General features: G+C 63.5%; 220 protein-coding genes, 2 tRNA genes and 6 pseudogenes (2 of these 228 cut by a window edge). 91 read left to right on the top strand and 137 right to left on the bottom strand.

All coding sequences use genetic code 11. The features are described from left to right. Positions 1-232 carry the start of a polysaccharide deacetylase family protein gene (locus tag AB7G19_RS19290; RefSeq protein WP_354112937.1) on the bottom strand. Its footprint begins 812 nt before the window's first position, so only the first 232 of its 1,044 coding nucleotides appear in the window; its start codon is at positions 230-232; its stop codon lies beyond the left edge, outside the window. 112 nt (positions 233-344) lie between these two features. Between AB7G19_RS19290 and AB7G19_RS19285 the strand changes: the two genes are divergently transcribed. After that, on the top strand, positions 345-1,526 hold the full coding sequence (locus tag AB7G19_RS19285) for a GNAT family N-acetyltransferase (protein WP_354112938.1): 1,182 nt from the start codon (positions 345-347) through the stop codon (positions 1,524-1,526). Between the two features lie 193 nt (positions 1,527-1,719). On the opposite strand, the gene AB7G19_RS19280 is transcribed toward AB7G19_RS19285, so the two are convergent. After that, on the bottom strand, positions 1,720-4,002 hold the full coding sequence (locus AB7G19_RS19280; protein WP_354123676.1) for a GumC family protein: 2,283 nt from the start codon (positions 4,000-4,002) through the stop codon (positions 1,720-1,722). 201 nt (positions 4,003-4,203) lie between these two features. Here AB7G19_RS19280 and AB7G19_RS19275 point away from each other — a divergent pair, with 201 nt between their 5' ends. The 3 genes from AB7G19_RS19275 (at position 4,204) to AB7G19_RS19265 (ending at position 8,435) form a co-directional block, all read left to right on the top strand. Continuing rightward, positions 4,204-5,337, top strand: coding sequence for a glycosyltransferase family 4 protein (locus tag AB7G19_RS19275; protein WP_354112940.1), 1,134 nt, complete (start codon positions 4,204-4,206; stop codon positions 5,335-5,337). A 120-nt stretch (positions 5,338-5,457) separates the two neighbouring features. Next, entirely contained in the window at positions 5,458-7,008 is a 1,551-nt protein-coding gene (locus AB7G19_RS19270; protein WP_354234578.1) for an undecaprenyl-phosphate glucose phosphotransferase, read from the top strand. 164 nt (positions 7,009-7,172) lie between these two features. Next, complete coding sequence (locus AB7G19_RS19265; protein ID WP_354112942.1) at positions 7,173-8,435, top strand: O-antigen ligase family protein; 1,263 nt, start codon at positions 7,173-7,175, stop codon at positions 8,433-8,435. A 66-nt stretch (positions 8,436-8,501) separates the two neighbouring features. On the opposite strand, the gene AB7G19_RS19260 is transcribed toward AB7G19_RS19265, so the two are convergent. Beyond that, a complete protein-coding gene (locus AB7G19_RS19260) occupies positions 8,502-8,972 on the bottom strand; it encodes a MarR family transcriptional regulator (RefSeq protein ID WP_063986329.1) in 471 nt (156 codons plus the stop codon). A gap of 147 nt (positions 8,973-9,119) precedes the next feature. Between AB7G19_RS19260 and AB7G19_RS19255 the strand changes: the two genes are divergently transcribed. After that, positions 9,120-10,316, top strand: coding sequence for an FAD-dependent monooxygenase (locus tag AB7G19_RS19255; RefSeq protein ID WP_063982932.1), 1,197 nt, complete (start codon positions 9,120-9,122; stop codon positions 10,314-10,316). Between the two features lie 140 nt (positions 10,317-10,456). On the opposite strand, the gene AB7G19_RS19250 is transcribed toward AB7G19_RS19255, so the two are convergent. Genes AB7G19_RS19250 through AB7G19_RS19235 form a run of 4 tightly spaced genes read right to left on the bottom strand, consistent with a single transcriptional unit; the run spans position 10,457 to position 14,385 of the window. Continuing rightward, positions 10,457-11,632, bottom strand: a complete 1,176-nt coding sequence (locus AB7G19_RS19250) for a saccharopine dehydrogenase family protein (protein ID WP_354112943.1) — start codon at positions 11,630-11,632, stop codon at positions 10,457-10,459. Positions 11,633-11,637: 5 nt separating this feature from the next. Beyond that, a complete protein-coding gene (locus tag AB7G19_RS19245; RefSeq protein ID WP_166097032.1) occupies positions 11,638-12,816 on the bottom strand; it encodes a saccharopine dehydrogenase family protein in 1,179 nt (392 codons plus the stop codon). A 9-nt stretch (positions 12,817-12,825) separates the two neighbouring features. Then, positions 12,826-13,608, bottom strand: coding sequence for a DUF169 domain-containing protein (locus AB7G19_RS19240; RefSeq protein WP_354112944.1), 783 nt, complete (start codon positions 13,606-13,608; stop codon positions 12,826-12,828). A gap of 60 nt (positions 13,609-13,668) precedes the next feature. Further along, on the bottom strand, positions 13,669-14,385 hold the full coding sequence (locus AB7G19_RS19235; protein WP_223154008.1) for a YdcF family protein: 717 nt from the start codon (positions 14,383-14,385) through the stop codon (positions 13,669-13,671). A 232-nt stretch (positions 14,386-14,617) separates the two neighbouring features. On the opposite strand from AB7G19_RS19235, the gene AB7G19_RS19230 reads away from it, so the two are divergent. From AB7G19_RS19230 to AB7G19_RS19220, 3 genes are all read left to right on the top strand, one after another. After that, positions 14,618-15,559: an acetamidase/formamidase family protein gene (locus AB7G19_RS19230; protein WP_063982927.1), complete on the top strand. Its 942-nt coding sequence runs from the start codon at positions 14,618-14,620 to the stop codon at positions 15,557-15,559. 200 nt (positions 15,560-15,759) lie between these two features. Next, the gene (locus AB7G19_RS19225; RefSeq protein WP_007603456.1) at positions 15,760-15,957 is read left to right on the top strand and encodes a hypothetical protein; all 198 of its coding nucleotides are present in this window, start codon (positions 15,760-15,762) and stop codon (positions 15,955-15,957) included. Positions 15,958-16,029: 72 nt separating this feature from the next. Next, positions 16,030-16,533 carry a GcrA family cell cycle regulator gene (locus AB7G19_RS19220; protein WP_063982926.1) on the top strand — a complete coding sequence of 168 codons (504 nt, stop codon included), beginning with the start codon at positions 16,030-16,032 and terminating at the stop codon, positions 16,531-16,533. A gap of 268 nt (positions 16,534-16,801) precedes the next feature. Here the strand turns inward: AB7G19_RS19220 and AB7G19_RS19215 are convergent, their stop codons facing one another. Further along, positions 16,802-18,331 (bottom strand): porin, encoded by a 1,530-nt coding sequence (locus tag AB7G19_RS19215; protein ID WP_063982925.1) that lies wholly within the window; start codon positions 18,329-18,331, stop codon positions 16,802-16,804. 407 nt (positions 18,332-18,738) lie between these two features. Between AB7G19_RS19215 and AB7G19_RS19210 the strand changes: the two genes are divergently transcribed. After that, entirely contained in the window at positions 18,739-19,245 is a 507-nt protein-coding gene (locus tag AB7G19_RS19210; protein ID WP_028152624.1) for a MarR family winged helix-turn-helix transcriptional regulator, read from the top strand. A 116-nt stretch (positions 19,246-19,361) separates the two neighbouring features. Here AB7G19_RS19210 and AB7G19_RS19205 read toward each other — a convergent pair whose 3' ends face one another. From AB7G19_RS19205 to AB7G19_RS19195, 3 genes are all read right to left on the bottom strand, one after another. Then, entirely contained in the window at positions 19,362-20,480 is a 1,119-nt protein-coding gene (locus tag AB7G19_RS19205; RefSeq protein WP_063982924.1) for an alpha/beta hydrolase family protein, read from the bottom strand. Between the two features lie 309 nt (positions 20,481-20,789). Continuing rightward, positions 20,790-21,761, bottom strand: a complete 972-nt coding sequence (locus AB7G19_RS19200; RefSeq protein WP_063982923.1) for an SDR family NAD(P)-dependent oxidoreductase — start codon at positions 21,759-21,761, stop codon at positions 20,790-20,792. Between the two features lie 144 nt (positions 21,762-21,905). Beyond that, positions 21,906-22,814: a dihydrodipicolinate synthase family protein gene (locus tag AB7G19_RS19195; RefSeq protein ID WP_028152627.1), complete on the bottom strand. Its 909-nt coding sequence runs from the start codon at positions 22,812-22,814 to the stop codon at positions 21,906-21,908. 342 nt (positions 22,815-23,156) lie between these two features. Here AB7G19_RS19195 and AB7G19_RS19190 point away from each other — a divergent pair, with 342 nt between their 5' ends. Beyond that, complete coding sequence (locus AB7G19_RS19190; RefSeq protein ID WP_028152628.1) at positions 23,157-23,396, top strand: hypothetical protein; 240 nt, start codon at positions 23,157-23,159, stop codon at positions 23,394-23,396. Positions 23,397-23,518: 122 nt separating this feature from the next. Here the strand turns inward: AB7G19_RS19190 and AB7G19_RS19185 are convergent, their stop codons facing one another. Continuing rightward, positions 23,519-24,493 carry an alpha/beta fold hydrolase gene (locus tag AB7G19_RS19185; protein WP_354112945.1) on the bottom strand — a complete coding sequence of 325 codons (975 nt, stop codon included), beginning with the start codon at positions 24,491-24,493 and terminating at the stop codon, positions 23,519-23,521. Positions 24,494-24,656: 163 nt separating this feature from the next. On the opposite strand from AB7G19_RS19185, the gene AB7G19_RS19180 reads away from it, so the two are divergent. The 4 genes and pseudogenes from AB7G19_RS19180 (at position 24,657) to AB7G19_RS19165 (ending at position 28,423) form a co-directional block, all read left to right on the top strand. Next, positions 24,657-25,004, top strand: a complete 348-nt coding sequence (locus tag AB7G19_RS19180; protein WP_441268015.1) for a TetR/AcrR family transcriptional regulator — start codon at positions 24,657-24,659, stop codon at positions 25,002-25,004. An 18-nt stretch (positions 25,005-25,022) separates the two neighbouring features. Beyond that, a pseudogene (locus tag AB7G19_RS19175) lies at positions 25,023-25,241 on the top strand (TetR/AcrR family transcriptional regulator); the annotation flags it as partial. A gap of 94 nt (positions 25,242-25,335) precedes the next feature. Next, on the top strand, positions 25,336-25,611 hold the full coding sequence (locus tag AB7G19_RS19170; RefSeq protein WP_223154006.1) for a hypothetical protein: 276 nt from the start codon (positions 25,336-25,338) through the stop codon (positions 25,609-25,611). Between the two features lie 1,570 nt (positions 25,612-27,181). Further along, positions 27,182-28,423 (top strand): tyrosine-type recombinase/integrase, encoded by a 1,242-nt coding sequence (locus AB7G19_RS19165; RefSeq protein ID WP_283016699.1) that lies wholly within the window; start codon positions 27,182-27,184, stop codon positions 28,421-28,423. 39 nt (positions 28,424-28,462) lie between these two features. On the opposite strand, the gene AB7G19_RS19160 is transcribed toward AB7G19_RS19165, so the two are convergent. From AB7G19_RS19160 to AB7G19_RS19150, 3 genes are all read right to left on the bottom strand, one after another. Continuing rightward, positions 28,463-28,711, bottom strand: a complete 249-nt coding sequence (locus tag AB7G19_RS19160) for a hypothetical protein (RefSeq protein ID WP_283016700.1) — start codon at positions 28,709-28,711, stop codon at positions 28,463-28,465. A gap of 154 nt (positions 28,712-28,865) precedes the next feature. Further along, a complete protein-coding gene (locus AB7G19_RS19155; protein WP_208088241.1) occupies positions 28,866-29,081 on the bottom strand; it encodes a hypothetical protein in 216 nt (71 codons plus the stop codon). A gap of 140 nt (positions 29,082-29,221) precedes the next feature. Then, positions 29,222-29,350: a hypothetical protein gene (locus AB7G19_RS19150; protein ID WP_283016701.1), complete on the bottom strand. Its 129-nt coding sequence runs from the start codon at positions 29,348-29,350 to the stop codon at positions 29,222-29,224. 1,630 nt (positions 29,351-30,980) lie between these two features. Between AB7G19_RS19150 and AB7G19_RS19145 the strand changes: the two genes are divergently transcribed. The 4 genes from AB7G19_RS19145 to AB7G19_RS19130 all read left to right on the top strand — a co-directional run bounded on the left by AB7G19_RS19145 (position 30,981) and on the right by AB7G19_RS19130 (position 33,498). After that, on the top strand, positions 30,981-31,394 hold the full coding sequence (locus tag AB7G19_RS19145) for a hypothetical protein (protein ID WP_253571249.1): 414 nt from the start codon (positions 30,981-30,983) through the stop codon (positions 31,392-31,394). A gap of 163 nt (positions 31,395-31,557) precedes the next feature. Next, on the top strand, positions 31,558-32,016 hold the full coding sequence (locus AB7G19_RS19140; RefSeq protein ID WP_354123668.1) for a hypothetical protein: 459 nt from the start codon (positions 31,558-31,560) through the stop codon (positions 32,014-32,016). A 19-nt stretch (positions 32,017-32,035) separates the two neighbouring features. Next, on the top strand, positions 32,036-32,665 hold the full coding sequence (locus AB7G19_RS19135) for a hypothetical protein (RefSeq protein ID WP_283016702.1): 630 nt from the start codon (positions 32,036-32,038) through the stop codon (positions 32,663-32,665). A gap of 2 nt (positions 32,666-32,667) precedes the next feature. After that, positions 32,668-33,498, top strand: coding sequence for a three-Cys-motif partner protein TcmP (locus AB7G19_RS19130; protein WP_441268014.1), 831 nt, complete (start codon positions 32,668-32,670; stop codon positions 33,496-33,498). On the opposite strand, the gene AB7G19_RS19125 is transcribed toward AB7G19_RS19130, so the two are convergent. Next, positions 33,488-34,234, bottom strand: a complete 747-nt coding sequence (locus AB7G19_RS19125) for a DUF5131 family protein (RefSeq protein ID WP_354125518.1) — start codon at positions 34,232-34,234, stop codon at positions 33,488-33,490. The two genes, AB7G19_RS19130 and AB7G19_RS19125, sit on opposite strands and share 11 nt — an antisense overlap. 417 nt (positions 34,235-34,651) lie before the next feature. Here AB7G19_RS19125 and AB7G19_RS19120 point away from each other — a divergent pair, with 417 nt between their 5' ends. The 4 genes and pseudogenes from AB7G19_RS19120 to AB7G19_RS19105 all read left to right on the top strand — a co-directional run. Further along, positions 34,652-34,897, top strand: coding sequence for a hypothetical protein (locus tag AB7G19_RS19120; protein WP_283016705.1), 246 nt, complete (start codon positions 34,652-34,654; stop codon positions 34,895-34,897). A 260-nt stretch (positions 34,898-35,157) separates the two neighbouring features. Continuing rightward, a complete protein-coding gene (locus tag AB7G19_RS19115; RefSeq protein WP_038960078.1) occupies positions 35,158-35,337 on the top strand; it encodes a hypothetical protein in 180 nt (59 codons plus the stop codon). Between the two features lie 465 nt (positions 35,338-35,802). Then, on the top strand, positions 35,803-36,228 hold the full coding sequence (locus AB7G19_RS19110; protein ID WP_283016706.1) for a hypothetical protein: 426 nt from the start codon (positions 35,803-35,805) through the stop codon (positions 36,226-36,228). A 1,054-nt stretch (positions 36,229-37,282) separates the two neighbouring features. After that, a pseudogene (locus tag AB7G19_RS19105) lies at positions 37,283-37,528 on the top strand (adenylate cyclase); the annotation flags it as partial. A gap of 20 nt (positions 37,529-37,548) precedes the next feature. Here the strand turns inward: AB7G19_RS19105 and AB7G19_RS19100 are convergent. The 7 genes and pseudogenes from AB7G19_RS19100 to nhaA form a co-directional block, all read right to left on the bottom strand. Beyond that, positions 37,549-38,136, bottom strand: coding sequence for a hypothetical protein (locus AB7G19_RS19100; RefSeq protein WP_283016707.1), 588 nt, complete (start codon positions 38,134-38,136; stop codon positions 37,549-37,551). Between the two features lie 356 nt (positions 38,137-38,492). Beyond that, positions 38,493-39,977 (bottom strand): annotated as a pseudogene (locus tag AB7G19_RS19095) (sulfatase-like hydrolase/transferase); the annotation flags it as partial. 15 nt (positions 39,978-39,992) lie between these two features. Then, positions 39,993-41,470 (bottom strand): annotated as a pseudogene (gene tnpC / locus AB7G19_RS19090) (IS66 family transposase). A gap of 122 nt (positions 41,471-41,592) precedes the next feature. Continuing rightward, positions 41,593-41,949, bottom strand: coding sequence for an IS66 family insertion sequence element accessory protein TnpB (gene tnpB, locus AB7G19_RS19085; protein ID WP_063980520.1), 357 nt, complete (start codon positions 41,947-41,949; stop codon positions 41,593-41,595). Next, positions 41,946-42,377 (bottom strand): IS66-like element accessory protein TnpA, encoded by a 432-nt coding sequence (gene tnpA, locus AB7G19_RS19080; protein WP_063980519.1) that lies wholly within the window; start codon positions 42,375-42,377, stop codon positions 41,946-41,948. Before tnpA ends, tnpB begins: the two co-directional genes overlap by 4 nt. Positions 42,378-42,461: 84 nt before the next feature. After that, positions 42,462-42,683, bottom strand: a pseudogene (locus AB7G19_RS19075) (arylsulfatase); the annotation flags it as partial. A gap of 1,159 nt (positions 42,684-43,842) precedes the next feature. Further along, positions 43,843-45,183 (bottom strand): Na+/H+ antiporter NhaA, encoded by a 1,341-nt coding sequence (gene nhaA / locus AB7G19_RS19070; RefSeq protein ID WP_283016708.1) that lies wholly within the window; start codon positions 45,181-45,183, stop codon positions 43,843-43,845. A 421-nt stretch (positions 45,184-45,604) separates the two neighbouring features. Here nhaA and AB7G19_RS19065 point away from each other — a divergent pair, with 421 nt between their 5' ends. Continuing rightward, positions 45,605-46,051 (top strand): HEAT repeat domain-containing protein, encoded by a 447-nt coding sequence (locus tag AB7G19_RS19065; RefSeq protein ID WP_428841311.1) that lies wholly within the window; start codon positions 45,605-45,607, stop codon positions 46,049-46,051. Between the two features lie 137 nt (positions 46,052-46,188). On the opposite strand, the gene AB7G19_RS19060 is transcribed toward AB7G19_RS19065, so the two are convergent. After that, on the bottom strand, positions 46,189-46,605 hold the full coding sequence (locus AB7G19_RS19060) for a hypothetical protein (RefSeq protein ID WP_283016709.1): 417 nt from the start codon (positions 46,603-46,605) through the stop codon (positions 46,189-46,191). 808 nt (positions 46,606-47,413) lie between these two features. On the opposite strand from AB7G19_RS19060, the gene AB7G19_RS19055 reads away from it, so the two are divergent. After that, on the top strand, positions 47,414-47,677 hold the full coding sequence (locus tag AB7G19_RS19055; RefSeq protein WP_283016710.1) for a hypothetical protein: 264 nt from the start codon (positions 47,414-47,416) through the stop codon (positions 47,675-47,677). Between the two features lie 557 nt (positions 47,678-48,234). On the opposite strand, the gene AB7G19_RS19050 is transcribed toward AB7G19_RS19055, so the two are convergent. Together AB7G19_RS19050 and AB7G19_RS19045 are read right to left on the bottom strand one after the other, a co-directional pair. After that, positions 48,235-48,420, bottom strand: a complete 186-nt coding sequence (locus AB7G19_RS19050) for a hypothetical protein (protein WP_028152975.1) — start codon at positions 48,418-48,420, stop codon at positions 48,235-48,237. A gap of 958 nt (positions 48,421-49,378) precedes the next feature. Next, positions 49,379-50,413, bottom strand: coding sequence for an IS110 family transposase (locus AB7G19_RS19045; RefSeq protein ID WP_441268013.1), 1,035 nt, complete (start codon positions 50,411-50,413; stop codon positions 49,379-49,381). Between the two features lie 376 nt (positions 50,414-50,789). Between AB7G19_RS19045 and AB7G19_RS19040 the strand changes: the two genes are divergently transcribed. Beyond that, positions 50,790-51,980 carry a sensor histidine kinase gene (locus AB7G19_RS19040; RefSeq protein WP_283016712.1) on the top strand — a complete coding sequence of 397 codons (1,191 nt, stop codon included), beginning with the start codon at positions 50,790-50,792 and terminating at the stop codon, positions 51,978-51,980. A 45-nt stretch (positions 51,981-52,025) separates the two neighbouring features. Here the strand turns inward: AB7G19_RS19040 and AB7G19_RS19035 are convergent, their stop codons facing one another. Next, on the bottom strand, positions 52,026-53,006 hold the full coding sequence (locus AB7G19_RS19035) for a sensor histidine kinase (protein ID WP_283018883.1): 981 nt from the start codon (positions 53,004-53,006) through the stop codon (positions 52,026-52,028). A gap of 277 nt (positions 53,007-53,283) precedes the next feature. Between AB7G19_RS19035 and AB7G19_RS19030 the strand changes: the two genes are divergently transcribed. After that, positions 53,284-53,655 carry a response regulator gene (locus AB7G19_RS19030; RefSeq protein WP_283016713.1) on the top strand — a complete coding sequence of 124 codons (372 nt, stop codon included), beginning with the start codon at positions 53,284-53,286 and terminating at the stop codon, positions 53,653-53,655. 212 nt (positions 53,656-53,867) lie between these two features. After that, the gene (locus tag AB7G19_RS19025; protein WP_441268013.1) at positions 53,868-54,902 is read left to right on the top strand and encodes an IS110 family transposase; all 1,035 of its coding nucleotides are present in this window, start codon (positions 53,868-53,870) and stop codon (positions 54,900-54,902) included. 527 nt (positions 54,903-55,429) lie between these two features. Here the strand turns inward: AB7G19_RS19025 and AB7G19_RS19020 are convergent. Beyond that, positions 55,430-56,464, bottom strand: a complete 1,035-nt coding sequence (locus AB7G19_RS19020; RefSeq protein ID WP_283017367.1) for an IS110 family transposase — start codon at positions 56,462-56,464, stop codon at positions 55,430-55,432. Between the two features lie 1,064 nt (positions 56,465-57,528). On the opposite strand from AB7G19_RS19020, the gene AB7G19_RS19015 reads away from it, so the two are divergent. Next, the gene (locus AB7G19_RS19015) at positions 57,529-58,749 is read left to right on the top strand and encodes a hypothetical protein (RefSeq protein WP_354124272.1); all 1,221 of its coding nucleotides are present in this window, start codon (positions 57,529-57,531) and stop codon (positions 58,747-58,749) included. On the opposite strand, the gene AB7G19_RS19010 is transcribed toward AB7G19_RS19015, so the two are convergent. Further along, on the bottom strand, positions 58,744-59,067 hold the full coding sequence (locus AB7G19_RS19010; protein ID WP_283016740.1) for a hypothetical protein: 324 nt from the start codon (positions 59,065-59,067) through the stop codon (positions 58,744-58,746). The two genes, AB7G19_RS19015 and AB7G19_RS19010, sit on opposite strands and share 6 nt — an antisense overlap. Positions 59,068-59,389: 322 nt before the next feature. Next, positions 59,390-59,617: a hypothetical protein gene (locus AB7G19_RS19005; RefSeq protein ID WP_441268012.1), complete on the bottom strand. Its 228-nt coding sequence runs from the start codon at positions 59,615-59,617 to the stop codon at positions 59,390-59,392. Positions 59,618-60,187: 570 nt separating this feature from the next. Here AB7G19_RS19005 and AB7G19_RS19000 point away from each other — a divergent pair. Next, positions 60,188-60,469, top strand: coding sequence for a hypothetical protein (locus AB7G19_RS19000; RefSeq protein ID WP_283016741.1), 282 nt, complete (start codon positions 60,188-60,190; stop codon positions 60,467-60,469). 1,096 nt (positions 60,470-61,565) lie between these two features. Here AB7G19_RS19000 and AB7G19_RS18995 read toward each other — a convergent pair. The 10 genes from AB7G19_RS18995 to AB7G19_RS18950 form a co-directional block, all read right to left on the bottom strand. Continuing rightward, positions 61,566-61,703 (bottom strand): hypothetical protein, encoded by a 138-nt coding sequence (locus tag AB7G19_RS18995; protein ID WP_283016742.1) that lies wholly within the window; start codon positions 61,701-61,703, stop codon positions 61,566-61,568. Positions 61,704-62,885: 1,182 nt separating this feature from the next. Further along, positions 62,886-65,063, bottom strand: a complete 2,178-nt coding sequence (locus AB7G19_RS18990; protein WP_283016743.1) for an AAA family ATPase — start codon at positions 65,061-65,063, stop codon at positions 62,886-62,888. A 300-nt stretch (positions 65,064-65,363) separates the two neighbouring features. Next, positions 65,364-65,573, bottom strand: coding sequence for a helix-turn-helix transcriptional regulator (locus AB7G19_RS18985; protein WP_283016744.1), 210 nt, complete (start codon positions 65,571-65,573; stop codon positions 65,364-65,366). 182 nt (positions 65,574-65,755) lie between these two features. Next, positions 65,756-65,833 (bottom strand) — tRNA-Pro (locus tag AB7G19_RS18980). Between the two features lie 110 nt (positions 65,834-65,943). After that, a complete protein-coding gene (locus tag AB7G19_RS18975) occupies positions 65,944-66,528 on the bottom strand; it encodes a MerR family transcriptional regulator (RefSeq protein ID WP_071913245.1) in 585 nt (194 codons plus the stop codon). Positions 66,529-66,552: 24 nt separating this feature from the next. Continuing rightward, a complete protein-coding gene (locus AB7G19_RS18970) occupies positions 66,553-66,894 on the bottom strand; it encodes an integration host factor subunit alpha (protein WP_028152484.1) in 342 nt (113 codons plus the stop codon). 134 nt (positions 66,895-67,028) lie between these two features. After that, positions 67,029-68,009: a beta-ketoacyl-ACP synthase III gene (locus AB7G19_RS18965; protein WP_038957963.1), complete on the bottom strand. Its 981-nt coding sequence runs from the start codon at positions 68,007-68,009 to the stop codon at positions 67,029-67,031. Next, a complete protein-coding gene (gene plsX / locus AB7G19_RS18960; RefSeq protein ID WP_063982863.1) occupies positions 68,006-69,067 on the bottom strand; it encodes a phosphate acyltransferase PlsX in 1,062 nt (353 codons plus the stop codon). Before plsX ends, AB7G19_RS18965 begins: the two co-directional genes overlap by 4 nt. 298 nt (positions 69,068-69,365) lie before the next feature. Next, complete coding sequence (locus tag AB7G19_RS18955) at positions 69,366-69,935, bottom strand: YceD family protein (protein WP_135215689.1); 570 nt, start codon at positions 69,933-69,935, stop codon at positions 69,366-69,368. Continuing rightward, a complete protein-coding gene (locus AB7G19_RS18950; RefSeq protein ID WP_354114334.1) occupies positions 69,932-70,513 on the bottom strand; it encodes a ubiquinol-cytochrome C chaperone family protein in 582 nt (193 codons plus the stop codon). Before AB7G19_RS18950 ends, AB7G19_RS18955 begins: the two co-directional genes overlap by 4 nt. 98 nt (positions 70,514-70,611) lie before the next feature. Here AB7G19_RS18950 and AB7G19_RS18945 point away from each other — a divergent pair, with 98 nt between their 5' ends. Further along, positions 70,612-71,097 (top strand): outer membrane protein assembly factor BamE, encoded by a 486-nt coding sequence (locus AB7G19_RS18945; RefSeq protein WP_441268011.1) that lies wholly within the window; start codon positions 70,612-70,614, stop codon positions 71,095-71,097. Positions 71,098-71,214: 117 nt separating this feature from the next. Continuing rightward, a complete protein-coding gene (locus AB7G19_RS18940; RefSeq protein ID WP_039147814.1) occupies positions 71,215-72,216 on the top strand; it encodes a Bug family tripartite tricarboxylate transporter substrate binding protein in 1,002 nt (333 codons plus the stop codon). A gap of 168 nt (positions 72,217-72,384) precedes the next feature. On the opposite strand, the gene AB7G19_RS18935 is transcribed toward AB7G19_RS18940, so the two are convergent. The 13 genes from AB7G19_RS18935 to AB7G19_RS18875 form a co-directional block, all read right to left on the bottom strand. Continuing rightward, entirely contained in the window at positions 72,385-74,505 is a 2,121-nt protein-coding gene (locus AB7G19_RS18935; RefSeq protein ID WP_071913231.1) for a sodium-translocating pyrophosphatase, read from the bottom strand. A gap of 283 nt (positions 74,506-74,788) precedes the next feature. Next, positions 74,789-75,397, bottom strand: a complete 609-nt coding sequence (locus AB7G19_RS18930) for a hypothetical protein (RefSeq protein WP_135215692.1) — start codon at positions 75,395-75,397, stop codon at positions 74,789-74,791. A gap of 121 nt (positions 75,398-75,518) precedes the next feature. Then, positions 75,519-76,517: a thiamine-phosphate kinase gene (gene thiL, locus AB7G19_RS18925; RefSeq protein ID WP_354114335.1), complete on the bottom strand. Its 999-nt coding sequence runs from the start codon at positions 76,515-76,517 to the stop codon at positions 75,519-75,521. Positions 76,518-76,719: 202 nt separating this feature from the next. Next, positions 76,720-77,217 (bottom strand): transcription antitermination factor NusB, encoded by a 498-nt coding sequence (gene nusB / locus AB7G19_RS18920; RefSeq protein WP_063982855.1) that lies wholly within the window; start codon positions 77,215-77,217, stop codon positions 76,720-76,722. 2 nt (positions 77,218-77,219) lie between these two features. After that, complete coding sequence (ribH, locus tag AB7G19_RS18915; RefSeq protein ID WP_063982854.1) at positions 77,220-77,711, bottom strand: 6,7-dimethyl-8-ribityllumazine synthase; 492 nt, start codon at positions 77,709-77,711, stop codon at positions 77,220-77,222. A 186-nt stretch (positions 77,712-77,897) separates the two neighbouring features. Beyond that, entirely contained in the window at positions 77,898-78,506 is a 609-nt protein-coding gene (locus AB7G19_RS18910; protein WP_028152495.1) for a riboflavin synthase, read from the bottom strand. Next, positions 78,506-79,654 carry a bifunctional diaminohydroxyphosphoribosylaminopyrimidine deaminase/5-amino-6-(5-phosphoribosylamino)uracil reductase RibD gene (ribD, locus tag AB7G19_RS18905; protein WP_135215695.1) on the bottom strand — a complete coding sequence of 383 codons (1,149 nt, stop codon included), beginning with the start codon at positions 79,652-79,654 and terminating at the stop codon, positions 78,506-78,508. The genes AB7G19_RS18910 and ribD overlap by 1 nt, the downstream gene beginning before the upstream one ends. Then, on the bottom strand, positions 79,651-80,133 hold the full coding sequence (gene nrdR, locus AB7G19_RS18900) for a transcriptional regulator NrdR (protein ID WP_007603426.1): 483 nt from the start codon (positions 80,131-80,133) through the stop codon (positions 79,651-79,653). Before nrdR ends, ribD begins: the two co-directional genes overlap by 4 nt. Positions 80,134-80,149: 16 nt before the next feature. After that, a complete protein-coding gene (gene glyA, locus AB7G19_RS18895) occupies positions 80,150-81,448 on the bottom strand; it encodes a serine hydroxymethyltransferase (protein ID WP_028152497.1) in 1,299 nt (432 codons plus the stop codon). Positions 81,449-81,707: 259 nt separating this feature from the next. Beyond that, positions 81,708-81,929 carry a hypothetical protein gene (locus tag AB7G19_RS18890; protein WP_008131709.1) on the bottom strand — a complete coding sequence of 74 codons (222 nt, stop codon included), beginning with the start codon at positions 81,927-81,929 and terminating at the stop codon, positions 81,708-81,710. A 37-nt stretch (positions 81,930-81,966) separates the two neighbouring features. Further along, positions 81,967-82,203: a hypothetical protein gene (locus tag AB7G19_RS18885; protein ID WP_028152498.1), complete on the bottom strand. Its 237-nt coding sequence runs from the start codon at positions 82,201-82,203 to the stop codon at positions 81,967-81,969. A 199-nt stretch (positions 82,204-82,402) separates the two neighbouring features. Then, a complete protein-coding gene (ldtR, locus tag AB7G19_RS18880; RefSeq protein WP_011087797.1) occupies positions 82,403-82,921 on the bottom strand; it encodes a transcriptional regulator LdtR in 519 nt (172 codons plus the stop codon). 527 nt (positions 82,922-83,448) lie between these two features. Continuing rightward, positions 83,449-83,952: a DUF6163 family protein gene (locus tag AB7G19_RS18875; protein ID WP_028155097.1), complete on the bottom strand. Its 504-nt coding sequence runs from the start codon at positions 83,950-83,952 to the stop codon at positions 83,449-83,451. Positions 83,953-84,090: 138 nt separating this feature from the next. Here AB7G19_RS18875 and hemB point away from each other — a divergent pair, with 138 nt between their 5' ends. The 3 genes from hemB to AB7G19_RS18860 all read left to right on the top strand — a co-directional run bounded on the left by hemB (position 84,091) and on the right by AB7G19_RS18860 (position 86,874). Next, positions 84,091-85,152 (top strand): porphobilinogen synthase, encoded by a 1,062-nt coding sequence (hemB, locus tag AB7G19_RS18870; protein WP_063986325.1) that lies wholly within the window; start codon positions 84,091-84,093, stop codon positions 85,150-85,152. A 275-nt stretch (positions 85,153-85,427) separates the two neighbouring features. Continuing rightward, on the top strand, positions 85,428-85,967 hold the full coding sequence (locus AB7G19_RS18865; protein WP_071913216.1) for an RDD family protein: 540 nt from the start codon (positions 85,428-85,430) through the stop codon (positions 85,965-85,967). Between the two features lie 130 nt (positions 85,968-86,097). After that, positions 86,098-86,874, top strand: coding sequence for an arginyltransferase (locus AB7G19_RS18860; RefSeq protein WP_014494765.1), 777 nt, complete (start codon positions 86,098-86,100; stop codon positions 86,872-86,874). Between the two features lie 134 nt (positions 86,875-87,008). Here the strand turns inward: AB7G19_RS18860 and AB7G19_RS18855 are convergent, their stop codons facing one another. Further along, positions 87,009-88,361 carry an Nramp family divalent metal transporter gene (locus AB7G19_RS18855; protein ID WP_354114336.1) on the bottom strand — a complete coding sequence of 451 codons (1,353 nt, stop codon included), beginning with the start codon at positions 88,359-88,361 and terminating at the stop codon, positions 87,009-87,011. 167 nt (positions 88,362-88,528) lie between these two features. Between AB7G19_RS18855 and AB7G19_RS18850 the strand changes: the two genes are divergently transcribed. Further along, positions 88,529-89,773 (top strand): MFS transporter, encoded by a 1,245-nt coding sequence (locus AB7G19_RS18850; RefSeq protein WP_135215699.1) that lies wholly within the window; start codon positions 88,529-88,531, stop codon positions 89,771-89,773. Here AB7G19_RS18850 and pdxR read toward each other — a convergent pair. After that, the gene (gene pdxR / locus AB7G19_RS18845) at positions 89,770-91,254 is read right to left on the bottom strand and encodes a MocR-like pyridoxine biosynthesis transcription factor PdxR (RefSeq protein ID WP_354114337.1); all 1,485 of its coding nucleotides are present in this window, start codon (positions 91,252-91,254) and stop codon (positions 89,770-89,772) included. The genes AB7G19_RS18850 and pdxR overlap by 4 nt on opposite strands. A gap of 162 nt (positions 91,255-91,416) precedes the next feature. Here pdxR and AB7G19_RS18840 point away from each other — a divergent pair, with 162 nt between their 5' ends. Continuing rightward, positions 91,417-91,980, top strand: a complete 564-nt coding sequence (locus AB7G19_RS18840) for a pyridoxamine 5'-phosphate oxidase family protein (protein ID WP_063982847.1) — start codon at positions 91,417-91,419, stop codon at positions 91,978-91,980. Here the strand turns inward: AB7G19_RS18840 and AB7G19_RS18835 are convergent. After that, the gene (locus AB7G19_RS18835) at positions 91,977-93,236 is read right to left on the bottom strand and encodes an adenylate/guanylate cyclase domain-containing protein (RefSeq protein WP_071913209.1); all 1,260 of its coding nucleotides are present in this window, start codon (positions 93,234-93,236) and stop codon (positions 91,977-91,979) included. The genes AB7G19_RS18840 and AB7G19_RS18835 overlap by 4 nt on opposite strands. Positions 93,237-93,411: 175 nt before the next feature. Between AB7G19_RS18835 and AB7G19_RS18830 the strand changes: the two genes are divergently transcribed. Then, positions 93,412-94,569: an MFS transporter gene (locus AB7G19_RS18830; protein ID WP_354114362.1), complete on the top strand. Its 1,158-nt coding sequence runs from the start codon at positions 93,412-93,414 to the stop codon at positions 94,567-94,569. 31 nt (positions 94,570-94,600) lie between these two features. Then, positions 94,601-94,792 (top strand): hypothetical protein, encoded by a 192-nt coding sequence (locus tag AB7G19_RS18825; protein ID WP_354114338.1) that lies wholly within the window; start codon positions 94,601-94,603, stop codon positions 94,790-94,792. On the opposite strand, the gene AB7G19_RS18820 is transcribed toward AB7G19_RS18825, so the two are convergent. The 3 genes from AB7G19_RS18820 to dmeF form a co-directional block, all read right to left on the bottom strand. Continuing rightward, positions 94,789-95,667 (bottom strand): DMT family transporter, encoded by an 879-nt coding sequence (locus AB7G19_RS18820; RefSeq protein ID WP_354114339.1) that lies wholly within the window; start codon positions 95,665-95,667, stop codon positions 94,789-94,791. The genes AB7G19_RS18825 and AB7G19_RS18820 overlap by 4 nt on opposite strands. Positions 95,668-95,748: 81 nt before the next feature. Next, positions 95,749-96,582, bottom strand: coding sequence for an N-acyl homoserine lactonase family protein (locus tag AB7G19_RS18815; RefSeq protein ID WP_354114340.1), 834 nt, complete (start codon positions 96,580-96,582; stop codon positions 95,749-95,751). A gap of 86 nt (positions 96,583-96,668) precedes the next feature. Next, positions 96,669-97,643, bottom strand: coding sequence for a CDF family Co(II)/Ni(II) efflux transporter DmeF (gene dmeF / locus AB7G19_RS18810; protein WP_354114341.1), 975 nt, complete (start codon positions 97,641-97,643; stop codon positions 96,669-96,671). A 194-nt stretch (positions 97,644-97,837) separates the two neighbouring features. Here dmeF and AB7G19_RS18805 point away from each other — a divergent pair, with 194 nt between their 5' ends. Next, positions 97,838-98,656, top strand: coding sequence for a chromate resistance protein ChrB domain-containing protein (locus AB7G19_RS18805; RefSeq protein ID WP_354114342.1), 819 nt, complete (start codon positions 97,838-97,840; stop codon positions 98,654-98,656). Further along, the gene (gene chrA, locus AB7G19_RS18800; protein WP_283016759.1) at positions 98,656-100,041 is read left to right on the top strand and encodes a chromate efflux transporter; all 1,386 of its coding nucleotides are present in this window, start codon (positions 98,656-98,658) and stop codon (positions 100,039-100,041) included. The genes AB7G19_RS18805 and chrA overlap by 1 nt, the downstream gene beginning before the upstream one ends. Here chrA and AB7G19_RS18795 read toward each other — a convergent pair. Beyond that, entirely contained in the window at positions 100,038-101,663 is a 1,626-nt protein-coding gene (locus AB7G19_RS18795) for a hypothetical protein (RefSeq protein WP_283016760.1), read from the bottom strand. The two genes, chrA and AB7G19_RS18795, sit on opposite strands and share 4 nt — an antisense overlap. Before the next feature lie 356 nt (positions 101,664-102,019). On the opposite strand from AB7G19_RS18795, the gene AB7G19_RS18790 reads away from it, so the two are divergent. Next, on the top strand, positions 102,020-102,751 hold the full coding sequence (locus tag AB7G19_RS18790) for an outer membrane protein (RefSeq protein WP_283016761.1): 732 nt from the start codon (positions 102,020-102,022) through the stop codon (positions 102,749-102,751). 2 nt (positions 102,752-102,753) lie between these two features. Here AB7G19_RS18790 and AB7G19_RS18785 read toward each other — a convergent pair whose 3' ends face one another. The 12 genes from AB7G19_RS18785 to rpoZ all read right to left on the bottom strand — a co-directional run bounded on the left by AB7G19_RS18785 (position 102,754) and on the right by rpoZ (position 117,131). After that, entirely contained in the window at positions 102,754-104,298 is a 1,545-nt protein-coding gene (locus AB7G19_RS18785; protein ID WP_283016762.1) for a GMC family oxidoreductase, read from the bottom strand. Positions 104,299-104,302: 4 nt separating this feature from the next. Then, positions 104,303-105,853: an ABC transporter substrate-binding protein gene (locus tag AB7G19_RS18780; RefSeq protein WP_283016763.1), complete on the bottom strand. Its 1,551-nt coding sequence runs from the start codon at positions 105,851-105,853 to the stop codon at positions 104,303-104,305. Positions 105,854-106,148: 295 nt separating this feature from the next. Beyond that, the gene (gene parC, locus AB7G19_RS18775; protein ID WP_283016765.1) at positions 106,149-108,407 is read right to left on the bottom strand and encodes a DNA topoisomerase IV subunit A; all 2,259 of its coding nucleotides are present in this window, start codon (positions 108,405-108,407) and stop codon (positions 106,149-106,151) included. Between the two features lie 535 nt (positions 108,408-108,942). Continuing rightward, positions 108,943-109,695, bottom strand: a complete 753-nt coding sequence (recO, locus tag AB7G19_RS18770; RefSeq protein WP_283016767.1) for a DNA repair protein RecO — start codon at positions 109,693-109,695, stop codon at positions 108,943-108,945. A gap of 140 nt (positions 109,696-109,835) precedes the next feature. Next, positions 109,836-110,216 (bottom strand): hypothetical protein, encoded by a 381-nt coding sequence (locus AB7G19_RS18765; RefSeq protein ID WP_354114343.1) that lies wholly within the window; start codon positions 110,214-110,216, stop codon positions 109,836-109,838. A 21-nt stretch (positions 110,217-110,237) separates the two neighbouring features. Beyond that, entirely contained in the window at positions 110,238-111,164 is a 927-nt protein-coding gene (gene era, locus AB7G19_RS18760; RefSeq protein WP_283016768.1) for a GTPase Era, read from the bottom strand. After that, positions 111,154-112,020 (bottom strand): ribonuclease III, encoded by an 867-nt coding sequence (rnc, locus tag AB7G19_RS18755; RefSeq protein WP_166097080.1) that lies wholly within the window; start codon positions 112,018-112,020, stop codon positions 111,154-111,156. Before rnc ends, era begins: the two co-directional genes overlap by 11 nt. Continuing rightward, positions 112,017-112,781: a signal peptidase I gene (lepB, locus tag AB7G19_RS18750; protein WP_014494746.1), complete on the bottom strand. Its 765-nt coding sequence runs from the start codon at positions 112,779-112,781 to the stop codon at positions 112,017-112,019. The genes rnc and lepB overlap by 4 nt, the downstream gene beginning before the upstream one ends. A 250-nt stretch (positions 112,782-113,031) precedes the next feature. After that, positions 113,032-113,451 (bottom strand): holo-ACP synthase, encoded by a 420-nt coding sequence (gene acpS, locus AB7G19_RS18745; RefSeq protein WP_014494745.1) that lies wholly within the window; start codon positions 113,449-113,451, stop codon positions 113,032-113,034. Beyond that, positions 113,448-114,200, bottom strand: a complete 753-nt coding sequence (locus AB7G19_RS18740; RefSeq protein WP_283016769.1) for a pyridoxine 5'-phosphate synthase — start codon at positions 114,198-114,200, stop codon at positions 113,448-113,450. The genes acpS and AB7G19_RS18740 overlap by 4 nt, the downstream gene beginning before the upstream one ends. 45 nt (positions 114,201-114,245) lie before the next feature. After that, the gene (locus tag AB7G19_RS18735; protein WP_071913178.1) at positions 114,246-116,531 is read right to left on the bottom strand and encodes a RelA/SpoT family protein; all 2,286 of its coding nucleotides are present in this window, start codon (positions 116,529-116,531) and stop codon (positions 114,246-114,248) included. A gap of 207 nt (positions 116,532-116,738) precedes the next feature. Continuing rightward, a complete protein-coding gene (rpoZ, locus tag AB7G19_RS18730; protein WP_014494742.1) occupies positions 116,739-117,131 on the bottom strand; it encodes a DNA-directed RNA polymerase subunit omega in 393 nt (130 codons plus the stop codon). A 329-nt stretch (positions 117,132-117,460) separates the two neighbouring features. Between rpoZ and AB7G19_RS18725 the strand changes: the two genes are divergently transcribed. Further along, complete coding sequence (locus tag AB7G19_RS18725) at positions 117,461-118,108, top strand: LabA-like NYN domain-containing protein (RefSeq protein ID WP_071913176.1); 648 nt, start codon at positions 117,461-117,463, stop codon at positions 118,106-118,108. Next, positions 118,089-118,763: a uracil-DNA glycosylase gene (locus AB7G19_RS18720; protein WP_354100285.1), complete on the top strand. Its 675-nt coding sequence runs from the start codon at positions 118,089-118,091 to the stop codon at positions 118,761-118,763. The genes AB7G19_RS18725 and AB7G19_RS18720 overlap by 20 nt, the downstream gene beginning before the upstream one ends. On the opposite strand, the gene AB7G19_RS18715 is transcribed toward AB7G19_RS18720, so the two are convergent. Genes AB7G19_RS18715 through dapA form a run of 4 tightly spaced genes read right to left on the bottom strand, consistent with a single transcriptional unit; the run spans position 118,760 to position 121,249 of the window. Beyond that, on the bottom strand, positions 118,760-119,341 hold the full coding sequence (locus AB7G19_RS18715; protein WP_354096596.1) for a peroxiredoxin: 582 nt from the start codon (positions 119,339-119,341) through the stop codon (positions 118,760-118,762). The two genes, AB7G19_RS18720 and AB7G19_RS18715, sit on opposite strands and share 4 nt — an antisense overlap. A gap of 17 nt (positions 119,342-119,358) precedes the next feature. After that, positions 119,359-119,832 carry an SsrA-binding protein SmpB gene (gene smpB / locus AB7G19_RS18710; RefSeq protein WP_008133025.1) on the bottom strand — a complete coding sequence of 158 codons (474 nt, stop codon included), beginning with the start codon at positions 119,830-119,832 and terminating at the stop codon, positions 119,359-119,361. A gap of 59 nt (positions 119,833-119,891) precedes the next feature. Continuing rightward, positions 119,892-120,308 carry a large conductance mechanosensitive channel protein MscL gene (gene mscL / locus AB7G19_RS18705; protein ID WP_135215741.1) on the bottom strand — a complete coding sequence of 139 codons (417 nt, stop codon included), beginning with the start codon at positions 120,306-120,308 and terminating at the stop codon, positions 119,892-119,894. A gap of 50 nt (positions 120,309-120,358) precedes the next feature. After that, complete coding sequence (dapA, locus tag AB7G19_RS18700) at positions 120,359-121,249, bottom strand: 4-hydroxy-tetrahydrodipicolinate synthase (protein WP_038975901.1); 891 nt, start codon at positions 121,247-121,249, stop codon at positions 120,359-120,361. A 280-nt stretch (positions 121,250-121,529) separates the two neighbouring features. On the opposite strand from dapA, the gene AB7G19_RS18695 reads away from it, so the two are divergent. Next, the gene (locus tag AB7G19_RS18695; protein ID WP_354096595.1) at positions 121,530-123,926 is read left to right on the top strand and encodes a lytic transglycosylase domain-containing protein; all 2,397 of its coding nucleotides are present in this window, start codon (positions 121,530-121,532) and stop codon (positions 123,924-123,926) included. A 476-nt stretch (positions 123,927-124,402) separates the two neighbouring features. Here the strand turns inward: AB7G19_RS18695 and AB7G19_RS18690 are convergent, their stop codons facing one another. From AB7G19_RS18690 to AB7G19_RS18645, 10 genes are all read right to left on the bottom strand, one after another. After that, positions 124,403-125,977 (bottom strand): porin, encoded by a 1,575-nt coding sequence (locus AB7G19_RS18690; protein ID WP_354096594.1) that lies wholly within the window; start codon positions 125,975-125,977, stop codon positions 124,403-124,405. Positions 125,978-126,553: 576 nt separating this feature from the next. Then, positions 126,554-126,647 (bottom strand) — tRNA-Ser (locus tag AB7G19_RS18685). Between the two features lie 445 nt (positions 126,648-127,092). Next, complete coding sequence (locus tag AB7G19_RS18680) at positions 127,093-127,359, bottom strand: hypothetical protein (protein ID WP_014494734.1); 267 nt, start codon at positions 127,357-127,359, stop codon at positions 127,093-127,095. Between the two features lie 1,501 nt (positions 127,360-128,860). After that, positions 128,861-130,339 carry an Asp-tRNA(Asn)/Glu-tRNA(Gln) amidotransferase subunit GatB gene (gene gatB, locus AB7G19_RS18675; protein WP_354114361.1) on the bottom strand — a complete coding sequence of 493 codons (1,479 nt, stop codon included), beginning with the start codon at positions 130,337-130,339 and terminating at the stop codon, positions 128,861-128,863. Beyond that, positions 130,336-130,638: a hypothetical protein gene (locus tag AB7G19_RS18670; protein ID WP_094183808.1), complete on the bottom strand. Its 303-nt coding sequence runs from the start codon at positions 130,636-130,638 to the stop codon at positions 130,336-130,338. The genes gatB and AB7G19_RS18670 overlap by 4 nt, the downstream gene beginning before the upstream one ends. Further along, a complete protein-coding gene (gene gatA, locus AB7G19_RS18665) occupies positions 130,629-132,104 on the bottom strand; it encodes an Asp-tRNA(Asn)/Glu-tRNA(Gln) amidotransferase subunit GatA (RefSeq protein WP_247310028.1) in 1,476 nt (491 codons plus the stop codon). The genes AB7G19_RS18670 and gatA overlap by 10 nt, the downstream gene beginning before the upstream one ends. Continuing rightward, positions 132,101-132,316, bottom strand: coding sequence for a hypothetical protein (locus tag AB7G19_RS18660; protein ID WP_014494728.1), 216 nt, complete (start codon positions 132,314-132,316; stop codon positions 132,101-132,103). The genes gatA and AB7G19_RS18660 overlap by 4 nt, the downstream gene beginning before the upstream one ends. A 79-nt stretch (positions 132,317-132,395) precedes the next feature. Continuing rightward, positions 132,396-132,683 (bottom strand): Asp-tRNA(Asn)/Glu-tRNA(Gln) amidotransferase subunit GatC, encoded by a 288-nt coding sequence (gene gatC / locus AB7G19_RS18655; RefSeq protein WP_028150645.1) that lies wholly within the window; start codon positions 132,681-132,683, stop codon positions 132,396-132,398. A gap of 77 nt (positions 132,684-132,760) precedes the next feature. Further along, a complete protein-coding gene (locus AB7G19_RS18650) occupies positions 132,761-133,837 on the bottom strand; it encodes an NAD(P)H-dependent flavin oxidoreductase (RefSeq protein WP_354096591.1) in 1,077 nt (358 codons plus the stop codon). A 105-nt stretch (positions 133,838-133,942) separates the two neighbouring features. Next, entirely contained in the window at positions 133,943-134,968 is a 1,026-nt protein-coding gene (locus AB7G19_RS18645) for an NAD(P)H-dependent flavin oxidoreductase (protein ID WP_354096590.1), read from the bottom strand. Positions 134,969-135,065: 97 nt separating this feature from the next. On the opposite strand from AB7G19_RS18645, the gene AB7G19_RS18640 reads away from it, so the two are divergent. Beyond that, entirely contained in the window at positions 135,066-135,956 is an 891-nt protein-coding gene (locus tag AB7G19_RS18640) for a LysR family transcriptional regulator (RefSeq protein WP_354096589.1), read from the top strand. Positions 135,957-136,143: 187 nt separating this feature from the next. Then, on the top strand, positions 136,144-137,079 hold the full coding sequence (locus AB7G19_RS18635; protein ID WP_071913117.1) for a cyclase family protein: 936 nt from the start codon (positions 136,144-136,146) through the stop codon (positions 137,077-137,079). 67 nt (positions 137,080-137,146) lie between these two features. Here AB7G19_RS18635 and AB7G19_RS18630 read toward each other — a convergent pair whose 3' ends face one another. Then, positions 137,147-137,362: a hypothetical protein gene (locus tag AB7G19_RS18630; RefSeq protein WP_028155062.1), complete on the bottom strand. Its 216-nt coding sequence runs from the start codon at positions 137,360-137,362 to the stop codon at positions 137,147-137,149. A 46-nt stretch (positions 137,363-137,408) separates the two neighbouring features. Between AB7G19_RS18630 and ruvX the strand changes: the two genes are divergently transcribed. Both ruvX and AB7G19_RS18620 read left to right on the top strand, forming a co-directional pair. Next, the gene (gene ruvX, locus AB7G19_RS18625; RefSeq protein WP_028150651.1) at positions 137,409-137,894 is read left to right on the top strand and encodes a Holliday junction resolvase RuvX; all 486 of its coding nucleotides are present in this window, start codon (positions 137,409-137,411) and stop codon (positions 137,892-137,894) included. A gap of 3 nt (positions 137,895-137,897) precedes the next feature. Continuing rightward, complete coding sequence (locus AB7G19_RS18620) at positions 137,898-138,821, top strand: AEC family transporter (RefSeq protein WP_354096588.1); 924 nt, start codon at positions 137,898-137,900, stop codon at positions 138,819-138,821. Between the two features lie 15 nt (positions 138,822-138,836). Here the strand turns inward: AB7G19_RS18620 and AB7G19_RS18615 are convergent, their stop codons facing one another. Both AB7G19_RS18615 and AB7G19_RS18610 read right to left on the bottom strand, forming a co-directional pair. Further along, positions 138,837-139,601 (bottom strand): CPBP family intramembrane glutamic endopeptidase, encoded by a 765-nt coding sequence (locus tag AB7G19_RS18615; RefSeq protein WP_354096587.1) that lies wholly within the window; start codon positions 139,599-139,601, stop codon positions 138,837-138,839. A 54-nt stretch (positions 139,602-139,655) separates the two neighbouring features. Next, positions 139,656-140,414 carry a M15 family metallopeptidase gene (locus AB7G19_RS18610; protein ID WP_354096604.1) on the bottom strand — a complete coding sequence of 253 codons (759 nt, stop codon included), beginning with the start codon at positions 140,412-140,414 and terminating at the stop codon, positions 139,656-139,658. A 213-nt stretch (positions 140,415-140,627) separates the two neighbouring features. On the opposite strand from AB7G19_RS18610, the gene AB7G19_RS18605 reads away from it, so the two are divergent. The 4 genes from AB7G19_RS18605 to AB7G19_RS18590 all read left to right on the top strand — a co-directional run bounded on the left by AB7G19_RS18605 (position 140,628) and on the right by AB7G19_RS18590 (position 144,940). Continuing rightward, on the top strand, positions 140,628-141,575 hold the full coding sequence (locus AB7G19_RS18605) for an aspartate carbamoyltransferase catalytic subunit (protein ID WP_014494716.1): 948 nt from the start codon (positions 140,628-140,630) through the stop codon (positions 141,573-141,575). 5 nt (positions 141,576-141,580) lie between these two features. Next, entirely contained in the window at positions 141,581-142,882 is a 1,302-nt protein-coding gene (locus AB7G19_RS18600; RefSeq protein WP_354096603.1) for a dihydroorotase, read from the top strand. Between the two features lie 47 nt (positions 142,883-142,929). Next, positions 142,930-143,526 (top strand): glycerol-3-phosphate 1-O-acyltransferase PlsY, encoded by a 597-nt coding sequence (gene plsY / locus AB7G19_RS18595; RefSeq protein ID WP_166342106.1) that lies wholly within the window; start codon positions 142,930-142,932, stop codon positions 143,524-143,526. A gap of 211 nt (positions 143,527-143,737) precedes the next feature. Continuing rightward, a complete protein-coding gene (locus AB7G19_RS18590; protein ID WP_354096586.1) occupies positions 143,738-144,940 on the top strand; it encodes a patatin-like phospholipase family protein in 1,203 nt (400 codons plus the stop codon). On the opposite strand, the gene AB7G19_RS18585 is transcribed toward AB7G19_RS18590, so the two are convergent. Beyond that, entirely contained in the window at positions 144,932-146,176 is a 1,245-nt protein-coding gene (locus tag AB7G19_RS18585; protein WP_354079153.1) for an amidase, read from the bottom strand. The genes AB7G19_RS18590 and AB7G19_RS18585 overlap by 9 nt on opposite strands. A gap of 312 nt (positions 146,177-146,488) precedes the next feature. On the opposite strand from AB7G19_RS18585, the gene AB7G19_RS18580 reads away from it, so the two are divergent. The 4 genes and pseudogenes from AB7G19_RS18580 to dprA all read left to right on the top strand — a co-directional run bounded on the left by AB7G19_RS18580 (position 146,489) and on the right by dprA (position 149,568). Then, complete coding sequence (locus tag AB7G19_RS18580) at positions 146,489-146,914, top strand: DoxX family protein (protein WP_441268010.1); 426 nt, start codon at positions 146,489-146,491, stop codon at positions 146,912-146,914. Positions 146,915-147,020: 106 nt separating this feature from the next. Continuing rightward, a pseudogene (locus AB7G19_RS18575) lies at positions 147,021-147,134 on the top strand (DNA-processing protein DprA); the annotation flags it as partial. Between the two features lie 159 nt (positions 147,135-147,293). After that, a complete protein-coding gene (locus tag AB7G19_RS18570; protein ID WP_354102747.1) occupies positions 147,294-148,316 on the top strand; it encodes an ABC transporter substrate-binding protein in 1,023 nt (340 codons plus the stop codon). 109 nt (positions 148,317-148,425) lie between these two features. Next, on the top strand, positions 148,426-149,568 hold the full coding sequence (gene dprA, locus AB7G19_RS18565) for a DNA-processing protein DprA (RefSeq protein WP_441268009.1): 1,143 nt from the start codon (positions 148,426-148,428) through the stop codon (positions 149,566-149,568). Here the strand turns inward: dprA and AB7G19_RS18560 are convergent. Beyond that, complete coding sequence (locus tag AB7G19_RS18560; RefSeq protein WP_028152772.1) at positions 149,565-149,975, bottom strand: winged helix-turn-helix transcriptional regulator; 411 nt, start codon at positions 149,973-149,975, stop codon at positions 149,565-149,567. The genes dprA and AB7G19_RS18560 overlap by 4 nt on opposite strands. Positions 149,976-150,059: 84 nt before the next feature. Between AB7G19_RS18560 and AB7G19_RS18555 the strand changes: the two genes are divergently transcribed. Then, the gene (locus tag AB7G19_RS18555) at positions 150,060-150,668 is read left to right on the top strand and encodes an FMN-dependent NADH-azoreductase (protein WP_014494708.1); all 609 of its coding nucleotides are present in this window, start codon (positions 150,060-150,062) and stop codon (positions 150,666-150,668) included. A gap of 58 nt (positions 150,669-150,726) precedes the next feature. Here the strand turns inward: AB7G19_RS18555 and AB7G19_RS18550 are convergent, their stop codons facing one another. Continuing rightward, positions 150,727-150,909 carry a hypothetical protein gene (locus AB7G19_RS18550; RefSeq protein ID WP_085398828.1) on the bottom strand — a complete coding sequence of 61 codons (183 nt, stop codon included), beginning with the start codon at positions 150,907-150,909 and terminating at the stop codon, positions 150,727-150,729. A gap of 174 nt (positions 150,910-151,083) precedes the next feature. Beyond that, positions 151,084-151,857, bottom strand: coding sequence for an SDR family NAD(P)-dependent oxidoreductase (locus AB7G19_RS18545; protein ID WP_071913097.1), 774 nt, complete (start codon positions 151,855-151,857; stop codon positions 151,084-151,086). Positions 151,858-151,980: 123 nt separating this feature from the next. On the opposite strand from AB7G19_RS18545, the gene AB7G19_RS18540 reads away from it, so the two are divergent. After that, positions 151,981-152,448: a winged helix-turn-helix transcriptional regulator gene (locus AB7G19_RS18540; RefSeq protein ID WP_071913095.1), complete on the top strand. Its 468-nt coding sequence runs from the start codon at positions 151,981-151,983 to the stop codon at positions 152,446-152,448. Between the two features lie 263 nt (positions 152,449-152,711). Here the strand turns inward: AB7G19_RS18540 and AB7G19_RS18535 are convergent, their stop codons facing one another. Continuing rightward, positions 152,712-152,951 (bottom strand): hypothetical protein, encoded by a 240-nt coding sequence (locus AB7G19_RS18535; RefSeq protein WP_014494703.1) that lies wholly within the window; start codon positions 152,949-152,951, stop codon positions 152,712-152,714. A 227-nt stretch (positions 152,952-153,178) separates the two neighbouring features. On the opposite strand from AB7G19_RS18535, the gene topA reads away from it, so the two are divergent. The 4 genes from topA to AB7G19_RS18515 are packed head-to-tail and all read left to right on the top strand — an operon-like array spanning position 153,179 to position 159,516. After that, positions 153,179-155,923: a type I DNA topoisomerase gene (gene topA, locus AB7G19_RS18530; RefSeq protein ID WP_354096584.1), complete on the top strand. Its 2,745-nt coding sequence runs from the start codon at positions 153,179-153,181 to the stop codon at positions 155,921-155,923. A gap of 19 nt (positions 155,924-155,942) precedes the next feature. Then, positions 155,943-158,300, top strand: a complete 2,358-nt coding sequence (gene rnr, locus AB7G19_RS18525; RefSeq protein ID WP_441268008.1) for a ribonuclease R — start codon at positions 155,943-155,945, stop codon at positions 158,298-158,300. Then, positions 158,294-158,734 carry a DUF983 domain-containing protein gene (locus AB7G19_RS18520; protein ID WP_166342118.1) on the top strand — a complete coding sequence of 147 codons (441 nt, stop codon included), beginning with the start codon at positions 158,294-158,296 and terminating at the stop codon, positions 158,732-158,734. Before rnr ends, AB7G19_RS18520 begins: the two co-directional genes overlap by 7 nt. A 32-nt stretch (positions 158,735-158,766) precedes the next feature. Beyond that, positions 158,767-159,516: an NUDIX hydrolase gene (locus tag AB7G19_RS18515; RefSeq protein ID WP_441268007.1), complete on the top strand. Its 750-nt coding sequence runs from the start codon at positions 158,767-158,769 to the stop codon at positions 159,514-159,516. 27 nt (positions 159,517-159,543) lie between these two features. On the opposite strand, the gene AB7G19_RS18510 is transcribed toward AB7G19_RS18515, so the two are convergent. Both AB7G19_RS18510 and AB7G19_RS18505 read right to left on the bottom strand, forming a co-directional pair. After that, complete coding sequence (locus AB7G19_RS18510; RefSeq protein WP_166342120.1) at positions 159,544-160,902, bottom strand: metallophosphoesterase family protein; 1,359 nt, start codon at positions 160,900-160,902, stop codon at positions 159,544-159,546. A 76-nt stretch (positions 160,903-160,978) separates the two neighbouring features. Then, the gene (locus tag AB7G19_RS18505) at positions 160,979-161,521 is read right to left on the bottom strand and encodes a hypothetical protein (RefSeq protein WP_166342121.1); all 543 of its coding nucleotides are present in this window, start codon (positions 161,519-161,521) and stop codon (positions 160,979-160,981) included. A 220-nt stretch (positions 161,522-161,741) separates the two neighbouring features. Between AB7G19_RS18505 and AB7G19_RS18500 the strand changes: the two genes are divergently transcribed. Together AB7G19_RS18500 and rpmG are read left to right on the top strand one after the other, a co-directional pair. After that, positions 161,742-163,067, top strand: coding sequence for an LLM class flavin-dependent oxidoreductase (locus tag AB7G19_RS18500; RefSeq protein ID WP_166342122.1), 1,326 nt, complete (start codon positions 161,742-161,744; stop codon positions 163,065-163,067). Between the two features lie 207 nt (positions 163,068-163,274). Beyond that, on the top strand, positions 163,275-163,442 hold the full coding sequence (gene rpmG / locus AB7G19_RS18495) for a 50S ribosomal protein L33 (RefSeq protein ID WP_007603295.1): 168 nt from the start codon (positions 163,275-163,277) through the stop codon (positions 163,440-163,442). Between the two features lie 94 nt (positions 163,443-163,536). On the opposite strand, the gene AB7G19_RS18490 is transcribed toward rpmG, so the two are convergent. The 3 genes from AB7G19_RS18490 to AB7G19_RS18480 all read right to left on the bottom strand — a co-directional run bounded on the left by AB7G19_RS18490 (position 163,537) and on the right by AB7G19_RS18480 (position 167,290). Continuing rightward, a complete protein-coding gene (locus AB7G19_RS18490; RefSeq protein ID WP_283016774.1) occupies positions 163,537-164,697 on the bottom strand; it encodes a c-type cytochrome in 1,161 nt (386 codons plus the stop codon). Between the two features lie 82 nt (positions 164,698-164,779). Then, the gene (locus tag AB7G19_RS18485) at positions 164,780-165,868 is read right to left on the bottom strand and encodes a GMC family oxidoreductase (RefSeq protein WP_441268006.1); all 1,089 of its coding nucleotides are present in this window, start codon (positions 165,866-165,868) and stop codon (positions 164,780-164,782) included. 693 nt (positions 165,869-166,561) lie between these two features. Next, a complete protein-coding gene (locus AB7G19_RS18480; RefSeq protein ID WP_275552125.1) occupies positions 166,562-167,290 on the bottom strand; it encodes a gluconate 2-dehydrogenase subunit 3 family protein in 729 nt (242 codons plus the stop codon). A 1,426-nt stretch (positions 167,291-168,716) separates the two neighbouring features. On the opposite strand from AB7G19_RS18480, the gene AB7G19_RS18475 reads away from it, so the two are divergent. The 3 genes from AB7G19_RS18475 to AB7G19_RS18465 all read left to right on the top strand — a co-directional run bounded on the left by AB7G19_RS18475 (position 168,717) and on the right by AB7G19_RS18465 (position 171,815). Continuing rightward, a complete protein-coding gene (locus AB7G19_RS18475) occupies positions 168,717-169,043 on the top strand; it encodes a BA14K family protein (RefSeq protein ID WP_166342125.1) in 327 nt (108 codons plus the stop codon). A gap of 442 nt (positions 169,044-169,485) precedes the next feature. Next, complete coding sequence (locus tag AB7G19_RS18470; protein ID WP_135215738.1) at positions 169,486-170,334, top strand: SDR family NAD(P)-dependent oxidoreductase; 849 nt, start codon at positions 169,486-169,488, stop codon at positions 170,332-170,334. A 350-nt stretch (positions 170,335-170,684) separates the two neighbouring features. After that, positions 170,685-171,815, top strand: coding sequence for a L,D-transpeptidase family protein (locus tag AB7G19_RS18465; RefSeq protein ID WP_166342126.1), 1,131 nt, complete (start codon positions 170,685-170,687; stop codon positions 171,813-171,815). Positions 171,816-171,856: 41 nt separating this feature from the next. Here AB7G19_RS18465 and AB7G19_RS18460 read toward each other — a convergent pair whose 3' ends face one another. Further along, entirely contained in the window at positions 171,857-172,213 is a 357-nt protein-coding gene (locus tag AB7G19_RS18460; protein ID WP_223154002.1) for a hypothetical protein, read from the bottom strand. 811 nt (positions 172,214-173,024) lie between these two features. On the opposite strand from AB7G19_RS18460, the gene AB7G19_RS18455 reads away from it, so the two are divergent. Continuing rightward, positions 173,025-173,432 carry a hypothetical protein gene (locus tag AB7G19_RS18455; RefSeq protein ID WP_135217314.1) on the top strand — a complete coding sequence of 136 codons (408 nt, stop codon included), beginning with the start codon at positions 173,025-173,027 and terminating at the stop codon, positions 173,430-173,432. A 191-nt stretch (positions 173,433-173,623) separates the two neighbouring features. Here the strand turns inward: AB7G19_RS18455 and AB7G19_RS18450 are convergent, their stop codons facing one another. After that, positions 173,624-174,862 carry an MFS transporter gene (locus AB7G19_RS18450; protein ID WP_166342127.1) on the bottom strand — a complete coding sequence of 413 codons (1,239 nt, stop codon included), beginning with the start codon at positions 174,860-174,862 and terminating at the stop codon, positions 173,624-173,626. Positions 174,863-174,991: 129 nt separating this feature from the next. Between AB7G19_RS18450 and AB7G19_RS18445 the strand changes: the two genes are divergently transcribed. Further along, on the top strand, positions 174,992-175,597 hold the full coding sequence (locus AB7G19_RS18445) for a TetR/AcrR family transcriptional regulator (RefSeq protein WP_283016776.1): 606 nt from the start codon (positions 174,992-174,994) through the stop codon (positions 175,595-175,597). Positions 175,598-175,934: 337 nt separating this feature from the next. On the opposite strand, the gene AB7G19_RS18440 is transcribed toward AB7G19_RS18445, so the two are convergent. Next, positions 175,935-177,308: a PleD family two-component system response regulator gene (locus AB7G19_RS18440; protein WP_028150565.1), complete on the bottom strand. Its 1,374-nt coding sequence runs from the start codon at positions 177,306-177,308 to the stop codon at positions 175,935-175,937. Between the two features lie 14 nt (positions 177,309-177,322). Further along, positions 177,323-177,688, bottom strand: coding sequence for a response regulator (locus AB7G19_RS18435; RefSeq protein WP_008566616.1), 366 nt, complete (start codon positions 177,686-177,688; stop codon positions 177,323-177,325). Positions 177,689-177,916: 228 nt separating this feature from the next. On the opposite strand from AB7G19_RS18435, the gene AB7G19_RS18430 reads away from it, so the two are divergent. Further along, positions 177,917-178,228, top strand: a complete 312-nt coding sequence (locus AB7G19_RS18430; RefSeq protein WP_028150563.1) for a DUF3572 domain-containing protein — start codon at positions 177,917-177,919, stop codon at positions 178,226-178,228. Beyond that, the gene (locus AB7G19_RS18425; protein ID WP_354113668.1) at positions 178,225-179,517 is read left to right on the top strand and encodes a DNA polymerase IV; all 1,293 of its coding nucleotides are present in this window, start codon (positions 178,225-178,227) and stop codon (positions 179,515-179,517) included. Before AB7G19_RS18430 ends, AB7G19_RS18425 begins: the two co-directional genes overlap by 4 nt. 16 nt (positions 179,518-179,533) lie before the next feature. Here AB7G19_RS18425 and AB7G19_RS18420 read toward each other — a convergent pair whose 3' ends face one another. Next, positions 179,534-179,689, bottom strand: a complete 156-nt coding sequence (locus AB7G19_RS18420; RefSeq protein WP_166097113.1) for a hypothetical protein — start codon at positions 179,687-179,689, stop codon at positions 179,534-179,536. Positions 179,690-179,890: 201 nt separating this feature from the next. Between AB7G19_RS18420 and AB7G19_RS18415 the strand changes: the two genes are divergently transcribed. Further along, the gene (locus tag AB7G19_RS18415; RefSeq protein WP_166342130.1) at positions 179,891-180,292 is read left to right on the top strand and encodes an ACT domain-containing protein; all 402 of its coding nucleotides are present in this window, start codon (positions 179,891-179,893) and stop codon (positions 180,290-180,292) included. A gap of 89 nt (positions 180,293-180,381) precedes the next feature. Here the strand turns inward: AB7G19_RS18415 and AB7G19_RS18410 are convergent, their stop codons facing one another. Together AB7G19_RS18410 and AB7G19_RS18405 are read right to left on the bottom strand one after the other, a co-directional pair. Next, positions 180,382-180,783, bottom strand: a complete 402-nt coding sequence (locus AB7G19_RS18410; RefSeq protein WP_166342131.1) for a RidA family protein — start codon at positions 180,781-180,783, stop codon at positions 180,382-180,384. 72 nt (positions 180,784-180,855) lie between these two features. Further along, the gene (locus tag AB7G19_RS18405) at positions 180,856-181,701 is read right to left on the bottom strand and encodes a cell envelope integrity EipB family protein (protein ID WP_166342132.1); all 846 of its coding nucleotides are present in this window, start codon (positions 181,699-181,701) and stop codon (positions 180,856-180,858) included. A gap of 233 nt (positions 181,702-181,934) precedes the next feature. Between AB7G19_RS18405 and AB7G19_RS18400 the strand changes: the two genes are divergently transcribed. From AB7G19_RS18400 to AB7G19_RS18385, 4 genes are all read left to right on the top strand, one after another. Continuing rightward, a complete protein-coding gene (locus AB7G19_RS18400) occupies positions 181,935-182,402 on the top strand; it encodes a RidA family protein (RefSeq protein ID WP_008130072.1) in 468 nt (155 codons plus the stop codon). Positions 182,403-182,418: 16 nt separating this feature from the next. Beyond that, positions 182,419-183,165 (top strand): glycerophosphodiester phosphodiesterase, encoded by a 747-nt coding sequence (locus AB7G19_RS18395; RefSeq protein ID WP_166342133.1) that lies wholly within the window; start codon positions 182,419-182,421, stop codon positions 183,163-183,165. A gap of 208 nt (positions 183,166-183,373) precedes the next feature. After that, positions 183,374-184,615 (top strand): GNAT family N-acetyltransferase, encoded by a 1,242-nt coding sequence (locus tag AB7G19_RS18390; RefSeq protein ID WP_166342134.1) that lies wholly within the window; start codon positions 183,374-183,376, stop codon positions 184,613-184,615. A gap of 51 nt (positions 184,616-184,666) precedes the next feature. Next, positions 184,667-185,095, top strand: coding sequence for an HIT domain-containing protein (locus tag AB7G19_RS18385; RefSeq protein ID WP_063982784.1), 429 nt, complete (start codon positions 184,667-184,669; stop codon positions 185,093-185,095). A 120-nt stretch (positions 185,096-185,215) separates the two neighbouring features. Here the strand turns inward: AB7G19_RS18385 and tsaA are convergent, their stop codons facing one another. The 4 genes from tsaA to AB7G19_RS18365 form a co-directional block, all read right to left on the bottom strand. After that, entirely contained in the window at positions 185,216-185,707 is a 492-nt protein-coding gene (gene tsaA, locus AB7G19_RS18380; protein WP_014494668.1) for a tRNA (N6-threonylcarbamoyladenosine(37)-N6)-methyltransferase TrmO, read from the bottom strand. 31 nt (positions 185,708-185,738) lie between these two features. After that, the gene (locus AB7G19_RS18375; RefSeq protein WP_063982782.1) at positions 185,739-186,089 is read right to left on the bottom strand and encodes an AzlD domain-containing protein; all 351 of its coding nucleotides are present in this window, start codon (positions 186,087-186,089) and stop codon (positions 185,739-185,741) included. Further along, positions 186,086-186,826, bottom strand: a complete 741-nt coding sequence (locus AB7G19_RS18370) for an AzlC family ABC transporter permease (protein WP_063982781.1) — start codon at positions 186,824-186,826, stop codon at positions 186,086-186,088. The genes AB7G19_RS18375 and AB7G19_RS18370 overlap by 4 nt, the downstream gene beginning before the upstream one ends. Positions 186,827-186,934: 108 nt before the next feature. Next, the gene (locus tag AB7G19_RS18365) at positions 186,935-187,957 is read right to left on the bottom strand and encodes a lytic transglycosylase domain-containing protein (protein WP_283016778.1); all 1,023 of its coding nucleotides are present in this window, start codon (positions 187,955-187,957) and stop codon (positions 186,935-186,937) included. A 39-nt stretch (positions 187,958-187,996) separates the two neighbouring features. Between AB7G19_RS18365 and AB7G19_RS18360 the strand changes: the two genes are divergently transcribed. Continuing rightward, the gene (locus AB7G19_RS18360; protein ID WP_283016779.1) at positions 187,997-189,013 is read left to right on the top strand and encodes a TRAP transporter substrate-binding protein; all 1,017 of its coding nucleotides are present in this window, start codon (positions 187,997-187,999) and stop codon (positions 189,011-189,013) included. Positions 189,014-189,095: 82 nt separating this feature from the next. Here AB7G19_RS18360 and AB7G19_RS18355 read toward each other — a convergent pair whose 3' ends face one another. The 6 genes from AB7G19_RS18355 to AB7G19_RS18330 all read right to left on the bottom strand — a co-directional run bounded on the left by AB7G19_RS18355 (position 189,096) and on the right by AB7G19_RS18330 (position 193,867). Further along, entirely contained in the window at positions 189,096-189,290 is a 195-nt protein-coding gene (locus AB7G19_RS18355; protein ID WP_063982779.1) for a hypothetical protein, read from the bottom strand. A gap of 42 nt (positions 189,291-189,332) precedes the next feature. Then, positions 189,333-189,575 carry a hypothetical protein gene (locus AB7G19_RS18350; protein ID WP_063982778.1) on the bottom strand — a complete coding sequence of 81 codons (243 nt, stop codon included), beginning with the start codon at positions 189,573-189,575 and terminating at the stop codon, positions 189,333-189,335. 59 nt (positions 189,576-189,634) lie between these two features. Further along, positions 189,635-190,933 (bottom strand): glycoside hydrolase family 130 protein, encoded by a 1,299-nt coding sequence (locus tag AB7G19_RS18345; RefSeq protein WP_166097119.1) that lies wholly within the window; start codon positions 190,931-190,933, stop codon positions 189,635-189,637. A 34-nt stretch (positions 190,934-190,967) separates the two neighbouring features. Continuing rightward, positions 190,968-193,253: a glycosyltransferase family 4 protein gene (locus AB7G19_RS18340; protein ID WP_166342136.1), complete on the bottom strand. Its 2,286-nt coding sequence runs from the start codon at positions 193,251-193,253 to the stop codon at positions 190,968-190,970. A gap of 108 nt (positions 193,254-193,361) precedes the next feature. Then, complete coding sequence (locus AB7G19_RS18335) at positions 193,362-193,610, bottom strand: type VI secretion system-associated protein TagO (RefSeq protein WP_283016780.1); 249 nt, start codon at positions 193,608-193,610, stop codon at positions 193,362-193,364. 62 nt (positions 193,611-193,672) lie between these two features. After that, positions 193,673-193,867, bottom strand: a complete 195-nt coding sequence (locus AB7G19_RS18330; protein ID WP_166342138.1) for a hypothetical protein — start codon at positions 193,865-193,867, stop codon at positions 193,673-193,675. A gap of 292 nt (positions 193,868-194,159) precedes the next feature. Here AB7G19_RS18330 and AB7G19_RS18325 point away from each other — a divergent pair, with 292 nt between their 5' ends. Continuing rightward, positions 194,160-194,798 carry an HAD family hydrolase gene (locus AB7G19_RS18325; protein WP_166342139.1) on the top strand — a complete coding sequence of 213 codons (639 nt, stop codon included), beginning with the start codon at positions 194,160-194,162 and terminating at the stop codon, positions 194,796-194,798. Here AB7G19_RS18325 and AB7G19_RS18320 read toward each other — a convergent pair. Together AB7G19_RS18320 and AB7G19_RS18315 are read right to left on the bottom strand one after the other, a co-directional pair. Then, on the bottom strand, positions 194,795-195,835 hold the full coding sequence (locus AB7G19_RS18320; RefSeq protein ID WP_166342140.1) for a phenylacetaldoxime dehydratase family protein: 1,041 nt from the start codon (positions 195,833-195,835) through the stop codon (positions 194,795-194,797). The genes AB7G19_RS18325 and AB7G19_RS18320 overlap by 4 nt on opposite strands. A 28-nt stretch (positions 195,836-195,863) precedes the next feature. Further along, positions 195,864-196,880, bottom strand: a complete 1,017-nt coding sequence (locus AB7G19_RS18315) for a carbon-nitrogen hydrolase family protein (RefSeq protein WP_283016781.1) — start codon at positions 196,878-196,880, stop codon at positions 195,864-195,866. A gap of 196 nt (positions 196,881-197,076) precedes the next feature. Between AB7G19_RS18315 and AB7G19_RS18310 the strand changes: the two genes are divergently transcribed. The 5 genes from AB7G19_RS18310 (at position 197,077) to AB7G19_RS18290 (ending at position 201,690) form a co-directional block, all read left to right on the top strand. Continuing rightward, complete coding sequence (locus AB7G19_RS18310) at positions 197,077-198,033, top strand: helix-turn-helix domain-containing protein (protein ID WP_135216955.1); 957 nt, start codon at positions 197,077-197,079, stop codon at positions 198,031-198,033. Positions 198,034-198,132: 99 nt separating this feature from the next. Further along, positions 198,133-198,369, top strand: coding sequence for a hypothetical protein (locus tag AB7G19_RS18305; protein WP_166342143.1), 237 nt, complete (start codon positions 198,133-198,135; stop codon positions 198,367-198,369). A 114-nt stretch (positions 198,370-198,483) separates the two neighbouring features. Next, positions 198,484-199,509: an aldo/keto reductase gene (locus AB7G19_RS18300; RefSeq protein WP_283016782.1), complete on the top strand. Its 1,026-nt coding sequence runs from the start codon at positions 198,484-198,486 to the stop codon at positions 199,507-199,509. Positions 199,510-199,692: 183 nt separating this feature from the next. After that, positions 199,693-201,114, top strand: coding sequence for an MFS transporter (locus tag AB7G19_RS18295; protein ID WP_283016783.1), 1,422 nt, complete (start codon positions 199,693-199,695; stop codon positions 201,112-201,114). Positions 201,115-201,231: 117 nt separating this feature from the next. Continuing rightward, entirely contained in the window at positions 201,232-201,690 is a 459-nt protein-coding gene (locus tag AB7G19_RS18290) for a PEGA domain-containing protein (protein ID WP_166342146.1), read from the top strand. Between the two features lie 71 nt (positions 201,691-201,761). Here AB7G19_RS18290 and clpA read toward each other — a convergent pair whose 3' ends face one another. Together clpA and clpS are read right to left on the bottom strand one after the other, a co-directional pair. Further along, complete coding sequence (gene clpA, locus AB7G19_RS18285) at positions 201,762-204,176, bottom strand: ATP-dependent Clp protease ATP-binding subunit ClpA (RefSeq protein ID WP_014494656.1); 2,415 nt, start codon at positions 204,174-204,176, stop codon at positions 201,762-201,764. Between the two features lie 291 nt (positions 204,177-204,467). Further along, positions 204,468-204,800 (bottom strand): ATP-dependent Clp protease adapter ClpS, encoded by a 333-nt coding sequence (gene clpS, locus AB7G19_RS18280; protein WP_014494655.1) that lies wholly within the window; start codon positions 204,798-204,800, stop codon positions 204,468-204,470. Between the two features lie 456 nt (positions 204,801-205,256). Here clpS and AB7G19_RS18275 point away from each other — a divergent pair, with 456 nt between their 5' ends. Beyond that, a complete protein-coding gene (locus AB7G19_RS18275; protein WP_441268005.1) occupies positions 205,257-205,520 on the top strand; it encodes a hypothetical protein in 264 nt (87 codons plus the stop codon). 117 nt (positions 205,521-205,637) lie between these two features. On the opposite strand, the gene AB7G19_RS18270 is transcribed toward AB7G19_RS18275, so the two are convergent. Beyond that, a complete protein-coding gene (locus AB7G19_RS18270) occupies positions 205,638-205,976 on the bottom strand; it encodes a phasin family protein (RefSeq protein WP_014494653.1) in 339 nt (112 codons plus the stop codon). Positions 205,977-206,365: 389 nt separating this feature from the next. On the opposite strand from AB7G19_RS18270, the gene AB7G19_RS18265 reads away from it, so the two are divergent. Further along, positions 206,366-208,216, top strand: a complete 1,851-nt coding sequence (locus tag AB7G19_RS18265; RefSeq protein ID WP_166342147.1) for a D-alanyl-D-alanine carboxypeptidase — start codon at positions 206,366-206,368, stop codon at positions 208,214-208,216. 219 nt (positions 208,217-208,435) lie between these two features. Here AB7G19_RS18265 and AB7G19_RS18260 read toward each other — a convergent pair whose 3' ends face one another. From AB7G19_RS18260 to AB7G19_RS18245, 4 genes are all read right to left on the bottom strand, one after another. Continuing rightward, on the bottom strand, positions 208,436-209,161 hold the full coding sequence (locus AB7G19_RS18260; protein ID WP_063982763.1) for a DnaJ domain-containing protein: 726 nt from the start codon (positions 209,159-209,161) through the stop codon (positions 208,436-208,438). Positions 209,162-209,220: 59 nt separating this feature from the next. Continuing rightward, entirely contained in the window at positions 209,221-209,964 is a 744-nt protein-coding gene (locus AB7G19_RS18255; protein ID WP_039147674.1) for a hypothetical protein, read from the bottom strand. A gap of 144 nt (positions 209,965-210,108) precedes the next feature. Then, complete coding sequence (locus AB7G19_RS18250) at positions 210,109-210,969, bottom strand: alpha/beta fold hydrolase (RefSeq protein WP_063982761.1); 861 nt, start codon at positions 210,967-210,969, stop codon at positions 210,109-210,111. A gap of 343 nt (positions 210,970-211,312) precedes the next feature. Further along, positions 211,313-212,236: a division plane positioning ATPase MipZ gene (locus tag AB7G19_RS18245; RefSeq protein ID WP_063982760.1), complete on the bottom strand. Its 924-nt coding sequence runs from the start codon at positions 212,234-212,236 to the stop codon at positions 211,313-211,315. 280 nt (positions 212,237-212,516) lie between these two features. Here AB7G19_RS18245 and panC point away from each other — a divergent pair, with 280 nt between their 5' ends. Beyond that, positions 212,517-213,368, top strand: a complete 852-nt coding sequence (panC, locus tag AB7G19_RS18240) for a pantoate--beta-alanine ligase (RefSeq protein WP_166342148.1) — start codon at positions 212,517-212,519, stop codon at positions 213,366-213,368. 76 nt (positions 213,369-213,444) lie between these two features. After that, on the top strand, positions 213,445-214,194 hold the full coding sequence (locus tag AB7G19_RS18235) for a hypothetical protein (protein ID WP_166342149.1): 750 nt from the start codon (positions 213,445-213,447) through the stop codon (positions 214,192-214,194). Between the two features lie 9 nt (positions 214,195-214,203). On the opposite strand, the gene AB7G19_RS18230 is transcribed toward AB7G19_RS18235, so the two are convergent. From AB7G19_RS18230 to AB7G19_RS18210, 5 genes are all read right to left on the bottom strand, one after another. Continuing rightward, positions 214,204-214,644 (bottom strand): DUF1489 family protein, encoded by a 441-nt coding sequence (locus tag AB7G19_RS18230; RefSeq protein WP_028155001.1) that lies wholly within the window; start codon positions 214,642-214,644, stop codon positions 214,204-214,206. A 43-nt stretch (positions 214,645-214,687) separates the two neighbouring features. Beyond that, entirely contained in the window at positions 214,688-215,674 is a 987-nt protein-coding gene (locus tag AB7G19_RS18225) for a hypothetical protein (protein ID WP_166342150.1), read from the bottom strand. Positions 215,675-215,830: 156 nt separating this feature from the next. After that, a complete protein-coding gene (locus tag AB7G19_RS18220; RefSeq protein ID WP_014494643.1) occupies positions 215,831-216,022 on the bottom strand; it encodes a hypothetical protein in 192 nt (63 codons plus the stop codon). Positions 216,023-216,227: 205 nt separating this feature from the next. Further along, a complete protein-coding gene (locus AB7G19_RS18215; protein ID WP_166342151.1) occupies positions 216,228-216,596 on the bottom strand; it encodes a YidB family protein in 369 nt (122 codons plus the stop codon). A gap of 89 nt (positions 216,597-216,685) precedes the next feature. Beyond that, entirely contained in the window at positions 216,686-217,348 is a 663-nt protein-coding gene (locus AB7G19_RS18210) for a glutathione S-transferase family protein (protein WP_166342152.1), read from the bottom strand. 124 nt (positions 217,349-217,472) lie between these two features. Here AB7G19_RS18210 and AB7G19_RS18205 point away from each other — a divergent pair, with 124 nt between their 5' ends. Further along, the gene (locus AB7G19_RS18205; RefSeq protein WP_208087317.1) at positions 217,473-218,189 is read left to right on the top strand and encodes a DUF599 domain-containing protein; all 717 of its coding nucleotides are present in this window, start codon (positions 217,473-217,475) and stop codon (positions 218,187-218,189) included. Positions 218,190-218,363: 174 nt separating this feature from the next. Here AB7G19_RS18205 and AB7G19_RS18200 read toward each other — a convergent pair whose 3' ends face one another. Both AB7G19_RS18200 and AB7G19_RS18195 read right to left on the bottom strand, forming a co-directional pair. Continuing rightward, positions 218,364-218,558, bottom strand: a complete 195-nt coding sequence (locus tag AB7G19_RS18200; RefSeq protein ID WP_028150530.1) for a hypothetical protein — start codon at positions 218,556-218,558, stop codon at positions 218,364-218,366. 147 nt (positions 218,559-218,705) lie between these two features. After that, positions 218,706-218,855 carry a hypothetical protein gene (locus AB7G19_RS18195; RefSeq protein WP_155257864.1) on the bottom strand — a complete coding sequence of 50 codons (150 nt, stop codon included), beginning with the start codon at positions 218,853-218,855 and terminating at the stop codon, positions 218,706-218,708. Between AB7G19_RS18195 and AB7G19_RS18190 the strand changes: the two genes are divergently transcribed. Continuing rightward, positions 218,845-219,243 (top strand): hypothetical protein, encoded by a 399-nt coding sequence (locus AB7G19_RS18190; protein WP_135214881.1) that lies wholly within the window; start codon positions 218,845-218,847, stop codon positions 219,241-219,243. The two genes, AB7G19_RS18195 and AB7G19_RS18190, sit on opposite strands and share 11 nt — an antisense overlap. Before the next feature lie 253 nt (positions 219,244-219,496). Here the strand turns inward: AB7G19_RS18190 and AB7G19_RS18185 are convergent, their stop codons facing one another. From AB7G19_RS18185 to mgtE, 4 genes are all read right to left on the bottom strand, one after another. Continuing rightward, complete coding sequence (locus AB7G19_RS18185; protein WP_166342155.1) at positions 219,497-220,474, bottom strand: hypothetical protein; 978 nt, start codon at positions 220,472-220,474, stop codon at positions 219,497-219,499. A gap of 49 nt (positions 220,475-220,523) precedes the next feature. Continuing rightward, positions 220,524-221,342: an aldo/keto reductase gene (locus AB7G19_RS18180; protein WP_231142135.1), complete on the bottom strand. Its 819-nt coding sequence runs from the start codon at positions 221,340-221,342 to the stop codon at positions 220,524-220,526. A gap of 145 nt (positions 221,343-221,487) precedes the next feature. Then, positions 221,488-221,823: a helix-turn-helix domain-containing protein gene (locus AB7G19_RS18175; protein ID WP_283016784.1), complete on the bottom strand. Its 336-nt coding sequence runs from the start codon at positions 221,821-221,823 to the stop codon at positions 221,488-221,490. A 227-nt stretch (positions 221,824-222,050) separates the two neighbouring features. Next, the gene (gene mgtE / locus AB7G19_RS18170; protein ID WP_028150524.1) at positions 222,051-223,472 is read right to left on the bottom strand and encodes a magnesium transporter; all 1,422 of its coding nucleotides are present in this window, start codon (positions 223,470-223,472) and stop codon (positions 222,051-222,053) included. 82 nt (positions 223,473-223,554) lie between these two features. Here mgtE and AB7G19_RS18165 point away from each other — a divergent pair, with 82 nt between their 5' ends. Both AB7G19_RS18165 and AB7G19_RS18160 read left to right on the top strand, forming a co-directional pair. Then, positions 223,555-224,361: a polysaccharide deacetylase family protein gene (locus AB7G19_RS18165; protein WP_283016785.1), complete on the top strand. Its 807-nt coding sequence runs from the start codon at positions 223,555-223,557 to the stop codon at positions 224,359-224,361. A gap of 161 nt (positions 224,362-224,522) precedes the next feature. Continuing rightward, the gene (locus tag AB7G19_RS18160; protein WP_283016786.1) at positions 224,523-225,836 is read left to right on the top strand and encodes a polysaccharide deacetylase family protein; all 1,314 of its coding nucleotides are present in this window, start codon (positions 224,523-224,525) and stop codon (positions 225,834-225,836) included. Between the two features lie 3 nt (positions 225,837-225,839). On the opposite strand, the gene AB7G19_RS18155 is transcribed toward AB7G19_RS18160, so the two are convergent. Then, a protein-coding gene (locus AB7G19_RS18155) for a hypothetical protein (RefSeq protein ID WP_014494631.1) crosses the window boundary here: on the bottom strand, positions 225,840-225,859 show its 3' end. It continues 355 nt past the right edge of the window; only the last 20 of its 375 coding nucleotides appear in the window; the start codon falls outside the window, past its right edge; it ends in the stop codon at positions 225,840-225,842.

Raw genomic sequence — 225,859 nt, 5'->3', positions numbered from 1 at the left:
CGTCCATGCCGAGGAAGTCATACCCCCACCGCTTCAGCGCATGAATGGCGCGATCGAGGAATTGCGGACTGATTTCGCTTTCACGCAGCGGCTGAAACGCGCCGCGCCGCCGCGGCCGCACGTGTTGAAAGCGCAGGATCGCGCCGGCGCCGCGGCTGCGCAGCACAGCCTGACCGGTGAACCAGGCCAGCTCGAGCCGCAACCGCTCCAGCCATCTGTCGTCGGATGCCAATATCCCACCTTCGCGTTCGCCTGATTGTCATTACCCTTTGTTGACATTTCTTTGCAAAGGTCGGCCACAGGCCGAACTGCGCAAATTTTTCGTTTCTCGACAGGTTTCGTGAATGACCATGGCTGCGGCGATGCAAAGCCGGACGGCAGAATCGCCAGCGCGGTCGAAAGCGAGCCGTATCGCGCATGTCGATATCGTCACCGATCTGGCCGAGGCCGAGACGGTCTGGCGCGCGCTCGAGGAGAGCGGCCAGCTCTTCACGCCCTACCAGCGCTTCGACCTGCTCAGCCCATGGCAACGGCTGGTCGGCAGCCACGAAGGCGCCGGTCCCTTCATCGTAATAGCCCGCGACGCCGAGCGCCAGCCGCTCCTGCTGCTGCCACTCTCGCTGCGGCAAGGCCACGGCGTGCGCACGGCCTGCTTCATGGGCGGCAAGCACACCACCTTCAACATGGGCCTGTGGAACGCCGAGTTCGCCGCCGAGGTCGCCATCGCCGATCTCGACGCGCTGCTTGCGCCGATGCGCGAGCATGCCGACGTGCTCGCGCTGACGCAGCAGCCGCTGCGCTGGCACGACCAGCACAACCCGTTCGCGCAGCTGCCGCGGCAGAGTGCGATCAACGGCTGCCCTCTCCTGGCGATGGAGCCGGGCGGGCCGCCCGCATCGCGGATCAGCAACTCCTTTCGCCGCCGCCTCAAGAGCAAGGAAAAGAAGCTCCAGGCGCTTGCCGGCTATCGTTATCACCTCGCCACTACGGATGCGGACGTCACCCGCCTGCTCGACTGGTTCTTCCGGGTCAAGCCGGCGCGGATGGCCGAACAGAAACTGCCCAACGTCTTTGCCGAGCCCGGCGTCGAAGCGTTCATCCGCAGCGCGTGCCTGTCTGCGCGCGGCGAAGGCCGCGTCATCGATATTCATGCGCTCGAATGCGACGACGAGGTGATCGCGATCTTCGCCGGCGTCGCCGACGGCCAGCGCTTCTCGATGATGTTCAACACCTACACGATGTCCGAGCACGCCCGCTACAGCCCCGGGCTGATCCTGATGCGCTACATCATCGACCGCTACGCCGAACGCGGCTACCGCTCGCTCGATCTCGGCATCGGCTCGGACGATTACAAGCGCATGTTCTGCAAGGACGACGACGACATTTTCGACAGCTTCGTGCCCCTGACCGCGCGCGGAAAACTCGCGGCGATGGCGATGTCCTCGCTGAGCCACGGCAAGCGGCTGGTGAAGCAGAACCAGATGTTGTTCGATCTGGCGCGGCGGCTGCGGCAGACGTTCGGGTAGGCGTCACAGCCTCTGGTCTCGTAGGGTGGGCAAAGCGAAGCGTGCCCACCACGTCTCCCGCAATCGTTGAAAGGTGGTGGGCACGGCGCAAATGCGCCTTTGCCCACCCTACGATTCCGAGCTCGTGGAGAAAGACCCCTCACCGGCTTCGCTTTCGCGATGCCACCCTCTCCCGCAGGGGCAGAGGGCGAGATTACGCCGCGACCACGCGCGGTGCTTCGGCCGCGTCCGACGGCTGCACCGGCTTGCTCAGCATCGTCACCTCGCTGAAGCCGACCGCCTTCAGCTGCTCGCACATCAGCGTGCGGGCATCCGGCGCCATCGACGCGTCGGGCACCACGACGGCGCGGGCATGCGCGGTCAGCAGTTCGGCCGGGAGGTCCGAGGCGCTGCCGGCGTCCACCAGCACGTGGTCGTAGGCGCGAAGCAGCGCATCGATCGCGAGCGTCACCCGCGGCGATTGCAGCAGGCTGCGGTCGAAGCCGGGACGGCCGGCCATGACCAGATGCAGCCGCGAGAGCTTGTCCCGGGTGATGATTTGCGCGAACGAGGCCTCGCCCTGCATCAGCTCGGCGAGGCCGGGAGCCGAAGCATCCACGGACACCGCGGCGATGGTCGGCGAGGATGCGGCGAGATCGACCACAACGACGCGCGCATCGCGCGCCAGGTGCCGGGCCAGCGTCAGCGTCGACAGCGTGATGGCTTCGCCGGCCGCGGTGCCGAGCACCGTGACCTTCTTCGCCGCCGGTCCCGCAGCGCGCAGGCTGTCGGCAAGATGCTCGATCTCGGCGAATTCAGTGACGTCGGCATCGGCCGCCATCTCGGGCTGAAGCGGCGCAAGGTCTTCCACAACCGGATCGAGCATCGGTTCGGCCATCGGTTCGGCCATCGGCTGGACGACCGGCTCTTGGCGCACCGGCGCCTGCGTCTGCGCCGGCGTGAACACCGCCACCGCGCGTGGCGCGGTCTGGCGCAGCAGCTCGCCGGTGACGACGACGCCGGACGAGAGCAGCAGCGTCGCGATCGTCGCAATCAGCACGATCGGCAGCTTCTTCGGATAGGCCGGCGTATTCGAGACGATGGCGCGCGAGATGATGCGGCCTTCCGCCGGCGCGGTATCGATGCTTTCGCGGGTGCTGGCCTCGCGATACTTCCCAAGATACGTCTCGAGCAGGTCGCGCTGCGCCTTGGCTTCGCGCTCGAGCGCGCGGAGCTGGACGTCCTGACCGTTGGTCGAGGTCGCCTGCTTCTTGAGCTGGTCGAGGCTCGCCGTCAGGCCGTCGACCCGGCCACCGGCGATCCGCGCATCGCTTTCGAGCGAGCGCGAGATCTTGGCCGCTTCGTCGCGAATTTGGTTGTCGAGGTCGCCGAGCTGCGCCTTCAGCTCCTTGATCCGCGGGTGATTGCCGAGCAGCGTGGACGATTGTTCGGCAAGCTGCGCCCGCAACGTCACCCGCTGCTCGGACAGCCGCCGCATCAGTTCGGAATTCACCACCTCGGACGCTTCGATCGGCTTGCCGCTCTGGAGCATCTCTTTGATCAGCCGCGCCCTGGATTCAGCATCCGCCCTCATCGAGCGCGCGTTGTTGAGCTGGGTATTGACCTCGCCCATCTGCTGGTTCGAGAGCGTGGTGTTGTTGGTGCCGACGAACAGCGACGATTTGGAACGGAAGTCCTCGACCTTGGCTTCGGCGTCGGAGACTTTCTTGCGCAGATTTTCGATTTCGCCCGAAAGCCACTGGCTGGCGCTGCGGGCCTGATCCTGGCGCGCATTCTGCTGGAGCACGAGATAGCCGTCGGCGATCGAATTGGCGACGCGCGCGGCAAGGTCAGGATCGGCGGACTGGAATTCGACCACGATCACGCGCGACTTGTCGACGGCGTAGGCTTGGAGCCGCTCGTAATAGGCATCCAGCACCCGCTCTTCCGGCGTCATCGAAAACGGATCGCGACCGATGCCGATCATCGCTGCGAGCGACTTCAGCGGCGAAATGCCTTGTAGCACCGGATCGAACTCGGGGCGTTCCGCGAGCTTGTTCTTTTTGATGATCTCGCGCGCGAGATCGCGCGAGAGCACGAGCTGCACCTGGCTGGTCACCGCCTCGGGATCGAGCGACTGCCGCTCTTCGGTGCTGCGGTCGCTGCTCGGCCGCAGGAACACGTTCTCGCGGCCGTCGATCAGGATACGGGATTCCGACTTGTAACGCGGGGTAACGAGATTGACGGCGGCGATCGACGCGACCAGCGCGAGCACCGTCGGCACGATGATCCAGCCGCGCTTGCGGGCGAGCACCGCGCCGAGCGCGTGCAAATCGATGTCGCCGGATTCGGCTTGTGCCTGCTTCGCAGCAACGGGCGCAAGCTCTGCTTCAATCTCGGGCGCGGCTTCGGTCGATTTGGCTTCGGCTTTGGGCTTCGAAATAGCCCGCTCGACCACTGCCTTGTCCTTGCCGGCACGCCAGAACGCTAAACGCATCGAACACTCCCGCAGGGCAACGCTGCGACTCTACCTCAACCGGGGCGATTACACTCCATTAAGGTTGCTGCTGGGTTAATCGCGCCCTGCCGCGACCGGCGCGCGCGGCGCCGACACCGTTTGTTAACCACGAGGGCTCTTAATCCATCTCGATATTTCGAGAATTGTTCGAGCATTCGCCGTCGAGCGCTGGTTCTGATCATGCCCCCCTCTCCCGACCGGCCGCTCCGCATCCTGCACGCCGTGCGCGCTCCCGTGGGCGGCATCTTCCGCCACATCCTCGACCTCGCCAACGGTCAGGTCGATCGCGGTCATCACGTCGGGATTCTCGCCGACAGCCTCACCGGCGGCGAGCGCGCGGACAAGGCGCTGGCCGAGCTCGCACCGCGGCTGAAGCTCGGCGTGCACCGGCTGACGATCCGCCGCGAACCGTCGCCAGACGATTTTCTGGTGTGGCTGCGAATGCGGCGCCTGATCGCCGCGCTCAAGCCCGACGTCACGCACGGCCACGGAGCCAAGGCCGGCGCCTTCGTCCGCATGCGGCGACGATCCAACGACACCATCCGCATCTACACCCCGCATGGCGGCTCGCTGCACTATCCCCTCAACACCTTCAAGGGCGAGTTTTACGCGCGGCTCGAACGCACGCTGATGGACGCGACGGACCTGTTCCTGTTCGAGAGCGCGTTTGCGCGCGACACCTATCAGCGCATCGTCGGCACGCCCAAGGGCGTGGTGCATTGCGTCTTCAATGGCGTGACGCCGGAAGAATTCGAGCCTGTTGGCATCGCCGACGATGCCACCGATCTCGCCTATGTCGGCGAGTTCAGGCACATCAAGGGCGCGGATTTGCTGGTCGATGCGGTGGCGCGCCTGCACGAGAGCGGCAAGAAGGTCACGCTCACGCTCGGTGGCGACGGCGAGGAGACGGCGGCGCTGAAGGCGCAGGTCGACAAGCTCGGTCTCTCCAGCGCCATCCGCTTCATCGGTCACGTCAAGGCGCGCTACGGCTTCTCCAAGGGGCGGCTGCTGGTCGTGCCCTCGCGCGGCGATTCAATGCCGTACGTCGTTATCGAGGCTGGAGCTGCCGGCATTCCCATGATCGCGGCCCGCGTCGGCGGCATCCCCGAGATTTTTGGGCATGACAGCCCGGCGCTGTTTGCGCCGAGCAACGCCGAGGCCATGGCCGAAGCGATCGCGGCCGCACTCGACGATCCGCAGGCGACCGCGCAGCGCGCATCCGCCCTGCGCGAGCGCATCTCCGCGCATTTCTCCCAGCAGGCGATGGTTGACGGCGTGCTCGCGGGTTATCGCGACGCATTTGCCAATCATTAACCATCCTTAAGACCGCTTTAGAGAATCTTCCGATTTGTCCGATAATCGACGTGCCAGGGGATGCTCGCCCGGGGCGCAACGCTGCGACCCGCGGGTTTTTTGGAATGGACGTGGACGCCCGTGGAACCGCTCAACGCACGCTCGATGCTCGACGCCGCCACAAGCGCCGCGGCGAAGCCGGCTGATCAACCGTTTGTGGAGCGCCGTCGCCGGCTCTTGCCCGCCGCGCTCGAAATCGTCAACCAGAAGGTCGCCCGCGCCTATTCGCCGATCGTGATCACCGGCTTCGTCCGCTTGGCCGATTTCGCCCTGCTGAGCCTCGTCGGCATCGCGCTCTATGTCGGCTATGTCATGCCGCTCGCCGGTTCCTTCAGCTGGGTTTATCCCGCGCAGATCATCGCCGTCGCGGTCGCCGCCGTGGTCTGCTTCCAGGCCGCCGACATCTATCAGGTGCAGCTGTTTCGCGGTCAGCTCCGGCAGATGACGCGGATGATCTCCTCCTGGTCGTTCGTCTTCCTGCTGTTCATCGGCGTATCCTTCTTCGCCAAGTTCGGCAGCGAAATGTCGCGGCTGTGGCTTGCCGCCTTCTACTTCCTCGGGCTCGCCGCGCTCATCTCCCAACGTCTGGTGCTGCGCTCGCTGGTGCGCGCCTGGGCACGCCAGGGCCGGCTCGACCGCCGCACCATCGTTGTCGGCTCCGACAGCAACGGCGAGCAACTGGTCGAGGCGCTGAATGCCCAGGAGGATTCCGACATCCACGTGCTCGGCGTGTTCGACGACCGCAACGACAGTCGCGCGCTCGACACCTGCGCCGGCGCGCGCAAGCTCGGCAAGGTCGACGACATCGTCGAATTCGCCCGCCGCACCCGGGTCGATCTCGTGCTGTTCGCGCTGCCGATCTCGGCGGAGACGCGCATCCTGGAGATGTTGAAGAAGCTCTGGGTGCTGCCTGTCGACATCCGGCTCTCCGCGCACACCAACAAGCTGCGTTTCCGTCCCCGCTCCTATTCCTACCTCGGCGAGGTGCCGACGCTCGACGTGTTCGAGGCGCCGATCACCGACTGGGACCTGGTGATGAAGTGGCTGTTCGACCGCATCGTCGGTGGCCTCGCGCTGCTCGCAGCCCTGCCGGTGATGGGACTGGTGGCGCTGGCGGTGAAGCTCGACAGCCCCGGCCCAGCGCTGTTCCGTCAGAAGCGCTTCGGCTTCAACAACGAGCGCATCGACGTCTACAAATTCCGCTCGATGTACCATCATCAGGCCGACCCGACCGCCTCCAAGGTGGTGACCAAGAACGATCCGCGCGTCACCCGCGTCGGCCGCTTCATCCGCAAGACCAGCCTCGACGAGCTGCCGCAGCTCTTCAACGTGGTGTTCTCAGGCAATTTGTCCCTGGTCGGCCCGCGTCCGCATGCGGTGCAGGGCAAGCTCCAGAGCCGCCTTTTCGACGAAGCCGTCGACGGCTATTTCGCTCGTCACCGCGTCAAGCCCGGCATCACCGGCTGGGCCCAGATCAACGGCTGGCGCGGCGAGATCGACAATGAAGAGAAGATCCAGAAGCGCGTCGAATTCGACCTCTACTACATCGAGAACTGGTCGGTGCTGTTCGACCTCGTCATTCTCCTGAAGACGCCGGTCTCGCTGCTGACCAAGAACGAGAACGCGTATTGAGTTTTGTCGTACCCGAGCCTCACTGTCATCGCCCGGCTTGACCGGGCGATCCAGTAATCGCCGGCAGTAGAAACTGCCACGAACGGCTCGGAGTACTGGATGCCCCGCTTTCGCGGGGCATGACGTTGGAAGTTGTGTGCGTATACGAGTAGCGTGAGCATGTGATGGCGTATGCGGCAACAGTCGGGGAGATGAATGCAGCGGTTCGCGCTGCGCCCGGCGTGCTGGCCATCCAGCGCGCGCTGGTGTGGCTGACCGGCGCCTCCGGCGCCATCGTCTTCATCGAGCCGAGCCCCTACGAGATCGTGACGCTGCTGGCCGCCGTCACCTTCTTCGCGACCGGTCTGCGCCTGCGGCTCGTGCTGATGCCGCTGATCCTGATGCTGGTCCTGCTCAATGTCGGCTACACGATCAGCGCGGTCCCGCTGTACGAACAGTCCGAGGTGGCGAGCTGGATTGCGACCTCCTGGTACATGGCGGTCACCGTCGTGTTCTTCGCGATGGTCACCTCGGAAGACACCGCGGCCCGGCTCGACATGCTCCGCCGCGGCCTCGTGGTCGGCGCGATGGTCGCCTCGCTGTCTGCGGTCGCCGGCTACTTCCATCTGGTTCCCGGCGGAGACGATCTCCTCACACTCTACGGGCGCGCGCGCGGCACGTTCAAGGACCCGAACGTGCTCGGTGCCTTCCTGATCCTCCCGGCGCTGTTCGCGCTCCAGAGCGTGGTCTCCGACAAGTTTGCCAAGGCGTTCCGCAACGTCATCGCCTTCGGCATCATGTCGCTGGCGATCCTGCTCGCGTTCTCCCGCGCCGCCTGGGGCGGATTGGTGCTGACCTCCGCCTTCATGCTGGCGCTGATGGTGCTGACCAGCCGCACCAACGCGCAGCGCTCGCGCATCGTCGTCATGGCGATCGTCGCCGCGGTGCTGGGCCTCGTGCTGATTGCGGTGCTGCTGTCATTCGATTCCACCGCCGAGATGTTCAAGCAGCGCGCGAGCTTCGACCAGAGCTATGACGAAGGCCGCTTCGGCCGGTTCGGCCGGCATATCCTCGGCGCGGAGATGGCGCTCGACCTGCCATTCGGCATCGGCCCCCTGCAATTCCACCGCTACTTCCCCGAGGACACCCACAACTCCTACCTCAACGCCTTCATGTCCGGCGGCTGGCTCTCCGGCGTCTGCTATCCGGCGCTGGTCTTCACCACCGTGATCATGGGTATCAGGCACATCTTCGTTCGTGTGCCCTGGCAGCGCGCTTATCTCGCGATCTTCTCCGCCTTCGTCGGCACCGTCGGCGAGAGCTTCGTGATCGACACCGACCACTGGCGGCACTTCTGGATGATGCTGGGCGCGATGTGGGGCATGATCGCGGCTGCGCAGGCTTACAAGATCAAGGACATTACCGTTCCGATGGAATCGGAACGGTAATGTCTGACTTTCTGTTTTGACGCGTTTTCTTGACGCGAACCGGTATCCACTTCGCTCGAAAACGCTCTAGCGGCGAAGCTTCTTCAGCTTGAGATCGGGCCGCTTTTCCGGCGGCGTGTCGAGAAGTCCCTTCAGTGCCTCGGTTGCCGCGAGCACGCCCTTGTAACCCTCCGTCGCGAAGCGCAGCAGCAGGCGCAGCTCTTCGTCGGAATAGGCGCCAAACACCTTCTCCATCGCCTGCTGCATCGGCACGTAGAGCTGGCCGATCTTCATAGCCGTCTCGGGCACGACGGAAATGAAGACCTTGCGGCGGTCTTGCTCGTCCCGCTCGCGGCGCACCAGCCCGGCCTTCTCGAGTCGGTCCACCACGCCGGTGATGGCGCCCGTCGTCAGCCCCGTGACCTCGGCAAGCCGGCCCGCGGTGACGCGTCCTTCGAGATAGAGGATGTCCATGCATTCGAGGTCGGAATTGGCAATTCCGGCAACGTTTGCAACCGTTTGGCCATAGAGCACGCCCTGCGCGGACGACCGCCGCATCGCCTCCTCGAGCTCCTGCAACAGCGCCGCGCGCGCCTTCGTCCTTGACAAGGCCGACCTCATATCTTAGTCGATATATATCTTAGCTACTAAGAGATTTAGCAACCGTAATTTCTCCTAGCACCACGGAAACGTCGGGAGCAAGCCATGTCCAACCGTCCCCGCAAGGCCCTGATCATCGGCGCCGGTATCGCCGGGCCCGTCACCGCGATCCTGCTACGCCGCGCTGGCATCGAATCCGCGATCTACGAGGCCTGGCCTTATTCGAAAGGTATCGGCGGCGGCCTCCAGATCGCACCGAACGGCATGCATGTGCTGGACGAGATCGGGCTCGCGAACGAGCTGATCAGCCGCGGCTCGATCGCTGAATCCTTCGACTTCTATTCGCAGAGCGGCGAACGGCTCGGCTCGATCAACCGCGACATGGCGCGGCGCTTCGGCCAGCCGGCCGTCAATGTCTGCCGCGCAACGTTGAACGAAATCCTGATCGACAAGGCCTGGTGCGCCTGCGTCTCGCTCTATTTCGAGAAGCGCCTGATCAAGATCGAGGACCGCGGCGACCAGCCGATCATCGCCTACTTCTCCGACGGCACCACGGCCGAAGGCGACTTTCTGATCGGCGCCGATGGCGTGCACTCGGTCGTGCGCCGCCAGGTCGTGCCGGACGGTCCGCAACCGTTCGACACCGGGCTGATCGGGTTCGGCGGCTTCGTGCCGCACGCCGTCCTCGATGGCAGGCCGATCGGCCGGCACGTCGAGACCACGTTCGGCAAGAGCGGCTTCTTCGGTTACGGCTATTGCAGCCCGGATCCGAACGACGGCGTGATGTGGTGGAGCACGCAGCCCGCGCACGGCATGGACGCGGCGATGTTCCGCGCGCTCGACCACGCGACGCTGAAGCAGCATCTGCGCGGCTTCCATCACGGCTGGCACGATCCGATCCCCGATATCATCGACGCGGCCGAGAATATCGTGGTCACCGACACGCTCGACGTCGCGACCTTGCCGACCTGGTCGCGCAAGCGCTCCCTGCTGATCGGCGATGCCGCGCATGCGACCAGCCCCCACGCGGGCCAGGGCGCTTCGCTCGCACTCGAGGATGCGATGCGGCTCGCGCGGCTGATGCAGGAGGGCCAGGAGCTCGGCGCCACCTTCCAGGCTTTCGAGGCCGAGCGGCGCCCGCGCACGGAAAAGATCGTCGCGATGGCGCGCCGCAACGGCAACAGCAAGCGCGAGTTCAGCGCCACCGGCGCATGGGTCCGCAATCAGATGATGAAATGGCTGTTGCCGCTGGGCTCGAAGAGCATGGAGTTCATGTACGCGTATGATGCGCGGGCGGCGTAGCGGCAATCTCACTGTCATCGCCCGCGAAGGCGGGCGATCCAGTACGCCGCGGCCTCTCGATTCAACAACACTGTCTCTGGAATACTGGGTCGCCCGGTCAAGCCGGGCGACGACACCGTCATTTAGGCACGCAAAAGCGCCTATCTCTCCACCTCAACCCTCAGCCCGGCGTGATCGACCAGCCGCTTGATCAGCTTGTGCTGCATCGCTGCGCCCGGCGTCCAGAGACCGGCCGGGACATCAGGCGTGTCGCGCAGCAGGCAGATCGCGCATTCGGAAACCATCTTCGCCGTTGAGGCATAGCCGGGATCGAGATCGCCCTTCACCGCCGCGCGCACCTGACGGCCGTCGGGCGCGATCGCGACATAGAGCACGTCGTAATGACCGTTGTCGCGCTCTTCCTTCGATGGCCCGTCGCCGGGCTTGAGCGCTTTGGGGCCGGTCTTTTCGCTATTGGCGGCCATGACGAGCTTCGCGTTGGCCTGCCCTTCGTCCCCCGTCCCCGTCAGCACCATCTCGTCGTAGACGAAATCGCGGCCATACGGGAATCCCATCAGCATGTTGGAGCGATGGACGTTGCGCGTGTTCAGCGTCGCCATAGCAAACGGGGCGGACCAGGATTGCAGGTCTTCCTCGAAAACGGGCTTGTTGCCGCGCGGCTGTTTCGGCCCCTCGAAGCCGGGCGTGAATGCGAAGGGGTCCTTGAGGATCGACACCAGGCTGAGATCCTGCGCGACTGCTTCGAAGGTGACCCTCGCGCTCGCCGAGGTGCCGCCGGAGAACTTCCAGCTGAGGTCGCGGACGCGCCCCTTGACGCGCGGCGCCGGCGCTCCGAACACGCGACGGGCTTCCTCCTGCACGAAGAACGCACCGAGCTCGAACGGGATGGAATCGAAGCCGCAGGAGAACATGATGCGCGCGCCGCTCGCCTTCGCCGCCGCGTCATACCTGTCGATCATCTGCTTCAGCCAGATCGGCTCGCCGCAGAGATCCATATAGTCGGTGCCCGACGCGACGCAGGCGGCAAGCAGATCGGAGCCGTAGAGCTGGTAGGGACCGACAGTGGTTATGACCAGCTTCGCCTGATCGACCATCGCCCGCAACGAAGCCGGATCGGCTGCGTCCGCCACGATCAGCGGCGTGTCAGCGGGTGCGCTGATCGCATCGCGAACGGAGGCGAGCTTGTCCCTGCTGCGCCCGGCCATCGCCCATGTCGGCGCGCCGTCACCGGCATAGCTTGCAGCGAGATATTCGGCGACGAGCTGGCCGGTGTATCCCGTCGCGCCGTAGACGACGATGTCGAACTTCGCGGACACGGACCTTACGCTTCCACCTCGAACGTCAGCCCAGCATTGTCCCGCAGGCGCTTGATCAGCTTGTGCTGCATCGCCGCGCCCGGCGTCCAGAATCCGGCCGGGACGTCTGTCACATCGCGCAACAGGCACATCGCGCATTCGGAGATCATCTTCGAGGTCGAGCCGTAACCGGGATCACGGTCGCCGGTGACGCCGGCGCGAACCATGCGGCCGTCGGGCGCGATCGCGACATAGAGCAGGTCGAAGCGGCCGTTCTCCCGCTCTTCCTTCGAGGGCCCCTCGCCCGGCTTCGGCGCGTTCGGACCGGTCTTCTCGGCGTTGGCTGCCACCACGCGCTGCGCGTTGGCTTCGCCCTTCTCGCCGGGACCCGTCAGAACCATCTCGTCGTAGACGAAGTCCTGGCCGTAGGGAAAGCCCATCAGCATGTTGGAGCGATGGACGTTGCGCGTGTTGATCAGTGCCATCATGAACGGCGCGGCCCAGGATTGCAGGTCATCCTCGAGCAGCGACCTGTTGCCCTTTGGCTGCTTCGGGCCGGTGAAGCCCGGCGTCAACGCGAACGGATCGTTCAGGATCGCGATCAGGCTGATGTCCTTTGCGACCGCATCGAAGGTCGCCTTCGCGCTCGCCGCGGTGCCGCCCGAGAGCGTGCCGCGCATGTCGCGCACGCGGCCTTTCACACGCGAGGCCGGAGCGCCGAACACGCGCTTGGCCTCTTCCTGCACGACAAACGCGCCGAGCTCGAACGGCACGGAATCGAAACCGCATGAGAACACGATACGCGCGCCGCTCTCTTTGGCGGCCGCCTCGTACTTGTCGATCATCTGTCGCATCCAGATCGGTTCGCCGCAGAGATCGAAATAATCGGTGCCGGTGGCAACGCAGGCAGCTAACAGTTCCTCGCCATAGAGCTGATACGGGCCGACGGTGGTGATCACCGACATCGTCTGCTCCGCCATCGCCTTCAGCGAGGCCGCGTCCGATGCATCCGCGACAATCAGCGGCGTATTCCCGGGCGCGCCGATCGCATCGCGTACCGACTTGAGCTTGCCGAGGCTACGGCCTGCCATCGCCCATTTGAGCGCGTGGTCACCCTTGTAATGCTGAGTCAGATATTCGGCGACGAGCTGGCCGGTGAAACCGGTCGCACCGTAGACGACGATGTCGAATTTCGCTGAGCTCATGGTCGACCTTTATTTCTTCGCGTAACTCACGCCCATGCCGGCGCGGACGTCGCTTTGAATCCCATAGGGCGGAATCGGATAGCGCAGGCCGTTCTTGGCCAGCGCCTTCATGCCCTCGATCGCCTTGGCGAGATGCGAGGGCTTCAAGGCCATCAGCATCTCCTCGTCCGGCACGCCGCCATAGCGCCGTTCGGCATAGCATGGCAAGGACAGGCTGGGCTCGCCGGTTTTCAGCGCCCGCCCCCAAGAATCCGCGCAGGCGGTCTCACCGACCACCCCCCATTCGAACTTCTTGTAGCCGGTATATTGCAGCCCGTTGATCAGGATGATCATCTGCCCCGGCGTCGCATAGACCAGGCAGATGTCGGGCGGATCGAGCCGCCCGCTCGCGAGCGGACTGACCGCAAGCGCCTGATACTGCCCGAACGGAACCACGTCCAGCGCCTCCTGGCGCTTGCGCGCGTCCTCAGCGGTGCCGTGCCAGACCCCGACATAGTTTTCGCCGGCGAGCCATTTTTCGTCCTGCGGCGCAAGCCCGATCACGGCGCGACACTGCGCACCGACAAGATCGTCGGCGGTGATGCCGACCGTCCAGCCCAGACGTGCAGCCATGCTGACGATCTGGTCGGTGGTGTGGACCGCGTTCGGCCGCCGGATTTTCGGGATCGCCTCCATGTCGGCAGTGCGCGCGAACAGCTTCATGCCGATCACCGTCGTCTTCAGCCGCAGCAGGCTGTTGAGGTCGGCGACGAGCCCGGCAAGATCGATCCTGTCTTCGCTCTGCTGCTGCATGGCGTCCTCCCGACCGGCGATCGCGCGCCGGTACTCTGTTCTTGTTTTGCGGCCCTCGTTTTAGTCCTTGCCCGGCCCCGGAAGCAACTCGCCGGTCCGCCCCATGATGCGATACGCCAAAAGGCCGATCCATTCGCGCACGGCGACGTCGGTCTTGCCGAGACCATCGGCCCCATTGCGGGTGAAGGCGAAGAGCCCGTCGCGCCCGCCCATCCGCCAATCCACCGGATAGGCTTCGACGTCAAACCCGGCCTTGCGGAAAATCCCCATCGCGCGCGGCATGTGGAAAGCCGACGTGACCAGAAGCCAGCGTTCGCCCGGCTTCGGCGTCACCAGCTGCTTTGTGAAGATCGCGTTCTCCCAGGTGTTGCGGGAGTCGCGCTCGAGGATCAGACGCTCCTTCGGTATGCCCAGGCTTTCCAGGATCGGCGCGGTGTAGTCGGCCTCCCTCGCCTCCGTCGCGACCAGGTTCGCCGAGCCGCCGGTGAAGACGATACGCGCGTTCGGATAGCGCCGCGCGAGGTCGGCCGGCGCCAGCATGCGATCGGCCGCGTGCGCAACCACGGGCGTGCGATGCGCCGCCGACAGATCGGTATCGATCGAGCCGCCGAGCACGATGATGCCGTCGGGGGCGCCCCGCGACGGGTCCCACGCCGGGAAACGCGACTCCAGCGGATAGAGCAGAAGATTGCCGATCGGCGAGAACGCGACCAGCGCCAGCAGCACCAGCGTGGTCACGGCGAGCTTGCGGCCGACCGCAGCAAACCGCGTCGCCATCAGCAGCAGCGACAGGATTCCTAGCTCGATCAGGAGATTGATCGGCAGCAGAGCGGTGCCGAGGGTCTTGGAAAGAACGAAATACAGGGGAGCCTCGCTGGAATGATCGTGCCGGGCTTGACCGGCCCGTCCATCTTCAGAAATCTTCTTGAAAGAGGATCGATCGCCGGGTCAAGCCCGGGCATAACAGGTTCTCATGACGAGTTCTGATGAAACCGATTGGACGCGGCCAATGACCCATCACCACCTGCATTCAAGCCCCGAGACCTGCCATTGGGGCTTCTTCGAAGCCGCGCTCAAACCCGTCCTCACCGTCAAAAGCGGCGATGAGGTGACGGTCGACACCATCAGCGGTGGGCCCGACATGCTGCCCGACCGCACCAAATTTCACATTCCGCCGGAGATGTTCGAGGTTCACGCCAAAAACGAGCGCATGCTGCCCGGCCACATCCTCACCGGCCCCATCGCAGTCGAGGGCGCCGAGCCCGGCGACGTGCTCGCGGTCGAGATCCTCGACGTCCAGCTCCGGCAGGATTGGGGCTGGAACATGATCAAGCCGCTGTCCGGTACCCTGCCCGACGATTTCCACGAAACGCGCATCCTGAACATCCCGCTCGACCGGTCGCGGATGGTCGGCCGCATGCCCTGGGGCCTCGATCTGCCGCTCAAGCCGTTCTTCGGCGTGATGGGCGTCTCGCCGCCACCGGCCTGGGGCCGCATCTCCTCGCTCGTGCCGCGCGCGATGGGCGGCAATCTCGACAACAAGGAGCTCGGAGCCGGTGCGACGCTCTATTTGCCGGTGTTCGTCCCGGGCGCGATGTTCTCCTGCGGCGACGGCCATGGCGTGCAGGGCGACGGCGAGGTCTGCGTCACCGCGATCGAGACCGCGCTCCAGGGCCGCTTCCGCCTGACGCTGCGCAAGGACCTCAGGTTCGACTATCCGCGCGCTGAGACGGCAACGCATTACATGACCATGGCCATGGACCCCGACCTCGACCAGTGTACGGTGCGCGCGCTGCGCGACATGATCGTGCTGCTCGGCGAGACGCGAAACCTGTCGCGCGAGGACGCCTACACGCTGTGCAGCCTGGCCGCCGACCTGCGGGTGACGCAGACCGTCAACGGCTGCAAGGGCATCCATTGCATGATCGAAAAGGCGATCGTGCACGGCTAGCCACACCCGCCTGCCCGGACCCGTCTCCACTCCGCCTCCGCTCGGCATCCCGCGCGGCGCGCGGCGCTGCGCCTGATTTCCCGAGCGATTCCAATGAGCTGAAACACCGGTCTTGCCCGGATTTGACTCCCACCCCTGAACCTAAATAGAGTCTTAATCGTTACTTTTATGTACCCGAGTAAGAGGCTAGCGTTCGGGCCATGGCCACCGAAAAAGCCGAGACTGACCGCATTCCCGTAACCTTGGCGCTCTCGACCATCACCTATCTGGAAAAACTGGTGAGACAGGGCACCCACGGCACCAGCGTTCCCGGCGTCGCACGCACTCTGATCGAGGAAGGCATCCGTCTCGCCATCAAGGACGGCCTTTTGTCGATTCGCGACAACGGCAGAACGTGAGGGCGCGCCGGACGTGAGGCGGACGGATCTCGAGAGGCGGATGGCCGACATCTGCAACCTGGGACCGTTACAATGCCTGTTCTCTCACCAACTTCTTCACCGACTGCTTCTTCACCGACTTGGACCAACGAACGAATTGAGCTTCTGAAGCAGCACTTCGAGGCCGGCCTCACCTGCAGCGAGATCGCTGCCGACATCGGCGTCAGCCGCAACGCGGTGATCGGCAAGCTGTCCCGGCTCAATCTCACGCGCGGCAGGACGAGCGACGAGCGCAAGCTCGAGCGGAGCCTCGCGCCGCGGCGCGGGACGAGAGCCGTACCGCGGCTGCAATATGAGATGCTCGCCACGATCTACGGCGACACCGACACACCTGTGGTCGCGGGTCCGATCGACGATGCCAACCGCTGCTCGCTGCTGGAGCTCGCCGAGAATCGCTGCCGCTGGCCGATCTCGACGCCGGGCGCAGACGACTTCTGCTTCTGCGGCAATACCGCGCCCGACGGCCAGTCCTACTGCGTCGGCCACAGCCGCCTCGCCTACCGGCCGAACTCGCGCGCCCGTGTGATGCGCGGCTGAAGGAAAATCCCAAAACGAAAAACCTCCGGCGGGGCATCACCGGAGGTTTCTGGAGGCTTAGCATGAAGCTAAGAGCCGTGACTTTCGTAATCGGCTGAAAACAAGATAGCTGATCAACTCAGGTAAGTAAATAAGTTTGAGGGCGATCGATTCGCATAGCTCGTCTTCGTCGTTTGCAACGTGTTGCCGGATTTTCCGAAGGCCGCTTTCATGAAAAAGCCCCGGCGGTTTCCCGCCGGGGCTCTATCAGATCGGAACGGTCTTCAGCTTACCAGTTGCGCTGGGCGCGCAGCAGCAGGCTGTAGGTGTCCTGGTCCTTCAGCTCGTAGGTTGCCGCAGGCTTGGCAACCGACGCCAGCGCCGGGGTGGTGATCACGCCCGAGTACTTCTGGTCGAGGTGGCTGTAGACGAAGTCAGCCGAGAAGGTCAGGTTCTTGACCGGCGTCCAGCGGGTGATGACGCCGATCTGGCCGATGTTGAAGTCCGGGTTGCAGGTGCCGGTCAGCGAGGCGAACGCAGCGCTGCCGCAGATCAGGCCCTTCGCCGTGCCGCTGTAGTTGACCGCAGCCCACGCGCCGTAGAGCGCCGTATTCCAGTACGGGTTCCAGTTGTGGGTGTAGGCACCACGGAAACCGTAGGTCTTGGTCAGCTCGAGCTGGCCGTTGGGACCGAACACCGCGTCAGACACGCCGGCAAAGCCGATGCTCTGATACGCGCTGCCCGAACCGCCGAACATCGAGTAGCTGGTCGCCGCCAGCGACTGGAAGTTGTAGCGGCTCGCGCCGTCGGTATAGACGCCCGAGATGTTGATCACGTCGCCAGCACCGGTCGGGATGTTCTTGATCTGCAGAGCTAGCTGAACGGCCCAGCCCCACTTGTCTTCCGGATGACCGGTGACTTCGGACGCGCCGTAGTAGGCGACGTGGTTGTCGTGCGCAGCCACCGACGCCTGGAACAGGCCCCAGGCCTGGTCGACACGAACCATGCCGACGATGTCGGGCGACCTAGTGCCGCCGATATCGTTCGAGCCGTAAGCACCGCCGAGGACGCCGCTGGTGGACATGCCGGCGGTGTTCCAGATGTTGGTCGTGAAGAACTGGGTCTGGTCCTGCGCCGAAACGGTCGCGGTCACGCCCTGGCCGAAATCGGCCGTGTAGGTGAACTGGGCGACGCCGTTCACGGAGCCGCTGCCACCGACGAGCTGGTCGAAGTTGTTGCCGGGATAGTTGGTCCAGGGCGCGTCGAACTGCGACACGGACTTACCCATGGTGAAGCCGGCGAACTGGATGAACGCATAGTAGACGCCGAGCGTACCACCCGAGATCGTGCCCGAGCTTGCGTTGTTCGGCGCAGACACGCCCGTGCTTCCGAGTTGCGAGTAAACGGTCGCGCCTGTTGCCGAGCCGCTTCCCGTATAGTTATCGGTCGTCCAGGTGAACACCGCGTCAAAGTAAGTGCGAACCACCCCGTACTCAGTCGCGGTACGGGTATCGATGTTGAGGTCCTCGCGAGCGCGCGCCAAATAGTAGTTCGACAGGCGGTTGTTCGCGCCGGAAACACCGTTGTAGGCGGCGCTGTAGTTGCCGCCGGCATTGAGCGCGACTTCAGCACGCAGATAGCCGCCGAGCTTGATGCAGGTGTCGGTGCCCGGGATGTAGTAGAAGCCCGCGCCGTAGAGCGAGCAGATCTTGACGTACTCGACCGCCTTGGCCTTGACCGGAAGATCGGCCGCTTGTGCTCCGCCGACGGCGATCAGACCCGCCGCAGTGCCGAGCAAAAGGCTCTTCACCACTTTCATATAAAACCTCCAAGTTGCTCATTTTACGGAGACCGGACCGTGAGGCCCCCCAGATCCCCGTCTTTTCAAATCCGCTCGGCCGCTTCGCGCTTTTGGACACACCCGCATCGACGCGAGGGACGTGAGCGAACCACCTGCAACGGGACGATTGAGTACCCCCCACCGTCACGGGCCAATATGCCTGCGCCGTTCCGCTAATCAAAATAGTTTATTTAGTCAGCTTTGTTGTTTCACTAAACCTGTGCCCCGCGCGCAACACCGCGAGTGAGGGAATATGCTGAGCTGATCATCTTTGTAGTTTTAGTGACAAAATTACCCTGCTCTGCACTTGCGTCAGGGCAGACTTGCGTGGACTATGGCCGTGCAAGACACCGGCCGGAAAAGAATCAGATCACGGGAGTGACGCTGTGTCAGCGACCAGGAAGGAAGGGGCGCGCCTCCGCTCCATCGGCAATCTCGATATCATCAGGCGTTTCACCTGGGAAATTTCGTCGATCAACATGTATCTGGAGGAGTTGCGTCAGTTCTGGGCGAGAACGCTGGGCATCAGCGGTCCGCAATGGCTGATCCTGATGGCGATCTCCGACCTCGACAAGGACGACGGCGTGCCCGTCAACGTGGTCTCCAAGCTGCTCCACGTCGATCCGTCCTTCGTCACCACCCAGTCCAAGCTGCTGGAGAAGAAGGGCCTGCTGCGGCGGCGGCCCTCGCCGACCGACGCCCGCGTGGTGCGGCTGTCGCTGGTCGAGAAGACGCAGAAGCACATCGCAAGCCTCAACGAGCAGTACAAAACGATCCGCGAATTCGTCTTCCAGGAATTCGACGAGAACGAACTGACCGAATTCACCGGCAAGCTGGCGACGCTGAAGACCCGGCTCGAAAAGGCCTGCGTCAGGATATCCCTCGACTACTAAAACATGATCCGGAAAAGTGCGAAGCGGTTTTCCGAAAAGATCATGCCCAAGCAACAACCTAAATCGCGATGACGATTCATCCCAATCTCATCGCGCTTTAAGACAGCAGGCGGCGTTCAGATCCGCCGCCCCGTGGCGCCCAGTTGCGATTCCAGCCAGTCGAAGATGTATTCGTTGGCAAGGCTGGGATTGTCCGCATGGGCCTGCGCCGCGCCGGTCTCCTGCGCGGTGAACACCTTCAGCACGATGTCGGAGCTGCCGAGTCGCGACTTCTGCACGATCTGGCGCGCCCGGTCGGCCTTGAGCCAGCCGTCCTCGCCGAGCGTGATCAGCACCGGACAGTCGACGCTCGAGGCCATCAACGGCGCCGACGGCACCGGGACGATGCTGAGGTCGCTCATCGCAAAGCGGCTGGCGAAGAAGGATCGTTCGTGCAGGTCCCACAGACCGCCGTCGCAGACGGCCGCGGCGAGCCTCGGCTCCTGCAACACCGCGCGCGCGACGAAGGAAGAGCCCCACCCGTCGGCCACGATGGCGACGCGATCGAAATCGACGTCGCGGCGCGTCTCCAGATAATCCATGACGCTGGCAATCGAGCTCTCGAGGTCGCGGCGCTGCAGGAGCGTGTCGGTATAGTCGTCACGCTGGTCGCCGAGCAGGTCCAGCGCGAGCATCGACAGTCCGCGTTCGCGCGCATGCGGCGCGAGCTTGAACAGGAATTCTTCCTTGCGGTGTCCGGGCTCGCCGATGCAGATCACGGTCGGAGCCCGCTTGCCGGCCGGGGACGCAGGCAGGAAATAGCCTTGCAAAACGTGTCCGTCATCGGCCCAGGGAATCGTGACGACCTCGCCAGCCGGACCGCGCGCGGTGAGGAAGCGGCGCGCGCATTCCTGCATGGCGAGCACCGCGACCCAGCGGCGCTCGTCGGCCTGGTCCAGCGGCATCGCGGCCGCGCCGTAGTAATTCATTGCCCGCAGCCAGTTGCGCTGCGCGGTCGCCATGTGGCCTTCCGCGAATGCCGCCTCGGCACGCTGCCGGTTGGCTTGCGCTAGCCGCTTCCACTCGCGGTGCCAGGACTGCTCGCCGCCCTGCTTGAGCTGCCGCGCGATCATCAGGCATTCTGCGATGGTGGCGCCACCCTCCTGCGCCGCGGTGAGGAGCCGCGTGAATTCAGCGGAAATATCCTCTCTCTCCGGGCAGAGGATCCAGTCGTCGGAGAGGCATGCGGGTATCATCGGAGCTACGCTTTATGATGGCGTTACCCCTGATGGACTAAACTATTTTGGTTCACCAACCAAGCTGCCGTGCGCCGAATGAGACCCGTTTCACATCACCATCGCTTGAACATTGCTTGAACGACGGAGCATGTCGCATGCGTGACATTCCAAATCGTCATAAGGCGTCGGAAAGTGGCAAGAGGTGGCACGTAAAGTTACCTGCGTAACATGTAAATTACCTGTGTAATAATACGTCCGCACCTCTTGCCATGATGGTCGTCATACCTAGATACGCGGACGTTCGTTGATAGTCTCAGCCAAACCGAATCAACCGAGCCGCCAGCCAACTTCCTGCGTAAAGCTTTCATAGAAGGCGCGGTCGTAGGCCTGCTCCGGCGTTGCGCGCACGCGTTCGTCAAGGCGCTTTGCGTCTTCGCCCACAAGAATGCGCCACCGGTCCGCCTTGACCCCGTCGAGGATGATCTTCGCGGCCTGCGCAGCCGTCGTCGGCGCGTCCTCGAGGAAGCTGCGGGCGCGTTCGGCGAACGCAGCCTGGATGTCCTCGTCCGACATCTTGTCAGCATCCGGCACGCCAGCCGCGACCATGCGCTTGCGGGTCAGCGCGACCTCGTCGGCATTGAGCCGCTCCGACCCGTCGGCGCTCTGCACCTTGCGCGAATTGGAGACGATCGAGGTGCCGATATGGCCGGGCATCACCACCGAGCATTTGACGTGCGGCGCGTGCAGGCGGAGGTCGTTGATCAGCGCTTCGGTAAATCCCTTCACCGCGAACTTGGCCGAGCTGTAGGCGGTGTGCGCCTGTCCCATGCCGATCGAGGCCCAGAAGCCGTTGACGCTCGCGGTGTTGACGATGTGGGCCTCGTCCGCCGCCACCAGCATCGGCAGGAAGGTGCGCACGCCGAGATAGACGCCGCCCCAGCAGATGTTGAAGGTGCGCTCCCACTGCTCGCGCGTATTGGTGAACAGGCTGCCGCCGCCACCGATGCCGGCATTGTTGAACAGGAGATGGATCCGGTCGGTCTTCTGCTGCTCGGCGAGCTCATCGCGAAACCGCTTGAGATGGTCCTCGATCGAGACGTCGGCGACATGGGTCGTGACCCGCAGGCCCTGCGGCAGCTTCTCGACCTCGCAGAGCCGCTTGGTCTCGGCCATCGCGGCTTCGGAGACGTCGCACATCGCGACATTGCAGCCCTCCGCGACGAGCTGCCGTGCGAGCTCGCGTCCCATCCCCGTGCCGCCGCCGGTGATGACGGCGATCTTTCCTGCAAAATCCTTCATGGGACTTCGGTCCCTCCCCTTGTCGGTATGTTTCTTCACAGCTAGCGCCGCGCATCGCGGCGCGCGCAAAATGTAGCAGCGCCGCATCCGCAGGTAAAAGCGGATCGGCGCTGCAATTGGACATCGATAATTTCGGCCGGCGGACTATTCGGCCGCTTCGACACGCACCCCGTTCAACGCGCCGAGTGCCTCCAGCGCCTTGCGGGTGGCGGCCTGCTGCGCCGGCGAGGCCTCCGGCATCGGTGCGCGCGGATAGGTCCTGGGCAAGCCCTGGAGCGTCTGGGCGTAACGCGTGCAGGCCGGCAGATTGTCGGCGATCACGGCGTTCCACAGCGTCAACAGCTTCTTGTGCAGGTCGAGCGCGCGCGGATGGTCGCCCGCCTTCACCGCATCCCACAGCGCGACGGAGGCATGCGGCGCCGCGGTCAGGATCGCGGCGATCGAGCCATGGGCGCCGAGCGTGTAGGACGGATACATGAGGGCATCGACCGCGCTGTAGATCAGCTTGTCCGGCGCCATCATCATGAGATCCGCGAACAGCTTGAGATCGCCCGCGCTCTGCTTGACGCCGACCACCAGCGGCACCTCGGTCATGATCCGCACCAGCAGCGCCGGTGACAGATAGGACCACGGCACCACGTTGTAGATGATGATGGGCATGCCGGTCTCGTCCGCCATGGCGCGGAAGTGCGCGACCATCGCCTCGTCATCGGGCTTGAACAGATAATGCACCGGCGTGACCTGGAGCGCTGCGACATTCATGTCGCGCACGAGCTTGCCGCGACGGATCGCATCGCGCGTGGAGTCCACGATGATCCCGGCGATCACGGGAATGCGTCCCTTCACCGCCTCGACCGTCGCGGCCATCAGGTCGCGATATTCCTCGTGATCGAGCGTGTGGCCCTCGCCGGTCGAGCCGCCGGCCGCGACGCCATGCGCGCCGGCGCCGATCATCCAGTCGACCTGGGGCGCCACGAGCCCAAGGTCGATCTCGCCGTCCTTCCGGAACGGCGTCGTCATCGGCGGGATCACGCCGGTCGGTCGTGCCTTCATGGTCTACCCTCGCGTTTCCTTTGGTCCTGCGGCGGTCCCGCTCTCTTGACGAGTATCCGCCCGCTTTCGAGCCTATCGGCTGCGCAGGCCTTGTGAAGGGGCGCTTCGCGCGGCGCTGCCCCCACAATCGCTCATTCCTGCGATCCTTCCTCGCCCTTTTCCTTGGGGATTCCCCGTATTTGCCCGGCTTCGGTTTAGGGGTAATTTTTTTACAATCCGAATCACCAAATGGAGGTGGACGCTGGGTCGAGTCGGCTAGGTCAGCGTGTTGTTTGTGTCACAGGCTCTGGCACTCCGCTTGCATCCTCTTCGTGGTCTGAAACTACCGATGAGGTGACAGGAATGTTCGTGACCGTGGTTGCCGTGCTCTGCCGGCTGAGCGCAGCCAGCTCAGGCAGTTGCATCGAGGAAATCGTGACCGACAGCAACATGACGCCCGAGATGTCGATGATGCAGTGCGCGATCGGCGCACAGGCCCCGCTTGCCAAATGGATGGGCGAGCATCCGATCTATCACGCCAATTGGCGCCTCGAGCGCTACAAATGCGTGCCGGGTCACTACGAGATCAAGGGCCACGCCTAAGGCCCCGCAAGACTACGGATGAGGAAACGCCCCGGAGGTAGCCTGGTCTCTCCGCGCGGGCACCGCTAGCGCCAGACCCCATTGCGGCGGCGCGCCCCTGTGACGACGATCACGCCTTCCCTTTAAGCCACTGCACGCAGAATGATCGCACGCGCCTGTCGCCCTTCCGGCGTCGGCATCAGCGCGAAATTGTGCGGCTGGTCACGGAGCAGATGCAGCTCGACCGGCACGCCCGCCGCCCTCGCGCGCTCCGCGAGATCGACGCTATCGGGATAGAGCAGATCGCGCGTGCCCGAGAAGATTGTCATCGGCGCGAGCGAACGGAAGGCGCCGTTGAGCGGGCTGACGAAGGGATGGCCGACATCGAGCTCGCCGGCATAGAGCCGCCCCGCCTCAATGATCCCCGGAATGTCCTGGATCGGATCGCGGCCTGCGATCTCGACCTGCTCCGGACGGCTGACCGATGCATCGGCCGCCGGCGAGATCAGCATCAGCCGGCCCGGCTGCCGATGCCCGCGGTCGCGCAGCCACTGGCAGGCAGCGAGCGCCAGTCCCGCGCCGGCGGAATTGCCGACCACCGTGACCTTTGCGGGCCCGACATCCTCCAGCAGCATCCGCAACAGTTCGGCCGTCGCCGGCACGAGATCCTTGGCGGTGGCATGCGGCGCAAGCGGATAGATCGGCACCACGCAGACGACGCGCGCCCTGCGCGCCATCTGGCCGACGAAGCGCCAATGTGCCGGCACGATCTCGTTGATGAAGCCACCGCCGTGCAAGAACATGACGTGGTTGCAGCCCTCATGGCCAGATGATGGCGCCGTGTAATAGACCGGCCATCCGCCCATCTTGGTCAACGTCACCTCGACGCCGCGGCCCAAACCCGTCGGCTCGTAGGAGGCCGGCTGCAATGCGAGTTTCTGCACATGCGCCTGCACGGCCTCGGCCGAGGCAAGGTGCTTCTTGAACGGAAGCTGCCGCAACAGCGCGTTGAAGCAACGGCTCTGCAGGCTCGGCGCGGGATCGCCGGGTGGCCGCATCCCCAACAGCCGGCCGCCTGGACAAAACTGGAAGGCCGATGCGATCTTTGCAACGCTCATGTCAGGTCTCCTCCAGACCGGGCTCTTCGTATGGGCACGAAAAGGCTTGTGTCGACCGCCGCCACATGCGGATATAATGCGAGCATTCGCTCGCTTTTCCTACTCGCATTCGGATCACAGGCCCATGGCGCGCAAACCGCCGACAAAACCCCGGAAAAATGCCTTGCAAGCGCGATCGCGCGCCACCGTCGACGCGCTGGTCGAGGCAACCGCTCGCATTCTGGTCCGCGAAGGCTTTGAGAAAGCCAGCACCAACCGGATCGCCGAAATCGCCGGCGTCAGCGTCGGCTCGCTCTACCAGTATTTTCCCAGCAAGGAGGCGCTCGTCGCCGCCGTGATCGACCGTCACAACGAGGAGATCATGGGCATCGTCCGTGCCGCCCTCACCGAGGTCGCCGACCTGCCGATCGACAAAGCCGTGCGCCGCCTCGTCACCGTCGCGATCGAAGCCCACCGCATCGATCCCAAACTACATCGGGTGCTTGCCGAGCAGATCCCGCGCACCGGCTAGCTCAAGGACGTCGAAGCCTTCAACCGCGAGGTCCACACCCTCGTGCGCGCCTATCTCGAAAGCCGCCGCAACGAGATGCGCAAGATCGACCCGGGACTGGCGACCTTCATCTGCGTCAGTGCGATCGAGGCGGTCGCGCACAACACGGTGCTGAACCAGGCCGAGATGCTCTCGGAGAAGATGGTGAGGACGCTGGTGGATGAGACGACACGGATGGTGGTGGGGTATTTGAGGTAGTTTGCGAAAACGTCGCCTCATGCCCGCTCTACGCGGGAGAGCGGGCATCCTGCTAAGCAGTTGATTTATCTGCGGGCTGCATTGAGCCGAGCCCATGGCCATGAGTTTTCCATTTTTGATGGCGATCAATTCAGCTTTCCTATTGAGGACAAAACATATGCCCAAGAAAAATTGCCTGATAGTCCATGCCGCCGGAAGACAGCTCGACCTACTGCGCGGAGAGGCTTCCCGCATTGCGAAGGCGAACAAGGTCGACTGGTGGATCGATCGTGCCGACGTCGGCACACTTTTTTGCTTTGAAGACGCAAATGCTACAGATGCCTTCGCTCGCACCTGCGACAACTTCGGAGTCCGATGCCAAGACGGCTAGCTCAAAAACCCCGCCGACTTTGTGAGCCGGCGGGAGTTGAGTGAATACCTACGAAAACCGGCCCATCGCCAAACGCGCGTCGGACGGTGGGGCCGTTCCGGGTGGATGGCGAGACCTTGAGGAGGTCCAGATTCGCCACAGACCGATTTTTCAATCTCTCCCTTGGAGAGTCGTTCCTCAGACGCCGCGATGCCAATATTTTTGTGATCTGGCGCAAAAGGAAGGCCCCAGCCAATGGGGAAGACCGGGGCCTTCACAGGCCTTGCGATGGATCACACGCAAGACCGATCGCAGGATAGCTACAGGAGCGCTCGTTCCTCCTGCGGAACCAATCTCGACCCAAGTTGGCTGCAACTCCAGATGAGTCGCGAGAGCCAGCATTCCAGCAGCCAAATCGGGGCTAGAGTGTGTCCGAAGTTGAACTAGACGCGGGCGAAACCAACGTGCTGAAGCCGCGATCCAACTCGAGTGTTTCGCAAATCATCGTTTCTTCGTAGGCCGAACCCGCGGCGAACGACTAGGGCGCGTGGGTGAAGATATCCACTCGTCGATTTCGTCTGGCTCTACTCGCCACGAAGGCGAGACGCCATCGGCTGTCCGGGCTGTGACACGGTATCGGCGCTTACGGAGCTTGGCTGCCAAATTCTTCGCGCCATCTTCGTCTCGACATTCAATAGAAAAATTACCGTAACAAACAACCCAGCGCTTTCGACTTACTTTTCGTTTGGATCGCGCTGAACGCTCCATCTAAGGGACCCCGTGAGTCCCCAAGCCCGTCCCAATATCAAGACTCCATTCTTACCAAACCGTTTAAACTGGACCGCGACCTCGCCAAGGGCAGCGGGCTACCTACCCATCCTAGCAACCCCCGACGCAAGACATGAGGCCTGGTGAACTTCATCAGCAAGATGTCATTCAATCACCTCGTCTGCGCGGCTCAGAACGGAAGTTGGAAGCACCAGGCCGAGCGCCTTCGCAACCGGGAGGTTGACTACCGTGAAACTCGCGCGGCGCGCACGCTACTTGCTTGCCGCCATGACAGGTTACACATCATAGCGCGGGGAGAAGACAACTCCGCTCCGGACGTCGCGCCTCCCAAGTCCCTGCGACGCAATGCATTGAAGCAGCTGCCGTGAATATTCCCCCGTCCAACAGGCTGGCATGGTGACATCATGCCCCTGTTTTGCCCGACGCGTCAAACCACTTCGGAAAAACATAATTCGCCAATGGGTTCGCTACTGTGCATGGGGTTGTTTTCGACATTTTAATTTTCCGCCCCCAGAAGCAGCCGCCCGCTACCGGTCGTCGCGCATGCGTCACGCAGCGGGAGCAGACTCCACGCCGACGGTCAATCCACGGATGAGTTGGAAAAAATGGTCGGAGCGAGAGGATTTGAACCTCCGACCCCTAGTCTCCCAGTTATAAACGACCTGTTTTATAGCCATTCCTGACGTTGGATGAAACGTAGAAAACCCCTACAAATCCAACACAATCAAACCAATGACCACTTGCCTTTTTCGGAGCAATAGCCAGACTGCTGGCTACATACTGGCTATAAATTTGGTGGGGCATGGCCAAGATCAGGATTTCGACCGATAGCGTAGCCGCGCTGATGAAGTCTGCGGTCCCGAATAAAACAACCTTTTACTTCGACGATGAACTGGCTGGCTTCGGGCTCTATCGCACCACCACGGGCACGGGCACATATTTCGCCGAATTCCGCCCCGTAGCCGGCGGCAGCAAGAAGCGATTGAAGCTGGGCCGGGTCGGCACCCTGAAGGCCAATGAGGCCCGCGAGGCGGCCCGTAAGGCGATTGCTAACGCTGCACTGGGAAAGGACCTTGCTCAAAACCGAAGCGACGAGCGGGCCAGCCTGACGGTTGAGGAACTGGTCTCAAAATACATCGAGGAATACGTCGCCGAGCACAAAAAAGCGTCCACCGCCGGCCTTTACCGCATGCTGCACAAGAAGCACGTTAAGCCTCGGATGGGCTCAACCAAGGCAGTGGTGCTGACACGGGTTGATGTACAACGCGCGCACGCCCTGATGTCGCGCGAGGCCCGCGTATCCGCCAATCGGGCAATCAAGCTGGTGTCTGCGGCCTACGGCTGGGGCTCACGCCACGGTCACGTGCCGGAAGGCATGAACCCGGCGTCCGGAGTCAAGTTAAACGAGGAAGAGGGTCGCGAACGCTTCCTCACTACCGCCGAGCTGCTGGCGATCGGCAACGCCATGATAGAGGCCGAGACCGTGGGCCTGCCGGTAGATGCAGGGGACGCCAAGCATGCACCTGTGGGGCAGCTTGTGAAAATGTCACCTTATGCCACCGCGGCCGTCAGATTGCTCATGCTCACGGGCGCTCGCTTGCGGGAAATTCTGCACCTGCGCTGGGTTGAAGTTGATCTGGACCGCGGTGTGTTGCGGTTGGCCGACAGCAAAACCGGCAAGAAAACGATTTACCTACCGACCGCCGCTCTCGACATCATCAAGTCCCTGACCAGGCTGGGCGCATTTGTGATTGCCGGCGAATCGGCCGGGACTAAGAATGAGAAACCGCGCGCAGACCTGAAGCGCCCATGGACTGCCATTTGCAAGCGGGCTGGTGTGAGCGGCGTCAGGATCCACGACTTGCGGCATAGCTTTGCCAGCGTTGGAATCGGCGACCAGATGGGCCTGCCGGTTATCGGTACCCTCCTCGGTCATGCCGATCCCAGCACGACGCAGCGTTACGCTCACTTGGCTGACGAGGCGGCGCGCCGGGCGGTGGAGGCCATCGGCGGCAAGATCGCTGCTGCACTGAACGGGAAATAGCGCGAAGGAGACTGACCATCCGCAAGGGTTGCGGCGCACCTACGTAGACTGACGTCGCTCGCTTTCAGCCGTGTTCGCAGCCCTCAGAAGCTCTTCGATGTAGGCGGCGATGTCGCCAATCGCCGCCCGCAAATCGGCCTCCGAAATGCCCTGCCCTTTGGCAGCTCCGATGAGACGCCGCGTTAGTTCCGCCACATCCTGCGACGCGCCCGCAGTCCGGTACTGCTCGACAGCGTGGATGCTGTTCTCAGCCCAGAAATCGATAAACTCGCGGGCCTTGTCTGACATGTGACGTCCCCTGCTGGTGCACGCTTAGCGCGCTTCCGGGGAAAGCGGTAGCCCGCCCCAGCTTCGCGACTGGAGCGGGCCTCGGCGGCGCGGGCTCGATGGGTGTCAGGTACGACCGGCCGCCGATGATATAGTTTAGCGCAGCAATCGCCAGTTAGCTTTGCTTCCCCTGCATGCAGGCTCGCACAAACTCTCTCTTGGCGCGACCTTGTCCCTTCATTATTCCGCCTGCGCTCGAAAAGCCGCGTTCGGTAGCGAGCTGCCGGCACTTCTCCCATTTTTGCGGGTTGCGAAGCGCGCCCTGCTGAGCCTGTCCAACGGCGGCGGTCAGAACCAAAGCAACAAAAGCAATCAAAATCAGCTTAGTCATTCCGGGACCCCTCCTGAAATATTTACTGAAAAATTGCTGTTCGATTTTAGCATGGAATCCGCAATATCAGCAGAAGACAAAGCTAAGTAGCACAATAAGCCCGCCCCAACTTGCGCTGAGGCGGGCCAGTGACCTTTCAGCTACTGACGGATGCCGAGCGCAATGATCTCGTCGTCTGAAGTCCGCTTGGCCCACGCAGCGCGCGCACACTCCAGCCTCAGCGCGCCGTCCGGATCGTGCCGCGCAGCCCATTTGTTGAGGTTGCTCACCGAGGACTCCCCGAGATGGATGTGAAGAGCGTAAACGACGGGGTCGCAGCCCGCGTCTCTTAGGCCGGTATAGTAGGTCTTTGCACAGAAATGCGTGGAGAGATCGATACCCGCGCTAGCATTAAGATCTAAGTCAGTCATTTACTTCCACTGTCGTCCGGCTCATTTGACTGCCCTATTGGAAGTTGGCTAAATCCACATCACCACGTAGACCCTTTGACTTTGCTGATGATCTAACGGTGTTTCTCCGACGTTCGAAGAAAAAGATCGAGGCTGGCGCGGCTGAAATGGCGCTATTGATCAAGATCGAAAGACTGCTGGACGAATGGTCTCGCCGATTCTAGCGCGCCCTGGTCTCGCCAACTCAAACTGGAGTGAACGATGCGTTGCGCAGTCTGCGGGAAACTTGCTGAGCCGCTACCGAAAACTCATGACGGCGATGGTTTTCACTGCGCTGCATGCGGAGATTATGTGGTCTCTGGGACCGTCATCACTTCCAGATGGCTGGAGGGGCGGTCACCCACCGAGCGGCTGAAAGCGCTAGAGAACGCGAGGCGTCAAGCCCAACCCGGCAAGCTTCCAGTGATTACCACCTACTCGCTTTGACGATCGCGCGTTAAGCCGTACGAGTTACGCAAGAGCAAGCCGCGTGAGCCGATCAATGATATGCCGCTCTAACCCAAGGGCGACTCGGACTGAAGGCCAAGAAATAGATGCCAGCCCGCGCCAGCCACCTGCCGACCAGCTCGGAGCGAGATGCATTGCAGAAACTGCGGGCGGGTCGCGAGCTGACACTGAGAGCCCTTGAGCCCACCGGTCAGCGCACCATAGCAAACATGCTGTCGAAGAGCTGGATTGAGCGTGGGAGCACGGCGGGGGCGTACCGGATCACGCCAGCAGGCCTCGCTGCCTTGCGCGTCAAGATACCCTAACGCCGAGAGCTGATTCGCATTTCGCCGTCAAAGGCACAGGAACCATCCTGCGGGCCAGAGATTGATCTCTTGCTTCAGGTTTCCCCGGCCTGAGGCGTCTCAACAGCGGCCTCCGCGTTGCCCCGCGGGGGCCGTCTTGTATGCGAGGTACCATGGACGAGAGCTTGCGAGTGATGCTTGCGATCGGCGCGACAGCGACCGTCGCCGCTGGGGCGTTCTTTGCCATCCGTTTTATCGTGGGATTTTACGGCTAGACGTTAGGTCTCTTCGATAGCTGCTTGTGCAGCGCATCCAGCCTAGATGTCTCACCCGCCCCGTCATCGACAACCCACGATGCCCCCGACCGCTTTACCGAAAACGCCCCATGGGGGAAGCTGGGTGTTTCCTTCCGCTCAACGCGACACAGCTTTCGCATCTCCGCGATGGCCTGAAACGACGTGAAATCCTTCCCTGCGGTGCGCTCAACGGCGAGCCGGCCTCGCTCGGCCTCTCGCCTTAGGCTGCTCGCGGTCATCCCTCCATCAGGGAAGGCGAGCTTGGCGATTACCGATAGGCGGCGTGGGGTGTCGTCGGTCCAGTCAATCGACTCGGCCATGAGCCGAGCTTAGCGCAACAAATCGGTCTAAAGTCCAATCCGAGGCGGTTGCCCTCCCCACCTCCCTCGCTCTATGGTGGCGCCTTGGGTCTGGGGGACCAATATGCGTAATTTGGGAATCGTGGCGGTTTGCGCCACATTGCTACTTGCGGGCTGTTCTTCGACACCGGCCGAACTCGAAGCTAAAGCTGCACCGATCGTCCAGACATATCCCGAAAACTACCAAGAAATTTATCGGAGAGTTTCGACGACTGCGAAGCGTTGTTTTGCCGGTAACGTCGGCGCCTACGCATCCTTTGCGGTCGACTCGGAATTGTATTCAGAACTCGGCTATGGAGAGCTAACACTTTCCTTGATCAACATGGGAACACGCAATTACTACGTCTCAGCCCGTGTAGATAAGCAGCCGGCCGGCTCAAAGCTGACGGTTCGTTCAGGCAATACCCTGGCAAGCGAGAGATACAAAACGCTGTTATTGGCGTGGGCCGGCGGCGATCAGAATTGTCCGGTTATTTGATTAAACAGGCGTGCGGGTGTACGACGCGCTCAATCCGAAACAGGGCGCTGCGCCGTGTTGGCCGTCTCCCTGGTGAAAGCAACGGAAGATTTTTCCGTTGCTTGCTTGACTACCTTCCTCTGGGCCGTGGCAGACGCGCGCCCACCTATCAGCTACGGCCCACATGAGAGAGATCGGACCAATCGCTACGCCGAAACCGCCATTGTCAGCTGGAGCCCGCTTTATCCGGGGCTTCCAGCGGGTTGGCATCGTCGTCGCGGGACTCGTTGGAATCGTCGGCGTGATAACGACGATTGTGATCGCAATCGATCAACAATCTTCCGCTGACGGCAGATACAGACAGGCAAAGTGCGTTTACGACAAGCTATCCGCCGGCCAGCCCGTCAAAATGCGTGAATACGATAAGTCGAAAATCGATTACGACGGATCGGGGTGCTTCGGCCCTGGCTACGGCGGCACCCCTGCCGAGGTAGCCATAGCGGCAGCAAACGCGCCTGCCCCTATGGAATTCTTCCTAGGTCCGTTCTTCATCGGGCTCGGCACTACCACAGTGTGCTCGGCTCTTAGCTTTGGGTTGTTTTGGCTTCTTGGCTGGCTGTGCGCCGGCTTCACGCGGGACTAAAGCATGGGCAAGCTGGTCGATGTTTGATAGGGCGCAGACCGTCGAACCTGCCGACAAAGGCATCCGCTTATTGGGGGCCGAGTCATTCAACTATGAACTGGAAGAGTCAGACTGCTTATTAATACTTCAAAGCACTGAACTAACCGTGAGAGCTGGCATCGAGTGGCCATTTCGCGGGCACCGAGACGAAAACCCGGAAGAGCCTCGCGTTCGTCGCTACATCAACGGATCTATGTCGGAGGTAAACTCTCGAACCTTCGCATTTCGCGGCACCAAATTTTTGGGTGCGGTAAGGCGGATTACGCTCGAATGCCACGAGAGCTCAAAAGACTACATCAAAGCTATGGTGTGGACGCCTGACGAGAACATGGTCGACGAGACCACGCTCCATATCGTCGTAACTCTCAAGGAAGATCACTTCAAGGAGACATTCCATCCTATCTGGCTTCGACAAGCGAAGTCCACGCTCGATCTGACGATCGATTGTAAAGGATTTCAGTGGGGTCCTGAAGCGTCCTTCGGGGAAGTTGGCGATCAGCGGCATTACGTCTTAGACGGCTCGCGCGTGGTAGAAGCTGCTTTCAGTTCCATCTACCTGCGGACTTCTCTAGGTGTCTCCCCACCTCGTTTGCCAACATCGCAGAGGTAGCCATGGGGAAGCTTGTTGCCGGCGACGATGGATTCCCCGCCGAAGAGGTGGGACCCTGGGCAGAAGAGAAGCAGGATCTACTTTGTCGATACATCGACATCTCGCGTGGAGCTCGCTCCAAGTTTATCGCCCCAGGAAAGGCCGGCGCTACCTACATCGACTTATTTTGCGGACCAGGTCGCTCAAAGATTAAAACCACCGGCGCTTTAATTGACGGAAGCTGCGTTGCCGCGTGGCGGAAGAGCGTAGCCGGCAAGGCGCCTTTTTCGCAAATGTATATCGCCGACATGGATGAGGAACGGCTCAACGCTGCGACAAAGCGTCTGCGCGCGCTTGGCGCACCTGTGGCCGCTATCCGTGGCGAAGCCGTCGATACTTCGCTCGCAATTCTGAAGCGCTTAGAACCGAAGGGCCTGCACTTCGCATTCATCGATCCGTACAGCTTGGGCGCCCTGGACATCAACATCTTCAGGACGCTCTCGCGCCGAACTCGAATGGATATGCTGGTTCACCTCAGCAAAATGGACCTTCAACGAAACCTAGACGAAAACATCGGATCTGCTCTATCAGCGTTCGACAGATTCGCCCCAGGCTGGAAAGATGTAATCGACGCTGATCAGGCTCAGCGTGGCATCCGCGGCGAGATTATCGATCATTGGAGAGACCTCGTATCTGGATTAGGTACCAAGGCATCCACCGAAATGAAGCTCCTAAAAAATAGTGGTGGCCAGCACCTCTACTGGCTGCTTCTGGTAGCCAAGCACGAGCTCGCGCACAAATTTTGGAAGACGGCTGCCAACCCAGAAGGACAAGGTGATTCTTTCAAGCTGTAGCTGAAGGCATCTCATCGTAGGTCCGCCCATTCAATGTGCGCCCAGCAGCCTTCTTATTTTTGCCGCCCCACTGCTTGAAGAAAAATGCGGTGTCGTAGCGGCGACATGCGGACTCGATTTCGCGAACCCACTCAGCATCCATCGGCCGAGCCTTCGGACCACTCTCGCCGCCCACAATTGCCCAGTGAATTCTCTTGAGGTTAGCATCGGCGACAGACCCGAGCAGTGGCTCAAACGAGATGAAGCGCACCACGGCCCGCACCGCACGCAATTCATCGATTCTGCCAAGATAGTCCGCGCTCTCTACGCTAGTGCCGAGCCAAACGTTGCGCAACAACGGCAGACCTGAGGTGATCTTGGCCATGTGATCCGGCCGTTTTGTGAGGATCTGGTATGTATGCTGTGGTGTCGCCGCCATCGTCGACCACACTTCGGCAATGAAATCCGCCGGCACATCTTCGTGGAAGAGGTCCGACATTGAGTTCACGAAAATCTGGCGTGGCTTACCCCAGCCTTTCGGCGCGTCGAGCGCCTTGCGATCCAGATAAAGCTTGCCGGTCCACTTCGCTCGGCCGCCGCTCTTTCGCGTCAGCCCCTTATACTTTGCAACACCCATGGCATCGAGGCGCGCGGCCATCCGCATGGCGTAGCAGTTGGTGCAGCCGGGCGAGAGAATGGCGCAGCCGGCGACAGGATTCCACGTCGCATCGGTCCACTCGATCGAGGTTTCAGCCATGGAGTTCCCCTTCAGAGTCCAGAGAGTCACAAGAAAGTGGTGATATTTCGTTAACTACGCACTCCCTGGGCAGCCGCCCTCCTCCGCGCCTCTCCTTGCGGCCTCACCGGCTTCCCCGCCCGATCCTCCCGCCAACGATGCACACCGCGCGCCGCGTCACGCCATCCGCGGTCACCGTCGTCAGCACCGATGGCCGCCTATGTGATGCCGGCCATCGCTGGCTGGGCGGCGCCGCTGGACTTACATCATGTGCAGTAGATCCACCTCCGCGTTGCGCGCATCGCGATCCGCGCCAATTTGCCATCCCGCGGCCAGTAGATCTTCAACCGGCGGCGTCGACATAGCCGCGATTGCTAGCGGACTCTGCTGGCTGGAACCTGCAGCGAGCGAAAAAATTGACTCGTCAGGGAGGTTCCGATGACACAGCAAAATCGGACGCCACGTGGTTCGAGCACAATGGATCCCGTTACTGGTTCCGGCGCTGGCCAAGTTCCGACGAAACCGCACGACTCCGGCAGTCAGGCGAATGAAACTGTCGATGGCCTGGACGCTCAAACCGAAACGTTGCGGCACGCGGCAGAAGATACGCCATCTGCTGCAGCACCTGACGACGAAGAAAAAGTGCCGGTCTTTGACCGGGCTGGTGCTGCGCCGAAAATCTGAGCGAGAAGACTGCCATGCACTGGCGCAAAGTGCCGAGCAGAACGAGCGGCAAGGTCTTCGATGTCGTGGTCTTGGCGTCTACCGCCTCAGTCGCCGTTTCGATTGTCTTGCTGGTTCTGCATTTTCCCGCGTGTCAGCCGAAATAGATAGAACTAGCTGTTCGTTGTCGGCCATTAAATCTCCGTAAGTGCGCAGAGCGTTTGTTGCGTATATTGCGCCATGTTGTTAGACCGCGCCTTCAACATGGAAGGAGCGCCGTTTTGGCCAAGAAGAAAAAGCTGGTTCGCCGCGAGTGGACGAAGGAAAATATCAAAGAATTGAAGGCGCACTCCAAGGCTCGCACGCCGGTCGTCAAAATCGCCAAGATGACCAAGCGAACCGAGGGCGCGCTACGTCAGAAGGCGATCGTGTTGGGTATCGGCCTGGGGCATCAGCGGTAAATTGACGCTGGCTTCGTTGAGGGAGCCGCCAAATTTCGATATTGTTTTAACGCTCGCATCTGCGCCGATCAGGTGCAGACTACTGCGTCCGTCAAGGCAGCCGGAGCTTTTAGCTTTCGCGGCCTTGGGGTTGAGGGCTCGCCTTCGCCAGCCCCGGCGAGTCCCACCTCAGTCAGCGAAGCTGACGCATTTAATTGTCCCACAGTGTAACATCGACGACATTGCGCCCAGGCACCCGCGCTGTAGGCTTCATCTCGCCGGGGCTGGACTCAATATTTCACTTATAAATTTTAACCCGGCAGCAGGCCGCAGTGGTTCGCCGCTGCGGCCTTTCTGTTGAACAACACAATGGGCGCATCACCCGATGTCGTTTTACGTCGTGTGAACCTCTTCACATGGGTATGACATCAGGACGGTTAATCTCCAGTCGCTGGCGAGAGGTTTCAGTTACAGCGGGAGGCGGCCGTGGCAGCAGACACAAAGGCGGACGACTGGTTTATTGCTGCGCACGTGCTGAGGGTACGCACGTCGTCGGGCACCGCATCGATATCGTTTAAGATTGGCAGCAGGGTAGCTAACATCGCAGCACTGTTGGGTTGCTCCGGACCAATCTCGGGAAGTGGTGTTGCGGACACGGACTTCCAATTAGACACGCAACTTATGCGCACCTTCAGCGGCCCATTTTCGTTGAAGGACATTAAGGGGCATCGCGGTGACGTCACGCAAAACGTGTCCTTTTCACCAGATGACTTGTCCGGCGTGGCATTCAATAAGAGTGGAAGCGTCTTTTTTAATTTCGATTTACCCAACACGAACCCGATGACCTTTACGATCAGGGGCCAGTGGATGGTAAAGATGGTCCTTAATCTTGGTACGACGTTTGTGATCTAGTCCGATCCTCGCGTCTTGACATGAAAGTTAGTCGAACAGGTCATCGGCTTCTTCCTCTGGGCACACGCCTTCGCTTGTCGGGCAGTTCCTCCCTCATTTACCCTACCGCTCAAGCTTAATTTCAGCCTTCGATTGCGCTCGTCGGTTGCCCGATTACGCTGCCGTCACCGGACGAGTTGCCCTGTCCGGATTCAGCATGGCGACGCCGGCGTGCCATTATACTCGGCGCGTCGGCTTCGTTCTTTCCAACGGAGACCTAAGTGTGGCCCTACGGAATCGCGGCGCTGTGCGTCGTGCTCTTGATCGTCGGAGCGGTCACCCTCATTTTTCTCAGCTTCGATTTTCCGGACGAGCCTAAGGCCTAAGTTTAGCAGTGAGACCGCCTACGACCCGTGTCGCAAAGGCTATAAAGCTGTTCCGCCTTGACCCCAAAACCGCCGCTCGACTCGCTGATGCTCTTGATGCTTCCTGCTAGGTCGCCGTTGCGAGCTGACGCTTAAGCTTGATTGAGCTGACCGATTTTGTCTGCTGAAACCCTCTTAGGTGAATTTGTCTCCAAACGATCGTCTAACGTAATTCCGTCGCGCAACACAACGAGCCTTGACGATTTGATGATCTCGTGAAGTAAATGAACGTTTCGAGGTCCAAATGATCTGCGAGATTGTTGTTGTCGCGCTCGCCGTCTTGGCTGTCAGGCTGCTGATCGCAAACTACCTGGTACGACGACGAGACGTTTTGCTTCGCGTCTGGCGGCGCTAAGTTTCCACCATGCCTCCGCCAAACAGACGCAGCCTGCCGAACCTGCTGGACCTCACACTCGTCAAAAACGAGCTGGTGAAAGGGCAACGGATCATCGTGAACGCAGCGGCGGGTCCCAGAATGGTCGGCCGACATGGCGTTGTTCTCGGATCTGGCGGAACGCGCCACCGCCTTCGTGTTCTGCTTGACGGATCAAAGCATGAGATAACGCTACACGCGCGGTTTGTGGATGTGCTGAACGAGAACGAGCCATCCGCTTGACCGCTACAGTCTCGCGTCCGCCGCGCGCGGTTAAATCCGACGCATCAGAGGCTCGTTCGTGATTGGTCGGCACACCGCATTTACTTACAAGGGCAAAGCAGTCGATCTCAAGCAGATTGGCCGCGAGCTGAATGTTCGTTACGTGCTCGAAGGTTCCGTGCAGCGGAGCGGGGATCGTTTTCGGGTGTGCGTGCAACTAGTCGATACCGAAACAGGCAGCCATCTGTGGGCCGACCGATTCGACAAACCACTCGCCGACCTTTTCGAAATGCAAGACGAACGTAGCCGCCGTGCTGTCGGCTACTTCCCTGTTGCCCGACTCAAAATGGCTGTCATCAGTTGAGCCGGCGTTTGATTTGAGACAAAGGCCTGCCTCCTGAGTTCTCGAAAGACCTCCGGCGGAAGAGGAACGCTGGCAATGATCAGCGTTCCCGCCGGCATCGTGTTCGCTGCGATCTGCTGCTCCAGGACATTGTCGAACTGGCGCATGCGGCCCCATTTCTCGGAGGCAGTAAGTCCCCCCGTGCGGGCCACGACACGACAATAGGCAGCAACCAGGACGTTCTGCACCTCGGTCCACGAGATGTTGGGACTGGTGATTTGCAGCCTGTTGATCGCCTCATTGATTTCGTTGGCGAGATCAATGCGGTTTTCGGAAACAAATAGCCCCCCACCAGAAGTGTCGCCGATGAGATCGGGAACGGAAGCGGCTCCGATCTCAGGACATTCCAGATTCTCGGCGCCAAAGCTTTCTTGCGTTGGCCAACAGAGCAATACCAAGAGCACAAACAAGGATGTCACGCGTCGAAAGCCGCGCCCCGAGACCGCGACCAGCGAAGGAGTAACGTCCTCGATGCGAAGTCGATCCGATCTGGCTGACATGGGCATGGCCTCTCATATCTGTCGATGCCGTAACAGTGACACTCGTTTTTAGTCTCGCCGTCCAGTTCGCAAACGCTTGATTCCAGGAAGACGGAGCGGGCACGGTCGCCTTGACGCCGGCTAGCATTTCGTACGCCCTGTTGCGCGCAGTAGGTTCACCACACCCTTTTGCTCTCAGTTGCTGGACGGTGGCAGCTGGTTCGGTTCTTCATGGTCGCGAGCAATTTTCCTTACTTCGCCACCCAAACGCATGGGTTAGACCGCCTCTGGAAGCGACTGCACCGGAAGCGCATTCATCGTTCACTTGTCGTGAGCGGGCGCCCCCGTAGAGGCGCCCGCGTGGTCGTGTTGCGCGCGGTCAGCTACTGGCTCGGGTGGTTCGGCAACTTCCTGAGCTGCTCCATGACCTGGTCGAGGTTGTAGCTGGCCGGATCCTGCATCGGCGGGAACGTCTTGTAGGTCTCGAGCTCTGCGAGCCACAGCGCCTGGCCGATGGGCAGCAGGTTCCAGTCGTATATGTAACCCGTGACTGGTCCGGCGAGCGCACCGCTGAACCAGAAAGCCGCCTTTTTCTCATCGCCCCATCCCATCTCGAATGGATCGCGCTTGAGATTTACCATGCCGGCCGCGAACATCGTCTGGACTCCCGGGTTCACGAAGCCAGTCGCGGTTTCGGGCGCGATCGCGAAATACATCTTCCAATTCTTGTAGCGCACCGCCGACGGGTGCGCGCTGGAATAGTAGAAGAAGACGTCGCGCGCGGACTTCTCGGTCTTTCCCTCCAGATAGTCGCGCTGATTGAAGCCGTCGAGCGTGGTCTTGACGATGCCCGGGTAGCTGCCGGCCTCGATTTGCGCCTTGAGGCCGTCGCCCTTGGGGCCGCCGGCGATGTCAACAAACGTGGGCAGCCAGTCGAGCGAGGCGAAGATCTCGTCCTTCACCGTGCCCGGCTTGATGACGCCCGGCCAGCGGATAACGCACGGTGCGCGCATGCCGCCTTCCCAGGTGTTCATCTTTGAGCCCTTGAACGGCGTGACGCCGCCGTCGGGGAAGGTGAAGGTCTCGGCGCCGTTGTCCGTGGTGAAGACCACGATGGTGTTGTCGAGTTGGCCCATCTCCTGCAGCTTCTGCAGCACATAGCCGATATTGTCATCCATCTGCTTCATGCCGGCTTCGTTGACGCCCCAATCCTTGCCGCCGGGCTCGCCGACCATAGCCATGTACTTCTCGTTCAGCACGGTCGTGACGTGCATGCGCGCCGGGTTGTACCAGACGAAGAACGGCTTGTTGGTCTTCTTGGGATCGTTGCGGTCGAGGAAGTCGATGACCTTGGCCGAAATTTCCTCGTCCACCCCCTTCGAACGCTCGAGGGTCAGCGGGCCCTGGTCCTGGCAGGTCTGGTTCTTCGCCGTGCCGTCGGAGGACTTGCACCAGATGACCGGACGCGGGGGCGTCAGGCAGGTCTTTGTTTTCGTTACCATCTTCGGATCCACCGCGCCCGGCACTTCCGCAAGACCCGGGATCGGCGTGTTCCTGCAGGGTGGGGCGACGGTCTGCTGGGTCGGGGTCTTGTTAATGTCCGGGAAGCTCACGCCCTGCATCGCATCCAGGTGGTATAGATAGCCCCAGAACTCGTGGAAGCCGTGGGCGGTCGGCAGCGCGTCGGTGTGGTCGCCCAGGTGGTTCTTGCCGAACTCGCCGGTGTTGTAGCCGAGGTCGCGCAGGAACCACGCGATCGTTGGGGTGCCAGGTCGCAGGTAGGTCGGGCTGCCTGGCAGCTGTGGCGGGATCATGCCCGTGCGTAGCGGGTTCATACCGGTGAAGAAGGCATTGCGCCCCGCAGTGCAACGTAAGCGTCGTTATCAGGCCACGGCTTTGAGGAACTGAGTGCGGTAGGCCCAAGGCAATAGCTGGTCGATGTCGCGGTTCGGATGACCACTGACGATCCTGGTCAGGACGTCGGTGAGATAGGCAAGCGGATCGACGTCGTTGAGCTTGCAGGTCTCGACCAGGGACGCGACGACCGCCCAGTGTTCGGCACCACCGTCGGATCCGGCAAACAGCGCGTTCTTGCGACTGAGCTTGATGCCGCGGATCGATCGTTCGACCGTATTGTTGTCGAGCTCGATGCGACCGTCATCGATGAAGCGCGTCAGCCCCTGCCAGCGCGAGAGAGCGTAGCGGATGGCGGCGGCGAGCTTGATCTTCTGGCTGATGAGAGCCAGCTTGGCGCGTAGCCAAGCCTCGAAGGCATCGGCCAGCGGTCGGCTTTTCTGCTGACGCACGAGACGGCGCTCCTCCGGGCTGCGGCCGCGGATCTCCTTCTCGATCGCGTAGAATGCGGCAATGTGCTTCAGCGCCTCGCTTGCGATCGGCGCGGGGCCCGCCGTCGCGAGTTCGTAGAAGTTGCGCCGCATGTGCACCCAGCAGAAGGCGAGCTCGACCTCGCCGCGCTCGGCAAGCTTTGGATAGGCGGTGTAGCCATCGACCTGCAGGACGCCCTTGTAGCCGGCAAGATGGCTGAACAACCGCTCGGCCTTGCGGTCGGGTGCATAGACATAGGCGATGCCGGCGGATCGAGGCCGCCCCAGGGCCTGTCGTCGGCGGCATAGGCCCAGAGCTGGCCGGTCTTGGTGCGCCCTCGACCGGGATCGAGCACCGGCACCGTCGTCTCGTCGGCGAACAGCTTGGACCTCGCTCGAAGCATCGTGAGAAGGCGCTCATGCAGCGAGCGCAGGTGGAAGGCGGCATGCTCAACCCAGTCCGCCAGCGTCGATCGATCGAGAGCGATGCCCTGGCGGGCATAGATCTGGGCCTGCCGGTAGAGCGGCAGATGATCGGCATATTTGGACACCAGAACCTGGGCGACCGTGGCCTCGGTCGGCAGGCCGCCCTCGATCAGCCGGGCCGGAGCCTCGGCCTGCACGACACCATCCTCGCAGGCACGACAGGCGTATTTGGGACGCCGGGTAACGACAACGCGGAACGGCGCCGGCACCATGTCCAGCCGCTCGCTCTTGTCTTCACCGATCCAATGCAGTTCGCCCTGGCAGCAGGGGCAGGTCTTGTCGTCGATGTCGACGACGACCTCGATCCGCGGCAGATGCGCCGGCAGTGCCCCGCGGTTGACGCGGCGCTTGCGCGCCCGTTCCGCCCGACCTTCCGGGGCGGTCTCGTCCTGACCGGCCTCGGCAGAGGCCGCGACCTGCTCGACGTCCTCGAGGCCCAGCAGCATCTGTTCCTCAGGAAGCGACTCCGCCCTCCGGCCAAAGCGATGACGCTGCAATTCCTTGATGATCTGGCGCAGCCGCTCGCTCTCGTGCCGCTCGGCAAGCAGCATCGCCTTCAGCGTCTCGGGATCATCAGGAAGGTTATCGCTCACGGGCAAATCAGAGCATATTCGCGCCCGCCTGACGACGTACTCGATGCCTCTGATTCACTTCGCCGCAGCGCGGCCCACAATTATCCGGCTTGCGTCGGGACGACCGTCTCCCGTGCCGCGTGGACACGCCGCCAATCGAGCCCTTCGAGCAGCGCCGACAATTCTGCCGCTGACAAACGCATCACGCCATCCTCGATCTTCGGCCAGCGGAAGACGCCTTCCTCGAGCCGCTTGGCGAACAGGCACAAACCCGTACCATCCCAGAAGATCAGCTTGATCCGGTCCGCGCGCTTGGCACGGAAGACATAAACAGCACCCGAGAACGGATCGGCCTTCATGTGCTCGCGTACCAACATAGCAAGCCCTTCCATTCCCTTGCGGAAGTCGACTGGCTTGGTTGCCACCATCACCCGGACAGTGCCGGACGGGCCGATCACCGGCTTGCCTTCAACGCATGGACGATGGCCGCAATCATCGCCACGTCCGCGCCTTGGCCGACCCGGATAGTGACGCCTTCGGCTTCGATCTCGATGCCCCCAACATCCGGCTTGGCCTTCCGTCGCGCTGTCTTGCGCTCACGGCCCGCAACCGCGACCGGCGCCATGGCGTCTACCACCGCAGGTACAAACTGCGGATCGTTAGCCATCGGCGCCGGCTGCCGGCGCGCTTGCCGGCGCCAAGTGAACACTTGTTGTGGGGTCAGCCCGTGTCGCCGGGCAATCTCGGAAACGACCGCGCCTGGTACCAGCGTCTCCTCGACAATCCGGGCCTTGTCGTCCTTGGAGAACCAACGACGTCGTCCCGTCTCCGTGATCACTTCCAGCCGGCGCGCCGTTACATCCGACTTAAGCGTATGGTCAAACATAGACACAAACCGATCCCTTCAAAGAGATCGTGAAACTCGCCTATCCCATCTGCCCCGAAAAGGTGGGAGCGGAACGACGCTTACAGTGCAACTCTGCTCGGCGTAGTAGTGCATGAACTTGGCGCCCTCTTGTCCGATGCGGTCGATGTTGGGCGTCTCGCCGACCATCAGTCCTTGATGGTAGATGCGCGGCTGCATCCATCCGATGTCGTCGCCCATGATGAAGAGGATGTTTGGTTTCTGGGCCGGCTGCTGAGCTGCTGCTGGCGTACTGGCCGGCCCAACCAGCGGCATCATCATCGTCATCATCGTCGCGCCCAGCAGGACAGTGCTTGAACGCTTTAGCCAACCAGGTGTCTTGCGTGGCGGCGTTGCAGTAAAGGGTTGTTTGTCGGGCAATACGGAACTCAACATGGTTACGCTCCCTCTTTATGATGCATCAGAGGCTCATCGCCTGATGCATCGAAAGACAAGATGGCTGGTGGACGCGTCGGCCGACTCCGCACGGCGCGCAGCCAGGCCGCTAGCGTCTGCAGTAGTTCGGCACACACAAATGCGTGCCGCCTTTGATGCCTTCTGTGAAATCTTTGCGTTGGTCGTTCGGGGGTCGTGACTTGCGAGGTACGTTCGAAGCCGTCGGCATTGGTTTTTTGGTGCAGAAAACCACCCTGCCGTTTGCTGACGGCGCAGCGCGGTCCAGGCTTTCCCAAAGCGTAATCGGAAGTAATGGCCGTTCGGTAGAGACGACCTTGATCTAAATCAATGCAACGAGGCGGACATGACAATGTGTCAGTCCTCGCGTCCACCCCTAAGGGATACGACCTAGGGGGAAAAGCGGACACGCCGACGTCGGTGAGGTCGCAATGTAGCACTAGAACGGATTCGATTTTTGCTCACCCAGGAAGCACAGAGCCGATCCTGCGGATGTAGATGCGCAACGCGACAAGATGGGGATAGCGCGAAAAACCCGAAGTTGCGGAGGTCTGCTCAGGGCCACAGGCGGACATGCCCAAACATCGCAATAAGGAGCCACAAACATTCTCAACCGATAATGAAATAGAGAACGTAGAGCGAGTAGCCGATCACAAGGAGGCCCACTACTACTGAAAGCCAGAATAGAAGTTTATCATCTTTCATTGACGATTTACCGGCGGATCAAACCTTTGGCGAGATGGCGAAGCGCAATAGAGCTGATTCCGACGAACAACGGGAGCAGACCGTCAGATCTCCCCGCTTTGGGTCGAAACAAGCCGAATAGCGGCAGGACCTTCTATGTTGACGCTAACATATTCCTGCGCGGCCGAAATGAGACCTTCCACGGCGGATTTATTGTACGAGGAATGCTTCGGATTTAGGTGCAAGCCAGTTTCTACGATCATCACTTGGGTAACCCCGGAGGGCAGAATCTCGACGGCAAGCGATACAAACGATACGTGGGGAGCTTTGAAAGACATTTGAGCTGCTTTCACTGACGTCGAACGTAGGTCGCTCCCCAGCCAAGGCCGAGTGTGGCGGCGACAAGCGAACCGAAGAGGACGCCCAGTTTCGCCGCCCTCAATAATCCTTGATCGGAGAAGGCGAGCATCGAGATGAAGATCGACATTGTAAAACCGATACCAGCCAGCAGGCCGACCAGACAGACGCCACCCCACGTAACTCCAGGAGCAAGGCGGCACCAGCCCAGTCGTACCGCGACCCAAGTCGCACCGACGACGCCAAGCGGTTTCCCAGCGACCAAGGCAAGCGCAGTGCCCATCATCACCAGGTGGCCCCCTGCGGAGAGATCAGTGCCCGTTAAGCTGACGCCGGCATTTGCCAGCGCGAAGATCGGCATGACGCCGTAAGCCACCCACGGATGCATTGCCATCTGCACCCGCGACACCGGCGGCAATATCTCGCGGTGAGCTATGCGAAGGTCTCGCAGCGGTTGCTCTAACAGGTGCGGATCCCTTGCCTTCACCGCATCGCTGCTTCGCAACTGCTTGAGCACTCGCGACACGACTTCCAGTGGCGGCTCCCGCATCGGTATGGCGCGTGCCGGAGTTATCAGCCCGAGCACGACACCTGCAAGAGTTGGATGGATGCCGGCTACCATGAACCCAATCCAAACCAAAGAACCGGGCAGTACGTAAAAGGGCGCAGAACCGATCCCGAACCGCTGACATCCCAAAGCCGCGAGAACGCCAATTGACGCGATGATGAAACCGCCAGGCTGAAGACTTGCGGTGTAGAACAGGGCAATGATCAGTACCGCAATGATGTCGTCGATGATCGCCAGAGCAAGCAAGAACACACGCACATTGACCGGGATCGTTCGTCCAAGCAGCGCGAGCACTCCGACTGCAAAGGCGATGTCTGTCGCGGTTGGCACGGCCCAGCCCTGCCCTCTAGCCGGATCGCTGTTGAGGCTCAGATAGATGAGCGCCGGCACGATGACGCCACCTGTCGCGGCAACCAGCGGCAGAATGGCTTGGTCGAGTCTGCTCAGTGCGCCTTCATGGACCTCGCGCCGAATCTCCATGCCCACGACGAGGAAGAAGACGGTCATAAGTGCGTCGTTGACCCAGAAATGCAACGACCGGGAAAACACGTATTCGCCGACACCGATTGTGAGCGGAAGGTTCCAAAAGGCGTGATAGCTATGAGCGAACGGAGAGTTGGCCCAGATAAGTGCAGCGGCCGCGGCCGCGAGGAGCACGGCACCGCTGACAGCCTCAACATGCAGGAACCTATGTAGGGTGCTGAGGGCCTGTTCCGCCAGCCGCTGGGCTTTCGGCAGATCGTCGAATGAAGAGCTATCGTTCACGGGCGCACGCTTTCCGCGTGGCGGCCCGACCATCGCTTGACCTGTCGCTGTTCAATGCAGCGAGCACCCGAACGCCGTTATACATCGCGATGGCGACAATTCAACCTCGGAGGAGTGATCGGTCACCAATGTCTGTTCTGGGTCAATCGCGTCGATTTGGTTCTCCCGAGACGACTTCCGGTCAGCCCCAGTGAGCGGACATCTTTAGTACCCCTCGCCAGGTCTCAAACGGGCCATCCGGGGAAGTGGCTATATGGCGAGAAACGCGGTGGCGTTCTAAAATGGGCAACGCGCAACAACCCAACGGGTCGCTGACATATTGGCGGAACTTCACAAGATCATCGAAGAGCTTGCATTCCCATACAGGGCGCCAGACGCCTATTGGGCGTTGCTCAATATTGGGACGCAAGCGGCTCCTGCAGTGCGCGCTGGGCTGCGGCATGACAATGCTGATGTTCGCTTGCATTGCTGCAGGTTTCTCGACCGATATCTATCGCCCGACACTCTCGCCGATCTGATGGGTAAGCTGAACGATGCCGATGAGCGCGTCAGGTGCTCAGCTTTGCACACGCTAGCATGCGACCGGTGTAAGGAAGGGGCCTGCAAGCCCGAGGAAGGTGAAGTGCTTCCCAAGGCAATAAGATTGCTTGCGCGCGACCCCGATGCGCACGTCCGCGCAATGGCGATAGAAGTGGTCGGACAATTCGTTCACACCAATGCTCTTGCCGCTGCGGCAGTCTCCGCTGCACAGCAAGATGATGAAAATTCAACCGTTCGCAAGAAAGCCGGATGGTATGTGCCGGGAGGTCCGATCTACAGGCGGACCAAGCCGAGGCTTGGTACAATAGGTGCTGAACAGTCTCGCTAAGTCGGCAACGGGTCAAAATGCGAAGCACTCAGCGTGAGCAAATCCAGTCCGTTCCGACCCACTAAGCGGACCTCAAAGAGAGGTGTCGGCACTTCGCATCTCGGCCATGAGTAGACATGCGCCGAGACTGGTTAGGATCAAGAGCTTCCGTCGTTGCCACGGAAGAAATAAACCCTGGTCAAAAAATACACCAAGCAGAGGAAGAAGCCCTCAAAAAACAGCAGCGTGGCTATGAATAAAATCGGCTCTCCGGATGGAACAATCGTTCTGGTGAAGCCCAGCTTTTCCCAGCCGATTGTCAGGCGTCCGAATAGATATGGATACAGCGCAACCGAGATCGCCCCCGCTGCAAGTCCTGCGATCGCAATCCACTTCTCCCATAGGGGCCGAGCAGCCAATCGCCTGAGATTCTCTGTTCTCATTTTCTGGCGTTCGGCATCGCTCATCAGCAAGACACGGCCGTCAAGAATACCGACGTTGGCCAGCCATCGTTTCCATCGCGACAAAGTTGCGAAGCGCTGAGCTTGGCTTTCTTCGAAGTCTGTTTCGTTCATAGCAGGCTTACGCGCGTGTTTCCTATTGGGCCCAAGGAATAGGGAAGCACTGCATTAGTAGGTACAAGCTTAAAGGGTTCTTCTCCGAAGCGCTCGAATGCCGACGTCCGCTTCGGGTCAAAGTGCGAAGAACTCGGCCTGAGCAAAACTAGTCCGCTTCCACCCACGAAGCGGACCTCAAGATGATTCGCCACTTCGCTGATGGGCCAACAGGCGACATAATCCACAAATAGAGGAAGCCGCCAACTGAGGCAGCCTTACCGTCTATGTCGTGTTGTAGGCCGGTTTGCATATTCCAAGACTATGAGCCTCTTCTTGTGAGGCATAGGATTCATGCGACGCTTTGATCAGACGCTTGCCGACATGAATCTCCCAGACCCAAGGTTTCGGAGGTGGAAATCTGTGACGTAGCTTGATGCGCACCTTGGTTGGACCTTGGCCTGAGCGTCGCTATCCGTCGCGCCCCTTGCCATAGCTCTATGGCGTGACCATCCACTAGCTGCTCCGCGTGGCGAAGCGCGTCTTCGTCATTGTCGCAAACAACATCAACGCGATTGGCAATGTGGCCATCGTCACCGATGACGTAAGCATAGTATCCGAGTGGCATGACCGGCCTACTTCGGCGGCTGTAAACCGAGGGAGCGCAGCCAGTCGCTAATGTGCGAGCCGGTTTCGGCTTGCCACAAACTGCTTTTCGTAACTCGACGGACTTATCTCAAATTGTGGGTCGATTGGCGCGCGTGTGCCGGAGAGCTACCCGCACCGCGCACATATCACGGCCGCGCAGGCCACCAGTTGGGACACGCCGATGAAGCACACCGAAGAACGACCCTATGCTGACCCGGAGGCGGCCGCGCGCAAGCTGGTCGAGCTCGCAGCGAGCGCCGAGGCCGTCCAGGACGGCCGCATCTATATCGAGAGGATCAACGCGCCCTTCTTGTTCAAGCTGATGGGCAGTGGCAGCGAGTTCGGCGCCGGGCTCAAACACGCGATCGAGCGCGGCTGGCTCCAGCTGCACGAGAGCGGGACTTACGTGCGCTTGCTAGGCCCGGGCGGCCTACTCACTCAATAGATCAAGGTAAAGGACAACCAGCCCGAGAGAAGCGCGCAGAAACCAATTCCCACATAAGGCAATGCAAGGCGCAACGGATATTCCCTCCGAGACGCGAATATGCCGCCAATCTTTCATGGCAGTTGGCCGAAGACAACGAATCTGAAGTTGTATCTTCGGGAGGAGAGAGCAGCCAACTGCCGCGGCCTTAGTTCATCTTGCGCCTGAGCTTCCGAACGATCTCACGAAGCTCAGCGACATAATCCTCAATGATCCGCAGCGCTTCCTCCAAGCGAGACGGCTTGGGCTCTTTGGGCTCGCTCTGTTCCTCAGGCTTTCCCATGAGGCCCAGCGTGTCTGATGGCGGCCAGCGTCTCTTGATCTAAATCAAACCAGGCCAGGCCGCCAACTGAGGCGGCCTCAAATCGTCAGTATTAGCCAAACGATTAGGCCAGCGTTCACGGTGCCTACGGTGACAATGCCTGCCTGAATAAATCGCTCGGTCATGGCGCTCCCTCGCGAATTTGAGGGAAAATTATGCACCAACTAGAAGTGGCGTCTATGCAGATTGTGCCACTCTAAGTCCCGTCACGGACCTTGCGTTCGAGCATGGCCGTCTCGACCTGATCGGCAAGAACCGTAAGATGGCTGGCCAGCCTCTCGAACAAGTCCCGTTTGGCTTTGTCAGTGGCAAGATCACTGATGAGCTTGCACTCGGCCGCGTCGGTCCGCAGCTTTTCCAATTGCGCTTGATAGTCCCGCATAGCACGCCCCGCCGCGCGTACCTTTCCTTTGGGCTGGTTTTACCACAGCCTCAGGCGCCCTGTCAGCGCTCACTTGGCGGCTGCGCGAATTCGCAAATTGGAAAGCACTGGCTCAAAGAGGCCGCCAACTGAGGCGGCCTCACTCTTTGGCTTTGAACTCGCAAACCCTGCGGTTGAGGTGCCATAGCTCTACGTCATGACCATCCACAAGCTGTTCGACCTGTCCCTTTGCCTCCTCGTCGGTATCGCATAGGAGGTCGATCCGCTGTTGAATGTGACCATCGGAGCCTATAAGGTGGGCGTGGTATCCGATCATTTCGGTGGTGCCAAACCCGGCGAGGTCAGCCACTCGCTTATGTGAGCGCCGGTCTCGGCTTGCCGAGCTTTGCGGATCGCCCGCTCCCGCTCGATACCTGGCGGAAGCGATTTGGCTGCCTGACGGAGCCGCTGGGCTTGTTCGGCAAGGCGTTCTTCAAGGGATGTCGTTTGCTTGATGCGGCGTCGGTGCATGGCGCCAGCTCCTGTCCAAAGGGAAGGAGGCGGGAGCGCGTGATGGCGTTCTCATCACCGATAGATGCCAAGGCTGCGCGGTGATGGGATAACCTGGCATGTACGCTACCGGACTTATGGTCAATTTTGATCACCTCGCAAAAATTACCGAAGGCAAATCAGGCCACTCCCCTACATAGGGCGTCTACTCATCTGTGGACGCCCCGCGAGATGCAAGCGGTTTTTGAAGAAGATCGGCACGTAGTCGGATGCTGCCATCTGTCCGGCCTCTGATGGTGCAGCGATGAAGCTGCGGGCCCGTATGGGAGTTCGCAGACCGGAACCAAATCATAAAAGCGTGCTCCAGGCACGATGAGTACATCTGGTTCTTCCGGCCCCGTCTCGCCGACTGTTGCGCCATACCCTCCTTCGACCGACTACATCTCTGACGACCTCTGGCCCGCCAAGATCACGCCTTGGCGGCAACCGGAGCCCTGTAGTTCTCCTGCTTCACAAGGAGCGCCCAGACGATCCGCGCCATCTTGTTCGCGAGCGCGACCGTTACCAGCATGCGCGGCTTGCGAGCTAGCATCTGTTCGAGCCACGAACCCCTTGGCGCGCCGCGTTTGCTCGCCTGTTGCACGACCGCGCTGCTGCCGATGATGAGGAGGCGCCTGAGCGTGCGTTCGCCCATCTTGGATGTCGCACCGAGCTTCTGCTTGCCGCCTGTCGATCTTTGAAGAGGCGTGAGACCGAGCCATGCCGCGAAGTCACGGCCTTTGGCAAAGGTCTCGGCTGGCGGTGCTAGAGCGGCGATCGCGGTGGCGGAGATTGGGCCAATGCCGGGAACGGTCATTAGCCGGCGCGATACTTCGTCCTCGCGAGCACGTCGCGCGATCTCCTGGTCGAGGTCCGCGACCTTGCCATTGAGCTCGGCCAACAGATCCAACATCAATCGGAACATGGCGTGGGCCGCTTTGGGAAGCGAGCTGGCCATCTCTTCTTCCTCGATCAGGTCGGTAAGCATCGCCACGTGCGAAGGCCCCTTAGGTGCGATCCAACCATATTCAGTGAGGTGTCCCCGGATCGCGTTGATGAGCTGCGTTCGCTGCCGCACAAACAGGTCACGGGTCCGAAACACCAGACCCGCCGCCTGTTGCTGTTCGCTCTTCACGGCCACGAACCGCATGCTCGGCCGCTGCGCTGCTTCGCAGATCGCCTCGGCATCGATCGCGTCGTTCTTTTGCCGCTTCACAAAGGGCTTTACATAGGCGGGAGGGATCAGCCGAACTTCATGGCCAAGCCGGGCGAGCTGACGGGCCCAGTGATGGGCTCCGCCACATGCCTCCAGAGCTACCGTGCAACTCGGCTGGGCCGCGAAGAAATCCAGCAGCTTTCCTCGGCTGATCCGTTTGCTGAATATAGCTCGCCCTTTCCTGTCCGCTCCATGAGCGTGGAAAACATGCTTGGCGATATCCAGACCGATTATGCTAACCTCCGACACGGACGCCTCCCTTAAGTGGTGCTAAACACCTCCACTTTGGCACATCGATGCCGTCGGCGGGGCGTCCACCCCATCATAGAAGGTCGGATTACCAACGCAGCGGAAGTCGGCAGCCACAATTGCCATTTCAGGCTTGTTCGATCTCCCGCCTGTTGAGGGACGACGTCAAAAGACGGCAATCCAAAAAGTTTCAATCACTGTCAGCCACCGGTGACAGGGGCTCATTAATCCTCCGGGCGCAGCGAATTAGCTCGCTATCCGTCCTCGAAAGGCGCAGCACTGCTCTAGCCATAATGCTCAGCGATGGCCGGATGACCCCGCAATTGCCGCCGTCACCCTTGCCTCGGCAATTTGGGGGCAGCTAGTGAGGCTATCCATGTCGACAGGTTCGATTCCCTTGCCGAACGTGCTTATCGTCGAAGACGAGATGGTCTTACGCATGCGCGCGGTAGACATCGTAGAAGATGCGGGGTTCAATCCCGTCGAAGCCGTCAATGCGGACCAGGCGATCTCTATTCTTGAGTCCCGCTCAGATATCTCCCTACTGTTTACCGATATTCAAATGCCCGGTAGCATCGACGGCTTGACACTCGCCCACGCCGTGCACAACCGCTGGCCAGCGATCAAGATCATCCTGGTTTCCGGTCAAGTGATGCCCACCGATTCGGAAAGGCCGGCGGACAGCCGATTCTTTGCCAAACCGCTCGCTGTCGACCAGATGATCACCGAATTGCAAGCAATGGTAGGTACAGGCGCCCTTTTGATTGTTCCTGACGCAACCGGATTGCCGGCAAACCAATCGCTTCCCGCCGCTCTGCCAACCACCCCGTCGTCGCGTTCCGCACAGGAGGTGGTTTTGTCGGCGGAGAACCACAGCCTTCGGTTACTGCTGGAGCAAGCCGGCATCGATGCGGAAACTCTGCTTGTCCAGGCAGGTATCGATGCCAAGGAGCGAGAGGTCGCCGACAAATTGCAGAAGCTGATTCTTGGCGAACTTCATCATCGCATCAAGAACACCCTTGCCACCGTGAGCGCGATCGCCTCGCAGAGCTTTCGCGCAGCTTCCAGTGTCGAGGACGGCCAAACGGCCATGGAGGGCCGGCTAGGCGCGTTGGGACGAGCCCACGACCTGCTGATGCAGGTGAACTGGGCAAGCGCGAGTCTTACCCAGACTTTCCAGAGTGCCACAGAGCCCTACGACAGCCAGGGAGCCAGGCGCTTCCACTTCAACGGGCCCGATCTGAGGATTACCTCAGGCGCGGTTATAGCGCTCGCTATGACTTTCAACGAATTGTGCACCAATACGACGAAATTCGGCGCTCTCTCTGGCCCGGCCGGTCGCGTTGAAATCGCGTGGACGATAGATGAGTTGAAGCAGAGGCTTTACTTGGTCTGGACCGAAAGCGGAGGTCCCGAGGTCGCGCACCCAACCCGACGAAGCTTTGGCACCCGCATGATGAAATCTCTAGGCCAGCAACTGAACGGCGAGGTGCAACTTGCTTACGAAACATCCGGTTTTAGATACTCGCTGGATGTGCCGCTTGGTTCCGTCGCGGCGCCCGCGTGAAGGAGGTGATCGTCCGCTCTTTGGTACCATTGAGACATGCAGCCTTTACCTTGTCAGGCGGTCTTTGACCATGTGAAGCGTGACGATCACGCCCTCCGCACTCCAATCGCACGAAATCGAGCCGCCAAGCTGGGCCGTCATGCTGCGATTGAGCAGCTTGCTTCCATATCCACCTTCACCAATCGGAGACGCGACGGGCGGGCCGCCGCGCTCGGTCCAGACGACTACCACCTCGGTATCATGCGCGGCGCAGGATATATCCAGTGTGCCGGTTGGTGAGGATAGCGCGCCATACTTCAGTGAATTGGTGGCCAGCTCATGGACAACGAGCGCGAGCGTTGTAGCCGCTTGCTCGCCGACGCCCATGCGGGGGACTGAGACGCGGACGCGACCGCTAAACGCTCCCAAGTCGTCATAAGGCGCAAGCAGTACGGTCAAAAGATCGCCTAACAGCGCCGCTTTTCCACCCTGACCGGGAAGGGGCCGGACAAGATCATGGGCGCGACCTAGCGCCGTCAGCCGATGCGTAAGTTCTTTCGCCATGTCGGCGGTCGTCTTGGCGGACCGCGAAGTGATGGCGGTGAGACCGGATGCAATGGCCAGTAGATTTTTCACCCGGTGGCTCATTTCGCCAGCGAGCAACTCATGGCCTTCCTCAGCTTGCTTGCGTCCCGTCACGTCGATGAAAATTCCGTACATGATGCGACCAACAATGCCCGCGTCATTTCCCTGGCCGCGAGCGGAAATCCACCTGACCTCTTCGCCGACCATGATACGGAAATCAATTTCGTAGGCGCCGATGATCGCGCGGGTAGCAGCAAAAGCAGCTTTTACGCGATCACGGTCGGCCGGATGTACATGTGACGAGAGGTCATCGAACGACACGTATTCGCTCAGGGGCACCCCCCAGAGATCGAAAGCCCTCTCGTCCATTGTGAATCGATTGTTGTCTACGTTCCACGACCAGAGCGCGACGCCCGCCGCCAAGATTGCCAAACGAAGCTGGTCGGCATTCCAAACCGGCAGGCCCGCCTTCTCGGCCGGGTCTTCGGAAACCTTCGGGACTGGGACAACCTCAGCCGAGCCAACACCTTGCGCTTCCACGTTTATTCCTCAGCTCGATGAACTTTGCCTGCTGCAGTGGATTAGATCGGCGACAACGCCGGCCGCAAATGCCTTAGGGGATTTTGGATGACGCTTTGGGAACCAACTCCGCGGCCCCCCAATAGGTTCGAGCAACAGATTGGTTCCTGACACATAAAACGAGGCTGAGAGGCCGTTCCATTAGATGAAAGATTGACCGATGATTTCAGCGGCGAAACGAGCGGTCATTCTTATTGTGGAAGATGACGTGTTGATACGGATGGACGCGGCGCAAATGATTGCAGGAGATGAGTTCGATGTGATCGAAGCGGCCAATGCGGATGAAGCCATTGCTATTCTCGAAACCCGATTAGACATCGCCGTCGTCTTTACCGACATTCAAATGCCCGGCAGTATGGATGGTCTCAAACTGGCTGCCGCGGTCAGAGATCGTTGGCCTCCGATCAAGATCATTACCACTTCCGGCCAAGCCAGAATCGGTTGTGATGATCTGCCAGACGGCGGGTTATTTTTGCCGAAGCCCTACAATGCTGCTCAAATCTTGAAAACGCTTCGTGAATTGACAGTCTAATTGAAGTACCTTTCAGCGGAGCCAACGCAGTCGTTACGACTTCCGGGTTTGGCCCATCGCGGACCTAGGGTGAGGTGCACCAAAGCGCCGCTATCAGAGGCAGAGCGGACCTCATAAGAAGTGCAGCGCAGGTTTATGATGGGGTGGACGCCCCGCCGACGGCATCGATGTGCCAAAGTGGAGGTGTTTAGCACCACTTAAGGGAGGCGTCCGTGTCGGAGGTTAGCATAATCGGTCTGGATATCGCCAAGCATGTTTTCCACGCTCATGGAGCGGACAGGAAAGGGCGAGCTATATTCAGCAAACGGATCAGCCGAGGAAAGCTGCTGGATTTCTTCGCGGCCCAGCCGAGTTGCACGGTAGCTCTGGAGGCATGTGGCGGAGCCCATCACTGGGCCCGTCAGCTCGCCCGGCTTGGCCATGAAGTTCGGCTGATCCCTCCCGCCTATGTAAAGCCCTTTGTGAAGCGGCAAAAGAACGACGCGATCGATGCCGAGGCGATCTGCGAAGCAGCGCAGCGGCCGAGCATGCGGTTCGTGGCCGTGAAGAGCGAACAGCAACAGGCGGCGGGTCTGGTGTTTCGGACCCGTGACCTGTTTGTGCGGCAGCGAACGCAGCTCATCAACGCGATCCGGGGACACCTCACTGAATATGGTTGGATCGCACCTAAGGGGCCTTCGCACGTGGCGATGCTTACCGACCTGATCGAGGAAGAAGAGATGGCCAGCTCGCTTCCCAAAGCGGCCCACGCCATGTTCCGATTGATGTTGGATCTGTTGGCCGAGCTCAATGGCAAGGTCGCGGACCTCGACCAGGAGATCGCGCGACGTGCTCGCGAGGACGAAGTATCGCGCCGGCTAATGACCGTTCCCGGCATTGGCCCAATCTCCGCCACCGCGATCGCCGCTCTAGCACCGCCAGCCGAGACCTTTGCCAAAGGCCGTGACTTCGCGGCATGGCTCGGTCTCACGCCTCTTCAAAGATCGACAGGCGGCAAGCAGAAGCTCGGTGCGACATCCAAGATGGGCGAACGCACGCTCAGGCGCCTCCTCATCATCGGCAGCAGCGCGGTCGTGCAACAGGCGAGCAAACGCGGCGCGCCAAGGGGTTCGTGGCTCGAACAGATGCTAGCTCGCAAGCCGCGCATGCTGGTAACGGTCGCGCTCGCGAACAAGATGGCGCGGATCGTCTGGGCGCTCCTTGTGAAGCAGGAGAACTACAGGGCTCCGGTTGCCGCCAAGGCGTGATCTTGGCGGGCCAGAGGTCGTCAGAGATGTAGTCGGTCGAAGGAGGGTATGGCGCAACAGTCGGCGAGACGGGGCCGGAAGAACCAGATGTACTCATCGTGCCTGGAGCACGCTTTTATGATTTGGTTCCGGTCTGCGAACTCCCATACGGGCCCGCAGCTTCATCGCTGCACCATCAGAGGCCGGACAGATGGCAGCATCCGACTACGTGCCGATCTTCTTCAAAAACCGCTTGCATCTCGCGGGGCGTCCACAGATGAATACACGCCCTTCTGTAATGGGCCCGATGATGTCAAGCCTCCCGAGTGAATGTCACGCCGCCGAGCTCATGCTTCTGTCCGTGGTCAACGCCTGGCCGCCACATCATGCTGTCAGAGGGAGCGGTGAGCCTATCTAGATACGCGTGGTCCGTCAGAAGACGGCCACTGGGCGTGTAACGGCTTCACCGGATCCACCGTCCCGGCGACGGGACTTCGGGCACCAGGCTCAGTTCAGCCCGGTTGCATTCCAACTCTTCTCCTCGTGTTCTATGCTGCGATCGGGGCCGCGTCGGTCCATCGGTAAGTTGTGCCGTCGACCCAGATTCGATGCAGGATCACTGCGAGCTTGCGTGCCAAGGCGACTTTTGCGCGCTTCGAGCCTCGCCGCTTGGCGACGTCCATCCCCCAGCGCTTAAGTTTTGAGAATCGCGTGATGCGCGATAGCAGAACGTTGGCGGCCTCATACAACACCGTACGCACTATCTCGTCGCCGGCCAGCGTGATCCCGCCCGTGACGTCCTTTTCTCCCGATTGGTATTTCTTTGGCGTGAGCCCGAACAGCGCGCCTGCCGCCTTCGATTTTACAATGCGATGAGGATCATCAATCGCCGATTTGTAGGTAATCGCCACTAGGGGACCAACACCTGGCACTGTCATTAGCCGGCGACAGACCGCATCGTCACGCGCCGTTGCCAGCACAGCTTTGTGTAGCCTTCCGTACTCTGCCTTCAAGGCCGATCGTGCCGAAAGCATCGCTATGGCAATGCGTTCCAATGTCGCCTGACCCGCAACCAACTCTCGGATCCGCGCTTCGAAATTCTTCCGCGTCACCGGGCCAACCTTCAGCCCAAAGCCACGCAAAATCCCGCGGATACTTAACTCCACATCGATAAGTCGCCCAAGAAGCTGTTTGCGCGCAACCAGCAGCGCTCGGATCTCTTGAGCCCCTATCGACTTTGCGTGCACCGCGCGGAACCATCCCATCCGGATCAACTGGGCAATTCCGCGTGCATCCTTGCGATCCGTCTTCACTGTCATCGCCGACAATGCTGCCTTCACATGCCGTGTTTCCAGCAGAACCGTCTCGAATCCTGCTCTTTGCAGCCCCGCATGCAGCCATTGCGACAGTGGCCCAGCCTCCAGCCCGATCCGATTCACTGCAAAGCCAAGCGTCTCGAAAAATTCGACTAAGGCGTCGGGTTCGCTTGCGACCTTCGCCTCCTTCAGGATCTTACCCTGGGAATCCACAACGCATACGCTCGACAGTTCCAACGACACGTCAATTCCGGCATAATTCTCCACGGCTGTCCTCCGTCTCCAGATGCTTGGGGCCGACTCAAGTCGTGACCCCGTTTCATCATCTATCGGGGGACAGCCACCATCATGCCCCCTTGCACGGAGCAGGGCCCATTACGGCATCTAGACATCGCCATCATTCAGCGCTTCTAATCCCCGCTCCTCCAGCCACCGCTTCGACTTGAGCCGTAGCTGCATCGGCAGCGACCGCACAGCGGTGATGCACTTGTGCATCGTGTTCTCGGCCGCAGCGCGTCGTGAAAAACGACGCCCTTGCGGGTCGCCCATTGCTTGAAGCGCTCGACAGCAGGATAGCGTTGCACACCTGATTGTAGCGCGCGACGTCATCGGTGCCTGACGCATCGATCATTTTCTTTCGACCACGTCGTGAATTTCGTCCCAATCCGTTTTCATCTGTTGGGCGACTTCATCGATCAAAGCGAAGGCCTGCTCGCGTGTGTTTGCGATCTTGTCGATGTTCTCGGTGATATGCGATCCACACACCCCGATAATCGCGCAACGCTCACTCCCATCCCCGTACCCCAGCTCGAAGTACGGCTCCTGCCGTCGTCGATAGAGCGTAGTTCAATGCCGAAAGAAATCGGCAGCGCTATGCATCCCAACACGCTTTTACCGCGGATGTCCCTTCGCTGATATCTCTGAGCGTAGTTTGCGCCGGCATATCATCGCCGCGGTCACAACTCGAATTAGGAACGAGAAACCGCGCCTGTTCTGAGGGGTTATCGGGCTATTTCTTCTTCACTTCTACATTGAGCAACCCTATTCCCAGCCGTGGCGGGCCTCAAGTTGTTCTTTTTTGGTGAGGGGTTCCTGCTGCACGCACCTCGCTAGGGCTGCGCGACGTTCCTGATAAGTCTCCCGGCGGGCCGCCCGTGTGCCGCGGTGGCGGCATGCCCCAGCGCATCGCACCATCTCGCTCCCGGCATCAGTGTTGCGGATGACTGGAGCCGGATAGTCAGGAAAGACGCCGCGGGCATCTGCCGGCAAAATCCCAAAGTGCCCTCGACCAGACCGTGCTAAGAACACTTGCAATCTGCAGGAGACACCCCATGGGCTATTCTGTCGTAGATCTTGGTCCGATGCGGCCACAAGGAATAAGCAATCGAGGCGACGTCATCCTGGGCTCCGGGTTGAACCCGCCAAACTTTGTCCGCCTCGTGGACGGCACTCTCATCACTCTTCCATCTGAGATCATAGATGTACTGGCCATCAACAACGAGCGCGTTGTCCTCGCCAGAGTGCAGGGCTCCACCGGGCGGGAATACGCGCTTTACAATCTTGAAACGAATACGACCGAGCCGATCGCAATTCCGGGTTATCCCGCAATTGGACCCCTGGCGCTGAACAATTCCGGCGATGTGGTGGGAACAGCGGCAAAGGGCGGGAGCGTCCTGGATGATCAGAGAGGTTTTATCTTCAACCGCAACACCCAGGCGGTTACTTGGGTGTTGCCAACGTTACCGCTGTCGCAACCACCCGGATCGACGGCCTTCCTTGAATTGAAAGATATCAACGATATTGGCCACGCGATCGGAGTTCAAGGGTGGGTACTAGGCTTCGATCAGCTCGAAGTGCCCGTCTTTTACGATGGTGCAAATCTGCGCGCGGTGGCAAATCCCATCGTCATGTCCAATGGAATTCGCATCACCAACGACGACAAGCTGTGGGTTTGGTTTTTTGGTCGGGGCGGCCCCGAAGTACAGGCAATTTACGATGCCACCACCGACACACTCGCGCCATTCTCAAATGGCCAAATTCTTGACCTCAATGCTAACGGTCAAATCTTGTTTGAGCACGAATTTAACTACTATCTTCAAAGCGGAGGGTTTATCACAGCAGTAAGCGATCTCTTCCCGTCCGGATCCGGTTGGAGTCTAGACTTTGCAATTCAAATGAATGATTCCGGGGCAATTGTCGGCTGGGGTGAACTACATACCAATGCTGGTTCCTCCGCCGGGCATGGATTCTTATTGAGCCCCCCACCTCTCCGAATTCCGCGCGGCAAGCGGGACGATATTATCGCGATCATTCTCTGGGGCGTGATCAACTGCGGTCCCGGGGTAGCAATAATTGGGGGACATTTAGTCCGAATTCCACCTCACGGACCGCTGAACGAACTTATGGCCGCACTGCCTGAAGCCCTTCGCAACGAGCTGACGCCATTGATCAAGGATGCGCATTTCAGGGAACCCGCCGACGTGCGAGAGTTTCGCAGACGGGTCACGTCTGTAATCTCAAGCTACTCGCGCCGTACATTTGGTCGCTCATGAGGGCAGAGATGTAAGTGGTCCGCATGAATTTGAGGCCGGCAAACGTTTCAGATTTTTGGTGTGCCATTCCCTCAATTGCGGATTTTTTGACTTCTGGCCGACGGTAGGGTTCTTTACGACAACGTCGCTGAAGTGATCCACGACCGCTGCAATGGCGAAAACGCCGCCAAGTCGCTCATACAGGCTTTGATCCGGAGTGGTTTGCTGGACCTGCGCATGCGCTTGATTGGCTCCAGCCAAAGCCACGGGGGCGGCTGTCATCGCCAGTCCTGCGACGACGCTTCGTCTGCTGATGGACGTTGAACGAGCTTTTGCCATTGGTACCTCCTCATATCGGCGCTCAGCATCCTCCCGCGCTAACGGCCGCCGAGCGGGCATTGCCGCCCGGCGGCATTGTGGGTGATCGCCGTGCTCTCCCATCGGATGGTCGGAATAGAAATGCCCGGAAAATTTGGAGATGCCAACCATGCGTCCGGCGGGTGACTCCGCCTGAGTCAAAAGCTGAAGTCCGACCGTTCCCTTTCCGTGTTCGGCCCTACCGCCATCGATGAACCGGCTGCCTTGTCTGCTAAGGGCCAGGAGGAGGGAAGCACATTGGCCTGGCCAGATAACGGGCGACGCCTGAGACATTGGTTTCAACTCAGATGGCAGCTCCGGTCAGCAAGAACGCGCCGCCAAGCGCGACCATCACAAGTCCAGGCCAATTCGATTTGATGCCGAAGCCGCTGCCCGGTCTTTCAGGCTCCAGCGTGTCTCGCCCGGAGCGAAGCCGCTTTCCACCGCTGAGTCGGCTTCGCCAGATGGGCTGAAATGCCATTTGGAGCACGCCGCCGAAAACAAGGAGCGCACCAAGCCATATGAGGGTCATGCTCGCCTCCTTTACCCGCCAACGCCGAGAGGTTGCTGGACCGAGAACCCCCGGTCCATTCAGCATCTGTCCGCTGCTCTCGGAATCAGACCGACATTGAAAGCCTCGTCTTCGGGCGTTCAATAAGTTCGTATGAACGCGGCTGCTTTCCTGCCATGATTCCAGAACAGCTCCGCAGATTGCGCAGACCGCGTCACCTGTATGCGGAAACTTCTCTTCGGTGCGTCTGTACTCAGCACCGCAAGTGCATTGCACAACTGTCACCATCCCGGTGATATGTGCTTCGGATCAGGAATTTCCAGCCGCAACTTTCCTTGTTCTTCGCGAGTTTGCGCCGGCGCTTAGAGAAGTCCGCTTGGGGTCAGCACCGGTCGTCACGGCCCTACCCGACAGTCGTCTGCTCCTTTCCCATAGCGGACTCTTGGGACTTAGTTGGGCGTCGGGCATTCCTGCAGCCTAAAGCCGGGCACTAGTTATCCGGAACCTTGAGAAGGTTATTAAGTTCAATAAACGCCGCGCTGGAAGCGTTCGCTGCTGCGTAAATTAGCCCAGTATTCAAGGAACACCTCCGTGCATCGATCGATCGCAATCGCTTTCGCGCTGACCTTCTCTTGCGTCGCCGCCACCGCATCGGCCGAGCAGTGCGAGGACAAGCTCCAGCAAGATAAATCTCAGCAGAATTCAGCCGATGAGGCTCAAGTGAGGGGCGATCTCAAGGCCGGTTCACAATGCGCCACTCCAGGCGACAAGGAAGAGTCAGCAAAGAAGAACGAAGACAGAGCCGCAAAGCTCAAGAGCGAAGGGAAGGTGGAAGACCACACCACCGCCGGTCAGGCACATACCAAGGAATAGAAGCCAACCGCGCTGCCGCGTGCAACCGCAATTTGTACGTCCGCAATGGGTTAAACTGAGAAGATCTCACGGTGAGCAAAACGAGTCCGTTATTGCCTTGAATGCCGACGTGCAAGCGGACATGAATTTCCGTCGCTGAGGGCCAGAAGGAGACCTTGTCGTCTCTCTTACCATAGGCGAAGTCCGGCTATCTGGTAGTCGCCTCATTGTTCCGGAACGCCTGCCTTGCTCAGCCCATCGACGATGTCGTCGTACTCACGACGAAACTGCGGACTGCTCGAACGCGCATAGCCGATTTTTCGAAACCACTGGATCGTGAAGTCTGGTCGGCCACGAGAAAGTCCTCCGTCTCCACGAAATTAGCCGGATCAGGCCACTGCCGCTCGCGGCAGCCGGTATCATCTCTTCGGTGCCCCCCAAACAACGCGCCGATGTCCTCCGCGCGGAGATCCACGGAGACGGTTCCGGGCCGATCGGATCGATTGCTAATGGCTTCAGAAGGATCTCTTCGTCGACTACGGAGCGGGAGCGCTGATCTTCGCTCTCTTTCACACGGCGTGGACCTCTCGTCAGCTGCGTTGCTAGACAATGCAACCTCAGATACCCCATGTTTTGAATTGCAGATGCGCGAATTTTTGGGGGCCGCCGGTAGCTATGGACGAAGGTCGGAAGGATCTGACTCACCCCTCCCCCGTCCATGCGCCTCAGATGCTAAGCGGGATTTGTCGACGGCACATGCCCCCTCAATTCTGCGGCGCGCTGCCACGAGACATTGGCAGTCAGTTCAGAAACTTCACGGCGAGACGCCGCGCATCACGCCATACAACCGAGCAATCAATATCCAAACCAGCACTTGGAACGCGCAGGCCGAAGGCTGCAGGCACGAAGGGCGCGTTATCGATCTGGACTATTGCAGAGGAATCCGTGAGGTGGCGGACCTTGCACCGCACAGGACTACCGTCGACCAAGATCTGCGCAGCATAGACATTACGTCGCCGCCCGTTCGCCACGTCTCGCCGCCTCCCCGCGCCCTAGCGCGCGGGAGATATTGGTTGGCGATTCCAGTCTCAAATGAGGCTAGACCATGGTTTCATTGCTAGGCCGCGAGCTTTGTCTCCAGTGCCGTCAACGCCTCCAGCGCATTGTCCTGTGCCGCGACGCCCTTGCGCTCACCGGCCTTGCCCGAGCCCCAGCCTTTCGTATCGGCTATCTGGCGTGCGGTCAGGCCGTCCAAGCTCGCTTCCAGCATTGCGAAGTGCTCACCAAGCTGGGCGGCAACCCACCGCTGCCGCGAATAGCGAGGTGCCGCTGATTGTCCGCCTGCCGCTACTCATCGGTACTTCGGCGCCCGCCCCTTGACCTGCCGGAATAACTCCGCAGCGTCGTGCCAACGGTTGTCGGAGCTCTTCCATTTCAGGATGCGCCCGCCTTCAACCTTGAGGTGGCGCCGGGCCGCCGCGTCAAGCTCTTGCGGCGCAATCGGTCCATAGCTGTCACGGGCTAAAAATAGCGTCCTTTGCGGCGATCCGTACTACCTCGTCTGGCGACGGCCGGATCTCCACGATCCGGTCAACTTGGGCATTGCCAACCTCGTTATCACTCGCCGGCATCCAGGCCGAAGGCGAGTGCGGCGCGGCGTAATCTTGCAAGAGCCGCAAATCAGAGCGCCTGCTGGCGCGAGCAAGGCGGGACTCGAGTGGGGTGCGATGCATGGATTATCTCTCGTAACGTGACGTACTGGGCCTTTTCGGCTCTTGGTGTGGCCTTGACGGCTGCACACGGGGAAAAAAGTTCGAAAACCTGCGGGATTTAGCGCGCGATTGTGCGGCCGGAAGTTGAGGCCCACGGTGGGAGAGATCGAGATGGCCCCTACCCCCGCCTTGTCATAGCCCTGCGCTTCCGCAGCAACTTTTCCGCCATCCGAGGCGCATACTGTCCCGCAAAGAGGGCGACTGAGCGCGGTGGGTTGCGGGGGTAGCCGGTGCGGATTCTAGCCATGCACGGCGGCTGCAAGGTCGGTGAAGTCGGCGACCTGAATGGGGCCGTTGTCGTTTGCTGGTTTATACAGGTGTTGTGCACCCTTGAAGGGTTTCGTTTTTTACCGCTTCAGCGGTCTTGGCGTGGCCGGCTGCCGGCTGCACACTTCCCCGTGTTTGGGTTTTGGTTCTGCACGCGTGAAAGTCCGCCTTGGGGCGCCAGGTCCCTGAGTGGACGGCGGGAGGGATCGAGGGACCCTGCCCTATGGCACGTCGTACCGTACAGCGTGCCCCCCAGAGAAATAGAGGGTACGTACGATTAGATTTTCTCCCAATGACGGGGGTGTGTAAAACACACACCCCGTCATAGTATTTGGTTTTATGTTTGTGCGTCCTGCACGGCGTACGCACACAAACTATTGTTTTATATAATGTTTTTATTAGTCCGTACCGTAGCGCCCGCGGGCAGGTACGGCCGACGTATGCTTCCGCCGGCCTGACGAAACGACGTTCGCAGCGCTCTGCCGTGCCGCGTTCTCAGCGTGCAGTACGCGCGCGGCTTCGGGGGCTGCTTGCTCGCCCTTTTTGGTAAGTGACCAAACACCAAGGTCATACTGTATCATCTGCGCCTTCTTGAGACGGTCCGTCACGGTCTGTGCCTTGCGCTTGGCTGCGTCGTCATCGCCCCACTTCAGGAATTCCGCCAAGTCGCGCAGGCTGCGTTTGCCATTGGCGCGAATAGCAATAAGCATCTCCTGGTCCTCTTTCATGGCAGCAGCCGCTCGCGCGGAAAGCTCGCCGTCACTTACAGTTCTCGCCATGACGGTGGGAATCTGCCTGCCACGACTATCCACAAGGGTCGGAACGCGGATCTCGGGAAGGTCGAACGTGATACGAGCAAATTCGGGGCCTCGGAATTTGCCCTGCCAATGAAGTTCGGATGTGCGCTCGCCCTTCTTTGCTAGAGCGAGATTGCCGTCCACCTCATTCAGGAACGCCCCGCCGCCACGCGGCAGAAGGTTGCCTTCGCTTGCATTCTTAATAGGGTGGCTCGCTGCGATGACGGCGGGTCTGCACTCCATACGCGTCAGGGAACGAAGAAGTCGCGCGTAGGCCCCCATTTCCACGTTGCTATTCTCGTCGGTGCCGGGGAAGTAGGCTGCCGTGGTGTCGACGAATATCGTATCAACACCGCCAAGGGCGATGACGTCCTGCTCGATGCGTTCGGCGAACTCCGGGATCGAAAACACGCCCTCAATAAAGTGGACATCAACGTCGTCTGGATTCAGACCTGACTCGTGGCACAATCCAATCCAGCGCATCCGTACGTCATCCGGGTTTTCGCCCGCGAAATACAGAACCCGACCACGCTTAACACCTTGCCCGGATAACGGCTCACCTCGTGCGATACACGAAGTCATCAGTAGAGCTACGGCCGTCTTGCCGGCGCCGGTCTGCCCTGTAATCGAATAGAGGAATCCAGATTGAATAATGCCGTCTATCAAATAATCCGGCGGAACAAACCCGCGCACGAACTCCCCTGACGACATGATGCCGGGGAACGCGTCCCGGGTGTCCTCGTCATCGTCTACACCAACATTCCCGGCATCCCTTTTCTTCAGCAGCGCCTCAGGGCTAACCGCGTGCGTGCCGTCGTCTGGCTCGCCAACGCGCTCCCTCAACCAATCCACCGCTTCGTGCGATTGCAGCCTTCGACACACTCCAACCAGATCGATCGGAGAATATCCGCGGTTGTTATCCGCATAATCGCAGATGCCCTCCGGTTGGATATTTAGAGCGCGCCCACGTTTCTTTGCCGTCGAACTATTCGACGGACGGAAACTCGCAACCGCGTGGTAGCCGGCGTGATATCGCTTCAGCTCTTCAAGACCCAGCTGGGGCACCCAAGCGTCAAGATAGTCATAGGCACGCTGGTTGAGTGCCGACCACGGATGGTCAGACCATGCGTGCACCGGCTTCTCATTGTCATTGGCTGGGGCTTTACTGCCGTGCTTTATGAGCGTCCCGTGTTCCGAAAGGTACGCCTCGGCGCTGGCGAGCATCGCGTCAATGTCATCGGCGTGGATCTCAGGAAGCTCGACGAACGGCGTTTCGGCCGGCGAACCGTTGAACCACTCGTAATTGCGGCCGGTTTCGGGATGTGTGCCGTAGGCCACGAATTGTTGCCCGGCGCCCAGCACCTCGACCTGGCATTTTTGGCCGTCGATCAAATACGCGCCGGTTGCTACCTTTCCGCGCGGACTGTCGCTGCGGAATACATAACAGCGCTTTGGTGCTTTCCCGATGCGATACGGCGCGGCTGCGAGACCCGGAAGTTTCGCGACCATTGCAAGAATGGCATCTGATGTTGCTTGGTCTGGCGTATCGACGTCTATAGCGACGACAGAGCCAGTAAGAACGCCGGTGTTATGACCGTGCGGGTACAACCGCGCCAGGCCCTCCATCTGCTCCGCTGACCACTTTGAGTTTGACCAGCCCAGGCCACAGGCCTTCTTCCCACTGCAGGGAACGACTCGGTATCCCTGCGCGATTAGGCCGCGGCGCAGATGTACGATGGCCTCGGTGGGGTCAGTGGAAGTCTTAGCTGCGGTTTGCATCGGTCGGAAGCTCCAAGAGTTTCGCAAGGGCAAGATCAGAAATCGCGCGGTTGAACTGCTCGCCAAAAGCGGCAGTTCGCTCGCTGAAGGCATTGGGCGCAACGGTCCAGGACCTCTCACCTGGGCGCTGCCGCAGAGCGAGGTTGTAGAGTTTGAGGTGGTCGTTCAGTTCGAGATCAAAACGCGCGAGCGTCGTCGAGCCCGGAGGTGCCGGGCGGATGCTGATTATTCGCAATGTGGAATCCCCTAAATCGGGGTTGCGCCTTTGGCGCGGTGCACCTGGCTAAAGCGCCAGTCGTGCTAGGCGGCTTTGGTGCCGCTCTCTTTGCTGTTGTCGTTAGCTACGGTGCAGGACCGCGCCCATTCGTCGAGCGCCTCGGTTGAATAAACGACTGCCTTGCCGAAACGCATGAACTCAGGACCGTTGGTCCCGTAGCAGCGAGCTTTATCCAGAAAAGATTTTGAGACGCCGAGATATTCGGCTGCTTCCCGAACCCTGATATTCGCCATGGTTGCCCTCCCGTGGTTGGCATTGCATTCACAGGAGTAGTGCGCGTCCAACGACGGGATACTAAAAAAGGCGACGGAAAATATTTTTGGGATGGGGGCGTGGTTCTTGGGCCGTTGGCTACATATTGGCTAAAAATCTTATAGCCAGCTCTTGAGACTTCACGCTAAGTCTTTGATTTTATTGGTCGGAGCGAGAGGATTTGAACCTCCGACCCCTAGTCTCCCAGACTAGTGCGCTAACCGGGCTGCGCCACGCTCCGAACGTCGTTCCATTAGCTAGGATCGCCGCTTTGCGCAAGGCGAGGTCGCAGCATTTTGGCGTCCGCGCCCACAGCCCCCGGAACTGCCGGCAAAGCTCGCAAAAAGTCCCCTAGCCGTCCTTCAGCGCCTGATCCAGCATCTCCCGGCACGCGACGAGGTCAGCGAGCACCCGTCCGAGCCGCTCCCGGTCGATGGCGCTGGGCCCGGCAGGTGCGGCGGGAGTGCCGCCCTTGCGGAAGGTGGTGAGGATGTCCTCATCGTCGACCTCCGTGAAGCGGAAGTCGATGCCTTCCTCCTCGTCGCCCTGGTAGTCGTCTTCGTCGGCATCCGTGACGCCCTTGATGGGCGCCTCGTCGTCATCGTCGGGCTCCATCAGGCTGGCGCCGATGGCGTCCTCGATGGCCCCGAACGAGACCGCGGCCGCGCCGTCGGCGAGGCCCTGCACCGACTTGACGCCGTGCTCCTTGAGGATCCGCTGCACCCCGCGGATGGTGTAGCCCTCCCCGTAGAGCAGGCGGCGGATGCCCTTGAGCAGATCGACGTCGTCGGGGCGGTAGTAGCGGCGGCCGCCGCTGCGCTTCATCGGCTTGATCTGGGAGAATCGGGTCTCCCAGAACCGCAGCACGTGCTGCGGAATGTCGAGTTCCTGCGCTACTTCGCTGATGGTTCGGAACGCATCCGGCGCCTTGTCCAAATGCCAAATCCTTCGCGCAGGCGGTTAAGCCTCGGGTTGAGCCTTGCTGGCGTCGCCATTGCCGCGATGCTGGGTGTTGATCCGCTGCTTCAGGATAGCCGACGGCTTGAACACCATGACGCGGCGCGGCGAGATCGGCACCTCGGTGCCGGTCTTCGGATTGCGGCCGATACGCTGACCCTTCTTGCGGACCATGAAGGAGCCGAAAGAGGACAATTTCACCGTCTCGCCCTTCTCCAGGCAGTCGGTGATCTCCTTCAGGACGAGTTCCACGAACGCAGACGATTCCGTGCGCGACAGGCCCACCTTCTGGTAGACGGCCTCGCAGAGATCAACACGCGTTACGGTTTTGCTTTGGTCGGTCATCGCCCTGCCCCACATCACGGCGAACAATTGTTGTCTGAAATTATGAGGTTACGATACGCCGGTCAACAGCGCTCATCAATGCAGGCGCATCGATAATCGCGGCTAATTCCGGCAAAATTTTATCGAATGTGGCGCTACCAGCGCACCAGCGCGGAGCCCCAGGTGAAGCCGCCGCCCATCGCCTCCAGCAGAACCATGTCGCCGCGCTTGATGCGGCCGTCCTTGCGCGCCACCGACAGCGCCAGCGGGATCGAGGCCGCCGAGGTGTTGCCGTGGCGGTCCACCGTCAGCACCACCTTCTCCGGCGCGATGTGGAGCTTGTGGGCGGAGGCGTCGATGATTCGCTTGTTGGCCTGGTGCGGCACAAACCAGTCGATGCTGTCGGCATTGAGCCCGGTGGTCTGGAAGGCGTCGACGATCACGTCGGTGATCATGCCGACCGCGTGCTTGAAGACCTCGCGGCCCTCCATGCGCAGATGGCCGACGGTCTGGGTCGAGGACGGACCGCCGTCGACGAACAGCTTTGCCTTGTGGCGGCCGTCGGAGCGCAGGTGAGTGGTCACGACGCCGCGGTCGGTCGCGGCATTGCCCGGCTGCTCCTGTGCCTCCAGCACCACCGCGCCGGCACCGTCGCCGAACAGCACGCAGGTGCCGCGATCATTCCAGTCGAGGATGCGCGAGAAGGTCTCGGCGCCGATCACCAGCGCGCGCTTGAAGGCGCCGGTGCGCAGGAAATTGTCGGCGGTGGCGAGCGCGAACACGAAGCCCGAGCACACCGCCTGGAGATCGAACGCCGCGCCATGGTTGATGCCGAGCGCGTGTTGCACCGCGACCGCGGTTGCGGGGAAGGTGTTGTCAGGCGTCGAGGTCGCAAGCACGATCAGCTCGATCGACTGCGCGTCCACGCCGGCGTCGCTGAGCGCAGCCTGCGCCGCCTTGATCGCCAGATGCGAGGTGAACTCGCCCTCGGCCGCGATATGCCGCTCGCGAATGCCGGTGCGCTGCACGATCCATTCGTCGGACGTGTCGATGCGCGCCGCCAGCTGGGCGTTGGTCACCACCTGCTCCGGCAAATAAGAGCCGCAGCCCAGCACGACCGAACGAATTTGAGTCACGAAACAGCCTCCTGCGCGGTCTGCACGGAACTAAGTGCACCACCCTCGCGGTTGAGCATCTGATTGATCTTGTTCAGGAGATCGTAGTGAGCCATCTCATAGCCAACATCGATCGCATAGGCAAAGCCTTCGGAGCTGATTCCACCATGGCTCTTGACCACGATCCCGTTCAATCCAAGGAACACGCCGCCGTTGGACTTGTTCGGGTCCATCTTGTCCCGCAGGGCCTTGAAGGCGCTGCGCGCCAAGAGGTAGCCGAGCTTGGACAGCCAGCTCCGCTGCATCTCGTTGCGGAGTAATTCCGCCATCTGCCGTGCGGTTCCCTCGGCGGCCTTGAGCGCGATATTGCCGCTGAAGCCTTCGGTGACGATGACGTCGGCCAGCCCTTTGCCGATACCATCCCCCTCGACGAAGCCGAGATAATCGAGCTCCGGCAGGTTCACCGCACGCAGCCTGTCCCCGGCCTCGCGGATCTCCTCGTGCCCCTTGATCTCCTCGGTCCCGATATTGAGCAGGCCGACCGTGGGCCGGGGCTTGTCGAACAGGACGCTCGCCATCGCGGCGCCCATGACGGCGAGCGACACCAGATGGTGTGCGTCGCCACCGATGGCGGCACCGAGGTCGAGCACGACCGATTCGCCGCGCTTGGTCGGCCATACCCCGGCAATCGCCGGGCGGTCGATGCCCGGCAGCGTGCGCAGGTGGAAGCGCGACATCGCCATCAGCGCGCCGGTATTCCCGGCGGAGATCACGACATCCGCCTCGCCCTTCTTCACCGCGTCGATGGCGAGCCACATCGAGGATGTCTTGCGGCCGCGCCGCAGTGCCTGGCTCGGCTTATCATGCATGGCGACGGCGACGTCGGTATGGATGATCTTCGAAGCGGCCTTGAGGGCGGGATGCTTCTCGAGCTCGGGCTCGATCTTGGCGCGGTCCCCGACCAGCAGGAATTCGATCTCGCGATGCCTGTGAAGCGAGATGGCGGCGCCTGGAATGACCACGGCGGCGCCGACGTCGCCCCCCATGGCGTCAAGCGCGATGCGAACCTTGCTTGGCATAAAAGTCCTGGAAACCTGGTCTGGTGCGGTCTTGAACGAGCGGTGCCGCAAAATGGGTCCGCCATGGACATGGCGACCGGTCAGGCGCCACGCGGCGCCCGGACCGGGGCGCGACAATAGCGTTTTGTTATCCCGAAACAACCTCTTGCCCCCAGCCTTTTGCATTCGGGGCGACCCGCGGGCGGCGGCGAAAATTCACAATAAGCGCATTGAAATCAATCAGATATAAGCTCCTTTCAAAGCATCCGGACAGGCATCTCACGCCCCCCGCAAAGCGATCCCCACCGGGAATGCCCAGCTATTTGCCTTTCTTCTTGTCCTGGAGCGCCTTCAGCGCCGCGAACGGATGGTCCTCGGGGTCCAGCGCGGTGACCTCGGCCTCGAACTTGACGCCCGGCTTGCGCGGATAGGGATCGACCGCCAGGAACAGGGCATCGGTGGCAATCCGGCCGAGATCGATGATGCCGTTCACGATTGCCTCCGGCGGATCGATCACCTCCGGCGGCTCCGCGTCGTCCTGCCCCTCCTCGATCAGGTCGGCCATCTTCCGAACCTCGGCTTCCGGGGCAAACACCAGGTCGACGTCTTCCTCGATCTCGCTCTCGATCGGATCGAGGGTGACGACGCAGGTCTGGCCGATCCGGGCGCGGACGTGCCCCGTAACCTGGATCCGGCCGCCGCTCTTGGGGACGACCTCGAAAGCAGCCTGGGCGGAGAGCACCTCCCGCAAGCCGCCGACCTCGGCGATGGCCTGCAGTTCGGCGACTGAAGCCTCGAGCTTGCGGTGCAGGCCGGTGTCGGGGATCTGCGCGACGATGACGGGGGACCGCCAGGGATCGGGTCTGGATTCGGCGTTCGGTCGGCTCATCGGGTGATGTCCTCAGTGAGCGCTGGGGGATACTTGAAGGATGCGCACAGCAGCGTGGCCTCGTCGGTCCGGCCGAGATCGGCCTCGGTGGCCCAGGCGTAGGCCGCGAGCCGCCGCGCCTGGTCCATGCCGGTCCCATTCAGGATATTCTTGCAGATGGCGGCTGCCAGCGCCTCGCCGCCGCCTTCGATGGCCTGGTCATAGGCCTGGACGCGGCCGTAAAACGCCTCGCCGAAGGCCCGCATCCGCTTCGGCACGGTCTGGTCGCCTATCCCCATCTCGCGCAGATTGTCGTCCATATCCTCGCAGAAACGGTCGAACAGCGCCTGCGACAGCTCCGTGGCGCCTTGGCCCTGGTTGGCGCCTTGGTTGACGCTCTGGACCGTGCGCAGGCGTCGCAGCAGCAGCCAGAGATGCAGCAGCAACAGATCGAAACGCCCGTTAACCGTATCGGGCACGCCCAAGTCGCGGTAAAATATGGGTTCTCGCGCCTGCGTCACGATCATGCCATAGATGGCTTCAATGGTGCCGCGCGGGGCTTGCCGGGGTTTCCTGAAGTGATTGAACGGCCAAACCATTGTGGGTTCCGCAAGCGGGCGTGCGCGTGTTGCAATTGCAGTCTCCGCCCGGTACTTCAGCGCCTCGCGCGACGCAAGGGGACGGAATCAGTTCCACGATGACGATAACGAACCAGACCACCCTGCGCGCCAACAAGCCGCGCGGCCTTCATGCACGCTGGCGCGGTTTGCGCATGCTCGCGGCCGTCGCCCTGGTCGGCGCCGCCCTTGCCGGCTGCACCGGCGAGCAGTTCCAGAAGGGTTACATCCTGCCGCCCGGCGCGCTGGAGCAGATTCCGATCGGCGCGAGCCAGGACCAGGTGCTGATCGTGATGGGCACCCCCTCCACGGTCGCAACCCTCGACGGCGAGGTGTTTTACTACATCTCGCAGCGCTCGGAGCGGATGGTCGCCTTCATGAACCAGAAGGTGGTCGACCAGCGCGTCATCGCGGTCTATTTCGACAAGAATCGGCGCGTGCGCCGGCTGGCGAATTACGGCCTTCAGGACGGCAAGATCTTCGACTTCATCAGCCGGACCACGGCGACGTCGGGTCAGGAGATGAACTACCTCACGCCGCTGTTCAAGCTGCTCAGCTTTAACTGAGTCTTCAGCCTGCGGCGTCGTGCCGCCCTCCGCGCGGCACTTGCCGTCGCGTGCGGCTTGCCGTTGCGCGCCCGGTTCCATACGCTCCCTGCAAAACAAGAAGCAGGGAGTGGATTCGTGCCCAAGACTTTGTTGTCCCGCCGTCGCGTGCTCGCCGGTGCTGCCGGCCTCTCGGCCGCAGCGATCCTGCCGCGATCGAGCCTGGCGGACTGGAAGCCCACTGAAAACGTCCGCATCATCGTGCCGGCCGCGGCCGGCGGCTCGACCGACGTCATGGGCCGGCTGCTGGCCGCGCATCTGCAGACCGCCTGGGGCCAGTCGGCGGTCGTGGAGAACCGCTCCGGCGGCGGCGGTACGATCGGCACGGCCGAGGCCGTCCGCGCCAAGCCTGACGGCCACACCATCCTGATCGGCAACCCCGGGCCGAACGCGATCGCCTACAGCATCTTCAAGAACCTCACCTACAAGCCGGACCAGCTCCAGCCGGTCTCCAACATGATCCGGATCCCGAACATCGTCTCAGCGCATCCGAAGACCGGCATCAAGTCGGTCGCCGAGCTGATCGCATATCTGAAGACCAACCCGGACAAGCTCAGCTACGCCTCGTCCGGCGTCGGCCAGAGCCCTCACCTCACCGGCGCCTGGTTTCTCCAGCTCACCGGACTGAAGATGACGCACATCCCGTTCCGCGGCGCGGGCCCCGCGCTCCAGGCCGCGCTGGCCGGCGACATCCAGATCCTGTTCGACAATCTCTATCCGAGCCTGCCGCAGGTGCAGAACGGCACCCTCACCGGCCTCTGCGTCACCACGACCGACCGTAGCGACCTCGCGCCGAACCTGCCGACCATGCGCGAGAGCGCGCCGGAGCTGGCCAATTTCGACGTGTCGTCGTGGTTCTCGGTGTTCCTGCCGAAGGGTGTGCAGCCCGCCGTGCTGGAAGCGCTCAATCTTCAAGTCAAGGCGATGCTGGAGCGCGACGACATCAAGAAGAACATCGCCGCCATGGGCGCCCGCGCCGACTACGGCACGCCGCAGCAGTTCGCCGACTTCGTGGACGCCGAGACGAAGAAGTTCGCCGGCATCATCCAGAAGGAAGGCCTGCAGATGGACGTGCAGTAGGCACCACATCCGTCATTGCGAGCGCAGCGAAGCAATCCAGACTTTCGCCGCGGGAAGATTCTGGATTGCTTCGCTACGCTCGCAATGACGTGGTGAGAGCCTCCAGCCCATCAAACAAAAACCCCGCGGCTCGCGCCGCGGGGTTTTGTCGTGTGTCGCTTGCGCCGTTCAGTGCGCGAGGATCGCCAGCAGCAGCAAGGCCACGATGTTGGTGATCTTGATCATCGGGTTCACGGCCGGTCCCGCCGTGTCCTTGTAGGGATCGCCGACGGTGTCGCCGGTCACCGCCGACTTGTGGGCATCACTGCCCTTGCCGCCGAAGTGACCGTCCTCGATGTACTTCTTGGCGTTGTCCCAGGCGCCGCCGCCCGAGGTCATGGAGATCGCGACGAACAGGCCCGTCACGATCACGCCGAGCAACATCGCGCCCACCGCGGAGAACGCAGCCGACTTGCCGGCCGGGCCGCCACCCGCGATCGCATAGATCACGAAGTAGACGAAGATCGGCGACAGCACCGGCAGCAGCGAGGGGATGATCATCTCCTTGATCGCCGCTTTGGTCAGCAGGTCGACCGCCTTGCCGTAATCCGGCTTGTCGGTGCCCTGCATGATGCCCGGCTTTTCGCGGAACTGCCGGCGCACCTCCTCGACGATCGCGCTTGCCGCGCGACCGACCGCAGTCATGCCCATCGCGCCGAACAGATACGGCAAGAGGCCGCCGAACAGCAGGCCGACAACCACGTAGGGGTTGTTGAGCGAGAAGTCCGGATTGACGCCGGCGAAGTACGGATGGTGCGCGGAGTCCGCAACGAAGAACTTGAGGTCCTGGTTGTAGGCCGCGAACAGCACGAGGGCACCGAGACCGGCGGAACCGATCGCGTAGCCCTTCGTCACCGCCTTGGTGGTGTTGCCGACCGCATCGAGCGCGTCGGTCGACTTGCGCACCTCCTTCGGCAGGCCCGCCATCTCGGCGATGCCGCCGGCGTTGTCGGTGACCGGGCCGAAGGCGTCGAGGGCGACGACCATGCCGGCCAGCGCCAGCATGGTGGCCGTCGCGATCGCGATGCCGAACAGGCCCGCCAGGCTGTAGGTGACCAGGATGCCGGCGATGATGACGATCGCGGGCAGCGCGGTCGCTTCCATCGAGACGGCGAGACCCTGGATCACGTTGGTGCCGTGACCGGTCACCGACGCCTGGGCGATCGACTTCACCGGCCGATAGTCGGTGCCGGTGTAGTATTCGGTGATCCAGATGATCAGCGCGGTGACGACGAGGCCGACGATGCCGCATTGGAACAGCGACATGCCGGTGTAGTCGACGCCGTCGAGCTTGCCGAAGCCGATCAGATAGTAGATCACGCCAGCGATTCCGATCAGCGACAGGATGCCGGTTGCGATCAGGCCCTTGTAGAGGGCGCCCATGATCGACTGGCTCGGCCCGAGCTTCACGAAGAAGGTGCCGATGATCGAGGTGATGATGCAGATGCCGCCGATGGCGAGCGGCAGCGTCATCATGTTCATGAGGATCGGCGTCTTGGCGAAGAAAATCGCCGCGAGCACCATGGTGGCGACCGCAGTCACCGCATAGGTCTCGAACAGGTCGGCGGCCATGCCGGCGCAGTCGCCGACGTTGTCACCGACGTTGTCGGCGATGGTGGCCGGGTTGCGCGGATCGTCCTCGGGGATGCCGGCCTCGACCTTGCCGACGAGGTCGCCGCCGACGTCCGCACCCTTGGTGAAGATGCCGCCGCCGAGACGGGCGAAGATCGAGATCAGCGAGGCACCGAAGCCGAGCGCCACCAGGGCGTCGACCACGAGACGGCTATCAGGCGCCAGTTTCAGCGAGTGCACCAGGAAGCCGAAATAGAGGGTCACGCCGAGCAGCGCGAGACCCGCCACCAGCATGCCCGTGATGGCGCCTGCCTTGAAGGCGAGCTCGAGGCCGCCGGCAAGCGACGTGGTCGCTGCCTGGGCGGTGCGCACATTGGCGCGAACCGAGACGTTCATGCCGATGAAGCCGGCCGCCCCCGACAGGACGGCGCCGATCAAGAAGCCGATGCCGACGTAGAGACCAAGGAAATAGACAAGCAGGACGAAGATGACGACGCCGACAATACCGATCGTCGTATACTGGCGCCGCAGATACGCCTGTGCGCCTTCAGCGACTGCGCCTGCAATTTCCTGCATGCGCGGTGACCCCGCATCCGCACTCAACACCGAAGACGTCGCCCAGATCGCGTAGACGATGGAAAGCACTCCGCAGAGCACTATCAACCATAATGCTGTCATGTGATTTTTGCCTCAGATCCTTGATGTACGTACCCCCGGCGCCTTTTGTTTTTCCGTCATGCGGTGGGCGCCCTTATGTTGAACAGGGCCGCCCCTTGCACGAAGGTGTGGCCCTGGTCGGTCACAAGCTTGCCAAAATCAAATTGAGGGTGCAACGCCGGATGAGGTCGAAAAAGCCGATCTCGGCAAGTATTTAGGCCAATTCTGGTGCGTTTGACCGACGGCTTGACGCAACTCCGCGAGGCGCCTCTCCGAAACCGGCGAGGCTTGGCCGCGGCCACGCCTATGCGGCCGACCTCACGGGATGGCGAGACGCTGCCGCCAGTTCCAAGGTCTGCCCGTCGGCTGTCGTGCGTCGGTTGAAGATCTTGACGTCGTAGACGCTGCCATTGGGGCCAGCCTCCAGCGTCACCGAAACGGCCTGCTCGGGCTTGAGGACGCCGAGCGGCACATCCTGGTCGGGCAGGATGAGCGTCGCCTGCTCATTGACCAACACCACGACAAGATGGCCTTTCGCCATGTTGGCCTTCGACAACCCGCGCAACTGGCCGTGATAAGGCTCCCGGGTCCAGGCCGATGGCAGGCCGGGATCGACCACGACATGGATGTTGTTAGTCCCGGGATGCAAGGTGAGCACCATCTTCGACTGATCCGGCTTCCATTGCATGGACATCGACGGCATGGTTTTCCAGAGACAATTGAACGCGGCGCACTCGTCCGGCAGATTGTCGTGGATCGTGCAACCCCGGCCGGGCTTGCAATGCGAGCACCATTTGCCAGCGGCCTTGCCGAGCTCGACCACGTTGTAGACCTTGCAACAGAGCGTGCAGCTTCCGCACTCCCTCCCGGGAACAATCTGCGCCTCGTTCAAACCCGCAACGGCCGCCGTCATCGAATCAAATCCATTGGCTGCATTCGCACCAACGGTTCGGATACATCTACTTGCTTTCGTCGGGGTTGCGGCAAGCGGCGACCGGCAAATCCGGACAGATCGGGCTTGAGGCGAGTCGAATTCAGAAGTGGCTGTAGGACAGGCGCTTCAAGGTCAGTTCCTGACCCTGCCCGTCCAGGAAGCGCGGCTGCTCGCGGCCCGCGACGATCGTGCCGATTGCTGTGACGGCCACGCCTGCCGCCCGCCCCGCGGAGATCAGCGCATCGCTCTCGGCTGGTGGTACCGTGCACAGCACCTCGTAATCGTCGCCGCCGGCAAGCAGCGTCTCAACGCAAATAGCGTTGCGCGCGATCAGGCCGGCCGCAGCAGCCGAGAGCGGCACGTTCGCGACGTCAACCGTGGCCGAGACGCCCGACGCTGCACAGAGTTTCGCCAGATCGCCGGCGAGCCCGTCGGAGACATCCATCGCGGCCGTCGCGTGGTCACGCACGGCCTGCGCCAGCACATTGCGCGGCTGCGGCACGCGATAGCGTGAGACCAGCACCTCCTTCGCTTGCGGTTCGGACGCGAGCGCCCCGGCCGCGGCGCCGCCTGTGAGCACGTCGAGGCCGAGCGCGGCGTCGCCGATCGTTCCCGTTACCAGGATGCGGTCGCCCGGCCGCGCGCCGGTACGGCCGACCATCCGTCCCTTCGGCACGCGGCCAAAGGCGGTGATCGAGATCATCTGCGGCCCCGGCGTCGACACCGTGTCGCCGCCAAGCAGCGGGCACGCGAAAGCCCTGCTGTCCTCGCCGAGCGCATCGGCGAACGGCCTGAGCCAGGCATCCTCCTTGCTGCGCAGCGCCAGCGTCAGCACGAAGCCGGCGGGCGCCGCGCCCTTGGCGGCGAGATCCGACAGGTTCACCCGCAGCGCCTTGCGCGCGATGGTGTCGGGCGGATCGGTGGCGAGATAATGCACGCCTTCGACGACGGCGTCGGTGGTGACGACGATGTCGTCGCCGGACGAGGACAGCACCGCGGCATCATCGACCAGCCCGAACGCGCCGGGGTCAGTCGCCAGCGGCTTGAAATAGCGCGCGATGAGGGAGTCTTCGGCGGAGGGGTTTTGAGAGTCTGCCATCGGCCTTAGCCACACCCAATGCTGTCATCGCCCGGCAAAAGCGCGAAGCGTGTCTTCAAAGAAGACACCGGGCGATCCAGTATTCCAGAGACGGTCGTGTCAAATCGATAGGCCGCGGCGTACTGGATCACCCGCCTTCGCGGGTGATGGCAGCGGAGTATGGGGCAGCCGCATCGCATCTCTTCACCGCCCTCGTGGATAACTACCCCCGCCCGAACTCGTCGCCGCGGAACTGGCGGCCGATCTGGTCGAGCACGGCGTTGACCATGCCGGTCTCCTCGCGGTCGACGAATGCATTCGCAACGTCGACATATTCTGACACGACGACGCGGCCCGGCACGTCCTTGCGATGCTGGAGCTCATAGGCCCCTGCCCGCAGCACCGCGCGCAGGATGGCCTCGATCCGCTTCAGCGGCCAGCCCTTCGACAGCGCCTCGTCGATCAGGGGATCGAGCATCTTCTGGTCGCGCACGACGCCGGAGACCACGTCGCGAAAGAAGGCCGCTTCGGCCGGCAGGTAAGTATCGCCCTCGACCTCGTTGCCGAGCCAGTGGCTCTCGAACTCCGCAAAGATGTCGTTGATGCCGGCGCCGGCGATGTCCATCTGATACAGGGCCTGGACGGCCGCGAGCCGCGCCGCACCGCGCCGGTTCGCTTTCTTCTCGGTGCCGGCCGGCGGCTTTTTGCTGTGATCGGCCATGATCAAGCCCGCGCCAGCCGGCGCTTGATGCGCAGCATCGCAAGCGCGGCGCGCGCGGCATCGCCGCCCTTGTTGAGCTCGCTGGCGCGCGCCCGCGCCCAGGCCTGCGCCTCGGTGTTAACGGTAAGGATGCCGTTGCCCAGCGGCAGCTTTCGCAAAACCGCAAGATCCATCAGCGCGCGCGAGGATTCCTGCGAGACGATCTCGAAATGGATGGTGTCGCCACGGATCACGCAGCCGAGCGCGATCACCGCGTCATAGGGCTTGCCGTTCGCCGCCGCGGCATCGATCGCGATGGCGACCGCCGCCGGGATTTCCAGCGCGCCGGGAACCGTGATGACGTCATGCGTCAGACCGGCCGCCTTCAGCTCGGTCACCGCGCCGTCCAGAAGCGCATCCTGGAGATCGTCATAGAACCGCGCCTCGACAATCAGCGCGCGTGCGCCGGAAATGTCGGTCTGGTCCTTCAGGGGTGCGCGTCGCGCGTCTGCCATCGTCTAAATCCGTTCTACAGAGGTCGGCGCTATGTAGTCGCCGGACGCATGTAAGCCAAGTTCAAAAGACACTGTCATTCCGGGGGCGATGCGAAGCATCAAGCCCGGAATCTCGAGATTCCCCGGCGCGCAATTGCGCACCTGTGGTCTGGTCCTTCGGACCATCCCGGAATGACGGCTCAGCCGTCACTTCATTTCCGTCAGCCGCGCGGCATAGCGGGCCATCAGGTCGACCTCGATATTGACCTCGGCGCCCGCTTTCCAGCCGCCGATCGTCGTGACCGTCAGCGTATGCGGGATGATCAGCACCGAAAAGGTCACGTCTCTCACCGTATTGACCGTCAGGGACACGCCGTCGAGCGTGATCGAGCCCTTGGTGGCGATGAAGCGCGCGAGCTCCCGCGTGGTCGAGAGCTCGAACCGCGCCATATCAGGCAGGTCCTCGCGACTGACGAGGGTGGCGACACCGTCGGCGTGGCCGGCGACGATATGGCCGCCGAGCTCGTCGCCTATCTTGAGCGCGCGCTCGAGATTGAGCCTCGTGCCGACCTTCCAGTGCCTTGCAGTCGTCAGCGCCAGCGTCTCGGCGGCGGCATCGACGTCGAACCAGGTTCTGCCGCCTTCGACGCCGGAAGCAACCACCGTCAGGCAGACGCCGTTGCAGGCGATCGAGGCGCCGTCGGCGATGGTGGTCTGATCGTAGCGGCAAGCGATGCGCAGCCTGTGCAACTGGCCCTGCGCTGTCGGCGTAAAGCCGACGATCTCGCCGATATCGGTGACAATGCCAGTGAACATTACGCGCGCTCGTAGATGGTGAGAGTATCCTTGCCGAATGTCTCGCTAGCATGAACCTTATAGGCCTGCGACTGCGTGATTTTCGACAGGGGCAATGCATCGAGCGCATCGACGCCGCCCGGGCCGACCCCTTCCGCTCCGCGGAACAGCCAGATCTCGTCGGCGAGGTCGGCCGCGACGAAGGACGCCGCGACACGGCTGCCGCCCTCGACCATCAGCCGCGTGATGCCTTTCTCCGCCAGCACATGCAGCACGGCCGAAAGATCAAGCCCGGAAGCGTTTCCTGGTGGTACGCGGATGATCTGAGCGCCGGCCGCTCCGAGCCGCGTGGCGGCGGCGGCTTCCGCAAGCTCGGAGCCGATCACCCAGAGCGGCGTCTCCCGCGCGGAACGACCAAGCTGGCTCGCGGCCGAAATGCGCAGATTCTGGTCGAGCACGACGCGTATGGGAGAACGCGCTTCCATGCCCGGCAGGCGACAGTTGAGCTGCGGATCATCCGCCAGCACCGTGCCGATGCCGACCAGGATGGCGTCGCTCTGTGCGCGGAGCAGATGCACGCGATTGCGCACGGCCTCGCCCGTGATCGCAAGCGGCTTGCCGCCAGCCGCACCGATCTTGCCGTCAGGCGAGACCGCGAGCTTCAGGATCACATGCGGGCGCTTGTCACGGATTCGGCGAAAATGCCCGGCGTGGTCGAACGCGGCCTCTGCCGCGCACAGACCCACCTCCACCGCGATGCCGGCCGCGCGCAAGCGCGCATGACCCTGGCCCGCGACTTCCGGATTGGGATCCTCGATCGCCGCGACCACCCGCGTGATGCCGGCGGCGATCACCGCGTCTGCGCAAGGCGGCGACTTGCCGAAATGCGAGCACGGCTCCAGCGTGACATAGAGGGTGGCGCCTCGCGCGGCCTCGCCGGCCCGCCGCAGCGCTTCGGGCTCGCCATGCGGTCGCCCGCCTGGCTGCGTCCAGCCGCGGCCGATGATGACCCCGTCTTTCACGATGACAGCGCCCACGGCAGGATTGGGCCAGGTGCGCCCCTGCCCGCGCTTGCCGAGCGCCAGCGCCAGCTGCATGAAGCGGCGATCAGCGTCCTTGGACTCGCGGGCCTTCTGCGCGAACTGATCCTCCAGGATCCGGAAGATCATTTGCGGATCGCGGCGAGCCGCGCTTCCTCCTCACCGGAGAGCTCGCCGAGCACGTCGGCGAAATCCTTGGCCTCGCGGAAATTGCGATAGACCGAGGCAAAGCGCACATAGGCGACGTCGTCGAGCGTGCGCAGATGCTCCATCACGGTCTCACCGATCACCTCGGAGGAGATCTCGGCCTCGCCGCCGGTCTCGAGCTCGCGGACGATGGTGGAGACCATCTTCTCGACCCGCTCCGGCTCGACCTGCCGCTTGCGCAAGGAGATCGACACCGAGCGCATCAGCTTGTCGCGGTCGAACGGCACGCGGCGGCCGTTGCGCTTGATCACCGTGAGCTCGCGCAACTGCACGCGCTCGAAGGTGGTGAAGCGGAAATTGCAGGCGACACACACGCGCCGCCTGCGGATCACGGAAGAATCCTCGGTCGGACGCGAGTCCTTTACCTGCGTATCGAGACTGTTGCAGTTCGGGCAGCGCATCCGTTTACCCTAGACCTTACTGATAGATCGGGAACCGATCGGTGAGCGCCTTGACCCGTTCCTTGATCGCGGCTTCGACCAGCGGCGCCTTGCCGTCGTCGGACTGCGCGATCGCGTTGAGGACCTCGGCGATCATGCCGCCGACCTGCTGGAACTCGGCGACGCCGAAACCACGGGTCGTCGCCGCCGGGGTGCCGAGACGCAGGCCCGAGGTGACGAAGGGCTTTTCGGGGTCGAACGGAATGCCGTTCTTGTTGCAGGTGATGGCGGCGCGGACCAGCGCCTTCTCCGAGACGTTGCCCTTCAGGCCCTTCGGCCTGAGGTCGACCAGCATCAGATGGTTATCGGTGCCGCCGGAGACAATATCGAACCCGTGGCTCTTCATCGCCTCGGCCAGCGCCTTGGCGTTCTCGACGACGTTCTTCGCATAGATCTTGAAGTCCGGACGCAGCGCCTCGCCGAAGGCGACCGCCTTCGCCGCGATCACATGCATCAGGGGGCCACCCTGCAGGCCCGGGAAGATCGCCGAGTTGAGCTTCTTGGCGAGCGCCTCGTCGTTCGAGAGGATCAGGCCGCCGCGCGGACCGCGCAGCGACTTGTGCGTGGTGGTGGTGGTGACGTGGGCATACGGCACGGGCGAGGCATGCACGCCGCCGGCGACGAGACCGGCGAAGTGCGCCATGTCGACCAGGAGGTACGCGCCGACGCTGTCCGCGATCTCGCGAAAACGCTTGAAGTCCCAGGCGCGCGAATAGGCCGAGCCGCCGGCGACGATCAGCTTGGGCTTGACCTCTTCGGCCTGCTTGGCGACCGCGTCCATGTCGATGATCTGGTCCTCGCGGCGCACGGTGTAGTGCGCCGCTTTGAACCACTTGCCGCTCATGTTGACGGGCGAGCCGTGTGTGAGATGGCCACCGGCCGCGAGGTCGAGGCCCATGAAGGTATCGCCGGGCTGCAGCAGCGCCAGAAACACCGCCTGGTTCATCTGGCTGCCGGAGTTCGGCTGCACATTGGCGAAGTTGGCGCCGAACAGCTTCTTGGCGCGATCAATCGCGAGGTTCTCGGCGACGTCGACCCACTCACAACCGCCATAGTAGCGCGCGCCCGGATAACCCTCTGCGTACTTGTTGGTCATCACCGAACCCTGCGCTTCCAGCACGGCACGGCTGACGATGTTCTCGGAGGCGATCAGCTCGACCTCATGGCGCTGCCGGCCGAGCTCGCCCTTGATGGCGGCGGCGATTTCCGGGTCGGCCTGGTCGAGCGAGGCGGTGAAAAACGAGTCGGGCGCGGAGGCGGTTCTGGCTGAGGTCATCTTGCGAATATCTCCACCGCCGCAGCCTTTTGGCGGGCTACGGGCGGTCTGGTGTGGCGATCGGAAGCGGCGAGCGCGATCTACCACATCACCCGCCCCCGGCCAAGTATTTGCGGGTCGAGAGCGAGAATTATGCCAGATATGGTGGGGATTGAAGGATCCGGGCGAGAGGACGGCTGCTTGAACCGTCCGCCCCGGTCAGTCCTGAAGGGTCCGATTTGGACCTTAAAATCCGTGCCGATGCGGGCCGGACCTGCCCCTACAGCCCGGTATACCCCGCCTTCACGGGATCGACGCTGCCGTCGAGCTGGCGCAGATAGGTCAGTCCGCACACCGTCAACCTGTGGGTGTCCTTCTCGCCGGCTTCCATCAACGTATTGAGGTAGTTCGTGACCTTGGCCCGTGCCTCCGCGCTCGCCGCGGACGTGCGGTTCGCGAGCAGGTCATAGGTCTGCATGATGCGGTCGATGGCAGCTTCCATGGCATCCTCTGGTTCTGTCGAATTTTGGGAGTTTTGATCAGGCAACCGCGCGGGCCCCGGACTGGGCCTCGAACCGGCCAATGGCCTTGTTGGCGAGCCTGATCTTGTTCAATTCGCCGTGCTGGAGCAGCTTGATGATGATCTCGAGCAGGCTTTCGTTGGTGACCAGCGTGTCGGGAATCGCGCCGGAGCGGCGGAGGTAATTCGCTGCGATGGCATAGGCGTCGCTCACGAGTTCGACGTTCATTGCCTGAAGCCCGCGCTCGACCAGCATCGCATCCTCCGATCCGCAGTAACAACTGCGGTGCGGGGAACTGGTTCCGCCTGGCCGGCAATTATTTCGCAGTCGCGAAACGACAAAACGCACCGGTCCGGGGCAGAGCCGGGCCGGCGCGCTTGGGGAGGTCAGGCACGTTCGGGAGGCTTGCCGGTCTTGTTATGGGCCGGCTTGGCCAAGTGCCGTCGCAAAGAACTCAGAGACGATACAGGATCTGGTCGGTCCAGAACCGCTCGAGGCGGTGCAGCGACTTGTTGAGGGTCGAGAACTCCTCGCCCGAGATGCCGCCGACCTGCTCCACCGTCTTGACGTGCTTCTGGTAGAGGGAGTCGACGATGCGGCGGACTTCCTGGCCCTGCGGGGTCAGGCGGATGCGCACCGAGCGGCGATCAACGCGCGAGCGCTGATGATCGAGGAAGCCGAGCTCGACGAGCTTCTTCAGATTGTAGGAGACGTTGGAGCCGAGATAGTAACCGCGCGTGCGCAGCTCGCCCGCGGTCAGCTCCTTGTCGCCGATGTTGTAGAGCAGGAGCGCCTGGACCGAGTTGATGTCCGCACGGCCGCGGCGATCGAATTCATCCTTGATGACGTCGAGGAGCCGGCGATGCAGCCGCTCCACCAGAGTCAAAGCTTCCAGATAGAGCGACTGCACCGAACCCTGCTGGCCGGAGACGCGCTCTGCGGTATCTGCCGCAGTTGCGACGGCTTTCATCATGACACTTCCCCTGTTGTCGTTTTTATCGACACTCATTCGACGAAACTTGTGCTCCGTCTGATAGGTGCAACTTAAGGGGGGCGTTTGAAGATCGGCTTAAATAAGAGAATAAAGAGATCATGAATTTAAGACAGTGAATTGCGGATTAAGCCTGTGTCACAAGGGCTTTTCGCAACCGTCTGTTGACCCTCGCAAGGTCCTGTTCACCCTCCGTCCGCCACCTCTGTCGCATTCCAGTACAGGGCCGCCCCGTTTCGAAACGGGCGCGTAAGAGCTGTGGCGGAACGCACGGAGTCAATGAAAAGTTACCTCGAATTTTAGGCAACGAACGGTCAACCAAGCCACGACTTCGGAAATGCCGCTCTCGTGTCCCGGACAAGCGCAGCGAAGCGGATCGCAGAGCCGGGACCCAGAAGCCGCAACCGAGATCGTGGAGAGCTGGGCCCCGGCTCAGCAGCGCAACACTGCGTGCTGCGCTGCGTCCGGGGCACGAGAGAGTGTGAGTGTGGGTTGAAATCGTAAGCGCGCTACGGCGGCCGCTCGCGCGCGGCCATCCAGGCGAGCGCGAGATAGGCGGCGAGCATGAAGGCTTCGACACCGACGACGATCAGGCTGCCGCCGTAGATGCCCGGGAACATCAGTTCGATCACCGCCATCGACACCACGGTCGTCAGCCACACCACCGCGCCCCAGGGCGTCGCGAGCCAGAGGCCGACCGCGGCAACGAGCTCGATCACGGCGAAATAGACCGTGGCGGCCTGCCAGGCCATCGACTGGTTCTCGAACGCCTCGTCCTCGCCCCCGACGAAGCCGGTGACCTGGGCCCAGTGATAGAGGCCCTTCAGAATCGACAGCAGCGCCATCACGCGCAGGAACAGCACGAGGCGGCGCGTCCAGACATTGTCGTCGGACTCGGGGCGCTCCGACGAGATCGCCGCCACCGACATCGCGTTGTCTCTGGCGTTGTCTCTGGCGGCGTCCCTGGCACTGGCGCCGTCGCGGGCCGCATCGCGGGTGGAGATTTCGGACATGGTCCCCTTCTGGCTGCTTCGCCCCGCAAAATCAATCGGCTGCCCGAGTGACTTCAATTTTGCCTTGCGGCAGGTCAAGCCGCGGTGACGGGAACCATGCGAGCTGGTATAAGAATAATTCCAGCCGGAGGAAGAATGATGGCGATCAAATACGGACGTCCGATCGAATTGCGCGAGGTTTCGCGCCGGGATGGCGCCAGTGCCTCCCCTGCCCTCGATCTGGCCGTCCGCCCGCGCCGCAACCGCAAGGCCGAATGGGCCCGGCGCATGGTGCGCGAGAACGTGCTGACCACCGACGATCTGATCTGGCCGCTGTTCCTGATCGACGGCAACAACAAGCGCGAGCAGATCGCCTCAATGCCGGGCGTCGACCGCCTCAGCGTCGACCAGGCCGTGCGCGAGGCCGAGCGCGCCATGAAGCTCACCATCCCCTGCCTCGCGCTGTTTCCCTACACCGACCCGTCCCTGCGCGACGAGGAAGGCTCCGAGGCGACCAATCCGAACAACCTGGTCTGCCAGGCGGTGCGCGCGATCAAGAAGGAGTTTCCCGACATCGGCATCCTCTGCGACGTCGCGCTCGATCCCTTCACGAGCCACGGCCATGACGGCCTGATCTCCGACGGCAAGATTTTGAACGACGAGACGGTCGCGGTGCTGGTGCGTCAGGCGCTGGTCCAGGCCGAAGCCGGCTGCGACATCATCGCGCCCTCCGACATGATGGACGGCCGCGTCGCCGCGATCCGCGAGGGGCTGGACCGCTCTGGCCTGCTCGACGTGCAGATCATGGCCTATGCGGCAAAGTACGCCTCCGCCTTCTACGGCCCGTTCCGCGACGCCATCGGTTCGGCCAAGACGCTCACCGGCGACAAGCGCACCTACCAGATGGACAGCGCCAACACCGACGAGGCGCTGCGCGAGGTCGACCTCGACATCTCCGAGGGTGCCGACATGGTGATGGTGAAGCCCGGCATGCCCTATCTCGACGTGGTCCGGCGCGTGAAGGACACCTTTGCGATGCCGACCTTCGCCTACCAGGTCTCCGGCGAATACGCGATGATCGCAGCAGCCGCCAACAATGGCTGGCTCGACGGCGAGCGCGCGATGATGGAGAGCCTGTTGGCGTTCAAGCGCGCCGGCGCCGACGGCGTGCTCAGCTATTTTGCGCCGAAGGTGGCGGAGAAGCTGCGGAGCCAAACGTAAGGCATCGCAGGGTGGGCCAAGCGGCTTGTCCGCCGTAGCTAGAAGAGTGAAGGCGGAAGCGTGCCCACCATGCCAGCTAGCGATCGCGGAACGATGGTGGGCACGGCGCCAACGCGCCTTTGCCCACCCTACGACGTCTTCCCTGAACGACAGCGGTAACAGCCCCGCCCCCGAATTGCCGGAATATTTCGGCTTGTTGACGCACGCGCGCCCTTGGCACGGGGATGACTTGTTCCCATGTCCTGCCACGGGAGTTTCCCTTGGGAGAATGGACCATGTCGTATTCGGATTCGGGCAATGCCTGGCGCAATGACGGCGCCATGCAACCGCACGCCTACGATCCCTATCTGCACCCGGAATTGTTCCGCGGCGTGGCGACGCGGCGGGCGTTCGCGTTCCTGATCGACATGGTCGTGATCTCCGTTCCCGTGATCCTCGGCTACATCTTCATCGCGCTGTTTGGCATCGTCACGCTCGGCATCGGCTGGGCGCTGTTCTGGCTGGCCTGGCCGGCCTCCGTTGTTTGGGCCATCGTCTATTATGGTGCCTGCATCGGCGGTCCGTCGTCCGCGACGATCGGCATGCGCTTGATGGATCTGGAGTTGCGCACCTGGTACGGCGCGCCCGGCTATTTCGTGCTCGGCGCCACCCATGCCGTGCTGTTCTGGGTGACGGTCTCGTTCCTGACACCTTTCGTGGTGCTGGTTGGGCTATTCAACGGCCGCCGGCGCCTGCTGCATGATGTCGTGCTGGGAACGGTCGTGATCAACAATTCCGTCCGCGCGCCCGTGCCGCAGGCCGCAAGGACCTACTGAGAGCCTGATGATCAAGAACCTATCAACCAGGACCGACTAAACTGACTGATCTGATCTGCCGAGTAGACCGATTGACCGGGGGCCTTCGTAGCGCGATGTTAATGCCCACTTTGGAGGCCCACGACGTCCCTTGACCCAGCACTCGCGCGACACCCCCCAATTTTACCTCACGGCGCCCTCTCCCTGCCCGTATCTGCCGGGCCGGCATGAGCGCAAGGTGTTTACGCACCTCGTGGGGGAGCGCGCAGGTGACCTCAACGACCTCCTGACCCATGGCGGGTTCCGCCGCAGCCAGTCGATCGCCTACCGGCCGGCCTGTGACCAGTGCCGCGCCTGCGTCTCGGTCCGGGTGGTCGCCAACGAGTTCCGCCCCTCCCGCAACTTCCGGAAAGTCATCGCGCGCAACGCCGACATCATCGGCGAGCAGCGCAGTGCGGTGCCGACCTCCGAGCAATATTCGGTGTTCCGCGCCTATCTCGACTCCCGCCACCGCCATGGCGGGATGGCCGACATGACCGTGCTCGACTACGCCATGATGGTCGAGGACAGCCATGTCGAGACCCGCATCATCGAGTACCGCAAGCGCGGCCCCGACAGCGGCATCACGGGCCGCGGTGAGGAGCTGATCGCGGTGGCGCTGACCGACGTACTCAGCGACGGCCTGTCGATGGTCTATTCGTTCTTCGAGCCGAGCCAGGTCAGCCGGTCGATGGGCACCTTCATGATCCTCGACCACATCGCCCGCGCCCGCCGCCAGGGGCTGCCTTACGTCTATCTCGGCTACTGGATCGAAGGCTCGAAGAAGATGGACTACAAGGCCCGCTTCCTGCCGCAGCAGCGCCTCGCACCCTCAGGCTGGCTGCGCATCGACGCGCAAGGTGACGCGACGTCAGAGCCGCAGGATTAGCTCGCTGTCATGCCCCGGCTTGACCGGGGCATCCATCCAGTACGCCGCGGCTTCTCGGCTCAATCACAACCGTCTCTGGAATACTGGGTCGCCCGGTCAAGCCGGGCGACGACGGCGGTGTGTTGGGCGAACACTCACCCGAACAGCGTATCCACCAGCAACTTCACGTTCAAAATCACGATGATGCCCGCAACGATCCACGCGATCGCAGCGACCCACGTGGGAATCGCGAACTTCCCCATCTTGCGCCGATCCGAGACGAAGCGGACCAGCGGGATGACGGCGAAGGGCAGCTGCATCGACAGCACGACCTGGCTGAACACCAGCAGATCGGCCGTGCCGCGCTCGCCATAGATCGCGGTGACGACGATCACCGGAACGATGGCGATGCCGCGCGTCAGCAATCGCCGCGCCCAGCTCGGCAGGCGCAGGTCGAGAAACCCTTCCATCACGATCTGGCCGGCGAGCGTCGCTGTCACCGTCGAGTTCAGGCCCGAGGCGAGCAGCGCAATCGCAAACAGCGTCGAGGCGATACCGAGGCCAAGCAGCGGCGACAACAACTCGAAGGCCTGGCCGATTTCGGCGACGTCGGAATGGCCGCTCTTGTGGAAGGTCGCCGCCGCCACGACGAGGATCGCCGCATTGATAAACAGTGCCAGCATCAGGGCGATCGTCGAATCCGTCGTCGCCCATTTGATCGCTTCGCGCCGGCCGGTGTCGTTGCGCTCATAGGCGCGCGTCTGCACGATCGAGGAGTGCAGATAGAGATTATGCGGCATCACGGTCGCGCCGATGATGCCGATCGCGATGTAGAGCATTTCCGGATTGGTGAAGATCTCGGTCTTCGGAATAAAGCCGCGCAGAACTTCCGCCACCGGCGGCGCGGCGGCCACGATCTGGACCAGGAAGCAGACCGCGATCACGACAAGCATCGCGATGACGAACGCTTCGAGAAAGCGAAAGCCGCGGTTCATCAGGAGCAGCAGCAGGAACGCATCGAGCGCGGCAAGCAGCGCGCCGCCGATCAGGGGAATGCCGAACAGCAGTTTGAGCGCAATCGCTGTGCCGATGACCTCGGCGAGATCGCAGGCGATAATCGCCGCCTCGCAGGCGAGCCAGAGCAGGAAGTTCACTGCCGGTGAGTAGGTCGCGCGGCAGGCCTGCGCGAGGTCGCGGTCGGTGACGATGCCGAGCCGCGCCGCCAGCGACTGGAGCAGGATCGCCATCAAATTCGAGAGCAGGATGACCGAAAGCAGCGTGTAGCCGAACTTCGACCCCCCGGCGAGGTCGGTCGCCCAGTTGCCGGGGTCCATGTAGCCGACCGAGACCAGATAGCCGGGGCCGACAAAGGCGAGGAATCGCCGCCACCACACCCCCGCCGTGGGGATGGCAATCGTGGCGTTCACCTCGGCGAGGCTCTTGGTAGCAGGCGCATCAGTGCGCCAGCCGGCGGCATCTTGGGTCAAATCGGGTGAGCGGGCATCCATAGCAGCAGAATACCGAAGTCGAAGCTTATTGCAACTCATTTGCAACTGCATCTAGCCACATGAGTTCCCGGCCGGGCGGTTATTCGCCGCCCTGTCGGGAAGCGGGTGGGTTTGGCCGTCCTCGGGGGCGGATACTGGCGCCAACACGACTTTGCAGGAAATGCGCCATGTCAAACCCGCTTCGCCTCCCCGACACCTTCAACCGCCTCGCCTGGTCCAACCTGGCGGCGCAATCGGCCGAGCAGATCGCGCTGGCCGCGGCCCCGATCGTCGCCGTGCTCACGCTGGGTGTTGCGGAAGGCCAGACCGGCCTGCTCCAGACCGCCCTCACCCTGCCCTTCGTCCTGTTCGCCATTCCGGCCGGCCTGCTCGCCGACCGCATCTCCCGCCGCTCGCTGATGGCGGGTGCCGAAGCGCTGCGCGCGGTCGCGCTGGCGGCCATCGTGCTGCTGCTCACACTTGGCGCGCTCAATTTGCCGCTGCTGGCTCTGCTCGGCTTTGCCGCCGTATGCGGCACGGTCGTCTACAGCGTGGCGGCGCCGGCCCTGGTGCCCTCGCTGGTGAGCGCGGAGCTGTTGCCGTCGGCAAATGCCCGCATCGAGCTCGCCCGCACCATCGCCTTTGCAAGCGGGCCTGCGCTCGGCGGCGCGCTGGTCGGCTGGTGGGGTGCGAGCCCGGCCTTCGGCTTTGCCGCGGCGCTCTCGGCCATCGCCGTCGTGCTGCTCTCCGGCATCTACGAGCCCACCCGGACGCCCTCGCCGCGGCGCCATCCGTTCCAGGACATCCGCGAGGGCGCGGCCTTCGTGTTCCACCATCCGCTGCTGCGGCCGGTGTTCATCACCCAATTCATCTTCAATACCGGCTGGTTCCTCCAGATCGCCGTGTTCGTGCCCTATGCGGTGCGCCATCTCGGCCTGACGGCCGCAGGCGTCGGCACCGTGCTGACGATGTACGGCGTCGGCATGGTGATCGGCGCGCTGTTCGCCACGCGCGTGATGAAGCGCATCGCTTTCGGGACGGTGGTCGGCCTTGGCCCGGTCACGGGTTTCGTCGCTGCGGTGGTGATGGCGCTGACGGTGCTGGTCCCCTCGCCCTGGCTCGCGGCCTTGAGCTTCTTCCTGCTCGGCGTCGGGCCGATCCTGTGGGTGATTTCGACCACGACCCTGCGCCAATCCGTGACGCCGCCGCGCCTGCTCGGACGCGTCTCCGCCATCAACATCATGAGCTACGGCGCCCGCCCGCTCGGCTCGGCGCTGGGCGCGATCGTCGGCGGCTTGTGGAGCGCAGAGGCCTGCCTGTATCTCGCCGCCGCCGTGTTCGGCGTTCAGGCGCTGGTGATCTGGCTCTCTCCCGCCGTGGCGCTGGATCGGCAGCCGGCCATGGTGGGGGACGAAGTGCCGGCGCGGTGCTAGTCCGGTACGCAACCAGCGGCGATGGCCCGCGCCAATCGGGCAACCGCCGGCGCAATGGTCTGCTGCGGGTAGCCGCTAAAGCCCAGCATCAGCGCCGACTGCGCCGGCGCCTCGATATAGTGGCGGCTCATCGCGCGAACGGTGACGCCGTGGTCGCGAGCGGCCCGCTCGATCTTCACGTCGGAAAGTCCCCGTCGCGTGTAGGCAACCAGGTGCATGCCCTGGTCCGGCGGCTCGACCGACAAATGGTCGCCCAGGCGCCGCCTCAGTGCGGCAACGAGGGTATCGCGCTGGCGGCGGTACACTTCCCGCATTCTGCGGATGTGGGCTGCGAAATGCCCCTCTTCCATGAAGGCCGCAGCAACGGACTGGCAGAGGCTCGACGGTTGACGGTCGATCAGATAGCGCGCGGCAACGAAATTCCGCACCAGCGGGTGGGGTAGCACGGCGTAGCCAAGCCGCAGTCCGGGGAAGAGCGCCTTGTTGAGAGTTCCGACGTAAATGACACGGCCGGCCTCATCCAGGCCCTGAAGCGAAGCGAGGGGACGACCGCCGTAGCGGAATTCGCTGGCGTAATCGTCCTCGATGATCCAGGCGCCGGACTCGCGGGCCCAGGCGAGAAGTTCGAGGCGGCGCGCCATCGACAGGGGAACGCCTGTCGGAAACTGGTGCGAGGCCGTTATGAAAACTGCGCGCGCCTTCGGGGCGCGGCGGATCCCTTCCGTGACGTTGACGCCGTGCTGGTCAACCGGGATGGCGCAAACCTTCGCGCCTGACGCAGCGAGCGTAAGACGGGTCAGGGTATAGCCGGGGTCTTCGATCCAGACCTCCTTGTCCGGCCCGGGCATGACACGTGCGACGATGTCCACGGCTTGCTGCGTGCCGGCGGTGATCACGACCTGATCGACCTCGCAGCGCACGCCGCGTGCGGCCCGAAGATAGTCGCAAACCGACTTGCGCAGCTCCAGCAAGCCACGCGGATCGCCATAACCGAGATGATGTCGCTCAAACGATCGCAGCGTGCGCGCCGTGAGTTTGCGCCACAATTCGGCGCTACGTGCATCCAACAGCGTGCGACCCAGGTTGAAGGGACGCTCGTCATTCTGCGTCGTCACATCGACAAAATCGCCGAGGCCGTGAAAGGAGGCCGCGCCTGCCGCGGCCGGTGCCGCCCGCGTCTTGCGGCCATGAGGCGCGGCAAACGGTTCAGGCAGATCGGACGCAACGTAAGTCCCCGCCCCCTTCCTGCCGAAGGCATAACCTTCGGCCAGCAGCTGCTCGAAAGCCGAAACAACTGCGGTACGCGAGACGCCGAGCTGCGCCGCAAGGTCGCGCGTCGAGGGCAACTTGGCCGCCGGACGAAGCGCTCCGGACAGAATTGCCGATCGTAGTTCGAGGTAGATTTGGCGAAATACCGGCGCCTCCGCCGTACGGTCGACGCTGAAGGAATAGAGTTCTGCCCAGCTCTGCCTGCTCTTCACGGGTCCTCGTCCGACAGGGTGAGTCGCACGTCGAGAAGTGGTATGCCGCAATGGGACCAAGTGGACCTTTGCTCAAGACCACTATTTTTCTATCCTGTTTCGGATAACAAGGAAACCTGAAATGTCCGCTCATTCGGATGGCGGCGCGGAGCGTCTTGCACCATGAGTTCACCGCAAATCCGTCGCGAGGACCGCGCCATGTCGCAGGAGCGGATCCTGGAGATGCTGGCACGCGGATATGCTGGCCATCTTGCGACAGTCAGCGAGGACGGCTTTCCCTACTGTATCCCGCTCCTCTATCTCTGGCTCGACGGTGAGGTGTATCTGCACACGACAGCCGCCCGGGGACATCTGCGCGCAAACATCGAGCGAGATCCCCGCGTCTGCATCGAGATCGATGAGCACGAAGGTGTCTTCGACTATGGTCGGTTCGAATGCGATTCTGGTCTCGCCTATCGAAGCATATGCCTGTTCGGCCGTATCAGGGTCGTGGGCGACACGGGCATCAAGCAGCGGTTCTGCGAAACGTTGATGGCCAAATACGGCAAGCCGGATACGACGCGACCGAAGGGGTTCTTCCCGCGGCTCGACATCATCACCGTCTACGCCGTCGCCATTGAGCGCATGACCGGCAAGGAGACTTCGATGCCGCCGCTTTCCGAACAATGGCCCGCCAAGGATCGAACGAAAACGCCCAATGTCTCGGCCCCTGCGATCCGCCGCTAATTCGCCAGATACCGCTCGTAGCTCCCGGTCACCGGCTCGCTCGTATCGACCTCAGGATCGAGCGTGTAGAGGTCCTGCGCGCGGCCGATGCCGCGCAGCGCGTAGCGTCCGGTGGAGACGAGGTAGCGACGGCCGGTGGCGTCCAGGCCCTTGTAGAACTCGGCCGAGGCCAGCAGCTCGCGGTCGACCGAGCGGCTCATCGAGGCGATGCGACTGACCTCGTTGACGGTGGGGCCGACGACGGTGAAGTCGAGCCGGTCCGCGCTGCCGATATTGCCGTAAAAGACCTCGCCGACATGCAGGCCGATATAGGCCGACGTCGTGGGACGGCCATCGGCCTCCCGCCGCTTGTTCAGCGCAGCGACGTTCTTGCGGAACAGATGCTCGGCGCGTAGCGCAGCGCGCCGCGCGTCCGACATGTCCTCCCCCCAGAACATCGCGAGCACGCCATCGCCGATCAGCTTCAGGACGTCGCCGCCGGCATCGTGGATCGCGTCGATCACGGCCTGGGCATAGTCGTTGAGGAACGGGATGATCTCGTCGGGGCCGATGCTCTCGCTGATCCCGGTCGAGCCGCGCAAATCCGAATACCACAGCACGGCATTGATGCGCTCGGTGACGCCGCGTGTGATGCGCCCGCCCAGCACCTGCGCGGAGGCATCGCGGCCGAGATAGACGCGGCCGAGGGTTCGCGCGATGTCGACCTGCTGCGCCGACTTGATCGCGAGCCCCAGCACCGGCACGAGATCGCGCAGAGCTTCGAGCTCGGGTTCGGAGAAGCCGCTGTCGCGGCGCGTGGTCCAGCAGGAATAGAGGCAATCCATCAGGCCGAGCGCGCCGTTCTCGCCGAAGCGATGCACGAAGGCGAGATAGTGCTTGTGGCCTTTTTCCGCGAGCTCGCCGATCTGTGAGAAATCCATCGACGGCGCGTCGGCAAGGTCGATCACCCTCTCGTCCTCGCCGTGCTCGAGCATGTGGAAGAACACCGAGCGGCGCCAGCTCTTGGCGGCATCGCCTTCGGCGGTCGAACCATATTCGAACACATCACTCTCGTTGCTCTGCCGGTCGCTCCACCGGAAGCCGCGGCCCTCATAGATCGGATGCAGCGTGTCGATCACGACGAGCCCGCGCGAGAGTTCCAGCCCTTCGGCGCGGCAGCGCTCGCAGAAGCCGCGGAGCAGCTCGTTTTCGGGCAAGCCCGTCAGCCCTTGGCCCGTCAGCCAGTTCATCAGCGCGAGGCGCGAGGTCAATTGCATGCGCCATTATGGCGTGCATTCGTGACGAGCGAAAGGCCACGCGCGAACCGTGCGCAACCAAGGCTCCCGTCCGCAGCAGATCGAATATGCCGCGGACGCTGTTGACGCGCTCTCGCCGCGGGCCGCAAATGCAGCCGATGGCACCGCCGCAAACCGAGACCAGAATCGCACCGAGATGAGCCAGCGCCAGCTTCCAATCATCCTGGCGCTCGGCACCACGCAGACCCTGGCCTGGGCTTCCAGCTACTACCTGCCGGCGCTGCTCGCCGATCCCATGGCGCGCGACCTCGGCGTCTCCTCCAACTGGATCTTTGGCGCGTTCTCGGCCTCGCTCGTGATCTCGGCTATGCTCGGCCCTCGCATCGGGCGGCAGATCGATCTGTTCGGGGGCCGGCAGGTGCTGTCGGTCTCGAACCTGACGATGGCGGCCGGTCTCGTTCTGCTCGGCCTCTCGCAATCATTGGCGGTGATGGCGTTCGCCTGGCTCGTGCTCGGCATCGGCATGGCGATGGGGCTCTATGACGCCGCCTTCGCCGCGCTGAGCCGCATCTACGGCACCGAGGCGCGCAGGCCCATCACCGGCATCACGCTGATGGCAGGCTTCGCCTCCACCGTCGGCTGGCCCCTCACCGCCTGGGGCCTGTCCCATATCGGCTGGCGCGAGACCTGTTTCGCCTGGGCGGCCGCCAATCTCCTGATCGGCCTGCCCCTGAACTTCTTCATGCTGCCGGCCATCAAGGGCGCCAGGCAGGCTGCGGCGACGACCGAGAAGCCGCATCTGCCGCTCGACCGCACCATGGTGCTGCTCGCCTTCGTCTTCGCGGCGGTCTGGACCGTCACCGGCGCAATGGCCGTCCATTTCCCGCGCCTGCTGGAAGCCACGGGCGCGACGCATGTCGAGGCCATCGCCGCCGGCGCGCTGATCGGTCCCGCACAGGTGGCCGCGCGCATTCTCGAAGCGGGCTTTCTGAGCCGCTTCCATCCGCTGTGGTCGACGCGCCTTGCCTGCGTCACCCACCCGCTCGGCGCCGCAATCCTCGCCATCTTCGGCGCCCCCGCCGCAAGCGCGTTTGCACTGCTCCACGGCTCGGGCAACGGCATTCTCACGATCGCGCGCGGCACGCTGCCGCTGTCGATCTTCGGGCCGAAAGATTTCGGCTACCGTCTCGGCATCATCGGCGCGCCGGCACGGATGGCGCAGGCGGTGGCGCCGCTGGCCTTCGGCCTGCTCATCGACGTGATGGGCGCCAAGGTGCTGATCGTCTCCTCCGCGCTCAGCCTCTCGGCGCTGGCGGCGCTGTTCCTGATCCGCGCCGAACGGCGGCCGGATTGACCGCGCAGCCCCTTTCGCGCACAAGCGGGCCATGAGCGAAGACAACAGCCCGCCCCGCACCTTCAAAGGCCTGCTGCGCTGGGCAACCACGCCGCCGCAGGCCTGGGGCGTCTATCTCCTCGCCATCATCCTGGTCTGGCTGCTCTCGTTCTACGCCGGCACGCTCAAGCCGAAGAAGACACCGGACTCCAGCCCGCCCCCGGTCACGGCACCGCGCAACTAGGCCGGCTTCGCCTGGCTGGTCGCGATCCAGATGCCGGCGAACACAGCAACCAGCCCGATCAGAAGGTTTGCCGTGATCGGCTCGCCCACGAGCAGCGCCGCCAGCAAGGTCGCGGCAATCGGATTGACCGTCATGGTATTGGCAACGCGGGTCGGCGTCGCCCGCGCCAGCGCCATCACCCAGAGGATGAAGGCGAGCGCGCCGCCGCCGATGCCGAGATAGATGCCGGCGATCCACTGCCCCGTCGTGAAGTGACCGAGCGCCGCAAAGCTGCCCTTCACGAACCCCGCCAGCACCAGCACGGCGGCGCCCGCGCCCATGCCGACGGTGAGAAAACCCAATGCGCTTGAGCGCTGCATCAGCGGGCGCGACAGCACGTTGTAGAACGCCATGCAGAACACGGCACCGGTCATGATCAGTTCGCCGAGCCAGGCGCCGGGCGGGCTCTGGGCGAGCCCCGCTGCCAGCGCGGCTGTCACACCGAGCACGGCGATGCCAACGCCAATGACCTTGCGCGCCGTCAACCGCTCGACGCCGAGGATCGCACCGACCACCATGGTGTGGAGCGGCAGCGTCGCCAGCGCGAGACTGGCGCGCGCAGCGGTCGTGTAGGACACCGCGATATTGTAGAGGATGAAGAACAGGCCGAAGAAGCAGATGCCGAGCAGGGCCACCGCCGGCCAGTCGGGCCGCTGCGGCCAGCGCACGCCAAGCAGCAGCGCGCAAGGCAACAGGCAGAGAAAGCCGATCCCCCAGCGCAGGATCGCCAGCAGAACCGGATCGGCGCCACCGACGAGATAGCGGGTGATCGCCGCGGCCGTGCCGCCGAGGCTGCTCGACGCCAGCGCGATCGCAACCCCGGCCCACTCTCCCACGATCATCTCCTGTCGCGGAGCTTGCCCGGGCCGTAGCACGCTGCTGCTGCCAGCGTCATGGCAGCAACCTCGGCGCAAACGCTAGTCGTAAAACTCAGGCGCCATCTTCTGGCCGTCGCGCTGGGCCTTGTCGTGGTTGATCCAGAGCTGCGCCTTCTCCTTGTCGAGCGTATCGGCGATCTTCTGCATCGACGCCGCGCTCTGGTCCTTGTTGGCGTTCATGCTGGGGACGCGGCGGTTGTCCCAATTGTCCTTGAAGTGGACGGCGTCGCCCGACAGCACCACCGCACCGGTTTTCGGCAGTTTCACCAGCAGCGACTGGTGTCCCGGCGTGTGGCCGGGCGTCGACAGGATGGTCAGGCTGCCGTCGCCGAACACGTCCTTGTCACCCGCGAGCAACTCGACCGGATGCGAGGGCTTGAAGCGCGGTTCGTTGTTGGCGCCGGGCCAGTCATATTCGGCCTTCTGCACGTAGAGCGTGGCCTGCGGGAACAGCTCGACATTGCCGGTATGATCAGGATGCGTGTGCGACACCGCCATCGCCTTGACGTCATCCGGCTTGAGGCCGAGCTGTTCGAGCTGGGCGGCCAACGTCTTCGGCCGACGCCAGGTCACGGCCTTGGGATCGGTGGGGACAAGGCCATTCGGCATGGCGGCGACGGCATCGGCGATGCCGGTGTCCCACAGGAACCAGCCCTTGCTGCTGTGCTTGATGAGATAGCAGCTGTCGACGAAGTCCATCGACTTGCCCTCGTTCAGGCCGGGCGTCCAGCGCGAGATGTCCCCGGCGGTGCCCTCCCCGCAATTGAGGACGTAGAGCTTTTCGACGCCCGATTTCTCGGACTGCGCAACGGCCGCGTGGCCGGACAGAGCCAGCGCGGCAACGGCGAGAGCAAACTTGATCCTGGGCATCATCCTTGGTCCCTCTTGCAGAGCCGTGTATGGCTGCGACCGAGGATCAACCCCGGCCGCGCCGCCGAATTCCGTTTCGGCAGATCACATCAATGCGGGCAGGTCTCGACCTCGACCGTGACGTGGCTCAGGCCCTTCAGCCCGGCGAGCCGCTTCTTATAGACGGCCGGCTGCTTCGGCTTGTCCGACACCACCGAGACCAGCACGGCGCAATGGCCGGGGCCGACCTGCCAGAGATGCAAGTCGGTGACGCGGTCCTCGCCGACTTCCATCCGCGCGCGGATGGTGCGTTCGAGCTTCTCGTCGGCGCGCACGTCGAGCAGCACCGCGCCTGATGACTTGACCAGGCCGAACGCCCAGCTCGCGATCACGGCGCTGCCGATCAGGCCGACGGCCGGATCGGCCCAGACCCATCCCGAATACATCGCGACCACCAGCGCTGCGATCGCCAGCACCGAGGTCGCCGCATCCGCCATGACGTGGACATAGGCCGCGCGAAGATTGTTGTCGTGATGATGGCGGTGATGACCGTGGTCGTCGTGATCATCATGCGCATGCCCAAGGCCGTAGTCATGGCCGTGGTCATGGCCTTGATGATGATGATCATGGCTGTCGCGCAGCAACCACGCGCTGGCGAGGTTGACGCAGAGGCCGAGGGCGGCGACCGCGATGGCCTCGCCATAGACGATCGGCACCGGCGTGAACAGCCGCAGCACGCTCTCATAGGCGATCTCGACCGCGATCAGACCCAGGATGATCGCGCTGGAGAAGGCGGCGAGATCGCCGAACTTGCCCGTGCCGAAGGTGAAATGCGCATTCCCCAGGTGCCGGCGCGCGAAACGGTAGGCGAAAGCGGCAATGCCAAGCGCGGCCGCATGCGTGCCCATGTGCCAGCCGTCGGCCAAAAGCGCCATCGAGCCGAACAGCGAGCCGGCAACGATCTCGCCGACCATCATGACCAGGGTCAGGACGACCACGAGCCAGGTGCGCCGCTCGTTCTCGTCGTGCTTCTCGCCCAGAAAGGCGTGGTCATGGGTCCATTGCTCGGTCGAATGGGAATGCATCGAAAAGTCTCCGAAAGGTCCGGTCCGTTGACCCGCAATATAGACCTGCGGAATGTCCGGGCAAAATCAAGTCAACGAGCCGATTGACAGCCCGGCGCGGTTTCGTTGTAATGACGCTCATGGGGATTGAGCGATCTCCCCACGAGGCGACAAGCCCAAGTATCGCGTCCCGTTTGTCTTTACGAGGGCGCATCATGTCTTCCTACACAACGATATCTGCTGACAAATTGGCACGGCTGATCGGCACGGCGAACGCCCCTGCCCTGATCGACGTGCGCACGGACGAGGATTTCGCCGCCGACCGGCGGCTGATTCCCGGTTCGATCAAGCTCAGCCACGAGAATGTTCCGGACTGGGGCGGCGACTTCGCGGGCCGTTCCGCGATCGTCTCGTGCTTCCGGGGCGAAAAGCTCGCGCAGGGCACGGCGGCCTGGCTTCGCCAGCTCGGCGTGGCGGCCGAGACGCTGGAGGGGGGGTTCGAGGGCTGGAAGGCGGCAAAGCTGCCGCTGCTCGACACCCGCAAGCTGCCGCCACGCGACGCGAAGGGACGCACCGTCTGGGTGACGCGGGCCCGGCCGAAGGTCGATCGCATCGCCTGCCCCTGGCTGATCCGCCGCTTTGTCGATCCCAACGCGGTGTTCCTGTTCGTCGCGCCCTCTGAAGTGGTCGCCGTGGGCGAGCGTTTCAACGCGGCGCCGTTCGACATCGAGAACGTGTTCTGGAGTCACCGCGGCGAGCTCTGCACCTTCGACGTGATGATCGAGGAGTTCGGGATTGCAACACCGCCCCTGCTGCGGCTTGCCACGCTGGTCCGTGGCGCAGACACCGCGCGGCCCGACCTCGCGCCGGAAGCCCCCGGCCTGCTCGCGGCCTCGCTCGGGCTGTCGCGGATGTACGACGACGATCTCGAGCAGCTCGAAGCCGGCATGACGCTCTACGACGCCTTCTACCGCTGGTGCCGCGACGCTACGGCCGAGACCCACAACTGGCCGACCAACAAGGTGAAGGCGTGATGGACACCCGCGCCAATCCAACGGAAGCTGATGCCGGTCACGGCATCAGCTTCGGCGAAGCCTTCCGTGTCTGGCTCCGCGTCGCCTGCCTGAGCTTCGGCGGCCCCGCGGGCCAGATCGCGGTGATGCATCGCATCCTGGTCGAGGAGAAGAACTGGATCTCCGAAGGCCGATTCCTGCATGCGCTGAACTACTGCATGCTCTTGCCGGGACCGGAGGCGCAGCAGCTGGCCACCTATGTCGGCTGGCTGATGCATCGCACCGCCGGCGGGCTGATGGCGGGCGGGCTCTTCGTCCTGCCCGGCATCATCGCGATCATGGGCCTCAGCTACATCTACGCGGCTTTCGGCAATGTCAGCTTCGTCGAGGCGCTGTTCTTTGGGCTCAAGGCCGCCGTGCTCACCATCGTCCTCGAGGCTGTGGTGCGCGTCGGCAAGCGCGCGCTTAAGAACCGCATCATGATTGGGCTCGCCGCAATCGCCTTCGTCGCGATCTTCTTCTTCGCGGTCCCCTTCCCGATCATCATCATCGCCGCCGGCGTGATCGGATATGTCGGCGCGCGGGCCGGCCGTCCGGAGTTTGCCCCGGCGGCTCACGGTCCCGGCGGCAGCACCGCCGTGATCGACAGCATGCTCGGCGAAGCCGTTCCCGAGCATGTGCGCCCCAACACCGCGCGCGCGATCCGCGTCGGTGCGCTCTGGCTCGCGCTCTGGCTGGTGCCGGTGATCGCGCTGCTTTTGATTCTTGGTCAAGCCAGCGTGTTCAGCCAGATCGCGCTGTTCTTCTCGAAGATGGCGCTGGTCACGTTCGGCGGCGCTTATGCGGTGCTGGCATATGTTGCGCAACAGGCAGTCGAGCATTATCACTGGCTGAAGCCGCACGAGATGCTCGACGGTCTCGGCATGGCCGAGACCACGCCCGGCCCGTTGATCATGGTGCTTCAGTTCGTTGGCTTCATGGCCGCCTATCGCGATCCAAGCGGCCTGTCGCCGATGCTTGCAGCGACGCTTGGCGGATTGCTTGCGACCTGGGTCACGTTCACGCCCTGCTTCCTCTGGATCTTCGTCGGCGCCCCCTATATCGAGCGCCTGCGCGGTAACACGGGCCTCGCCGGTGCACTCAGCGCGATCACCGCCGCCGTCGTCGGCGTGATCCTTAACCTCTCGATCTGGTTCGCGCTGCACACGCTGTTCCGCGAGACCGTGCCGGTGCACGCCTTCCCGCTGTCCTTCGACAGGCCGGTGCTGACGAGCGTTGACGTCCCGGCGCTGCTGCTGTCGATCGCGGCCGCGACCGCGATCTTCCGCTTCAAGCTCGGCATGCTCACCGTGCTCGCCGGCAGCTGCGCCGTGGGTGTGGTGCTAAGGCTGGTGGGCCTGATCTAGGCCGCGGCAGCCGCACGACCGGGGTCGAACTCTCCGTCGCGCGGCTCGAGCAGGCGCGACGGTTGCTCCGCGCCCGGCTGCGCCGAGGGACGCTGCGCGGCATCGCAGGTGCCGCGCCACTGCTCGATCAGATCGAGATTCGAATTGGTGCGGAGCGAGTCCTCCAGCGCCGGCATCGCGCTGGCGCCATCGGCCCCCTGCAAAATCCGATCGAACTCCTCGGACCTTCCCTGGAGTCGCGCCTGCCACGAAGCCCACAGCAGCGAGCTCGCCGTGCGGATACCGTGCGTGCGTAGCTTTTCGCGTGCGCTGCCTCCTTCCTTCGGCTTGGGCTGCGGCCCAAGCTGCGTATAGAGGATGGCCTGGTCGGTCCAGTCGATGATCCGCTCCGGCGGAAGGCGCGTGTTGAGCAAGAGCTCGACGATGTCGGCAGTCGCCATATTCGGGACGTTCTCGATGTCCTCCTCCTCGAGCCTGACCTCGTGCCAGACGGTGAGACCATCGAGATCGCTGATCGGCAATTGCGAGACCATGCTCGGCAAGATGAGGCCCGCCGCCTTCTTGAACATCTGCTCCACGACCTGCCAGAGCACGCGCGGGAATACGCCGAAGACGAAGCCGGCGAGCAGAAGCAGATGGTCGTTCGCGCTAGACACAGCCGTGAAGGTCCAGATCCCGATGACGGCCAGAATGATGCGCAGCGACACCGCGACATAGGCGCTGCCACCGAGATCCTCCAGGACGTAGCGGCGAAACAGCATCTGGAGCGAGAAGAAATAGGCGCCGAGGAACGCGAGCTGGACCGGCGTGCCCGACGGCGTCAGCGCCTGCACGCCCGGACTCACGGTGAAGACAACGTCGGCCTGATACGGCGGCAGCGTGACAAACCAGCCGAGCGAAATCAGCACCGTGGCGAGCAAGACCGGGACCGTCGCAGTCGAGAGTGTCGTCACGCCGCCGGTATCCGCCCTTGAATATTTGCCGAGACGGCCGCTCAGCACATCCGCATAGACGTTCGGCGCAAGCTCGCCATAGATGGCTTCGAACTTCTGAAGATACCCCTGAACGCGACGTCCCCGGATCGCCGCATCCTCGTTCCGCACCTGGCGCAACAGCCCCAGACGATCGAGATTGACCAGGTATTCGTTCAGCAGGCTCGCCTTGCGCGTTCCGACGAAGAGATACCACATTGCGCCGGGCAGCAGGCACACCACGGCCAGGAACACGCCGCGCAGCACCGTGTACTGGTAGAATTTGCCGAGCGAGGCAACAATGGCCACGATCGACACCAGCACCAGCATGAAGAATATGAAGAGCCCCGCTCGTGTGGACGCCTTGCTCTCTCTCAGCCATCGCTGCCCGATCGGCATCAGCAAGATCGTCGGGATGACGACAGCGGCGAACACCACGATCGGGATGATCACCTGGCGTGAGTCCCAGATGAAATTGCGGAGCGGCTCCACGCTGAGGACCACGATGAAAACGCCGCCAAGAAATGGAATCACCTCGAAGAACGATTCCAGCCGTTTGGCGAATCCGGATGCGGGCGCCGGAGCTTCAGACTCTGCAAGGTCCGCCTGAGCCGACTCGTCGGCGGGCACGGGTTTTGGAGTGTCGCTCATTGCCAGACCTCCCTTCATTGCGGGAACAGCGTCTGAAAATGCGAACCGCCAGCGCTTATCGGGCATGGCGTAATTTGAGCCGAACTCCGGCCATGGTGCTGGGTCAGCCAGCACTGTCGAATGCTAGCACGACCCCGCTGTGACCGCTGTGAAGTGGTTCACCTTCGATGGCACCAGGTAAAATCAGCATCGACGTCAACGAGCCGTCATGCTCGCCGCGTGCATCGGATCCGAGCGTGACATTTGCGCCACGGCTCTACCCCAAATTGTGCACATCATGCGAATTGCACTTTCCCGAGCAGCGGCATTTCTGGCAGACATGTGCCAAGTTGTCGCAGGCGGGAATGGGGACTGACATGGGGCGTTTCGCGGTCGCTTGGGTGGGCGGGCTTTTGGCATTGGGATTTTCCAGCGCGGCCTTGGCGGCTGATCTGGCGGTGAAGGCACCTCCCCTCGCGCCTATCCCCTTCACCTGGACCGGTTGCTACGTCGGCGCACACGTCGGCGGTGTCGTCAGCGACGACCGGACCACCAACTCGCTTGGAAACTCTGTCTCCTTCAGTTCAACAGGCTTCGTTGGGGGCGGACAGGTCGGCTGCGACTATCAATTCGCGACCAGATGGGTCGTGGGTGCCGAAGGCCGTGCTGCCTGGAGCAGCCTCCGCAACTCGCACGCCGGCACCGTCAGAAACCTCGTGACCGGCGTCGTCGTCCCCAGCCAGTTCACGATGAGCAACGACTTCCTGGCTTCGGCCACCGCGCGGCTCGGCTACGCGTTCGCTGATCGCTGGCTGGTGTTCGTCCGGGGCGGCGGCGCCTGGACGCGTGAAAAGCTTGACGATGCCTTCACGCCCGCTGGTGGCGTCCCCGTCAATCCCAGCGGAGCCAGCACCCGAACCGGCTGGACCGCCGGCACCGGCGTCGACTGGGCGTTCGCGCCGCATTGGTCCGCGGTTTTCGAGTACGACTATTACGACTTCGGCGACCACAGCGCGTTGCTGAGCAATGGGGCCGGCACGACCGTCAACATCTTCAGCCTGAAGGATCGCATTCACGCCGTGACGGCAGGCGTGAACTATCACTTCTAGCGCTAACGCATCATCATCCGCGCAATCGCCTCGCCGATCACCACCGTCGTGAAGTGGGTATTGGCGCGGCAGTCGGACGGCATGATCGAGGCGTCGGCCACGCGCAGGCCGCTTATGCCCTTCACCGTGCCATCAGGGTTGACCACGCCGTCAGCGTCGTTAACGCCGCTCATGCGGCAACTGCCGGCGGCATGCTGGATGTCTCCGGTCTCGCGGCGCAGCAGCGCATCGAGCTCGTGATCCGGCAAGGCCGCAGCTTGCGGCAGCGTCAGATCGGTGTCGGTCAGCCTGATCCAATCGGCAATGCCTGAAAGCGCCGGCTGCGAGGTGATCACGGCCAGCCGTTTCACCGCGTCCATCATGCGCAGCATGTCGCGGGGATCGGCAAGCATGTTCTCCTCGACGATGGGATCGATCGCCGGATCGGTCGAGGCCAGCTTGAGCGTGCCGCGCGAATAGGCGTTGAACAGGCCGGCGCCGATCGCTCCAGGCACGCCGATGCCGCGGTGGTTGAACGCGATCAGGATCATGTCGCGCTTGCCGCCATCGGCGAGGCCGGAGGAATAGGTCACGCAGCAATTGGTGTGGCGGGTGTCCGGATCGGTCGGCCGCAGATTTTCGTGGAGCTGGACCGTGACGCGAAACAACGGGTGGTCGAAGAAGTGGCGGCCGACCGGCAGATCGCGCTCGACCGCGATCCCCATCGCCTTCAGCTCATCCGCCGGTCCGATGCCAGAACGCAGCAGGATCGCCGGACTGTGGATGGCGCCGGCGCAGAGCACGATCTGGCGCGCGCTGATCTCGTGGGTGCCCTGCCCTTCGAAGTGAACACGAAGGCCGGTCGCCCGGCCGTCGCTGATCAGCACGCGATCGACCAGCGCGTGCCCGCGAATCTCGAGATTGGCACGGCCGCGCGCCGGCTCGAGATAACCCTCGTTGGTCGTGATGCGGCGGCTGTCCCGGCTGTTGATGGGATAGCAGGCGACGCCCTCGCCATCAGGACCGTTGAGGTCGGCGCACCAGGGATAGCCGCTCGCCAGCGCCGCATCGCGGAGGCCGCGGTCGATCGGGCCCCACTTCTCGGGCGGAGCGCGATAGACCGGCAGCGGTCCGCCGCTTCCATGGCCCGGGGCGTCACCAAATTCCAAATCATCCTCGATCACCGAGAACAGCGGCATCACGTCCTTGGCCGACCAGCCGGTGCAGCCATTGGCTGCCCATTCGTCGAACGCGTCGGCGACGCCGCGGATGGCAATCTGGCCGTTCATCATCGATGAGCCGCCAAGCCCCTTGCCGCGCCAGTAGAAGCGCGGCTCCTGCCCGGCCACCCGGCGCGTCAGGAGATCAGGCCATTGCCATTTCTCCTGGTACTCACGCTTGTGGATGATCGGGATCGGATTTGGCGTCATCACCTCCCAGGGCGCCTCGTCGGCGCGCCAGTCCAGCCCCGCCTCGAGCAGCAGGACACGCCGTGCGGGATCCTCGGAAAGCCGTGCCGCAACAGCGGCGCCGGCGGAGCCGCCGCCGACAACAATGACATCGTACATCGCGTTACTTCTCAACGTTCCAGAACACCGGGATGGCGGACGGTATCAGACCGCGCAGCGTGGCGCGATAGGCCGCCGGCTGCGCGAACTGGCCCCACGGGATCGCGGGCGCCTGATCGTACATGACGCTCTGAATCTCGCCGGCGATCTTCTTGCGATCCTCCTCGGCAGGCGCCTTGGCGAAGGCCTCCATCAAGGGTGTGATGCGCGCATCGCATTGCCAGCCGGTGAAGTCGGCGCAGTTGAAGGCGACCATGACGTTGGTCAGCGGCGAGCCCAGATCAAAACCGCCGGCGTGGACGCCATAGACGCTCCAGCCCTCCCTCTTGGCGCGGCGCGCCAGCACGCTCGCCCAGTCCATCACCTGGAGATCGACGTTGAACCCGGCCTGCTTCAGCCGCTCAGCCAGCACCTGCGCCGAGACGCGCGGGGCTTCGAGGTCGTTGGCTTCCATGACGACCACGGGCTCGCCGGCATATTTGGTCGCCTTCAACGCGGCTTTCGCGGCTTCAATCGACGTCTTCGCGGCCGCTTCCGTGCCCGCCTTGCTCTCATAGGTGGTGCCGCAGGTGAAGAACGTCGCGCAGGGAGCGGCGTATTTGGCATCGAGCCCGAGCGCATCCAGCACCTCGCGCTGGTCGACCAGCTTCCACAGCACGCGGCGAATTTCCGGATCATCAAACGGCTTCGATGCGGCGTTGAGACGATAGGCGCCGGCGAACATGTTGCCGCCGGTGAAATTGACCAGCTTGACGCGGGAATTCTTTTCCAGCTGCGGCAACAGATCGAACGGCGCATATTGCATGAAGTCGACCTCCCCGGCCTGCAGCGCGGACGCGGCGGTCGCACCATCAGGGATGACGCGGATCTCGAGCGTGTCGATGCCGACGCGCTTGCCGCCGGCGAGGAAATCGGCGGGCTCGGGGCGCGGCACATAGTCGGCGAATTTCTTCAGGATCATACGATCGCCGGTGCGGTGATCGGCCTTGCTGTAGACGAACGGGCCGGAGCCAATGATCTCCGTGATGCGCTGGTCGCCGGGTGTTTTCGCGATGCGCTCGGGCATGATGAAGGCGACGGGGCTGACGGGATTGCCGAGCGCATCGATCACGAGGCCGGACGGCTCCTTCAGCGTCAGCACGAAGGTTTTCGCATCCGTCGGCTCGAGCGAGGCTGTGATCGCGAAGATCCGACGGCCGAGAGCGCTGCGGGTGCCCCAGCGGCGCAGCGACGCCATGCAATCGGCCGCCGTGACCGGCTGGCCGTCATGCCATTTCAGGCCGTCGCGCAGCGTGAACGTATAGGTCAATCCGTCGGATGAGACTTTCCAGTCCTGCACCATCTGCGGCTTGATGTCGCCCTTGGAGTCTTTCGCAAAGAGCGTGTCGAACACCATGTAGCCAAACGTGCGCGAAATGTAGGCCGTGGAAAAATGCGGATCGAGCGTGACGATCTCCGCCTCGAGCACTGCAACGAGATTGCCCGCCGCATGCGCGGGCGCCGCGACCAGCGCGAGGCCGAACAGCGCCGGAATAAAAGCCTTCAGTTTGAACATTGTGCCTTTTGCTTCTTCTTGAGAGTTCATTTGCAGGCAAAGAAAAAGCAATGTTCGTGCCCGATCGACGCAGGCACTTATGCGCTCACGCCTATCTGCCAAGCGTTTGCGCCACACTCGCTGTCATCGCCCGCGAATGCAGGCGATCCAGTATTCCGGAGAGGGGCGTGATGAAACCGAGAAGCCGCGGCGTACTGGATGCCCCGGTCAAGCCGGGGCATGACACCTGTGTTGTGGCGTCCCGGCTCTGCGCAGCAGCGTTTCACGCTGCAGCGCATCCGGGACACGAGCCTGCTTACCCGATCACCTTGCCGAACTTGTTCGACTTCGGGAAACCCTTCGGCGGCAGGCGGCCGGCATCCGCGCGGGTGCCTTGCCACTCCGCAAGCTCCTTCATGGTCGCGGAGAATTCGCGGCCAGCGGAGTCCTTCCAGGTCAGGCCCGCCTTGGCCTCGAACACGGCGACGTCGGACAGGCCGCCGTCCTTGTACTTCTGCAGGCGCACGCCGCGACCGCGGGCCATCTCCGGCACCTGGTCGAGCGGGAAGACCAGCATCTTGCGGTTCTCGCCGATGACCGCGACGGTGTCGCCGATCACCTCGGTGACCGTGCGCGCCTCGTTCGGCATGTCGACGTTGAGGACCTGCTTGCCTTTCTTGGTGGTGCCGACGCAATCGTCCTCGTTGACGACGAAACCCTGGCCCTCGTGGCTCGCGACCAGGAATTTACGCCCGCCCTTGTTGACGAACAGCGCGACGGGAGCGGCCTCCTGCTCGAGGTCGATGAACAGACGGATCGGCTCGCCATGGCCGCGACCGCCCGGAAGCTTCGCGACATCGAGCGAGTAGAATTTGCCGTTGGTGGCGAACAGCAAGAGCTTCGAGGTCGTCTCCGCGAAGAAGGCAAAACCGAGCTTGTCGTCTTGCTTGAAGGCGAGCCCCGAGAGATCCTCGACATGGCCCTTCATGGTGCGGATCCAGCCCTTGTCGGAGACCACGACCGTCACCGGCTCGCGCTCGACGAGGGCTTCTTCCATTGCGGCGAGGTCGTGCTCGGGCGCATCCGCAAAGGTGGTGCGGCGCTTGCCGAGCGGCGTCTTCGGTCCAAACATGTCGCGGACCTTGCCGACCTGCTCGCCGACCTTCTTCCACTGCTCCGGCTCCGAGGCGAGCACCGCGTTGATGCCCTTGAGCTCGGCGCGGAGGTTCTTTTCCTCGGTGCGGATCTCCATTTCCTCGAGCTTGCGCAAGCTACGCAGGCGCATGTTGAGGATGGCCTCGGCCTGCACCTCGGTAAGCTTGAACGCCTTGATCAGCGCCGGCTTCGGCTCGTCCACGGTGCGGATGATCCTGATCACCTCGTCGAGGTTCAAGTACGCGATCAACAAACCGCCCAGAACTTCGAGCCGGTTCTCGATCTGCGCCTTGCGGAAGTTGGTCCGGCGGATCAGGACGTCGCGCAGATGGTCGAGCCATTCGCGCAAGCACTCCGCGAGCCCGACGACCTTGGGGATGCGGCCCTTGATCAGCACGTTGAGGTTCAGCGGAATCTTGTTTTCGAGCTCGGTCAGCCGGAACAACGATTCCATCATCAGGGCGGGATCGACGTTCTTCGACTTCGGCTCGATCACGATGCGGACGTCTTCGGCCGACTCGTCCCTGATGTCGCCGACCAGCGGCAGCTTCTTCTGGTCCAGCAGCTCGGCGACCTTCTCGATCAGGCGCGACTTCTGCACCAGGAAGGGAATCTCGGTGACGACGACGACCCAGGTGCCTCGCGTACCCTCTTCCTGCTCCCATCGAGCGCGAACACGGAACGAGCCGCGACCGGTCGTATAGGCTTCAGCGATCGCCTGCTTGGAATCGACGCAGATGCCGCCGGTCGGGAAATCCGGGCCCTTGACCCACTTCAGCAGCGCCTTGGATTTCGCGTCGGGCTTCTCGATCAGGTGCAGCGCGGCGTCGCAGAGCTCGGCCGCGTTGTGCGGCGGGATCGAGGTCGCCATGCCGACCGCGATGCCTTGCGCGCCGTTGGCAAGCAGGTTCGGAAAGCCGCCGGGCAGCACGACCGGCTCTTTCGACTGGCCGTCGTAGTTGGGCCGGAACTCGACGCCGTCCTCGTCGATGCCCTCGAGCAGAAGCCGCGCCACGTCGGTCATGCGCGCTTCGGTGTAGCGATAGGCAGCCGGGTTATCGCCGTCGATATTGCCAAAATTGCCTTGGCCGTCGACCAGCGGGTAGCGCGAGGAGAAATCCTGCGCGAGGCGTACCATGGCGTCATAGATCGCCTGGTCGCCATGCGGATGGAACGAGCCCATCACGTCGCCGACGATCTTGGCGGATTTCTTGAACGCCGTGCCGGGGTCGAGCCGGAGCAAGCGCATGCCGTAGAGGATGCGCCGGTGCACCGGCTTCAGACCGTCGCGCGCATCCGGCAGCGCACGGTGCATGATGGTGGAGAGCGCATAGGCGAGATAGCGCTCTTCCAGCGCCTCACGCAGCGGCACCTCGTGAATTTCGGCCGGTTCCTCCGGCGGAATCAATCGTTTTCCCATGCCGCCCGGTTAAACCGTGGAAACGAATCGGGCAAGGATCGATTGGTTCCCTGTGGGCGGCTATTGCCCTGCCCAGCCGGCGGTCACTGGCTGCTGGGTCTTGGCTTGCGCGGTGACCGGCGCATTGGTCAGGCAACGCCGGGCGACTTCGATTTCGGCCTCCGTTGCCCCCTTGGACCGCGCCCAACTCTCTGCGGCCGCAGCGAAAAGTGGCTGCCATCTGTCGCCGTATTCCGCTCGCGCTGGAATTCGCCGCGGCTCAGACCGCGAATCTTGGGGTAGACACGGTCTTGCTTCGCAATTTCGCCACGTAATACCGGATCACGGTGCAGGATGCCCGGCGAAAGACACCCAGTTGCGGCTCGCCAGCCGCGGCGTCAGGCGCGAACGCAAGCAACGCCGCCGACACGGCGAATCCCTTGATCAACATTTTTGGCTGTCCCCGTTGTGGAACCCTGCGAGGGCCAATTCGACCAGGCGGATTTCGTTCCCGGGGAACTTCCATGTCTGGCGACAGGGCAGAAGCGCTCTCAGGTCATGGCGCCGGAATGGCCAAATTCGCCTGCTGCCGCGTCAGCGCATTGATGAAGCCGGCGCGCGCGTCGGAATGGCCTTGGCCGCGCGGCTCCAGCACATGGCGCAGCAGGAACAGGCCGGTGAGCCGGAAGCCGTCCTGGAGATCCTGGTCGGTGAGGTCGCTCGCGGCCTCGCCACGACGCAGGAACGGCGGCAGGCGCAACAGCCGGTCGCGCCATGGCTCGCCGGCCCCGCGCGACACCGCGCCGCCGGATTTCGGCGAAACATAGATCAGATCCGTGGTCTCGCCGGTCACCGCGCAGTTTTCCAGCGCCAGCCCAAAGCCGAGCTCGGCGAGCATCGCCAGCTCGAAATGGATGAGGTGCACCGCGGCACTGCCGATATCGTCGAAATCATCGAGTGAATGTTCGAGCATCGCAAAGATGTCTTCGTGCGGATCGCGCTCCGGAAGCAGCCGCGCAATCGAGGCGAGATGGGTGACGCCATAGACCCCGTGGGCGGATCCCAGCAGCGTCGCCGCGCGCAGCTTGAGGCCCTCAATCGCATAGGTGCCGAGATGCTCGTCGAGCCGCGCCCGCCACACCACACCGACGCTGTTGCCGGGCTGCAAGAGCGGCCGCATCCGCGAACCGGCGCCACCGCGCACGAGGCCGAGATGCCGGCCGTGCGCACGCGTCAGCAGCTCGACGATGGCGCTGCTCTCGCCATGCCGCCGCACGCCCAGCACGATGCCTTCGTCGGTCCATTCCATGGAACGGAGCTTATCGCATTTCAGGTGAGTGTAGGACGGGCAAAGCGAAGCGTGCCCACCAATTTGATCCGCAGCGCGATTATGGTGGGCACGGCGCGCAAGGGCGCGCCTTTGCCCACCCTACGGCATCGCGCAAGACGTTAGGCGTTGAACCAGCCCTGCGCGTCGCCGCTGAACGAGAAATACAGCCCCATCGCCGTCAACACGCAGGAGACGATCTCGATGACGCTGTCGAGCTCCAGGCCCTTCTCGCCGATGATCTGGCCGAGCGAGATCATGGACAGCACGAGGGCCGCCGCCAGCACCCAGCGCGGCCAGTTCTTGCGCCAACGCGCAGCCAACCAGACGAAATAGACCAGCAGCAGGATCATGCCGCCGGCGAGCATGGTCGCCATCATGATCATCTGCTCGGTCATCTCGGCATTGGGCGTGCGGTCCTGCACCGCGACCGACAGGGCATCCAGCATCAATGACGCATAGAGCAGCGCTTCGAAGCGCCGGACGTTGCTGGGTACGCTCATCGGTGACCGATCTTTTCTTGGTTATTCTTTGGGAAATTCCAGGCCCATCTCGCGATAGCGATCGGGATCGTCGCCCCAGTTTTCGCGCACCTTGACGAACAGGAACAGGTGCACCGGCACGCCCAGGATCTCGCCGATCTCCTTGCGCGAGTCCGCGCCGATCGACTTGATGGTGGCGCCGCCTGCGCCGAGCACGATCTTGCGCTGGCTCTCGCGCTCGACGAAGATCGTCTGCTCGATGCGCACCGACTTGTCCTTGCGCTCCTCCCACTTGTCGGTCTCGACCGTGGATTGGTAGGGCAACTCCTGGTGCAGCTTGCGATAGATCTTCTCGCGCGTGATCTCGGCCGCAAGCTGCCGCATCGGCGCGTCCGACATCTGGTCTTCGGGGTAGAGGAACGGGCCCGGCGGCACGATTTCGGCCAGCGTATGCCTGAGGTCGTCGACGCCGTCGCCCGAGATCGCCGCGATCATGAAGGTCTTTGCAAAGGCCATGCGCTCGTTGGCGGCCTGCGCCAGCGCCAGCAGCTTCTCGCGCTGGACCAGATCGACCTTGTTGATGACCAGGATCTTCTCGTGCTTGACGCTGGCGACCTTGGTGAGGATCGCCTCGGCCTCTTCATCAATCCCGGCCTTGGCGTCGAGCAGCACGCAGACGAAGTCGGCGTCGTGCGCCCCGCTCCAGGCCGTCGAGACCATGGCGCGGTCGAGCCTGCGCTTGGGCAGGAAGATGCCGGGCGTGTCGACCAGGATGATCTGCGCGTTGTCCTCGATGACGATGCCGCGGATCAGCGCGCGCGTGGTCTGCACCTTGCGCGAGACGATCGTGACCTTGGCCCCGACCAGCGCATTGACCAGCGTGGATTTTCCGACATTCGGCGCGCCGATCAGCGCAACGAAGCCGCAGCGCGTTGTGGAGGGCGCCTCGCCGCTTGCTTCAGCCGTCATTGCCGCCGCCAACACCTTCACGTTCGATCATCACTGAGGCCGCCACCTTCTCCGCTGCACGCTTGCTGCCACCGATGCCTTCGGCCGACGCCAATCCCGGCAGATCCACCGCGACGCGGAACTGCGGATCGTGATGCGGGCCGGTGCGCTCGACCTCGCGGTAGACAGGCGTCGGCAGCCCCTTCCCCTGCGCCCATTCCTGCAGCACGGTCTTGGGATCGCGCAAGGGACGCCGCGGCTTGTGCATCCGTTCGGTCCAGTTGCGCCTGACGAATTCCGCCGCCGCCGCATAGCCACCGTCGAGGAAGACGGCGCCGATCACGGCCTCGCAGATGTCGCCGAGCACGCTCTTGCGCAGGCGGGCATCGGCGCTCGGTCCGACCGAACCGAGCTTGACGTCGTCGAGCAGACCGAGCGACTTGGCAACGTCGGCGCAGCTCTCCTTGCGCACCAGTTCGGCAAGTCGCTTGGACAGCTCGCCCTCGTCGGCATTCGGGAAGGCGTGATACAGCATGTCGGAGACGACGAGCCCCAGCACGTGGTCGCCCAGGAATTCCAGCCGCTGATAGCTGTCGCCGCGCTTGCGCCCAGACTTCAGCGCCGAGACATGCGTGATCGCCTGCATCAGCAGATTCGGATCGGCAAAGCTGTGGCCGATGCGCGCCTCGAGCGCCGCGTTCGCATCCGAGGCCTTGGCCTTGCTGCTGCGCACCCGCTTCTTCTTTGCAGGCGTCTTGGTTTCAGGTGTCTTGGTTTCAGGCGTCTTGGTCGCAAGCGTCTTGGTCGCAGCTTCGCCGTCGGCGCCCGCCGCGGGCTCGGTCGATTGGATCGGGATGTCCTTGGCTTCGTCTTTCATCGGACGATTTTGAAGAAACGGTTCCAGCGCACCGCCCAAGGCCAGCGCCAGAACATCCAGGCATGCTCGCCTTCGGCGATGGAGAAGAAGATCATCTGGGCGCGGCCGATCAAATTCTCCTGCGGCACGTAGCCGACCTGGCCGAGGAAGCGGCTGTCGGTGGAGTTGTCACGGTTGTCGCCCATCATGAAGAAATGGCCCGGCGGCACGTTGTAGACGTTGGTGTTGTCCATGTAGCCGTTGTCGGCGCAGTCCAGCGTCTCATAGGACACGCCGTTCGGCAGCGTTTCCTTCCAGCGCTTCACCCGCGAGATGCCCCCGCCTTCGGAGCCGCAGGGATCCTCGCCGACAAATTCGCTCATCCGCTGCCGCTCGACCGGAGTGTCGTTGATGTAGAGCAACCCATCCTTCATCTGGATGCGGTCGCCGGGAAGGCCGATGACGCGCTTGATGTAATCGGTGGAGTCGTCCTTCGGCAGGCGGAACACGACGATGTCGCCGCGGTTCGGGTCCGAGCCCCAGATCCGCCCCGAGAACAGCGGCGGCGAGAACGGGATCGAGTAGTGGCTATAGCCGTAGGAATATTTCGAGACGAACAGATAGTCGCCGACCAGCAGCGTCGCCTTCATCGAGCCGGACGGAATGTTGAACGGCTGGAACAGGAACGTGCGGATCACGAGCGCGATCAGGAGAGCGTGGATCACGACGCGGATCGTTTCGCCGACGCCGCTTTCAGTTTTCGTTCCCGAAGTCACGCTCATTGCTCTCTCAATTCCGGCCGGCGGTCACAGAGCGCCCTCCTTCCGCGAACAGCCCATCGCTTCGCGGCCCAAGGAGATTGTCCTGATTCTGATAATGAGGGCCAATTCCGGCGTAAAGCCGAATTCGCCCAGCCTGATTTGCGTTCGCGGACTTTTAGACGGTTGTCGGGGGCCACGCAATCAAGGATCGCATCAAAACTGCATAAGACATTGATTTTTAATGTGAATTATAAAAACAGCCCGCCGACGGTCAGGGCTTGGCCAGCGGCACCGCGGAAATGATGACGAAGGCCTGCGCCAGCGGCCAGTCGTCGGTGATCGACAGGTCGATTTTCGCCTCGAACCCCTCGGGCGTCAGGGCCTGGAGCCGGGCCAGCGCCCCGCCCGTCAACTGCATGGTCGGCCGCCCTCCCGGCAGGTTGACCACCCCCATGTCGCGCCACCAGACACCGTTCCGGATGCCGGTACCTAGCGCCTTCGAGCAGGCCTCCTTGGCCGCGAAGCGCTTGGCGTAGGTTGCAACCACCATCTTCTCGCTCTTGGCGCGCCGCTCCGCCTTGGCCCGCTCGGCCGCGGTGAAGATGCGGTCGAGGAAACGCTCGCCATGGCGCTCGATCACCTTGCCGACGCGGGTGATGTCGATCAGGTCGGAGCCGATGCCGATGATCATGCCCGGCTCCGGCCGCGGTCCATCGCCGCGCGCATGCTGCGCACCGTCTCGGCGAGCCCGACGAACAGCGCCTCGCCGATCATGTAGTAGCCGATGTTGAGCTCCATGATCTCCGGCAGCGCCGCGATCGTCTCCGCCGTCGCATAGTCGAGCCCATGGCCCGCATGAACCTCGAGCCCCGCTTCCTTGGCCAGCTTCACCCCTGCCACGATCCGCTGCCATTCCGCCTCGGCCTTCCCGGTGTGGCCGTCGACGACGGCGTCGCACCAGGCCCCCGTGTGGATCTCGATCACGGGCGCACGCAGCCGCGCCGCCATCTCGATCTGCGCGGGATCGGCGGCGATGAACAGCGAGACCCGGATGCCCGCATCGTTCAGCCGTGCGATGTAGGGCGCGAGCGCATTGTGCTGGCCGACCACGTCGAGGCCGCCTTCGGTCGTCACCTCCTGGCGGCGCTCCGGCACGAGGCACACCGCGTGCGGCTTGGTCGCAAGCGAGATCCGCATCATGTCGTCGGTCGCCGCCATCTCGAAATTGAGCGGCCTGGAGATCTCGGCCTTCAGCCGCGCCATGTCCTCGTCGCGGATGTGGCGGCGATCCTCGCGCAGATGCGCGGTGATGCCGTCGGCGCCGGCCTCGATCGCCAGCAGCGCGGCGCGCACCGGATCGGGATGGCGGCCGCCGCGCGCGTTACGCACGGTTGCGACGTGGTCGATATTGACGCCGAGGCGGAGCGGAGAAGCGGACATTTCAGGACTCACGAAATCAGGGAGATGGACGCATACGAGAGGCGTCTATCCATTAACACGTTCGACACGGGCCACGACCGCCTTGGCGCGCAGCTGGGCGAGGATCGCGCTCAGATGCTTGAGATCGTAGACCTCGAGGTCGATCGTCGTCTCCGTGAAATCGGGCGAGCGGCGCTGCATGCTGATGTTGTCGATGTTGCCGTCGTGCTCGGCGATCACGGTCGCGATCTGTGCCAGCGCGCCGGGCTCGTTGACGTTCTCGACCTTGATGCGGGCCGGGAAGCGCTGCGGGGCGGAATCCTCGATGTCCCAGCGCACGTCGAGCCAGCGCTCCGGCTCCTCCTCGAAATCCTTCAGGGCCGGCGCCTGGATCGGGTAGATCGTGATCCCCTCGCCCGGCGTGACGATGCCGACGATGCGGTCCCCGGGCACGGCGCCGCCGTTCGGCGCGAACTTCACCGGCAAATCGGAATTGATGCCGCGGATCGGGATCGCGACCGGGCTGCGCGGCGGCTCCGACGACTTCTCCCTGAGCTTGGCGGCGAGCCCCTTCTTGACGCCGTAGCGCGCGATGCGCTCCTCCTTGTAGTCGGGATACATCGCACGCGCGACGTGGGAGGCCTTGATCTCGCCGCGGCCGACCGCCGCCATGACGTCCTCGATCGAGGTGCGCGCGAGCCGCGGCAGCGCGCCCTTGAGCTTGTCGTCGGCGTATTCGATCTTGGCGCGCTCGAACAGGCGTTCGACGATGCGCCGGCCGAGACCGACATATTGGTCGCGCACCGCCGTCCTGGTGGCGCGGCGGATCGCGGCGCGCGCCTTGCCGGTGACCGCGAGCGTTTCCCAGGCCGACGGCGGCGCCGCCTGCGCCTCCGAGGTCAGCACCTCGACCTCGTCGCCGTTCTGGAGCTCCGAGGACAGCGGCGCGAACTGGCCGTTGATCTTGCAGCCGACGGCGCTGTTGCCGACGTCGGTGTGCACGGCATAGGCGAAGTCGATCACATTGGCATGGCGCGGCAGCGCGATCAGCTTGCCCTTCGGGGTGAAGCAGAACACCTGGTCGTGGAACAGCTCGAGCTTGGTGTGCTCGAGGAATTCCTCGGGGTTGGCGCTCTCCGAGAGGATGCCGATGGTGTGGCGCAACCAGGCGAACGCATTGGACTCGCGCTTGAGAAACTCGGTCGGCGAGCCCACGTCTTCCTTGTAGAACACGTGTGCGGCGATGCCGCGCTCGGCGATCTGGTCCATCGCCTCGGTACGGATCTGCAGCTCGACGCGCTGGTTGCCGGGGCCGATCACCGTGGTGTGGATCGAGCGGTAGTCGTTCTGCTTCGGCGTCGAGATGTAGTCCTTGAAACGCCCGGGCACGACCGGCCAGTTGGTGTGGACGATGCCGAGCGCGCGATAGCAGGCCTCGATGTCGTTGACGACGAGGCGGAAGCCGAAGATGTCGGACAATTGCTCGAAGCCGACCGACTTGCGTTCCATCTTGGTCCAGATCGAGAACGGCTTCTTGCGGCGGCCATAGACCCGCGCGCCCAGCCCCCGGTGGCGCAGATTGTTGGAGAGCTGGTCCTCGATCTCGCCGATCAGGTTGCGGTTGCGCTCGGCGAGCGCGTCGAGCCGCTGCATCACCACCGAATAGGCTTCGGGATCGAGGGTGCGGAAGGACAAATCCTCCAGCTCCTCGCGCATTTCCTGCATGCCCATGCGGCCGGCCAGCGGCGCATAGATGTCGAGCGTCTCCTCGGCGATGCGCCGTCGCGACTCCGGCGGCACGAAGTCCAGCGTACGCATGTTGTGCAGGCGGTCGGCGAGCTTGACCAGCAGAACGCGGACATCGTCGGCAATGGCCAGCAACAATTTGCGCAGGTTCTCGGCCTGCTTGGCCTCGCGCGACACCAGCTCCAGCCGCTTCAGCTTGGTCAGGCCCTCGACCAGCGCGCCGATCTCAGGCCCGAAGATCTGGTCGATCTCGGCACGCGTCGCCTCGGTGTCCTCGATCGTGTCGTGCAGCAGGGCGGCCACGATGGTGGCGTCGTCGAGCTTTAGATCGGTGAGAATCGCCGCCACTTCGAGCGGGTGCGAGAAGTACGGATCGCCCGAGGCACGGGTCTGCGAGCCGTGCGCCTTCATGGCGTAGACATAGGCGCGGTTCAGCAAGTCTTCGTTGGTATTGGGATTGTAGGACCTGACGCGCTCGACGAGGTCATATTGACGCATCATGCGCGCGCGAGGCTTGGCCGGGCGCCCCACCGGCGCAGTCGGGGCCACGGCAACCGATTCGGTTGCGGCCAGCATCTGCGTTTGTCTCCGGCGCCGATACACCATGCCATCCTGCCTTCAAACGGACCATGAGCCGCCCGTTGCATACATCTTAGCCCCGATCGCGCGTGCGTCCGATCAATTCGGTGACAGGCAAGCAACGCGATGCGGCAACGCTATGGTAACCACGAAAACGCCAACAAAAGCAAAGGCCCGAACACGGGTTCGGGCCTCTGATAAGATCACAAGAAATCGACGACTGCGACGGGACGATTACTCGTCCTCCTCGGGCTGTTCTTCCGGCGGCGCGAGGCCCTCGAGGCCCTTCAGGAGCTCCTCTTCGGTCATGCGCTCAACGGCAACTTCGGTATCGTCGGCATCGACGCTGGCACCGGCGGAACCGATCAGCGGGACCGTATCGGGCTCGGGCTCGTCGACCTCGACGAATTTCTGGAGCGAGTGGACCAGCTCCTCGCGGAGGTCCTCCGGCGAGATGGTTTCGTCCGCAATTTCGCGTAAAGACACAACGGGGTTCTTGTCGTTATCGCGGTCAACCGTTAGTTGTGAACCGGACGAAATCATGCGGGCCCGGTGGGCGGCCAGCAGGACCAGGTCAAACCGGTTGTCGACCTTGTCGATACAATCTTCTACGGTGACGCGAGCCATGGACTGTCGCTCCGTTGTGGGTGGGACGAAATATGTGGATGATTGGGGCTAGTTATAGGGGACAGGGCGATTTCGCAAGGCCAATTTGTGATTTGGCCTCGCCAAACGGCTCTGCTACCCCCACATTGGGGCTGGGATGGGTGGTTTGCCGGGCTGCTATTGAGGGTGGCACCGGGCGTGTGCAGGTCCGCCATAACTATACCTTGATTGCCACGACTTCTCCGGATTTGCGGTTTCGACGGGCTTCGGCGGCACCATAGACCTGCGCGGCTTGCTGTCGCCGCGCCAACAATAAACGATCAATCACGAACGCTACGCGAGCAAACTGAATGTCACCTTCTGCCACTAACAAGATCGCGCTCTTCATCGATGGGGCCAATCTCTACGCGACGGCGAAAACTCTCGGCTTCGACATCGACTACAAGCGCCTGCTGAAGGAGTTTCAGAGCCGCGGGACGCTGTTGCGGGCGTTCTACTACACCGCGATCATCGAGGATCAGGAGTACTCCTCGATCCGCCCGCTGATCGACTGGCTCGACTACAACGGCTACACGGTCGTCACCAAGGCGACCAAGGAGTTCATCGACGCCTCCGGCCGCCGCAAGGTCAAGGGCAACATGGACATCGAGCTCGCCGTGGACGCCATGGAGCTCGCCGAGCACATCGACCAGATGGTGCTGTTTTCGGGTGACGGCGACTTCCGCTCCCTGGTCGAGGCAGTCCAGCGCCGCGGCGTACGGGTCACCGTGATCTCCACCATCGCGAGCCAGCCGCCGATGATCGCCGACGAGCTGCGCCGCCAGGCCGACGTCTTCACCGACCTCGTCGAGCTGCAATCCAAGCTCGGCCGCGACCCGTCCGAACGCCCCGCCCCGCGTGAGCGCGGCGAGCGTGGCGAGGGACGCCATCACGCCCCCCAGTTCCTCCAGCGCGCGACCACGATGGCGCCGAGGGGCGATGACGACTTCGAGGAGTGAGGCGGCCCGGTCAAGCCGCCAGCCTCTCACCCTCGTCCCTGACCGTGACTGTCCGCTTTGTCCGCGCCTGGTCGCCTTTCGCGAGGCGAACCGCGCGCGCGAGCCGTTGTGGCACAACGCGCCGGTCCCCCCCTTCGGCGACATCAAGGCACGCCTGCTGATCGTCGGCCTGGCGCCAGGCATGCAGGGCGCCAACCGCACTGGCCGCCCCTTCACTGGCGACTATGCCGGCGACCTGCTCTACGCCACGCTGCTCGAATACGGCTTCGCCAAGGGCACCTATCAGGCGCGGCCCGACGACGGCCTGAAGCTGGTCGACTGCCGGATCGCCAATGCCGTGCATTGCGTTCCGCCGCAGAACAAGCCGCTGCCGGTCGAGATCAACACCTGCCGCCAGTTCCTCGGGGCTACGCTCGCGACGATGCCGAACTTGCGCGCCATCGTCGCGCTCGGACGGATTGCGCACGACACGGTGCTCAAACCGCTGAACCTGAAGGCCTCGCAAGCTCCCTTCGGCCACGGCGCCGTGCATCAGGCCGGCGCATTCAGGCTCTACGACAGCTATCATTGCTCGCGCTACAACACGAACACCGGCGTGCTGACGACGGACATGTTCCGCAGCGTGTTCGCGAAGGTGAAGGCCGACCTGGACTAGGGCTCGGCTGGATTGGCCTTCAGCCAGTCCAGGACATCGCCGGCGTTCCGGTCGGGCGGAAACACCGGATAGAACACATGCGTGACTTTGGCGTCGTCGATGATCAGCGCAAGCCGCTTGATCAAGGTCAGGCCAGCGACCTCCATGGTCGGCAGATTGAGGGCGCGCGTCAGCGCCAGCTTCTCGTCCGACAGCACGGGGAACGGCAGGTGCAGCCGCGATGCCATCTCGGTCTGGTACGCGTTGCTCTGGGTCGAGAGGCCGTACACCTGGGCGGCGCCGGCAGCTTTCAGCTCGGCAAACAGATCACGAAACGCGCAAGTCTGCGGCGTGCAACCGCGCGCGCCCGGGATCATGTCCCAATCGTCGACCAGTCCGATCTTGCCGGGCTCGCCGGTGCGCGGATAGGCGAACACCACGGTCCGGCCGGAGAGTGCTGACAGATTCACCGACGTATCGTCGGTGGCGAGCAGGCTGATCGCCGGTAGCGTCGTGCCCTTGAGATGCGCGGCGCCGCCGTCGTCGGCGGGTGCGGGAATCTGGCTCCAATCGACCTCGAGCAGGTTCTTCTGAGTCATCCACCAACCTCTTGCCGCTATCCCCTCGCCCGCAACAGTCGGCCCTTCTCCCGGCTCCAGTCGCGCTTCTTCTCGGACTCGCGTTTGTCGTGCAGCTTCTTGCCCTTTGCAACCGCCAGCTGCAGCTTGGCCCGCCCGCGCTCGTTAAAATAGAGCTTGAGCGGGATCAGCGTCATGCCTTCGCGGTCGACCGCGCCCATCAGCTTGTTGATCTGCTTGCGATGCAGAAGCAGCTTTCGCGGCCGCTTGGGCTCGTGATTGAAGCGGTTGCCCTGGAGATATTCGGGAATGGTGGCGTTGATCAGCCAGATCTCGCCGTCCTTGGAATCGGCGTAGGACTCCGCGATCGTGCTCTTGCCGTTGCGGATCGATTTGACCTCGGTGCCGGTGAGCGCAATGCCCGCCTCGATCGTGTCTTCGATCGCATAGTTGAAGCGGGCCTTGCGATTTTCCGCCATGACCTTGATTGGACGTTCGTTCTTATCGGCCATGGAAGACAAACCTGATCGAGATGCGCGAGGACGCTAACAGTTTGGATGAAGCGCGCGCGTCAAGACTTCTTGAGGAGATCGCGGATCTCGGTCAGCAGCTCGACCTCGGCCGACGGTTTTGCCGGAGCCGCAGGCGCCGCCTCCTCCTTGCGCTTCAGCGTGTTCATGGCGCGGATCACCAGGAACAACACGAAGGCGACGATGATGAAGTTGATCGTCAGCGTCAGGAAGCTGCCGTAAGCAAGCACTGCACCTTGCTTTTTCGCATCCGCTAAGTTGGTGGCGGTCACCGCCTTCGACAAGGGGGCGAAGTAGTTCGAGAAGTCGAGGCCGCCGGTCGCGGCGCCGATGATCGGCATGATGACGTCACCGACCAGCGACGTGACGATGGCGCCGAAGGCCGCACCGATGATGACGCCGACGGCGAGGTCGACGACGTTGCCTTTCATGGCGAACTCGCGGAACTCCGTGAGCATCTTCCTGCCCTTCTCGTCGACGCTCATGAACGGCTCCCCGGTTGGCTAAATCAGTTGATCAGCCCAGCATGAACCATCGCGCTGCGCACGGCAACGCGCGTCGGCTCGGTGACCGGAACCATCGGCAGGCGCAGCGTCTCGTCCAGCTTGCCGAGCAGCGACATCGCGTACTTGATCGGCGCCGGATTGCTCTCGATGAAGAGGTTGTTGTGCAGCGGCATCAGCTTGTCGTGGATTGCGAGCGCCGCCTTGGTGTCGCCCTTCGCCCAAGCGGCCTGGAATTCCGAGCACAGCCGCGGCGCGACGTTCGAGGTCACCGAGATGCAGCCATGGCCGCCATGCGCCATGTAGCCGAGGATGGTCGCGTCCTCGCCGGAGAGCTGGTTGAAATCCTCGCCCATCGCCGCGCGCTGCTGCGAGACGCGGACCATGCTGGCGGTGGCGTCCTTGACGCCAGCGATGTTCTTCAGCTCCCACAGCCGCTTCATGGTGTCGACCGACATGTCGATCACCGAGCGCGGCGGAATGTTGTAGATGATGATCGGGATGCCGATCGCATCGTTGATCGCCTTGAAGTGCTGGTACATCCCTTCCTGGGTCGGCTTGTTGTAATAGGGCGTCACGACCAGCACGGCGTCCGCGCCGGCCTTCTCGGCGTGCTGCGCGAGCTCGATCGCCTCTTTCGTCGAATTGGAGCCGGCACCCGCGACCACGGGTACGCGCCCCTTGGCTTCAGCGATGCACCATTCGACGACCTTCTTGTGCTCGTCATGGCTGAGCGTCGGGCTCTCGCCGGTGGTGCCGACCGGGACCAGGCCGTTGGTGCCTTCCGAGATCTGCCAGTTGACCAGCGAGCGGAACGCCGCCTCATCCAGCGAGCCGTTCTTGAACGGCGTGACCAAGGCGGTGAACGATCCCCGGAATTTCGTCTTGGCTGCCATGGACTTCCTCCGTACGCGGCTATCTCTTGAGCAAGCTGCATTCATATCGGGTCTATCCCGCCGGTAAAAGACCCGCTTCCGTGTGACGCACCGTTTAGGCCGCGATTTTGCCGCGGTGGTGGTGCAAACCGGGCAAAGGTAAGCAGCTGTTGGTATTTTGTCCGCATATTCAAGCGAATACAGCTAGGTCTTGAGCCAACTGACTGATTCGGGGCGACCAAACGCCGTGACCTCCTTTCCTCGTTCCGCATGGCGATCCACCGGTCTGGCCGTGTGCCTCATGGCCGGGCTGTCGGTCGGCTGCGCCGCCCTGGCCAAGTCCAATGAGACGACCGCGGACGGGGCCAAGGACACCGCGAAGCCGGCGGCCAAGGACGCCGCGAAGGGATCAGCCAAAGAAACAACGAAGGGAACCGGCAAGGAAACACCGAAGGGCGCGAGCAAGGGAGCAGCTGCCGCCCCGGCCAAGGATGCCGCGAAGAAACCCGGCAAGGATGCTGGCAAGGACGCCGCCAAGGATGCAGGCAAAAGCGCCGGCAAGGAACCCGCCAAGGACAAGCCCAAGCCCGCAGCCGCCGCGCCAAAACCACAGCCGGCCGCCAACGGCTCGCCCCCCAAGACCGCACCCGCGCCGGCCGTGACGGCCACCGTCAGGCCTGCCGCCCCGGCGCCCGTCGCCAAACCCGTCGCAGCTCCTCTGCTTGCGCCGGCGACCCGCCAGCACGCCACGCCGCGCAAGCCGGTCACGCCGGCCGCGGTCGCTGCGACCTCCTCGACGTCGCAGGCCGACAAGGACACGCTTGAGAACGTCATCGAGCTCGTGCGCAAGCGCAAGGCGGCCGACGCCACCAATTACGCCGCCTCGATCTCGGATCCCGTCGCACGAAAGCTCGCCGAATGGATCATCCTGCGCAGCGAGGACAATGGCGCGACCGTGGAACGCTATCGCGCCTTCCTCTCCGCCAATCCGAGCTGGCCGTCGCAGACCTTCCTGCGCCGGCGCCTGGAGGCCGCGATGTGGGACGACAGGCGCGACGATTCGGTCGCGTGGTCGTGGTTCGAGAATGAATCGCCTGTGTCCGCCAAGGGCCGCTTCACGCTCGCCAAGGCGATGCTGGCGCGCGGCGACCGCGCCAACGCCGAGCGGCTGGTGCGCGAGGCCTGGCGTAGTGATCCGATGTCGGAGGAGACCGAGAACAACGCGCTCGACCAGTTCGGCGCCCTGCTGACGCCGAGCGACCAGAAGGCGCGGATGGACACCTTGCTCTACGGCAGCGAGAACGAAGCTGCGCTCCGCGCCGCAAAGCGCCTCGGCGCCGGCTACGTCGCGCTCGCCAAGGCCCGCATCGCCTCCGTCAAGAAGGCGCCGAACGCGCGCGCGCTGCTCGACGCCGTGCCACGCGAGCTGCACAACGATCCCGGCTTCATCTTCAGCAAGATCCAGCTCCTGCGCCGCGAGGAGAAGTTCGCCGAAGCCGCCCAGCTGATGCTGTCGGCGCCGAAGGATCCGAACCGGCTCTACAATCTCGACGAATGGTGGATCGAGCGGCGCCTGCTGGCGCGCAAGATGATCGACACCGAGGAATTCCGCAGCGCCTATCTGATCGCGCGCGACGCGGCCCTGCCCTCGCGCGACATCTACAAGACCGAGCAGGAGTTCACCGCCGGCTGGATCGCGCTGCGCTTCCTCAACGACCCCGCCGCCGCCACCCAGCATTTCGCCCGCATCGGCGTCGGCAGCGTCAATCCGACCACGCTGGCGCGCGCCGGCTATTGGCAGGGCCGCGCGGCGGAAGCGGCGGGCCGCCAGCAGGAGGCGCGCAACGCCTACGCCCGGGCGGCCGAGCAATCCACCAGCTATTACGGCCAGCTCGCGCGCGCAAAACTCGGCCTGCCGCAGATCGAGCTCAACAGCCAGCCGCGCGGCCGCGGCGCCGAACGGCTGGAGATCGTGCGCGCCGCGCACCTGCTCTACGAGCTCGACGAACGCGAGATGGCGATACCTGTTCTCGCCGACATGGGCGAGAACGGCGATCCCGAGGCGCTTGCCGGCCTTGGCGAGCTCACCCAGCGCTACAACGACGCGCGCGGCATGCTGCTGCTGGGCAAGGCCGCGCTCAACCGCGGCCTCCCCTTCGACTTCTACGCCTATCCCGTCAACGGCATTCCGCAGTTCACGCCGATCGGCCCCGAGGTCGAGCGCAGCATCGTCTATGCGATCGCGCGGCAGGAAAGCGCGTTCAACCCCTCCGTGGTCTCGCCGGCGCAGGCTTACGGCCTGATGCAGGTGACGCCGGACGCCGCGCGCTATGTCTGCAAGCGGCACGGCGCGACCTACGATCTGGGGCGGCTGAAGAACGATTCGGTCTACAACGCCACGCTCGGCTCGGCCGAGCTCGGCGGACTGCTCGAGGACTACCGCGGCTCCTACATCATGACCTTTGCCGCCTACAATGCCGGCCGCGGCAGCGTGAAGAAATGGGTCGACCGCTACGGCGACCCGCGCGATCCCAAGGTCGACGCGGTCGACTGGGTCGAGCTGATTCCGTTCTCCGAGACGCGCAACTACGTGCAGCGGATCATGGAGAATCTTCAGGTCTACCGCGCCCGCTTCGGCGGCGGCACACGGTTGCAGATCGAAGCTGACCTGCGCCGCGGCACCGGCAGCGTGGAATAGAGCCATCCTCCTGTGCGCTCCCGATTGACCGCCGAGAGCGTCGGCGGCGAGCGCCGCAGCGCCTCCGGACGTGAGCTGCTGAAGAAGAGCTGAAGCTCGCGCGTGATCTTCAGGCGAGCCTTGCTCGACGCTGAGCCCTGAGCGCTCCCTGGTCGTAGTCCGATCGGCAAGCTCGCCGTTCCACGTCCTCGAACATGAAGGCGTCGATCGCCGCCTGCTGCAGCGTCAGGACGGTGGGGCGCTTGCAAGGCCATGCCGGTCAACGGCAGGCGGCCCGTTGCATACATTGCGCGGAGATGCCCGCAGCGCAGAGGCCCTCCTCCGTAACAGCCTCGTCGAGATCGTCACGGACGATGGAGCACGGGAGCAACGCCAGCCCTCCGCCAGCATTCCGCGGCGTTAGAACAGCCATGCCGCCAAAAGAAAAGCCCCGGCGGTTTCCCGCCGGGGCTCTCTGTCAGGTCGTTAGACCGAACTTACCAGTTGCGCTGAGCGCGGAGCAGCATGCTGACCGTGCTCTGATCCTTCAGCTGGTACACGGCACCCGGCTTGGCCACAACTAGCGCAGGGCCGGCGGCCACCGTGCTGATCGTACCAGCGTACTTCTGGTCGAGCATGGTGTAAGCCACGTCCGCCGAGAAGGTCAGGTTCTTCACCGGGGTCCAGCGGGTGATCAGACCGATCGTGCCGATGTTGAAGTTCGGATTACAAGTGGTGATACCCGCAGTGGCGGCACCCAACGTAGCGAGTTGGCCGCAAATGAGAGCCGCACCACCGTTGCTGTACGTCAGCTGAGCGTACGAACCGTAGATCGCGGTGTTCCAGTACGGATCCCAGTTGTGGGTGTAGGCGCCGCGCATACCCCAGCTCGTAACCGTGTTGATACCGGTCCCGTTGGCGAACACACCATCAGCCGCACCGGCAAGGCCAATGCTCTGATAGGCGCCAGCCACGTTAGTACCGCCGAACATTGCATAGTTCTGCGAAGCCAAGCTCTGGAAGTTGTAGCGGGTCGCACCATCGGTGTAGACCGCCTGGACGTTGATCACGTCGCCCGCGCCAGTCGGAATGTTCTTGATGGACAACGCCGCTTGGACAGCCCAGCCCCACTTGTCGCCCGGATGACCGGCCGCTTCGGTTCCGACAAGACCAGGGGTCGCGTAGTATGCGACATGGTTGTTATGCGCCGCTGCGGACAACTGGAACAGACCCCAAGCCTGGTCAATACGGACCATACCCTGGATGTCAGGAGCCCGCGTGCCGCCGAAGGCATTGATGCCGTAGCCGCCGGTACCAAAACCCGCGACCGAAATGCCGGAGCTGGTGTTGTACAGGTTGCTCTGGTAGTAAGCGGTCGGGTCAACGGCCGAAATCGCGGCAGTGATGCCCTGACCAAAGTCAGCGGTGTAGGTGAACTGGTTCACACCAGTGACCGTGCCGCCGCCACCAGTCAGACCGTCGAAGTTGTTACCCGGATAATTGGTCCAGGGGGCGTCGAACTGGGCAACCGCCTTACCCATCGTGAAGCCAGCGAACTGGATGAAGGCGTAGTACACGCCGAGCGTACCGCCGGCGATTGCGCCTGCGTTGGCATTGTTAGGGGCGCTAATGCCCGAAGCGCCGAGCTGCGAGTAGATGGTGGAGCCGTTAGCGGAGGCGCCGTTGCCCGAGTAGGTGTCCGTCGTCCACGAGAACACAACGTCGGCGAAGGTACGAACCACGCCGTATTCGGTCGCGGTGCGCGTATCGACGTTGAAGTCTTCACGGGCACGAGTGACGTAGTAGTTCGTCAGACGGTTCGCAGAACCGTTAACACCGCTGAAATTACCGTTGAAATCGGTTGCGTTGACCGCGACTTCAGCACGCAGGTAACCACCCAGCTTGATGCAGGTGTCAGTGCCCGGGATGTAGTAGAATCCGGCACCGTACAGGGAGCAGATCTTCACGTATTCGACCGCTTTGGCCTTCACGGGGAGATCGGCTGCCTGTGCTCCGCCAACGGCAATCAGACCTGCCGCTGAACCGAGCAAAAGGCTCTTAACCAACTTCATGTTAAACCTCCAAGTTTGCTCTATAGGGAAGGTTCCGGATCCGCTGGGTGACGACACCCTAAGGTTGGTTCCCTTGTCCCTTAACTCACCGCTTAGTCGCTTCGCGCCTTCGGACACACCCGCTGAACGCGAGGGACTTAAGCGAACCACCTAAAACGGGACGACCTCGGGATGCCCCCCTCCGTCGCTCAGTCACAATTACCGAACGTCTTTGCACACACAACAAGAGAACGCTCCGTAGCGAGCCCATGACGTTTGTTTTCCGAAGGGTGTTGCACAAATAACACGCAGATGTGATCGAAGCGCGCTCGCAACATATTGATTTTGCTTATGTTTCTAGGACGGTTCCGTTTGCCGTCAAAATTCCCCACCTGAGGCGTTGTGGACGGAACTCCGGCCTGAACAGGCTTTGACGCGCACGAATCGTGGAATCAGAAGGAGACTCAAGGAGAAGGCACACAGGTCTTCCCGCGACTCTCCACCAGGCGCAGACATGGTCGCGGCAACGCCCAAGGCGCGCTGCGAAGGCTCTTTGTCGATGGTGGGGATGATTGAGACCGGAGCGGACAGCTCGGCTGGCGGAGACGGAGGGATTCGAACCCTCGATAGGCCTTTACAAGCCTATAACGGTTTAGCAAACCGCCGCCTTCAGCCACTCGGCCACGTCTCCAATATGCCGGGTATGCCCGACACGGCGGCGAGCCGCAAGCGGCAGAATCAAGGTCTGTGCGTTCTTTCACCTGAAAGCGACCGCCGGACGACCGCGAAAGCCTGGCGCATGGATCAGCGCGGCACGCGCAACCGATTCGCGCTCTCTATATATGTGCGCATCCATCCACGGGATTGCCGGATCCGCCGCTGCCAGGGCGCATTCAGCACCACCTCGCCGGCTCAGATATTGAACCAGACGCCGGAGCTGCGCCGGGACGGAAGGCCCAAGACCTCTACATCCCCGGCAAGAGGCCCGTCTTGTGCGGCCGTCCGGGTTCCAGAGCGGAATCGTCGGGCGGCGGCTCGGTCATGCCGCGCGGGTCCGGGTGGCGACACGACGAAGGAACCTGATTGAGCGCAATCGGGCTACCCGTGAAGACAAGGGTGCGGATGCGATTCTCGGCTCAGTGAGCCGAGACCCACGCCCTCGCCTCGCGCTGCGCGGCCGAGATCTCGGCGTCCGACATCTGCCCGGCGACTTCCTGGCGGAGCGCCACGGCGTCCTTGCGGCCCTTCAGCGCGGCGAGGTTGAACCATTTATGTGCGGCGACGAGGTCGACGAGGCCGGAGCGGCCGCTCGCCCAATAGATCCCGCGCTCGAACAACACGTCCGACAGCGCGCTCGCGTCGATCGGCGTCGCCGTCTCCAGATCGAAAGTACCCTGAAACATAACGCATCCCCTTTTTTTCTGCCGCCTCGTTCCCCCGAGCGCGGCTCCCGTCCAAAGACCTGTTCAACTCATCCCCATGCCGTTTGCCGGCTTGTTGAAGGCGATGATGGCGGGCAAATTTGAATGGCAGTTTAAGTATCGCGATGAAGCAGACGTAAACGCACCCGCACGGCGCGCGCGCGACGAATGCAAGAAGTCCCCGCTTTGCAGGCACTTCTGCGATTCGTCAGATTCGGTTTACCCTGGGATTTTGGGAGAACGATAACCATCGCGCGCGGTGACGCGCGCCCTGCGGTTACAATTCATGGGAGGGGCGCGTTGTGGGAGGGGCGCGCTGGCAAGGCCACACAGGCGCCTCGCGCGGCGGCGCCACCCCGTGGCCGGCAGGCCGCGCAGCGCGAAGCGCGCGACTTTAGGAATCGGAGCGCCGGCCTCGCATTGCGCCTGCGCGGCGAACGACAGTTCGCCCCAGCCCTCGCCTGCCCCAAGGCAGCGCGGCCACGTCACGGTCAGATCAGCAATGTGGGAAAAGGGAATGCCGGCAATACCCCGGCCTCAAGAGAACGAGGGCGTCGGCGAACACGTCAGGACCAGATTCCACGTTGGCCCGAAGGCCGCTTGTGAAATTGCGGAGCCCTTGAGAAGGAGAACCGCACCGAACGAAGAAAACTTGTTTCTTCTGCCGGACCGTACTTTGGCGAGCGAACCCGCGAAAGAGAACGATCCGACCGTTGGCCTGATGTCTCGCCGACACCCTCTATCGCCGACCAGAACCTGTTAGAAGGCGCTGATGACGTGCCGGCTCTCTAGGAGCCGGCAACTTCAGAAGCGAAGTTACTTCTTCTTCGCGACCTTGCGGGTCTTCTTCGCAGTCTTCTTCACTGCGCTCTTCGCCTTCTTCGCCTTCTTCGCCTTCTTCGCTTTCTTGGCCATGTTGCCCTCCGATGTGTGAGATGGCTGTAATCGCTGCATGCAGTCGGGGATCGAATGCACACTCATCCCGAATACACCAACACGACGAAAAAAACAGCTTCTCGCTTAAAGAAGTGTTGACGGCACAACGCGCCTGCGCTTGGCGAGCGCGATGCGGGCGCACTGCATGACGCGTGCTTGCGATCGCGGGGAGTGCCCGCATCGTCGATGTTTGCGCGAGATGCGATTGCAGAAAAACACTACACGGCAAGTATTTTTCTGCACGCGCGCATTGCGCATGCGCGATGCGATGATGTGCATCGTCGATCCCGCGATCGCCGCGCAAGGGCGCTTCGCGGACTCTGAGTCGCGAGTTTTGGCAACGAAAATATTTTCATGCTTAACGGCGCAAGCGCTCGTCAGCGCGTGTGGAAGCCGCCGTTTTGCGCGAATCGCGTGGCGGCGATTCGGCCGCCGCATCGCCGTCGGTCGGGATGGAGTTTGCCGCCGAGGGTGCGCGCGAGCGTCGCAGCGCGAACCGGAAGCGAGGTGACGAAGCGTATCCGTCACCTCGTTCGAACGTGTGACGTCAGATGCCGAGCTTCGACTTCAAGAGGTCGTTGACGCTCTGCGGGTTGACCTTGCCGCCGGACGCCTTCATCACCTGGCCGACGAACCAGCCGAGCGACTGCGGCTTGTCCTTGACCTGCGCGGCCTTGTCGGGATTGGCCGCGATGATGTCGTCGACCACCTTCTCGATCGCCGAGAGATCGGTGACCTGCTTCATGCCGCGGCTTTCGACCAGCGCGCGCGGATCGCCGCCCTCCTGCCAGACGATCTCGAACAGATCCTTGGCGATCTTGCCGGAGATCGTGCCCTCGCCGATCAGGTCGATGATCGCAGCCAACTGCTCGGCGTTGACCGGAGCGCCCGTAATATCCCGCCCTTCCTTGTTGAGACGGCCGAACAGCTCGTTGATCACCCAGTTCGCCGCCACCTTGCCGTCGCGGGCACGGTTGCCGAGCGTATCCAGCACCGTCTCGTAGAACACCGCGCTCTCGCGCTCGGCGACCAGCACGCTCGCATCGTAAGCCGACAGGCCGAAATCAGCGACGAAGCGCGCCTTCTTCTGGTCCGGCAGCTCCGGCAGCTCTGTCTTCAGCTCGTCGACGAAGCTTTGCGAGAATTCCAGCGGCAGCAGGTCGGGATCGGGGAAGTAGCGGTAGTCATGCGCCTCTTCCTTGGACCGCATCGATCGCGTCTCGCCCTTGTTGGGATCATAGAGCCGCGTTTCCTGGTCGATCTCCCCGCCGTCCTCGAGGATCTCGATCTGGCGCCGCGCCTCGTACTCGATCGCCTGGCCGATGAAGGTGATCGAGTTCATGTTCTTGATCTCGCAGCGGGTGCCGAGCGGCGCGCCCGGCTTGCGCACGGAGACGTTGACGTCGGCGCGCAAGGATCCCTTCTCCATGTCGCCGTCGCAGGTGCCGAGATAGCGCAGGATCGAGCGCAGCTTGGTCACATAGGCCTTGGCCTGCTCGGCGTCGCGGATGTCGGGCTTGGAGACGATCTCCATCAGCGCCACGCCGCAACGGTTGAGATCGACATAGGACATGGACGGCGACTGATCGTGCAGCAACTTGCCCGCGTCCTGCTCAAGATGAAGGCGCTCGATGCCGATGGTCGCGGTCTTGCCGCCATCCAGTTCGACCACGACCTCACCTTCGCCGACGATCGGCGACTTGTACTGGCTGATCTGGTAGCCCTGCGGCGAGTCCGGATAGAAATAGTTCTTGCGGTCGAACACCGAACGCAGATTGATCTGCGCGTTCAGCCCGAGCCCGGTCCGGACAGCCTGTCTGACGCATTCCTCGTTGATGACGGGCAGCATGCCTGGCATCGCGGCATCGACCAGCGACACGTGGCTGTTCGGCTCGCCGCCGAACGTGGTCGAGGCGCCCGAGAACAGTTTTGAGTTCGAGGTCACCTGGGCGTGGATCTCCATGCCGATGACCATCTCCCAGTCACCGGTGGCGCCCTTGAGAAGCTTGTGCGTGGCCGTGCTCATGTCCTGCTCCCGAGCAGCGTGGCAGCGATCCGCTCCCACTCCGCCTCCAATGAATCCTTTGCCGCGGGTTGGCCGGCCTGGCGATACCAGTAGCCGGCATTGCCGAGATCGCCTTCGACCCGGTGCAGATAGGCGTGCACCCAGGCGGCGTCGCGGCTGTTCTCGTCCTGAACGATCTTGTGCGCCTGATCCCAGTCGCCCTTCGCGGCCCACCAGAGGCCGGCGAGCGGCGCGTTCAGATCCGGCGCGGGCGCCGCGCCGTCGAGGCTCGCGATGAACGCGGCGACATTCACCACCACCTCGCGGGCGTGAAGCGGCCGGCGGCCTGCTCGATCACCTCGCCGAGCGAGAACAGCGTCTCCTCATCGAACGGACGGCCGATCAGCTGCAGGCCGAGCGGCAGGCCTTGCGCGTCCTTGCCGGCGGGCACGGCGATGCCCGGCAGGCCCGCCATGTTCACGGTCACCGTGAAGATGTCGTTGAGATACATCTCGACGGGATCCGCCCCGCCCTTCTCGCCGATGCCGAAGGCCGCCGACGGCGTCGCCGGCGTCAGGATCGCGTCGACGCCCTTGGCGAAGCAGTCCTCGAAATCCTTCTTGATCAGCGTCCGCACCTTCTGCGCGCGCAGATAATAGGCGTCGTAATAGCCGGCCGAGAGCACATAGGTGCCGATCATGACGCGGCGCTTCACCTCCGCGCCAAAACCCTCGGCGCGGCTGTTCTCGTAGAGCTCGATGATGTTCTTGCCCTGCTCGCGCAGTCCGTAGCGCACGCCGTCATAGCGCGCGAGGTTGGAGGACGCCTCCGCCGGCGCCACGATGTAATAGGCCGGCAGCGCGTATTTGGTGTGCGGCAGTGACACCTCGACGAGCTCGGCACCGGCCGCCTTCAGCCAGGCCGCGCCCTCGCTCCAGAGTTTCTCGATCTCGGCCGGCATGCCGTCGAGGCGATATTCCTTGGGGATGCCGATCCTGATGCCCTTCACGGACTTGCCGATCGCGGCCTCATAGTCCGGCACGGCAATGTCGACCGACGTCGTGTCCTTCGGATCGTGCCCGGCCATCGAGCGCAGCAGCATCGCGCTATCGCGCACGCTGCGCGCGATCGGACCGGCCTGGTCGAGCGAGGAGGCGAAGGCGACGATGCCCCAGCGCGAGCAGCGGCCGTAGGTCGGCTTGATGCCGACGGTCGCGGTGAACGCCGCCGGCTGGCGGATCGAGCCGCCGGTGTCGGTCGCGGTCGCACCCATGCACAGCAGCGCCGCCACGGCCGAAGCTGAGCCGCCGGACGAGCCGCCCGGCACCAGCGTCGTGTTGCTTCCCTCACGCCGCCAGGGATTGCCGACGGGGCCGAAGCACGAGGTCTCGTTGGCCGAGCCCATCGCGAACTCGTCATTGTTGAGCTTGCCGAGCATCACCGCACCATCGCGCCAGAGCTGGGAGGTGATCGTGGACTCATAGGTCGGCACGAAATTGCCGAGAATCTTCGAGCACGCCGTGGTGCGCACGCCCTTGGTCGCGAACAGGTCCTTGATGCCGAGCGGAATGCCGGCGAGCGGGCCGCCCTCACCCTTGGCGATCTTTTCGTCCACGGCCTTCGCCATGTCGCGCGCGCGATCGGGCGTCTCCATCACGAAGGCATTGAGCACGCGTGCTGCTTCGATCGCGTTCAGATGCGCGTCGGTCAGCTCGAGGGACGTGAAAGTCTTGGCCGCGAGACCCTTGCGGGCCTCGGCGAGCGTCAGCGATGTCAAATCGGTCATTTATTGATCGGGCTGCAGAAGAACGGAGACAGGGTTTTGTCGTTGGCCGGGTCGTCTTTTTTCTTGGCGGCGGCGTTCGCGGCGGCCTCGATCTCGTCGAGCACGGCATTGACGGCGACGTTGGGATCGGCAGCCTTGCCCTGCCGCTCCATCTTGTCGAGATAGTTCATGTAGGCCTGATAGGCCTTCTCATCGTCGCAAAGCATGCACATCGGACTTGGTCCTAAGGCTCTTTAGTTTGACGCGTTTTCTTTACGCGAACCGGCTTCCACTTCGCTCGAAAACGCTACGTCACTCGACCACCTTGGGCACAAGAAAGAAGTGACCTTCGGTCGCGGGCGCGTTGGCAACGATATCGTCGGCGATCTCGCCGTCATTGACCACGTCCTGCCGCTTCTTCATCTGCATCGGGGTGACCGAGGTCATCGGCTCCACGCCCTCGACGTTGACCTCCGAGAGCTGCTCGACAAAGGCGAGCATGGCGTTGAGCTCGCCCTGCAGATGCGGAACCTCGCCCTCGGAAACCGCAATGCGCGCCAGATGCGCGATGCGGCGGACGGTAGTGGCGTCGACGGACATTATATAAGGCCTCTCACGGCAAAATCTAACTGCCGTATAGCAGAGGCCGGTTTTGCGCCGCAACCGGCGGCGCGACCTTAGCCAGCCAGTCCCTTCATGCGGGCCAGGGCCGATTTGGCAAAATCCCGGGTCAATTCGGCTGCGGGGACCTCGCGGCCCAGGGCCACGGCCTGGCCGGCCCAGAGATTGGTGAAATCCACCCTGCCCTGCTTTTCGGCAGCTGCCTTGAGCGGCCCCAGCGCGGTCGCGGCATGGGGAAAAGGCGGCGCCTCGGGCGAGATCGGGCCGGCTTCGCGCATCAGGCGATTCTGGACGCCGCGCGCCGGACGCCCGGTCATGACGTTGGTGATGACGGTGGAATCGTCCCGCGCTTCAGCCAGCGCCTTGCGCCCGCCCGCGCTGACCTTGGATTCCGGGCAGCGCAGATAGGCGCTGCCGATCTGCACGCCGGATGCGCCGAGCGCAAAGGCTGCGGCGATGCCGCGCCCGTCGGCAATGCCGCCGGCCGCGATGACAGGCACCTTCACGGCGTCGGCGACCTGCGGCACCAGCGCAAAGGTGCCGGGCTGCTCGGAGATCTTGTCGGTCAGGAACATGCCGCGATGGCCGCCGGCCTCGGCGCCTTGCGCAATGACGGCATCGACGCCGCGCTCTTCCAGCCAGACTGCTTCCTTCACCGTCGTGGCGGACGAGATGACGAGGCAGCCGGCAGCCTTGACGCGCTTGAGCAGCGCCTGATCCGGCAGGCCGAAATGAAAGCTGACGATCTCCGGCTTCAGCTCCTCGACGACCTCGCAGAACGCGGCGTCGAACGGCGCACGGTTCGCGGCGTTGATGGGCGCTGCGGGATCGAGGCCGTGCTCGGTGTAATAGCCCGTAAGCCGCTGCTTCCAGCGCGCTTCGGCTTCGGCCGTGAGGTCAACCGGCGTGTGGCAGAAGAAGTTCATGTTCACCGGCGCCTTCACGCGCTGGCGAATGATGTTGACCTGCTCGCGCGCCTTCTCCGGCGACAGCATCGCGCTCGGCAGCGAGCCGAGCCCGCCGCCCTCCGCCACGGCGATCACCAGTTCGGCATCCATCACACCAGCCATCGGCGCCAGCACGATCGGGAATTCGGTCTTGAAGAGATCGATCAGTCGACGGTCAGGCCACATAATTCTTGCCTCATGTTCGCTCTTCCCTCGCCCCTTGTGCGAGAGGGTGGATCGCCGCGCAGCGGCGAGACGGGTGAGGGGTTTGCATCCGCGGAGACAGACCCCTCATCCGGCGCGGATTGCCTCCGCGCCACCTTCTCCCACAAGGGGGGAAGGAAAAGAAGAAACCGAGTTGCGCCGGCCGGCGAGCAATTGCCCCGCTTCAATCGCAATCCGCTCCACGATCTCGGCCGCCGGTGCAATATCATGAATCAATCCGACCGCCTCGCCCGCGATCACGGCCGCGACATCGAAATTGCCGGCTGCTTTCGCGGCCGCATAGTCCGCCGCGACTGCGGCAACATTCTGCATCAGCTCGACCTCGCGGCCGATCCAGCGCCTGGCGTGGTCGTTGATGAGGCACCTTCCCGTGAACGGCGCCGGCCAGACATTGTTGCGCGAGAGATCGAAGATGATGCCGCGCACGGTCGTGCCGCTGTTCGCTGCGCAGATACGCCGCTTGGCCTCCTCCGCGCCATCAGCCTCCTGGCTCGCATAGAAGCGCGTGCCGAGCAGCACGCCGCTCGCGCCCAGCATCATCATGGCGGCGAGACCGCGCCCGTCGGCGATGCCGCCGGCCGCGACGACAGGCACGTGGCCCGCGGCAAGATCGACGATTGCAGGCACGAGATCGACGGTGGTGCGAGAGGCGCCGTGACCACCTGCCTCCGTGCCCTGCGCGATCAGGATGTCGGCGCCGGCATCGAGCGCCTGCCGCGCCATGGCTTCATCCTGCACCTGGCAGATCAGGCGTGCACCTGCGGACTTGATCTTCGGCGCGAACGGCGCGGGATCGCCAAACGACAACATGATCGCAGACGGTTTTGCGGCAAGAGCGACATCGAGAAGCTCGGGCCGCTTGGCGAGGCTCCAGGTGATGAAGCCGATCCCGAATGGCGCCGACAACCCCGCGAGCTTCGCAGTCTCCTGCTCCAGCCACACCTTCTCGCCATAGCCGCCGCCCAGAATGCCGAAACCGCCGGCACGGCTCACGGCCGTCACAAGCCGGCTGCCGGCAACGATGTCCATCGGCGCCAGCAGGATGGGATGCTCAATCTCCAGCAGCCTAGTCAGCGACGTCTCAATGGGCATAGCCCCTCCCTGATCTGGACAGGGAGACTAGGCGCGACTAGCATTCTCGAAAAATGAATTGTTGCGAACGCTGCCATCACAAAAGCGAAACGACGCCATGGAACTCAGCGATATCCAGACCTTTGCCGCCGTCGCCCGCACCGGCGGCATCACCCGCGCCGCGGAGGAGCTCAACACGGTGCAATCCAACGTCACCCAACGCGTGAAGGCGCTGGAAGCGGAGATCGGCACACCGCTGTTCGAACGCCACAGCCGTGGCATGACGCTGACCGGCGCCGGCAAACGCCTCCTGCCCTACGCACAGCGGATGGCCGCGCTATCACGGGAGGCCGTGCTCGCCGCGCGTGACGACGGCGAGCCGAAAGGACCGCTCGCGATCGGCTCGATGGAGACGACGGCAGCCGTGCGCTTGCCGTCCCTCCTCGCCGATTTCCACCGCAACTTCCCTGCCGTACGGCTGAGCCTGCGCACCGCGACCACCGCCGACCTCGTCGCGGGCGTGCTCGAAGGCACGCTCGACGGTGCCTTCGTCGCGGGCCCCATCGCACATGCCGACCTCACTGCGACGAGCGCGTTTCGTGAAGAGCTGGTGCTGGTCAGCGCGCGGCGCTGGGCCTCGCTTGCCGAGCTGCGCGCCGGCACGCCGGAGTCCGGTCCGACCGCGCTGGTGTTCCGCACCGGCTGCACCTACCGCCAGCGTCTCGAACAGATCTTTGTCGAGTTCGGCTGGCCGTCGGCGGCACGCTTCGAGCTCGGCACGCTCGACGGCATGATCGGCTGTGTCGCCGCCGGCATGGGCGTGACGCTGCTGCCGCGCGCCGTGGTCGAACGCAGTGCGATGGCCGGCAGCGTGTCGATCCACGCGCTGAGCCCGTCACATGCGCGCGTCGAGACGCTCTTCATCCAGCGCAGCGGCGGACATCAGTACAGCGCACTCAGCGGTTTCATGTCCTGCCTGAAGAAAGACAACGACGTCATCGCGGCCTGACACCGGCGCAGCGTTCCACGTGGCGAAATTCGTCACAAATCCATCGCGCTTGAATTGGTCTGCGCTGCGTTCAGCCGCCGCAGCGCAGCACCTCGAAATGCTTTGAAGCACGCATCCGTTCTACGTTAGGATGTGTCACTGGCCAGCGCAAAAACACAACGAAGCCAAAACATCGGGAGGACTATCGATGCGCAATACGCTCGTGTTGTGCTGTGTCGCCGCGTTGTCGGCGATATCAGGAACTGCAAGCGCACAAGACTGGACCAAATCGAAATGGGGACCGAACGACGAGATCGGTGCCGCCAATTACATGACGCCGGAGCTGGTGGTGAAGGCCGCCTCGCTGGTGAAGACCGGCAAGACCTACGCCCTCGGCATTCCCGTCACGCCACAGACACCCGCCTATCCGCCACGCACGTTCAAGCTCACCATCGTTCAGCCCGGACAGGCCGGCAGCCCGGGCCTCGGTCCGAACAAGGCGACCTATAACGACGACATTCTTGATACGTGGGTCGGCATCGGCAGCCAGCTCGACGGCCTCGGCCATCTCGGCGTCGAGCACGTCTATTACAACGGCAACAAGCTCGCCGATTTCGCCGATCCGAATGGCTTGAAGAAGCTCGGTATCGAGAAGGTCCCACCGATGGTCACGCGCGGCGTGCTGCTCGACATGGCCGCCTATTTCAAAACCGACATCGTGAAGGAAGGCACCGCCTTCAACGTCAAGGAGATCGAGGAAGCCGCCAAGCAGCAGAACGTCGAGATCCGCCAGGGCGATGTCGTCATCTTCCACACCGGCTGGCTCAGTCTGATCGGCAAGGACGACAAGCGTTATTCGGCCGGCGAGCCCGGTCTCGGCGTCGAAGGCGCGAAGTACCTGACCGGCAAGGGCGTGGTCGCCATCGGTGCCGACACCTGGGCGCTCGAGGTGCTGCCGTTCGAGTCCAAGAACGTGTTCGAGGTGCACCAGATCCTGCTCGCGATGAATGGGACCTACATTCTCGAGAACATGGACACCGCCGCGCTCGCTCGCGACAAGGGCTACGAATTCCTGTTCGTGCTCGGACAGCCGCGCTGGACCGGCGGCGTGCAGGCGATGATCAACCCGATCGCGATCCGCTGATCGGCGACGTACTCAGCGGGCGAGGATCGGCCTGCCGCCCGGCAGGCGCCCTCGCCCGACCTGTCCGTCATCGCGGCCTCAGATGCCATCGCCGCAATGCAACGAAGGCCCAGATGGCTTCGACGAGACCAAACGGCCAGGCGCCTTGCAGGAAGCCGTAAGCCGAGCCGAGCGCGCAGGACACCGCGAACAGCAGCACGAACCAATGGCTGCGATCCTCCAGGGCATAGCAGACCAGCATCGCCGTCACGGCAAACAGGCCGAATAGTGTCAGTGCATCCATGTTCCGGGTTCACTCCGCAGCGCGACGCGTGATAAGCGCTAGTCCCATGCCGGCTCTTATCCTGCCCCTGATCGATGCTGCAACCCACTGGCCCGAACGCGGCGGGTTGGTCGGCCTTGACCTCGGCACCAAGACCATTGGCGTTGCCGTGTCCAATCCGGACCGGCGGTTAGCGACCGGCGTCGAGACCATCCAGCGCAAGGCGTTCAAGCAGGATGCCGCCCGGCTGCTCGCGATCGCGGCCGAGCGCAAGGCGGTCGGCTTCGTGCTCGGCCTGCCCATCAACATGGACGGCAGCGAGGGCCCGCGGGCGCAATCGACCCGCGCCTTCGCCCGCAACCTTGCCGGGCTGACCACACTCCCCATCGGCCTCTGGGACGAGCGTCTGTCGACCGCCGCCGTCGAGCGCGAACTGATCGGCATGGATGTCAGCCGCGCCAAGCGCGCCGAAGTGATCGACGAGCACGCCGCGATCTTCATCCTGCAAGGCGCGCTCGACCGCCTCGCCAATCTTCGCGCGGCATCGGGCTGATCCATGGCCGTCGTGATCGCGGCGCTGCTGCCGGTCTTCATCCTCATCGTGCTCGGCGTGGTGCTCAGGCGCACCCTGATGCGGCTCGACACGCAATGGCATGGGCTGGAGCGGCTGACTTATTTCGTGCTGTTCCCGATGCTGCTGATCCAGACGCTGGTGAAGGCCGACCTCTCCAGGGTGCCGGTCGCCGGCGTCGGCGGCGCGCTGCTGCTGTCGGTGCTGGCGATGTCGCTGCTCTGCCTCGCGCTCCGCCCAGCGCTCGCGCGGTTCGACATCGACGGTCCCGCCTTCACCTCGATCTTCCAGGGCGCGACGCGCTGGCAGACCTATGTGGCGCTCTCAGTGTCCGCCAACATGTTCGGCGATGTCGGGCTGGCGCTGGCCTCCGTGGCGATGGTCGCGATCATTCCGCTGGTCAACGTGTTCAGCGTCGCCGTGCTCGCGCACTATGCTTCACCCGAGAAGCAGTCCGCCCGCGCCATCGTCATGACGGTGGTCCGCAATCCCCTGATCTGGGCCTGCGTGGTCGGCCTCGTCATCAACGTCATTCATCTGCCGCTGCCAAGAATCTGGCACGAGGTCGCGGATGCCCTCGGCCGTTCCTCGCTCGCCATCGGCCTGCTCGTCACCGGCGCTGGTCTGCAGCTCAAGGGCCTGCTCCGCCCGAGCGTGAGCGCAACCATCGGCGTGGCGTTCAAGCTGGCGCTGATGCCCGTGCTGGCGCTGGCGCTCGCCGCCTGGTTCGGGCTCTCGGGCGACAGCCTGGCGATCGTCGCAATCTGCGCGGCGGTGCCGACCTCGCCCAGCGCCTATGTGCTGGCCCGCCAGATGGGCGGCGATGCGCCGCTGCTGGCGCAGATCATCACGCTGCAGACGATCTTGGCGGCGGTCACGATGCCGATCGCGATCGCGCTGGTGGCTTAGGCCTCGTGCGAGGCCTCAGCTCCCCAGCCACATCGTCAGCACCACCGCAGTCAGATTGTTCAGCGCATGCAGCACGATGGTGAGCCAGAGCGAGTTGGCGCGATAACGCATGTAGCCGAACCACAGGCCGATGGAGAAGACCTCGGCGAGGAAGTACATGTCGTACTGCAGGTGCACGACCGTCCACACCAGTGACGACAGGATGATCGCGCCGGGCACGCGCAGGAAGCTCGCCGACCAGCCGCGAAACAGGAAGCCGCGCGCCAAAACCTCTTCCGACATCGGCGCAGCGACACTGAACGCGAACAGCAGCATCACAGCCGCGCCCTTGTCGCGGCCCGATTTCAACAGATCGGTCATGAAGCCTGGCGTCGCCTCGCGGCCCAGGCTCCGCGACATCGTCTCCCAGGCGACAACGATCAGGACAAGCCCGATGGCGCCGAACAGCATTTGCTTCCAGGACGGCCAACGCAGCGCGAGGTAGTCGACGAACGAGGCCTTCTTGATGCGGATGGCGAGCCACACCGCGGCCAGCGTCGCCGGCAGGCCCATGGTCACCGACAGCGCGAGCGCCGCGGGCTCGCGACCGACGCGCTGTAGCGACATCAGGTCGAGGGGGTCGCCACGGTCCCAGACCAGATAGAGGATGGCACCGACCTGGCCGAGAAACATCGCGACGAAGATGAGCAGGCCCCACACCGCCGTGCCCCAGAATTTCCAGACGCGCGGCGCGGCTAGCGTCACGGTCATCGGCGGGAGATCGGGATTGAGGGAGTCCATTCAAGCGCTTTCGTTGGGACGGCACCGTCATTCCGGGGCCGTTCGCACGACGATCTACTTCGTTCGCGGCGGAATCGGGAAATCATAGGCCGCCCCGCCCGCCCCCGGCAGGGAAAAATGCCACCACTCCTTCGCATAGTTCACAAAGCCTTGCTTCGCCATCGCGGCCAACAGCCGCTTGCGCCAGGCACGCTGGTCCGGATTGATCGACGTTACAGCAGTATGCCCCTTCGCGTCCGTGCAGTCGTAGCCCGTGCCCATGTCGACGCTGCCCTCCGGCAATCGTGCCTCGACCGGCGCCGTGCAATCGGCATAGGTTTTCGACGGGTCGTATCTGGCGGAATTGTCAGCCTTGAGATCGACCAGCGTGAGATCGAGCGCCGCGCCCGTGGAATGCTGCGAGCGGCTCGCGATGTAGCCGAGGCGGAACAGCTCGCTCTTCGGGATCTTCGGATTGTAGCGCCGCTCGGCCGCCGTCTCGTAGCCGTTCTGCGACCACTTCACCATGTCGAGCGAGGCCCGCGCCGGCCGGTAGCAGTCGAACATCTTCAGCGACAGGCTTTGCGCCGCCAATTCCTGCTGGACCGCCTTCAGCCGCAGCCCCACCTCGCGCCTCACCACGCATTCGCCGGCGCCGTAGCCGGCGAGCGGACGGCCGACGAAATTGTTGGACGTGGCGTAGCGGATGTCCTGGATGATGCCGGGATCGATGTCGCGCAGATAGACGAAGCCGCCGGGGAGCGACTGGGCGTGGGCTTCGGCCGTTATCATCGTCAGCGCAATCACAATTCGGATTAACTTCACGTGATCCATCCCCATCGTCATGGCCGGGCTTGTCCCGGCCATCCACGTCCTTTGCCTCAAATGCGGTAGAAGATCGTGGATGCCCGGGACAAGCCCGGGCATGACGGAGATACTGGCGACAGGCCACGCCAGAGCGACGAACTTGACAGATCAGGGGATAACCCCCCGCCCCGGCATTGGCCCTTGCCCCCCCAGCCATCCCCGCCTATAGCTCTCGTTTTAATGACATCGAAATCGACCTTCGTCCTCGGCCACCGGCATTTGCTGGGCATCGAGGGCCTTTCCGCGGCCGACATCACCGGCCTCCTCGACCTGTCCGAAGAATATGTCGAGCTCAACCGCCAGGTTGACAAGAAGCGCACCGTCCTGCGTGGACGGACGCAGGTAAATCTGTTCTTCGAGGCCTCGACCCGGACCCAGTCCTCGTTCGAGCTCGCCGGCAAACGGCTGGGCGCCGACGTCATGAACATGTCGGTCTCCTCCTCGTCCATCAAGAAGGGCGAGACGCTGGTCGACACCGCGATGACGCTGAACGCCATGCATCCGGATATCCTGGTGGTGCGCCATCACGCCTCCGGCGCGGTGGAACTGCTGGCGCGCAAGGTCGACGGTTCCGTGATCAATGCCGGCGACGGCGCGCACGAGCATCCGACGCAGGCGCTGCTCGACGCGCTGACCATTCGCCGCAACAAGGGCCGGATCGAGGGCCTCGTGGTCGCGATCTGCGGCGACGTGCTGCATTCGCGTGTCGCCCGTTCCAACATCATCCTGCTCAACACCATGGGCGCCCGCGTCCGCGTCGTCGGCCCTTCCACGCTGCTGCCGCCCGGCATCGAGCGCATGGGGGTCGAGGTTGCGCGCGACATGCGCGAAGGGCTCAACGGCGCCGATATCGTCATGATGCTGCGGCTCCAGCGCGAGCGCATGAACGGCTCCTTCGTGCCGTCGACCTCCGAATATTTCAACTATTTCGGGCTGGACCAGAAAAAGCTCGCTTACGCCAAGCCGGATGCTCTCGTCATGCATCCCGGCCCGATGAACCGCGGCGTCGAGATCGACACAGCGGTCGCCGACGGCGCGCAATCGCTGATCCGCGAACAGGTCGAGATGGGCGTGGCGGTACGGATGGCCGTGCTCGAAGCGCTCGCCCGCAATTTGCCGAACGCGTGATGCTCATGCTGACTGACCGCCGTCCCATCCTGCTCGCCAACGCCCGCGTCGTCGATCCCAGCAGGGATTTCGACGGCCCCGGCGATGTCCTGATTGCCGACGGCATCATCCGCGAGACCCGTCGCGGGATCGGAGCGGCCGGCGTCCCCGAGGGCACCGACGTCGTCAACTGCGCCGGCAAGATCGTGGCCCCCGGCCTGGTCGACATGCGCGCCTTCGTCGGCGAGCCCGGCTTCAGCCACCGCGAGACCTTTGCCTCCGCGAGCCAGGCGGCCGCGACCGGCGGCATCACCACCATCATCTGCCAGCCCGACACGTCTCCGGTGATCGATAACTCGGCGACCGTCGACTTCGTGATGCGCCGCGCCCGCGACACCGCGATCGTCAACATCCAGCCGATGGCGGCGCTCACCAAGGGCATGCACGGCGAGGAGATGACCGAGTTCGGCCTGCTCAAGGCCGCCGGCGCGATCGCCTTCAGCGACAGCGACAAGAGCGTGATCAACGCGCAGGTGATGCGCCGCGCGCTGACCTACGCGCGCGATTTCGACGCGCTGATCGTGCATTACACCGAGGATCCCGATCTGGTCGGCGAAGGCGTGATGAACGAGGGCGAGTTCGCCTCGCGGCTCGGCCTGATGGGCATCCCGAACGCGGCGGAGGCCGTGATGCTCGAGCGCGACATGCGTCTCGTCGCGCTCACCGGCGGGCGCTATCACGCGGCCTCGCTGACCTGTATCGACTCGCTCGACGTCCTGAAGCGCGCCCGCGACGCCGGCCTCGCCGTGACCGCCTCCGTCTCGATCAATCATCTTGCGCTGAACGAGAACGATATCGGCCCCTACCGGTCGTTCCTGAAGCTGTCGCCGCCGCTGCGGACCGAGGACGACCGCCGCGCGCTGGTCGCCGCGGTCGCCTCCGGCCTCGTCGACGTCATCATGTCCGACCACAATCCGCAGGACGTCGAGGTCAAGCGCCTGCCGTTCGCGGAAGCCGCACCCGGCGCCATTGGGCTCGAGACCATGCTGCCGGCGGGCCTTCGCCTCGTGCACAACGAGGAACTCGACCTGAAGACGCTGATCCGGGCCATGTCGACGCGGCCGGCCGAGATCCTGGGCCTGCCGGGTGGAACCCTGCGCACGGGCAGCCCGGCCGATGTCATCGTGATCGATCCCGATGTGCCCTGGATCGTCGATCCCGCCGACCTCAAATCGCCCTGCAAGAACACGCCGTTCGACGAGGCCCGCTTTACAGGCCGCGTGGTGCGCACCATTGTCGGCGGACGGACGGTGTACGAGCATGTCTGACGGGCAAATTCATGCGTGGCGTCGCGGTTCAGCATGGAGATGCGGCCATGGGGCTTGAAGCCTTCCTGCCGGTGGCCTTTGTCATCGGCTACCTGCTCGGCTCGATTCCGTTCGGGCTGGTCCTGACCAGGCTCGCCGGCACGCAGGATATTCGCTCGATCGGCTCCGGCAGCATCGGCGCCACCAACGTGCTGCGCACGGGACGCAAGAGCCTTGCCGCGGGCACCCTGCTGCTTGACGCGCTCAAGGGCACGGTCGCGGTGGTGATCGCCGGCTACATCGCGGGACCCAATGCCGCCATGGTGGCCGGGCTCGGCGCCTTCCTCGGCCATCTCTTCCCGGTCTGGCTGAAGTTCAAAGGCGGCAAGGGCGTCGCCGTCTATATCGGCATCCTGCTCGGCCTGTTCTGGCCCGGCGCGATCGTGTTCTGCCTGCTTTGGCTCGCCACCGCCTTCACCACCCGCTACTCCTCGCTGTCCGCGCTGGTGGCGGCGTTCATCACCCCGATTTTCCTGTGGTGGTTCGGGCACCTCGCGCTCGCATCGCTGTTCGCCGCGCTGACGCTGCTCTTGTTCTACGCGCATCGCGAGAACATCAAGCGACTGCAATCCGGCAAGGAAAGCCGGATCGGCGAGAAGGCCTAGAGCGTTTTCGAGCGAAGTGGCTACCGGTTCGCGTCAAGAAAACGCGTCAAAACAAAATCCAAGGCCGGAAAAAGTACGGATATCGCCGCACCGCCTCCGCATTATGTGCCAATTCCTGTTCGCAACTCGGAAGCTGCTCGCGGCCGGAGTGGCGAACGAGTTCCACGCCTGTCATCCTGACAGCGGAAATGGCGTTACGCGGTAGCTCAGAATGAGCGAGAAGGTTGTCGGCACGCATGACGGGTCCGGTTCGCACGGTGCTTCCAGCACCGCAGCAAGCCGGCTGCTCTCGATGACCAATATCTGGTCCGATGCGCCATCGCCGCTGCCCGCGCCCGAGCCTGCTCCCGTACCCCCGCCAGTGACCCGGCCTGCGCCCGTCGCGCAAGCCGCCGCGCCAGTCGAGATCGTGACCATTGCAGCGCCGGTCGCGGCCGTGCAGCCGCGCTCCAGCCAATGGCCGCCGCAAAGAGTGTCGCTGGCCCTTCAGGGCGGCGGCACTTTTGCGGCCTTCACCTGGGGCGTGCTGGAGCGGTTGCTGGAACACCCGACCATCCAGATCGACACCATCAGCGGCGCCAGTGCCGGCGCCATCAATGCGCTGCTGCTCGCCTCCGGCCTCGCCGAAGGCGGACGCGAAGGCGCCCATTCGCGGTTGAACCGGTTCTGGGCCCGCCTGATGCACGAGGCCTCGTTCCGCTCCTTGATGCTGGTCGGCGGATTCTCGCCGGCGGGAAGCTCGGTCGCATTCGGTCCGACGTTGCGCTCCGGCCAGTTCGATCCGTTCGATCTCGATCCGCTGCGGCTGGCGCTATCGCGCGACATCGATTTTGCCGCCTTGCGCGACGCGGCCTGCCCAAAACTGCTGATCGCCGCGACGCGAATCCGCGATGGGCAGCAGCAGATCTTCCGCAACGATTGCATTACCGCCGACGTCGCGCTGGCCTCGACCTGCCCGCCTTTGGTTCACTGCGCCGTCGAGATCGACGGCGAGGCCTATTGGGATGGCGGCATTGGCGGCAATCCGCCGCTGGTGGGCCTGGCGCAGGAATCGACAGCCTCCGATCTGCTGCTCGTCCAGGTCACGCCCACGCGCGACAGCTACGTGCCGATCACGCTCGCCGCGATCGACCGCAGGCTCGACCAGATCGCAGCCAACGCCGCCCTCAACGCCGAGATCGCGGCACTCGAATGGGCGCGAGCCACGGCTGCACCTTCGCTGCGGCTCTCCAGGATCGCGGCCGAAGACTCCGTTGAGGGCCTGGCGCAGCGCTCATCCACCGATCTCGGCCGCGGCTTCATTCGCACGCTGCACCGGAGTGGCCGCGAGGCCGCCGAGCGTTGGCTCGGACAAGGCGCTGCAGGCGCCGAGGCCGAACGCGCGCTGCCCGCCGCTGAGCCTGCGCTAGCCTGATTTCGCCAGCGCGTCCTCCAGGAACCATGCCGCCGCAAGCGCGCCCGGATCGTTGCCGAAGCGCGCGATCACCTGCACGCCGATCGGCAGGCCGCCCACTTTCATCACCGGCACGTTGACGCACGGGTTGCCCATCAGCGTCCAGAGCCGGTTGTAACGGGGCGAGCCGGTCGAGGCGAGCTCCTTGGCCGGCGCGGTGCCCGGCGCCGAATAGGTCAGCAGCACGTCAAACCCCTCGAACAGTTCGCCGAGCTCGCGGCGGCCACGGCGGGCGATCCGACGCGCGTCGTCATACTGCTTCGGCGTCAAGCCGACGGTGTCATCGAGGCTGGCACGCAGCATCGGCGCGATCTCGTCGTGATGCTCCGAAAACTCCCAGGCCAGCGCGCGATGCGCCTCGAAATCCTGGATGATCGGGTGGATGCGCCAGGCTTCCTGCACCGACTCCGGCAGATCGATGGTCTTGACACTGGCGCCGGCCTTCTCGGCCGCCTTGATCGCAGCCTGCAAGCCCTCTTCCGCCGCCGGCTCCACGGCCTCGGCAAACTCCTGCCTCACCACGCCGATGCGCGGCGCCTTGGCCGCGGCGATGCCATCGAATTCAGTGCGGCCGGTGATCGCCAGCAGCCCGCGCGCGAGATCTTCCGCGCGCGATCCGAACAGGCCGACAGTATCGAGCGCCCACGAGTAGCACTTCACGCCGATGGTCGGCAGCATCCGGAACGACGGCTTGATCGCGGCAGCCCCGCAATAGGCGGCGGGCCGGATCACCGATCCGCCGGTCTGGGTGCCCAGCGCTAGCGGAATCATGCCGGCGCCGACGGCCGCAGCCGAGCCCGAGGACGAGCCGCCCGGCGTATGGCCGAGATTGTGCGGATTGAGCGTCGGGGTCGGATCGCGCGAGGCGAACGCCGTGGTGGTGGTCTTGCCGATGATGGTGGCGCCTGCCCGCTTCAGCATCATCACGACCGGCGCGTCCGAGCGCGGCTGCCAGCCGCGATAGATCTCCGAGCCCATCTCGGTCGGCATGTTGGCGGTGTCGATGATGTCCTTGATGCCGACGGCGATGCCGCGCAGCGGGCCGGAGGCTTGCGCCTTCGCGGATTTGTCGTGACGGACGAAGGCGTGGACGTCCTTCTCCCTGGCCTCGATCGCCGCGTGCGACTGGGCGATTGCGTCATCGGGCGAAAGCTCGCCCGCTTCGATGCGGCGCTGGAGGTCGGCGAGTGAGATCATGGCAATACCCTTCTTATTGCCATCGCTTTTAGCATCGGGACGAGGTCGCGCAAGCGCACGTGGACGCGGTCGATCCATGCGTGCAGTCGACCGGGACCAGCGGCTCGACCAGAGCATCCGCGTCCGCGGGCGCCGCGCGGATGAGATCAAAAATGGAAACAGTATCTTTCAATTATTTCTATTTTTATCGCGATTCAATCGAGCCAGTGTGAGGTCACAACGCAGGGCCCTGCGGCGCGCACTCTCTTACGAACCACAAACGCCTGGTGCGTCACCGCCGTCGGACCTCAACCAAGCACAGGAGCGATGACCATGGATACGACCCGTTATGCTTCCCTCGTTGGCCGCCTGCTGATCGGCCTCCCGTTTGCAATGAGTGGCTTCAGCAAGCTCACCGCTTATGGTGCGACGACCGCTTACATCGCCGCTGCGGGATTGCCGGTGCCCCCGTTGGCATATGCGATCGCAGTTCCCGTCGAGCTCGGTGGCGGTCTCCTGCTGATCGCGGGCTATCAAGCCCGCTCGGTCGCGCTGGCGCTCGCCATATTCTCGCTAGCCGCGGCAGTCTCGTTCCACAACAACTTTGCAGACCAGAATCAGATGATCCACTTCCTCAAGAACGTGATGATGGCAGGCGGCCTGCTCCAGATCTTTGCCTTCGGTGCCGGTGCGCTTAGCCTTGACGCTCGCGTCTCCCGTGGCGGCGTCGCTGTCGCTCAGGCGGCGCACGCGCGTTGAATCGACGACCTTGCGGAAGACCCGTCGACCACGTCGGGTCTTCCGGCAGCGCCTTTGAAGCCCGATCAAGCGCACGTAACTGTTGCCCACGCCCTCAGGTTGTTCCATGCTGCTCCCACAAGGAGACGCCGTGGACGCCATCAATCCGAGCGTGGAGCTGACTGAAGCCGAGCGGATCGACCGCCTGCGGCTGATCCGCTTCGACAATGTCGGGCCGCGTGGCACTAACGCGGAAACGCCGCAACCTTTGCGTTAGTTCTAAATTGCCCCGACAATCAAGGCGATGAGATTCGAATTGCCGGACTGTTGGACGCTCACGCCGTCTCGGCTTAGGCTGTGCGCCTTCTGACCCAACCTGTTCATTGACGCGGCTGGACCAATGTCGAAAAATGCTTACTCTCTGCCAGAGGATAAGCGATTTAGCGGTGCTATGAAACGACGCGGATTTATCACTTTGGCTGGCGGGGCGTTGGCGTGGGCAACGGCCGCACGCGCTCAGCAAGTGAAGCGCGTCTCGCGGATCGGCCTTTTCCTCCCCCCACCGCGAAATTCGGAGGTCGACGCGTTCCTCGTTGCGCTTCGCGGTCTCGGTTGGGTTGAGGGCGAGAACGTCCACGTTGAATATCGCGACGCCGACGGCGACGATAACCGGCTTCCAGCGCTGGCTGCTGAACTGGTCGCCCTCGGCGTCGACGTTCTCGTGACAGCCACATTTCCCGGGGTTCTTGCCGCGCACCGTGCGACGACCACAATTCCAACCGTGATGATCGTGGGTCCCGATCTGGTGACCTTGGGCCTTGCAGCCAGCATGGCTCATCCCGGTGGCAACATTACGGGACAGACCTTTTTCCTTACAGAACTAGCTGCGAAGCGGTTAGAGGTTCTTGCGAGCATAGCTCCCTCGATGACCCGCGCAGGGGTGCTCATGCAGCGAGGCAACCCCCTGAACAACGGCACCATGAGTGCCATGACGAACGCCGCGCGGGCAATGAAGGTTGAGCTGCGACCGATCGAGCTTGACGTCCCCGGCGACCTCGACAACGCGCTATCAATCGTCGGCTCCTCCGCCATGGACGGTCTCGTCATCACGGACGCCAATGCGTTTGTCACCAATTCGGCGTTGGTCTCGGCGATTGTCGACAAGTGCCGCGTGCCATCGATTGCCGCACCCATCGTCGCGTCCCGGGGGGGCGCACTGGTAGGGTACGGGGTAGACTTCACCTCCATGTTTCGCCGCGCCACTGTTTTCGTTGACAAGATATTGAAGGGCGCGAACCCGGCCGACATCCCCATCGAGCAGCCGACGCTGTTTAAGACGGTCATCAACTTGAAGACCGCCAAGGCGCTCGGCCTCGAGATACCGCAGTCGTTGCAGGTGCGCGCGGACGAGGTCATCGAATAGCAAAAGCCTTGAGGAATGAGGCAGCGCGTTGCTCCATTCCTCCTCCGCCCATGATTGGGGCGATAGAAACGACCACACGTCGCTGTTGCCCACGCCCTCAGGTTGTTCCATGCTACTCCCACAAGGAGACGCCGTGGACGCCATCAATCCGAGCGTGGAGCTGACCGAGGCTGAACGGATCGACCGCCTGCGGTTGATCCGCTCCGACAATGTCGGGCCGCGCACCTTCAAATCGCTGGTCGATCATTTCGGCAGCCCGCGCGCCGCACTGGAGCGCCTGCCGGATCTGGCGCGCCGCGGCGGCGCTCAGCGATCGGGGCGCATCTGTAGCGTAGACGAGGCGAAGGCCGAGCTCGCCGCGAGCCGCAAGTTCGGCATAGCTTGGCTCGCGCCCGGTGAGGACGGCTATCCATCGCGGCTCGCCACGCTCGACGATGCGCCGCCGCTGCTCGCCGTGCGCGGCGACACCACGACGCTGATGCGTCCGATGATCGCGATCGTCGGCTCGCGCAATGCCTCTGGCGCGGAACTGAAATTCGCCGGTCAGTTGGCCCGTGAGCTTGGCGAAGCCGGCTTCATCGTCATCTCGGGGCTCGCCCGCGGCGTCGATCAGGCCGCACACCGCGCCAGTGTCGAGAGCGGCACCATCGCGGTGCTCGCCGGCGGACATGATTGCATCTATCCGCCCGAGCATGGCGACCTGCTCGCCTCGATCCTCGATCACGCGGGCGCTGCGATTTCCGAGATGCCGCTCGGCCACGAGCCGCGCGCCCGCGACTTCCCCCGCCGCAACCGGCTGATCTCGGGCGCAGCCCTCGGCGTGGTCGTGGTCGAGGCGGCGCACCGCTCGGGCTCGCTGATCACCGCGCGCATGGCGGCCGAACAGGGCCGCGAGGTATTCGCGGTGCCCGGCTCGCCGCTCGACCCGCGCGCTGCCGGCACCAACGATTTGATCAAGCAGGGCGCAACGCTCGTCACCGAAGCGTCCGACATCATCAACGCAGTCGCACCGATCATGGAGCGGCCGCTGATGCATCGGGCGAGCGAGCCCGATAGCGAACCGTTCGAGAGCGATCCGCAATCACACGACCGCGACCAGATCACCGGCCTGCTCGGCCCTGCCCCGATCTCGATCGACGATCTGGTGCGGATGTCCGGCGCATCGCCAGCCATCGTGCGCACAGTGCTGCTGGAGCTCGAGCTTGCGGGCCGCCTCGAACGCCACGGCGGCGGTCTCGTTTCTCTTCTCTAGGTGTCGTTGCGCTCATCGAACCGCGTGCGTGCCGCCGCGATCTGCGCCTGGTGCTCCTTCGCCCATAGCCCAAGCGCCATCACGGGTTGCTGGAGCCCGCGGCCAAGATCGGTCAGCTCATAGTCCACGCGCGGCGGAATGGTCGGGAAGATCGTGCGCGTGACGAGGCCGTCGCGCTCCAGCCCGCGCAGGGTCAAGGTCAGCATCCGCTGCGAGATGCCGTTGATCATCCGCTTCAGCTCGTTGAAGCGCTTGGGCCCGTCGCTCAGCATCATGATGACGAACACGCTCCATTTGTCGCCGACGCGCGCCAGGATCGAGGCGACCCCGCGGCAGTCCGCGTGGTCGCGATCCGGCATCTGGGGAGCAGGAAAATCGGTGTGTGCAGGTCTCAAAGATGTGCCCATGGCTCAAAAAAGTGCGTTCTTGCGGGGAATTTGACAGTCACTCATGTAGTGCGGGTTACAAATCTATACCATAGGTGAACCCCAATGAAACTCCTCCATATCGACTCCAGCGTGCTCGGCCCCCACTCCGTCTCACGGCAGGTTTCCGCCGCCATCGTCGACCGTCTCAGGCAGGCGACGCCGTCGCTCGACCTCGTCTACCGCGATTTGACGCAGATTCCGCTCGCCCACCTCTCCGGCTCGCACCTTGCGGCCGCGCAAGGCGCGCCGGCGCCGGCGGAACTCGGTCCCGACCTGGCCGCGAGCGCGGCCGTGCTCAACGAGTTCCTCGATGCCGATATCGTCGTGATCGGCGCGCCCATGTACAATTTTACGATCCCGAGCCAGCTCAAGGCCTGGATCGACCGCGTCCTGGTGGCGGGGAAAACGTTCAAATACGACGCGAACGGCCCGCAGGGCCTTGCCGGCAACAAGCGCGTGATCGTGGCGATCTCGCGCGGCGGCTATTACGGCCCGGGCACGCCGGCCGCCTCGCTCGAGCACCTCGAAACCTATTTGCGTGGCGTGTTCGCGTTCATGGGCATCACGAGCCCCGAATTCATCGTCGCCGACGGCATCCAGGTTGGCCCTGAGCATCGTGAGAAAGCGCTGGCCGGAGCGCTTCAGGCTGCCACCAGCCTGCAGGCGGCGTAAGACTTACGCCGACACCAGCCGCTGCCGGAGCCCGGCGGCGGCTGAGAGTTCGACAGCGCTAAAACCAGGCGCCCTGAACGCCAAGAATGACGGCGACGAGCGAAATGAAAAGCCCGATGCCTGAGAAAAGTGCCACCCCGATGAACTCGGACCTATCGGAGTGCTTGGCTGGAATGGCGGAATGTTCGGTGTAAATACGTGGTTCTGAAATCGACGAAGAAATACGAGCTGCTTTTGACATCGCGGGCTCCCTGAAAGTGAGTCTTATGACCCTGCCCGCAAAAGGGTCTTGGCAGCGCAAGCGAAGGTTCAACGCCTCACGGAAGGTTCAGAGGAATACAGCCACCGAGGTGTAGGAACAGGCCGGCGCAACCGATGTCGTCGCGCCGACCGATTCAATTTTCGCAAACGTTGATCAGCCGCGATAGATCGGTGCGCCCGCGGGAGAGGCAACCGCGCCGCCATCGACGAAGATCTCCTGGCCCTGGATGTGCCCGGCATCGTCGGAGGCGAGGAACAGCACCGTCTTCGAGATGTGATCCGGTTCAGCAATGCGGCCGAGCGGCGTGGATAGTCCAAGGCGCTTCTCGAACGCCTTCTCCGCTTCAGGCGTTGCGATCGCGGCGCCCCAGATCGGCGTGCGGGTCGCGCCGGGCGCAACGACGTTGACGCGGATGCCGCGCGGCGACAGTTCCGAGGCCATGATCCGCGCCAGCGCGCGCACGCCGGCCTTGGCGGCCCCGTAAGCGGAGTAGCCGGGAACGCCGAGCACGGAGATCACCGAACCGTTGAGGATGATCGAGGCGTTGTCGTTGATATAGGGCAGCGCCGACTGCACCGTGAAGAACACGCCGGTGAGGTTGGTGCTGATCACCTTCTCAAAGACATCCAGCGTCGTCGAGCCCAGCGGCGTGCTGCCGGGGATGCCGGCATTCGCGAACACGATATCGAGCTTGCCGAATTTTTCGGTGCCCTTCTTGATCGCCGCTTCAGTCGCGGCGACGTCGGTCGCGTCCGCAACCAGCGCGAGCCCGTTCGGCCCGAGTTCCTTTGCTGCGGCCTCCAGCGTCTCCTTGTTGCGCCCGGTGATGATCACCTTCGCGCCCTCGGCCACGAACAGCTTTGCCGTTGCCAATCCAATTCCGCTGTTGCCGCCGGTGATGAGTGCCGTCTTGCCGCTCAGTCTCATGCTCGCCTCTCCAATAGTTTCATTATGAAACCATATTGCAATCTAGGCGGATGGTTTTATGATGCAACCACACAAGCGCGTGATTGGCGCCGACATCGTGCGAATGTGAGGGGACCTCAGACGATGGTGAAACGAACGAGTTTTGAGGGTGACGGCTGCCCGGTCGCGCGGTCGCTGGAGGCGATCGGCGACTGGTGGACGCTGCTGATCATCCGCGAAGCGATGCTCGGTGTGCGCCGCTTCGGCGAGTTTCAGGGCAAGCTCGGCATGGCCAAGAACATCTTGTCGGCGCGCCTGCGCTCAATGCTCGAACACGGCATCCTGGCGACCGCCCCCGCCTCCGATGGCAGCGCCTACCAGGAGTATGTGCTGACGCCGAAGGGACTTGGCCTTTTCCCGATCCTGGTCGCGCTCCGGCAATGGAGCGAGGAGTTCGACGACACGCCTGAGGAGATCGACACCGTCATGGTCGATCGCGTCAAAGGCCGCCCGGTGAAGAAGCTCGAGCTGCACGCCGAGGATGGACGGTTGCTCAGCCTGGCCGACATCACGCTGAAGCCCCGACCGGCACCGCGGCGGCGGTCGGCCTGATCGCGGCACGCTGCCACCACACCGTCATTGCGAGCGCAGCGAGGCAATCCAGAGTTTCACCACGGAGGGATTCTGGATTGCTTCGCTGCGCTCGCAATGACGGGATTGATGCGGCGCGCCTCCATATATCGCCGTCACCCTGAGGTGGCCGCTTCTTCAGCGGCCCTCGAAGGGCGACGGCCCGGCTGCGGCATCTCGGCCGCTCATCCTTCGAGGCTCGCTACGCGAGCACCTCAGGATGACGGATTGGATGGTGAGCGCCGCTACGACAGCTTGCGCTTGCTCCGCAGCCGCAGGTGCTCGTCGGCCTCCAGCTTGGTCATGCCCAGGAGATAATGCAGCACGTCGAGCTTGTGGCGCTCGGCGAGCTTGCGCAACGCCCCGACCTGCTCGGCGATGAAGGCGACGGCCTCATCGACGCCGCCCTCCCCTGGTTCCTCACCGCGCGAGCCCCCCGGCGCGCCTGATGCGGCGCGCGCCCGTTTCTTTCCTGGCTTAGTCACCAGACCCCACCCGAATCCATGCCCCGGGAGGACTCTACGCCGACATTGACCGCAACTCCAAGGTGGTATTTTGCAACTTTCTCGATATGAAACTTTCCCCATTTGGGGTGCTTTCAACACCCCTCGATTTGACAGCGAGGGCCTCACCACCCATGTTCGGGTCGAAACGGCCGATCCGAATCTCATCGAAAGCGGCTCGTAATTTCCCCGTAAGCTACTGGAACTACATGAATATCGTCATTGTGGAGTCGCCGGCGAAAGCCAAGACGATCAACAAGTATCTGGGCTCGTCCTACGAGGTTCTGGCCTCGTTCGGCCATGTCCGCGACCTCCCGGCGAAGAACGGTTCCGTCGATCCGGACGCAAATTTCAAGATGATCTGGGAGGTCGACCCCAAGGCGGCCGGCCGGCTCAACGATATCGCCAAGTCCCTGAAGAACGCCGACCGCCTGATTCTGGCGACCGACCCTGATCGCGAGGGCGAGGCCATCTCCTGGCACGTTCTGGAGGTGCTGAAGGAAAAGCGCGCGCTGAAGGACCAGAAGATCGAGCGCGTGGTGTTCAACGCCATCACCAAGCAGGCGGTCACGGATGCGATGAAGAATCCGCGCCAGATCGACGGCGCGCTGGTCGACGCCTACATGGCGCGCCGCGCGCTGGACTATCTGGTCGGCTTCACCCTCTCCCCCGTGCTCTGGCGCAAGCTGCCGGGCGCCCGTTCGGCGGGCCGCGTGCAGTCGGTGGCGCTGCGGCTGGTCTGCGACCGCGAACTGGAGATCGAGAAGTTCGTCGCGCGCGAATACTGGTCGTTGATCGCGACCCTGCTGACGCCGCGCGGCGACGCCTTCGAGGCGCGCCTGGTCGGCGCCGACGGCAAGAAGATCCAGCGTCTCGACATCGGCACCGGTGCGGAAGCCGAAGACTTCAAGAAGGCGCTGGAAGCGGCCGCCTACGCCGTGACCGCGGTCGATGCCAAGCCGGCCCGGCGCAATCCGCAGGCGCCCTTCACCACCTCGACGCTGCAGCAGGAAGCCAGCCGCAAATACGGTTTTGCGCCGGCGCACACGATGCGCATCGCCCAGCGCCTTTATGAAGGCATCGACATCGGCGGCGAGACCACCGGACTCATTACTTATATGCGTACCGACGGCGTGCAGATCGATCCGTCCGCGATCACCCAGGCGCGCAAGGTGATCGGCGAGGACTACGGCAACGCCTATGTGCCGGAGGCCCCGCGCCAGTATCAGGCCAAGGCCAAGAACGCCCAGGAAGCGCACGAAGCGATCCGTCCGACCGACATGTCGCGCCGCCCCGACAGCATGAGCCGCAAGCTCGATGCCGACCAGGCGCGACTCTACGAGCTGATCTGGAAGCGCACCATCGCGAGCCAGATGGAATCGGCCGAGCTCGAGCGCACCACCGTCGACATCACCGCGAAGGCAGGCTCCCGCACGCTGGAGCTGCGGGCGACGGGCCAGGTCGTCAAGTTCGACGGCTTCCTCGCGCTCTACCAGGAAGGCCGCGACGACGAGGAAGACGAGGACTCCCGCCGCCTGCCCGCGATGAGCCCGAACGACGCGCTCAAGCGACAGTCGCTCGCCGTCACCCAGCATTTCACCGAGCCGCCGCCGCGCTTCTCGGAGGCCTCGCTGGTCAAGCGCATGGAAGAGCTCGGCATCGGCCGTCCCTCGACCTATGCCTCGATCCTCCAGGTCCTGAAGGACCGCGGCTACGTCAAGCTCGAGAAGAAGCGCCTGCACGGCGAGGACAAGGGCCGCGTCGTGGTCGCCTTCCTCGAAAGCTTCTTCAGCCGCTACGTCGAATACGACTTCACCGCCAATCTGGAGGAGCAGCTCGACCGCATCTCCAACAACGAGATCTCCTGGCAGCAGGTGCTGAAGGACTTCTGGACCGGCTTCATCGGCGCCGTCGACGAGATCAAGGATCTGCGCGTCGCCCAGGTGCTCGACGTGCTCGACGACATGCTGGGCCAGCACATCTATCCGCCCCGCGCCGATGGCGGCGATATCAGGCAGTGCCCGAGTTGCGGCAACGGCCGGCTGAATCTCAAGGCCGGCAAGTTCGGCGCCTTCGTCGGCTGCTCGAACTATCCGGAATGCCGCTACACCCGCCAGCTCGCCGCCGACAGCGAGACCACCGCCGACCGTTCGCTCGGCCAGGACCCCGACACCGGTCGCGATGTCTGGGTCAAGGCCGGCCGCTTTGGGCCCTACATCCAGCTCGGCGAGCAGAAGGATTATGAGGAAGGCGAGAAGCCGAAGCGCGCGGGCATCCCGAAGGGCACCTCGCCGGGCGACGTCGAGCTCGAGCTTGCGCTGAAGCTGTTGTCGCTGCCGCGCGAGATCGGCAAGCATCCGGAGACCGGTCAGCCGATCACGGCAGGTCTCGGCCGCTTCGGGCCGTTCGTGAAGCACGAGAAGACCTACGCCAGCCTGGAGAGCGGCGACGAGGTCTTCGACATCGGCCTCAACCGCGCGGTGACGCTGATCGCGGAGAAGGTCGCCAAGGGCCCGAGCCGCCGCTTCGGCGCCGACCCCGGCAAGGCGATCGGCGATCATCCGACGCTGGGCACCGTCACGGTGAAGAGCGGCCGTTACGGCGCCTATGTCACGGCAGGCGGCGTCAACGCGACGATCCCGGCCGAGTTCGAAAAGGACACCGTCACGCTGCCGCAGGCGATCGCGCTGATCGACGAGCGCGCGGCCAAGGGCGGCGGCAAGAAGCCGAAGAAGGCGGCGAAGCCGCCCAAGGCCAAGAAGGCTGCGGCGAAGGCCGCCGACGGCGATGACGCCGCGCCGAAGCCGAAGAAACCGGCCGCGAAGAAGGCGGCCAAACCAAAATCCGAATCCACCAGCAAGGCGCGCGCCGCCGTGTCGTCGACCGCAAAAACGTCGCCGACCAAGGCCGCCGCCCCCAAGGCTCCGGCCAAGAAGAGTGCCGGCAAGACCTAGATCAAGAATTAGAGGTTAAGTGAAACGCAAGAATGACCATGGCTTTCCCGACCGGAGCGCCATCGTCGCCTTCATCAAGGCAAATCCCGGAAAGGTCGGGACCCGCGAAATTGCGCGCGAGTTCGGCCTGAAGAACGCCGATCGCATCGAGCTCAAGCGCATGCTGCGCGAGCTCGCCGACGACGGCACCATCAAGAAAAAACGCCACAAGGTTTCCGAGCCGGACGCGCTCCCGTCGACGCTGGTCGCCGACATCACCGGCCGCGACAGTGACGGCGAGCTGATCGCCTCCCCCACCGAATGGGACGAGGTCGAAAGCGGCGAACCGCCAAAAATCCTCATCGTCATGCCGCGCCGGCCAAAGCCCGGCACCGCGGCCGGTGTCGGCGATCGCGCGCTGCTGCGCGTCGAGCGCTCGGACGAGAACGAAGGTCCGGCCTATCGCGGCCACATCATCAAGGTCTTCGACAAGACGAAGAGCCGCATCCTCGGCGTGTTCCGCGAGCTTCCCGAAGGCGGCGGACGGCTGGTCCCGGTCGACAAGAAGTCCGCCGACCGCGAGCTGAACATCGCCGCAGCCGACGCGCACGGCGCCCGGGACGGCGACCTCGTCAGCGTCGACATCATCCGCTCGCGCAGCTTTGGGCTGGCATCAGGCCGGGTCAAGGAGAAGCTCGGCTCGGTCAAGTCGGAGAAGGCAATCAGCCTGATCGCGATCTACGCGCACGACATCCCCCTGCAGTTCCGGCCCGCGGCAGAGCGTGAAGCCGAAGCGGCAGAGCCGGCCAATCTGAAGGGACGTGAAGACTGGCGCGACGTGCCGCTCGTCACCATCGACCCGCCGGATGCGAAGGATCACGACGACGCGGTGCATGCGCAGCCCGATCCTGATCCGAACAACAGAGGCGGCTTCATCGTCGATGTCGCCATTGCCGATGTGAGCTTCTACGTGCGGCCGGGCACCGCGCTCGACCGCGACGCGCTCGATCGCGGCAACTCGGTGTATTTCCCGGACCGCGTTGTGCCGATGCTGCCCGAGCGCATCTCCAACAATCTCTGCTCGCTGGTGCCGGGCGAGCCGCGCGGCGCGCTCGCGGTGCGGATGGTGCTCGGCCCCGACGGGCGCAAGCGCTCGCACAGCTTCCACCGCATCCTGATGCGCTCGGCGGCGAAGCTGAACTATGCGCAGGCGCAGGCCGCGATCGACGGCCGGCCCGACGACACCACCGGACCCCTGCTCGATCCGATCCTGAGGCCGCTCTATGCCGCCTATGCCTGCGCCAAGCGCGCCCGCGACGAACGCGATCCGCTCAATCTCGATCTGCCCGAGCGCAAGATCCTCTTGAAGAGCAACGGCACGGTCGATCGCGTCGTCGTGCCTGAACGTCTCGATGCGCACAAGCTGATCGAGGAGTTCATGATCCTCGCCAACGTCGCGGCGGCCGAGATGCTGGAGAAGAAGTCGCTCCCGCTGATCTACCGCGTGCATGACGAGCCGACGCTGGAGAAGGTCCACGCACTCGCGGAGTTTCTGGAGACGCTGGACGTTCCCTTCGCGAAAGGCGGCGCGCTGCGCCCGGCTTTGTTCAACCGCGTGCTGGCGCAGCTCGAAGGCCACGACCACTTCCCGCTGGTGAGCGAGGTCGTGCTGCGCGCGCAGGCACAGGCCGAATACTCCTCCGAGAATTACGGTCATTTCGGCCTGAATTTGCGCCGCTACGCGCATTTCACCTCGCCGATCCGCCGCTATGCCGACCTCGTCGTGCACCGCGCGCTGGTCCGCGCGCTCGGCCTCGGCGAAGGCGCACTGCCCGACAGCGAGACGCCGGAAAGCCTCGGTGAGGTCGCAGCCCATATCTCGGTGACCGAGCGGCGCGCGATGAAGGCGGAGCGCGAGACCGTCGACCGGCTGATCGCCCATCACCTCGCCGACCGCATCGGCGCAAGCTTCCAGGGCCGCGTCTCCGGCGTCACGCGCGCCGGCCTGTTCGTCAAGCTCGCCGAGACCGGCGCCGACGGCCTGATCCCGATCCGATCCCTCGGCACGGAATATTTCAACTATGACGAGAGCCGACACGCGCTCGTCGGCACGCGCAGCGGCACCATGCATCAGCTGGGTGACGTCGTTGACGTCCGTCTGATAGAAGCAGCTCCCATCGCAGGCGCGCTGCGCTTCGAGCTGCTGTCGTCGACCGGCGAGACCGCGCCGCGCGGCCGCAGGCCATCCGGTCCGCAACGCCGCCCCTCGTTCAAGGCGCATCCTGGACGCAGTCCGGATAAAAAACGCAAGCCGCCGAAGCAAAAGTCCGGCAAACCCAAGAAGGGCAAGGGCAAGAACAAAGGAAAAGGCGGGGGTCAGAAGGGCAAGGCATGGTGACGACGAGCACGGCCCCAAAGATCTGGACGCGCGAGACCGGCCTCGTCGAGAAGCGCGACGTCTGGACGGCCATGAAGCGCGGCTTTCGCAGCCGCTGCCCGCGCTGCAGCGAGGGCAAGCTGTTCCGCGCCTTTCTCAAAACCGCGGACAGTTGCTCGGTCTGCGGCCTCGATTTCACGCCGCATCGCGCCGACGATCTGCCGGCCTATCTCGTGATCGTCATCGTCGGCCACATCGTGGTGCCCACGATCCTCTGGATCGAGACCAACTACACCACGCCGGTCTGGCTCAGCTTCGCGGCCTATCTGCCCTTCACCTTCGTCGCCTCGCTCGCGCTGCTCCAGCCGGTCAAGGGAGCTGTGGTCGGCTTGCAATGGGCTCTGCGCATGCACGGCTTTGACGACAACCCTCCGGATGGTATTCCGCCGGTCTAAGCAAATAATCAAAAAGCGGTTTGGGTGAGGACATGACGGATACGTCGCAGGGAGCCGAGAAGGCCAAGATCCACGAGGGCAAGGAAGCCGACCACCATCCCTATTTCCGCCCCCGCGATGCGGCGACGCTGATCCTGGTCGACCGCAGCGGCAACGTTCCAAAGGTCCTGGTCGGCAAGCGCCACGACAAGGTGGTGTTCATGCCCGGAAAGTTCGTCTTCCCCGGCGGCCGTGTCGACAAGGACGACTACCGCGTGCCGTGTGCTGCACCCATCACCGCCGAGCTGGAAGCCAATCTCGCCAAGGGCAGCCCGAAGACCCCGGCCTCGCGCGCAAAGTCGCTTGCGATTGCCGCAATCCGCGAGGCCTGCGAAGAGACCGGCCTCTGCCTCGGGCGCAGGACCGAGGGGAAAGCAAAACTCGAGGGCGCCTGGAAGCCGTTCGCGGATGCGGGCCTGCTGCCCGACCCCTCCAGCCTGTTCCTGATCGCCCGCGCGATCACTCCGCCTGGCCGCGTCAAGCGCTTCGACACACGCTTCTTCACCGCGGATGCCTCCGCGATCACCCACCGCGTCGAGGGCGTGATCCATGCCGATGCCGAGCTGGTCGAGCTGGTCTGGGTCGAGCTCGGCTCAAAGCCGCTCGCCGATCTGCATCCGATGACACGCAACGTGCTCAACGAGCTCGACACCCGCCTTGCCACCGGCCCGCTCCGTCACGATGCGCCGGTGCCGTTCTTCCATTTCTACGGCGGCAAGATGCAGAAGGATATCTTGGGCTGATCCAGCCGCCGAACTCCCCAGGCTCGTTCACGCGATCAGCAAACTCAGCGCGGCACCTCTGAAGGCGCGGTCTTCGCTGCCACCTTGTCCGTGGCCGATCGCCCAATGTCGCGGCCACGCCAGCTTATCCAGCCCTCGCGCCGTCGCAGAGGTGAAAGACGACCAGCGCGTGGAGCCGTGATCGCGGTATAGGAGACCGCCGGGGCCCATATCCGGATAGAGCGTAACGTGAATATCGAAACCGTCGCCCGCAGGAAGGTCAGGTCCAAACCAATAGGACGGACTGCGTCCCGGCTCACGCCCCACGATGGCTGTCAGGGTTTGCCTCGGTCCCCGAAGCCCAAGCCAGAACGGCGCGATCGAACCCGGCGCGAAAGCCGTGAAAATCGTCTGGGCCGCTGCGACATCGGTCGCAGCGCTTTGCCCCACGAGCCTCAGCTCGATCCGCCGCCCGCTCTCCACGCATCCGCTGAACGGCGCTTCGGTTTCCCCGAGCGGCAGCTCCCCCCACAGGGCGGGATCAGGATCGCGCAGCGGCCATTCCAACTTCTCCCTGATCGCGCCGTGAACATCGAGCACCTGATAACGCAGGCCTTCCTCGTCAAGCGCGGCCTGAATGCAATGCAGATACTCGACGCCTTCCGGCATCCTGTGAGCCGTTCCCGCGCCCGCAGTACAGATCTGCAGGACACCGCGATGCGCCTGCACGTCGAAGGCGAGGATGTGGCTGCACAGGTAGGCAAACACGTTTTCGTTCACCAGGATGTCCCAGAACGGGCGAGCGTATTCGTGGCCGATCTCGCGCTGATACGTCCCCGTAAAGCCGTTGATCGGAAACACCGGATGATGGCCAAGGACGAGCTTGTGTCGGGCGTCGCCATGTTCTCTGAGCGTTGTTTCCAGCCACCCGAGCTCGACATGGCCCTCACCTCCCAGGCCGCTCCAGAGCGTGTTGACGAACACCATCAGGAGGTCGCCGCGTCGCACGAAGTAGGAGAGGCCCACCTGTCCCGGCGGTCCATTTTTCGGCAGCTCGAGCACTGCGCGAAACACCGCCTCGCTCATCAAATCATAGGTCGTGTGGTTGCCGGTTGTGTGCCACATCGGAATGGCCGCACGGTCGAGCCATGCCATTTCCGTATCCAGCCAATAGCGCCACTGCGCGCGGAGCGCGTCCGGATCCGGCGTCAGTCCGATGATTTCATCGCCCGGGAAGAGCACGAATTCAGGCTGCGGCCTCAGGCGTTGAACGACCGCATTGACCGAGGCGAAGGTCTTTTCGTGCAATCCACCCGGAACGCCGGAACAGGAGTCGCCATACAACAGGAATTGGTGGCCCCTGCCGCGCGGTAGAAGCGCGGGAATGGAATTATTCGTTGAGGTCATGGCCTTCCATTGCGGTGTTCGGCCGCGAGGATGGCAATTTCCGCAACGGGTAGCAACAGGTCGTGGCTGGACCTAATCAGGAATCATCAGGCTCGGTGCCGACATAGTCGCGCGCCGGCAATTTCAGGACGCGACCGATCTCGCTTGCGAGCTCGTCCGCCTCCTCGCGCCTGGTGAAGCTCTGAAGCGTGATCGGCTCGGTGCCCCTGTTGCCGCAGAGATTGACGTCGTAGGTCGTCAGATCCGCATCATAGTCGTCGGTGATGCTGACGAAGTGATAGTCGGCGAGATCGCGCTGGCTGCGGATATTGAGCGGGCCGAACTGCCTGGTGATGACGATCAAGCGCAGCGTCTCGTTGAGCACGACGAAAGTGCGGTACGTCAGCAGGATCATTCCGGGAATGCCGACGAGCAGTCCCAACCCCGTGAACACCAGCACCGGCACGAGATCATCGGCGAGCCGGCCGAAGCCGGAAAAATCCTGGCGCAGGCCGAGCGCGACATTCCACAAGAGATAACCGCTCGCGGCCAGCAGCGGCAGCGACAGCAGGCGGCCGACCCAGGGCATAGGCCGGTCGATGCGAACGGTACTGCCGTCCACGGTCATTGCGCCTGCCATTGAAGGTCTCCTCACGGGTCCTGGCTTGGTCGGGGCGAGCGCGGGATTGGTTCGATGCGGGCCGCATTCGTCATGCCCTTGCCGCTGCGCGCGGCCTGGAATGACGCGATTGTGCTGAGCGCGTCGCGAAAAACGAAAAAATCTTCCCGCCTCCCCCGATGGCGGAGTTCCCAGGCGTTCCTATGTCTTCCCCAACGACATCCAGAACGGATACGGGGCGATGGCACAACGGCAACTCAAGCTTGGCGCGTTCATGCGCCCGATCAGCATCCACACCGGCGCCTGGCGCTATCCGGGGGCCTGGCCGGACGCCAATTTCAACTTCGGCCATATCAAGACGCTGATACAGAAGCTCGAGGCCGGCAAGTTCGACGCCTTCTTCATGGCCGATCACCTCGCCGTGCTGAACATGCCGGTCAATGCGCTCAAGCGCAGCCACACCGTGACCTCGTTCGAGCCGTTCACGCTGCTGTCGGCGCTGTCCGCCGTCACCGAGCGCATCGGCCTGATCGCGACGGGCTCGACGACGTTTGACGAGCCCTACCACGTGGCGCGCCGCTTCGCCTCGCTCGACCATCTCAGCGGCGGGCGCGCGGGCTGGAACATCGTCACCACCTCGAATCCGGACGCGGCGCTGAATTTCGGCCTCGACGACCACATGGAGCATGCCGAGCGCTACAAGCGCGCCCGCGAGTTCTACGACGTCGTCACCGGCCTCTGGGATTCCTTCGCCGACGACGCCTTCGTGCGCGACGTCGAAAGCGGCGTGTTCGTCGATCCCGCGAAGATGCACGTGCTCGACCACAACGGCAAATATCTGAAGGTGCGCGGCCCCCTCAATATCGCGCGGCCCGTGCAGGGCTGGCCGGTGATCGTGCAGGCCGGCGCATCGGAGGACGGCAGGCAGCTTGCGGCGGAGACGGCGGAAGCCGTGTTCACCGGCGGCGGCCCCCTCGCCGACGGCCAAAAACTCTATGCCGACATCAAGGGCCGCATGGAGAAGATCGGCCGCGATCCCGAACATCTCAAGATTCTTCCCGGCGCCTTCGTCGTGGTCGGCGACAGCGTCGATGAGGCCAAGGAGAAGCGCGCGCTGCTCGACAGCCGCGTGCATTACGACAGCGCCATCGCCTCGCTCTCGGTCATCCTCGGCACGGACGCCTCAGGCTTCGATCCGGACGGGCAACTGCCGGAGATTCCGGAGACCAACGCCAGCAAAAGCGGCCGCCAGCGCATGGTCGACCTCGCCAAGCGCGACAAGCTCACGGTGCGCCAGCTCGCCCAGCGCGTCGGCGGCTATGGCGGGCTGTCCTTCGTCGGCACGGCCAAGACCATCGCCGACCAGATGGAGGAATGGCTGGTCGGGCGCGGCTCCGACGGCTTCAACATCATGTTCCCGTTCCTGCCCGCCGGCCTCGACGATTTCGTCGACAAGGTGGTGCCGGAGCTGCAGCGTCGCGGGATTTTCCGCAAAGAGTATGATGGGGCCACTTTGAGGGAGAATCTGGGCCTGCCGCGGCCGAAAAACCGGTTCTTCGAGGCGTAATGGGACCGTTTTGGGTGGTTTTCCGCCCTAGAGCCCCGTTCGGGGCTCTAGGTTGTTGTTTTTGACGCGTTTTCTTGACGCGAACCGGTGCCCACTTCGCTCGAAAACGCTTCGAAACCTTGACATCAGGCGGTTTCTGGCTAGGTTGCCGGCCAACGCGGGCCGTTTGGCCGGCTCCAGATTCCCTTCATTCCTGAGGTTCTGAACATGGCCAAAGCGGTCACCATCAAGGTCAAGCTCGTGTCCTCGGCTGACACCGGCTTCTACTACGTCGCCAAGAAGAATTCGCGCACCATGACCGACAAGCTGGTCAAGAAGAAGTACGATCCGGTCGCGCGCAAGCACGTCGAGTTCCGCGAAGCCAAGATCAAGTAAGAAGATCAAGTAAGATCGCGGAATAAGCTACGGACTTTCGACGGGGCTTCACGGCCCCGTTTTTATTTTGCGGCTCACGTCTCGGACGGCCGGCTCAGTCGTTGCGTAAAGCGGTGTCGGACCGAACACGCGTCACTTCGGCTGCATCGATCGGGGCAGCGGCACCACCCCAGCTATTTCTGACAAAGCTGAGCACCGCCGCGACCTGGCGATCATCGAGCTGCCAGCCGTAGGACGGCATGCCGGGTGCCGTCGGCTCGGCCTTGGTGCCGACGCTTCGCGCACCACGGAGCACCATTCGGATTGCCGTTGTGGGATCATTTGATTGCACCATCGTAGACTCTGCGAGGGCGGGAAACAGGTGTGGAACGCCCTTGCCTTCGATCCCGTGGCAGGCGGAACATTGGTCTCGGTAGATCGCGCCTCCGGCCGCCATCACGTTCGCAGCCACCGGGGCAAGCCTCGCCTCATCCTTGTTGCCCGGCAATGATTTCAGATACGTCGCAATAGCCTTCGTATCCTCATCCTTCATCCTGGACGTCGACAGCTCGACGGCCTCCGCCATCGGCCCTGTCGCAGCGGTAGCGCGATTGTGCCCCGTCTTGAGGTAGAGCGCGACATCGTTTGCCGTCCAACTGCCCAGTCCTGTCCGCCGGTTGTTGGTGATGTCAGGCGCCGACCAGCCCTGGAGATTTGCTCCCTGCAGATATTGATCGGTTCGGTCGCCTCCGAGCAGCGTCTTCGGCGTGTGACAGGCTCCGCAATGCGCCGGCCCGTCGACGATGAACTTGCCGCGATTCCATTCGGCGGATTTGGTCGGTTCCGGCTTGTATTCACCTGCCGTGAAGTAGAGCGCGTTCCACACGATCATCGTTGAGCGGATATTGAATGGAAACGGAAGCGTATCCGCGTTGCGCGAATTTCGGACCGGCTCCAGCGAAGTCAGATAGGCCCGGATTACCATCACATCGTCACGCGACATCCGGGTGTACGCATTGTAAGGCATGGCCGGATAGAGATGCGCGCCGGTTCGTCCGATACCCTTTCTCACCGCGGCATCGAATTGATCGTCGCTCCAGGCTCCAATGCCCGTTTCCAGATCGGGCGTGACATTGGGCGATATGATGTTGCCGAACGGCGTTTCGATCGGCCGCCCACCCGAAAACGGCTTGCCGCCGGGAACGGTATGGCAGCCGGCACAGTCCGACAGGATCGACAGATAGCGCCCGCGTTCGATCTGGGTGAACTCTTGCATGTTTGCGGAGCCGGCATGCGCGCGGCCAGCCAGCGACGCCGAAGCGAGCACTGCGCAAACGAGCGTGCATACGCGAGGAATCCTACGCATCGACCAGCCTTCCGGGATTCTTGAGGTACTGGTTCCGGATCGCGGCCGCCGACCAATAAGCGAGCGCGCCGACCGTGAGCGTCGGGTTGTAGCCGGCGTTCTGCGGAAAGGCGCTTGCCCCCATCACGAACAGATTCGGGACATCCCAGCTCTGCAGATATTTGTTGAGGACGCTTGTCTTGGGATCGGCCCCCATGATCGCACCGCCGTTGAGATGCGTCGTCTGGTAGGTCGTTATGTCGTATGGCGCGGTTCGATACTGCACGGCGAGCTTTTCAGCGCCCATCGCCTTAATGATCTCGGCGAACTTGTCGGTGAGAAACTTGTTCTGCTTGATCTCGTTCTCCTTGAGATCCATCGTGATCCGCATCAGCGGACGCCCGAACCGGTCCTTATAGGCGGGGTCGAGATCCAGGTAGATGTCGCGGTAGGCGTAGAAGCTGCCATGCACACCGGTGCCGGGCTTGACCGTGCTGAGATAATTCTCCTTCACCGCCTTCTTCCAGTCGGCGCCCCATGCCGGCGTTCCCGGCGGCACCAGGGTGCTTTCGATCGGACGAGCACCTGTCTGCACCTGGCCGACATAGCCGCCGCCGACGAAACCATGCGGCCCGTGATCGAAATTGTCGCCGTTGAACTCGTCGATACACATCCCGATCGAACCCGATGCGATGAACGGGTTGAAGTTGAACTTCTTGTTGTCGAAGAAGCCATTGACCGACGAGATCGTCTGGTGGGTGTAGTTTCGGCCGACGACCCCAGTGTTGGTGACGGGGTCGTAGGGCTGCCCGATTTGCGAATGCAGAAGAAGCTGCACGTTGAACATCGTGTAAGCCGACAGGATCACGAGGTCGGCCTGCTGCTCCCATTCTTCGCCGCTCGAGTCCACGAATGTCACGCCGGTAGCGCGCTTGCCTGAACGATCGACATTGATCCTAACAACCTCTGAATTGTCGCGGAGGCTGAAGTTCGATTTTCGAATGAGATGCGGCAGGATGGTTGTTTGCGGGCTGGCCTTGGAATAATTGCCGCAGCCAAACCACTCGCAGAAGCCACAATAGGTGCAGGGGCCAAGGCGCATGCCCAGCGGGTTCGTATAGGCTTGCGAGAGATTGCCCGAAGGCTGCGGGAACGGCTTGTAGCCGAGCTCGCGCGCGGCTTTCCCGAACAGCGTATGGCTATGAACGGCTGGGCCTGCGCCGGGGTCGGATAAGGACGGGACCGCGGCCCTTCGAACGGATTGCCGCCGTCCATGATCTTGCCGCTCAGATTTCCGGCCGTCCCCGACGTGCCGCACAGATATTCAAAGCGATCGTAATGCGGCTCGAGCTCGTCATAGGTCACGCCCCAATCCTGGATCGTCATATCCGGGGGCAGGAACGCCGCGCCATAGCGTTCGGTCAGATGTGTCTTCAGCACGAAATCCGACGGGAGAAACCGCCACATTTCGGCATTCCAGTGCACGCCCCCGCCACCGACGCCGTTCGGCGGCATGAACGCGCCCCAGCTCCGGATCGGCAGCGCCGTCTGGTCCATCTTGTTGCGGAACGTGAACGTCAGCTGGTCCGGACGCAGGAACAGCTCGTGCCGGATGCGATAACGAAGTTCGTCCTGCATGTAGCCCGGCGGAAAATCCGTCGGCGCGTCGCGCCATGGACCGCGCTCGAAAGCGATGACCTCGAGCCCCTCGTCGGTCAGCTCATTAGCCATGATCGCGCCGGTCCAGCCGAAACCGACGATGACGACGTCTTTCCTGGGAAGCCTTCGGGACATGCTACGACCTCGTCCATTGCGCGTTGCCGGTCATGCCAACCGGCGGCAGCGGAAAGCGCTCGTTGTGGCGGTTCACCCAATCGAGATAGTTGTAGCGCGCGCCCGGATAGCCGATCATCTTCCACGCGACCATGTCGCGGTTCCCGCCATAGATCGGGTCCGCGAAAAATCCCATCTGGGCGTCCTTGACGAGTTGCGTGAAGAACGCCTTGCCGTCGACGCCGTCGAGCTTGAGCTCGCCCTTGTCGACCGCCTTCAGAAGCGCGATCCTGTCGTCGCCGGAGAGCTCGGCGAAGGGCTTTCCACCACTGTGCTGCTTGCACGCACGATCGAATGCAGCGAGACCGTCCCGATAATCCTGTGCCGGACCGTTCGCCGACTGATGGCCCTGATTCTTCAGGCCGGCCTGAAACGGTGGGCGCACATACAATCCCTCCTGCCGGCCGTAAGGCCCAGCCAGCTGCCGGTCGATGAACACGGCGCAGCCGGCATCCTTGCCGCCCGGCGTCTCCGGATCCGGCGGGATGATGCAATCAACGAGTGCCTCCATGGCTCTGCCTTCTTCGCCGTTGAAGAACTCCCACGGCCCAAGCTTGATTGGCGGCGGCGGATTTCCCGCATTTGGAGCCCAGGGCAACCTCCCTGCGATTGTGGCGGCTTTGACGGTCGTCGCGCTGAACAGCAGCAGGGCCGTCCCAGCAAGAAATTCCCTGCGTCGCAGGCCGATCATTGTGGGCGTCCCCTGTTTCATTTTTTCTTCCTCGTCGGTCCACCGCGCTGGAACTTCGATGAGCTTTCGGAGAAGTGAAACGCCTCCACGTCGCTCACGACCTGCATCTATCGGTCATGATCGACAACAATTGCCCGTGAACACCTCACCGACTCTCAACGCGCGGCTTCTCGTTGTACGATCGCAAATTGATCGCGTATTTCACGAAGCCGGCGCGTTTCCAAAAAAACACGGAGCCGATTGCTGCGAGCAGGCAGCGGAATCTCGCGGCAAGTCTCCTGTGTCCCGGACGCGCTGCAGTGCGCAACGCTGCTGCGCTGCGTCCGGGGCACGAGACTGAAGTAGACGCGCGGCTCCTTCTCCACGCCGTCGTTGCGAGGAGCTCTTGCGACGGAGCAATCCAGAGCCGTTCCGCCGAGGGCCACGCTTTGTGTGGATGGCGAGTTTATAGGCAGATGCCCCCTCAACCCTCGGTTGCCCAATCCGAAATGTATGTTACCGTGCATTTACCGGGGCGGCATCTCCGTCCCGAATTTGGGAAGGACATGCTCATGAAATTCTCGTCAAGCTTTGTCGTGCCCTCAGCCGTCGCTGTCTTATCAACTGCCTTGCTGTGCGCCCCGGCAGCGTCGCAAATCCCGACTGGGTCCGCCGCCACGATTCCCCCTGTCACGGTCGACGCGCCGAAACAGGTGGCAAAGCCGCACGTGTCGGAGCGGGGAGCAAACACAACGGCGCCGCGTCGGACTGCGTCAACCGCTCGAACGTCAACCGCGAGCACGCCTTCGTATGCGCCGGGCTCGGTGATGGGGAGGATTGCCAGCCTGGAGAAAGTCGCCAGCAGCTGCAACGGTGGCTGTGCATCAAGCTTCCCAAGCGGCAAAGATCCCTGGGTCGGATGCAGCGAGTCGGGCGGCGGTACGAACTATGGACCTTTCTCGCCAACGTGCCGAGACACCATCACCCATACATCCTACGAGGGTTGCGTTGAAACCAAGGTGTTCCTGGGCGAAAACCGAAACAAGGCCCACTGGTTTTGCAGCAGCCTGCAGGCCGGCAACAGGTTTAAGGTCGCCGAACTCAAGCGATCAGGACGTCGCTAGTCCATACCGCCCGCTGGCTTTCTGTTTCAGTTGAACCTGGACCCGATGTCGGCCAGCGCTGGCCGCAGCTAGCCCAGCGTCGCCCGCCGGTCGCGCGCAAGCGCACCGTCGAGGTGACGCTGCGCTGCGCCCGGGGCACGAGAGCATGGCGGCGGTGGCCCATTCTTTTGCGTTCCACAAGCAAACGATTCTTTCTGCATTTGAACGACGAGACCGCGTCAGGTCGCGGGTATGCGATCAAGCGCGCTTGTTCAGCGCAGATGTCGATCCAACTCCTCTCGCACCGGCAGCACGATTGCACCGGGCAATGATGGAGATGGATCATGACTGGACTTAAAATTCTCGCTGCCGTGGCTTTGTTGTCGGGCCTGACCGCAAGCGCCGCCTACGCGCAATCCGGCTTTGCGAGCAGCCATCCTGATACGTACGAGGCCGAGAACCCCAATCGCAACCTGAACGGCACGCTGACGCCGGCCGGTCGGCTGGGCCTCGAATTGCCGGATGGCGCAGCTCCTGCGCAAGGCGCGGACAGCGCCATGGCTCGCGCGGATGGCGCTGCTTCACGTTCCTGCGCGGAGCGTTATCGATCCTACGATCCGGCGACGAGCACCTACCTCGGGTGGGACGGCAACCGCCATATTTGCAGGTAACGCAAAGCCGCAAGTCACCGGATCACGTGGATGTCCGAACGGATGGCCAGATGACCCGGTTGGATTCGAGGCGCCGTCGAGATGGCGTCTCGAACTTTCCATGACGCGTTGCGCATCACGGCCAACGCGTGACTCTCCTCGGATCCTCATGCTCCTCGTTCTGCCGGAGGAGACGCCTCGGGTGCCGACGCTTGTGACAGCGCGCCCCCCGAAGCGCCGCGTCGCGTCCAAGGCACGAGCGAAGAAGTAGATGTATGCTCCTGAATTGTCGCGTCCGCCATGCGCATAGAAGACGACGTTGATACCTGGTTGCCCATGTCAATGATGGGCCACGAACGGACATCCGGCACGCTTCCCAATCCCTCGAAAACGCGGTCATATGGCGTCCGGGTACACTTGGCGTTTTGGCGCGAGGGTATCCGCTTGCACGGGGAGAACGCGCGTGAAGGAACTCGCTGGAAAGACTGTGTTCGTGACCGGTGCAGCGTCAGGCATTGGACTGGGGATCGCGACCGCCTTCGCCCAAGCGGGGGCGAAGGTCATGCTTTGCGACATTGAAGAAGCGGCTCTGTCCGCAGCGCTCGAGCAACTGAGGCTCACCAACGTCGATGTCGACGGCGTGAAAGCGGACGTTTCACTCAAAGCCGAACTCGCGGCGGCCGCCGAAGCCACGACTGCTCGCTATGGCAAGGTGCATATCCTCGTCAACAACGCGGGCGTCGGCGGCGGTGGGCCTTATGGCGCCTGGACCGAGGCGTCGTGGAACTGGACCTTGGGCGTCAACCTGATGGCGACCATTTGGGGGATCGAGATTTTCGGGCCGTTGATCGAGCAGCATGGCGAGGGTGGACACATCGTCTCCACAGCCTCGATCGCTGGCCTCATTTCAGGGGAGAGCAACGCATACAACGTCTCCAAGTATGGCGTTGTCGCGCTGTCCGAGGGCCTGCGGCGTGAACTCGCGCCCCGGGGGATTGGCGTATCGGTGCTGTGTCCAGGGATCATCCGCACTCAAATCATGGACTCGAGACGCAATCTCCCCAAACGCTTCGAGGGGGCGCTTCCTCCCTTGCCGACTTCGGGCCCACGTGCCGAGTGGATCAATATGCTCCGGGAACGCATCTCTCAGGGCATAGAACCCAACTATGTCGGCGAACTCGTCCGCGAAGGCGTCGAAAAGGACTTGCCATATATCTTCACCGACCTCGAATTTGAGCCGATGATCGAAGCGCGCTTCGCCGCAATCAAGCAAGGCTTTGACCACATCCGCGGGCGCACCCCGAAACGTTGAGCGCGCAGCCCTTCCACCAGCCTTAGCGGCTAACACGAATATTCGGATAGGGCTGAAACCGGCTTCAAAGCCGTTGCGCAGTGGACCGCCAATGTCTCAGTTGGATCAAAATGCGAAGAACTCAGAGTGAGCAAAGTCAGTCCGCTCTACCTCACCAGGCGGACCTCAATGAAAGGTGTCGCCACTTCGCTGATGGGCCAGAAGCGGACGACGAGACCGAGCGTCTTGGCATCCCCAAGGCCAACGATAAGCTCGAACTTCTCCGGTGACTGCGTCCATCTGGGCTTGCCTTACGAACCCACTGACTACACGCTACCCAAATGAGCAGATTCCACGCCCGAGGTAAGGTCGTGATCGGCGCCACGGCACTCCGTGCGCTTGTGCTGACTGCAGCTTTTTTCGCGGCGTTGTCGCCGGCCACCTGCCTTGGCGAAAACAGCAACCGCTTGCCGGCCAAGGCTACAAAGGAGCTACCACCCGAGTTGCTCTCGCTGCTCCGACAAAAGAAGATGCCAAAATACTCGCCTATCCTTGTGCGCGTCTTCAAGCAAGAGGCGGAGCTCGAAGTCTGGAAACAGGACACCACCGGCCTCTTCAAAATCCTCAAGGTGTACCCGATCTGTCGGTGGTCGGGGGATCTCGGGCCGAAACTGAAGGAGGGTGACCGTCAGGCTCCAGAGGGGTTCTATACGATTACTCCCGAGCTGATGAATCCCAACTCCGATTACCATCTCGCGATCAACGTCGGCTTTCCCAACAGCTTCGACAAGGCAAACAATCGCGACGGCAGCTTACTCATGATCCATGGCGACTGCTCATCGAGCGGTTGCTATGCCATGACCGACGAACAGATAAGCGAGATCTATTCGCTAGCGCGGGACTCCCTCGGCGGCCGACCGTCCTTTCAGGTCCAGGCTTATCCATTCCGCCTGACGCCGGCAAACCTGGCGCAGCATCGAAATAGCCCGAACCTCTCCTTCTGGAAAATGCTCAAAGTCGGCAACGATCACTTCGAGACGACGCATCTCGAACCTAAGGTGGGCGTGTGCAATCGACGCTATGTGTTCGATGCGCAAGCTCCACCAAATTCGCCGTATCCTCTCGTGTTCAGTCCCACCGATAAATGCCCCGCGTTTGTCGTGGATTCCAAAATTGCGCGGCGGGCGCTTGAGAAGCAACGTACCGACGAACTCGAATTCGCGCGATTGCTCAATGACAACGTCCCGACAGCCCCGATCTATAGCGGACTGGACGGCGGAATGAACGAGGCTTTTCTAGCAAAGTATCTGGTCAGAGTGACGCTTGCGAAAGTGATGCCGTATGCATCTTATCTGCCGCAACTGCCGCCAATCCCCTGGGTCACCAACGATAGTTCGTTGACGAGTAGATGGTTTGGCACCTCGTTCTCGAAACCGATTGCGTGTGATCTGGCTCGTTCCAGCTTCCTGTCGACCGTCGTGGAAGGAGACGACGGGTGCTAGAGCGCCCGGTCTACTTCAGGCTTGCATCCCCGCGCTCGCTATCAGCCCATGCTCCCCGGCATGAAGCAGCGCGGCTTCGGATGACCATCTAGGTAGTAAGGCCAGACCATCGTACGGCCAGCGCGGTTCGGTCCATCCACGACAGCTTCGTTCGGAACATCAACCCACTCGCCATCAAGGCGTACGCGATAGTGACCGTCCTTAGTTTCCCAATCGGCGTCATCAACGCGCTTCGCATCACTGCCATCGCAGCAAGGCCCTTTGCCACTGTGCAAGCTCTCATACCAGCTGTTCAACTCGGGGTGCTGATAATCGTGGGCGCGAGCGTGACCGATTGTAAAGATCGGCAGCATGACAGTGAATACAGCAAGCGCTGCATGCCGAAGGTGATTGTTCATCTTACTCCTAATCCCGCAGTGGAAGTCCCACACGCCGAACACGTCAAGCACGCCAAACTTGGGCCCGTAGTAGCCACTCCAGGGCCACACACATCGCCGCCCCGGCACCGCAGAGTTTAAGCTTGCTCACTCACCACCGGAATGAAAGGCCAACAGTGCTTGTGTTCTCTATGGAGATGGAGAATCGATCGACCGATTAAAGGAATATTTCGTCACATCGTTTTCAACGATGCGCGATGTCGACGCGTCGTACGATCACGAGTTCCGGCGCATGCTGAAGAAGTTGAGTTTGGCCCTAAGCAGGCCCTCCGCATCGCAACGCCCGGTCCGCAATCTCAACGACGCAGCAGTATCTCCGTCCGAGATGACAAATCCGCCTGCTCCGATCGTCAACACGCTATTAATTTCGATGTCGGCACAGTAGGCGGATATCGCTGCGACCACGACGCACGTCCGCTTCGGGTCACACCCCGAAGAACTCGGGCTGAGCATATCAAGTCTGCTTCAGCCCCAAGGAGCGGACATCTAGCGGACATGCCGGGTCGACCGCTTGGGGCCAAATCCGGACCTTCCCGTGGGCCAGGCAGAGACTTCGTTTCACATGTTCCCCAGACTCGTCAGGTGACGTAGAATGTCGTTGCCCTTAAAGTGGGATGTGCCGAAATCACCGTCTGGGCAAACGAGCAGCACTGGTGCCATCGGCAAGCACGCTCTCTTAGAAGCCGTTCTTTTTTCGGTTTCGACCACCGTTCACCACGAACTTTGCGCGCTGCTTATGCGGCGGCTCGTTCGGTAACGTCGGGAGAAAGCGATGAGCAAGATCGATCGAAGGTCCGCACTGGGAATCGCGTTGGCAGCGGCTTCGGCTGCCATGGTCAGGCCAGCCGCCGCTCAAGCCACAGGCTACAAGGATATGACGCCTTGGCCAGGTGTCGTGGTGCGTGAATATGAAGGCGAGACACCATCCCTGATCCCAGGTTTTAAGACCGTCTCAATGCGCGATGTCATCATGCAGCCGGGGGCGAAGACCATGGGGCCCCCGATGATGAATGCCATGATCTGCCATATCACCGAAGGGGAGCTTCGGCTTGAGCAGGACGGAAAGACCTTTACGGGCAAGAAGAATTTTGTCTGGACCTGCAACAAGGAAACAAAAGAACAGGCGTACAACGACGGGAATGTGGTCGCGATTATGCGGATCACGGACCTGAAAGCTTAAGGCCCATGAGGAGAAGCGGATGGCGCACGCGACGACGCGCCATCCGCCTGCAGGATCATGGATTGTTGCAATGTCACAGCCGGAGAAAAGTTCGTCCGCGCGCCAAGCTTCGGGTCACACGCTGCCATCACGACGAAACAGCACGGCATCCGCTGCAAGCCCCCAGGCTGACGTTCGCGAGCACCGCCCCGCTACGCCGTCCGCAGCACCGGCGACGGCGGCTGCGACGGCCGGAGCAGCGCGAACGCGACCTGGATGATGCCGCCGGCCAGACCGAGCGCCACGCCGATGCGCCAGGCCATGGTGTAGGAGCCGAGCGTGTCGTAGAGCACCCCTCCTCCGTAGGCGCCGAGGAAGCTGCCGATCTGGTGGCTCATGAAGGCGAGGCCCTGGATCATCGCCTGCCAGCGCAGGCCGAACATCTCGGCGACGGCGCCGGCGACCAGCGGGCCGACGCCCATCCAGAGGAAGCCCATGATCGCGCCGAACAGCAGCGTCGAGAACGACGTCGCCGGCAGCGTGAAGTACCAGGCAAGCGCGAGCGAGCGCAGGATGTAGATGCCGCCCAGCAGCGCCAGCTTGTTCCAGCGCTGGCCGGCCCAGCCGAAGAACAGCGAGCCCAGCACGTTGAAGCCGCCGATCATGCCGAGCGTCTGCGCGCTCAGCATCGGATCGAGGCCGCAGATCGCCAGATAGGACGGCAGATGCGTGGTGAGAAACACGAGCTGCATGCCGCAGACGAGATAGGCGCAGGTCATCACGACGAAGGACGCGTTGCCGAACGCCGTCTTCGCTGCCGTCGCGGCGGTGGCATCCCCGATGTCGTCGGCGGCAGGCTTCGGCAGCGGAATCGCGTCGATGCGGCCGGCATACCAGGCCGCAGGGATCATCAGCACCGACATGATCACGAAACCGGCGAGCCCGACGCGCCAGCCAAATCCTTCGTTGAGCAACTGCCCGATCGGCGCCGACAGCAGCGCGCCGAGCGAACCCGCGCCGGAGACCATGCCGAGCACGGTGGAGCGGACGGTCTCGGGCACAGCGCGCGCGGCCACCGACATCGCGATCGCCGCCGCGGTGCAGGCGAGCGAGGTGCCGATCAGCACGCCGGCGCCGATCATGATGCTGACGAGCCCGTTCGCGGTCGCCATCAGGATGAGGCCCGCGATGTACATCAGCGAGCCCACGATCATGATCGGGCGGAAGCCGTAGCGCACCGTCATCGCGCCGGCGAGCGGCTGGAGAAAGCCCCAGGCGAGGTTCTGCACGGCCAGCGCCAGCGTGAAATCCGAGATCGAAATGTGGATGTCACGCGTCAAAGGCTGCATGAAGATGCCGAGGCTCTGCCGCAGCCCCATGCTCAGCGTCAGCATGATCGAGGCGCCGATCAGGATGGGCAATGTCGGACGCAGGACCTGCAACAGGGGCATATTTTTCTCCCTCGTCGGCGCGACGCGCGCGCCGGCGTCTGCAATTCTCGATGTTTTTAGTTACACAGACCTGTGTACTTAGGCTATGAAAGGTGCACGCTGTCAAGCGAACAGGACGCACGCTGCCGCATGGCTCCCCCGCCCACACCACAGACGATGAAGGAGCGGATCCTCGAGACCGCCGACAAGCTGTTCTATCTGCAAGGCATTCGCGCCATCGGCGTCGACACCATCGCGGCCGAGATCGGCATCTCCAAGCGCACGCTCTACAACCACTTCCCCTCCAAGGACGCGCTGATCGCGGCCTATCTGGAGCGCCGTTTCGTCGCTCCGCGCCCCTCCGACAAGCCGCCGGCCGAGCAGATTCTCGGCACCTTCGATTCGCTGGAGCGGCGCTTTGCGGCCAAGGATTTTCGCGGCTGCCCGTTCGTCAATGCGGTCGCCGAGCTCGGCCCAAAGGACCGCGCCGTGAAGAAGATCGCAATCGCCTTCAAGGAAAGCCGCCGCGTCTGGTTTCGCGAGCGGTTGAACGAGCTAGGTGTTGCGGATGCGGATGCGCTCGCGACACAGCTCGTGCTCCTGGTCGACGGCTCGATCGCACAGGACCTCGTGCGCGACGACCCCGCGATGGCCCGCGCCGCGAAGGAAGCGGCGAAGGTGCTGCTGCGGAATGCGGGCGTGGATGTGGGTGGTGCGGAGAAGCCGGCAACGGCAGCCAAGCGCACGCCACACTGAGCACTGCTGCCGCATCACTCGGTGTCATCACCCACGAAAGCGGGTGATCCAGTATTCCAGAGACGGTTGTGATTGAACCGAGAGGCCGCGGCGTACTGGATTCCCCGCCTGCGCGGGGAATGACAACGGAGCTTGTGGAACAGCGGAGTTTGGGGAGAGGGCTTCGCGCAACAACCGCGCCCTGCCCGATCCTATCAAAATGCTCCTGTTTTGCCCGACGTGTCAAACGCCCGGGCAATCGGCATAGGCCCGCCTAGCTACCCGCATAAGCCATTGATCCGACTAACGCCGGCTACTGTGCATGGGGTTGTTTTCGCATTTTGATGCGCAGGCGGCCTCACGCCGCCTGCGACACCACCCGGTTACGCCCATCGTGCTTGGCGCGGTAGAGCGCGGTGTCGGCGCGCTTGAGGACGTCGGCGACCGCCTCGCCCTTCTGCTCCAGCGTGGTGAGGCCGATCGAGATCGTGACCTCGATGCGCTTGGTGCCCTTGTGGACGGCGAACGGCTCGCCCGCGATCGAACGGCGCAGGCGCTCGGCGACCATGCCGGCGACGTGCAGATCGGTCTCCGGCATTACGATGACGAACTCCTCGCCGCCGTAGCGGCAGGCCAGGTCGATGCCGCGGATCGACTTGCGCACGCGCACCGCGAACTCGCGCAGCACGTCGTCGCCGGCGTCGTGGCCGTAATTGTCGTTGATCGACTTGAAATAGTCGATGTCCAGAATCATCAGCGCCAGGGGCTTGCCGCGGGTCGAGGCTTGGTCAGCGAGCGTCGCCAGATGGCTCTCCATGTAGCGGCGATTGTGCAGGCCGGTGAGCGCATCCGTGATCGCCATCTCGATCGAGTTCTGCACGTTGTCGCGCAAATGATCGGTGTAGCGGCGGCGGCGGATCTGCGTGCGGGCGCGGGCCAGCAGCTCGGTCTTGTCGATCGGGCGCAGCAGGTAGTCGTTGACGCCGATCTCGAGGCCGCGGAGCAGGCGCGTCGAGTTCTCGGGGTCCGCGATCGCTAGGATCGGCACGTGGCGCGTGCGCTCCAGCGAGCGCGCCTGGCTGCACAGCCGCAGCCCGTCGAAATTGTTGAGGTCGAGCGAGACGATCAGCAGGTCGTAATTGCCCTCGGCGGCGTGGAACAGCGCTTCGGTCGGGTTCGGCTCGACGTCGATGGTGTGCTCCGCGGCAAGGATCGTCGCCAGCCGCTCATAGGAGGATTGACGGTCGTCGACCAGCAGAATGCGGCCGCCCCGGCCGGTGTCGGCCACGGCGCTGCGCTCGGGCGCCTGCATGCCGATCTCGAGCGAGGTGATGGCGCGCATGCGCAGCTCATCGGTCATCATCTTCAGCCGCGTCAGCGAGCGCACGCGCGCGATCAGCACGACGTCGGAGACGGGCTTGGTGAGGAAATCGTCGGCGCCGGCTTCCAGCCCGCGATTGCGGTCGGCGGGGCTGTCGAGCGCGGTGACCATCACGACGGGGATGTGGTGCGTCGCCGGATCGGTCTTGAGACGGCGGCAGACTTCAAAGCCGTCCATGTCGGGCATCATCACGTCGAGCAGGATGATGTCGCATTCGGCGCGGCTGGCCAGCGCCAGCGCCTCGGTGCCGTTCGAGGCGGTCATCACGTCGAAATATTCGGCGGACAGGCGAGCTTCGAGGAGTTTGACGTTGGCGGGAACGTCATCGACAACCAGGATACGCGCAGACACTTTGAACTCACTTCCTATCCGATAAAACGCCGGACCGTCTCAATGAATTTGCCGACCGAGATCGGCTTGGACAAATAGGCCTCGCAGCCGCCCTCGCGGATGCGCTCTTCGTCGCCCTTCATCGCGAACGCCGTGACCGCGACGACGGGAATGGCGCGCAGCTCCGGATCGTCCTTGATCCAGCGCGTGACCTCCAGGCCCGAGACCTGCGGCAATTGGATATCCATCAGCACGAGGTCGGGCCGCATCTTGCGAACGAGGTCGAGCGCCTCGTAGCCGTTGCTGGTGCCGGAGGTCTGGTAACCGTGCGCCTCCAACAGGTCGCGGAAGAGCTTCATGTTGAGCTCGTTGTCTTCCACGATCAGGACGGTCTTAGCCATCCCGCCCTCCTGATTGGCACGAAGCCCTATACATGTGACGCCTCAGGCGCCGCTCGCCGGCGCTTCGAAAACTGGATTCAAACTAGCCTCAGATTCGCTTGAGTTTCGTTAAACCCGAGGGTCGACTTTCTGCGATGTGGTTTCCAGTTGCTTGTCGGCGGTCTTGAGACTCGGGCATGATGGTTTCAAAGTAGACACCGAAAGTTAACGGAAAGGCAAACCGAACCCTTGAAAAAGCCTGTTCACAACCCTCGCGAAGTCGCTGAAATCGTTGCGATTCAGGCGCTCTCCTTCGTGGCCGGCGATCCGGAGCGGCTTGGCCTGTTCCTGGCTGAGACAGGCGTCGGTCCTGAGACCCTGCGCAATGCCGCCTCGGACCCGAATTTCCTCCTCAGCGTGCTCGATTTCGTGATGCGCGATGACGCCACCGTCAAGGCCTTTGCCTCGACCGCGGAGCTGCATCCGACCAACGTTGCTGCGGCGCGGCAGGTGCTGGGCGACGCGCTTGGCGACCCCTCCTGGGAGCGCGACGTGCCGTGAGCGTCCCCGATACGGCCGGGCCCCGCTGCTTCTGCCGGGATTGTCTGGCCGATCTGGATATGCGCGTGCGGCGCTGCTCCGCCTGCGGTTCCCCTCGCCTCGTCCGCCACCGCGCGCTCGCAGGCCTGACCATCGCCCATATCGACTGCGACGCCTTCTATGCGACGGTCGAAAAGCGCGACAATCCTGACATCGCCGACAAGCCCGTCATCATCGGCGGGGGCAAGCGCGGCGTGGTGTCGGCTGCCTGCTACATCGCCCGCACCTATGGCGTCCGCTCGGCCATGCCGATGTATAGGGCGCTCGAGGCCTGCCCGCATGCGACCGTGATCCCGCCCGACATGGCCAAGTACGTCCGTGTCGGCCGCGAGGTGCGCCAGGCCATGCAGGCGCTGACGCCGCTGGTCGAGCCGCTCTCGATCGACGAGGCCTTTCTCGATCTCTCCGGCACCGAGCGGGTGCACGGCATGGTTCCGGCCAAGGTGCTCGCGCGGTTCGCGCGTAACATCGAGCGCGACATCGGCATCTCCGTCTCGGTCGGCCTGTCCTGCAACAAGTTCCTGGCCAAGATCGCCTCCGACCTCGACAAGCCGCGCGGCTTTGCCGCGCTCGATCAGGAGGAAGCCCGTTCGATGCTGGCGGAGAAGCCGGTCGGCTTCATCTTCGGCGTCGGCCCGGCCACGCAGGAGCGCCTGGTGCAGCGCGGCTTCCGCATCATCGCCGACCTGCAAAGGGCCGACGAGATCGAGATGATGCGGCAGTTTCCGAGCGATGGCCGCAGGCTGTGGCGGCTCGCCCGCGGCATCGACGACCGCCGCGTCGAGCCCGATCGGGGCGCCAAGACGATTTCGAGCGAAACCACCTTCGAGACCGACATCCGCGATTTCGCGACGCTGGAGAAGATCCTGTGGCGGCTCTGCGAGAAGACGTCGTCGCGGCTGAAGAGCAGCGAGCTTGCCGGCTCGACCGTCACGCTGAAGCTGAAGACCGCCGATTTCCGCCAGCGCACCCGCTCGCAGTCGATCGCAGGCCCGACGCAGCTTGCCGCCAAGATCTTCTCGATCTGCCGCGAGATGCTGGCGAAAGAGATCGACGGCACAGCCTTCCGCCTGATGGGCGCCGGCGTCAGCGCGCTGCGCGAAGGCTCGCCCGCCGACGACACCGATATGCTCGACCGCCGTGCTGCGCATGCCGAGCGCGCGGTGGACAGTCTGCGCAAGAAGTTCGGCAACTCCGCCGTCATTCGCGGCATCGCGTATGATGGCCCTGAAACAGGACAGCAGGAGTGATCGATCCCTGCTCAATTCAGTCGCGTTCGAAGATCCGTGCACCCGGATAGACACGCCGGGCATACTGAATGACCAACTGCCGATCCTGACTCGCCAGGAACGGCGTTCGGATCTGACAAGACCCGACGATGAGGTGCCACAGGCCGTTGAGCTTTCCAATCATGACGTTCATTTGAGCTTCCTCGCAGTGACCCGAGTAGACTCAAATTGTAAGAATCTCCGGCCGTCGCTCAATTGTACCAGCGTAAGGTCAGCGTATGAGAAGGATTGGAAGAGATATACAAAGGTATGTTGGCAGGCCCCTGTCAGGTTCCGGCGTTGATGGGTTTCGCAAGGGCTGTACGCATCCGAACGCGCTGAGAGGCTGACCATCGTGACAGGCGAACGCGACCTCGACGCGCTGTTGAGAAACATGAAGCCGGAGCTGCTGGACGGCACCTTCGTGTTTTGCACGATCCCACCCAACGAGCCCGTTCCCGCAGCGGTCAACCCGCTGCTGACGTTTCGCGAGCAGGAAGGAACCACGCTGGTGATCCTGCGCGAAGAAGCCGAGGCGTCAGGCTTACGCTACACGTTCGCCTCGCGCCTGATCACCCTGACGGTACACTCCGCGCTCGATGCGGTGGGCTTCCTGGCTGCAGTCACGGCGCGCCTGGCCGAAGCCGGCATCAGCGTGAATGCGGTGTCGGCCTTCCACCACGATCATCTTTTCGTACCTGCCGACAGGGCCGATGAAGCGATGGCTGTTTTGCGAGCTATGTCCGCAGCAAAGTAAGATGGGTAGAGCGAAGCGAAACCCATCGAGCTCTTCCTGCGCAACAAGGGTGATGGGTTTCGCTCCGCTCTACCCATCCTGCGGTCGTTTCAATCCGCGACTGCGATCGCCTCGATCTCGATCAGCCATTCCGGCGCGGCGAGCGCGGAGACGCCGACGAGGGTGCTGGCCGGCGGCTCCATGCCTTCGAAGAAGGCCGAGCGGGCCTTGCCGATGATCGGGCGCAGCTCCGGCTTGTAGTTCACCACGAAGGTCGTGATCTTGACGATGTTGGCGTAGGTCGCGCCGGCCGCCTTCAACGCATGGCCGAGATTCTGCATCACCTGCGTCGTCTGCGCGGCAATATCGCCCTCGCCGACGATCCGCCCTTCCTCGTCCACCGACACCTGGCCGGAGATGTAGATCGTACGCGCACCGGAAGCGGTGACGACGTGGGAATAGGCCGGATTGTGATGTAGGCCGCTGGGGCGGAGATGGTCGAGCTTGGGCATGGTGCTTGCCTCCCGGGTTTGTGGTTGGGAGGAAGCGTAGCCGGAGAGCGAGCGGAGGGCTAGTCTCGCCCCTCAATTGCAGGGCTTGCTGTCCTTCGCGTCGAACTTGCCCATCGCGCCGGAAATCACGAAATCGTTGTAATCGAGCACGAGTTGGCGCGAAACGCCGTTTTCGTAGAGCTCGAACGCCATCGCGTAGACCGGCGTCTGCTCGCCTTCCTTCTGCTGGGACTCGCGGTCGAAATAGCTGACGGTAACCGGCCAGCGCTTGAGCGACTTCATGTGCTCGTCCGTGGTCGACGGGTCGGCCGAGGTGGCGCGCTCGGCGGGAATCGGCTGACCGATCACGGTCAGCGTATTGTAGACCTTCTGGCCGTCATCGGAGCCGTCATACACCGACAGCTCGAGCAGCGATTTGCCGTCCTTGGCGGCGGCAATGATGCGCTGGATCTGCTCGGTCGGGAACACGATCTTGCCGTCAAGCGTGAAATTCTTCGGCGCCGGCAGCTTCAGCTTGACGTTGATGTGGTCGCCGTCGCGCTCGGCCGAACCGTCGACCCGGCCGGCATCGGTCTCGTTCATCCGCGTCTCGATCTTGAAGCGGTAGCTTTTTCCCGCGGCGTCCTCCCAGGAGTTGGAGCGGAGGTCGCTCAGCGTGATCTTGCCCTCGCCGCTGTCGAGCTCGGAGACCTGGCGGAATTCGGAGGTGTAGCCCTCGCACGAACTTCCCGTGAAATTGTAGAGGATGCGGCCGCGCGCGCTGTTGATCGAATTGGAGCGCGATTTGACCAGGCTGAGGTCATAGAGCGCTTGGTGCGCAAGGAACGGACCGCTGGCCGCCTGCGCTCCATCGCCTGCGCCGAAAGCAGCCGCCGCGAGCGCCATCACACCGAGCGAAGTCCGGAAAAGGTGCACCATGTGTCATCCCTGGGGAAAGCGCAGATTCGACATTTTAATGACCGTTCCATTGCGTCGCAACTGAGGCCGTTTCACGTAAAGTTGCGGCCCCCGCCTTGAACCTGCTGCCTGGCCACAACAAAATGCAGTCGCTCCGGTTGCTTGCATGTGACGGCACGATGGGCGAAACAGGGCGCGCCCGGCCTCCAAATGGACGCAGCCGGGCGGATGAAATTTGGACAACGAGGTCGAACATGGCGGGCACGGTCGAGCAGAAGCTGGCGGAACAGGGCATCAAGCTGCACGAGGCCCCTACCCCTGTCGCCAATTACGTGCCGTTCGTGCGCACCGGTAACCTGCTGTTCGTCTCCGGCCAGGTCTGTTTCGACCCCGCCGGCAAGCTGATCGCCAAGGGCAAGCTCGGTGCCGGCGTTTCGATCGAGGAAGGCGCTGCCGCAGCACGCGGCTGCGCCGTCAACCTGCTGGCCCAGGTCAAGGCGGCGCTCGGCGACCTCGACAAGGTCGTGCGCGTGGTGCGCCTCGGCGGCTTCATCAACTCGGCACCCGACTTCCTGGACGGACCGAAGGTGCTCAACGGCGCCTCCGACCTGATGGTCGCCGCCTTCGGTGACAAGGGCCGCCATGCCCGCACCACCGTCGGCGTCGCCTCGCTGCCCGCGGATGCGGCGGTCGAGGTCGAAGGCGTGTTCGAGGTCGCCTGACACGGAGCTGACGGCGTTGCGCGCTCCTGATTGGCTGACAGCCCGGCCGGTCGCCCATCGCGGCCTGCATGACATTTCCCGTGGCATCGTCGAGAACATGCCGGGGGCGGTGCAGGCTGCGATCGCAGGCAATTTCTCGATCGAGGTAGACATCCAGCTCTCCGCCGACGGCGAGGCCATGGTGCACCATGACCACGCGCTCGGCCGCCTCACCGAGGCCACCGGCGAGGTGGTTTTGAAGACCGCGGCCGAGCTGAAGGCGGTCAAGTTCAAGGACACGGACGAGCGGATGATGTCGCTGTCCGACCTCTGCGCCATGGTCGCCGGCCGCGTGCCGCTGGTGATCGAGGTGAAGAGCCATTTTGGCGGCGACCGCAAGCTGGTGAAGCGGATGGCCGAGGTGCTGGCGTCGTATCAGGGCTCCGCCGTCGGCATGTCGTTCGATCCCGACCAGGTGCTGGCGCTGCGCGAATTGCTCCCCTCCCGCCCGCGCGGCATCGTTGCGCAGCGGACCTACGAGGACGAGTACTGGGCGAAGCTGACGCAGGCGCAGCGCGACAGCATGCTGTATCTGCGCCACGGCTTTCAGACCCAGCCGCATTTCGTCGCCTTCAAGGTTGACCACCTGCCGGCCCCCGCCCCCTGGATCGCCCGCAACGTCCTCGGCTGCGCCCTGCTCGGCTGGACCGTGCGCACCCCGGAGCAGCGGACGCGGGTCGGACAATATGCGGATCAGATGATCTTTGAGGGGTTCGTGCCGTAGGGCTTGCGCACCCCCGCTCTCGTGTCCCGGACGCGCTGCAACGCGCAGCGTTGCTGTGCAGAGCCGGGACCCAGAAGGCGGCACGCTATGCGGAGAGATGGGCCCCGGCTCTGCATCGCGCCGCTGCGCGCTGCGATGCGTCCGGGGCACGTGAGAGCTCGGTTCCCGCCTCTTGAAGTCGCTGCTGCAATGCACGATCTTGGGCACGATGGCATTATCTGAAATCACACTCGAGGCTGTACCCTCGATTGGCGAGGTATCTGCCGAGGATTGGGACGCCTGTGCCAATCCCGACAAGGCTTGCAACGGGCATGGCGCGGGAACTTCATCCGGGCTTCCAGGCGATTCCCTCGGCCTCTCAAAAACCGCTTATAACCCGTTCGTCTCGCACGCGTTTTTATCCGCGATTGAGAAATCGGGTTCAGCAACCATCCGCACCGGCTGGGGGCCGCGGCATCTGGTGGCCAAGGTCGATGGCCGCGTCGCCGGGGTCGTGCCCTGTTATCTGAAATCGCATTCCCAAGGCGAATACGTCTTCGACCGCGGCTGGGCGGATGCCTATGAGCGCGCCGGTGGACGGTACTATCCGAAGCTCCAGGTCTCGGTTCCCTTCACCCCGGCCACAGGGCCCCGGCTGCTGGTCCGCGACGGCGTCGATCGCGAGCGCATCGCTGAAGCGCTTGCAAGCGGGCTGGTGGCGCTGTGCGGCGTCAGCAAGGCCTCCTCGGTGCACGTGACCTTCGCGCGTGAGACGGAGTGGAAGCGGCTCGCCGGACACGGCTTCCTCCAGCGCACCGATCAGCAGTTCCACTGGCATAACGAGGGATTTGCGACCTTCGACGATTTCCTCACCACGCTCAATTCGCGCCACCGCAAGTCGATCAAGCGCGAGCGGCGCGATGCGCTTGCCACCGGCATCACCATCCACTGGCTCACCGGCAGCGACATCACCGAGGATGCCTGGGACGCCTTCTTCGAATTCTACATGGAGACCGGGTCGCGCAAATGGGGCCGGCCTTATCTCACGCGCGAATTCTTCTCGCTGATCGGCGAGACCATGAGCCAGGACGTGCTGCTGGTGATGGCCCGCCGCAACGGCCGCTGGATCGCGGGCGCGATCAACTTCATCGGCTCGGATACGCTGTTCGGCCGCAACTGGGGCGCGGTCGAGCATCATCCGTTCCTGCATTTCGAGGTTTGCTACTATCAGGCGATCGATTTCGCGATCAAACACGGCCTCGACAACGTCGAGGCCGGCGCGCAGGGCGAGCACAAGATCGCGCGCGGCTACCTGCCGCGGACGACCCATTCCGCCCACTTCATCGCCGATCCCGGCCTGCGCCGCGCCATCGACGATTACCTCAAGCGCGAGCGCGCCTATGTCGCCGAGGCCGGACGGGAGCTGGCCGAGCTCGGCCCGTTCCGCAAAGGCGTCGACGAGGCGCCTTGACGGTTTGCCACGGCTGATGACAGTAAGCGCAAAATTCGAGGAGCCGCCGCCATGACCGCCTACGACCCCAACAACATCTTCGCGAAGATCCTGCGCGGCGAGTTTTCCTGCCACAAGGTCTATGAGGACGAGCATGTGTTTGCCTTCCTCGACATCATGCCGCGGGTATCGGGCCATACGCTGGTGATCCCGAAGGCCCCTGCCCGCAACATCCTCGACATCAAGCCTGACGACTACGCCCACGTCGCCCGGGGCGCGCACAAGATCGCGGCCGCTGCGATGAAAGCGTTCGAGGCCGACGGCATCACCGTGCAGCAGTTCAACGAGCCCGCCGGCGGCCAGGTGGTGTTTCATCTCCACATGCACGTGATGCCGCGCCACGACGGCGTGGCCATGCTGCCACCCGCCAGCCGCAAGGAAGACGTCAAGGTCCTGGAAGAGAACGCGGCCAAGCTGATCGCGGCGCTGAAGGCGGGATAGCGCCACAGACACTCCGTCATTGCGAGCGCAGGGAAGCAATCCAGACTGCCTCCGCGGAAACAGTCTGGATTGCTTCGTCGCAAGAGCTCCTCGCAATGACGAGGTCAGGGCGAGCGCCCCTCACTCCGTCTGAAAATCCCCTGCCTGCGGGGCGGCCAGCGGCGTGAATTCGCAACGATCTGGCTTGATGTCGATCAGCGGCGTGTTGTCGATGCAGTCGAGCCCGCGCACCAGAATGGCATTGCCCTCGATGCCGACGAGCTTGACGATCGAGGTGCCGATCGGGTTGGGCCGGACCGGTGAGCGCAGCGAAAACGTGCCGCGGGTCTTCTCGTTGTTCTTCGGGCTTTGCAGGACGATGTCGCGGCGCGACTTGTCGAGCCAGTAGAGCACCTCGAGATTGCTGTAGAAATCGACGCCCTTGATGGCCGGCACGAACGGCTCGAAGATCTCGAGCCGGCACACCGGGCCGTCCTGACGCCCCTGTCGCGGCGTCTCCATCCGCGAGGTCCAGGGCGTGCGGATGCGGCCGATGAAGACGAGGCCGGCATCCTCCGTCGACGGCAGCTCGATGGCGACCTCGCCCTCGCGGAGCTCGTTTTCGCGAACCATATTTCCCGTTCCTTGCTGTTCGCCGGTGGTTTTAGCCTAACCACCACTTTCCGGCCAGCATGAAGACTTCGCCTGTCACCACGCCTGCGAAGATCGAGCGGCGGGTCAGCAGGAAGGCGACGAGGCCTGCGCCGACCGCGCCATAGCGCAAGACGTCCGGCACGCTGGCGAGCGCCCCCGGCGGCTCCACCACGATCTGGGCGATGACGCCGGCCAGGATGGCGGTGGCGACCGCCCTCACCCAGACCAGCAGCTCCGAGCCCTCGTCGATGCCGCCGCCGAACCACAGGCCCAGCATGCGCCATATCTGGTTGGGAACAACGCCCGCAACGAACAGCACGACGAGTGCGTGCCAGTCGCCGATGAGCTGCGCAAAGCTCATGCGCGCACCTCCCGCCACCAATGCACGCCATAAGCGATCGTGCCGGCCACCAAACCGCTGACGAGAATGTCGAGCCCGGAGTTCATCTTCGCGGCCAGCGGATAGAGCAGAACCCCGAGCGTTAGCGCGACGACGTCGGCGACCTCGCGACTGTTGCGCGCGGTCGAAAACAGGAACGACAGCGGCGTCAGCATCAGGATCGCGGCGCCTAGCGTCTGCGTCAGGTTGGCGGCAAGGAAATAGCCGACCGTGTTGGCGGTGAGACACACGGAGACCAGACCAAAACCAAGTCCGTTGACGAAGGCGATGCGCCGCTCGCGCGGCACCTGCGGCAGGAAGCGATGGCATTCGACCCACAGTGTCACCGCCGTAAGATGCGCGGCGAAGAACAGCTCGCGCCGCTTGGTCGTCGGCGTGCGCATCAGGGGCAGCACCGAGACCACCATCGGAAACAGCCGGATCGCGCTGACGGTGACCGCGATCGCCGATTGGATGATGGTCGCGCCGGAGCCGAGCGTGGTGATCAGAATGATCTGCGCGGGGCCCGCCCAGACGAACAGCGTCGAGCAGAGCGCCCAGAGCAGGCTGAAATGGGTGTCATGGGCGAGCGCGCCGATGCCGAGATAGGTCGCGAACAGGACAAGCGTGAGGATCGTCTGCGTGATCGAACGCAGTCCCCACGCAAACGCGCGCCAGGAACTTTGCCATTGAGGGGAATCGAGCGGAGGAAGCGCCACGGGAGTCTTTGGCCGGATTGCGGAATCGTGCCCGCATAACGGGCAATGCCGTGGCTGGCGTCAAGGAAGCGCGCGGCGGGGCTGGCATGCGCGCGCGCGCAGACGCGCCTACCCGCTCACACCCCGGTTCTTCAGCACGAAGCAGGCACCGCCGGCCTTGCGGATGCGGTTGCACAGATCATCCGCCTCACTCCTCGTGTCCGCGCCGATGCGCACCTGGTAGAACGCGCGCGTACCGCGGCTGCGCATCACCGAGCTTAGCAGGCTCGGATCGCGGTCGCCGATCACGGTGTTTAGCCGCGTGACGGCGCGGGAATACATCGCCAGCGCCCTGTTGCGGTCGAAGCCGGCAGCGAGCTGTACCCCCCAGACCTTTGCGGCGGCGAGCTCGACATGCTGTTCGAGCTCGGCCACAAAGGCATTTGGCGCGCGCTTCAGAAGCGCCATGAGATCGCGGCAGCTCGTCGGCGGCGAACTCGGCGGTCCCTTGCCGGTCGCTCCCGCCTTGGCCCACGCGTCAACGCTCGTGCCGGTGATGGCATAGACGTAGTTGCGGGTCTGCTCCGGCATGCCGCCGGTGCCGGCGAGCCATTCCTGCACCCGGCGCGGCCCGGCGTTGTAGGCAGCAGCCGCAAGACCGAGATTGCCGAACTGGTTGCGCAGCTCGTTCAAGAACTCCGCCGACTTCGGCAGCGCCTGTACCGGATTGAAGGGATTGAGCAGCCCGCGCTCGCTCGCAGTGCCCGGCATGAACTGCGCGATCCCCTGCGCATGCTCGCCGCTGCGCGTCATAGGCCCCACGGCATCGGCCTGGAATCGGCTTTCCTGCCAGATCACGCGGGCGAAGAATTCCAGCGGCAGATTGGCATCCCGTGCGGCGGCCTCGACGATCAGGCAGATCGATTCCCGCGTATCGCTCTCGCGCGCAGCGGCCGGATTCGCCGGTGGCATCGCAAGCTCCTCGACGCTGGGGACGGCGATATTGGTCTTCGCGGGCGAGCTGTCCCACGCCACCACCCGTGTCGCCGAGACGAGCAGTGCGGCGATGATGAGTGATGCAATTCGCGTCAGCCGTGCCCAAGCAGCGCTGTGGCGCGCTCCGGCGCGGCATGCAACAAGATGATCTGCCATGTTGTGGCATCGTGCCATGGTTCGACGAGTTGCCAATATATGCTGTTTGACCCGCTTCTCCCAATGCGCTGCCCCGCCCCAGGGATCCGCGCGATCCTCGTCCTCGTAGCCCTCGTCCTGTCCGCCGCGCCCGCCATGGCGCAAGTCAACTGGCGGATGACCACGGAATATCCGCAAAACAACATTTCCGGGATCGGGCTCACCAGTTTCGCCGATCGCGTCGCGGCGCGCACAAACGGTTTCGTGACCGTAGCTAGCGCTTTCGACAACGAGCTCAAGATCAACTCGGGCGAAATGCCGCGCGCCGCGCTGGATGGTCGCATCGCCGGCGGCGACGCCTTCGCGGGCGCGCTTTCGGGCCTCGACCCGGTGCTCGGATTGTCCACCCTGCCCTTTCTGGTGCAGTCCGTCGACCTCGCCCGCGCCACCAATCTGCGGGCGCGCCCGCTCTACGAGAAGGCGCTCGCGGCGCGCGGCCTGAAGCTGCTCTACGTCACGATCTGGCCGGCCACGGGCCTCTGGTCGGACCATGCGCTGGAAGGCGCCGACGCCCTGCCGAGACTGAATTTGCGGGCCTACGACGCCAACTCCGGCGAGGTCATGCGCGCGGCCGGCGCGAATGCACAGTTCCTGCCGATGGACGCGGCACTCGCTGGCCTCAGGGAGCACCGGCTGAATGCGTTCCTGACCTCCGGCGACGGCGGCGCGGGACGCAAGCTCTGGGACTTCCTGCCCTACTTCACAGCGATCAACTACGCGATGCCGGTCTCGATCGCCTTCGTCCGCAGCGACGCATTTGCCGAACTGTCCGAGCCGGTGCAGCGCGAGGTCCTGGCCGCGGCGGCCGAGACCGAGCAAAGCCAATTCGCGCTATTGACCCATCGCACCATCGAAAATTATGCGCGCATGCGCGACAACGGCGTCCGCATCGCCGAGCCGGCGCCGGCGTCCCTCGTCGCCGCGCTCCGGAAAGCGGCAACGCCCGCGATCGCCACCTGGGAGACGCAGGCGGGCGCCGATGCCGCGGCGATCGTCGAATGGGCGAGACAGCAATAGGGCGAGCCGTGGCGGCCGCCGGCTTGCCACAGCGGTGCTGCGTTGAAATGTCCGCCAGTCCCGCCCTTCACTCGCTTCGGTCCTATGCCGAGGCCGGCTTTTCTGCGCTGATTGCGCGGTCCAGGGCATCGATCAGCGTTTGAAGCTCGACGAATTTGTTCCGTGCTCGCTCGGCATTGTCGCGATCAAAGGGAGCGGCCAGCACCTTCGCATGCGTGTCTCTGTCCTCGATCATGCGATCGCGGGCCTTCTTCAATATGTCCAGTCGCTCGTTCATCTGTGCCTCTCCGCCAATATCTGCTCGACCACGATCAGGGCCTCAGTCGAAACCAGCCGGAAGCTCGCCCTTTCGGAAGAACACCGTAGGCTCATCGTCATAGTCACCCATTTCGGGATCGCCGCTGGACGAGAACGCGACGACGCCGAGTTTGCTCAAGGCCAATCTCTCCGCCGTGCGCAGCGCGCCGCTTTCCGACTTGCAGACGATGGGAGAGTCGGCCTTCAGATTTCCACCCTTGCCGGCGTTGAACGCCTGCACCACGTAGGTTGTTTCGCGGACCATGACGGCACCTCTGACCTGTTGACACACGGAGTTGACGTCAACGACCGCGACAACCGCGCTCAGCCGCGCATCGCTTCGATGAGCGCGGAAATCCTGATCGTTGCAAAGCTGGAGAAGGTGTCCGACACGGCATATGGCAGGATGATCTGATCATTGTGCCTCATCGCACCGCAGGTATAGACGACGTTGGGGACATACCCCTCGCGTTCGGACGGCTCAGGCCGCAGCAGCGGCTCGGCCGAGCGAGCCAGCACCCTGGACGGGTCGCGCTTGTCGAGCAGAGCCGCTCCGATCGAGTATTTCCGGATCGGGCCGACACCGTGCGTCAGCAGCAGCCAACCTTCGTCAAGTTCGATGGGTGCCCCGCAATTGCCGATCTGGACGAACTCCCAGGGAAATTGCGGTTTCAAAAGCACCCGGCCGCCCTCCCATGTGTAGAGGTCGTCCGAATAGACCAGATACAGGTTCTCATTGTCCTGTCGCGCGATCATGGCATAGCGGCCGTCGATCTTGCGTGGGAACAGCGCCATGCCCTTGTTGTGGGCTGCAGCCCCCCGCAAAGGCGTTAGTCGAAACGACATGAAGTCGCTGGTCTCGATCAATTCAGACCGGATCGCCCGTCCGCTATAGGCCGTATAGGTCGCGTAGTAGATCTCCCGATCGCCGTCGTTGAATTTGACAAAGCGCGCATCCTCGATCCCGTTGGATTGGGATTCGGTCACGGGAAAGATGACCCGCTCGCTGAGGTCTTCCTCGGGCCTGAACACCAATTCCACACGGTCGCCGTCCGATCCGGATACGCGATGGCTGATCCGGGGGACCGAGGCAAGGCGCGCCGTCGGATCGACGGCCAGGCTTCCGTCAGCCGCAATCGTTCCGGTTCGAAACGTCAGTGACGACACATGCCCCTCGCCGATGGCCCGGAGGCTGACGATGAATCGCGAACCTCCGTTCGGTGCTCCCGATTGATCGGGGTGCGGGACGATGCTGGGGTTGAACAAGGCAGAGGCTTCGAACGAATACTCACTGAGAAAATAGGCACCAATCAGCTGGCGCTGCGTCTTCGAGAAGACGCCATGCGTGGCGAAAGCGTCCTCCATTTCATCCGCTCGGGTCTCGAACCGCTCCAGGAGGTTACGATGTCGCCCCTGGAAATTGTCGAGCACATCCGCAAGCTGAACTGCAACGGCCTCCGAACTGAGCGCAAGAACCCGGTCGACGATATGATTTGCACGCATCTTGTCGGTCGGGTTCAGATCGCGGGGTTCGGTTGCCGGCTTGAAGGGCCGCACGATGACTCGCGCTGGATCGGGGCGCAGATTAAGCCCCTGCCGGTTCAGGAAAGAAGCTTGTGACACGGTATCCTCGGCGTGCTGAATGAAAAGATGAAGTTCAGGCGCTCACGGCGCGCAAGGCTGTGGGCCTCGTCAAGCTCGGGTTGACGCGCGCAAGCTGGCGCATCTCAGCAAGCCCGAGGAGATAGCAAACAACGGACTCGCCCCCGCGGTTTTCGTTGGCGCGATCAGCGTGCAAACCATCCCGGCAACTGCCAGTGAGCGGATCGACCAGCGCCACTGAGAGATCGTTGCTGCCCAGGAACCAGGCGAAGGCCCGAGTTGCCATGGCTTTCCATTCGGCATCGCCATCGGCACGCCACGCGGCTAGGCAGGCGGCGATCGTTGCCGTTGCCTCCACGGGCTGCTGATCAAATGCACGGGGATGTTGCCGCCGCTCGCCGAAGCCGGCGGTGCCGACCGGCCGGAAATGCCCTGCCGCGGTCGTCTGCTGCGTCATGAGCCAGCGCAGAGACCTCAATCCGGCATCGAGATATTGGGGCGCCTGCGTCGCCATGCCTGTGAGGATCAGCGCCTGCGGCAGCCGCGCGTTGTCGTAGGCCAGCCCTTCCTCGAACCACACCCAGTCAGACGTCTCGACCGACGCCAGACAGGCCATCAACCTGCCGGCAAGGGAATGCCGGACGTCCCTGGCGTGGAGATCGTCCGGAGCTACAGCGCAATAGGCGTCCAAGCCCAGCAGCATGAATGCCCATGCGCGGGGCGAACCAAAGCTCGCCGCGATCGACAATGCCTGGGCGAACAAAGCAGCGGCCCACAGGCGCCGGGAGGGGCTCGCGTCTCTGCGTGCAGCCTCGCCCAAAGCCCATAGCGTCCGCCCGTGACTGTCTTCCGACCCTCTGTCCTCAAGCCAGGTTCGATTGAACCCCATGAAGTTGCGAAATTGCCCGGTGTCGGGATTCCAGGCGTGCTGCACGAATGCCGCAAACCGGCTCGTCAGGATTTCCGACAGCGGCTGTTCGCCTGGACCATTGAGGGCGCAGGCCAGCAGCAGCGCTCGGGCATTGTCGTCGACGCAATAGCCGTGCGCGCGATCCGGCACCGAATGGACCGCATGCTGGAACAGGCCGACATCATCGCACATCGACAGGAAATGGCCGATCTGCATATCGGGCGATGCGGGGCTACGTGGCTCCGGCACATTCATCTCCGAGCACGCGAAGAGTTTAAGCCGATGGCCTTGCCGTACATTCTCGAAGACGGACACGTAGCGCTCGGCCACCCGTTCCCATGTCATCATCCGGCTCGCCGCATAGGCGCGCCGCGACATCGCCTGCCGGCGGGCGTCGTCGGTCAGCAGGCCTGCGATCTCGTTGCCGATCGCCGCGGCGTCGCTGAAAGGCACCAGCACGCCGCACCCGTCGGCAAGCAGCTCGCGGGCGTGCCAGTAAGGCGTCGAGACGACCGGCTTCCCCAATCCGAAGCTGTAGGCCAGGGTTCCCGAGGTCATCTGGGCCTCGTTGAGATAGGGCGTGACATAGACGTCGCACATCGAGATGAATTCGAGCAGCGTGGCGAGATCCGCGAACCGGTCGAAGAACACCACGTGGTCGTCAATTCCGAGTTCGCGCACCCGCGCCATCAGGCTCTCGCGATAGGCCTCGCCCTGGTTTCGGACCAGGTTGGGGTGCGTTGCGCCAAGCACGACATACACCGCATTAGCGCAGCGCTTCAGAATCGACGGCATGGCGTCGATCATGATTTCGATGCCCTTGTTCGGTGACAACAGGCCGAATGTCAGGATGACCGATTTTTGCTCAAATCCAAGCTTGGCCTTCGCTGCATCGGGCTCGACGAAGGCGACGTCCGGAATGCCGTGGGCGATGACCTCGATCTTGTCGTCGGCCACCCGGTAGACGTCGCGCAGCAGTTCGCGGCCCTTATTGGCCATCACCACGACCTTCGACGACGCCTCGACGATGCGCTCCATGACCGTCCGCTGCGCAGGTGTCGGATCGGCGAGCACGGTATGGAACGTCGTCACCACCGGCATGGCAAGGCGGGACAACAGCACGAGGATATGGGCCCCGGCCTCACCACCGAAAATCCCGAACTCGTGCTGCAAACACACGGCATCGAACCGGCCGGCATTGAGGAAATCCGCGGCCCGCATGTAGTCTTCGATATTGCCGTCCTTGATCTGGAACGCGACCGCCGGAGGATAATCATAGGCTTGACCGCGATCGGTCATTGCCACGATGCAGGTCTCCATATCCTGGCGCGAAATCGATATCGCGTTCTTCAGGTCGGTCGTATAGGTCGCAATTCCGCATCGTCGAGGCAGCGAGTTGCCGATCACGGCGATACGGCGGAGCGGCGTCATGTCGGCACCTCTATGATTTCGCTTGATGTCGGAGCGTGCACGGCGGGCGGACGCGCCGGCGAATTCTGTCGTCCGTCACCTCTGCCACGCGCTGCTTGATTGCAAACCTCAACAGCCGCGACAGATATTCTTCAGCTTCGCTGCGGTTCTGGCCTCTTCCGCAATGAAGGGGTCCTTGTAGGCGGCCCGCGCGGCGTCTTGTTCGGCAGCAGTGGGTTGCTTCGCTTTCGGCGGAAACGCGGCGTCGTAGCATGCGAGCCGTCCGCTCGTGCTCTCGATTGCGCGGCAGTCCGGCTCTTTCTCTTTCGCGACTGCGCTTTGCACGAATGTGCCAAGCGCCAATGCGACAATAAGCATTTTCATACGGGTATCGTTCCTCGCGGAGGATCCGGGCGCGCCGTTTGACGCCCCTGCGCTCCTCATGCCTCGAACTGGTCGAACTCGTCAGACAGCAGAACCCGGCCCTGCGGCGTGCATATCCGCACGTCGACATAGCCTTCCTGCAACAGCTCCTTCGCCTTCTTCAGAGCGGCGGCCGTCGTGGTGCGGGCCAGGCTGACATAGCCGCTTTGATCGCGTCCGCTCACCAGATATTGGAGCGGCGTCCTATCCATGCAGAAAAGCCGCAGCGGCCACCAGGAGCAACAGAAACAGCGGGACGATCACCGGCGGCACGATCCAGTCGGCCAGATTAAAGCGAGGCATGCGCGCTCCTCCTCGTTCGGCGGGAGCGCTAGTGACCCTCAGTCACCGATGGATGCCATGGGAAGGGCGGTGATCGCAGGACTCTACGCTTATGCCCTGCCAATAGCGAGCTTTAAAACGTCGCGCGACGCGGCGGCGTTGCCTTGAGCAGCCGCGTCGTTTAGGTCAAACAACGGCGGTATCAACACGGGCACGACTGGCATGGCTACAATCTTCTTCGATCTCGACGGCACGCTGACCAACCCGAAGCCCGGGATCACCCGCTCAATCCAATACGCGCTGGAGCGGCTCGACCTTGCCGTGCCGAGCGAGGACGAGCTGACCTGGTGCATCGGGCCGCCCCTCCACGCCAGCCTGAAGAAGCTCACCGGAAGCGACGAGCTCGCCGACCGTGCGCTACTGCTTTATCGCGAGCGATTTGCCGATATCGGCCTGTTCGAGAATGAGGCCTATGCCGGCATCATCGACACGCTGACGACGATCGCCGCAACCAGCCAGCGCATGTTCGTCGCCACCAGCAAGCCCGCGGTCTACGCCATCCGCATCGTCGATCATTTCGGCCTGAAGCCGTATTTCGAGCGCGTGTTCGGCTCCGAGCTCGACGGCACGCGTGTCGACAAGCGCGACCTGCTGCGTTTCGCGCTCGACGAAACCAAGGTCGATCCCGGCAGCGCGATCATGATCGGCGACCGCAGCCACGACGTGATCGGCGCCCGCACCAACGGCATGACCGCGATCGGCGTGCTCTATGGTTATGGCAGCGAGGCCGAGCTGCGGGATGCCGGCGCACATCACATCTGCGCCGCGCATCCCGAACTGCTCGGTCACTGCGCAGCCTAGGCGCTGACGGTCTCGACCGCCGCCAGCATGCCGGTCTTCGAATGGCAGTTCAGATATTCGAAGAACTGCTCGTCGGCGGCAGCCACCGTGACCTCGTGATAGAGCCGCAGCTTTGCGGACGGCCCGAGCGTCGACAGGTATTTCATCGCCGCGCCGAATATCTTGACGTGGGTCGGATGTGACTCCGCCCAGCGCTCCAGTGCGGCAAGGCTCTTCCACCAGCTCTGGCCGTAGGACTTTTCGCTCACGCTGCCGTCGGCGGAGAGCACCTGCATGTAGCGGTTGGCGTAGCAGCCGATGGCTAGCCCGTCGTCGCGCAGAAAATCCATGCCCTCGCGCAGCACCGGTTCGACATCGTCGAGATAGAGCTTTCGCTCGGATGCCTCCGTATCGCTCCAGTCCTGCCCGGAGCGGATCAGGCAGAGATTGTCGTGCGCCTTCACGCGCAGCCGCGCGCCGTCGCGGATCAATTCCGGCGTGCCGCCCGGCGTCATCGGATCGGCCTGCGACAGCGGAATGCGATCGCGCATGCCGCCCCAATAGGCGTGCTCCTGCACCTCGCCGCTCATGCCGTCGGCGATTGCGGCCACGCCCTCGGGCCGGTCGAGCGAGGAGAACAGCGTCTCGTGCCGGGCGACCGTGGGACGCAGCACCTCGATGAAGGTGCCGATGCCCTCGCGCGCCTTCACAGTCCACGCCTCGCGTGCCGGCGGGAACCATGCGTCGAAGCGCGCGACGTCGTCCCAATAGGCAACCGACACGACGGTCTCATAACCGGCGCGGTCGACGTAGCGGGCGCGGTCCCAATGCGAAGGCCCGCCCTCGGCAGCAAACCGCGCCGCGATCTCGGCGAGTGCCGCCGTCGCAGCCGACGGCGCCGCGTCGCGATACTGCACACCGAAATAGGCCATCACGACGCGGCTTACGGCGGGCTTGTAGCGCGCCACGAACGACGGATATGGCGGCTGGTAATCGTCCGGCACGCGCTTGTGGCGCGTGCGCTGGGTCTCGAGATGCAGAGGAATTGCGGATTCCATGATCGTACCCTCCCCTTGATCCCGGCGATCAGCTCGCCGCCGCCGCGATGTCCGTGTGCTCAATGGTGTCGACCGGCAGCGCGAACTGCTCGACGCGCTGGTATCGCTTCTTGTTGAGCAGGAGCCGCGTCACGTCGGGCCGCGAATAATGCCCGGCGGGATCGGCAGCGTTCTTGGCAACACCGATGGCGCCGAGATCAATCTCGGCAATCAGCAGCCCCTCCTGGTCCGGCGCCAGCTTGTCGCCGATCTGGCTGCCGTCGGGGCCGTAGATCGCGGCGAACCCGCCGCCCACGTGCAGCAACGCATTCTTGTCCGGGCGGTCGCAGAGCTCATCGATCATGGCCTGCGAGACCGTCGCGCACGGCGCGAGCACGAAGCAGGAGCCCTCCACCGCATAGACGCGCGAGGCGGCATTGTTGACCTCGGCGCCGAGCGCCGGCGCGAAGGGATCGTAGAGCGAGAAGCTCGGCCAGGCCGCGACATGCACCTGCTCGTTCTGGGCGTACATCGCGTATTTCGACAGTGGCTGGAGATGCTCCCAGCAGCACAATGCGCCGATGCGGCCGATGTCCGATCTTGCGTGCACGGCGAGATCGCTGCCGTCACCCTCGCCATAGACCGTGCGCTCGGCATGGGTCGGCCGCAGCTTGCGGCGCTTTGCGATGGTCTCGCCGTCGGGCCCGATCAGCCATTGCGCCAGATAGAGACTGCCGCCGTCGCGCTCGGACAGGCCGAGCACGGCGGTGAGCTTTGCCTTGCGTACGGCGTCGCGCAGGCGCTCGGCCTGCGGACTGTCATAGGACAGCGAATTGTCGAAATAGCGCTGCACAAAACCGCGGCCGATCGCCCAGGCCGGCGAGTCCATCCAGATGTGCCAGGGGTAGCCGGGGATGAAGGCCTCTGGAAAGGCGATCAGCTTGGCGCCCTTCTCGGCCGCGTCCCTGATCAGCGCGATCGACTTGTCGATCGACGCGTCGAGATCCAGCCAGGCCGGCGCCGCCTGCACCACCGCGACCTTGTATTTCGGATGTACGATGCCCATTCCCGCCTCCATTGCCGGTTGATCGGAAGCCACGTCCGATGCAGTCTATTTGGCCAAGCCACCCGGCCGGGCGCTCGACCGCAGTGGAACAAAAACTCGACTGGCCGGGATCGCCGACGGGTACGGGACTTGCCTTCGGTCAGGCTGGATCTGCGCCAACATGCGGTTTTGCTGGATGTGACAGGGAGGCTTGCCGATGCCAATCCAGTTCACGACAGACGGCAGCCCCGGCTACCGGCGGCTGGCGCTGTGGCAGGACATCGTCTGCGACGTCTTCGTCGGGCTCGACTGCAAGTCCGACCTCGGCAGCGCCTTTCGCGGCTCGGTCACGCAGGCCCCGCTCGGCAAGGCCGTGTGCTCCGAGGTCTGCTCCGACCGCCAGCACGTGTTCCGGACGCCGTCCCGCATCGCGCGTTCGGATCAGGATTTTGTCCTGGTTGCGCTCGGCAATCGCGGCGACGGAGGCGTGGTGCAGGACGGCCGCGAGACCGTGATCCATCCCGGCGAGTTCGCGCTCTACGACACGACGCGTCCCTATGAGCTGAAGTTCAACCACGCCTTCACGCAGACCATCTTCAAGGTGCCGCGCGAAATGCTGCAGCGCCGGCTCGGCGCCACCGAGACGCTCACCGCGATGTCGTTCGGCGCCGATGTGCCGCTCGAACGGCTCGCCTATGATTTCATCTTCAGGCTTTGCCAGAGCGCGGACCGACTTGCCCCGGACAACGCTGCGGCGTTGTCTGAGCAGGCCGTCGATCTGCTCGCGATGGCGCTGAGCGAACGGCTCGGCAAGACATCGTTGCCGTCCTCTACCCATCGCTCCGCCCTGCTCTACCGCTTGAAGGCCCATATCCGCGCTCACCTAGCGGATCCCGACCTCTCGCTGTCGGAGGCCGCGGCTGCACTCGGCATCTCGCCGCGCTATGTGAACGATCTCCTCGCCGACGAGGATACCTCGTTCCAGCGCCACGTGCTTGCCGAGCGTCTGGCCCAATGCCGGCGTGACCTCGCCTCGCCCGTGCTGGCCCATCGCCATGTCAGCGAGATCGCCTTCGCCTGGGGCTTCAACGACCTCTCGCATTTCGGCCGCGTTTTCCGCGAGCATTTTGGAATGTCGCCGCGCGACTTCAGGCAGAGCCAGTTGCGGCACTGACATCCAGCCAGCTATCACCTCAAGCCTTCGCTGCAGGCGAAGGCAAGGCTCGTCAATTCCAGATTGCCTTGTCCGTCTGCGCGCATCAGGCTGGCGTGCATGAGGACTCACGCCACCATAAGCGGATCGGAGCTGTTGCTGGGTGTGATCGCGATCAGGCTCGCGGTGCTGGTCCTGGTTGGCTGGGGCCTGACGCTGCTGCCGCGGCAGGCGCGTGACGGCGAAGCCGCCTGCTTCCCCTCGCCCGCAACCAGGATCGAGGTTCAGTCATCGGTGAAGACGCCAGGCGCGCGCGTTGCCGATGCAGCATTCGATGACATGCGCCTGCACGACTAGGCCATTCCCGAGCAAGGCCGGTATGTGAGCGCGTGATAGGACGCGGCCCGCGCTTGCATTACCATCGCCCAAAGGCCGCACCGGTCAACCAGCGGCCAGCCGAGGAGCATATCGATGGAATACCGACGCTTGGGCCGATCCGGCCTCATGGTGCCCGCTTTGAGCCTGGGAACGGGCACCTTCGGCGGCGTCGGCCGCCTTGCTGCGTGGGGTACGACGGACGCGGCCGAGGCGCGGCGCCTTCTGGATATCTGCCTCGATGCCGGGGTGTCGATGTTCGACACTGCCAACGTCTATTCGCTCGGCGAATCCGAGCGCGTCCTCGGCGAGGCCATCAAGGGCCGCCGCGACAAGGTTCTGATCTCGACCAAGGCCACCTTCCGCTTCGGCGATGGGCCCAACGACATCGGCTCGTCACGGCAGCATCTGCTCGCGGCCATCGACGGTTCGCTGAGCCGGCTCGGCACCGATTACATCGACCTGTTCCAGCTTCACGGTTTCGACGCGTTCACCCCGCCTGAAGAGGTACTTGCGACTCTCGACGTGCTCGTGCGCGCCAGCAAGATCCGCTATGTCGGCGTCTCCAACTTTTCGGGCTGGCACCTGATGAAGTCGCTCTCGGTTGCCGACAAGCATGGCTTCCCACGCTATGTCGCCAACCAGACCTACTATTCCCTGATCGGGCGCGACTACGAATGGGAGCTGATGCCTCTCGGCGTGGACCAGGGGTTGGGCGCAGTGGTCTGGTCACCGCTTGGCTGGGGGCGCCTCACCGGAAAAATCCGACGGGGTCAACCGAAGCCCGAGGTCAGTCGCCTGCCCAAGACCGCCGATTTCGGCCCGCCCGTGCCCGATGAGCACGTCTATCGCGTCGTCGAAGCGATCGACGAGGTCGCCAAGGAGACGGGCAAGAGCGTCTCGCAGATCGCACTGAACTGGCTGCTCCAGCGTCCGACGGTCTCGACGCTGATCATCGGCGCGCGCAACGAGACGCAGCTGCGCGAAAATCTCGGCGCGGTCGGCTGGACATTGACCAAGGACCAGATCGCAAAGCTCGATGCCGCGAGCAAGGTGACCTTGCCCTATCCCTACTGGCACCAGCGCACCACCTTCACCGACCGCAATCCGCCGGCGGTGTAGAGACGGCCAACTGCCCGACCGCTCGGCTCCCCGAGCCCTCGCGAAAGCGGTCCCGACCCGTTTTCCTGTGCCGGAAGGCCTGCTTCCGGCACAGGAACCGTCCGGGTCCTGCCGGGTTGCGATCCATCCTGCAATTTCCTAATCCGGGGATGAATCACGGCTCCAATCAGGCGCGCCACCATCATGTCGTCTGCCCCGATCGAGCATGCCGACGGCCTGCCGCAGCCGCAGCGCAACCAGGCGGTGCTGACGATTGCGCTCGGCATCATCATGGCGGTCGTCGACAGCGCCATCGCCAACGTGGCGCTGCCGACGATCGCAGCCGACCTCGATGCGAGCCCGGCCTTCTCAATCTGGATCGTCAATGGCTACCAGCTCGCGATCACGATCTCGCTCTTGCCGCTGGCGTCGCTCGGCGAGATCGTCGGCTATCGCCGCGTCTATCTGGCCGGGCTCGTACTGTTCACGCTCGCATCCGCCTTCTGCGCGCTGGCGCATACGCTGCCGCTGCTGACGATCGCGCGCATCATCCAGGGTTTTGGCGCGGCCGGCATCATGAGCGTCAACGCGGCACTGGTGCGCTTCACCTACCCGCGCAGCCAGCTCGGCCGCGGCATCGGGATCAACGCGCTCGTCGTCGCCTTCTCAGCCGCGGTCGGCCCGACGCTCGCCGCGGGCATCCTGGCGGTCGGAACCTGGCCTTGGCTGTTCGCCATCAACGTCCCGCTGGGTGCGGTGACGCTGGTGCTCGGCCTGCGCAGCCTGCCGCACACAAAACCCGCCAGCCATTCCTTCGACTGGCAGAGCGCAGGGCTGTCCGCGATCACCTTCGGCGTCGGCATCGCGGCCGTCGACAGCGTCGGTCATGGCGAGGCCGCCGTCACCTGTCTCGTTCAATTCGCCATCGCCATCGTCGCGGGCGCACTGCTGATCTACCGCGAAACCCACATGACCTCGCCGCTCTTGCCGGTCGACCTGTTGCGTATTCCGGTATTCGCGCTGTCGATTGCCACCTCGATCGCCTCGTTCTGCGGACAGATGCTGGCCTTCGTCGCGATCCCCTTCTACCTCCAGAGCCGCTTCGGCTATTCCGCCGTGCATATGGGACTTCTGATCACGCCCTGGCCGATCGCGGTGGCGCTCGCAGCCCCGCTCGCCGGCCGCCTGGTCGAGCATTATCCGGCCGGCCTGCTCGGCGGCATCGGGCTCACGCTGTTTGCCTGTGGCCTCGGCGCACTCGCCTTCCTGCCTGTAAGCCCGACACCGCTCGACGTGATCTGGCGGATGGCGCTGGCGGGGGCCGGCTTCGGCCTGTTCCAGACCCCCAACAACCGCACCATGATCGCGGCCGCCCCGCGCGAGCGCGCCGGCGGCGCCAGCGGCATGCTGGGCACGGCGCGCCTGCTCGGCCAGACCACCGGCGCGGCGCTGGTGGCGCTGCTGCTCGGCCGCTATCCGACCGAGGGAACCAGGATCGCGCTCCTTGTCGGCGTCGGATTTGCGCTGTGCGGTGCAGTGCTGAGCATGCTGCGGCTGTCGCCCGCGGGCGCGCGCGGCGCCGAGCACGTCCGGGTACAGGACGACCAGCGCCTGCGCGGCGAATAGCTCACGTCCAGGTTCTGCTGCTCTCGCGCGCAACTTGTGCGTGGCTTAACTATCTGGACCAATGACGTATTGCCCTCCCGGTTGCGCTTCATTGACGCGGGGAATAAGGGGCATTTCATGCGTTCATTTGGAATTGTGGCGCTCAGCGTCATGCTGGGCGGCTGCGCGTCTGTCACGCGAGGCACGACCGAAAACATCAGCATCTCATCGACACCGTCGGGCGTGGAAGCCGTCGTCAGCGGAATGGAAGTTCCGACCACCTGCACGACGCCGTGCTCCGTGGTCGTCAAGCGGAACGCCGACATTTCGATCACCTTCCAGAAGGAAGGCTATGAACCGCAGATCGTGCCGCTCAGCCGGGACATACCGACCTCCGGGGCCGCCGGCTTCGCCGGAAATCTTTTGCTCGGCGGTGTCGTCGGCATGGGCGTCGATGCTGCCACCGCGGCGGCAACCGATCACAAGCCCAACCCTGTCATCGTGACCATGCAGCCGTCAGCTCCCGCTCGCGCACGGCCACCCGCGCCGAAGAAGCCGCGGCCGCCGGCGGCGCCTGCGCCTGACACCGGCACCTAGCGCCTCGCAACTGCCACGCAAACAAAAAGGCCGGCTTTTCAGCCGGCCTTTTCAATTCATATCGCTCGCAATCAAGCCTTGACCAGCGGGCCCTTCGAGGTCGGCCCCTTCGAACCGCCGGAGCCACCACCGCCCGGCTTGGACTTGCCCGGCGGACGCTTGCGGGCGCCGGGCAGCTTCTCCTGCTTCGGCGTGATCGGACCGTCGAGGAACTCGAACCCGATCTTGTCCTTGGTCTCGTCGGCCTCGTCCTTGACCAGGACGACGCGGACGTGGCCGCCACCCTTGAGCTTGCCGAACAGCACCTCGTCAGCCAGCGGCTTCTTGATGTGCTCCTGGATGACGCGGGCCATGGGCCGTGCGCCCATCTGCTCGTCGTAACCATGCTGGACCAGCCAGGTCTTGGCGGGCTCGGACAGTTCGATGGTGACGTCGCGATCGCCGAGCTGAGCCTCGAGCTGAAGCACGAACTTCTCCACGACCGTGCCGATCACCTCGACGCTGAGATGGCCGAACGAGACGATGGCATCGAGACGGTTGCGGAATTCCGGCGCGAACTGCCGGTTGATCGCCTCGTGGTCGTCGCCTTCCCGCTTCGAGCGGGTGAAGCCGAACGCCTGCTTGGCGAGATCCGAAGCACCTGCGTTCGTGGTCATGATCAGGATCACGTTGCGGAAGTTGACCTGCTTGCCGTTGTGGTCGGTGAGCCGGCCGTGATCCATGATCTGGAGCAGCACGTTGTAGAGGTCGGGATGCGCCTTCTCGATTTCGTCGAGCAGAACCACGCAATGCGGATGCTGATCGACGCCGTCAGTGAGCAGACCGCCCTGGTCGAAGCCGACATAGCCGGGAGGCGCGCCGATCAGACGCGACACAGTGTGCCGCTCCATGTATTCGGACATGTCGAAGCGCAACAGCTCGACGCCGAGCGACGCCGCGAGCTGCTTTGCAACCTCGGTCTTGCCGACGCCGGTCGGACCCGAGAACAAATAGCAGCCGATCGGCTTCTCCGGCTCGCGCAAACCGGCACGCGCCAGCTTGATCGATGCGGCAAGCGACTCGATCGCCTTGTCCTGACCGAACACGGTGCGCTTCAGGGTCTGCTCGAGATGCTTGAGCACCTCGGCATCGTCCTTCGACACGCTCTTCGGCGGGATCCGCGCCATCGACGCGATCGTGGTCTCGATCTCCTTGATGCCGATGGTCTTCTTGCGCTTGTTCTCAGCCACCAGCATCTGCGCCGCGCCGGACTCGTCGATCACGTCGATCGCCTTGTCGGGCAGCTTGCGGTCGTGGATGTAGCGCGAGGAGAGCTGCACCGCAGCCTCGATCGCCTCGTTGGTGTACTTCAGCCGGTGGTAGTCCTCGAAGTAAGGCTTGAGGCCCTTGAGGATCGCGATCGCGTCCTCGACCGTCGGCTCGTTGATGTCGATCTTCTGGAAGCGCCGCACCAGCGCGCGGTCCTTCTCGAAGTGCTGGCGGTATTCCTTGTAGGTGGTCGAGCCCATGCAGCGGATCGTGCCCGAGGCAAGCGCCGGCTTGAGCAGGTTCGACGCATCCATCGCCCCGCCCGACGTCGCGCCCGCACCGATCACGGTGTGGATCTCGTCGATGAACAGGATGGCGTTGGGATGCGCTTCGAGCTCCTTCAGCACCTGCTTCAGGCGCTCCTCGAAGTCGCCACGATAGCGCGTGCCCGCGAGCAGCGTGCCCATGTCGAGCGAGAACACGGTCGCAGCCGCAAGAACCTCCGGCACCTCGCTGTCGACGATGCGCTTGGCGAGGCCCTCCGCGATCGCGGTCTTGCCGACACCGGCCTCGCCCACGAACAGCGGATTGTTCTTCTGCCGGCGGCACAGCACCTGGATCGCTCGGTTGATCTCGGAATTGCGTCCGATCACCGGATCGATCTTGCCGTCGCGCGCCTTCTTGTTGAGGTTGACGCAATAGGTCTCGAGCGCTTCGCCCTTCTTCTTGGCGTCCTCGGTACCCTTTGCCTCGGTCTCTTCGTCGACGCCGCGCACCGGCCGCGCCTCGGAGACGCCCGGCCGCTTGGCGATGCCGTGGCTGATGTAGTTGACGGCGTCATAGCGCGTCATGTCCTGCTCCTGCAGGAAGTACGCGGCATGGCTCTCGCGCTCGGCGAAGATCGCGATCAGCACGTTGGCGCCGGTCACCTCTTCGCGACCGGACGACTGCACATGGATCACCGCGCGCTGGATCACGCGCTGGAAACCGGCGGTCGGCTTGGCGTCGTCGGCGCCATCCGTCACCAGATTCTCGAATTCGGTTTCAAGGTAATTGACGAGGCTCGTGCGGAGCTTGTCGAGATCGACGCTACAGGCGCGCATGACGGCGGCTGCATCGGAGTCGTCGATCAGGGAGAGCAAGAGATGCTCGAGCGTCGCGTATTGGTGATGACGCTCGTTTGCGATCGCCAGCGCACGATGCAGGGATTGTTCAAGGCTTTGGGAAAAAGTCGGCATTCGCGTCCTCTATGGCCCCCACCATCATGATCGCCATCGCCCGGTCAGGCAACAACAACCTTTGTCACATATAGTTATACAAGACCGCGGCGAAAGACCGGTTCCGCGACTCAAATGGGCATTACGCGCCCACGGCATGCTCGATGCAAAACCCGTTCCGATTTGGGCAGAACTACCCATTTGGGCAGGATTGACGCCGCTGATTTTCGCGGGATCACGCAGCAGGATGTGCTGCCGTCACATACCGCGCGACCAGAACCGATCTAAATAACTCTGGATGTGAACGCGCAGCTATTTCTTTTCCATCACGCATTGCAGCGGATGCTGGTGCTTGCGGGCGAAGTCCATCACCTGCGTCACCTTGGTCTCGGCGATCTCGTAGGTGAATACGCCGCACTCGCCGATGCCGTGATGATGGACATGCAGCATGATCTTGGTCGCGGCCTCGATGTCCTTCTGGAAGAACTTCTCCAGCACATGGACGACGAATTCCATCGGCGTGTAGTCGTCGTTCAGGATCAGCACACGATACAGGTTCGGCCGTTTGGTCTTCGGCTTGACCTTGGTGATGACAGACGTATTCGGCCCCGTCGGTCCGCCCGAACGGTTCTCGTCATTGCTCATACGAGGAGCGTGGGCAGCGGCTTGCGCGGACAGGTCTAGTCTGAAAGTCAGGTGCGGCATGGCTCAGGCGTTCAAATTCCCCACGGAAGCGAGTGACGGTCAGCCGCGCGGCCCCGCCCTTCGGAGCTTTGCACGGGCGCGCCGCCTTGTTGGATCACCGCTTCCAACCGGTCCGGTCAAGCCCGGCTCGATTGTAGGGAATATGGGCCCGCCCCCGGCTCGCCGCAAGCGTGCAACGGTCTGGCCAAAATGGTCGAGGCAGTCCCGATTCCCGGTCCGGCGATCCTGACCAAGGTTAGTCAATCCGGACCGATTTGACAAAAGTTTCGGCCGGCACCGTTTAGAACATCTTCACCAGGAATCCGGCCGTTAAGCGGCAGCGGCGATTTCGCGGGATACCTCCGGTTTTCTACGGTCCCATCGAGCTGCCGTTCAATCGCTTGGCGCCTGGTGCGCATGCGCGTCGCCATGCTGCTCGACAACGCCGGCTCGATGGCCCAGGACGGCAAGATGTGGGCGATGCCGACGGCCGCGAAGAACCTGGTCGATCAGCTCAGTGGCCTCGTGCTCCTCGCCGGCGCTCTCGATGCGCAGAATCGCTGGTGGTACAGCAATGCCTCGCAGATCGACACGCGGCGGAAGAAGCTGCGCGATGACGCCGAAGCGGCGAGCATTGCGCGAGCGGCATCGACACGTTCTGTCCAGACCGTGTGGGGTTGACGTCGGTACGTCGTTGTCGAAGCTGCGCGTGGCGCGCTGAACCGGATCTCTGTCGCGACAACAAAAAAACCCGGCTGAACCAGCCGGGCTTTTCGATTCCAGGAGTTCCAGAGGACGTTAGTTGGCAGCCGGGGTGAACTTCGAAACGATGGTCTCGACCGGCTTGAACGCCTGCTTGGCGAGGTCGCTGTAAAGGCCGGCGATCTTCTGCGATTCCGCAACGAAGGTCTCGTAGCTGGAACGGGCGAAGTCGGTCTGCGCTTCCACGGCCTTGTCCAGCGACTTCACGCCGGAAAGCTTCTCGACGAAGGACTTGGTGTCTTCAAACGACTTCTTGGTGTAGTCGCCATACGCGCTGGCGATCGCCTGGAGGCCATGCTGCATCGAGGTCGCGGAAGCAACGCACTGCTCGAACTGCTCTTTCCCGTAGCTCTGAAAGTCTTCAACCTTGAACATTTCGGAATCCTTTTTCCCTGGCTTTGGTCCGGAAGCCCCGGCTCCCTGACTCCGCCCAAAAATAGTGCAACGCACAAAAAAGTCAAGAATCTTGTGCGGCGCACAAAATTAGATGCAAATCGCTGAGATTCCCGGGGTTTCCCGCAATGGTTCCTTAAGCTTTTGGAAACCGCGGACCCCTACCCTGATTCCCTGGACGTGTTCAGCTTCCGCGAACGGTCAAAAGCCGTTCGAGAACATCACCTTAGCCAGAACAGCGGCTCAGGCCCAACGTTTCCCGCAGCGAACACCAGCGGAGAGACAGCCTGAGCAGGTAATGATCCCGGGTCGAGTGGGCACAATTTCGCCTCACGGGCCGGTGATCAAGTCAGAAACGGGGACGGGGTTTCATGCTTCGTAAAAACTTGTCTTCCTCGCGCTTGGCGCGGGTTGGCGTTTTCGGGCTTCTTACGGTCACCGCCGTAGTCATCTTCACCGATGCTGCCGAGGCACGGCGTCACCGGCGCCAATACGCTCACCACCGGGTGCAGCGCGATGTGTCCGACAGCTCCAGCCCGAAATTCGCATCGATCATCGTCGACGGCAATTCCGGCTCCGTGCTCCAGGCAACGAGCCCGGACGGAATCCGCCACCCCGCCTCGCTCACCAAGATCATGACGCTCTATCTGCTGTTCGAGCGCCTCGAGTCCGGCAGGATGAAGCTCGACACCGAGATGCCGGTCTCGCAGCACGCCGCCGATCAGGATCCGACCAAGCTGAACCTCCGTGCCGGCCAGACCATCCGCGTCGAGGACGCGATCAAGGGCCTCGTCACCCGCTCCGCCAACGATGCGGCCGTCGTGATCGCGGAAGCGATCGGCGGCGACGAGGACGACTTCGCCCAGATGATGACGCGCAAGGCGCGCTCGCTCGGCATGTCCAAGACGGTCTACCGCAACGCCAACGGCCTTCCCAACGACGAGCAGGTCACGACCGCGCGCGACCAGGCCACGCTCGGCCGCGCCATCCAGGAGCGCTTCCCGCGCTACTATCGCTATTTCGCGACCTCGACGTTCAATTGGCGCGGACAGTCGATCCGCAACCATAACCACCTGCTCGGCAGCGTCGAGGGCGTGGACGGCATCAAGACCGGCTACACCCGCGCCTCCGGCTTCAACCTCGTGACCTCGATGCGTCGCGGCAACCGCCACCTGATCGGCGTGGTGCTCGGCGGCCGCAGCGGCGGCTCGCGCGACGCCACCATGCGCAACCTGCTCGCGGAGAACCTCGAGAAGGGCGCCACCACCCACACCGTCGTCGCCGTCACCGAGCGCAACGGCGCAGATGCCAATACCGACGTCGCCGATGCATCGGAGACCCCGGCCCGCCCCGCTCCGCAGGTCCAGCAGGCCGCGGCCGCCCCTGCCCCCGAAACGGCCCCGCAGCGCCTCGCCTCGCGCCTCTCAGCGCTGGCGGCTGCGACCGCCGCGATGCCGCCGGCTCAAGCCAGGCCTGACACCAGCAAGCCTGAGGTTCGGCCAACTGAATCCAGGATCGAGCCCGCGCCGCTCACCAATGGCGTGATCTCCAGCCAGCCGCTCTCCATCATCCCCGGCTCGTCCGAGCCGATGAAGCCAGTCCGGGTGAAGACGGTTCAGGTCAAGGCCGGCACCGTGAAGGTCGCCTCCGCCGCGCCGGCTCAGGTCACACCGCAGGTCACGAGCACGATTGCGGCCCGCTCCGACGTCGCGGAGACCTCCGGCGCCGTCGTCGCCCGCGCCGATCTCATCAACAAGCCCGAGATGGCGAGCCAGCCCGAAGCGCCGAAGGCCGAGCTCGCCCGCACCGAGATGCCCCGTCAGCCGGCGGGCTTCGGCACCGGCAATGGCATCCTCGGCGTGCTGCCCGCCGCAACGGCCGCGGCGCCCACTCCGGCTGCTGCGAAGCTCGCTTCGGCCGATCCTGTGCCGCAGCCGATCCAGATGAGCGCCACCACCAAGCCGGTCGTCACCCATAGCGGCTGGATCGTCCAGGTCGGCGCACTCGAGAGCGAGAACGAAGCCCAGCAGCGCATCGACGCCGCCCGCAGCTCCGCCCGCGGCCTGCTCAGCAAGGCCGACCCGTTCACCGAGCCGGTCCTCGCCAAGGACAATCGCAAGCTTTACCGGGCCCGTTTCGCCGGGCTCGAGCGGGACCAGGCCGAAGCCGTCTGCCGCGCCCTGAAGCGCGCCGACATCTCCTGCATCACCGTCCGCAACTGATCTGTCGTACCGCTCCAATCAAAATGCCCGCGCCTTGCGCGGGCATTTTTGTTTTGGGGGATGCGGCGATGCCAGTTCCGCGACAACCTCTCGTCAAGGATTTACGGTTAAAACTTTACTCAAGGGATCGACCACGCCGACAAAGGCGGGCATCGGGGCGACGGCAGACAGAGCAAGCGGAGCTTACGCGGTACGGGCGTTTGTAGCGTAGTGCCGGAGTTAGCCGTTATGCGTGCGAAGCAGAGTATCCTTGGCCTCGTTCACACGGGCAGCGAGATACGTCGAGCCCCCCTGGTCGGGATGGAGTTTCTTCATCAGGGACTTGTGCGCCCGGCTGATGTCGTCGCGCCCCGCGCCCGGCTGCAGGCCAAGGATCTGATAGGCTTCCTCCGCCGTCATTTTGCCGCTCGGCGCCGTGCGGCGCTGCCGCCCTGCCGCATCGCCCTGCGCGTTCTGACGCCAGGCGGGAAACCGGCGGTCCAGATAGCTTTCAAGTAGGGCCACGCTCTCGGCGTCGAACGCCGGAGCCATCGCCAGCAGGCCGGCGAGATCGAACTCCTGGAGATCGCGCCCGGCGTGAGGACCGGCGACGATCTGGCCGGCGAGCTGACCCGAATCGTGGTCGAGCCGCATGTCCAGGAATTGCGAGCGTACGCGCGAGGCCTGTCCGGCCGGGCGCGTTGCGCCACCGCCGAACAGCCCGCCGATATTGCCGAAGCCGGCATTCGCCAGCGGCGTCCAGCCCAGGAGCCCGGCGCCGAAAATCCCGAGCGGGATCGCCACCGCCAGCTCGCCCCGCAGGCCAGTGAACGCTGCGACCGCGAGCGCCACCACGCCGCCACCGAACTTGATGGTGCGCGCCAGCACCGCCGGATTGGCGGAGCGGAACATCTGGAGCAGCAGATAAAGCGTGATAACGGCGATGGCGCCGGCGATCAGGGTCATGGCCGGAATATAGTCGCCCTCACGGCAAAATGCATGGCGTCCGTCTCCGACGCGGGCCGCTACTTCATCTGCCCGATCAGCTTGGCCGCACCGCTCGCACTCTTGGCAAGTTTCAACAGCGCCTCGCGGCCGCCGGCGGCATAGGCCGCGGCCGCGCGCAACAGCTCGCGAAGCTGCGCCGCCGCGCCGGGATCGAACCGGCACCAGGCCCCGCCGGTCAGCCGCGCGATCTCGCGAAAGGCCTGCTCGGCCACGGCGTCGGCGCCTTCCTGAAACACGAACACGGGGACCTTGAGCATGCCGAGCTCGCCGGCCTTGGCGCAGAGCTCGTCGACCTTCTCCTCCATGGCATCGCCGACGAAGACGACGGCACGCACGCCCGAGGCGACCGCCTCGCGCCGCACGTCGCTCAGCACCTTGCCGATCTGGGTGTCGCCGCCGCGACAGTCGATCTTGCTCATCAGCGTCGCGAGCTTCGCGCTGTCGGAGATCCAGCCCGTGGCGCGACACTCGTTCAAGCCGCGATAGTAGACGAGCCGGATGTCGAGGCTGCCGATCGCTGCGGCCTCGCGGAACATGTCCGCCTGGAGCGCGCAGGCCATGTCCCAGGTCGGCTGCCGGCTCATAGTCGCATCCAGCGCGAAAATCAGCCGCCCCTTCGCGCCGGGGGCATGCGGCGACAGCGCACGCGCCTTGGCGACGAACGCGGCGATGTCCTCCGCGGTGCTGGCTTGAGGCAGCGTGCCGCCGGTTTGGCTCGAGACGGCATCACGGCCACGCGGTTTGACGGGTTCGCCGGGCATCCCTGCTCGCTTCTTGCGTGAGCGGCTAATGTGGATAGCGCCTGCGGCCCGGTCAATGTGCAAAGCCTCCGCTGGCGGATGCCGGCGGAGGCTTTGCAGGTCGTGCTGACGATCGGAGCGGGTCGGTGTCAGCTGGTGTCGGTGTCAGCTCTTGGCAGGCGCCATCAGAGCAACCGGACCGGGCTCCAGGATATTGGGCGGGGCCGAGCGCGTATCGACGGGCGCCACGGCGCTGTCGCCGTCGCTCAGGAACTTGTCGAGCATGCTCTGGATCGAGTTCTTCGCTGCATCCGGACCGGTGTCGCGCATGTCGTTGTGCTGGAATTCGGTCTTCACGACCTGGATGCCGGCCTTCTCGCATTCCTCATCGGTTGGGATGACACCCGCGTCGGTCTTGAACTGCGGATCCTGCGAACGGAACGACAGGATCTTGAACTTGCCGGCAGTGACGAAGGGCACGCGCAGATTGTCGAGCGTGACGACCTTCTTGACCTCATCGGGATACTGCTTGGCGAAATACATCGTGATGTCGCCGCCCATGGAGTGGCCGACCATCGTCACCCTGTCGTAATCGGCGTTGGGCTGAACCTTCTTCATCTCCTGCATGGCGAGATGGATGTTGGCAACGCCGCGCAGGATCTGCGGCAGCCGGCCGACATAGAGCTCACCGGGCTTCGTCACCATGGGAGGATCGGTCGGCAAATCATGCTGCGGGCTTACGACCATATAGCCGCGCGCCGCGAAGATGTTGGCGAGGAAGCCGTACTCGGTATTCTTGACGGTGTTGCCGTGATTGATCACGGCAACCGGCAGCGTGATCATGCCGGCATTGGCCTGCATTTCCTTGTCGCGGCGAACCGCGATATCGACAGGCACGGGACGGTTGTCGCGCGAGGCGTCGTAGAAGGTGACGGTCTCGTGCCTGATCGCCCACTTGCTCGCCGTGACATAGGCGACGCCGAAGAGGGCACTAACCGAAACCAGAACGGCAATTCCACGCTTCATTTTCGTCCTCAGCCTCAGGCTCTTGCGGCCTGAATCCCTGTTGAAAATCGTGTTCTTCCGGGGCTCTTCGGCCCCTGGTCGCCTATTCCCTAATATATGTCACAGCCGCGTGACAGGAAGCTTAAATATTGTGAACCTTCAGCCCTTTCATTGTGCGGCGCACGCGTTTCTTGGGCATCCCATTCTCAGGCGGCTACGTCAGGTGGCAGGCTACCATCCGACGCAACCGGTCTCGATTGGCTTCAATTTCACGGTAAACACAGGGTGAAACGGCCAAGCCCGCACTCAGTTCCGGCGGGAACCGGCAGCTTCAATCGGCTGGAAGTAGCGATATACCGCCGCCTCAGGCGCCGAGGATGTCGTGGACTTCGAGCGGCTTGTCGACCTGGCTGAACCACTCGGCGCGATTTGCCGCACGGCGGCGGCCGCGTTCGTCGAGCGGCAGCTTGAGCTGGCGGAGCAGACCCGTCACCTCTTCCCGCGCGGTGAGATGGCCAAGGTTGGGCCGCATGCCGAGCGTGGCCTCGTCGATCTCATCGAGCGCGGTCAGGCCGCGCGGAAAAAATTCGCGATAGACGACGCGCTCGGCAAAGCCGTCGACGTAGCGGAAGCCGAGCCGTAGCGACAAATCCTTGAGGCCCTCGGCGACGAGCTGCTTGTTGCGGGAGCCGAGCATCGACAGGCGGTTGCGCACGACGATCCAATCGGTGCTGGAGCCGTCGAGCTGGCGCCGCTTGCGCCTCACATCCCGCACCATCTCGGCATAGTGGCTCTCGCCCGTCACTGCGTAGTTGGCGGGATCGACGGTGCCGAGCACGTCGAAATCGAGGAAGCTGTCGTTGATCGGCGTGACCAGCGTGTCGGCCATCGAGTGCGCCAAGCGCATCAGATAGCTGTCGGTGCCCGGCGTATCGATGACGATGAAGTCGAAATTGCTCTCGACCGCCGAGACCGCCTCCATGAACTGCTGGAACTCGGAATTCTCGTTCTCGGCGATCTGCATGGTCTCGCCGAGCTTGATGCAGCGATGCACCGGCAGCTCGAGGCCGAGGCCGGTGCGGCGCGCCCAGGCGGAACGGTTGCCGATGTAGCGGGTAAAGCTCTGCTGACGGCAGTCGAGGTCGATGGTGGCGACGCGCTGGCCGGCCTTCAGCAGCGCGACCGCGATGTGCAGGGCGGTGGTCGACTTGCCGGAGCCGCCTTTTTCGTTGCCGAGCACGACGACATGCGCCGAGCCGGATTGGCCTTGGCTAGCCTGCACAAGCATAGCGATCCTCAACACCCCTGATGAATATCTTCGAGTTGGCCGCGTCTGCGGTCAAGTGAAATGCGTGACAGTAAATGCAAATCGCAGCGCGCCGTGTTCGAAATGAATCACGGCACCATCTCTCGCTTGTGATTCAGCCATGTCGCGACATCGTGCGCGGCCTCGCGCGGGATGCTGTGCCGCATCCGAATGCATGGCGTCCACGATCGGCGCTTGTTAAGGTTAGCCGGCCGGGCGCCGGGACGCGCCCGCTTCCCATTCCCAACCCTGTCGAGTCCTGATGTCACGAAGCCCCTTGATCGCCCGCACGGTCCCCGCCTTGCGACGCGCCGTCGACAATCTTCGCAAGCGAAAGGCCACGATCGCGCTGGTCCCGACCATGGGGGCCCTCCATGACGGGCATGTGTCGCTGGTGCGCCTCGCCAAGCGGCGCGCGAGTCGCGTCGTGGTGTCGATCTTCGTCAACCCGACCCAGTTCGCCCCGACCGAGGACTTTGGTGCCTATCCGCGGACCTGGAAGTCCGATCTCGCCAAGCTCGCCGCCGAGGACGTCGACATCGTCTGGCACCCCGGCGCCGAGGCGATGTATCCGGAAGGCTTTGCGACCCGCATCGTGCCGGAGGGGCCGGCGCTGGCCGGCCTCGAGGACCGCTTCAGGCCGCACTTCTTCGGCGGCGTCGCCACCGTCGTCGGCAAGTTGTTCACGCAGTGCCGGCCGGATGTCGCGATCTTCGGCGAGAAGGACTTTCAGCAGTTGCGGGTGGTGACGCAGATGGCGCGCGACCTCGACCTCGGCGTCAAGGTGACCGGCTCCCGCACGGTCCGCGAGCGCGACGGGCTCGCGATGTCTTCGCGCAACGTCTATCTCTCGCCGGAGGAGCGGCAGACCGCGACCACGCTTTACCGCGCCATGAAGGACAGCGCCGGGCACATCCGCGCCGGCGAAGCGATCGCATCCGCGATGGCGCGCGGCGCCGGGACGATCACGGCGGCCGGCTTCGCGCTCGACTATTTCGAGGCCCGCCATGCCGAGACGCTCGCGCCGGTCACCTCGCGCAAGGACGGCCCGTTGCGGATCCTGGTGGCGGCCAAGCTCGGCACGACCCGGCTGATCGACAATATCGCGGTGTAACCGCCAGGGTCGATCTTGCGCGTTCCCTCGCCCAGATGGATGATCGGCGCGAGGAAACGAGCCGGCTGGCAGGGGCATGTCATTCATCCGCACGATGATCGTGAACGGCGTGCTGGCGCTTGTCGCCGCGACTGGCGCCCAGGCACAACAGCGCCCGCCGATCGGCCTGTACGGCTCGCCGCCGGATGCGATGATCTTCTACGTCGCCCATGGCCCCGCCGGGGCCTGCGGACCGGGCTGCTCCGACTGGATCGCCGCCGAGGGCACGGTGCAATGGGACAGCTACAAGCGGCTGATCGCGATTCTCGATCGCCAGGCGGGACACAAGCTGCCGCTCGTCATCCATAGCTGGGGCGGCTCCAACCTCAATGTTGCGGTCAGCATGGGCCGCATCCTGCGAGACCGCGGCCTGGATGCCACCGCCGGCGCGACCGAGGTCGGGGCCTGCGCCGCCAAGCCGGAGGCGGATTGTTTTGCGCTGAAGCGCCCGGGCGGGCCGCTCGATGCCAAGGTGTCCTTGCCGGATCCGGCGTGCGATTTCGCGTGCGTCCTCATGCTCGCCGGCGGGGTGCATCGCAGCCTCCCGCAAGGTGCGGCGGTGGTGCTGGCCGGCCGCTCCATCCGCAATCGCCGCGCGCCCAACGTGGCGCCCGAACAACGCGAGAGCCTGACGACGATCTTTGGCGAGCAGTATCGCAAGTACCTGCTCGAGATGGGCGTCGAGCCCGAACTGGTCGACATCATCGACGCCATCGGCGAAGGCGGACGTCCGATCGTGATGCCGTCCTCCGACTGGGCGCGGCTGCACATCGTCACGCCGCCATGAGCGGCCGCGTCAGAGCAGTCCGAGATCGCGCAGCTCGCGTCGCATCGGCTCCGGCATCGCCGCGATCGAGCCGGCGGCCGACTTGCCGAGATCGGGCGGCACGGAATCGTCGCTGAGGTAGCGCCAGCCCTGGAACGGCCGCATCGGCCGCGGCGATACCGAGATCACCTTCGGCTGCATCACGATCCGGCAACGGCCGATGCCGTCCTTGTCGCGGAACGGCTCGATGCCGATGATCTTTTCACGCGCGGCGATCTCGCCCTTGATCACCCAGTAGAGCGATCCGCCCGCCAGGATCTCGGCGTCGCGCTTGGGCACCATGCGGGTGATGTGGATGTGATGTTGCGGCAGACCCTTCTTCTTGGCGGTCTGCATCCGTTCGGCGACCCACCCCTTCAATTCCTTGACGGAGTCGCAGCCGACGGCGAGCTTGATCAGATGTAGCGGCATGCGCCCAGCATTAGCCGGGCAGCCACGCATTTGGAATGCCGAACTATTCGTTATCCGCAGCCGCAGGAGCCGGGGCCGGCGGAGCGAGCGGAACCGGTGCTGCGGCCGGCGCACGCGCGGCCTTCGGCGCCGGCGGCTTCTTCGCAGCCGGCGCCGCAGGAGCAGCAGCCTGCGCCGAGGTCGGAGCGGACGCGCGCGGCGCCGAGGCTGCGCCTCCGGCGGGCGCCGCCTGTCGCACCGCCGCCGTGGGCGGCTCCGGATTCATGATGCTCACCGGCGGCGTCGATGACGCGCTCGGGAACTCCGCATTGGTCGGCCTCCCCGTCGGCATCGATGGCGGCATCCCGGCAAGCGCCGCGGTGGCCGGCATCGCCGGGGCCGTTGCGGGTGCGTTCCAGCCCGGCGAATAGCGTGCAACCAGCGTGTCGTAGAGATGGGAATCCATGTTGGCGGCGACCCGCTGCTGATCGGTCAGCGAGCGGAAGGCGGGGCAGTCGAACTGCGTGCAGCCGTCGCGCGCAACCAGCACCTGCGCGACGAGGCCGTAGCGATCGCGCTCCAGCGCCTTGCGCAGCACCTTCATGTCCAGCGTCAGGCTCTTCTCGGCGGTCGCGGCATCGCCGAGCGCGGTGAGCCGGTCGATCCGTGCGGCGGTGTAGGAGACGGCCGCAGCCGCCGCGTCAGGCGAGCCGAACAGCGCCTTCTCGCAACCAATCGCCACGGCATTGCCGGCGAGATCGTCGAGACAGGACAGCGCCGGCAGGCTGGCGACGACCGCGCTCTGCGCGCGCGCCTCGCCGGGCGGCGCCTCCTCCGCCGGACCATAGACGCGCACGGTGGCAGCCACGGCGATGGCAATGGAAAGCAGCGTGATGACGGTCAGCGCGCCGTTGGCAACCGACCTTTCGGCGCGCACCAGCGTAATCAGGAGAATCAGGCCGAGGAGGCCGGCGGCTACCAGGATCATCCACATCGGAAAGGCCTGTGGGCGCGAGATTTGGTCGAACGAAGTGGCCCATGCCCAGTTCATGCGCGACGTCCCTCACGCGAGCAAAGAGCGAATGGTCAAAGCGAGCCCCCGCGAGTCGGCAACTGCCCCCGGTTCACCATGTCGAGGCGAAGGGGGCCTTTTGACGGCGAGCGAAGCGAATTCCTTCGCGATGTCAACGCGCGGCACCGTCATCCGTCAGGATTGGGCGAGCTGGCTTTCCTTGGCGACGCGCTCGAACGCTTCAGTCGAACTCTTGATGCGGTACTGGCAGTCGTCGCCATCCGTCGGCAGCAGGCGGATGATCTCGTATGAGCCACTCGCAGCCGGGCGCGCGACGTTGCTGGCAGTGAACAGTACGCGCGTTCCCACGGGGAATTTATGCTTCAACGCCCATCTCCATGACTCAAACAGCGCCGGCTGTGCCCAGGGTCCCACTGCGACGGACCGGCTGAAAACCCGGCGTGACATATAGCACGCAATGCGGCGTTTTGGCCAGCGGTATACAGGCATGACAAATAGGCCGATCCGGCAGTATTTTCAGGACGATAGTGCGGGAACTGGTGGGTGGAGGATACCGCTGGAACCGGCTCCCTCAGGCGGTGTGGGGCAGATGCCCCTCCGGGCTTGCCTGGTCCACGGCCTTGGGCAGTTCCTGGGCCAGAATCTGGCCGAGCTGGTCGACCGGGATGTTGTAGCGCGCCGCAAGCTGCCGAACCGTGTCGCTGCCGAGCACCGCGCGGAGCTGGTCGGCCGAGATCGGCAGGTTCTGGCCATTACCGAGCCAGGATTTGACCTGGTCACCGAAGCCGGACTGCTGGAGCTTCGCGACGATTGCGCTGAGGCCGCCCTGATTGTTGCTGCCGAGCACCTCGTTCAACACCGCCGGCAGGACCGCGGCGCCGAGCTGGCCGAGCGCGCTGCGAAGCGCGGGGTTGTTTTCCAGCGAGTCCAGAATTCCCATACCCCTGCCCTCTCCCAAGCGGTCCTTCCACCGCGATTGAGCGCCGCCAGCCTGCACATCGTCAAGCGGCGCCCGATCACATTCGCGGGTTAGACGTTCTCGAATTTCTCGATGACGAGCGTTTCGGCGATTCCGTCGCGGGTCCATTCCTGGAACGCCGGCAACGCCATCATCGTGTCCATGTAGGCCCTGGTCTCCGGCGTGACCTCGATCGCGTAGGTGCGGAAACGGTGCACGACCGGGGCGTACATCGCATCCGCCGCACCGAAGCGGCCGAACAGGAACGGTCCCTTGGCACCGTAGCGCGCCCGGCACTCCCGCCAGATCTCCTGCACGCGGGCGACGTTGGCCTTGGCGTCCGCCGACAGCGTCACGGCGCCCACGGGGCGGTGCAGGTTCATGCCGCATTCGTTGCGCAAGGCCATGAAGCCGGAATGCATCTCGGCGCACACCGAACGGGCGTGCGCGCGGGCGGCGACATCGTCGGGCCACAGCTTCGCTTCCGGATAGCGCTCGGCGACGTACTCGATGATGCTGAGCGAATCCCACACCGTGATGTCGCCGTCGACCAGCACCGGCACCTTGCCGGCGCGGCTGAAGGACAGGATCTGATCCTTGTCTGCGGGATTATCCGTGTAAAGCGGAATGACGGTCTCGACGAACGGGATGTCATTGGCGCGCAGTGCAAGCCATGGCCGCATCGACCATGACGAGTAGTTCTTGTTTCCGATCGCGAGCTTGAGCGCTGCCATGTCGCTGGTCCTTCCCTAGGTCCTTTGGATGCGGCTGCTTTTAGCGCCATCGCCTGCTGCCAATCAATCGTTGCCGCACCCGGCCGCGCGTGGCAATCGTTGCGATCTTCGCGAGGAGTGAGACATGGGCAGGCATTGGGTCGACATCACCGCGGTCGGCTTCTTCATCATCGAATGGCTGGTCTATGCCCTGACGCTGGAGCACTCGGCCTATGGCCGCGACAGCCTGTCGGCGCGCATGAACCGCTATCGCGAGGTCTGGGTCCGCCGCCTGCTCGACCGCGACACCCGCATGGTCGACATGCAGATCATGGCCTCGCTCCAGAACGGCACCGCCTTCTTCGCTTCCACCAGCCTGTTCGCACTCGGCGGCGCGCTGGCATTGCTGCATGCCACCAACGACGCCATCACGATCCTGAGCAAGCTGCCGATCGACCTCAGCACCTCGCCCGCAATGTGGGAGCTGAAATGCGTCGGCCTCGTGCTGATCTGCGTCTACGCCTTCTTCAAATTCGCCTGGGCCTATCGCCTGTTCAACTATGTCGCGATCCTGTTCGGCGGCATGCCGCCGGCTGACCGGCGCGACACGCCCGAGGCCGAGGCCCACGTCATCCGCACCTCGCGCCTGTTCGAATCCGCCGGCCGCCACTTCAACCGCGGCCAGCGCGCCTTCTTCTTCGCACTCGGCTACCTCGGCTGGTTCGTCAGCCCCTGGGTGCTGTTCGTGACCACGGCGGCGGTGGTGATCGTGACCTGGCGAAGGCAGTTCGCGTCGAGCGCATGGGCGGCGATGGCGCCGGAGGAGATGGATGGTACGGAGACGCGGAAGCGCGGCTATTGAGGCATCTGCTGCGCGCGTGGCACGCGTTCTCCACATCGTCACTGCGAGCGCAGCGAAGCACTCCCGAATCTTTTCACGGTGACAGTCTGGATTGCTTCGCTACGTTCGCAATGACGACACGACTGGCGCCGTCATCCCAAGACGCGAGGCTTGCCCACTCGGCGATATCCCGGCTTACTTCCTGCGCATCGTCCCGGACCGGCAATCGAATCTGGCCACAGGCCGATCCATCTGCCAGAGCTCCACGTCGCGACCGTCGACGAGCCGCTCCGCGGAGCTGATCGCGGCTTCGTCGTCGATGCAATCCATGTGGATCATTCTGATGGGACGATCGTGTAGTCCCACGATCAACGCACGGTAAGCGGACATTTTTGTCTCCAGGCAAGGCGCGATAGCAAGCGCGGGCCGGAAGAATGGCGCTGAAGGCATTTGAATGCGATGGGGAGTGCATCGTCTGTTTATAAGCGCGACATAAGTTTCCGGCAGCGCGGGGCCGAGGCCGGTCCTATGCCGATCCTATGCAACCGCGATCGCGCCAATCTCGAAATCATACAGCATCCAGCACCATATCCGCTCCGTCGCGCAAGCTCGCGCGGCGTAGCGAACTGGTGAAATGATGTCGAATTCAGGGGTCAGCGACAGGATCATCGATCCGATGATGGCCATCGCGAACTGCTCGACGCGGCAGCGCATCGTCGTGGTCGGCGCGAAGAGCATGGAATTGGTGATTGAGCTGCATCGTCGCGGATATCTGCTGGCGGCTGCTGCAGGGAATTGCGGCCGGCCGGCAGGTCAATATGAAGTCGCGCTCGTGGATTGGCGGCGACGCACGCTTCACGCACTCGATGCGACAGTGGATTGGCTCGACGATTTCCTGAGCCCCCGCGCCGTGCTGGTGATCTGGCTCGACGCGCAGAAGGCAGCTGCGAAAGACACTCTTCGTGCCGCAGTAACGAAGCGCGGCTTCGTCGTCCTGCAAGGCGCCGAGCATCCATGTGGCAGCGTGCTTCTGGCGCGGCGCTCGGAGGCCATCCCCCTTCGGCAGGCCGCGTGAACATCCGCCCGAACTCATGGATTTGATCCGATGCCAAAATCGAAAATTCGACGTGCCGTCATTCGCGAGTGGATGGCGCTCGCGCCGGCGCAGCGAGGCTCCGCCGAGCAGGCCGGCGCGTTTGCACGGCGCACCATCGAAAGACATAGCTTGCCACGCAGCCGGAGAACGCCGCAGGCCGTGATCATGGCATGGCTGAAGCCGCGAACCGGGAGGCCTTAGCTCGCAGGATGGACAGAGTGGAGCGAGCCGCCTACCCTCCGCCAAAATCCCGCGGCGAGAACGGCAGGTCCAAGATCTTCCATTCGCCGTACTTGTCGGCCGGCAGCATCTTGTAGGGCTGGCAGGCCAGGAGCGCTGCGGTCGCGGATTTCACGATGGCCACGCCCTTCGCGGATGGCGGAGCTTCGATCAGGATCGGCGGGCGGGCCAGTGTGCCGTCGGTGGCGAACACCGTGCGCAGCTTGATGTTGACGTTGTCGGTCGGGTCGACCCCGGCCGGCAGCTTGGCGCAGCTCTTCAGGTGGCGACGCAGCGCGGCGATGACCTCGGATGGCAGCTTGGCTGCGATTGAATCCTTGGCATCGCCGCCATCGTCCTTCGGGGCGTCTTTCGGCAGCTCCGGCGGCAATTCCGGCGGCAGGCCCAGCATGACGCCGTACTTGACCGTCACGTCAGGCTCCGGCGCCTGATAGGCCGGCGGCGCGGCCTGTGGCTGCTGCATCGCTTGTGGCGGCGGCTGTTGCGACGGCGGCTGCGGCATCGCCTGGGGCGGCGGTTGTTGCTGGGGTTGCGGAGGCGGCTGTTGCGACGGCTGCGGCTGCACATTGGCCTCCCGCTGCTTCGGTGCCTGTGAGGGTTGCGGCTGCGGCTGTTTCTGCTGCGGTTCAGGCGAGGCCTGCGGTGACGGCGATGGCGCCGCGGCCTGCTGCTGGGTCGCAGGCTTCGGCGCGGCCTCCGCCTTGTCCTTGTCGCTGAAATCCAGCTTCGGCAGTTTCAGGTCCGGCAGCGGCTCCGGCGGCTTCTCCTTCGCCTGCTCCTGAGCCTTCTCCTCGGCCTTGGCCTCCTCCTCCTTCACCTGCTCCGGCGTGACGATGTCCACCGAAACAGTCTCGGGCACCGCGGCGTGAAACGGATGGACTTCGCTGATCAGGATAATCAGCGCCACCAGCGTCAGATGCGCGACCGCCGACGCTGCAATGTCCGTCCGTATGATCTTCCGTAGTTCCATCGATCGATCTTGGGTTGCCACGCCGGTCCTAGCATACAGCGGCCCCCTCTCAATCCCATTTTGGCGCGAAGCCGAAATCGGTCAGGCGGCCCTTGGGATTTGCCAGCGCGGCGATCTGGGCCATCTCGTCGTCCGAGAGCTCGAAATCGAAAATATCGATGTTTTCCGACAGACGTTCGACGCGCGAGGTGCGCGGGATCGCAGCGACATTCTGTTGCACCAGCCAGCGCAGGCAGATTTGTGCCGGCGTCTTGCGATGCGCGCGCCCGAGCCCGGCGAGCGTCTGGTCGGCCTTGACGCGCCCCCTGGCGATCGGGCTGTAGGCGACCAGTGCGAGGCCATGCTGGTCGCAGGTTGCCCTCACCTTCGTCTGGTCGAGATAAGGATGATATTCGACCTGGTTGCAGACGAGTGGCTCCGGCGACAGCGCCACCGCCTGCTCGGTCAGCGCCACGGTGAAATTGGAAACGCCGATGTGGCGGGTCAGGCCCATGCGCTTGGCATGCGACAGCGCACCCAGTGTCTCCTCCAGCGGCACGTGCGAATTGGGCCAGTGCAGCAACAGGAGATCGACGGAGGAGAGCCGCATCCGGGCGAGGCTCTCCTTGACCGAGCGTTCGAGATCATGGGGCGCGAAATGGTTGGTCCAGACCTTTGTCGTGAGGAAGATGTCGTCGCGGCGCACGCCTGAGCCGCGCAGGCCGTCGCCGACCTCGCGCTCATTGTCGTAGACCTGCGCAGTGTCGATGTGGCGATAGCCGAGCCGCAGCGCCTGCTCGACCACGCGGCCGCAAGCGCGCCCGCCCAGCTCCCAGGTCCCGAGCCCGATCGCCGGTATCCTTGCGCCATTGGCCTCGACGAACAGCATGAGGAATCCTCTCTGTTGCGATCGCCTCAAAACATCATCCGGGCGCCATTATGGACCCGGCCCGTGACACTGCCAACGGACGACGCCGGCGCCGGGCCGGATATTCAGGGCAATGCTAACGGGAGGTTCGCGCCCGGCCTTGACGTCAGGCTTTGGCGAGCGCCTGGAACACGGTGTCCGGCGCATGCGCGATCACGGCGAGCAGCGCGCGGGCGGGCCCCCTCGGAGCGCGCTTGCCCTGCTCCCAGTTGCGGATCGTCTCGACGGGAACGCCGAGCTTGGCGGCGAACTCCATCTGGGTGAGGCAGGCGCGACGGCGCAGAGCGCGCACCGCGAGCGAGCTGGCATCATCGCCAGGGGCGGCATTGGCCGCCGCCTGGACCGGCAACGGCTGGACCGCAAACGACTGGACCGGAAGCTCCTGCCCATCCCGCAACTCGACGACGCGTCCGTCCGCCTTCAGCCGCAACCGCATGTCCATTCCCCCAAGCACGGGCAATGATGCGGCAGGTCGCTTAAGTTCGGATTAAAGATGATGGTGGGCGAAGACGGTCTCGTGCCCCGGACGCAGCGCAGCGCGCAGCGGTGCGCTGCTGAGCCGGGGCCCATTTCGCCACCACCTGCCGTGCTGCTTTCTGGGTCCCGGTTCTGCGCAGCAACGCGAAGGGCGTTGCAGCGCGCCGGGGACACGCGAGGGCATAGCGCGCCTTACCTCAACCCGAACCACAGCGTCGCGATGCCGAGGAAGGAGAAGAAGCCGACGACGTCGGTCACCGTCGTGACGAACGTGCCTGACGCGACCGCCGGATCGGCCCTGACACGTTCGAGCGCCATCGGGATCAGGATGCCGCCGAGCGCGCCGGCGACGAGGTTGCAGATGATCGCAAGCCCGATGACGATGCCGAGGCCCGGGATCTTGAACCAGGCCACCGCCGCGATGCCCGTGATCAAGGCGAAGGCAAGGCCGTTCACGAGCCCGACCAGGCCTTCGCGCATCACTACCCGCCAAGCGTTGGAGGAGCCGAGCTCGCGCGTCGCAAGCGCGCGCACCGCGACCGTCATGGTCTGGGTCGCGGCATTGCCGCCCTGGCTCGCGACGATCGGCGCCAGCACGGCGAGCGCGACCATCTTCTCGAGCTGCCCCTCGAACAGGCCGAGCACGGAGGATGCAAGAAAGGCGGTGGCGAGATTGACCAGCAGCCAGTTGAACCGCGCCCGCGCAATGGTGAACACGGTATCGGAGAGCTCTTCGTCGCTGTTGACGCCGCCGAGCGCCTTGAGGTCTTCGTCCGCCTCCTCCTCGATCACGTCCACGACGTCGTCGACGGTGATGACGCCAACGAGGCGATCCTGGGTGTCGAGCACCGGTGCCGCGACGAGATTGTACTTGCCGAACATGCGCGCCACCTCCTCCTGGTCCTCCAGGACGGAGACGCGGCGACGATCCTCGTCGGTCAGCTCGGCAAGCGCCACCGGGCGGCGAGCGCGGAGCAGGACGTCGAGCGAGACCGCACCCTGCCAATGCTGGTCCTTGTCCACGACGTAGATCTCGTAGAAGCGGTCGGGCAGATCCGGCGTCTCGCGCATGTAGTCGATCGCCTGGCCGACGGTGAAATCCTGCGGCACCGCAATGAACTCGGTCTGCATCCGGCGGCCGGCGGAATTTTCGGGATAAAGCAGGCTGCGCTCGAGCGCGACGCGCTCCTGCAACGGCAGCTTCTCGAGGATTTCCTCCTGCTCCGCCTCGTCCAGCGTTTCCAGCAGCTCGACCGCGTCATCGGATTCGAGCTCGCGGACGCCTTCCGCGACGGTCTCCGGCGGCAGCTCCTCGAGGATCTCCTCGCGCACGCCCTCGTCGAGCTCGTTCAGTGCCGAGAAGTCGAAGTCGCGCCCGGTCAGCTCGACCAGGCGAACGCGGTGGTCGGGCGCGAGAGCTCCGATCAGATCGCCGAGATCGGCCTCGTGCAGCTCGGCGACGCAGGCGCGCAGCGCGGCGCTGTCGCCGGCCTCGATCGCATGGGCAATCTCCTCGACGAATTCATGACGAATTTCGCCGTCTTCATTGCGCATCGGAACGTGGTCGAGTACCGAGGCCTCGGCGGATGGGGCACCGTCCATATGTTCATCCATGGCGCGCCTCGCCGTTTGACAGGTTGGAACGAGTGGTCTGAGCTGACGGTCAGGCAATACCCACAAGCGAACTGCGAGCGCAATGGCAAAGATGCTTCGGCTGAAATGGATGTCGATCTCGGTGGGCGCGGTCTTCGCGGGCCTCGCCGGCATCGCCGCTTCGGAGGCCGCGGACTGCCCGCGCAAGGACGCGCTCGGCACCTCGCGCGTTCTGAGCGTCGACGCCAAGACCACGCCGCGCGTCGGCCTGAAGAGCTTTCCGCAGACGCTGCCGCTCGCCGATCACGAGGTCGTGCTGACCTTCGACGATGGCCCGCATCCGCCGACGACGTCGAAGGTGCTGGCGGCGCTGGCGCAGGAATGCGTGCGCGCGACCTTCTTCCTGATTGGCCTGCACGCCTCCGAACATCCTGACATGGTCAAGCGCATCGCGCGCGAGGGCCACACCATCGGCCACCACACCTGGTCGCACCCGTTCATGGCGCGGATCCCGTTCGAGAAGGCGAAGAGCGAGATCGACCGCGGCATCGCAGCCGACGAGACGGCGCTCAAAGGCGCGTCGACGACGACGCCCTCGACGCCGTTCTTCCGCTTCCCCTATTTCGAGGGGACGCCAGCGCAGCTCGACCTGCTCCAGTCACGCGGCATCGTCGTGTTCGGGGCCGACCTCTGGGCCAGCGACTGGAACGAGATGACGCCGGAGCAGGAATTGAAGCTCGTCACCGAGCGCCTCGCCGCCGCCGGCAAGGGCATCATCCTCTTCCACGACCCCAAGGCACGCACGGCCGCGATCATGCCGGCCTTCCTGCGATACCTCAGGGACAACGGTTATCGGGTCGTTCACGTCGTGCCGGCGGGCACATCACAGAAGAGCGCCGATGCGCATTGATGCCGTAATGTCACGGCGGTGCAAAATGGGGTGATTTGGGCCCTATTAACAGTCTGTTCATGCTACGGCATGCAAGGATGTAGAGGGTATTGCGCCTGAACCGTTTCTGGGCGTCTCCGACCAATTGAGGCGGCAGTCGCGTAAGGAGGCAGACGAGGTTCATGATCGGAAGTAGCGTTGTTGTTCGGACGCGATCGTGGATCGTCCTGTGTCTGGGGCTGTTGGTCGTCGGTTCACCGGCGGCCCTTGCGGCGGACTGTCCCGGCCATCCGGATGCACTCGGGACCTCCCGCACCCTCGTGGTCGATCCGCGCGAGCATCCGCGCATCGGCACCATGCAGTACCGCGAAACGCTGCCGCTGAAAGACCATGAAGTCGTTCTGACCTTCGACGACGGTCCGCTGCCGAAATATTCGAACCAGATCCTCAAGATGCTCGACGACGAGTGCATCAAGGCGACCTTCTTCATCATCGGCGAGCAGGCCAAGGCGAACCCGGAAGGCGTGCGCAAGCTGATTGCCGCGGGCCACACTGTCGGCACGCACAGCATGAACCATCCGCTGACGTTCGACCGGATGCCGCTCGACAAGGCCGAGGCGCAGATCAACGGCGGCATCGAGTGGACCTCGGCCGCGATGACCGATTCGTCCAAGCTCGCGCCGTTCTTCCGCATTCCCGGCCTGATGCGCGCCGAAGGCGTCGAAAACCTCCTGATCTCGCGCGGCATCCAGGTCTGGAGCGCCGACTTCCCCGCCGACGACTGGCGCCATGTGTCGTCCGACCGCGTCTATCAGCTCGCGATCCAGCGGCTGGAAGCCAAGGGCAAGGGCATCCTGCTGCTGCACGACATCCAGCCCCGTACGGTGGCGGCGCTGCCGAAGATCATCCGCGACCTCAAGGCGCGCGGCTATCGCATCGTGCATGTGGTGCCCGCGACCGCCGACCGGCCGGCAACGCCGACCACGCCGGTGGAATGGCTGCTGCATCCACCGACCGAGACCGTGCCGATCGCCCGCTGGCCGTCCGTGCCGAACTTCGTGTTCGCGCAGACCAAGACACTGCCGGCGCCCTCGCTTGCCGACCTCAACGCGCAGACCGAGCATCAGCCGCTGCTGCCGCGCAAGACCATGGCGCTGGCGAATGTCGCAGCCACCCTGCCCGTGCCCGACCGCGATCTCTTTGCCATCCCCGAGGGCTCGGTCGAGGTCCTGCTGTCGACGACCTTGTCGCGGCGCGCCGCGATGCGGCTGGCAATGGCGGCCGAGACGCCCCATGCGGCCAAGGGCAAGGCCGGCAAGTCGCGCGGACATCGGACCGCACATACGGCGCCGGCCGGAGCGAAGCACACCGCGCAGGCTACGGGCACCGCCCCCAAGAGCATTGCCCCCAAGAGCACGGCGCCCAAGGGCGCCACACCGCGGAGTTCCGCGACGCATCCGACCCGCGTCGCCAGCCTGAAGAAGCGCGCGCAGTAAGCTCTACTGGCGCATGATGTTGG

The organism is Bradyrhizobium sp. 215_C5_N1_1 (assembly GCF_052075935.1).
GTDB lineage: Bacteria > Pseudomonadota > Alphaproteobacteria > Rhizobiales > Xanthobacteraceae > Bradyrhizobium > Bradyrhizobium barranii.
Note: the sequence above shows the minus strand (reverse complement) of the source record. Positions and strands in the feature narration are given on the sequence as shown.

Coding starts and splice junctions, on each gene's coding strand:
- AB7G19_RS19285 (WP_354112938.1), top strand. CDS start 345: ATGACCATGGCTGCGGCGATGCAAAGCCGGACGGCAGAATCGCCAGCG.
- AB7G19_RS19280 (WP_354123676.1), bottom strand. CDS start 4,002: ATGCGTTTAGCGTTCTGGCGTGCCGGCAAGGACAAGGCAGTGGTCGAG.
- AB7G19_RS19275 (WP_354112940.1), top strand. CDS start 4,204: ATGCCCCCCTCTCCCGACCGGCCGCTCCGCATCCTGCACGCCGTGCGC.
- AB7G19_RS19265 (WP_354112942.1), top strand. CDS start 7,173: ATGGCGTATGCGGCAACAGTCGGGGAGATGAATGCAGCGGTTCGCGCT.
- AB7G19_RS19260 (WP_063986329.1), bottom strand. CDS start 8,972: ATGCGGCGGTCGTCCGCGCAGGGCGTGCTCTATGGCCAAACGGTTGCA.
- AB7G19_RS19255 (WP_063982932.1), top strand. CDS start 9,120: ATGTCCAACCGTCCCCGCAAGGCCCTGATCATCGGCGCCGGTATCGCC.
- AB7G19_RS19245 (WP_166097032.1), bottom strand. CDS start 12,816: ATGAGCTCAGCGAAATTCGACATCGTCGTCTACGGTGCGACCGGTTTC.
- AB7G19_RS19240 (WP_354112944.1), bottom strand. CDS start 13,608: ATGCAGCAGCAGAGCGAAGACAGGATCGATCTTGCCGGGCTCGTCGCC.
- AB7G19_RS19235 (WP_223154008.1), bottom strand. CDS start 14,385: ATGGCGACGCGGTTTGCTGCGGTCGGCCGCAAGCTCGCCGTGACCACG.
- AB7G19_RS19230 (WP_063982927.1), top strand. CDS start 14,618: ATGACCCATCACCACCTGCATTCAAGCCCCGAGACCTGCCATTGGGGC.
- AB7G19_RS19225 (WP_007603456.1), top strand. CDS start 15,760: ATGGCCACCGAAAAAGCCGAGACTGACCGCATTCCCGTAACCTTGGCG.
- AB7G19_RS19220 (WP_063982926.1), top strand. CDS start 16,030: ATGCCTGTTCTCTCACCAACTTCTTCACCGACTGCTTCTTCACCGACT.
- AB7G19_RS19215 (WP_063982925.1), bottom strand. CDS start 18,331: ATGAAAGTGGTGAAGAGCCTTTTGCTCGGCACTGCGGCGGGTCTGATC.
- AB7G19_RS19205 (WP_063982924.1), bottom strand. CDS start 20,480: ATGATACCCGCATGCCTCTCCGACGACTGGATCCTCTGCCCGGAGAGA.
- AB7G19_RS19200 (WP_063982923.1), bottom strand. CDS start 21,761: ATGAAGGATTTTGCAGGAAAGATCGCCGTCATCACCGGCGGCGGCACG.
- AB7G19_RS19195 (WP_028152627.1), bottom strand. CDS start 22,814: ATGAAGGCACGACCGACCGGCGTGATCCCGCCGATGACGACGCCGTTC.
- AB7G19_RS19190 (WP_028152628.1), top strand. CDS start 23,157: ATGTTCGTGACCGTGGTTGCCGTGCTCTGCCGGCTGAGCGCAGCCAGC.
- AB7G19_RS19185 (WP_354112945.1), bottom strand. CDS start 24,493: ATGAGCGTTGCAAAGATCGCATCGGCCTTCCAGTTTTGTCCAGGCGGC.
- AB7G19_RS19170 (WP_223154006.1), top strand. CDS start 25,336: ATGGCCATGAGTTTTCCATTTTTGATGGCGATCAATTCAGCTTTCCTA.
- AB7G19_RS19165 (WP_283016699.1), top strand. CDS start 27,182: ATGGCCAAGATCAGGATTTCGACCGATAGCGTAGCCGCGCTGATGAAG.
- AB7G19_RS19160 (WP_283016700.1), bottom strand. CDS start 28,711: ATGTCAGACAAGGCCCGCGAGTTTATCGATTTCTGGGCTGAGAACAGC.
- AB7G19_RS19155 (WP_208088241.1), bottom strand. CDS start 29,081: ATGACTAAGCTGATTTTGATTGCTTTTGTTGCTTTGGTTCTGACCGCC.
- AB7G19_RS19145 (WP_253571249.1), top strand. CDS start 30,981: ATGCGTAATTTGGGAATCGTGGCGGTTTGCGCCACATTGCTACTTGCG.
- AB7G19_RS19140 (WP_354123668.1), top strand. CDS start 31,558: ATGAGAGAGATCGGACCAATCGCTACGCCGAAACCGCCATTGTCAGCT.
- AB7G19_RS19135 (WP_283016702.1), top strand. CDS start 32,036: ATGTTTGATAGGGCGCAGACCGTCGAACCTGCCGACAAAGGCATCCGC.
- AB7G19_RS19130 (WP_441268014.1), top strand. CDS start 32,668: ATGGGGAAGCTTGTTGCCGGCGACGATGGATTCCCCGCCGAAGAGGTG.
- AB7G19_RS19125 (WP_354125518.1), bottom strand. CDS start 34,234: ATGGCTGAAACCTCGATCGAGTGGACCGATGCGACGTGGAATCCTGTC.
- AB7G19_RS19120 (WP_283016705.1), top strand. CDS start 34,652: ATGACACAGCAAAATCGGACGCCACGTGGTTCGAGCACAATGGATCCC.
- AB7G19_RS19100 (WP_283016707.1), bottom strand. CDS start 38,136: ATGCCCATGTCAGCCAGATCGGATCGACTTCGCATCGAGGACGTTACT.
- tnpA (WP_063980519.1), bottom strand. CDS start 42,377: ATGTTTGACCATACGCTTAAGTCGGATGTAACGGCGCGCCGGCTGGAA.
- AB7G19_RS19060 (WP_283016709.1), bottom strand. CDS start 46,605: ATGAACGAAACAGACTTCGAAGAAAGCCAAGCTCAGCGCTTCGCAACT.
- AB7G19_RS19055 (WP_283016710.1), top strand. CDS start 47,414: ATGAAGCACACCGAAGAACGACCCTATGCTGACCCGGAGGCGGCCGCG.
- AB7G19_RS19050 (WP_028152975.1), bottom strand. CDS start 48,420: ATGCGGGACTATCAAGCGCAATTGGAAAAGCTGCGGACCGACGCGGCC.
- AB7G19_RS19040 (WP_283016712.1), top strand. CDS start 50,790: ATGTCGACAGGTTCGATTCCCTTGCCGAACGTGCTTATCGTCGAAGAC.
- AB7G19_RS19030 (WP_283016713.1), top strand. CDS start 53,284: ATGATTTCAGCGGCGAAACGAGCGGTCATTCTTATTGTGGAAGATGAC.
- AB7G19_RS19015 (WP_354124272.1), top strand. CDS start 57,529: ATGGGCTATTCTGTCGTAGATCTTGGTCCGATGCGGCCACAAGGAATA.
- AB7G19_RS19010 (WP_283016740.1), bottom strand. CDS start 59,067: ATGGCAAAAGCTCGTTCAACGTCCATCAGCAGACGAAGCGTCGTCGCA.
- AB7G19_RS19005 (WP_441268012.1), bottom strand. CDS start 59,617: ATGACCCTCATATGGCTTGGTGCGCTCCTTGTTTTCGGCGGCGTGCTC.
- AB7G19_RS18990 (WP_283016743.1), bottom strand. CDS start 65,063: ATGCAAACCGCAGCTAAGACTTCCACTGACCCCACCGAGGCCATCGTA.
- AB7G19_RS18985 (WP_283016744.1), bottom strand. CDS start 65,573: ATGGCGAATATCAGGGTTCGGGAAGCAGCCGAATATCTCGGCGTCTCA.
- AB7G19_RS18970 (WP_028152484.1), bottom strand. CDS start 66,894: ATGACCGACCAAAGCAAAACCGTAACGCGTGTTGATCTCTGCGAGGCC.
- plsX (WP_063982863.1), bottom strand. CDS start 69,067: ATGCCAAGCAAGGTTCGCATCGCGCTTGACGCCATGGGGGGCGACGTC.
- AB7G19_RS18955 (WP_135215689.1), bottom strand. CDS start 69,935: ATGAGCCGACCGAACGCCGAATCCAGACCCGATCCCTGGCGGTCCCCC.
- AB7G19_RS18950 (WP_354114334.1), bottom strand. CDS start 70,513: ATGGTTTGGCCGTTCAATCACTTCAGGAAACCCCGGCAAGCCCCGCGC.
- AB7G19_RS18945 (WP_441268011.1), top strand. CDS start 70,612: ATGACGATAACGAACCAGACCACCCTGCGCGCCAACAAGCCGCGCGGC.
- AB7G19_RS18935 (WP_071913231.1), bottom strand. CDS start 74,505: ATGACAGCATTATGGTTGATAGTGCTCTGCGGAGTGCTTTCCATCGTC.
- AB7G19_RS18930 (WP_135215692.1), bottom strand. CDS start 75,397: ATGACGGCGGCCGTTGCGGGTTTGAACGAGGCGCAGATTGTTCCCGGG.
- thiL (WP_354114335.1), bottom strand. CDS start 76,517: ATGGCAGACTCTCAAAACCCCTCCGCCGAAGACTCCCTCATCGCGCGC.
- nusB (WP_063982855.1), bottom strand. CDS start 77,217: ATGGCCGATCACAGCAAAAAGCCGCCGGCCGGCACCGAGAAGAAAGCG.
- ribH (WP_063982854.1), bottom strand. CDS start 77,711: ATGGCAGACGCGCGACGCGCACCCCTGAAGGACCAGACCGACATTTCC.
- AB7G19_RS18910 (WP_028152495.1), bottom strand. CDS start 78,506: ATGTTCACTGGCATTGTCACCGATATCGGCGAGATCGTCGGCTTTACG.
- ribD (WP_135215695.1), bottom strand. CDS start 79,654: ATGATCTTCCGGATCCTGGAGGATCAGTTCGCGCAGAAGGCCCGCGAG.
- nrdR (WP_007603426.1), bottom strand. CDS start 80,133: ATGCGCTGCCCGAACTGCAACAGTCTCGATACGCAGGTAAAGGACTCG.
- glyA (WP_028152497.1), bottom strand. CDS start 81,448: ATGACCTCAGCCAGAACCGCCTCCGCGCCCGACTCGTTTTTCACCGCC.
- AB7G19_RS18890 (WP_008131709.1), bottom strand. CDS start 81,929: ATGGAAGCTGCCATCGACCGCATCATGCAGACCTATGACCTGCTCGCG.
- AB7G19_RS18885 (WP_028152498.1), bottom strand. CDS start 82,203: ATGCTGGTCGAGCGCGGGCTTCAGGCAATGAACGTCGAACTCGTGAGC.
- ldtR (WP_011087797.1), bottom strand. CDS start 82,921: ATGATGAAAGCCGTCGCAACTGCGGCAGATACCGCAGAGCGCGTCTCC.
- AB7G19_RS18875 (WP_028155097.1), bottom strand. CDS start 83,952: ATGTCCGAAATCTCCACCCGCGATGCGGCCCGCGACGGCGCCAGTGCC.
- hemB (WP_063986325.1), top strand. CDS start 84,091: ATGGCGATCAAATACGGACGTCCGATCGAATTGCGCGAGGTTTCGCGC.
- AB7G19_RS18865 (WP_071913216.1), top strand. CDS start 85,428: ATGTCGTATTCGGATTCGGGCAATGCCTGGCGCAATGACGGCGCCATG.
- AB7G19_RS18855 (WP_354114336.1), bottom strand. CDS start 88,361: ATGGATGCCCGCTCACCCGATTTGACCCAAGATGCCGCCGGCTGGCGC.
- AB7G19_RS18850 (WP_135215699.1), top strand. CDS start 88,529: ATGTCAAACCCGCTTCGCCTCCCCGACACCTTCAACCGCCTCGCCTGG.
- AB7G19_RS18840 (WP_063982847.1), top strand. CDS start 91,417: ATGAGTTCACCGCAAATCCGTCGCGAGGACCGCGCCATGTCGCAGGAG.
- AB7G19_RS18835 (WP_071913209.1), bottom strand. CDS start 93,236: ATGCAATTGACCTCGCGCCTCGCGCTGATGAACTGGCTGACGGGCCAA.
- AB7G19_RS18830 (WP_354114362.1), top strand. CDS start 93,412: ATGAGCCAGCGCCAGCTTCCAATCATCCTGGCGCTCGGCACCACGCAG.
- AB7G19_RS18825 (WP_354114338.1), top strand. CDS start 94,601: ATGAGCGAAGACAACAGCCCGCCCCGCACCTTCAAAGGCCTGCTGCGC.
- AB7G19_RS18815 (WP_354114340.1), bottom strand. CDS start 96,582: ATGATGCCCAGGATCAAGTTTGCTCTCGCCGTTGCCGCGCTGGCTCTG.
- dmeF (WP_354114341.1), bottom strand. CDS start 97,643: ATGCATTCCCATTCGACCGAGCAATGGACCCATGACCACGCCTTTCTG.
- AB7G19_RS18805 (WP_354114342.1), top strand. CDS start 97,838: ATGTCTTCCTACACAACGATATCTGCTGACAAATTGGCACGGCTGATC.
- chrA (WP_283016759.1), top strand. CDS start 98,656: ATGGACACCCGCGCCAATCCAACGGAAGCTGATGCCGGTCACGGCATC.
- AB7G19_RS18795 (WP_283016760.1), bottom strand. CDS start 101,663: ATGAGCGACACTCCAAAACCCGTGCCCGCCGACGAGTCGGCTCAGGCG.
- AB7G19_RS18790 (WP_283016761.1), top strand. CDS start 102,020: ATGGGGCGTTTCGCGGTCGCTTGGGTGGGCGGGCTTTTGGCATTGGGA.
- AB7G19_RS18785 (WP_283016762.1), bottom strand. CDS start 104,298: ATGTACGATGTCATTGTTGTCGGCGGCGGCTCCGCCGGCGCCGCTGTT.
- AB7G19_RS18780 (WP_283016763.1), bottom strand. CDS start 105,853: ATGTTCAAACTGAAGGCTTTTATTCCGGCGCTGTTCGGCCTCGCGCTG.
- parC (WP_283016765.1), bottom strand. CDS start 108,407: ATGGGAAAACGATTGATTCCGCCGGAGGAACCGGCCGAAATTCACGAG.
- recO (WP_283016767.1), bottom strand. CDS start 109,695: ATGGAATGGACCGACGAAGGCATCGTGCTGGGCGTGCGGCGGCATGGC.
- AB7G19_RS18765 (WP_354114343.1), bottom strand. CDS start 110,216: ATGAGCGTACCCAGCAACGTCCGGCGCTTCGAAGCGCTGCTCTATGCG.
- era (WP_283016768.1), bottom strand. CDS start 111,164: ATGACGGCTGAAGCAAGCGGCGAGGCGCCCTCCACAACGCGCTGCGGC.
- rnc (WP_166097080.1), bottom strand. CDS start 112,020: ATGAAAGACGAAGCCAAGGACATCCCGATCCAATCGACCGAGCCCGCG.
- lepB (WP_014494746.1), bottom strand. CDS start 112,781: ATGAGCGTGACTTCGGGAACGAAAACTGAAAGCGGCGTCGGCGAAACG.
- acpS (WP_014494745.1), bottom strand. CDS start 113,451: ATGATCATCGGCATCGGCTCCGACCTGATCGACATCACCCGCGTCGGC.
- AB7G19_RS18740 (WP_283016769.1), bottom strand. CDS start 114,200: ATGTCCGCTTCTCCGCTCCGCCTCGGCGTCAATATCGACCACGTCGCA.
- AB7G19_RS18735 (WP_071913178.1), bottom strand. CDS start 116,531: ATGGTGTATCGGCGCCGGAGACAAACGCAGATGCTGGCCGCAACCGAA.
- rpoZ (WP_014494742.1), bottom strand. CDS start 117,131: ATGGCTCGCGTCACCGTAGAAGATTGTATCGACAAGGTCGACAACCGG.
- AB7G19_RS18725 (WP_071913176.1), top strand. CDS start 117,461: ATGTCACCTTCTGCCACTAACAAGATCGCGCTCTTCATCGATGGGGCC.
- AB7G19_RS18720 (WP_354100285.1), top strand. CDS start 118,089: ATGACGACTTCGAGGAGTGAGGCGGCCCGGTCAAGCCGCCAGCCTCTC.
- AB7G19_RS18715 (WP_354096596.1), bottom strand. CDS start 119,341: ATGACTCAGAAGAACCTGCTCGAGGTCGATTGGAGCCAGATTCCCGCA.
- smpB (WP_008133025.1), bottom strand. CDS start 119,832: ATGGCCGATAAGAACGAACGTCCAATCAAGGTCATGGCGGAAAATCGC.
- mscL (WP_135215741.1), bottom strand. CDS start 120,308: ATGCTCACGGAGTTCCGCGAGTTCGCCATGAAAGGCAACGTCGTCGAC.
- dapA (WP_038975901.1), bottom strand. CDS start 121,249: ATGGCAGCCAAGACGAAATTCCGGGGATCGTTCACCGCCTTGGTCACG.
- AB7G19_RS18695 (WP_354096595.1), top strand. CDS start 121,530: ATGGCCGGGCTGTCGGTCGGCTGCGCCGCCCTGGCCAAGTCCAATGAG.
- AB7G19_RS18690 (WP_354096594.1), bottom strand. CDS start 125,977: ATGAAGTTGGTTAAGAGCCTTTTGCTCGGTTCAGCGGCAGGTCTGATT.
- AB7G19_RS18680 (WP_014494734.1), bottom strand. CDS start 127,359: ATGTTTCAGGGTACTTTCGATCTGGAGACGGCGACGCCGATCGACGCG.
- gatB (WP_354114361.1), bottom strand. CDS start 130,339: ATGAGCACGGCCACGCACAAGCTTCTCAAGGGCGCCACCGGTGACTGG.
- gatA (WP_247310028.1), bottom strand. CDS start 132,104: ATGACCGATTTGACATCGCTGACGCTCGCCGAGGCCCGCAAGGGTCTC.
- AB7G19_RS18660 (WP_014494728.1), bottom strand. CDS start 132,316: ATGTGCATGCTTTGCGACGATGAGAAGGCCTATCAGGCCTACATGAAC.
- gatC (WP_028150645.1), bottom strand. CDS start 132,683: ATGTCCGTCGACGCCACTACCGTCCGCCGCATCGCGCATCTGGCGCGC.
- AB7G19_RS18650 (WP_354096591.1), bottom strand. CDS start 133,837: ATGTGGCCTGACCGTCGACTGATCGATCTCTTCAAGACCGAATTCCCG.
- AB7G19_RS18645 (WP_354096590.1), bottom strand. CDS start 134,968: ATGCCCATTGAGACGTCGCTGACTAGGCTGCTGGAGATTGAGCATCCC.
- AB7G19_RS18640 (WP_354096589.1), top strand. CDS start 135,066: ATGGAACTCAGCGATATCCAGACCTTTGCCGCCGTCGCCCGCACCGGC.
- AB7G19_RS18635 (WP_071913117.1), top strand. CDS start 136,144: ATGCGCAATACGCTCGTGTTGTGCTGTGTCGCCGCGTTGTCGGCGATA.
- AB7G19_RS18630 (WP_028155062.1), bottom strand. CDS start 137,362: ATGGATGCACTGACACTATTCGGCCTGTTTGCCGTGACGGCGATGCTG.
- ruvX (WP_028150651.1), top strand. CDS start 137,409: ATGCCGGCTCTTATCCTGCCCCTGATCGATGCTGCAACCCACTGGCCC.
- AB7G19_RS18620 (WP_354096588.1), top strand. CDS start 137,898: ATGGCCGTCGTGATCGCGGCGCTGCTGCCGGTCTTCATCCTCATCGTG.
- AB7G19_RS18615 (WP_354096587.1), bottom strand. CDS start 139,601: ATGGACTCCCTCAATCCCGATCTCCCGCCGATGACCGTGACGCTAGCC.
- AB7G19_RS18610 (WP_354096604.1), bottom strand. CDS start 140,414: ATGGATCACGTGAAGTTAATCCGAATTGTGATTGCGCTGACGATGATA.
- AB7G19_RS18605 (WP_014494716.1), top strand. CDS start 140,628: ATGACATCGAAATCGACCTTCGTCCTCGGCCACCGGCATTTGCTGGGC.
- AB7G19_RS18600 (WP_354096603.1), top strand. CDS start 141,581: ATGCTGACTGACCGCCGTCCCATCCTGCTCGCCAACGCCCGCGTCGTC.
- plsY (WP_166342106.1), top strand. CDS start 142,930: ATGGGGCTTGAAGCCTTCCTGCCGGTGGCCTTTGTCATCGGCTACCTG.
- AB7G19_RS18590 (WP_354096586.1), top strand. CDS start 143,738: ATGAGCGAGAAGGTTGTCGGCACGCATGACGGGTCCGGTTCGCACGGT.
- AB7G19_RS18585 (WP_354079153.1), bottom strand. CDS start 146,176: ATGATCTCACTCGCCGACCTCCAGCGCCGCATCGAAGCGGGCGAGCTT.
- AB7G19_RS18580 (WP_441268010.1), top strand. CDS start 146,489: ATGGATACGACCCGTTATGCTTCCCTCGTTGGCCGCCTGCTGATCGGC.
- AB7G19_RS18570 (WP_354102747.1), top strand. CDS start 147,294: ATGTCGAAAAATGCTTACTCTCTGCCAGAGGATAAGCGATTTAGCGGT.
- dprA (WP_441268009.1), top strand. CDS start 148,426: ATGCTACTCCCACAAGGAGACGCCGTGGACGCCATCAATCCGAGCGTG.
- AB7G19_RS18560 (WP_028152772.1), bottom strand. CDS start 149,975: ATGGGCACATCTTTGAGACCTGCACACACCGATTTTCCTGCTCCCCAG.
- AB7G19_RS18555 (WP_014494708.1), top strand. CDS start 150,060: ATGAAACTCCTCCATATCGACTCCAGCGTGCTCGGCCCCCACTCCGTC.
- AB7G19_RS18550 (WP_085398828.1), bottom strand. CDS start 150,909: ATGTCAAAAGCAGCTCGTATTTCTTCGTCGATTTCAGAACCACGTATT.
- AB7G19_RS18545 (WP_071913097.1), bottom strand. CDS start 151,857: ATGAGACTGAGCGGCAAGACGGCACTCATCACCGGCGGCAACAGCGGA.
- AB7G19_RS18540 (WP_071913095.1), top strand. CDS start 151,981: ATGGTGAAACGAACGAGTTTTGAGGGTGACGGCTGCCCGGTCGCGCGG.
- topA (WP_354096584.1), top strand. CDS start 153,179: ATGAATATCGTCATTGTGGAGTCGCCGGCGAAAGCCAAGACGATCAAC.
- AB7G19_RS18520 (WP_166342118.1), top strand. CDS start 158,294: ATGGTGACGACGAGCACGGCCCCAAAGATCTGGACGCGCGAGACCGGC.
- AB7G19_RS18515 (WP_441268007.1), top strand. CDS start 158,767: ATGACGGATACGTCGCAGGGAGCCGAGAAGGCCAAGATCCACGAGGGC.
- AB7G19_RS18510 (WP_166342120.1), bottom strand. CDS start 160,902: ATGACCTCAACGAATAATTCCATTCCCGCGCTTCTACCGCGCGGCAGG.
- AB7G19_RS18505 (WP_166342121.1), bottom strand. CDS start 161,521: ATGGCAGGCGCAATGACCGTGGACGGCAGTACCGTTCGCATCGACCGG.
- AB7G19_RS18500 (WP_166342122.1), top strand. CDS start 161,742: ATGGCACAACGGCAACTCAAGCTTGGCGCGTTCATGCGCCCGATCAGC.
- rpmG (WP_007603295.1), top strand. CDS start 163,275: ATGGCCAAAGCGGTCACCATCAAGGTCAAGCTCGTGTCCTCGGCTGAC.
- AB7G19_RS18490 (WP_283016774.1), bottom strand. CDS start 164,697: ATGCAAGAGTTCACCCAGATCGAACGCGGGCGCTATCTGTCGATCCTG.
- AB7G19_RS18485 (WP_441268006.1), bottom strand. CDS start 165,868: ATGCGCCTTGGCCCCTGCACCTATTGTGGCTTCTGCGAGTGGTTTGGC.
- AB7G19_RS18480 (WP_275552125.1), bottom strand. CDS start 167,290: ATGATCGGCCTGCGACGCAGGGAATTTCTTGCTGGGACGGCCCTGCTG.
- AB7G19_RS18475 (WP_166342125.1), top strand. CDS start 168,717: ATGACTGGACTTAAAATTCTCGCTGCCGTGGCTTTGTTGTCGGGCCTG.
- AB7G19_RS18460 (WP_223154002.1), bottom strand. CDS start 172,213: ATGAACAATCACCTTCGGCATGCAGCGCTTGCTGTATTCACTGTCATG.
- AB7G19_RS18455 (WP_135217314.1), top strand. CDS start 173,025: ATGAGCAAGATCGATCGAAGGTCCGCACTGGGAATCGCGTTGGCAGCG.
- AB7G19_RS18450 (WP_166342127.1), bottom strand. CDS start 174,862: ATGCCCCTGTTGCAGGTCCTGCGTCCGACATTGCCCATCCTGATCGGC.
- AB7G19_RS18445 (WP_283016776.1), top strand. CDS start 174,992: ATGGCTCCCCCGCCCACACCACAGACGATGAAGGAGCGGATCCTCGAG.
- AB7G19_RS18435 (WP_008566616.1), bottom strand. CDS start 177,688: ATGGCTAAGACCGTCCTGATCGTGGAAGACAACGAGCTCAACATGAAG.
- AB7G19_RS18420 (WP_166097113.1), bottom strand. CDS start 179,689: ATGAACGTCATGATTGGAAAGCTCAACGGCCTGTGGCACCTCATCGTC.
- AB7G19_RS18410 (WP_166342131.1), bottom strand. CDS start 180,783: ATGCCCAAGCTCGACCATCTCCGCCCCAGCGGCCTACATCACAATCCG.
- AB7G19_RS18405 (WP_166342132.1), bottom strand. CDS start 181,701: ATGGTGCACCTTTTCCGGACTTCGCTCGGTGTGATGGCGCTCGCGGCG.
- AB7G19_RS18400 (WP_008130072.1), top strand. CDS start 181,935: ATGGCGGGCACGGTCGAGCAGAAGCTGGCGGAACAGGGCATCAAGCTG.
- AB7G19_RS18390 (WP_166342134.1), top strand. CDS start 183,374: ATGGCATTATCTGAAATCACACTCGAGGCTGTACCCTCGATTGGCGAG.
- AB7G19_RS18385 (WP_063982784.1), top strand. CDS start 184,667: ATGACCGCCTACGACCCCAACAACATCTTCGCGAAGATCCTGCGCGGC.
- tsaA (WP_014494668.1), bottom strand. CDS start 185,707: ATGGTTCGCGAAAACGAGCTCCGCGAGGGCGAGGTCGCCATCGAGCTG.
- AB7G19_RS18375 (WP_063982782.1), bottom strand. CDS start 186,089: ATGAGCTTTGCGCAGCTCATCGGCGACTGGCACGCACTCGTCGTGCTG.
- AB7G19_RS18365 (WP_283016778.1), bottom strand. CDS start 187,957: ATGGCAGATCATCTTGTTGCATGCCGCGCCGGAGCGCGCCACAGCGCT.
- AB7G19_RS18360 (WP_283016779.1), top strand. CDS start 187,997: ATGCTGTTTGACCCGCTTCTCCCAATGCGCTGCCCCGCCCCAGGGATC.
- AB7G19_RS18355 (WP_063982779.1), bottom strand. CDS start 189,290: ATGAACGAGCGACTGGACATATTGAAGAAGGCCCGCGATCGCATGATC.
- AB7G19_RS18350 (WP_063982778.1), bottom strand. CDS start 189,575: ATGGTCCGCGAAACAACCTACGTGGTGCAGGCGTTCAACGCCGGCAAG.
- AB7G19_RS18340 (WP_166342136.1), bottom strand. CDS start 193,253: ATGACGCCGCTCCGCCGTATCGCCGTGATCGGCAACTCGCTGCCTCGA.
- AB7G19_RS18335 (WP_283016780.1), bottom strand. CDS start 193,610: ATGCTTATTGTCGCATTGGCGCTTGGCACATTCGTGCAAAGCGCAGTC.
- AB7G19_RS18330 (WP_166342138.1), bottom strand. CDS start 193,867: ATGGATAGGACGCCGCTCCAATATCTGGTGAGCGGACGCGATCAAAGC.
- AB7G19_RS18325 (WP_166342139.1), top strand. CDS start 194,160: ATGGCTACAATCTTCTTCGATCTCGACGGCACGCTGACCAACCCGAAG.
- AB7G19_RS18320 (WP_166342140.1), bottom strand. CDS start 195,835: ATGGAATCCGCAATTCCTCTGCATCTCGAGACCCAGCGCACGCGCCAC.
- AB7G19_RS18315 (WP_283016781.1), bottom strand. CDS start 196,880: ATGGGCATCGTACATCCGAAATACAAGGTCGCGGTGGTGCAGGCGGCG.
- AB7G19_RS18310 (WP_135216955.1), top strand. CDS start 197,077: ATGCCAATCCAGTTCACGACAGACGGCAGCCCCGGCTACCGGCGGCTG.
- AB7G19_RS18305 (WP_166342143.1), top strand. CDS start 198,133: ATGAGGACTCACGCCACCATAAGCGGATCGGAGCTGTTGCTGGGTGTG.
- AB7G19_RS18300 (WP_283016782.1), top strand. CDS start 198,484: ATGGAATACCGACGCTTGGGCCGATCCGGCCTCATGGTGCCCGCTTTG.
- AB7G19_RS18295 (WP_283016783.1), top strand. CDS start 199,693: ATGTCGTCTGCCCCGATCGAGCATGCCGACGGCCTGCCGCAGCCGCAG.
- AB7G19_RS18290 (WP_166342146.1), top strand. CDS start 201,232: ATGCGTTCATTTGGAATTGTGGCGCTCAGCGTCATGCTGGGCGGCTGC.
- clpA (WP_014494656.1), bottom strand. CDS start 204,176: ATGCCGACTTTTTCCCAAAGCCTTGAACAATCCCTGCATCGTGCGCTG.
- clpS (WP_014494655.1), bottom strand. CDS start 204,800: ATGAGCAATGACGAGAACCGTTCGGGCGGACCGACGGGGCCGAATACG.
- AB7G19_RS18275 (WP_441268005.1), top strand. CDS start 205,257: ATGCGCGTCGCCATGCTGCTCGACAACGCCGGCTCGATGGCCCAGGAC.
- AB7G19_RS18270 (WP_014494653.1), bottom strand. CDS start 205,976: ATGTTCAAGGTTGAAGACTTTCAGAGCTACGGGAAAGAGCAGTTCGAG.
- AB7G19_RS18265 (WP_166342147.1), top strand. CDS start 206,366: ATGCTTCGTAAAAACTTGTCTTCCTCGCGCTTGGCGCGGGTTGGCGTT.
- AB7G19_RS18260 (WP_063982763.1), bottom strand. CDS start 209,161: ATGACCCTGATCGCCGGCGCCATCGCCGTTATCACGCTTTATCTGCTG.
- AB7G19_RS18255 (WP_039147674.1), bottom strand. CDS start 209,964: ATGCCCGGCGAACCCGTCAAACCGCGTGGCCGTGATGCCGTCTCGAGC.
- AB7G19_RS18250 (WP_063982761.1), bottom strand. CDS start 210,969: ATGAAGCGTGGAATTGCCGTTCTGGTTTCGGTTAGTGCCCTCTTCGGC.
- AB7G19_RS18245 (WP_063982760.1), bottom strand. CDS start 212,236: ATGCTTGTGCAGGCTAGCCAAGGCCAATCCGGCTCGGCGCATGTCGTC.
- panC (WP_166342148.1), top strand. CDS start 212,517: ATGTCACGAAGCCCCTTGATCGCCCGCACGGTCCCCGCCTTGCGACGC.
- AB7G19_RS18235 (WP_166342149.1), top strand. CDS start 213,445: ATGTCATTCATCCGCACGATGATCGTGAACGGCGTGCTGGCGCTTGTC.
- AB7G19_RS18230 (WP_028155001.1), bottom strand. CDS start 214,644: ATGCCGCTACATCTGATCAAGCTCGCCGTCGGCTGCGACTCCGTCAAG.
- AB7G19_RS18225 (WP_166342150.1), bottom strand. CDS start 215,674: ATGAACTGGGCATGGGCCACTTCGTTCGACCAAATCTCGCGCCCACAG.
- AB7G19_RS18215 (WP_166342151.1), bottom strand. CDS start 216,596: ATGGGAATTCTGGACTCGCTGGAAAACAACCCCGCGCTTCGCAGCGCG.
- AB7G19_RS18210 (WP_166342152.1), bottom strand. CDS start 217,348: ATGGCAGCGCTCAAGCTCGCGATCGGAAACAAGAACTACTCGTCATGG.
- AB7G19_RS18205 (WP_208087317.1), top strand. CDS start 217,473: ATGGGCAGGCATTGGGTCGACATCACCGCGGTCGGCTTCTTCATCATC.
- AB7G19_RS18200 (WP_028150530.1), bottom strand. CDS start 218,558: ATGTCCGCTTACCGTGCGTTGATCGTGGGACTACACGATCGTCCCATC.
- AB7G19_RS18190 (WP_135214881.1), top strand. CDS start 218,845: ATGATGGCCATCGCGAACTGCTCGACGCGGCAGCGCATCGTCGTGGTC.
- AB7G19_RS18195 (WP_155257864.1), bottom strand. CDS start 218,855: ATGGCCATCATCGGATCGATGATCCTGTCGCTGACCCCTGAATTCGAC.
- AB7G19_RS18185 (WP_166342155.1), bottom strand. CDS start 220,474: ATGGAACTACGGAAGATCATACGGACGGACATTGCAGCGTCGGCGGTC.
- AB7G19_RS18180 (WP_231142135.1), bottom strand. CDS start 221,342: ATGCTGTTCGTCGAGGCCAATGGCGCAAGGATACCGGCGATCGGGCTC.
- AB7G19_RS18175 (WP_283016784.1), bottom strand. CDS start 221,823: ATGGACATGCGGTTGCGGCTGAAGGCGGACGGACGCGTCGTCGAGTTG.
- mgtE (WP_028150524.1), bottom strand. CDS start 223,472: ATGGATGAACATATGGACGGTGCCCCATCCGCCGAGGCCTCGGTACTC.
- AB7G19_RS18165 (WP_283016785.1), top strand. CDS start 223,555: ATGGCAAAGATGCTTCGGCTGAAATGGATGTCGATCTCGGTGGGCGCG.
- AB7G19_RS18160 (WP_283016786.1), top strand. CDS start 224,523: ATGATCGGAAGTAGCGTTGTTGTTCGGACGCGATCGTGGATCGTCCTG.